The 228,315-nt window shown below is 73.5% G+C and carries 188 protein-coding genes, 1 tRNA gene and 4 pseudogenes (1 of these 193 running past the window's edge); 71 read left to right on the forward strand and 122 right to left on the reverse strand.

Features of this window, described 5'->3' with window-relative positions; genetic code table 11:
- Positions 1-25 precede the first annotated feature (25 nt).
- From ACZ6AQ_RS00285 to ACZ6AQ_RS00295, 3 genes are read left to right on the forward strand one after another with little or no spacing between them, the layout of a single operon-like run.
- Positions 26-2,143: a putative cobaltochelatase gene (locus ACZ6AQ_RS00285; protein WP_468756337.1), complete on the forward strand. Its 2,118-nt coding sequence runs from the start codon at positions 26-28 to the stop codon at positions 2,141-2,143.
- On the forward strand, positions 2,143-2,751 hold the full coding sequence (cobO, locus tag ACZ6AQ_RS00290) for a cob(I)yrinic acid a,c-diamide adenosyltransferase (protein ID WP_388691858.1): 609 nt from the start codon (positions 2,143-2,145) through the stop codon (positions 2,749-2,751). The genes ACZ6AQ_RS00285 and cobO overlap by 1 nt, the downstream gene beginning before the upstream one ends.
- Positions 2,745-4,145: a cobyrinate a,c-diamide synthase gene (locus ACZ6AQ_RS00295; protein WP_468756339.1), complete on the forward strand. Its 1,401-nt coding sequence runs from the start codon at positions 2,745-2,747 to the stop codon at positions 4,143-4,145. The genes cobO and ACZ6AQ_RS00295 overlap by 7 nt, the downstream gene beginning before the upstream one ends.
- 2 nt (positions 4,146-4,147) lie before the next feature.
- Here the strand turns inward: ACZ6AQ_RS00295 and ACZ6AQ_RS00300 are convergent, their stop codons facing one another.
- Entirely contained in the window at positions 4,148-4,915 is a 768-nt protein-coding gene (locus ACZ6AQ_RS00300) for a ZIP family metal transporter (protein ID WP_468756341.1), read from the reverse strand.
- Between the two features lie 75 nt (positions 4,916-4,990).
- Between ACZ6AQ_RS00300 and ACZ6AQ_RS00305 the strand changes: the two are divergent.
- A pseudogene (locus ACZ6AQ_RS00305) lies at positions 4,991-5,182 on the forward strand (cobalamin biosynthesis protein); the annotation flags it as partial.
- Between the two features lie 459 nt (positions 5,183-5,641).
- A pseudogene (gene cobC / locus ACZ6AQ_RS00310) lies at positions 5,642-6,712 on the forward strand (Rv2231c family pyridoxal phosphate-dependent protein CobC); the annotation flags it as partial.
- An 88-nt stretch (positions 6,713-6,800) separates the two neighbouring features.
- Here the strand turns inward: cobC and ACZ6AQ_RS00315 are convergent.
- The 3 genes from ACZ6AQ_RS00315 to ACZ6AQ_RS00325 form a co-directional block, all read right to left on the reverse strand.
- On the reverse strand, positions 6,801-7,811 hold the full coding sequence (locus tag ACZ6AQ_RS00315; RefSeq protein WP_468756343.1) for an SCO1860 family LAETG-anchored protein: 1,011 nt from the start codon (positions 7,809-7,811) through the stop codon (positions 6,801-6,803).
- A gap of 317 nt (positions 7,812-8,128) precedes the next feature.
- Positions 8,129-8,848, reverse strand: a complete 720-nt coding sequence (locus tag ACZ6AQ_RS00320; RefSeq protein WP_468756345.1) for a siderophore-interacting protein — start codon at positions 8,846-8,848, stop codon at positions 8,129-8,131.
- Between the two features lie 179 nt (positions 8,849-9,027).
- Positions 9,028-10,113 carry an amidohydrolase family protein gene (locus ACZ6AQ_RS00325; protein WP_388691841.1) on the reverse strand — a complete coding sequence of 362 codons (1,086 nt, stop codon included), beginning with the start codon at positions 10,111-10,113 and terminating at the stop codon, positions 9,028-9,030.
- A gap of 177 nt (positions 10,114-10,290) precedes the next feature.
- Here ACZ6AQ_RS00325 and ACZ6AQ_RS00330 point away from each other — a divergent pair, with 177 nt between their 5' ends.
- Positions 10,291-11,391: a pyridoxal-phosphate-dependent aminotransferase family protein gene (locus tag ACZ6AQ_RS00330; RefSeq protein WP_468757045.1), complete on the forward strand. Its 1,101-nt coding sequence runs from the start codon at positions 10,291-10,293 to the stop codon at positions 11,389-11,391.
- 115 nt (positions 11,392-11,506) lie between these two features.
- On the opposite strand, the gene ACZ6AQ_RS00335 is transcribed toward ACZ6AQ_RS00330, so the two are convergent.
- Positions 11,507-12,574 (reverse strand): alkene reductase, encoded by a 1,068-nt coding sequence (locus ACZ6AQ_RS00335; RefSeq protein WP_468756347.1) that lies wholly within the window; start codon positions 12,572-12,574, stop codon positions 11,507-11,509.
- 225 nt (positions 12,575-12,799) lie between these two features.
- Between ACZ6AQ_RS00335 and ACZ6AQ_RS00340 the strand changes: the two genes are divergently transcribed.
- A complete protein-coding gene (locus ACZ6AQ_RS00340; RefSeq protein ID WP_468756349.1) occupies positions 12,800-13,327 on the forward strand; it encodes a MarR family winged helix-turn-helix transcriptional regulator in 528 nt (175 codons plus the stop codon).
- A gap of 90 nt (positions 13,328-13,417) precedes the next feature.
- On the opposite strand, the gene ACZ6AQ_RS00345 is transcribed toward ACZ6AQ_RS00340, so the two are convergent.
- The 3 genes from ACZ6AQ_RS00345 to ACZ6AQ_RS00355 all read right to left on the reverse strand — a co-directional run bounded on the left by ACZ6AQ_RS00345 (position 13,418) and on the right by ACZ6AQ_RS00355 (position 15,918).
- Positions 13,418-14,500, reverse strand: a complete 1,083-nt coding sequence (locus tag ACZ6AQ_RS00345; protein ID WP_468756351.1) for an aminotransferase class V-fold PLP-dependent enzyme — start codon at positions 14,498-14,500, stop codon at positions 13,418-13,420.
- A 111-nt stretch (positions 14,501-14,611) separates the two neighbouring features.
- Positions 14,612-15,319, reverse strand: a complete 708-nt coding sequence (locus tag ACZ6AQ_RS00350; RefSeq protein WP_468756353.1) for a DsbA family oxidoreductase — start codon at positions 15,317-15,319, stop codon at positions 14,612-14,614.
- A 131-nt stretch (positions 15,320-15,450) separates the two neighbouring features.
- Positions 15,451-15,918 carry a GNAT family N-acetyltransferase gene (locus ACZ6AQ_RS00355; protein WP_468756355.1) on the reverse strand — a complete coding sequence of 156 codons (468 nt, stop codon included), beginning with the start codon at positions 15,916-15,918 and terminating at the stop codon, positions 15,451-15,453.
- 240 nt (positions 15,919-16,158) lie between these two features.
- Between ACZ6AQ_RS00355 and helR the strand changes: the two genes are divergently transcribed.
- Positions 16,159-18,348, forward strand: coding sequence for an RNA polymerase recycling motor ATPase HelR (helR, locus tag ACZ6AQ_RS00360; RefSeq protein ID WP_468756357.1), 2,190 nt, complete (start codon positions 16,159-16,161; stop codon positions 18,346-18,348).
- 84 nt (positions 18,349-18,432) lie between these two features.
- Here helR and ACZ6AQ_RS00365 read toward each other — a convergent pair whose 3' ends face one another.
- Positions 18,433-19,908 (reverse strand): aldehyde dehydrogenase (NADP(+)), encoded by a 1,476-nt coding sequence (locus ACZ6AQ_RS00365; RefSeq protein ID WP_468756359.1) that lies wholly within the window; start codon positions 19,906-19,908, stop codon positions 18,433-18,435.
- A gap of 186 nt (positions 19,909-20,094) precedes the next feature.
- On the opposite strand from ACZ6AQ_RS00365, the gene ACZ6AQ_RS00370 reads away from it, so the two are divergent.
- Positions 20,095-20,865, forward strand: coding sequence for an IclR family transcriptional regulator (locus ACZ6AQ_RS00370; RefSeq protein WP_468756360.1), 771 nt, complete (start codon positions 20,095-20,097; stop codon positions 20,863-20,865).
- 111 nt (positions 20,866-20,976) lie between these two features.
- Here ACZ6AQ_RS00370 and ACZ6AQ_RS00375 read toward each other — a convergent pair whose 3' ends face one another.
- Positions 20,977-21,471: a cupin domain-containing protein gene (locus tag ACZ6AQ_RS00375; RefSeq protein WP_468756362.1), complete on the reverse strand. Its 495-nt coding sequence runs from the start codon at positions 21,469-21,471 to the stop codon at positions 20,977-20,979.
- 406 nt (positions 21,472-21,877) lie between these two features.
- Between ACZ6AQ_RS00375 and ACZ6AQ_RS00380 the strand changes: the two genes are divergently transcribed.
- From ACZ6AQ_RS00380 to ACZ6AQ_RS00390, 3 genes are all read left to right on the forward strand, one after another.
- Positions 21,878-22,258: a hypothetical protein gene (locus ACZ6AQ_RS00380; protein ID WP_468757046.1), complete on the forward strand. Its 381-nt coding sequence runs from the start codon at positions 21,878-21,880 to the stop codon at positions 22,256-22,258.
- 137 nt (positions 22,259-22,395) lie between these two features.
- Positions 22,396-24,462: a SpoIIE family protein phosphatase gene (locus tag ACZ6AQ_RS00385; RefSeq protein WP_468756364.1), complete on the forward strand. Its 2,067-nt coding sequence runs from the start codon at positions 22,396-22,398 to the stop codon at positions 24,460-24,462.
- Complete coding sequence (locus ACZ6AQ_RS00390; protein ID WP_468756367.1) at positions 24,459-27,245, forward strand: SpoIIE family protein phosphatase; 2,787 nt, start codon at positions 24,459-24,461, stop codon at positions 27,243-27,245. Before ACZ6AQ_RS00385 ends, ACZ6AQ_RS00390 begins: the two co-directional genes overlap by 4 nt.
- Positions 27,246-27,367: 122 nt before the next feature.
- On the opposite strand, the gene ACZ6AQ_RS00395 is transcribed toward ACZ6AQ_RS00390, so the two are convergent.
- On the reverse strand, positions 27,368-28,525 hold the full coding sequence (locus ACZ6AQ_RS00395; RefSeq protein ID WP_468757048.1) for a hypothetical protein: 1,158 nt from the start codon (positions 28,523-28,525) through the stop codon (positions 27,368-27,370).
- Positions 28,526-28,533: 8 nt separating this feature from the next.
- The gene (locus ACZ6AQ_RS00400; RefSeq protein WP_468756369.1) at positions 28,534-29,466 is read right to left on the reverse strand and encodes a 5-dehydro-4-deoxyglucarate dehydratase; all 933 of its coding nucleotides are present in this window, start codon (positions 29,464-29,466) and stop codon (positions 28,534-28,536) included.
- Positions 29,467-29,817: 351 nt separating this feature from the next.
- On the opposite strand from ACZ6AQ_RS00400, the gene ACZ6AQ_RS00405 reads away from it, so the two are divergent.
- Positions 29,818-30,627 carry an NAD-dependent epimerase/dehydratase family protein gene (locus ACZ6AQ_RS00405; protein WP_468756370.1) on the forward strand — a complete coding sequence of 270 codons (810 nt, stop codon included), beginning with the start codon at positions 29,818-29,820 and terminating at the stop codon, positions 30,625-30,627.
- 239 nt (positions 30,628-30,866) lie between these two features.
- On the opposite strand, the gene ACZ6AQ_RS00410 is transcribed toward ACZ6AQ_RS00405, so the two are convergent.
- Entirely contained in the window at positions 30,867-31,916 is a 1,050-nt protein-coding gene (locus ACZ6AQ_RS00410; RefSeq protein WP_468756372.1) for an AraC family transcriptional regulator, read from the reverse strand.
- A gap of 310 nt (positions 31,917-32,226) precedes the next feature.
- Between ACZ6AQ_RS00410 and ACZ6AQ_RS00415 the strand changes: the two genes are divergently transcribed.
- Positions 32,227-33,474, forward strand: a complete 1,248-nt coding sequence (locus ACZ6AQ_RS00415) for a TerD family protein (protein WP_468757049.1) — start codon at positions 32,227-32,229, stop codon at positions 33,472-33,474.
- A gap of 67 nt (positions 33,475-33,541) precedes the next feature.
- Here the strand turns inward: ACZ6AQ_RS00415 and ACZ6AQ_RS00420 are convergent, their stop codons facing one another.
- Complete coding sequence (locus ACZ6AQ_RS00420) at positions 33,542-34,990, reverse strand: alkaline phosphatase PhoX (protein WP_388691799.1); 1,449 nt, start codon at positions 34,988-34,990, stop codon at positions 33,542-33,544.
- Between the two features lie 255 nt (positions 34,991-35,245).
- Complete coding sequence (locus tag ACZ6AQ_RS00425; protein ID WP_468756374.1) at positions 35,246-36,691, reverse strand: hypothetical protein; 1,446 nt, start codon at positions 36,689-36,691, stop codon at positions 35,246-35,248.
- Between the two features lie 226 nt (positions 36,692-36,917).
- On the opposite strand from ACZ6AQ_RS00425, the gene ACZ6AQ_RS00430 reads away from it, so the two are divergent.
- A complete protein-coding gene (locus ACZ6AQ_RS00430; protein WP_468756376.1) occupies positions 36,918-38,753 on the forward strand; it encodes an endonuclease/exonuclease/phosphatase family protein in 1,836 nt (611 codons plus the stop codon).
- 60 nt (positions 38,754-38,813) lie between these two features.
- Here the strand turns inward: ACZ6AQ_RS00430 and ACZ6AQ_RS00435 are convergent, their stop codons facing one another.
- Positions 38,814-39,599 (reverse strand): antibiotic biosynthesis monooxygenase, encoded by a 786-nt coding sequence (locus tag ACZ6AQ_RS00435; RefSeq protein WP_468756378.1) that lies wholly within the window; start codon positions 39,597-39,599, stop codon positions 38,814-38,816.
- Between the two features lie 189 nt (positions 39,600-39,788).
- Between ACZ6AQ_RS00435 and ACZ6AQ_RS00440 the strand changes: the two are divergent.
- Together ACZ6AQ_RS00440 and ACZ6AQ_RS00445 are read left to right on the forward strand one after the other, a co-directional pair.
- Positions 39,789-40,031, forward strand: a pseudogene (locus tag ACZ6AQ_RS00440) (4-hydroxy-tetrahydrodipicolinate synthase); the annotation flags it as partial.
- A 126-nt stretch (positions 40,032-40,157) separates the two neighbouring features.
- Positions 40,158-41,420: a PQQ-binding-like beta-propeller repeat protein gene (locus ACZ6AQ_RS00445; protein WP_468756380.1), complete on the forward strand. Its 1,263-nt coding sequence runs from the start codon at positions 40,158-40,160 to the stop codon at positions 41,418-41,420.
- A 38-nt stretch (positions 41,421-41,458) separates the two neighbouring features.
- Here the strand turns inward: ACZ6AQ_RS00445 and dapD are convergent, their stop codons facing one another.
- From dapD to ACZ6AQ_RS00460, 3 genes are all read right to left on the reverse strand, one after another.
- Positions 41,459-42,442 carry a 2,3,4,5-tetrahydropyridine-2,6-dicarboxylate N-succinyltransferase gene (gene dapD / locus ACZ6AQ_RS00450; RefSeq protein WP_468756381.1) on the reverse strand — a complete coding sequence of 328 codons (984 nt, stop codon included), beginning with the start codon at positions 42,440-42,442 and terminating at the stop codon, positions 41,459-41,461.
- A 204-nt stretch (positions 42,443-42,646) separates the two neighbouring features.
- Positions 42,647-43,237, reverse strand: a complete 591-nt coding sequence (locus ACZ6AQ_RS00455; protein WP_468756383.1) for a TetR/AcrR family transcriptional regulator — start codon at positions 43,235-43,237, stop codon at positions 42,647-42,649.
- The gene (locus tag ACZ6AQ_RS00460; RefSeq protein ID WP_388691781.1) at positions 43,237-43,557 is read right to left on the reverse strand and encodes a DMT family transporter; all 321 of its coding nucleotides are present in this window, start codon (positions 43,555-43,557) and stop codon (positions 43,237-43,239) included. The genes ACZ6AQ_RS00455 and ACZ6AQ_RS00460 overlap by 1 nt, the downstream gene beginning before the upstream one ends.
- Positions 43,558-43,598: 41 nt before the next feature.
- Between ACZ6AQ_RS00460 and ACZ6AQ_RS00465 the strand changes: the two genes are divergently transcribed.
- Positions 43,599-44,684 (forward strand): DUF7847 domain-containing protein, encoded by a 1,086-nt coding sequence (locus ACZ6AQ_RS00465; RefSeq protein WP_468756385.1) that lies wholly within the window; start codon positions 43,599-43,601, stop codon positions 44,682-44,684.
- Between the two features lie 125 nt (positions 44,685-44,809).
- Here ACZ6AQ_RS00465 and ACZ6AQ_RS00470 read toward each other — a convergent pair whose 3' ends face one another.
- The 8 genes from ACZ6AQ_RS00470 to ACZ6AQ_RS00505 are packed head-to-tail and all read right to left on the reverse strand — an operon-like array spanning position 44,810 to position 51,393.
- Positions 44,810-45,148 (reverse strand): metal-sulfur cluster assembly factor, encoded by a 339-nt coding sequence (locus tag ACZ6AQ_RS00470; protein WP_055644196.1) that lies wholly within the window; start codon positions 45,146-45,148, stop codon positions 44,810-44,812.
- Positions 45,145-45,615: a Fe-S cluster assembly sulfur transfer protein SufU gene (gene sufU / locus ACZ6AQ_RS00475; protein WP_468756387.1), complete on the reverse strand. Its 471-nt coding sequence runs from the start codon at positions 45,613-45,615 to the stop codon at positions 45,145-45,147. The genes ACZ6AQ_RS00470 and sufU overlap by 4 nt, the downstream gene beginning before the upstream one ends.
- A gap of 11 nt (positions 45,616-45,626) precedes the next feature.
- The gene (locus ACZ6AQ_RS00480; protein ID WP_468756389.1) at positions 45,627-46,895 is read right to left on the reverse strand and encodes a cysteine desulfurase; all 1,269 of its coding nucleotides are present in this window, start codon (positions 46,893-46,895) and stop codon (positions 45,627-45,629) included.
- Positions 46,892-47,656 carry a Fe-S cluster assembly ATPase SufC gene (gene sufC, locus ACZ6AQ_RS00485; protein WP_017238623.1) on the reverse strand — a complete coding sequence of 255 codons (765 nt, stop codon included), beginning with the start codon at positions 47,654-47,656 and terminating at the stop codon, positions 46,892-46,894. Before sufC ends, ACZ6AQ_RS00480 begins: the two co-directional genes overlap by 4 nt.
- Positions 47,657-47,663: 7 nt before the next feature.
- A complete protein-coding gene (locus ACZ6AQ_RS00490) occupies positions 47,664-47,981 on the reverse strand; it encodes a bifunctional 3-phenylpropionate/cinnamic acid dioxygenase ferredoxin subunit (protein ID WP_388691770.1) in 318 nt (105 codons plus the stop codon).
- Entirely contained in the window at positions 47,981-49,198 is a 1,218-nt protein-coding gene (gene sufD / locus ACZ6AQ_RS00495) for a Fe-S cluster assembly protein SufD (protein ID WP_468756390.1), read from the reverse strand. Before sufD ends, ACZ6AQ_RS00490 begins: the two co-directional genes overlap by 1 nt.
- A gap of 60 nt (positions 49,199-49,258) precedes the next feature.
- On the reverse strand, positions 49,259-50,674 hold the full coding sequence (gene sufB, locus ACZ6AQ_RS00500) for a Fe-S cluster assembly protein SufB (protein WP_388691766.1): 1,416 nt from the start codon (positions 50,672-50,674) through the stop codon (positions 49,259-49,261).
- Positions 50,671-51,393, reverse strand: a complete 723-nt coding sequence (locus tag ACZ6AQ_RS00505; protein WP_468756392.1) for a helix-turn-helix transcriptional regulator — start codon at positions 51,391-51,393, stop codon at positions 50,671-50,673. Before ACZ6AQ_RS00505 ends, sufB begins: the two co-directional genes overlap by 4 nt.
- A gap of 179 nt (positions 51,394-51,572) precedes the next feature.
- Between ACZ6AQ_RS00505 and ACZ6AQ_RS00510 the strand changes: the two genes are divergently transcribed.
- The 3 genes from ACZ6AQ_RS00510 to ACZ6AQ_RS00520 all read left to right on the forward strand — a co-directional run bounded on the left by ACZ6AQ_RS00510 (position 51,573) and on the right by ACZ6AQ_RS00520 (position 54,332).
- Complete coding sequence (locus tag ACZ6AQ_RS00510; RefSeq protein ID WP_468756394.1) at positions 51,573-52,514, forward strand: ABC transporter ATP-binding protein; 942 nt, start codon at positions 51,573-51,575, stop codon at positions 52,512-52,514.
- Positions 52,511-53,299, forward strand: coding sequence for an ABC transporter permease (locus ACZ6AQ_RS00515; protein WP_468756395.1), 789 nt, complete (start codon positions 52,511-52,513; stop codon positions 53,297-53,299). Before ACZ6AQ_RS00510 ends, ACZ6AQ_RS00515 begins: the two co-directional genes overlap by 4 nt.
- A gap of 64 nt (positions 53,300-53,363) precedes the next feature.
- Positions 53,364-54,332 carry a COX15/CtaA family protein gene (locus tag ACZ6AQ_RS00520; protein WP_468757050.1) on the forward strand — a complete coding sequence of 323 codons (969 nt, stop codon included), beginning with the start codon at positions 53,364-53,366 and terminating at the stop codon, positions 54,330-54,332.
- Between the two features lie 88 nt (positions 54,333-54,420).
- Here ACZ6AQ_RS00520 and ACZ6AQ_RS00525 read toward each other — a convergent pair whose 3' ends face one another.
- On the reverse strand, positions 54,421-54,753 hold the full coding sequence (locus tag ACZ6AQ_RS00525; RefSeq protein ID WP_388691759.1) for a hypothetical protein: 333 nt from the start codon (positions 54,751-54,753) through the stop codon (positions 54,421-54,423).
- Positions 54,754-54,873: 120 nt separating this feature from the next.
- A complete protein-coding gene (locus ACZ6AQ_RS00530; RefSeq protein ID WP_468756397.1) occupies positions 54,874-55,821 on the reverse strand; it encodes a heme o synthase in 948 nt (315 codons plus the stop codon).
- Between the two features lie 313 nt (positions 55,822-56,134).
- Between ACZ6AQ_RS00530 and tkt the strand changes: the two genes are divergently transcribed.
- Genes tkt through pgl form a run of 5 tightly spaced genes read left to right on the forward strand, consistent with a single transcriptional unit; the run spans position 56,135 to position 62,789 of the window.
- Positions 56,135-58,237 (forward strand): transketolase, encoded by a 2,103-nt coding sequence (gene tkt / locus ACZ6AQ_RS00535; protein WP_468756399.1) that lies wholly within the window; start codon positions 56,135-56,137, stop codon positions 58,235-58,237.
- 37 nt (positions 58,238-58,274) lie between these two features.
- Positions 58,275-59,393, forward strand: coding sequence for a transaldolase (gene tal / locus ACZ6AQ_RS00540; RefSeq protein ID WP_468756400.1), 1,119 nt, complete (start codon positions 58,275-58,277; stop codon positions 59,391-59,393).
- 5 nt (positions 59,394-59,398) lie between these two features.
- The gene (zwf, locus tag ACZ6AQ_RS00545; RefSeq protein ID WP_388691749.1) at positions 59,399-60,931 is read left to right on the forward strand and encodes a glucose-6-phosphate dehydrogenase; all 1,533 of its coding nucleotides are present in this window, start codon (positions 59,399-59,401) and stop codon (positions 60,929-60,931) included.
- Positions 60,928-62,019 (forward strand): glucose-6-phosphate dehydrogenase assembly protein OpcA, encoded by a 1,092-nt coding sequence (gene opcA / locus ACZ6AQ_RS00550; protein ID WP_468756402.1) that lies wholly within the window; start codon positions 60,928-60,930, stop codon positions 62,017-62,019. Before zwf ends, opcA begins: the two co-directional genes overlap by 4 nt.
- Entirely contained in the window at positions 62,016-62,789 is a 774-nt protein-coding gene (gene pgl, locus ACZ6AQ_RS00555; protein WP_468756404.1) for a 6-phosphogluconolactonase, read from the forward strand. Before opcA ends, pgl begins: the two co-directional genes overlap by 4 nt.
- 156 nt (positions 62,790-62,945) lie before the next feature.
- On the opposite strand, the gene pgi is transcribed toward pgl, so the two are convergent.
- The 14 genes from pgi to uvrA all read right to left on the reverse strand — a co-directional run bounded on the left by pgi (position 62,946) and on the right by uvrA (position 82,365).
- A complete protein-coding gene (gene pgi / locus ACZ6AQ_RS00560; protein ID WP_468756406.1) occupies positions 62,946-64,616 on the reverse strand; it encodes a glucose-6-phosphate isomerase in 1,671 nt (556 codons plus the stop codon).
- Positions 64,617-64,660: 44 nt separating this feature from the next.
- Complete coding sequence (locus tag ACZ6AQ_RS00565) at positions 64,661-65,875, reverse strand: MFS transporter (protein ID WP_468756408.1); 1,215 nt, start codon at positions 65,873-65,875, stop codon at positions 64,661-64,663.
- Positions 65,876-66,033: 158 nt separating this feature from the next.
- Complete coding sequence (locus tag ACZ6AQ_RS00570) at positions 66,034-66,369, reverse strand: RNA polymerase-binding protein RbpA (protein WP_003976875.1); 336 nt, start codon at positions 66,367-66,369, stop codon at positions 66,034-66,036.
- A gap of 77 nt (positions 66,370-66,446) precedes the next feature.
- On the reverse strand, positions 66,447-66,677 hold the full coding sequence (secG, locus tag ACZ6AQ_RS00575) for a preprotein translocase subunit SecG (RefSeq protein ID WP_030205174.1): 231 nt from the start codon (positions 66,675-66,677) through the stop codon (positions 66,447-66,449).
- Between the two features lie 97 nt (positions 66,678-66,774).
- Entirely contained in the window at positions 66,775-67,551 is a 777-nt protein-coding gene (gene tpiA / locus ACZ6AQ_RS00580; protein ID WP_388691737.1) for a triose-phosphate isomerase, read from the reverse strand.
- A 6-nt stretch (positions 67,552-67,557) separates the two neighbouring features.
- Entirely contained in the window at positions 67,558-68,769 is a 1,212-nt protein-coding gene (locus tag ACZ6AQ_RS00585; RefSeq protein WP_388691735.1) for a phosphoglycerate kinase, read from the reverse strand.
- 105 nt (positions 68,770-68,874) lie between these two features.
- A complete protein-coding gene (gap, locus tag ACZ6AQ_RS00590) occupies positions 68,875-69,885 on the reverse strand; it encodes a type I glyceraldehyde-3-phosphate dehydrogenase (RefSeq protein WP_468756410.1) in 1,011 nt (336 codons plus the stop codon).
- Positions 69,886-70,132: 247 nt separating this feature from the next.
- Positions 70,133-73,084 carry a M14 family metallopeptidase gene (locus tag ACZ6AQ_RS00595; RefSeq protein WP_468756412.1) on the reverse strand — a complete coding sequence of 984 codons (2,952 nt, stop codon included), beginning with the start codon at positions 73,082-73,084 and terminating at the stop codon, positions 70,133-70,135.
- A 168-nt stretch (positions 73,085-73,252) separates the two neighbouring features.
- Positions 73,253-74,242, reverse strand: a complete 990-nt coding sequence (whiA, locus tag ACZ6AQ_RS00600; protein WP_388691728.1) for a DNA-binding protein WhiA — start codon at positions 74,240-74,242, stop codon at positions 73,253-73,255.
- Positions 74,233-75,258: a gluconeogenesis factor YvcK family protein gene (locus tag ACZ6AQ_RS00605; protein ID WP_468756413.1), complete on the reverse strand. Its 1,026-nt coding sequence runs from the start codon at positions 75,256-75,258 to the stop codon at positions 74,233-74,235. Before ACZ6AQ_RS00605 ends, whiA begins: the two co-directional genes overlap by 10 nt.
- Complete coding sequence (rapZ, locus tag ACZ6AQ_RS00610) at positions 75,255-76,148, reverse strand: RNase adapter RapZ (protein ID WP_388691959.1); 894 nt, start codon at positions 76,146-76,148, stop codon at positions 75,255-75,257. The genes ACZ6AQ_RS00605 and rapZ overlap by 4 nt, the downstream gene beginning before the upstream one ends.
- An 11-nt stretch (positions 76,149-76,159) precedes the next feature.
- Entirely contained in the window at positions 76,160-78,310 is a 2,151-nt protein-coding gene (gene uvrC, locus ACZ6AQ_RS00615) for an excinuclease ABC subunit UvrC (protein WP_468756415.1), read from the reverse strand.
- A gap of 212 nt (positions 78,311-78,522) precedes the next feature.
- Positions 78,523-78,957 carry a Rieske (2Fe-2S) protein gene (locus ACZ6AQ_RS00620; protein ID WP_468756417.1) on the reverse strand — a complete coding sequence of 145 codons (435 nt, stop codon included), beginning with the start codon at positions 78,955-78,957 and terminating at the stop codon, positions 78,523-78,525.
- 363 nt (positions 78,958-79,320) lie between these two features.
- Positions 79,321-82,365, reverse strand: coding sequence for an excinuclease ABC subunit UvrA (gene uvrA, locus ACZ6AQ_RS00625; protein WP_468756419.1), 3,045 nt, complete (start codon positions 82,363-82,365; stop codon positions 79,321-79,323).
- Positions 82,366-82,534: 169 nt separating this feature from the next.
- Between uvrA and ACZ6AQ_RS00630 the strand changes: the two genes are divergently transcribed.
- The 3 genes from ACZ6AQ_RS00630 to ACZ6AQ_RS00640 all read left to right on the forward strand — a co-directional run bounded on the left by ACZ6AQ_RS00630 (position 82,535) and on the right by ACZ6AQ_RS00640 (position 85,347).
- Complete coding sequence (locus tag ACZ6AQ_RS00630; RefSeq protein WP_468756421.1) at positions 82,535-83,239, forward strand: maleylpyruvate isomerase family mycothiol-dependent enzyme; 705 nt, start codon at positions 82,535-82,537, stop codon at positions 83,237-83,239.
- Positions 83,240-83,248: 9 nt separating this feature from the next.
- Positions 83,249-83,905, forward strand: coding sequence for an MBL fold metallo-hydrolase (locus ACZ6AQ_RS00635; RefSeq protein WP_468756423.1), 657 nt, complete (start codon positions 83,249-83,251; stop codon positions 83,903-83,905).
- Between the two features lie 161 nt (positions 83,906-84,066).
- On the forward strand, positions 84,067-85,347 hold the full coding sequence (locus tag ACZ6AQ_RS00640) for an MFS transporter (protein WP_468756425.1): 1,281 nt from the start codon (positions 84,067-84,069) through the stop codon (positions 85,345-85,347).
- A 73-nt stretch (positions 85,348-85,420) separates the two neighbouring features.
- Here ACZ6AQ_RS00640 and ACZ6AQ_RS00645 read toward each other — a convergent pair whose 3' ends face one another.
- The 5 genes from ACZ6AQ_RS00645 to ACZ6AQ_RS00665 form a co-directional block, all read right to left on the reverse strand.
- Complete coding sequence (locus ACZ6AQ_RS00645) at positions 85,421-86,428, reverse strand: TerC/Alx family metal homeostasis membrane protein (protein ID WP_468756427.1); 1,008 nt, start codon at positions 86,426-86,428, stop codon at positions 85,421-85,423.
- A gap of 230 nt (positions 86,429-86,658) precedes the next feature.
- Positions 86,659-88,590: a TerD family protein gene (locus ACZ6AQ_RS00650; RefSeq protein WP_468756429.1), complete on the reverse strand. Its 1,932-nt coding sequence runs from the start codon at positions 88,588-88,590 to the stop codon at positions 86,659-86,661.
- A gap of 176 nt (positions 88,591-88,766) precedes the next feature.
- Positions 88,767-89,345, reverse strand: a complete 579-nt coding sequence (locus ACZ6AQ_RS00655) for a TerD family protein (protein ID WP_388691703.1) — start codon at positions 89,343-89,345, stop codon at positions 88,767-88,769.
- A 142-nt stretch (positions 89,346-89,487) separates the two neighbouring features.
- Positions 89,488-91,617, reverse strand: a complete 2,130-nt coding sequence (gene uvrB, locus ACZ6AQ_RS00660) for an excinuclease ABC subunit UvrB (protein ID WP_468756431.1) — start codon at positions 91,615-91,617, stop codon at positions 89,488-89,490.
- A 70-nt stretch (positions 91,618-91,687) separates the two neighbouring features.
- Positions 91,688-92,608, reverse strand: a complete 921-nt coding sequence (locus ACZ6AQ_RS00665) for an MHYT domain-containing protein (protein WP_468756433.1) — start codon at positions 92,606-92,608, stop codon at positions 91,688-91,690.
- Between the two features lie 314 nt (positions 92,609-92,922).
- Here ACZ6AQ_RS00665 and ACZ6AQ_RS00670 point away from each other — a divergent pair, with 314 nt between their 5' ends.
- Together ACZ6AQ_RS00670 and ACZ6AQ_RS00675 are read left to right on the forward strand one after the other, a co-directional pair.
- On the forward strand, positions 92,923-93,513 hold the full coding sequence (locus tag ACZ6AQ_RS00670) for a methylated-DNA--[protein]-cysteine S-methyltransferase (protein WP_468756435.1): 591 nt from the start codon (positions 92,923-92,925) through the stop codon (positions 93,511-93,513).
- Between the two features lie 224 nt (positions 93,514-93,737).
- Complete coding sequence (locus ACZ6AQ_RS00675; RefSeq protein ID WP_468756436.1) at positions 93,738-95,063, forward strand: MFS transporter; 1,326 nt, start codon at positions 93,738-93,740, stop codon at positions 95,061-95,063.
- Between the two features lie 150 nt (positions 95,064-95,213).
- Here the strand turns inward: ACZ6AQ_RS00675 and ACZ6AQ_RS00680 are convergent, their stop codons facing one another.
- The 4 genes from ACZ6AQ_RS00680 to ACZ6AQ_RS00695 all read right to left on the reverse strand — a co-directional run bounded on the left by ACZ6AQ_RS00680 (position 95,214) and on the right by ACZ6AQ_RS00695 (position 99,777).
- Positions 95,214-96,206: a TolB-like translocation protein gene (locus ACZ6AQ_RS00680; RefSeq protein ID WP_468756438.1), complete on the reverse strand. Its 993-nt coding sequence runs from the start codon at positions 96,204-96,206 to the stop codon at positions 95,214-95,216.
- Between the two features lie 3 nt (positions 96,207-96,209).
- A complete protein-coding gene (locus ACZ6AQ_RS00685) occupies positions 96,210-97,565 on the reverse strand; it encodes an MFS transporter (RefSeq protein WP_468756440.1) in 1,356 nt (451 codons plus the stop codon).
- Positions 97,565-98,905, reverse strand: coding sequence for a discoidin domain-containing protein (locus ACZ6AQ_RS00690; protein WP_468756442.1), 1,341 nt, complete (start codon positions 98,903-98,905; stop codon positions 97,565-97,567). Before ACZ6AQ_RS00690 ends, ACZ6AQ_RS00685 begins: the two co-directional genes overlap by 1 nt.
- 515 nt (positions 98,906-99,420) lie before the next feature.
- A complete protein-coding gene (locus tag ACZ6AQ_RS00695; protein WP_388691686.1) occupies positions 99,421-99,777 on the reverse strand; it encodes a cupin domain-containing protein in 357 nt (118 codons plus the stop codon).
- Between the two features lie 318 nt (positions 99,778-100,095).
- Here ACZ6AQ_RS00695 and ACZ6AQ_RS00700 point away from each other — a divergent pair.
- Both ACZ6AQ_RS00700 and ACZ6AQ_RS00705 read left to right on the forward strand, forming a co-directional pair.
- A pseudogene (locus ACZ6AQ_RS00700) lies at positions 100,096-100,992 on the forward strand (pseudouridine-5'-phosphate glycosidase); the annotation flags it as partial.
- Positions 100,993-101,174: 182 nt separating this feature from the next.
- Complete coding sequence (locus ACZ6AQ_RS00705; RefSeq protein WP_468756444.1) at positions 101,175-102,089, forward strand: carbohydrate kinase family protein; 915 nt, start codon at positions 101,175-101,177, stop codon at positions 102,087-102,089.
- 75 nt (positions 102,090-102,164) lie between these two features.
- On the opposite strand, the gene ACZ6AQ_RS00710 is transcribed toward ACZ6AQ_RS00705, so the two are convergent.
- Together ACZ6AQ_RS00710 and ACZ6AQ_RS00715 are read right to left on the reverse strand one after the other, a co-directional pair.
- Positions 102,165-102,812 (reverse strand): nucleoside/nucleotide kinase family protein, encoded by a 648-nt coding sequence (locus tag ACZ6AQ_RS00710; protein ID WP_468756445.1) that lies wholly within the window; start codon positions 102,810-102,812, stop codon positions 102,165-102,167.
- Between the two features lie 4 nt (positions 102,813-102,816).
- On the reverse strand, positions 102,817-103,536 hold the full coding sequence (locus ACZ6AQ_RS00715) for a winged helix-turn-helix transcriptional regulator (protein WP_468756446.1): 720 nt from the start codon (positions 103,534-103,536) through the stop codon (positions 102,817-102,819).
- Between the two features lie 89 nt (positions 103,537-103,625).
- On the opposite strand from ACZ6AQ_RS00715, the gene ACZ6AQ_RS00720 reads away from it, so the two are divergent.
- The 3 genes from ACZ6AQ_RS00720 (at position 103,626) to ACZ6AQ_RS00730 (ending at position 106,065) form a co-directional block, all read left to right on the forward strand.
- A complete protein-coding gene (locus ACZ6AQ_RS00720) occupies positions 103,626-104,852 on the forward strand; it encodes a pyridoxal phosphate-dependent aminotransferase (protein WP_468756447.1) in 1,227 nt (408 codons plus the stop codon).
- A 68-nt stretch (positions 104,853-104,920) separates the two neighbouring features.
- Complete coding sequence (locus ACZ6AQ_RS00725; RefSeq protein WP_388691678.1) at positions 104,921-105,379, forward strand: hypothetical protein; 459 nt, start codon at positions 104,921-104,923, stop codon at positions 105,377-105,379.
- Between the two features lie 11 nt (positions 105,380-105,390).
- Complete coding sequence (locus ACZ6AQ_RS00730; RefSeq protein WP_468756448.1) at positions 105,391-106,065, forward strand: DUF2293 domain-containing protein; 675 nt, start codon at positions 105,391-105,393, stop codon at positions 106,063-106,065.
- Positions 106,066-106,112: 47 nt separating this feature from the next.
- On the opposite strand, the gene ACZ6AQ_RS00735 is transcribed toward ACZ6AQ_RS00730, so the two are convergent.
- The 3 genes from ACZ6AQ_RS00735 to ACZ6AQ_RS00745 all read right to left on the reverse strand — a co-directional run bounded on the left by ACZ6AQ_RS00735 (position 106,113) and on the right by ACZ6AQ_RS00745 (position 111,258).
- Positions 106,113-106,901, reverse strand: coding sequence for a chaplin (locus tag ACZ6AQ_RS00735; RefSeq protein ID WP_468756449.1), 789 nt, complete (start codon positions 106,899-106,901; stop codon positions 106,113-106,115).
- A gap of 128 nt (positions 106,902-107,029) precedes the next feature.
- Positions 107,030-108,301, reverse strand: a complete 1,272-nt coding sequence (locus ACZ6AQ_RS00740; protein ID WP_468756451.1) for an SWIM zinc finger family protein — start codon at positions 108,299-108,301, stop codon at positions 107,030-107,032.
- Positions 108,298-111,258, reverse strand: a complete 2,961-nt coding sequence (locus ACZ6AQ_RS00745) for a DEAD/DEAH box helicase (RefSeq protein ID WP_468756453.1) — start codon at positions 111,256-111,258, stop codon at positions 108,298-108,300. The genes ACZ6AQ_RS00740 and ACZ6AQ_RS00745 overlap by 4 nt, the downstream gene beginning before the upstream one ends.
- A 223-nt stretch (positions 111,259-111,481) precedes the next feature.
- Between ACZ6AQ_RS00745 and ACZ6AQ_RS00750 the strand changes: the two genes are divergently transcribed.
- Both ACZ6AQ_RS00750 and ACZ6AQ_RS00755 read left to right on the forward strand, forming a co-directional pair.
- A complete protein-coding gene (locus ACZ6AQ_RS00750; protein WP_388691666.1) occupies positions 111,482-111,817 on the forward strand; it encodes a hypothetical protein in 336 nt (111 codons plus the stop codon).
- A 111-nt stretch (positions 111,818-111,928) separates the two neighbouring features.
- Positions 111,929-112,213: a DUF6343 family protein gene (locus ACZ6AQ_RS00755; RefSeq protein ID WP_468756455.1), complete on the forward strand. Its 285-nt coding sequence runs from the start codon at positions 111,929-111,931 to the stop codon at positions 112,211-112,213.
- A gap of 51 nt (positions 112,214-112,264) precedes the next feature.
- On the opposite strand, the gene ACZ6AQ_RS00760 is transcribed toward ACZ6AQ_RS00755, so the two are convergent.
- From ACZ6AQ_RS00760 to ACZ6AQ_RS00770, 3 genes are all read right to left on the reverse strand, one after another.
- Positions 112,265-112,633, reverse strand: a complete 369-nt coding sequence (locus ACZ6AQ_RS00760) for a tetratricopeptide repeat protein (protein WP_468756457.1) — start codon at positions 112,631-112,633, stop codon at positions 112,265-112,267.
- Positions 112,634-112,772: 139 nt separating this feature from the next.
- Positions 112,773-113,396: a dephospho-CoA kinase gene (gene coaE / locus ACZ6AQ_RS00765; RefSeq protein ID WP_468756459.1), complete on the reverse strand. Its 624-nt coding sequence runs from the start codon at positions 113,394-113,396 to the stop codon at positions 112,773-112,775.
- Positions 113,397-113,427: 31 nt separating this feature from the next.
- Positions 113,428-114,366: a PAC2 family protein gene (locus tag ACZ6AQ_RS00770; protein WP_468756461.1), complete on the reverse strand. Its 939-nt coding sequence runs from the start codon at positions 114,364-114,366 to the stop codon at positions 113,428-113,430.
- Between the two features lie 221 nt (positions 114,367-114,587).
- On the opposite strand from ACZ6AQ_RS00770, the gene ACZ6AQ_RS00775 reads away from it, so the two are divergent.
- The gene (locus ACZ6AQ_RS00775; RefSeq protein WP_468756463.1) at positions 114,588-115,535 is read left to right on the forward strand and encodes a right-handed parallel beta-helix repeat-containing protein; all 948 of its coding nucleotides are present in this window, start codon (positions 114,588-114,590) and stop codon (positions 115,533-115,535) included.
- Between the two features lie 143 nt (positions 115,536-115,678).
- Here ACZ6AQ_RS00775 and rpsA read toward each other — a convergent pair whose 3' ends face one another.
- Positions 115,679-117,184, reverse strand: a complete 1,506-nt coding sequence (gene rpsA, locus ACZ6AQ_RS00780; protein ID WP_467392197.1) for a 30S ribosomal protein S1 — start codon at positions 117,182-117,184, stop codon at positions 115,679-115,681.
- 346 nt (positions 117,185-117,530) lie between these two features.
- Between rpsA and ACZ6AQ_RS00785 the strand changes: the two genes are divergently transcribed.
- Both ACZ6AQ_RS00785 and hrpB read left to right on the forward strand, forming a co-directional pair.
- Complete coding sequence (locus tag ACZ6AQ_RS00785) at positions 117,531-118,397, forward strand: class I SAM-dependent methyltransferase (RefSeq protein ID WP_468756464.1); 867 nt, start codon at positions 117,531-117,533, stop codon at positions 118,395-118,397.
- Between the two features lie 120 nt (positions 118,398-118,517).
- A complete protein-coding gene (hrpB, locus tag ACZ6AQ_RS00790) occupies positions 118,518-121,082 on the forward strand; it encodes an ATP-dependent helicase HrpB (protein WP_468756466.1) in 2,565 nt (854 codons plus the stop codon).
- Between the two features lie 458 nt (positions 121,083-121,540).
- Here the strand turns inward: hrpB and ACZ6AQ_RS00795 are convergent, their stop codons facing one another.
- The gene (locus tag ACZ6AQ_RS00795) at positions 121,541-123,442 is read right to left on the reverse strand and encodes a lytic transglycosylase domain-containing protein (protein ID WP_468756467.1); all 1,902 of its coding nucleotides are present in this window, start codon (positions 123,440-123,442) and stop codon (positions 121,541-121,543) included.
- Between the two features lie 323 nt (positions 123,443-123,765).
- Here ACZ6AQ_RS00795 and ACZ6AQ_RS00800 point away from each other — a divergent pair, with 323 nt between their 5' ends.
- Positions 123,766-124,662 carry a DUF4184 family protein gene (locus tag ACZ6AQ_RS00800; RefSeq protein WP_468756469.1) on the forward strand — a complete coding sequence of 299 codons (897 nt, stop codon included), beginning with the start codon at positions 123,766-123,768 and terminating at the stop codon, positions 124,660-124,662.
- Between the two features lie 78 nt (positions 124,663-124,740).
- Here ACZ6AQ_RS00800 and polA read toward each other — a convergent pair whose 3' ends face one another.
- On the reverse strand, positions 124,741-127,452 hold the full coding sequence (gene polA / locus ACZ6AQ_RS00805; protein ID WP_468756470.1) for a DNA polymerase I: 2,712 nt from the start codon (positions 127,450-127,452) through the stop codon (positions 124,741-124,743).
- 122 nt (positions 127,453-127,574) lie between these two features.
- Between polA and ACZ6AQ_RS00810 the strand changes: the two genes are divergently transcribed.
- The 9 genes from ACZ6AQ_RS00810 to ACZ6AQ_RS00850 all read left to right on the forward strand — a co-directional run bounded on the left by ACZ6AQ_RS00810 (position 127,575) and on the right by ACZ6AQ_RS00850 (position 137,324).
- Positions 127,575-129,857 (forward strand): FdhF/YdeP family oxidoreductase, encoded by a 2,283-nt coding sequence (locus ACZ6AQ_RS00810; RefSeq protein ID WP_468756472.1) that lies wholly within the window; start codon positions 127,575-127,577, stop codon positions 129,855-129,857.
- A 61-nt stretch (positions 129,858-129,918) separates the two neighbouring features.
- Positions 129,919-130,422 (forward strand): PaaI family thioesterase, encoded by a 504-nt coding sequence (locus ACZ6AQ_RS00815; protein ID WP_468756473.1) that lies wholly within the window; start codon positions 129,919-129,921, stop codon positions 130,420-130,422.
- Positions 130,423-130,581: 159 nt separating this feature from the next.
- The gene (locus tag ACZ6AQ_RS00820) at positions 130,582-130,731 is read left to right on the forward strand and encodes a hypothetical protein (protein WP_468756475.1); all 150 of its coding nucleotides are present in this window, start codon (positions 130,582-130,584) and stop codon (positions 130,729-130,731) included.
- Positions 130,728-131,108 (forward strand): hypothetical protein, encoded by a 381-nt coding sequence (locus ACZ6AQ_RS00825; RefSeq protein WP_468756476.1) that lies wholly within the window; start codon positions 130,728-130,730, stop codon positions 131,106-131,108. Before ACZ6AQ_RS00820 ends, ACZ6AQ_RS00825 begins: the two co-directional genes overlap by 4 nt.
- A 494-nt stretch (positions 131,109-131,602) precedes the next feature.
- Positions 131,603-132,847 (forward strand): branched-chain amino acid ABC transporter substrate-binding protein, encoded by a 1,245-nt coding sequence (locus ACZ6AQ_RS00830; protein ID WP_468756478.1) that lies wholly within the window; start codon positions 131,603-131,605, stop codon positions 132,845-132,847.
- 113 nt (positions 132,848-132,960) lie between these two features.
- Entirely contained in the window at positions 132,961-133,893 is a 933-nt protein-coding gene (locus ACZ6AQ_RS00835) for a branched-chain amino acid ABC transporter permease (protein WP_388691628.1), read from the forward strand.
- A 5-nt stretch (positions 133,894-133,898) separates the two neighbouring features.
- Positions 133,899-135,632, forward strand: coding sequence for a branched-chain amino acid ABC transporter permease (locus tag ACZ6AQ_RS00840; RefSeq protein WP_468756479.1), 1,734 nt, complete (start codon positions 133,899-133,901; stop codon positions 135,630-135,632).
- A 4-nt stretch (positions 135,633-135,636) separates the two neighbouring features.
- Positions 135,637-136,611: an ABC transporter ATP-binding protein gene (locus ACZ6AQ_RS00845; RefSeq protein WP_468756480.1), complete on the forward strand. Its 975-nt coding sequence runs from the start codon at positions 135,637-135,639 to the stop codon at positions 136,609-136,611.
- Positions 136,608-137,324 (forward strand): ABC transporter ATP-binding protein, encoded by a 717-nt coding sequence (locus tag ACZ6AQ_RS00850; RefSeq protein ID WP_388691620.1) that lies wholly within the window; start codon positions 136,608-136,610, stop codon positions 137,322-137,324. Before ACZ6AQ_RS00845 ends, ACZ6AQ_RS00850 begins: the two co-directional genes overlap by 4 nt.
- A gap of 82 nt (positions 137,325-137,406) precedes the next feature.
- On the opposite strand, the gene ACZ6AQ_RS00855 is transcribed toward ACZ6AQ_RS00850, so the two are convergent.
- Positions 137,407-138,066 carry an ANTAR domain-containing response regulator gene (locus ACZ6AQ_RS00855; RefSeq protein WP_467392172.1) on the reverse strand — a complete coding sequence of 220 codons (660 nt, stop codon included), beginning with the start codon at positions 138,064-138,066 and terminating at the stop codon, positions 137,407-137,409.
- A gap of 109 nt (positions 138,067-138,175) precedes the next feature.
- Here ACZ6AQ_RS00855 and ACZ6AQ_RS00860 point away from each other — a divergent pair.
- Both ACZ6AQ_RS00860 and ACZ6AQ_RS00865 read left to right on the forward strand, forming a co-directional pair.
- Positions 138,176-138,250: transfer RNA gene (locus ACZ6AQ_RS00860), tRNA-Leu, on the forward strand.
- A 117-nt stretch (positions 138,251-138,367) separates the two neighbouring features.
- Positions 138,368-139,141: a helix-turn-helix domain-containing protein gene (locus tag ACZ6AQ_RS00865; RefSeq protein WP_468757051.1), complete on the forward strand. Its 774-nt coding sequence runs from the start codon at positions 138,368-138,370 to the stop codon at positions 139,139-139,141.
- 18 nt (positions 139,142-139,159) lie between these two features.
- On the opposite strand, the gene pyk is transcribed toward ACZ6AQ_RS00865, so the two are convergent.
- Positions 139,160-140,587, reverse strand: a complete 1,428-nt coding sequence (gene pyk, locus ACZ6AQ_RS00870) for a pyruvate kinase (RefSeq protein ID WP_468756481.1) — start codon at positions 140,585-140,587, stop codon at positions 139,160-139,162.
- A 306-nt stretch (positions 140,588-140,893) separates the two neighbouring features.
- Between pyk and ACZ6AQ_RS00875 the strand changes: the two genes are divergently transcribed.
- Positions 140,894-142,696, forward strand: a complete 1,803-nt coding sequence (locus ACZ6AQ_RS00875; protein WP_468756483.1) for a 5'-nucleotidase C-terminal domain-containing protein — start codon at positions 140,894-140,896, stop codon at positions 142,694-142,696.
- Between the two features lie 5 nt (positions 142,697-142,701).
- Here ACZ6AQ_RS00875 and ACZ6AQ_RS00880 read toward each other — a convergent pair whose 3' ends face one another.
- From ACZ6AQ_RS00880 to ACZ6AQ_RS00905, 6 genes are all read right to left on the reverse strand, one after another.
- Entirely contained in the window at positions 142,702-144,162 is a 1,461-nt protein-coding gene (locus ACZ6AQ_RS00880; RefSeq protein ID WP_468756484.1) for a lysine N(6)-hydroxylase/L-ornithine N(5)-oxygenase family protein, read from the reverse strand.
- Entirely contained in the window at positions 144,159-145,544 is a 1,386-nt protein-coding gene (locus ACZ6AQ_RS00885; RefSeq protein ID WP_468756486.1) for a pyridoxal phosphate-dependent decarboxylase family protein, read from the reverse strand. Before ACZ6AQ_RS00885 ends, ACZ6AQ_RS00880 begins: the two co-directional genes overlap by 4 nt.
- Before the next feature lie 122 nt (positions 145,545-145,666).
- Positions 145,667-148,153: an aminopeptidase N gene (pepN, locus tag ACZ6AQ_RS00890; protein WP_468756488.1), complete on the reverse strand. Its 2,487-nt coding sequence runs from the start codon at positions 148,151-148,153 to the stop codon at positions 145,667-145,669.
- A 64-nt stretch (positions 148,154-148,217) separates the two neighbouring features.
- The gene (locus tag ACZ6AQ_RS00895) at positions 148,218-149,204 is read right to left on the reverse strand and encodes an asparaginase (protein ID WP_468756490.1); all 987 of its coding nucleotides are present in this window, start codon (positions 149,202-149,204) and stop codon (positions 148,218-148,220) included.
- A gap of 190 nt (positions 149,205-149,394) precedes the next feature.
- Complete coding sequence (locus ACZ6AQ_RS00900; RefSeq protein ID WP_388691598.1) at positions 149,395-149,787, reverse strand: chorismate mutase; 393 nt, start codon at positions 149,785-149,787, stop codon at positions 149,395-149,397.
- Between the two features lie 11 nt (positions 149,788-149,798).
- On the reverse strand, positions 149,799-150,686 hold the full coding sequence (locus tag ACZ6AQ_RS00905) for a helix-turn-helix domain-containing protein (RefSeq protein WP_388691595.1): 888 nt from the start codon (positions 150,684-150,686) through the stop codon (positions 149,799-149,801).
- Between the two features lie 161 nt (positions 150,687-150,847).
- Between ACZ6AQ_RS00905 and ACZ6AQ_RS00910 the strand changes: the two genes are divergently transcribed.
- Entirely contained in the window at positions 150,848-152,605 is a 1,758-nt protein-coding gene (locus ACZ6AQ_RS00910; protein ID WP_468756491.1) for a glycoside hydrolase family 35 protein, read from the forward strand.
- A 239-nt stretch (positions 152,606-152,844) separates the two neighbouring features.
- Here ACZ6AQ_RS00910 and ACZ6AQ_RS00915 read toward each other — a convergent pair whose 3' ends face one another.
- Positions 152,845-153,615, reverse strand: a complete 771-nt coding sequence (locus ACZ6AQ_RS00915) for a S1 family peptidase (protein WP_468757053.1) — start codon at positions 153,613-153,615, stop codon at positions 152,845-152,847.
- A gap of 177 nt (positions 153,616-153,792) precedes the next feature.
- Between ACZ6AQ_RS00915 and ACZ6AQ_RS00920 the strand changes: the two genes are divergently transcribed.
- Both ACZ6AQ_RS00920 and ACZ6AQ_RS00925 read left to right on the forward strand, forming a co-directional pair.
- Positions 153,793-154,677 (forward strand): hypothetical protein, encoded by an 885-nt coding sequence (locus ACZ6AQ_RS00920; RefSeq protein ID WP_468756492.1) that lies wholly within the window; start codon positions 153,793-153,795, stop codon positions 154,675-154,677.
- Between the two features lie 67 nt (positions 154,678-154,744).
- Positions 154,745-156,214 (forward strand): ankyrin repeat domain-containing protein, encoded by a 1,470-nt coding sequence (locus tag ACZ6AQ_RS00925; RefSeq protein WP_468756494.1) that lies wholly within the window; start codon positions 154,745-154,747, stop codon positions 156,212-156,214.
- A gap of 268 nt (positions 156,215-156,482) precedes the next feature.
- Here ACZ6AQ_RS00925 and ACZ6AQ_RS00930 read toward each other — a convergent pair whose 3' ends face one another.
- The 6 genes from ACZ6AQ_RS00930 to ACZ6AQ_RS00955 form a co-directional block, all read right to left on the reverse strand.
- Complete coding sequence (locus tag ACZ6AQ_RS00930) at positions 156,483-158,117, reverse strand: DEAD/DEAH box helicase (protein WP_468756496.1); 1,635 nt, start codon at positions 158,115-158,117, stop codon at positions 156,483-156,485.
- 354 nt (positions 158,118-158,471) lie between these two features.
- The gene (locus ACZ6AQ_RS00935) at positions 158,472-158,981 is read right to left on the reverse strand and encodes a pyridoxamine 5'-phosphate oxidase family protein (RefSeq protein ID WP_468756498.1); all 510 of its coding nucleotides are present in this window, start codon (positions 158,979-158,981) and stop codon (positions 158,472-158,474) included.
- A gap of 67 nt (positions 158,982-159,048) precedes the next feature.
- Positions 159,049-159,429 carry a VOC family protein gene (locus ACZ6AQ_RS00940; RefSeq protein WP_468756499.1) on the reverse strand — a complete coding sequence of 127 codons (381 nt, stop codon included), beginning with the start codon at positions 159,427-159,429 and terminating at the stop codon, positions 159,049-159,051.
- Positions 159,430-159,627: 198 nt separating this feature from the next.
- Positions 159,628-161,088, reverse strand: a complete 1,461-nt coding sequence (locus ACZ6AQ_RS00945) for a glutamate synthase subunit beta (protein ID WP_468756500.1) — start codon at positions 161,086-161,088, stop codon at positions 159,628-159,630.
- Positions 161,081-165,649, reverse strand: coding sequence for a glutamate synthase large subunit (gltB, locus tag ACZ6AQ_RS00950; RefSeq protein ID WP_468756502.1), 4,569 nt, complete (start codon positions 165,647-165,649; stop codon positions 161,081-161,083). The genes ACZ6AQ_RS00945 and gltB overlap by 8 nt, the downstream gene beginning before the upstream one ends.
- 637 nt (positions 165,650-166,286) lie before the next feature.
- Positions 166,287-167,015, reverse strand: a complete 729-nt coding sequence (locus tag ACZ6AQ_RS00955) for a VIT1/CCC1 transporter family protein (RefSeq protein WP_468756504.1) — start codon at positions 167,013-167,015, stop codon at positions 166,287-166,289.
- Between the two features lie 322 nt (positions 167,016-167,337).
- On the opposite strand from ACZ6AQ_RS00955, the gene ACZ6AQ_RS00960 reads away from it, so the two are divergent.
- Positions 167,338-168,504: an ADP-ribosylglycohydrolase family protein gene (locus ACZ6AQ_RS00960; RefSeq protein WP_468756506.1), complete on the forward strand. Its 1,167-nt coding sequence runs from the start codon at positions 167,338-167,340 to the stop codon at positions 168,502-168,504.
- 121 nt (positions 168,505-168,625) lie between these two features.
- Positions 168,626-169,546, forward strand: coding sequence for a ribokinase (locus tag ACZ6AQ_RS00965; RefSeq protein ID WP_468756508.1), 921 nt, complete (start codon positions 168,626-168,628; stop codon positions 169,544-169,546).
- Positions 169,547-169,656: 110 nt separating this feature from the next.
- Here ACZ6AQ_RS00965 and lgt read toward each other — a convergent pair whose 3' ends face one another.
- From lgt to hisI, 11 genes are all read right to left on the reverse strand, one after another.
- On the reverse strand, positions 169,657-170,682 hold the full coding sequence (gene lgt / locus ACZ6AQ_RS00970) for a prolipoprotein diacylglyceryl transferase (RefSeq protein WP_468756510.1): 1,026 nt from the start codon (positions 170,680-170,682) through the stop codon (positions 169,657-169,659).
- Between the two features lie 138 nt (positions 170,683-170,820).
- Positions 170,821-171,645 (reverse strand): DsbA family protein, encoded by an 825-nt coding sequence (locus ACZ6AQ_RS00975; protein WP_468756512.1) that lies wholly within the window; start codon positions 171,643-171,645, stop codon positions 170,821-170,823.
- Positions 171,646-171,708: 63 nt separating this feature from the next.
- Positions 171,709-172,539, reverse strand: a complete 831-nt coding sequence (gene trpA, locus ACZ6AQ_RS00980; protein WP_468756514.1) for a tryptophan synthase subunit alpha — start codon at positions 172,537-172,539, stop codon at positions 171,709-171,711.
- Positions 172,536-173,825 (reverse strand): tryptophan synthase subunit beta, encoded by a 1,290-nt coding sequence (trpB, locus tag ACZ6AQ_RS00985; protein ID WP_468756516.1) that lies wholly within the window; start codon positions 173,823-173,825, stop codon positions 172,536-172,538. The genes trpA and trpB overlap by 4 nt, the downstream gene beginning before the upstream one ends.
- Positions 173,826-174,100: 275 nt before the next feature.
- Positions 174,101-174,328: a tryptophan biosynthesis modulator TrpM gene (trpM, locus tag ACZ6AQ_RS00990; protein ID WP_468756517.1), complete on the reverse strand. Its 228-nt coding sequence runs from the start codon at positions 174,326-174,328 to the stop codon at positions 174,101-174,103.
- 64 nt (positions 174,329-174,392) lie between these two features.
- A complete protein-coding gene (gene trpC, locus ACZ6AQ_RS00995; protein WP_468756519.1) occupies positions 174,393-175,202 on the reverse strand; it encodes an indole-3-glycerol phosphate synthase TrpC in 810 nt (269 codons plus the stop codon).
- 141 nt (positions 175,203-175,343) lie between these two features.
- On the reverse strand, positions 175,344-175,757 hold the full coding sequence (locus ACZ6AQ_RS01000) for a DUF2752 domain-containing protein (RefSeq protein ID WP_468756521.1): 414 nt from the start codon (positions 175,755-175,757) through the stop codon (positions 175,344-175,346).
- Positions 175,758-175,963: 206 nt separating this feature from the next.
- Positions 175,964-176,218, reverse strand: coding sequence for an HGxxPAAW family protein (locus tag ACZ6AQ_RS01005; RefSeq protein WP_468756522.1), 255 nt, complete (start codon positions 176,216-176,218; stop codon positions 175,964-175,966).
- A 136-nt stretch (positions 176,219-176,354) separates the two neighbouring features.
- The gene (locus tag ACZ6AQ_RS01010; RefSeq protein ID WP_468756524.1) at positions 176,355-177,002 is read right to left on the reverse strand and encodes a TIGR02234 family membrane protein; all 648 of its coding nucleotides are present in this window, start codon (positions 177,000-177,002) and stop codon (positions 176,355-176,357) included.
- Positions 177,003-177,024: 22 nt separating this feature from the next.
- Positions 177,025-178,527 (reverse strand): anthranilate synthase component I, encoded by a 1,503-nt coding sequence (locus ACZ6AQ_RS01015; RefSeq protein WP_468756525.1) that lies wholly within the window; start codon positions 178,525-178,527, stop codon positions 177,025-177,027.
- Between the two features lie 11 nt (positions 178,528-178,538).
- Entirely contained in the window at positions 178,539-178,889 is a 351-nt protein-coding gene (gene hisI, locus ACZ6AQ_RS01020; protein ID WP_356543510.1) for a phosphoribosyl-AMP cyclohydrolase, read from the reverse strand.
- An 83-nt stretch (positions 178,890-178,972) separates the two neighbouring features.
- On the opposite strand from hisI, the gene ACZ6AQ_RS01025 reads away from it, so the two are divergent.
- A complete protein-coding gene (locus ACZ6AQ_RS01025) occupies positions 178,973-179,608 on the forward strand; it encodes a TIGR03085 family metal-binding protein (protein ID WP_388691528.1) in 636 nt (211 codons plus the stop codon).
- A gap of 3 nt (positions 179,609-179,611) precedes the next feature.
- Here ACZ6AQ_RS01025 and ACZ6AQ_RS01030 read toward each other — a convergent pair whose 3' ends face one another.
- From ACZ6AQ_RS01030 to hisD, 10 genes are all read right to left on the reverse strand, one after another.
- Entirely contained in the window at positions 179,612-180,859 is a 1,248-nt protein-coding gene (locus tag ACZ6AQ_RS01030; RefSeq protein ID WP_468756527.1) for an MFS transporter, read from the reverse strand.
- Entirely contained in the window at positions 180,856-181,443 is a 588-nt protein-coding gene (locus ACZ6AQ_RS01035; protein ID WP_468756529.1) for an ArsR/SmtB family transcription factor, read from the reverse strand. Before ACZ6AQ_RS01035 ends, ACZ6AQ_RS01030 begins: the two co-directional genes overlap by 4 nt.
- A gap of 117 nt (positions 181,444-181,560) precedes the next feature.
- On the reverse strand, positions 181,561-182,316 hold the full coding sequence (gene hisF, locus ACZ6AQ_RS01040) for an imidazole glycerol phosphate synthase subunit HisF (protein ID WP_468756531.1): 756 nt from the start codon (positions 182,314-182,316) through the stop codon (positions 181,561-181,563).
- The gene (locus ACZ6AQ_RS01045; protein ID WP_468756533.1) at positions 182,313-182,726 is read right to left on the reverse strand and encodes a RidA family protein; all 414 of its coding nucleotides are present in this window, start codon (positions 182,724-182,726) and stop codon (positions 182,313-182,315) included. Before ACZ6AQ_RS01045 ends, hisF begins: the two co-directional genes overlap by 4 nt.
- A complete protein-coding gene (gene priA, locus ACZ6AQ_RS01050; RefSeq protein ID WP_388691515.1) occupies positions 182,723-183,451 on the reverse strand; it encodes a bifunctional 1-(5-phosphoribosyl)-5-((5-phosphoribosylamino)methylideneamino)imidazole-4-carboxamide isomerase/phosphoribosylanthranilate isomerase PriA in 729 nt (242 codons plus the stop codon). The genes ACZ6AQ_RS01045 and priA overlap by 4 nt, the downstream gene beginning before the upstream one ends.
- Positions 183,448-184,098 (reverse strand): imidazole glycerol phosphate synthase subunit HisH, encoded by a 651-nt coding sequence (gene hisH, locus ACZ6AQ_RS01055; protein WP_468756535.1) that lies wholly within the window; start codon positions 184,096-184,098, stop codon positions 183,448-183,450. Before hisH ends, priA begins: the two co-directional genes overlap by 4 nt.
- Positions 184,095-184,259: a hypothetical protein gene (locus ACZ6AQ_RS01060; RefSeq protein WP_388691510.1), complete on the reverse strand. Its 165-nt coding sequence runs from the start codon at positions 184,257-184,259 to the stop codon at positions 184,095-184,097. The genes hisH and ACZ6AQ_RS01060 overlap by 4 nt, the downstream gene beginning before the upstream one ends.
- A 2-nt stretch (positions 184,260-184,261) precedes the next feature.
- Positions 184,262-184,855: an imidazoleglycerol-phosphate dehydratase HisB gene (hisB, locus tag ACZ6AQ_RS01065; protein WP_468756537.1), complete on the reverse strand. Its 594-nt coding sequence runs from the start codon at positions 184,853-184,855 to the stop codon at positions 184,262-184,264.
- Positions 184,852-185,958, reverse strand: a complete 1,107-nt coding sequence (locus ACZ6AQ_RS01070; RefSeq protein WP_468756539.1) for a histidinol-phosphate transaminase — start codon at positions 185,956-185,958, stop codon at positions 184,852-184,854. The genes hisB and ACZ6AQ_RS01070 overlap by 4 nt, the downstream gene beginning before the upstream one ends.
- Positions 185,955-187,307: a histidinol dehydrogenase gene (hisD, locus tag ACZ6AQ_RS01075; RefSeq protein WP_468756540.1), complete on the reverse strand. Its 1,353-nt coding sequence runs from the start codon at positions 187,305-187,307 to the stop codon at positions 185,955-185,957. The genes ACZ6AQ_RS01070 and hisD overlap by 4 nt, the downstream gene beginning before the upstream one ends.
- Positions 187,308-187,501: 194 nt before the next feature.
- Between hisD and ACZ6AQ_RS01080 the strand changes: the two genes are divergently transcribed.
- The 4 genes from ACZ6AQ_RS01080 to ybaK all read left to right on the forward strand — a co-directional run bounded on the left by ACZ6AQ_RS01080 (position 187,502) and on the right by ybaK (position 191,822).
- Entirely contained in the window at positions 187,502-189,106 is a 1,605-nt protein-coding gene (locus ACZ6AQ_RS01080) for an oxidoreductase (RefSeq protein WP_468756542.1), read from the forward strand.
- Positions 189,107-189,393: 287 nt separating this feature from the next.
- On the forward strand, positions 189,394-190,473 hold the full coding sequence (locus ACZ6AQ_RS01085) for a hypothetical protein (protein WP_468756544.1): 1,080 nt from the start codon (positions 189,394-189,396) through the stop codon (positions 190,471-190,473).
- A 10-nt stretch (positions 190,474-190,483) separates the two neighbouring features.
- A complete protein-coding gene (locus tag ACZ6AQ_RS01090; RefSeq protein WP_468756546.1) occupies positions 190,484-191,221 on the forward strand; it encodes an LON peptidase substrate-binding domain-containing protein in 738 nt (245 codons plus the stop codon).
- 103 nt (positions 191,222-191,324) lie between these two features.
- Positions 191,325-191,822 carry a Cys-tRNA(Pro) deacylase gene (ybaK, locus tag ACZ6AQ_RS01095; protein WP_388691949.1) on the forward strand — a complete coding sequence of 166 codons (498 nt, stop codon included), beginning with the start codon at positions 191,325-191,327 and terminating at the stop codon, positions 191,820-191,822.
- Positions 191,823-191,843: 21 nt separating this feature from the next.
- Here the strand turns inward: ybaK and ACZ6AQ_RS01100 are convergent, their stop codons facing one another.
- The 4 genes from ACZ6AQ_RS01100 to ACZ6AQ_RS01115 all read right to left on the reverse strand — a co-directional run bounded on the left by ACZ6AQ_RS01100 (position 191,844) and on the right by ACZ6AQ_RS01115 (position 195,948).
- Positions 191,844-192,527 (reverse strand): DUF2567 domain-containing protein, encoded by a 684-nt coding sequence (locus ACZ6AQ_RS01100; RefSeq protein WP_468756548.1) that lies wholly within the window; start codon positions 192,525-192,527, stop codon positions 191,844-191,846.
- Between the two features lie 34 nt (positions 192,528-192,561).
- Positions 192,562-193,386, reverse strand: a complete 825-nt coding sequence (locus ACZ6AQ_RS01105; RefSeq protein WP_468756549.1) for an ABC transporter permease — start codon at positions 193,384-193,386, stop codon at positions 192,562-192,564.
- 241 nt (positions 193,387-193,627) lie between these two features.
- Complete coding sequence (locus tag ACZ6AQ_RS01110; RefSeq protein ID WP_388691946.1) at positions 193,628-194,608, reverse strand: ABC transporter ATP-binding protein; 981 nt, start codon at positions 194,606-194,608, stop codon at positions 193,628-193,630.
- Positions 194,609-194,628: 20 nt separating this feature from the next.
- Positions 194,629-195,948, reverse strand: coding sequence for an NYN domain-containing protein (locus ACZ6AQ_RS01115; protein WP_468756551.1), 1,320 nt, complete (start codon positions 195,946-195,948; stop codon positions 194,629-194,631).
- A gap of 226 nt (positions 195,949-196,174) precedes the next feature.
- Here ACZ6AQ_RS01115 and ACZ6AQ_RS01120 point away from each other — a divergent pair, with 226 nt between their 5' ends.
- Positions 196,175-196,345: a hypothetical protein gene (locus ACZ6AQ_RS01120; protein WP_388691483.1), complete on the forward strand. Its 171-nt coding sequence runs from the start codon at positions 196,175-196,177 to the stop codon at positions 196,343-196,345.
- 93 nt (positions 196,346-196,438) lie between these two features.
- Here the strand turns inward: ACZ6AQ_RS01120 and dnaE are convergent, their stop codons facing one another.
- Positions 196,439-199,978 carry a DNA polymerase III subunit alpha gene (gene dnaE / locus ACZ6AQ_RS01125; protein ID WP_468756552.1) on the reverse strand — a complete coding sequence of 1,180 codons (3,540 nt, stop codon included), beginning with the start codon at positions 199,976-199,978 and terminating at the stop codon, positions 196,439-196,441.
- A gap of 240 nt (positions 199,979-200,218) precedes the next feature.
- Between dnaE and ACZ6AQ_RS01130 the strand changes: the two genes are divergently transcribed.
- The 5 genes from ACZ6AQ_RS01130 to ACZ6AQ_RS01150 all read left to right on the forward strand — a co-directional run bounded on the left by ACZ6AQ_RS01130 (position 200,219) and on the right by ACZ6AQ_RS01150 (position 206,392).
- Complete coding sequence (locus ACZ6AQ_RS01130) at positions 200,219-201,589, forward strand: DUF2252 domain-containing protein (protein ID WP_468756553.1); 1,371 nt, start codon at positions 200,219-200,221, stop codon at positions 201,587-201,589.
- A 37-nt stretch (positions 201,590-201,626) separates the two neighbouring features.
- On the forward strand, positions 201,627-202,313 hold the full coding sequence (locus tag ACZ6AQ_RS01135) for a hypothetical protein (protein WP_468756555.1): 687 nt from the start codon (positions 201,627-201,629) through the stop codon (positions 202,311-202,313).
- Positions 202,314-202,367: 54 nt separating this feature from the next.
- Positions 202,368-203,183, forward strand: coding sequence for a DsbA family protein (locus ACZ6AQ_RS01140; RefSeq protein ID WP_468756556.1), 816 nt, complete (start codon positions 202,368-202,370; stop codon positions 203,181-203,183).
- Positions 203,184-203,432: 249 nt separating this feature from the next.
- Positions 203,433-205,082, forward strand: coding sequence for an alkaline phosphatase D family protein (locus ACZ6AQ_RS01145; RefSeq protein WP_468756558.1), 1,650 nt, complete (start codon positions 203,433-203,435; stop codon positions 205,080-205,082).
- Positions 205,083-205,408: 326 nt separating this feature from the next.
- Positions 205,409-206,392, forward strand: a complete 984-nt coding sequence (locus tag ACZ6AQ_RS01150) for a zinc metalloprotease (protein ID WP_468756560.1) — start codon at positions 205,409-205,411, stop codon at positions 206,390-206,392.
- 60 nt (positions 206,393-206,452) lie between these two features.
- On the opposite strand, the gene ACZ6AQ_RS01155 is transcribed toward ACZ6AQ_RS01150, so the two are convergent.
- From ACZ6AQ_RS01155 to ACZ6AQ_RS01180, 6 genes are all read right to left on the reverse strand, one after another.
- Positions 206,453-207,034: a dienelactone hydrolase family protein gene (locus tag ACZ6AQ_RS01155; RefSeq protein ID WP_468756562.1), complete on the reverse strand. Its 582-nt coding sequence runs from the start codon at positions 207,032-207,034 to the stop codon at positions 206,453-206,455.
- Between the two features lie 56 nt (positions 207,035-207,090).
- Positions 207,091-208,677, reverse strand: a complete 1,587-nt coding sequence (locus ACZ6AQ_RS01160; protein ID WP_468756564.1) for a Na+/H+ antiporter — start codon at positions 208,675-208,677, stop codon at positions 207,091-207,093.
- A gap of 102 nt (positions 208,678-208,779) precedes the next feature.
- A complete protein-coding gene (locus ACZ6AQ_RS01165) occupies positions 208,780-209,253 on the reverse strand; it encodes a GNAT family N-acetyltransferase (protein WP_468756566.1) in 474 nt (157 codons plus the stop codon).
- On the reverse strand, positions 209,250-210,191 hold the full coding sequence (locus ACZ6AQ_RS01170) for an RluA family pseudouridine synthase (protein ID WP_388691452.1): 942 nt from the start codon (positions 210,189-210,191) through the stop codon (positions 209,250-209,252). The genes ACZ6AQ_RS01165 and ACZ6AQ_RS01170 overlap by 4 nt, the downstream gene beginning before the upstream one ends.
- Positions 210,192-210,231: 40 nt before the next feature.
- Complete coding sequence (lspA, locus tag ACZ6AQ_RS01175) at positions 210,232-210,861, reverse strand: signal peptidase II (RefSeq protein ID WP_468756568.1); 630 nt, start codon at positions 210,859-210,861, stop codon at positions 210,232-210,234.
- A 113-nt stretch (positions 210,862-210,974) separates the two neighbouring features.
- Entirely contained in the window at positions 210,975-211,907 is a 933-nt protein-coding gene (locus tag ACZ6AQ_RS01180) for a TraR/DksA family transcriptional regulator (RefSeq protein WP_468756570.1), read from the reverse strand.
- Positions 211,908-212,443: 536 nt separating this feature from the next.
- Here ACZ6AQ_RS01180 and ileS point away from each other — a divergent pair.
- Positions 212,444-215,587: an isoleucine--tRNA ligase gene (gene ileS / locus ACZ6AQ_RS01185; RefSeq protein ID WP_468756572.1), complete on the forward strand. Its 3,144-nt coding sequence runs from the start codon at positions 212,444-212,446 to the stop codon at positions 215,585-215,587.
- A 216-nt stretch (positions 215,588-215,803) separates the two neighbouring features.
- Here ileS and ACZ6AQ_RS01190 read toward each other — a convergent pair whose 3' ends face one another.
- The 12 genes from ACZ6AQ_RS01190 to ACZ6AQ_RS01245 form a co-directional block, all read right to left on the reverse strand.
- Entirely contained in the window at positions 215,804-216,919 is a 1,116-nt protein-coding gene (locus tag ACZ6AQ_RS01190) for a DivIVA domain-containing protein (protein ID WP_468756574.1), read from the reverse strand.
- A gap of 55 nt (positions 216,920-216,974) precedes the next feature.
- The gene (locus ACZ6AQ_RS01195) at positions 216,975-217,265 is read right to left on the reverse strand and encodes a YggT family protein (protein WP_388691438.1); all 291 of its coding nucleotides are present in this window, start codon (positions 217,263-217,265) and stop codon (positions 216,975-216,977) included.
- 80 nt (positions 217,266-217,345) lie between these two features.
- Positions 217,346-217,966 (reverse strand): cell division protein SepF, encoded by a 621-nt coding sequence (locus tag ACZ6AQ_RS01200; RefSeq protein WP_388691435.1) that lies wholly within the window; start codon positions 217,964-217,966, stop codon positions 217,346-217,348.
- A gap of 122 nt (positions 217,967-218,088) precedes the next feature.
- Positions 218,089-218,808, reverse strand: coding sequence for a YggS family pyridoxal phosphate-dependent enzyme (locus tag ACZ6AQ_RS01205; protein WP_468756576.1), 720 nt, complete (start codon positions 218,806-218,808; stop codon positions 218,089-218,091).
- Positions 218,808-219,584, reverse strand: a complete 777-nt coding sequence (gene pgeF / locus ACZ6AQ_RS01210) for a peptidoglycan editing factor PgeF (RefSeq protein ID WP_468756578.1) — start codon at positions 219,582-219,584, stop codon at positions 218,808-218,810. The genes ACZ6AQ_RS01205 and pgeF overlap by 1 nt, the downstream gene beginning before the upstream one ends.
- On the reverse strand, positions 219,581-220,798 hold the full coding sequence (gene ftsZ / locus ACZ6AQ_RS01215) for a cell division protein FtsZ (protein ID WP_388691427.1): 1,218 nt from the start codon (positions 220,796-220,798) through the stop codon (positions 219,581-219,583). Before ftsZ ends, pgeF begins: the two co-directional genes overlap by 4 nt.
- A 278-nt stretch (positions 220,799-221,076) precedes the next feature.
- The gene (locus ACZ6AQ_RS01220; RefSeq protein WP_468756580.1) at positions 221,077-221,880 is read right to left on the reverse strand and encodes a cell division protein FtsQ/DivIB; all 804 of its coding nucleotides are present in this window, start codon (positions 221,878-221,880) and stop codon (positions 221,077-221,079) included.
- 41 nt (positions 221,881-221,921) lie between these two features.
- A complete protein-coding gene (gene murG, locus ACZ6AQ_RS01225; RefSeq protein WP_388691422.1) occupies positions 221,922-223,016 on the reverse strand; it encodes an undecaprenyldiphospho-muramoylpentapeptide beta-N-acetylglucosaminyltransferase in 1,095 nt (364 codons plus the stop codon).
- A gap of 6 nt (positions 223,017-223,022) precedes the next feature.
- Positions 223,023-224,363: a putative lipid II flippase FtsW gene (gene ftsW / locus ACZ6AQ_RS01230; protein ID WP_468756582.1), complete on the reverse strand. Its 1,341-nt coding sequence runs from the start codon at positions 224,361-224,363 to the stop codon at positions 223,023-223,025.
- 55 nt (positions 224,364-224,418) lie between these two features.
- Positions 224,419-225,858: a UDP-N-acetylmuramoyl-L-alanine--D-glutamate ligase gene (murD, locus tag ACZ6AQ_RS01235; RefSeq protein ID WP_468756583.1), complete on the reverse strand. Its 1,440-nt coding sequence runs from the start codon at positions 225,856-225,858 to the stop codon at positions 224,419-224,421.
- Positions 225,840-226,910, reverse strand: a complete 1,071-nt coding sequence (mraY, locus tag ACZ6AQ_RS01240; protein WP_388691415.1) for a phospho-N-acetylmuramoyl-pentapeptide-transferase — start codon at positions 226,908-226,910, stop codon at positions 225,840-225,842. Before mraY ends, murD begins: the two co-directional genes overlap by 19 nt.
- Positions 226,907-228,315: the 3' portion of a UDP-N-acetylmuramoyl-tripeptide--D-alanyl-D-alanine ligase gene (locus ACZ6AQ_RS01245; RefSeq protein ID WP_468756585.1), read on the reverse strand. 16 nt of this gene lie beyond the right edge of the window; the window shows 1,409 of its 1,425 coding nt (coding positions 17-1,425); its start codon lies off the right edge, out of view — the gene reads right to left on this strand; the stop codon is at positions 226,907-226,909. The genes mraY and ACZ6AQ_RS01245 overlap by 4 nt, the downstream gene beginning before the upstream one ends.

Consider the following 228,315-nt stretch of genomic DNA (forward strand, 5'->3'; position numbering starts at 1 on the left):
AGCGATCCGAAGGAGAGACCACCCGATGAGCACCCGGTATCCGTTCACCGCCGTCGTCGGCATGGACGACCTGCGGCTCGCGCTGCTGCTGACGGCCGTCAGCCCGGCCGTGGGCGGCGTACTGGTGCGGGGCGAGAAGGGGACGGCGAAGAGCACCGCCGTTCGCGCGCTCGCCGAGCTGCTGCCCGAGGTACCGGTCGTCGTCGGCTGCCGGTTCAGCTGCGATCCCGCCTCGCCCGATCCGGGCTGCCCGGACGGGCCGCACGGGGCGGGTCCGGGGGCCGAGCGGCCCGCCCGGATGGTCGAACTGCCCGTCGGTGCCTCCGAGGACCGGCTCGTCGGCTCGCTCGACATCGAGAAGGCCCTCGCGGAGGGCGTGAAGGCGTTCGAGCCGGGCCTGCTCGCCGACGCCCACCGGGGCATCCTGTACGTGGACGAGGTCAACCTCCTCCACGACCATCTGATCGACCTCCTGCTCGACGCCGCCGCCATGGGCTTCTCGAACGTCGAGCGCGAGGGCGTCTCCGTGCGGCACGCCGCGCGGTTCCTGCTCGTCGGGACCATGAACCCCGAGGAGGGCGAGCTGCGGCCGCAGCTGCTCGACCGGTTCGGGCTCACCGTGGAGGTCGCCGCCTCCCGCGAGCCCGAGCAGCGGGTGGAGGTCGTGCGGCGGCGGCTCGCCTTCGAGGACGACCCGGCCGCGTTCGCCGCGCGCTGGGCCGGTGAGGAGAGCGCGCTGCGCGAACGGATCGTCGCCGCGCGGGAGCTGCTGCCGCGGGTGGCGCTCGGGGACGCAGTGCTGCTCCAGATCGCCGCGACCTGCGCCGCGTTCGAGGTGGACGGCATGCGCGCCGACATCGTCATGGCCCGCACGGCCACCGCGCTCGCCGCCTGGGCCGGACGGACCGAGGTGACCTCCGAGGACGTGCGGCAGGCCGCGCTCCTGGCCCTCCCCCACCGCCGCCGGCGCTCGCCCTTCGACGCGCCCGGACTCGACGAGGACAAGCTCGACGAGACCCTGGAACGGTTCAAGGGCGAGGACCCCGACCCCGACCCCGAGCCGGACGGCCCGGGGGGCGGCGGTCCGGGAGACGGCGGTCCGGGCGACGGCGGTCCGGGTGACGGCGGTCCGGGTGACGGCGGGGGCGGTCCGGACGGCGGTGTCCCGCCGCAGGGCGACGGGCCCGCGTCCGAGGACGTGGCGGCGCCGGAGGAGACTCCCGTACCCGAGCAGGCCCCCACCCCCCGGCGGGCGGGGGCCGGTTCCGGCGAGCGGACCGCCGTCGGGGCCGCCGAGCCCTTCCGCACGAAGGTCCTGAGCGTGCCCGGTCTGGGCGAGGGCGCGGCCGGACGCCGCTCCCGGGCCCGTACCGAGTACGGCCGTACGACCGGCTCCACCCGGCCCCGGGGGGCGCTGACCAGGCTGCACCTGGCGGCGACCGTGCAGGCCGCCGCCCCGCACCAGAGGGCGCGCGGGCGGACCGGGCCGGGGCTCGTGGTCCGGCGCGACGACCTGCGGCAGGCGACCCGGGAGGGCCGCGAGGGCAACCTCGTGCTCTTCGCGGTCGACGCCTCCGGCTCGATGGCGGCCCGGCAGCGGATGAGCGCGGTCAAGGGAGCGGTGCTCTCGCTGCTCCTCGACGCCTACCAGCGGCGCGACAAGGTCGGCCTGATCACGTTCCGGGGGAAGGACGCCGAGCTGGCGCTGCCGCCGACCTCGTCCGTGGACGCGGCCGCCGCGCGGCTCGAACAGCTTCCGACGGGCGGGCGCACCCCCCTGTCGGCCGGACTGCTCAAGGCCCACGACGTGCTGCGGGTGGAACGGCTGCGGGACCCCTCGCGCCGTCCGCTGCTCGTCGTGGTGACCGACGGGCGGGCGACCGGGGGGCGCGCGGCCGGTGATCCGGTGGCGCTCGCCGCCCGCGCGGCGCGGCTGCACGCCGCCGAGGGCACGGCGTCGGTCGTCGTGGACTGCGAGACCGGGCCCGTACGGCTGGGGCTCGCGGGGCGGCTCGCGCGTGAACTCGGCGGTACCGCCGTGACCCTGGACGAGCTGCGCGCCGACTCGCTCGCCGGCCTCGTCAGGGACGTACAGGCAGAACGGTCCGGAGGGACCGGACAGGCATCCAGGAGGGCCGCTTAATGCCGCAGGGACAGCCGACCGTCGTTCCCGACGACGGTCTGACCACCCGCCAGCGCCGCAACCGCGCGCTGGTGATGGTGCACACGGGCGTCGGCAAGGGGAAGTCGACCGCCGCCTTCGGCATGGCGCTGCGCGCCTGGAACCAGGGCTGGCCGATCGGGGTGTTCCAGTTCGTGAAGTCCGCCAAGTGGCGGGTCGGCGAGGAGAACGCCCTCAAGGCGCTCGGCGAGACCGGCAAGGGCGGCACGGTCGCCTGGAACAAGATGGGCGAGGGCTGGTCCTGGATCCAGCGCGAGGTCGCCGAGGGCGAGCAGTCGCACGAGGACAAGGCGCGCGAGGGCTGGGAGCAGGTCAAGCGGGACCTCGCGGAGGAGACGTACAAGTTCTACGTCCTCGACGAGTTCGCCTACCTGCTCCACTGGGGCTGGATCGACGTGAACGAGGTCGTGGAGGTGCTGCGGAACCGTCCCGGGCAGCAGCACGTCGTCATCACCGGCCGCAACGCGCCGCGGGAGCTGGTGGACTTCGCGGACCTCGTCACCGACATGTCCAAGGTCAAGCACCCGATGGACGCCGGTCAGAAGGGCCAGCGGGGCATCGAGTGGTAGCACGTCTCGTCGTCGCCGCGCCCTCCTCGGGCGCGGGCAAGACCACGGTCGCGACCGGTCTGATGGCCGCGTTCGCGGGCCGCGGCCTGGCCGTCTCCCCGCACAAGGTCGGCCCGGACTACATCGATCCCGGCTACCACGCGCTGGCGACGGGCCGTCCGGGGCGGAACCTCGACGCGTACATGTGCGGCACGGGCCTGGTGGCGCCGCTCTTCCTGCACGGGTCGCGCGGCTGCGACCTGGCCGTGGTCGAGGGGGTCATGGGCCTGTACGACGGGGCCGCCGACCAGGGCGAGCTGGCGTCCACCGCGCAGGTGGCGAAGCTCCTCAAGGCGCCGGTGGTGTTGGTCGTGGACGCGTCGTCGCAGTCCCGGTCGGTGGCGGCGCTCGTGCACGGGTTCGCGTCCTGGGACCCGGAGGTGCGGATCGGGGGCGTGATCCTCAACAAGGTCGCGACCGACCGGCACGAGCACCTGCTGCGGGAGGCGCTCGGGGAGTCCGGGGTGCCGGTGCTCGGCGTGCTGCGGCGGGCGCCCGCCGTGGCGACGCCGTCGCGGCACCTGGGGCTCGTGCCGGTGGCCGAGCGGCAGGCCGCCGCCGTGGAGGCGGTGGCGGCGCAGGCCGGGCAGGTGCTCGCCGGGTGCGACATGGAGGCGCTGCTCGCGCTCGCGCGGTCGGCTCCGGAACTGTCCGCGGAGGCGTGGTCGCCGGAGGTCGTGGGGCGCACGGTCGCGGGCCGGCCCCGGATCGCCGTGGCCGGCGGGGCCGCGTTCACCTTCTCGTACGCCGAGCACGCCGAACTCCTGACCGCCGCCGGGGCCGAGGTCGTCCCCTTCGACCCGCTGCGGGACGAGGCCCTGCCCGAGGGGACCTCGGGGCTGGTGATCGGGGGCGGCTTCCCCGAGGTGTACGGGGGCGAGCTGTCCGCCAACGAGCCGCTGCGGAAGGCCGTGGCCGGCCTCGCCGCCTCGGGGGCGCCGGTCGCGGCCGAGTGCGCCGGGCTGCTCTATCTGGCACGGTCCCTCGACGGCAGGCCCATGTGCGGGGTGCTCGACGCCGACGCGCGCATGTCGGAGCGGCTCACGCTCGGGTACCGGGACGCCGTGGCCGTCAGCGACAGCGTCCTCGCGCCGGCCGGGGCGCGGATGCGGGGGCACGAGTTCCACCGCACCGTGATCGAGCCGGGCGCCGGGGCGCGGGCCGCGTGGGGGCTGCGGCAGCCGGAGCGTCGCGTGGAGGGCTTCGTGCGGGGAGGGGTGCACGCCAGTTACGTGCACACCCACTGGGCGGGCGCTCCCGGGGTGGCGGCACGGTTCGTGGAGCGGTGCGCGGAGGCGTCCGCCGGGGGCGCGTCCGTCGCGGGCGGTCCGGTCACCGGCGGTCCTGTCGCGTGAGGTCAGCCGCCGGAGGCCCCCACCACGAGCCAGATGAAGCCGACGCCCGCCACCGTGCACAGCAGGGTGGAACGGGCGGGGTGGTCGTGGTGGGCCTCCGGCAGGATCTCGGCGGCGGCGAGGTAGAGCAGGGCGCCGCCGAAGAAGCCGAGGTAGCCGCCGAGAAGTTCCTCCGGAAGGGTGAACAGCAGGGTGGAGGCGGCGCCGAGGAGCGGGGCGACGGCGTCCGCGACGAGCATCGCGACGGCCTTGCGGCGCGCGTTCCCGTAGAGGCTCGTGATCGTGTACGTGTTGAAGCCGTCCGCGAAGTCGTGGGTGATGACGGCGAGGGCGACGGTGGCGCCCATGCCGCCGCCGACCTGGAAGGCGGCGCCGAGCGCGATGCCGTCCATGAGGCTGTGGCCGACCATCGCGGCGGCGGCCGTCAGGCCGACCTGGGGCACGCGCCCGTCCGCCTCCCGGCCGCCGTGGGTCCCCGCCGTCCCCGCACCGGCCCCGGCGCCGTGCGCGGCGCGGCGCACGGCGAGGAGACGTTCCAGCACGTGGGCGAAGAGGAAGCCGCCGACGAAGAGCAGCAGGGCCTCGGGGACGCCGAAGACCTCGCCGCCCGCGGCCTCCAGGGCCTCGGGCAGGAGGTCGAGTCCGACGACGCCGAGCATGAGCCCGCCGGAGAGGCCGAGGACGAGGTGACGGCGGTCGGTGACGCGCCCGGCGACCCAGCCGCCGAAGAGCGTCATGAGGAACGCGCCGAGCGCGACGACTACAGCCATGGGGCCTTGCTATCGGATCGGGAGGCGTCCGCGCACCTCGGTGTGGGCGTCCGGCCGGGCACCCCGGCGGACGACGTGCTCGCGCTGGCCGGGGAGGTGCTGCGGGAGGCGGGGCTGACGCGGGCGGACCTCCGGTCGCTCGCCACGCTGGACACGCGGGCGGCGGAGCCCGGGATCGTCGGGGCCGCGGCGGCGCTCGGCGTACCGGTGCGGGGGTACACGGCCGAGGAGCTGGCGGCCGTCCCCGTACCGCATCCGTCGGCGTCGCCCCTGGCCGCGACGGGCACGGCGTCGGTGGCGGAGGCGGCGGCCCTGCTGGCGGCGGGGGCGGAGCCGCGTACGGAGACGCGTACGGAGACGCCGGGCGCGGATGCGGGTACGGGGTCGGGTTCGGACGCGGGTACGGGTTCGGGTACGGGTACGGGTTCGGGTACGGATGACAGGGCGAACGGGCGTACGGACATGGGCACTTCGTCCGGCAATCGGTCCGTCCCGCCCCCACCGTCCGTGCGACCCGTCCCGTCCGCACCGTCCGCACCGTCCGCGCGGTCCGTCCCGCCCGCCCTGCTCGTGCCGAAGCGGAAAACCCGGCGCGCCACGTGCGCCCTCGCCGCTCCCGCCCCGCCCCGGTACGGCGAAGAGGCCCCGGGCGGGCGGTTGTTGCCCCCGGCTCACGGGTACATCGCTGGCGAACCCGGCTCACCCCCCACCATCCCCACCCCCCACGTGACGGCGGCCATGGACATGCACACGCATACCGACGCCCACGACCTGCGCCACCACGGTGACGCCGAGGTCAGGGACGAGAAACTCATCGACCTGGCGGTCAACGTCCGGACGAACACGCCTCCGGAGTGGCTGCGCAGACGCATCGCCGACTCCCTGACCGGCCTCGCCGCCTACCCCGACGGCCGGGCCGCGCGGGCGGCGGTCGCCCAGCGGCACGGCCTGCCCCCGGACCGCGTGCTGCTGACGGCCGGCGCGGCGGAGGCGTTCGTGCTGCTCGCGCGGGCGCTGCCGGCGCGGCGGCCGGTGGTGGTGCACCCGCAGTTCACCGAACCGGAGGCGGCGCTGCGCGACGCCGGGCACGAGGTCGGCCGGGTGCTGCTGCGCGAGGAGGACGGTTTCCGGCTGGACCCCGGGGCGGTTCCGGAGGACGCGGACCTGGTGGTGATCGGCAACCCCACCAACCCGACCTCCGTGCTGCATCCCGCCGCCTCGATCGCCGGGCTCGCCCGCCCGGGCCGGACCCTGGTGGTGGACGAGGCGTTCATGGACGCGGTGCCGGGCGAGCGGGAGTCGCTGGCCGGGCGGACCGACGTGCCGGGCCTCGTGGTGCTGCGGAGCCTCACCAAGACCTGGGGCCTGGCCGGGCTGCGGATCGGGTACGTGCTCGCCGCCCCGGAGACGGTCGCGGCCCTGGAGCGGGCGCAGCCGCTCTGGCCGGTGTCGACGCCCGCCCTGGTGGCGGCGGAGGCGTGCATGTCGCGGGCGGCGCTCGCGGAGGCCGAGCACGCGGCGCACCGGGTCGGGGTGGAGCGGGCCCATCTGCTGGCCGGGCTCGCGGAGTTCGACGAGGTGCGGACGGTGGCGGGGTCGGAGGGGCCCTTCGTCCTGATCCGGATCGACGGGGCGGACGGCGTGCGGGACCGGTTGCGGTCGCTGGGGTTCGCGGCGCGCCGGGGCGACACGTTCCCGGGCCTCGACCGGAACTGGCTGCGGCTCGCGGTGCGGGACCGGGCGACGACCAACCGCTTCCTCCAGGCCCTCGACCAGGCGCTGTTGATGGGCGGCTGACCCCGTACGCGACCGCGCGGAGGGGTCCGGGGGGGTGACGCCGTCGCCCTCCCCGGGCCCCTTCCGCCTCTCCGCCTCCCCCGGGCCGTCAGCCGCGCGAGCGGGCGCGCGAACGGGCCAGTGCGAGAGCGCCGCCGCCGGCCACGACGAGGGCGAGCGCCCCGGCCGCGACGTAGGGGGTGGCGGAGCCGCCTCCGGTCTCGGCGAGGTGCCCGGCGGGGGCGGGGCCGCCGCTGTCGGTCCTGCCGCCGTCCCCGTCGCCCGGTCCGGCGGCGGGCGGCGCGGCGGGTTGCTCGGAGGGCCGTCCGGTGGGCCGCTGCGTGGGCTTCTCCGTGGGCCTCGCGGTGGGCCGCTGCGTGGGCTTCTCCGTGGGCCTCGCGCCGGCGGGCGTCTCGCAGGTCGCCCCGGCGAGCGTCACGGTGCCTTCGACCCGGGCGACGCCCAGTTCCAGCGGATCGACCCGCACCCCGAGTTCGAGGGCGGTCGCGGCGGCGGTGCGGGAGGTCGTGGAGGTGCGGGAGAGGTCGAGGGTGACCTCGCCGACGCCCGGCACCGCGACCCGGGTCCGGCCGGCCGTGGAGAGGGTGGTCTTCCGGCCGAGGACGGTCACGTGGCCGAGGACGTTCGATTCGGCGACCGGCTCCGCGCCCACCGCGCAGAGCGCCCTGGAGGTGACCTTCTCGACCTCGACGAGGGAGAGCAGCGGGAGGCCGGGGACGTGCACGCGCGCCTTGGCGAGGTTCACGTGCCCCTCGGCCCTCTCCTCGTCGGCGGTCGCCCCGGAGGTGGCGACGTCGGCGGTGAGGACATCGACCGGCCGGCCGCCCTCGGCGCCCCGCACCTTCAGCGAGAGCGCGGTCCCGCTCGCGGTCCTCGGCGCCTCGACCTCGTTGAGGGAGGCCCGCACCGGCACGTTCACCCCCTCGCCGAGGAGGGAGACGTCGAGGCCGGCCCGCAGGACGACGGCGGTGGCGCGTCCTTCGCCGCCCGTGGCGTGCGCCGGAGGGGCCGCGAGGAGTACGGGCCCGGCGGCCAGGGCGGCCACGGCCGCGGCGGCCGCGGAACGGCGTGCGGGCATGCGGAAGGTGGTGCTGTTCAAGATGGTGGAACCCCCACGAAAGACACGGCGCCGCCGGCCGCTCACCACGGGGACGGTGGTGCGGCGCGGTCCCGGCGGCTCGGGACACCGGAATCTTTACGCACGGAGAGTGAACTCGCGGTCACCTGACGCGAGTTCACCCCAAAGGGTGGTTTCCGCCTTCGTTTTCGATTCTTCTCCCTCCAACCGTCCGCCTCCGCCCCTCCCGTTTCGCACAGGAGGCCGAGTACGGGCGGGGGCGAGGGCGACCGGGAAAAGTGTCAACGATCCGTTCCGCTCCGGGTGACGGCCCGGCGGCACATCGTCAACCCGGCGCGTCAGCCGTCCCGCCAGTACCCGAGGGCGTGGACGCGCTCCTTCGGCAGGGCCAGCTCCTTGCGCGCGTACCCGCCGAGCGCGCGGGTGGTCGAGGTGTCGCAGGCGATCCAGACGTACGGGGCGGAGCCGGCGAGAGCGGGCAGTTCGGCCTTCACGCGGGCGACGAGCCCGGCGCCGCCCCGCTCGCGCGGCACCCGGCGCAGGTCGTGGCGCGCGGGATCGGTCCGGAACGGCAGCTCCTCGTCGGAGGCGTGCCGGGTCTCGAACCAGATGGTGGCCGGGAGGTCCGGGAAGGCGTCGAGCAGGGAGTTGATCGCGGGCAGGGAGGCCGCGTCGCCGACCACGAGCAGCCGCTCCGGGAGCGGGTCGGGGGCATCGAAGCCGGTGCCCTGGAGGGTGGCCTCCACGGTGTCGCCGACGGCGCAGGTGCGGGCCCAGTCGCTGGCGACCCCGTCGTGGAGGGCGAACTCCAGGCTGAAGGTGCCGGCCTCCGCGTCGGGGTCGACGAGGGTGTAGGCGCGCTGGTGCGGCTTGCCCCCGTCGTCGAACCAGAGGCGGACCCACATCGTCGGGTGGACCCCGGCGGCGGCGAGCAGCCCGCCGTCCGTGAGGTGCAGCCGCCGGTAGTCCCCGGTGACCTGCTCGGCCCCCGTCACGGTGAACGTGAAGTCCTTGCCGCGCATCAACTTGAGGACGGCGCCCTGCCAGCCGTGACCCACCGTGATCCCCTCCCCCTCGGTTACCGTGGATTAACTCAGGTAAGCCTAACCTGAGTTTCGCGCCCGGGGAACGGTGGGCCGGGACCGCGAGCGGCCCGGGAACGGCGGACCCGGGGACCGCGAGCGGACCCGGGTCTCCGGTGGCGCCCTCCGCTCCCGTCCACCGACCCCGCCCCCGCTCAGCCCACCACCCGGCCGTTGACCACGATCCGGCGCGGCGCCGCGAGGACCCGGACGTCCGCGCGCGGGTCCTCGCCGTAGACGACGAGGTCGGCGGGGGCACCCTCCTCCAGGGAGGGACGGCCCAGCCAGGACCTGGCTCCCCAGGCGGTGGCGGAGAGCGCGTCGAGCGGCGGGATGCCGGCCCGGGTCAGCTCCACGACCTCCTCCGCGACCAGGCCGTGGGCGAGGGAGCCGCCCGCGTCGGTGCCGACGAAGACCGGGACGCCCGCGTCGAAGGCGGAGCGGACCGTGTCGTAGCGGCGCTCGTACAGCCGGCGCATGTGGGCCGACCAGCGGGGGAACTTCTCCTGCCCCCCGTCCGCGAGGTGCGGGAAGGTCGCGATGTTGACCAGGGTGGGGACGATGGCGACGCCCCGCTCCGCGAAGAGCGGGACGGTGTCCTCGGTGAGCCCGGTGGCGTGCTCGACGCAGTCGATGCCCGCCTCCACCAGGTCCCGCAGCGAGTCCTCCGCGAAGCAGTGGGCGGTGACGCGGGCGCCGAGCCGGTGCGCCTCCGCGATGGCCGCCTCCACCTCGGCGCGCGGCCAGCAGGCCGTCAGGTCGCCGACCTCGCGGTCGATCCAGTCGCCGACGAGCTTGACCCACCCGTCGCCCCTGCGGGCCTCCCGGCCGACGTACGCGACGAGGTCGGCGGGCTCGATCTCGTGGGCGTAGTTGCGGATGTAGCGCCGGGTGCGGGCGATGTGCCGCCCCGCGCGGATGACCTTCGGCAGGTCCTCCCGCTCGTCGATCCAGCGGGTGTCGGAGGGTGAACCGGCGTCCCGGATCAGCAGGGCCCCGGCGTCCCGGTCGGCGAGAACCTGCTTCTCGCCGGTCTCCGCGTCGACGGGGCCGTGGCGGTCGAGGCCGACGTGGCAGTGGGCGTCGACCAGTCCGGGCAGGACCCAGCCCTCGACGGTCACCGCCTCGGCGGCGGGCCGGTCGAAGGTGATCCGACCGCCGACGCACCACAGTTCGTCCCGGACGTCCTCGGGGCCGACGAGCACCCGCCCCTTCACGTGCAGTACCGCGTGATCGCTCATGCCCGCACTGTACGAGGGCGGGGAAGGGGGCGGGCCCGGGGGCCGGACCGGTGCCGCTGGGTACCCTGATCGGGGGTTCTCCCGCGCCGGGACCGCGTCCGCCCCGGTACCGGGGCCCGTAGCGGCGCCCGCGCCGCACCGCACCCGAACCGAACCGAAGAAGGCACCGCCGTGACCGTGACACACCCGCTCCTGGACCTGGCCCCGCTGACCGCCGCGCACTTCGCGTCGATCGAGCGGCGGGTGGCCGCGCTGCTCTCCACGGAGCAGGACGTGGTGATCGCCCAGGGCGAGGCGCTGCTGCCGCTCGAAGGGTGCATCCGGAGCGGGGCGCGGGCCGGTTCGACCGCGCTGAACGTCGTCACCGGCCCCTACGGGCAGACCTTCGGCAACTGGCTGCGGGACTGCGGCGCGACCGTGGTGGACCTGGAGGTGCCGTTCCACACGGCGGTGACGGCGGAGCAGGTGGAGCGGGCGTTCGCCGCGCACCCGGAGATCGACTTCGTATCCCTGGTGCACGCGGAGGCGGCGACGGGCAACACCAACCCGGTCGCGGAGATCGGCGAGGTCGTACGGGCCCACGGCGCGCTGTTCTACCTGGACGCGGTGGCGTCGATCGGCGCGGAGCCGGTGCTGCCGGACGCCTGGGGCGTGGACATGTGCATCATCGGCGCCCAGAAGGCGATGGGCGGCCCGGCGGGCGTGTCCGCCGTGTCGGTGAGCGCGCGGGCCTGGGAGCGGTTCGCCGCCAACCCGGCCGCGCCGCGCCGCTCGTACCTCTCCCTCCTGGACTGGAAGGAGCGCTGGATCGACGGCGGCCGGAAGACGCTCCTGCACGCGCCGGCGCAGCTGGAGATGCTGGCCCTGGAGGCGTGCCTGGAGCGGATCGAGGCGGAGGGCCTGGACGCGCTGATGGCGCGGCACGCCTCGGCGGCGGCCGCGACCCGCGCGGGCGCGCTCGCGCTCGGCGGCGGCCTGGAGCCGTACGTGTACGAGGCGGGGGACGCGGCCCCGGTGGCGACGACGCTGCGCACCCCGGCGGGCGTGAACGCCGCCGAGCTGGTGGCGGAGGCGCTCGCGGCCGATCCGTCGCTGCCGCTGATCGCGGGCGGCGGCGCGCTGTCCGGGGAGATGATCCGGGTCAACCACTACGGGGTGGACGCGACGCCGGAGGCCGTGCGGTCCTCGCTCGCCGCCCTGGGCGCGGCGCTCGGCGGGACGGGCCGCGCGGTGGACCCGGAGGCCGCCCGCCGGGCGGTCGCGGACGCCTGGGCGTAGCCCGTGAGGGATCGCGTGCGGGTCTCCGGACCGGTCCGCGCACGATTCGCGCACGACAGGAGGGGGCGGGGTCCCGGTGCCGGGAGCCCGCCCCCTTCCGCGTGCCCGGACCGGGCTACAGCGTCGGGTAGTCCGTGTAGCCCCGGTGGTCGCCGCCGAAGAAGGTGGCGGGGTCCGGGGTGTTGTAGGGGCCGCCGGCCTTCAGCCGGGCGGGCAGGTCGGGGTTGGCGAGGAAGAGCGCCCCGAAGGCGACGAGGTCGGCGGTGCCGTCCTCGACGAGCGCGAGGGCCTCGGGACCGGTGGGTCCCTCGGTGGCCGGGTTGAGGACGAAGGTGCCGGAGAACGCCTTGCGCAGGGCGAGGGTCAGCTCGCGGAACCCGGGCACGGCCTCCGTGACGTGCAGGTACGCGATGCCGACCGGTTCGATCGCGGCGACGAGCGCCGGGTAGACGTCCTCGGTGTCGGTCTCGGCGATGTCGTTGTAGGTGTTGGCCGGGGAGACGCGCAGGCCGGTGCGCTCGGGGCCGATCTCGGCGGCGACGGCCTCGACGACCTCGACGGCGAAGCGGACGCGGTTCCCGACCGGGCCGCCCCACTCGTCGGTGCGGCGGTTGGAGCCCGTGGCGAGGAACTGCTGGATCAGGTAGCCGTTGGCGCCGTGGATCTCGACGCCGTCGAAGCCCGCCTCGACGGCGTTGCGGGCGGCGGCGGCGAAGCCGGCGACCGTCTCCCGTATCTCGTCGGCGGTGAGGGCGCGCGGGGTGACGAAGTCGATGAGTCCGGAGCCGGCGAAGAGCTTTCCGGCCGGGGCGACGGCGGAGGGGGCGACGGGGTGGAGGCCGCCGCCGAGGACCTCGGGGTGGCTGATGCGGCCGGCGTGCATCAGCTGGGCGAAGATCCTCCCGCCCTTCTCGTGGACGGCGTCGGTGACCCGGCGCCAGGCGGCGATCTGCTCGGCGCTGTGCAGGCCGGGGGTGTCGGGGTAGCCCTGGCCGACGGCGGTGGGCTGGATGCCTTCGGTGACGATGAGGCCGGCGGAGGCGCGCTGGGCGTAGTACTCCGCGACGAGCGCGGTGGGGGTGCGGCTCGCGCCCTCGGCGCGGCTGCGGGTCATGGGGGCCATGGCGATGCGGTTGGCGAGCCGGGTGCCGGCGAGGTCGATCGGGTCGAAGGCGGTGGTCATGACGGTCCCTTCGCGCGAGGTGAAGGCCGACCGGACGTCGTCCGGCACGGTCGGCCGGGCGTCGGCCCCGTGACGAGCGCGCGGCTCCCGCGCGGTCGTCACGGGGGCCCTCACGGGTCCCGTGAGCCCCTATGTGGTCGGCCAAGTATCTGGTCCGGACGTCACTGTAACCCATTGATTGGTCGGCCAAGGTAATGTGGGACGACCACGTACCGAGGAGCCACCGTGTCCGGAACCGACCCCGTCTGTACCGCGCCCCCGGCCGTCGCCCTGCGCTGCGGGCCGGTCGGCCACGCCCTGGCCCGGGTCTCGCGGATGCACCGGATCGCCATGGGCCGGCGCCTGCGCGAACTCGGCCTCTACCCGGGCCAGGAGCTGATGATGATGCGCCTGTGGGACTGCGGTCCGGTGCGCCAGTCGGAGCTGATCCGGTCCCTGGGCCTGGACCCGTCGACGGTGACGAAGACGCTCCAGCGCCTCGAACAGTCCGGTCACGTCCGCCGGGGCCCGGACCCGGCGGACCGGCGCGCGGTCCTGGTCGAGGCGACGGAGAAGGGGCAGGCGCTGCGCGCGGGGGTCGAGGGCGCCTGGCGGGACCTGGAGTCGCTCTCGCTGGGCGGGCTCGCCCCGGCCGACCGGGCGGAGCTGGCCCGCCTGCTCGCCCTCGTCGCGGAGAACCTGCGCGAGGAGGCGAACGAGACGGACGGGGAGGGCGGGGCGGACGCCTGCCCGGCCGCCCCGGCGGGCTGCTGAGACCCGGCCGGCACCGGGGCCCGGCCGCCCCGGCGGAGCCGGGCCGTCGCCGGGACCCGTTCGCGCCGACGGGCAGCCGGGCCCCGGGGCTCAGCCCGCCAGGACGTCCAGGGCGCGGTCCACGTCCGCCGCCGTGTTGTACAGGTGGAAGGAGGCCCGCAGGTTGCCCGCGCGGACCGAGAGGAGGACGCCGGCCTCCCGCAGGGCGTCCGCGCGGTCCCCGAGGCCCGGGACGGCGACGACCACCGAGTCGTCCGCGACCGGCGCGTGGCCGAGAGCGGTCAGACCGGAGCGGAAGCGGGCCGCGAGCCCCCTGGCGTGGGCCTCGATCCGTTCGACGCCGACCTCTTCGAGGAGGGCGAGCGAACGGGCGGCCCCGTGGTACGGGAGGAAGGCCATGGGCTCGTCGAAACGGCGCGCGGAGCGGGCGGGTTCGCGGAGCGGGCCGTAGCTGTTCACCCACAGCTCCTCGCCGCTGACCCAGTTGGCGTGGATCGGGAGGAGCGAGTCCTGCGCCTCCTCGGTGACGGTGAGGAAGGACGCCCCGCGCGGGCAGAGCAGGTACTTGTAGCCGCCGGCGACCGTGTAGTCCCACTCCCCCGCGCGCAGCGGCAGCCAGCCCGCCGCCTGGGTGGTGTCCAGGAGCGTCCGGGCGCCGTGGGCGGCGGCCGCCGCCCGTACCGCCGCGAGGTCGGCCGTCCGCCCGTCCGCCGACTGCACGGCGGAGAAGGCGACGAGCGCGGTCTCCGGGCGGACGGACTCGGCGAGCCGCTCCAGGGGCGCGAAGCGGACCTTGAGGTCGCCGCGGATCGTGAAGGGGGTGATGACGGACGAGAAGTCGCCCTCGGGGAAGAGGACCTCGGACCCGGCGGGCAGCGACTGGGCGACCATCCCGCAGTGCACCGCGACCGAGCTGCCGAGGGCGACGCGCTCGGGGGCGACCCCGACGAGCCGGGCGAAGGCCGCGCGGGCCTCGCCGACGATCTCGAAGCTCCCGGAGCCGTCGGGACGCCCGTCGGCGGTCTCCTCGGCGAGGAGGACGACCGCCTCGACGGTACGGCGGGGCAGCAGCCCGCAGGTGGAGGTGTTGAGGTAGGTCTTCTTGGGCGCGAACTCGGAGCCGCCGAGCGGCCGGTCGAGGGAGACGTCGAGGGGGGCGTCGGAGGAATCCATGCCCCCACCCTGAATTCTCCGTGACCACCCGTCAATCCTGCGGGACGGCGGCGGTCCCCCGGGGAACCCTCGTCCGCGCGGGTCGGGACGGTTCACGGAGCCGTCCCGGGGTCAGGCGCGCGGAACCTCGCAGCCGTCCGGGCCGCAGGCGTCGGCCTCCGCGCCGCCGAGCGGCTGGAGGGCGCGGCCCTGCCACGCCTGTTCGAGGGCCTGGGTGAAGACCTCGGCGGGCTGGCCGCCGGAGACGCCGTAGCGGCGGTCGAGGACGAAGAACGGCACGCCGCTCGCGCCGAGTTCGGCGGCCTCGCGCTCGTCCTGCCGCACGTCGTCGGCGTAGGCGGACTCGTCGGCGAGGACGGACCGGACCTCGGTCTCGTCCAGCCCGGCCTCCACGCCGAGCGCCACCAGGGTCTCCGCGTCGAAGACGGAGCGCTCCTCGGCGAAGTTGGCGCGGTAGGCCAGGTCCAGGAGTTCGCCCTGCCGGCCGCGCGCCTTGGCGAGGTGGAGCAGCCGGTGGACGTCGAAGGTGTTGCCGTGGTCCCGGCCCTCGGTGCGGTAGCCGAGCCCCTCGGAGCGCGCGCTGGACGCGACGTGCGCCTCCATGGCGCGGGCCTCGTCCAGGGTGCGGCCGTACTTCTTCGCCAGCATCTCCAGGACGGGGGCGGTGTCGTCCTTGGGGCGGTGGGGGTCGAGCTCGAAGGAGCGGTGCACCACCTCGACGTCGTCACGGTGCGCGAAGGCCGCGAGGCCCTTCTCGAAACGCGCTTTTCCCACGTAACACCAGGGACAGGTGATGTCGCTCCAGATCTCGACGCGCATGGGGGTTCTCTCTCCGAAGGGGGTGCGGACGGTTCGTTCCGTCCCGGGAACGCCTCCGTCGGCCGGTTCATTCCGGAGCGGGTCGCTCCGGAATGAACCGGCCGACCGCGAGGCCCCCGCGGCGGGGACGGCTAGGGCGCCAGCGCGAGGACGAGCACCAGGTGGTCGCCGTCGCGCGGGCCGTCGGGGTCCGGGAGCCAGCCCCGGGCCGCGTAGAAGGCCCGGGCGCGTTCGTTCCTGTCGAAGACCTCCAGGCGCGCCCGGGACGCCCCGGCGGCGCGCCAGGCGGCGACGCAGGCGTCGTGGAGCCCGGTGCCGACGCCCCGGCGCCAGCGGGCGGGAGACACGTGCAGCTGGGAGAGGACCGCGACGCCGTCGTCCACGCGGTGGGCCGCGACACCCGCGAGCTCGCCGTCCCGCTCGGCGCAGAGCACGGCACCGCGCCCGACGGCGGCCTCCCAGCCCGCCCGGGAGCGGGCCAGCTCGGCGGGGCCCGCGAACTCCTCGTCGGGCAGGTGGCCCCGGTAGTAGGTGGCGCGCGCCTCGGCGTGGAGGGCGACGACGGCGTCGAGGTCGGCTGCGGTCGCGGTTCTGATCACGAAGGTCCAGGACGCGGGAACGGGGAGGGCGGTTCCGGGAGCTCCGGCCCCGTCACTCAGTCACTCACTCACCGCGCGGGACCGGCGAAAGGGCGTACACCGGGGGAAGACCCACCCCTCGCCACTCTTAACTTATAGCGCACCGGGGGGCTTGCGGCAAGACCCCCTCCGTACCGCAGAATCACCGGTCTGCACCGGGAACGCCCAGGTCAGAAGTTGCGGAAACGGGAGATCCACCACGTGCCCACGTCTTCACCGGTCCACTCGCACCCCACCGCCGCGCCCAGCGCGTTCGACCTTCCCGACCGGCTCTCCGCCAAGGCCGACCCGGCGCTGATCGCCGCCGACGAGCGGCACTTCGCGGCCGTCGCGGAGAGCCTGGAGCAGTCCGTGCGCGAGCTGTCCGGGCGGCTCGACGCCCTGCGGAAGGCGCCTGGCGGCATCGGGCGCGAGGCGATGGAGCGGGACGCGGAGATCCACCGGCTGACCGCGCGCCTGCGCACCCTGCGCCGCTTCGGGCTGGATCTGTGCCTCGGCCGGATCGTCGGCGCGGACGGTTCGGAGCCCGTGTACGTCGGGCGGCTCGGGCTCACCGACGCCGCCGGGCACCGGCTGCTGATCGACTGGCGCTCCCCGGCGGCCGAGCCGTTCTTCGCGGCCACCCACGCCCGCCCGGCGGGTCTGGCCAGCCGTCGCCGGTACCGCTGGACCGGCGGCCGGATCACCGACTACTGGGACGAGGTGTTCACCGCCGAGGGGCTGGAGGGGCACGCCGCGCTCGACGACCAGTCGGCCTTCATCGCGAGCCTGGGTGCCCACCGGTCGCCCCGGATGCGGGACGTGCTCGGCACCATCCAGGCCGACCAGGACGCCGTCGTCCGGGCGGGGTCGCGCGGCACCCTGGTGGTCGACGGCGGCCCCGGCACCGGGAAGACCGTCGTCGCCCTGCACCGCGCCGCCTATCTGCTCCACTCCGACCCGCGGCTGGGCCGGCGCGGGGGCGGGGTGCTGTTCGTCGGCCCGCACCAGCCCTATCTGAACTACGTCTCCGACGTGCTCCCCGGTCTCGGCGAGGAGGGCGTACGGACCTGCACGCTGCGGGACCTCGTCGCGGAGGGGGCGGAAGCCGTGCCGGAGAGCGACCCGGAGGTGGCCGCCCTGAAGTCGTCGGCGGCCATGGTGGGGGCGGTCGAGACGGCCGTGAGGTTCTACGAGACGCCTCCTTCCGAGGGGATGACGGTCACGACCCCCTGGTCCGAGGTCCGGCTGAGCGCCCGTGACTGGGCGCGGGCGTTCGAGGCGCCGGAGCCGGGGACCCCGCACAACGAGGCCCGCGAGCAGATCTGGGAGGAGCTGGCCGGGATCCTGCGGGACAGGCACGGCGACGACGCGGACGACGTGCCGGAGGACGCGTTCCTGGCGGCCCTGCGCCGGGACCGGGAGCTGACGGCCGCCCTGCACGGCGCGTGGCCGCTGGTCGAGGCCGCCGATCTGGTCGGCGACCTGTGGACGGTCCCCGCCTACCTGCGGCTGTGCGCCCCCTGGCTCGGCCCGGACGAGGTGCGGCGGCTGGGGCGCGCGGACGCGCGGGCGTGGACGGTCTCCGACCTGCCGCTCCTGGACGCGGCCCGGCAGCGGCTCGGCGATCCGGAGGCGTCCCTGCGCGAGCGGAGGCGCGAGGCCGCCGTCGCCGCCGAACGCGCGCGCAGGGCCGAGGTCACCGCGAGCCTGCTGCAGAACGTCGTGATCGACGAGAGCGAGGGCGCGATGGGGATGCTGCGCGGGCGGGACCTCCAGGACAGCCTGATCGACGAGGGCGCGCTGCCCGCCGCCGAACCGGACCTGCTCGCCGGGCCGTTCGCGCACGTCGTCGTGGACGAGGCGCAGGAGCTGACCGACGCGGAGTGGCGGATGCTGCTGCGGCGGTGTCCGTCGCGGAGCTTCACGGTGGTCGGGGACCGGGCCCAGGCCCGGCACGGGTTCACCGAGTCGTGGCGGGAGCGCCTGGAGCGGGTGGGGCTCGACCGGATCGAGGTGGCCTCCCTGAGCGTCAACTACCGGACGCCGGAGGAGATCATGACGGAGGCGGAACCGGTCGTCCGGGCCGCGCTGCCGGACGCCAACGTGCCGGTGTCCGTCCGCCGCACCGGTGTTCCCGTCACGTACGGCACCGTCGCGGAGCGGGACGCGGTGCTCGACGCCTGGCTCTCCGGGAACGCGGAGGGGGTCGCCTGCGTCATCGGCGACCCGTCGTTCCGCGCGACGCCCCGCGTCCGGTCGCTGACCCCGTCCCTGGCGAAGGGGCTGGAGTTCGACCTGGTCGTCCTCGTCGACCCGGAGGCGTTCGGGGACGGGATCGCGGGGGCGGTGGACCGGTACGTGGCGATGACGCGGGCGACCCGGCGGCTCGTGGTGCTGAGGAGCGCCTGACGTCCCCGTCCGGTCCCGGTCCCGGAGCCGGACGGCGCGAGACCGGGACAGGGGCCGGGGCCCCGGTCCCGGCCGGAGCCGCCGTCAACGCCTCGGCAGCCCCAGCGGGTTGCCGTCGCGGAGTTCCGGCGGGAGGAGGTGGCCGGGGGTCGACTGGTAGGTGACCGGACGCAGCCAGCGTTCGATCGCGGTCGCGCCGACCGAGGTGGCGGTGGAGGTGGTGGCCGGGTAGGGGCCGCCGTGGTGCTGGGCGGCGGCGACGGCGACGCCGGTGGGCCAGCCGTTGACGAGGACGCGACCGGCCAGCGGGACGAGCGCGGCGAGCAGCGGGGCGGCGTCGGGGTCCCCGTCCGTCCCGGTGGTGTGCAGGGTGGCCGTGAGGTTGCCCGGCAGCAGGCCCAGGACGGCGGTGGCCTCCTCCCGGTCCGTGTAGCGGGCGACGACGGTGACCGGGCCGAAGCACTCCTCCAGGAGGAGGCGGTGGCCGTCCCCGGTGAGCCGCGCGGCGTCGACGGTGAGGACGCCGGCGCCGACGGCGTGCCCGTCGCGGGCGCCGGGGACGACGGGGGCGGCGACCCCGGTGAGCGCGGCGCGTTCCGCGACCCCGGCCACGTAGGCGTCCCGTATCCGGTGGTCGAGCATCACGGCCGGTCCGGTCGCGACGACGCCCTCGGCGAGGGCGTCGAGGAAGCGGTCGCCCGCCTCGCCCCGGGGGGCCAGGACGAGGCCGGGCTTGGTGCAGAACTGGCCCGCGCCCAGGGTGGTGGACCCGGCGAGTCCGGCGCCGATCTCCTTGGCCCGCTCCTCGGCGGCGGCGGGGGTGATCACGACCGGGTTGAGGGAGCCGAGTTCCCCGTGGAAGGGGATGGGCACGGGCCGGGCGGCGGCCGCGTCGAAGAGCGCCCGTCCGCCGCGCACCGATCCGGTGAAGCCCGCCGCCGCGACGAGCGGGTGGCGGATCAGCGCGACGCCCGCGTCGAAGCCGTGGACGAGGACCACGACGTCCTCGGGGAGGCCGGCCCCGGCGGCGGCCCGGCGCAGCAGGGAGGCGCAGAGCGCGGAGGTGGCGGGGTGGCCGGGGTGGGCCTTGACCACCACGGGGCAGCCGGCCGCGAGGGCGCTCGCGGTGTCGCCGCCGGGGACGGAGAAAGCGAGCGGGAAGTTGCCGGCGGCGTAGACGGCGACGACGCCGAGCGGGACCTTCCAGCGGCGCAGGTCGGGCCGGGGCGGGACCGCCCCGGGGTCGGGGAGGTCGATCCGGACGTCGAGGAAGGACCCTTCGTCCACGACGTCGGCGAACGACCGCAACTGGGCCGTGGTGCGCGCGAGTTCGCCGGTGAGGCGGGTGGCCCCGAGGGCCGTCTCGGCGTCGGCGGTCTCGATCACCCGGTCCCGCGCCTCCTCCAGGAGGCCGGCCGCGGCGCGGAGGAAGGCGGCCCGTACGGCGCGGTCGGCGAGGGCCTCGCGGCTGCCGTGCGCGGCCCGGACGGCCCGGTCGACCTCCTCCGCCGTGGCCTCCGCCGCCACCCGCTCGCGCGGCTTCCCCGTCCGGGGGTCCACACTCCACACTGGTTCCGCCACCGCCACACCCCTGTTCGCTATTCTGAACGCCGTTCCCGTGGATGAACGCGTCTCCGGGACTCTAGGGACGGTCCGCCCGTCTCCACAAGGGCGTCGTCCGGCCGGTGCGACCGCCGGACGGCGGACGGGGGCCGGGACCGGGCGAGAGAAGAAGGGCGGAAGGTCATGGCGACTGCCGACGCGGGCGGGGCGCAGGTGAAGTCCGCGGTGCGGACCGTGGAGCTGCTGGAGTACTTCGCCGGGCGTCCCGGCATGCACGCGCTGGCCACCGTCCAGGAGGCCGTCGGGTACCCCAAGTCCAGTCTGTACATGCTGCTGCGCACCCTGGTCGAGCTGGGCTGGGTGGAGACGGACGCGACCGGCACCCGGTACGGCATCGGGGTGCGGGCGCTGCTCGTCGGCACCTCGTACATCGACGGCGACGAGGTGGTGGCCGCCTCCCGGTCCGTCCTGGACCGGCTCGCGGACGAGACCACCGAGACCATCCACCTGGCCCGGCTCGACGGGACCAGCGTGGTCTACCTGGCGACCCGCCCGTCCCAGCACTACCTGCGGCCGTTCACCCGGGTCGGACGGCGGCTGCCCGCGCACTCGACGTCCCTCGGCAAGGCCCTGCTCGCCACCCACACGGACGAGGAGGTGCGCAAACTGCTCCCGGAGACCCTTCCGGCGCTGACCGAGCACACGGTCACCGACCGCGAGGAGCTGATCGAGGAGCTGGGCGCCGTCCGCGAGCGGGGCTTCGCGGTGGACCGCGAGGAGAACACGCTGGGGCTGCGCTGCTTCGGGGTCGCGATCCCCTACCGGACCCCGGCGCGGGACGCGATCAGCTGCTCGGTGCCGGTGGCGCGGCTCACCCCGGCCCACGAGCGGTCGATCGGGGACGCGCTCCTGGACGCGCGGGACCGGCTGGCCCTGGCGACCCGGCGCCTCTGACCGCCGGGCCGGCCGCCTCCCGCGGTTCGGCCCCCGGGCCCCGGGGCGGCCGGCCCGGAAGGCCACCGGAAGCCGGTTCCGGAACCGGGGCCGGGGCCGGGACCGGGGGTTTCAGCGCTCGGCCAGGGCCGCCCGCCAGACCGGGCTGTCGACGTAGTGGTTGTCGTACCGCTCCGAGGACGCCTTGATCTCCTCGGGGCTCGCCTCGCCCCGCATGACCCGGCCGAGAAGGCGCAGGTAGTCGAAGCGGGCCATGCCGGGCGTGAAGACGAAGAGCACGTCGGCCTCGGCGCCGGGCGCCGCGGCGAAGGCGTGCGGGGTGTGCGGCGGGACCAGGAGGAAGTCCCCCTCCTCCAGGACGGTCAGCTCCTCGCCGACGAGGACCTGGAGGGAGCCGCCGAGCACGAAGAACATCTCCGAGGCCCGGGTGTGGAAATGCGCCGGGGCACCGACCGCCCCCTTCGCGAACGAGGAGCGGTAGCTGGTGAGCCCGCCGCCGGTGGCGTCGGAATCGGCGAACAGCGTCATCACGCTGCTCGGGTCGGCGGTGGTCTCCGCGTCGGCGGCACGGGTCAGGATCGGGGCGAAGGGCGCGGTCTCGTTCATGATCGCCACCCTAGGGCGGCAACGGGCCCCGGGGCAGGGGAATTCAGGACCGGCGGCCACGGACCGGTCCCCCGGCCGCCCGGCTCCCGGGAAGGGGGCGGAGCGCGTACGGGAGGAGCGCGTACGGGCGGAGGGCCGTCTCCCCCGCGCGGCGAAAGCAAAGGCACGTGCAGGAGGGAAGGGAGGCACGCGCAGGAGGGAACGGAGGGGCGCGCGGAGCCCGGAGCGACGCGCCGGGAGACGAAGTGGCGCGTACGGGAGGCCCGTTGGGCCGGTGCCCGATTGGCCGCGGGCCCCCTTCGCACGGTATGCAGGGGCACGCTCGCATCCGAGCACGTTTTCGAACCGAGCCCCGATCCCGCGGAGGACCACCGTGCGCCTGCCCCGTTCCCTGTCCGGCTGGACCATGGCGGTCTTCGGCGTGCTGGCCGCCGCGCTCGGCGCGGTGGGCCTGGTCGCCCCGGACGTCCTGCTCACGGTCATGGGCTTCGAACCGGTGCCCGACGGCGGGCGCGCGGACGGCGACCACACCCTGGTCTTCCTGACGGCCTCCTCGATGGCGGCGCTCAACATGGGCGTCTACTACGTCCTGGCCGCGCTCGCGGACTGGAAGCCCTTCTTCCGCTGGACGGTCCCCTTCCGCCTCCTCACCTGCGCGGTCTTCACCCTCGCCGTCGTCACCGGCCGCGCCCCGTCGGGCTTCCTGGGCGTGGGGCTGTGGGAGGGGCTGGGCGCGGTCGTGACGGGGGCCGCGCTGCGGTACGAGGGGCGGAAGGGGGCTGCCTGACCGGCGGCGGAGCCCACGCCGCCGCACCCCGCACCCCGATCCCGGGCCGCACCCCGCCGCCCCACCGCTCGCGGTGCGGGGCGGCCCGGGGGCGGGGAGCATGGAGGAAAGCACGGGCGCGGCGGGAGGAGGGCAGGGTGACGGCCGGTTCCTTCCCTGGGACGGCGGGGCGGGTCGGAACGCCCCTGGACGGCGAGGGGCTGCTCGACGTGCTCGGAGTGGCCGCCGTCGTCGTGGACGCGCGCGGCCGGATCGTGCTGTGGAGCCCGCAGGCGGAGTCCCTGTTCGGTTTCGGCGCCGACGAGGCCCTGGGCCGGTACGTGGCCCGGCTGATCGTGGACGAGGAGCACCGGGAGGAGGCGGTGCGCCTCTTCGCCGAGGTGCTGGCCGGCGGCGCGTCCTGGTCCGGCACCTTTCCCGTGCGGCACAAGGACGGCACCGTCCGGCCGGTGGAGTTCCGCAACATGCGCCTCACCGACGACCTGGGCGGCCTGTACGCCCTGGGGATCGCCGCCGACCGCTCCGCCGTCGAGCGGGCCGAGGCCGAGCTGGCCCTCTCCGACCGGCTGGTCTCCCAGTCCCCGACGGGTCTCGCCGTCCTCGACACCGAGCTGCGCTTCGTCCTGGTGAACCCGGCCCTGGAGCGGATCAACGGCATCGCCGCCGCGCTGCACTCCGGACGGCGCTTCTCCGACATGCTGCCGGGGCTCGACGCGCCGGCCCTGGAGGAGGCGATGCGCACGGTCCTGGCGTCGGGCACTCCGCTGTTCGACCTCTCCCTCACGGGCCGGACCCCGGCCGACCCGGACCACGACCACGTCTGGTCGGTCTCCCTCTACCGCCTGGAAGGCGGCGAGCGCCGGATCCTGGGCGTGGCGGCGTCGGTGACCGACGTGACCGAACGGCACCGGGCGGACGCGGAGGCGGACCGGGCGCGCCGGCGGCTCGCGCTCGTCGCGGAGGCGGCGGCCCGGGTCGGCACCACCCTGGAGGTGGAGCGGACCGCCGACGAGCTGGCGTCGGTGGTCGTGCCGGAGCTGGCGGACGTCGCCGCCGTCGACGTCCTCGACTCCGTCCTGGCGCTGCGCAGGCCCGGCGCGCCGGAGCGGGGGCCCGAGCTGTTCCGCGCGCTCGCGGTGAAGGCGGCGGGCCCGACGGAGGCGCTGCCGGCCGCCGACCCGCCCGGGGAGGTCACGATGTACGGGGCGGACCGGCTGGTCACCCGGTGCGTGCACACCGGCCTGCCGGTCCTGGTGGAGCGGGCCGGACCGGACGACCTGGCCCGGATCGCACGGAGCCCGGAGGCGGCGGAGATGCTGGCCGCGGCCGGGGTCCACTCGTACCTGGCGGTGCCGCTGATCGCGCGCGGCGAGGTCCTCGGCGCGCTGGACCTCAAACGGGACCGCAACCCGCTGCCGTTCGACGGGGACGACGTGCTCCTGGCGACGGAGCTGGCGGCGCGGGCGGCGGTGAGCATCGACAACGCCCGGTGGTACCAGAGCGTGCGGAACTCGGCGGTGACGCTCCAGCGCAGCCTGCTGCCGGGCGTGCCGCCGGAACGGGCGGGCCTGGAGGTGGCGGCCCGTTACCAGCCGGCGCAGGCGTCGAGCGAGGTCGGCGGCGACTGGTACGACGTGATCCCGCTGCCCGACGACAAGACGGCGCTCGTCGTGGGGGACGTGATGGGCAGCGGGATCGACGCGGCGGCCACGATGGGCCGGCTGCGGACGGCCACCTGCGCGTTCGCGGACCTCGACCTGTCTCCCGCGCAGGTCCTGCGGCACCTGGACCGCATCACGGCGGGCCTGGAGCACTACATCGCGACCTGTCTCTTCGCCGTGCACGACCCGGTGCGGGGCCGGTGCCGGATCGCGAACGCGGGCCACCTGCCGCCCGTGCGGGTCCCGGCGGACGGTCCCGCCGAGCTGGTGCGGCTCTCGGCGGGGGTGCCGCTGGGGGTGGGCGGCGGCAGCTTCCGCACGGCCCGGGTGCCGTTCCGGCCCGGGGACCGGCTGGTGCTCTTCACGGACGGCCTGATCGAGACCCGGGACGAGGCGATCGACGACCGGCTCGCGCTGCTCGTGGGCCTGCTCGACGAGGCGCGCGGCCCCCTGGAGGAGACCTGCGACCAGTTGCTGCGGGCGCTGCGGCGGCCGGGCGCGCCGGACGACGTGGCGCTCCTGATCGCCCGGAGCACGGGATGACCGCGCGGGGGCGGGACGGTTCCGGCACCGGGCCCCGCCGGGAACGGGGGAAGACGCGCGGCACGGGGCTGCGGAGCGTCGCCGGGCAGGTGTTCGCCCTGGAGGCGCTGATCGCGCTCCTGGTGATCGTGATGGCGGCCGCCGTGATGTTCCAGCAGGAGCGGCGGGACGCCGAACAGGACGCCCTGGCGCGCTCGCTCGCGGTCGCGGAGGCGTTCGCGCACGCCCCGGGCACCGCCGCCGCCCTCACGTCGTCCGATCCGACGGCGGAGCTGCAGGGCCGGGCGGAGGCGACCCGGCGGGCGGCGGGCGTGGACTTCGTCTCGGTCCTGAGCACCGGCGGGGTGCGGTACACCGACGCGCGGCCGGAGCTGATCGGCCGCAAGGCGTCCGGCGACCTCTCGCGGGCGGTGCGCGGCGCGTCGTACACGGAGCTGTTCGAGGGCGCGCCGAACGACGCGGCGCGGGCCGTGGTCCCCGTGGTGGACGGCCGGGGCCGTGTCGTCGGCCTGGTGACCAGCGGCATCGAGGTGGGGAACATCGCGCACTCCGCGGGGGACCGGCTGCCGCTGCTCGCGGGCGCGGCGGGCGGCGCCCTCGTGGTGGCCGTGGGCGGGGCCGCGCTGGTGAGCCGGCGGCTGCGGCGGCAGACGCACGGGCTCGGGCCGGCCGAGATGACCCGGATGAAGGAGCACCACGAGGCGGTGCTGCACGCCGTGCGGGAAGGGGTCCTGATCGTGGACGCCGACCACCGGCTGCTGCTCGCCAACGACGAGGCGCGCCGGCTCCTCGGGCTCGGCCCGGAGGCCGAGCGGCGGCACGTGTCGGAGCTGGGTCTCGCGCCGCGCACGGTCGAACTCCTGGAGTCGGGGCGGACGGCGACCGACGAGGTGCACCGGGCGGGCGACCGGCTCCTCGCGGTGAGCGTGCGGCCCACCCTGCCCGGGGCGGGCGGGACCGGCTGTGTGATGACGATGCGGGACACCACCGAGCTGGCCGCGCTGTCCGGCCGGGCGGCGGTGGCCCGGGGCCGGCTCCAGCTGCTGTACGAGGCGGGGGTCCGGATCGGGACGACGCTGGAGGTCGTACGGACGGCGGAGGAGCTGGCGGAGGTGGCGGTGCCGCAGTTCGCGGACTTCGCCACGGTGGAGCTCCTGGAGCCGGTGCTGCGCGGGGAGGAGCCCCCCGAGGCGGCGGAGGCGGTGGCCGCGACCGCCGGGATGCGGCGGACGGCGCTGAGCGGGGTGCGGTCGGACCAGCCGCTCCAGCCGGTCGGGGACACCATCCTCTTCGACGCGCCCGGCACTCCGATGACGACGGCCCTGGACACCGGGCACGCGGTGGTGCAGCCGGAGCTGGCGGCGGCGGAGCGCTGGCGGGCGCAGGACCCGGAGGGGGCCGCGCGGGCCCTGGCGTACGGGATGCACTCGCTGCTCACGGTGCCGCTGCTGGCCCGGGGGGTGGTCCTGGGGATGGCGAACTTCTGGCGGGCGGACACGGCGGAGCCGTTCGGGGAGGAGGACCTGTCGTTCGCGGAGGAGCTGGCGGCGCGGGCGGCGGTCGCGATCGACAACGCGCGCCGGTTCACCCGGGAGCACGCGATGGCGGTGTCGCTCCAGCGGAGCCTGCTGCCCCGGGCGCTGCCGGAGCAGAGCGCGGTGGAGGTCGCGTACCGCTACCTCCCGGCGGAGGCCGGGGTGGGCGGCGACTGGTTCGACGTGATCCCGCTGCCGGGCGCGCGGGTGGCGCTGGTGGTGGGGGACGTGGTGGGGCACGGGCTGCACGCGGCGGCCACCATGGGGCGGCTGCGCACGGCGGTGCACAACTTCTCGACCCTGGACGTGCCGCCGGACGAGCTGCTGGCCCGTCTGGACGAGTTGACGGGGCAGATCGACGTCCGGGGGGCGGAGGGGCCGGACGGCGAGGGGCGGCGGCGCGAGGAGGGGATCACCGGCGCGACCTGTCTGTACGCGATCTACGACCCGGCGTCGGGGCTGTGCACGATGGCGAGCGCGGGCCACCCCGGGCCCGCCCTCGTCACCCCCGACGGGCGGGTGGAGTTCCCCGGGCTGTCGCCGGGGCTGCCGCTCGGGCTCGGTCTGGGCGAGACGCCGTTCGCCACGACGGAGCTGACGCTGCCGGAGGGGAGCAGGCTGGTGCTCTTCACCGACGGGCTCCTGGAGGACGGCGGGCGGGACTTCGACACGGGACACGGGCTGCTGCGGTCCGCGCTCGCCCACCGGGACCGGAGCCCGGAGCAGACCTGCGCGGACGTCCTGACGGCGCTCCTCTCGTCGTCGCCGCGCGACGACATCGCGCTCCTGGTGGCGCGGACCCGCCGGCTCGACCGGGAGCGGATCGCGGAGTGGGAGGTGGAGCGGGACCCGTCGGCGGTGTCCCCGGTGCGGAACGCGGCGGCGGCGAAGCTGGTGGAGTGGGGACTGGAGGAGGCGGCGTTCACGGCGGAGCTGGTCCTCAGCGAACTGCTCACGAACGCGGTGCGGTACGGCTCCGATCCGGTGCGCGTGCGGCTGCTCCACGACCGGGCGCTGATCTGCGAGGTCTCGGACGGCAGCAGCACCTCGCCGCACCTGCGGCACGCGACGGCGACGGACGAGGGCGGCCGTGGGCTGTACCTGGTCGCGCGGTACGCGGAGCGCTGGGGCACGCGGTACGGCCGGCGCGGCAAGACGATCTGGGCCGAACTGCGGGTGGGCACGGACGACGCCGGTCCGGCGGCGGTGGTGCCGGACCTGGACGCGCTGGAGGACCTGGCCTGGTGAGGGCCTTCCGGCGGCGCGTCCGGGCGGCGGCCGGGCGGACGCGCCGCCGCGCACGGCCCCGGGGCGTCCGGCGCGTCCCTCCGGACCTCCGGACCTCCCCGGGGCCCTGCCCGTCCGGCCGGTCACGGCACGGGCGGCGCACCGTCCGGACCGGTGCCCCGCAGCGCCCTGCGGACTGCCGCCAGGTCCTCGTCCGAGGCCAGTCCGGCGTGGTAGAGCCGCAGTTCGGTCGCGCCCGCCGCGCGCGCCCGGTCCGCGTCGCGGGCCAGGCGCCCGGGGTCGCCGCCCAGGCCGGCGACGACGGGGAGGTTGGCGGCGAGGACGGTGCCGGGGCGGGCGTGGGCCGCGAAGGCGGCCACCTTCGGCGGGCGGGCGACGACGCCGTCCGCGAGGCCCAGGACGTGGGCGGGGTCCGTGCCGGTGTCGGCGCCGCAGCGGTACGGGTCGGGGTCGGCGTGCAGCAGGACGCGGAAGCCGGGCGGGGCGGCGGCCCGCACGGCGGCCACGGCGGCCTCCTGGAAGGCGCGGGCGGTCCCGGCGCGCCAGGCCAGGGCGGGGGCCTCCAGGCGGCCGAGCCCGCCCGCCGGACCGGTCCCGGCCCAGACGGGCTCCAGGGCGGCGCGCACGGCGGCGGCCAGTTCGCCGGGGTCGGCGCCCCGGGCCCCGTACCCCTCCCGGCAGGCGGGGCAGAAGCAGAGGGACATCAGGAGTTCGGCGCGCTCCCCCGGGAGCGCGCCGCCGGTCTTGTCGTGGGCGTGCAGGTGGGCGAGGCCGTACCAGCCGCAGGACTCCAGTTCGGTACCGGCGGCGCCGGGGCGCACGGCGGCCTCGGCGGCCAGGCCGACGAGGAGGTCGCGGACGTCGGGACGGGCGACGCAGGGGGCCCAGGGGTAGCGGTCCCCGTAGGCGTTGACGACGGAGGTCTCCGGGTGTTCGGCGCCGAGGCGGGAGTTGTGCGCGAGGACGACCCAGCTGTGCACCTCCAGACCGGCGGCGGCCAGGGCCCCGGCGGCGCGTCCGTAGGCGTCGCCGGGGGCCCACTCCCCCGCCGGGTACGGGCGGAGCGCGCGGCCCGCCCAGCGGTCCGGGTCCGGCGGGTAGAGCACGGCGGCGTGCCCGGCGGTGACGATCCGGTGGGCCGGGTGACGGGGGGTCGGGGCCCGTACGGAGTGGTAGGCGGCGGCGAGCGTCACCCGGGCGAGCCCCAGGTCCGCGAGGAGGCCGGGCGCGGCGGGGTCGCCGTCGACGTCCCAGGGGTAGACGAAGGCGCCCGCCCGCAGGCCCGTGCTCACGCCCCGGCCTCCTTCAGGAGGGCGCGGGCCCGGTCGACCAGCCGGAGCAGTTCCCCGACGTGCGCGGGGTCGGGTTCGCTCAGCGGCGGTCGCACCTCGCCCACGTCCTGGCCGCCCGCGCGGACCGCCGCCTTGACGAGCGAGACGGCGTATCCCCGTCCCAGGGAGCGGAGTTCGACGAGCGGCCGGAAGAAGACGTCGACGAGCAGGTCCGTGGTGGCGTCGTCGCCGGCGGCGAGGGCGCGGTGGTGGGCGAGGGCGATGTCGGGGGCGAAGCAGAAGGCGGCGGAGGAGTAGAGGGTGACGCCGATGCCCCGGTAGGCGGCGGCGGTGAGTTCGGCGGTCGGCAGGCCGTTGAAGTAGAGCAGGTCGAGACCTTCGGCGCGGACGGCGCTGACGATCCGCTGCATCAGGCCGAGGTCGCCGAGCCCGTCCTTGAGGCCGATGATCCCGTCGGTGCGGGCGAGGGCGACGGCGGTGTCGGGGGTGAGGACCGCGTTGTCGCGCTGGTAGACGATGACGTCGAGCGCGGTGGCGGCGGCCAGTTCGGTGTAGTGGCGGAGCAGTCCGGCCTGGTCGGCGACGACGAGGTACGGGGGCAGGGCGAGGAGGCCGTCCGCGCCGGCCTCATCCGCGAGGCGGGCGTGGTGGATCGCGAGGGCGGTGCCGTAGCCGGTGCCGGCGACGACGGGGACGCGGCCGGCGGCCTCCTCGACGGCGGCGGCGACGCAGTCCCGGAACTCCTCGGGGGCGAGGGCGTGGAACTCGCCGGTGCCGCAGCAGGCGAACACGGCCCCGGCGCCCGCGTCGATCCCGGCGCGGACGTGGGCGCGGAAGGCGGCGAGGTCGGGGGAGCCGTCCGGCGCGAAGGCGGTGACGGGGAAGAACAGCAGGCCGTCGAGGCGGGCGGCGAGCGGGGCGGTGGTCACGGGCGCTCCCAGCGAAGTCCGTCGTGCACGGTCATCAACGATGTGCACGTTCATGAATCCCGTCCACATCCTTGAACGAGACTGCCCCGCACGCTAGGCCAGCGCCGAGGCGCCGGTCAAGGCGCCCGACACGGCGTCACACCCCTTCTTGACGCTCCTCCGACGGCTCCCTAGCGTGTCCACGGTCGCGAACGCGGGACAGCCGAACGAACCGACCGGATCCGGCCGCCCGGACGGACCCGCCCGCACCGCCGTCCCGCCGGACCCGCACGCCCCGCACGGGCGGGCCGGCCCGGACCGCCGTCCCGCTCGCCCAGCTCGCCCCGCTCGCCCCGACGGAGGAGCCGTTCCATGACCGCACCCCGCACCGTCCTGCTCACCGGCGCCGCCGGGGGCATCGGCACCCTGATGCGGGAGCTGCTGCCCCCGTACGGTCACGAACTCCGCCTCCTGGACGCCGTCCCCGTCCCCGGGGCGCCGGACGCGATCGTCGCGGACCTCGCGGACCGGGCGGCGCTGCGCGAGGCGGTGCGGGGCGTCGACGCGGTCGTGCACCTGGCGGGCATCTCCCTGGAGTCCGACTTCGACAGGATCGTGGCCGCCAACGTCACCGGGCTCCACCACCTCTACGAGGCCGTCCGCGAGGAGGGCGTCCGGCGCGTGGTCTTCGCCTCCAGCAACCACGCGGTCGGCTTCACCCCGCTTCCGCGCGAGGGAGAACCGCTCCTCCCCGCCGACACCCCGCACCGGCCCGACACCTTCTACGGACTCTCCAAGTGCTTCGGCGAGGACCTGGCCCAGCTCTACTGGGACCGGCACGGCGTCGAGACCGTCTCCCTGCGCATCGGCTCCTGCTACCCCGCGCCCACCACGGTGCGGATGCTCTCGCTGTGGCTCAGCCCCGGCGACTGCGCCCGGCTCCTGCACGCCTCGCTCACCGCCGGGTCCGTCGGCCACACCGTGGCGTACGGCTCCTCCGCCAACACCCGTCTGCGGTGGGACCTCTCCACGGCCCGGGCGCTCGGCTACGCGCCGCAGGACGACGCGGAGGTCTTCGCGGCGGAACTCCTCGCGGAACAGGGCCCCTTGCCCGGGGACAGTCCCGACGCCCTCTACCTGGGCGGCAGCTTCTGCGAGGACCCGCCGCCGTCGTCCCACTGACGGCGGGGATACGCAGGACCCGGCCGGACTGATACGGGGGAGCCGGCCGGGGCCCGGGTCACGGTGCGCGCCTGCGGACCGGACCCGCCCACCGTAGGCCCGGCCGGTGACCGCCGCGAGCCGCGGAACGCGGCGCCTGTCCGGAACGCGCGGCGGACCGGGGCGGTCCCGGCCGCAGGGTCCCGGTCGGCGACCCCGCCCTCAGGGCCCCGGCCGGCGGGCCGTCCGGGGAGCCCCGGTCAGCGGCCCGCCCTCAGGGTCCGGGACGGCGGCTCGCCGAACCTCTCCCGGTAGCGCGCCGCGAACCTGCCCTGGTGGCCGAAGCCCCAGCGCCAGGCCACCTCGCTCACGCTCACCTCCTCCGGGACGGCGGCCCGCAGCTCCTCGCGGACCCGGTCGAGCCGGACCTCCCGCACGTACGCCATCGGGGACGTCCCCACGTACTCCCGGAAGGACTCCTGGAGGCGGCGCACGCTCACCCGGGCCAGGGCGGCGAGCTCGGTGGTCGTGAAGGGGTGCTCCGGGCGCTCCCGCACCGCGTCCATCACCCGCTTGACCGGCGCCGGGCGCCGGGCCTCCCCGGGGTGGGCCAGCGCGTCGCGCCAGGGGTGCTCGGCGGCCAGGAGCAGCCCGTTGAGCAGCGCCTCCTGGAGGGGCGCGGCCACCAGTTCGTGGTGGGCGAGCCCCTCCCCGGCGAGCGCCTCGCACGCGACCCGCCGGGCGAAGCGCACCCAGCTCAGGCCGGGCCCCCGCGTGATGTCCAGCCGGGGCCCGAGGGCGAACGGACCGCGCGGCGGCCGGCCCAGCAGCTGTTCGAGGCGGTCGCGGAGCGCGGCCGCCCCGATCTTCACCGCCAGGGTCCGGCAGTCGCCGCTCCAGCGGTCCAGGACGGTGTCCCCGGCCGGGTCGAGCAGCAGCGCCTCGGCGGCCGTGGCGACGAGCGGCGGCCCGCCGCCCTGGCGGACCTCCATCGTGCCGCTCAGGGGGGCGTTCAGGTGATAGGCGCCCAGCTCCCCGAAGCTCATCCGGACGTCGGCCCCGCAGCTGAGGTCACCGATGACCAGCGGCCCGAGGGCGACGGTGTCGAACCGCGCCGCGAAGGGGCGCGACCGCCGTTCGACGAGGTCCATGCGGTTCTCGTAGTACCGCACGCCGAGTTCCTCGCGCGCCGCGTCCACGTCCTCCGTCCGGAACGAGCTCCCGCCCGCCGGTCCCACCCGTCCCACCCGTCCCGCCGGCCCCGTCGTCGCCACCGCGTCCACCGCTCCCCCGGCCCCCACCGCACCCATGATCGAAAGGATAGGCACATGCCGGGGCGGGGCCGGGCGGCGCCCGGCCGGTCACGGCCCGCCGGACCGGCCCGTACCGCTTCGGTGGCGGACGGGAGCCGGGAGTCGGAAGCCGGGCCGAGGGGACGGGGGCCGGGGCCGGGGGGCCGGGGGCCCGGGGACGGGAGCCGGGCCGGGGGCCGGAAGCCGGGGCCGGAGGTCGGAAGCCGGGGCCGGGGGCCGGGAGCGTCCCCGTCACCGGTGTGGCCGAACCCGGCGAAGGTAAGGGAACGGCAAAGGGGCCCTGATCGTTACCCCTGGCATGACCGCTATGACCCCCGGCTCGAACATCCCTCTCACCGCCGCGCGCGTGGCGGTGGACGTCGCCGCCCCGGTGCGGCTCGACGTCTCGGGCCTGCTGCTCGGCGCCAACGGCAAGGTCCGCTCGGACGACGACTTCATCTTCTACAACCAGCCCGCCGGCCCCGGTGTCACCTACCGCTCCGGCGGCGGGACCGCGCCCGACGCGATCCTGGTCGACACCGGCGCGCTGCCGGCCGGTGTCGAGAGGATCGTCGTCACGGCGAGCCCGGACGCCGCGGGCCAGACCTTCCAGGGCATCGAACCCACGGCGACGATCCGCGACGCGGACGGCGGCGTGCTCGCCACCTTCACCCCGCCCCGGCTGTCCACGGAGACGGCCCTCGTGGTCGTCGAGATCTACCTGCGCAACGGCGCGTGGAAGGCCCGCGCCGTGGGCCAGGGCTACGCGAACGGGCTCGCCGGCATCGCGACCGACTTCGGCGTCTCGGTGGACGAGGAGCCGGCGGCCGCCGCGCCCGCCCCGGCTCCCGTCGCGCCGCCCGTCCCGGCCGCGCCGCCGGCCGCCCCGGTGGACCCCCGGCTCGCGCCCCCGGCCCCGCCCGCGCCGCCCGTCGTCCCCGCCCCCGCCCCCGCGCCCGCGCCCGCGCCCGCGCCCGCGCCCGCGCCCGCGCCCGCAGGCAAGATCAACCTCGACAAGGGCCGGGTCAGTCTCCAGAAGAACCAGACGGTGTCCCTGGTCAAGGGCGGCCGTCCGCTGCTCTCCCAGGTCAAAATGGGCCTCGGCTGGGAGCCCGCCTACCGGGGCAAGGACATCGACCTGGACGCCTCCGTCATCGCGTACGGCCCGCAGCGCAACCACCTGGACAGCTGCTACTTCGGCAAGCTGGCCATCCTGAACGGCTCGGTCAAGCACTCCGGCGACAACCTCACCGGCGAGGGCGCGGGCGACGACGAGGTGATCACCGTCGACCTGGGCCGGCTGCCGGCCGAGGTCACCGGTCTCGTCTTCACGGTGAACTCCTTCTCCGGCCAGAAGTTCACCGAGGTCGCCAAGGCGTACTGCCGGCTGCTCGACGCGGCGACCGGCGAGGAGCTGGTCCGCTTCGACCTGACCACCGCCGAACCGCAGACCGGCGTGATGATGGCGAAGCTGATCAGGCAGTTCTCCGGCGAGTGGGAGATGACGGCGATGGGCGAGTTCGTGAAGTCGCGGACCGTCCGGGGCATGGTGAAGCCGGCCGCCCAGGCGCTCTGACGGCCGGCCCGCGGACCGCGGCGCGTCCACGGCCCGGCACGTCGGGTGCCGGGCCGTGGCGCCGGGTTCAGCGGCGGGGCTGGCGGCGCCAGGGGCCGGTGATCGCGACCATGATGCCGGGGGTCTGGATGTTGGCGAACAGCGTGTCGCCGTCCGGCGAGAAGACGACGCCGGTGAACTCGCTGTCGTTGAGGTCGTTGCGGGCGATCGGGTACGTACGGCCGGAGTCGGTGGCGCCGAAGAGGTGCTGGACCCCCTCGCCGTCCTCCGCGATGACGAGCCCGCCGTACGGGGAGACGGTGATGTTGTCGGGGCCGTCGAAGGCGCCGTCCTCGTCGGGGTTCGCGTTCACGCCGAACAGCACCTTGAGGGTGAGGGTGCGGCGCTTCGGGTCGTAGAACCAGACCTGGCCGTCGTGCGCGGCGCCGGGGCTCTCGGCGCGCGCGAAGGAGGAGACGACGTAGGCGCCGCCGTCGGCCCACCACATGCCCTCCAGCTTGCGGCCCCGGGTGACCTGCCCGGCGGCGAACTGCTTGCGGACGGGGGTGGTGCGGGCGTCGCGGTCGGGGACGTCGACCCAGTCCACGCCGTAGACGGTGCCGATCCGGGTGGCGCGGGAGAGGTCGTCGACGAAGCGGCCGGAGGAGTCGACGCACTTGGCGGCCTGGAGCACACCGGCGTCGTCGGCGAGGGTGCGGAGCTTCCCGCGCCCGTGCTCGAAGCCCTTCGGCGGCACCCAGCGGAAGAGGAGCCCGTTGGGGTTGGAGGCGTCCTCGGTGAGGTAGGCGTGGCCGTGCCGGGGGTCGATGACGACGGCCTCGTGGTCGTACCGGCCGAACGCCTTGACCGGCTTCGGGGCGCGGTTGGCCCGGCGGTCGCGCGGATCGACCTCGAAGACGTACCCGTGGTCCCTGGTCATGCCGTTGACGCCGGCGAGGTCGGAGTTCTCCTCGCCGGTCAGCCAGGTGCCCCACTCGGTGCGGCCGCCCGCGCAGTTGGTGGAGGTGCCGGCGAGGCCGACCCACTCGGCCACGGTGCCGTCGCGGTGCACCTCCACGACCGTGCAGCCGCCGGCCGCGGCCGGGTCGTAGACGAGGCCCTCGGTGAGCGGGACCGGGTGCTCCCACTTGGCGCGGGGGCCCTTCAGCTCGTGGTTGTTGACCAGGTACGTGGTGCCGCGCGGACCGGCGAAGGCGGCGGTGCCGTCGTGGTTGGAGGGCGTGAACTCGCCCGACTCCAGGCGGGTCACCCCGCTGTGGGTGACGACGCGGTACGAGAAGCCGGCCGGCAGCGCGAGCACCCCCTTCGGGTCCGCGACCAGCGGCCCGTACCCGAGGGCGTGCCCGTGACCGCGATCGTGGTCGCGACCGTGTCCATGGCCGGTTCCGTACGCCTCCGGCTCGTCGGACGCGAGCGCCTCGGGGGCGGTGGCGAGAGCCCCGACGACACCGGTGAGGGCGAGCCCCGCACCGGTGGCGGCGGACTGCTTGGCGAACTCTCTGCGGTTGAGCGGCATGGTGATGGGTTCTCCCTGTGGTGGCCGGATCTCGCTGGTCACCCTCGCGGGTCCGCGCGAACGGCGTCTGAACACCACGGGAACACCGGCGGGCATCCGTCCCCCGGCCGCCCGGCGTCCGTCCCCCGGCCGCCCGGCACCCGTCCCGCCAGGACCGGCCGACAGCGGCCCGGAGCGGCGGGAAACGCCCGGAAACGGGCGAGGGGCGCGGAAAACCGCCGGAAGCCCCGGGGCCGCCCGGAAGTCCCGGGCCCGTCAGGAACCGGCCCGCGAGCGGGCCTTGAAGGCGGCCTTGCGGGCCTCCTTCGCCGTGGCCTTGTCCCGGTGCAGACGGCCCATCGCCTCCAGGACCTCCGCCGTCGCCGGGTGCTCCACCCGCCAGGCCGCCTCGAAGAAGCCGCCGTGCCGCCCGGTGAGGCCCTCGATCAGCTCCTGGAGCTCCTCCAGGTCGCCCTCCGCCTCCAGCTGGGCCGCGATGGTGTCGATCGCCAGCCAGAAGATCATCGACTCCGGCGGCGCGGGCACGTCGGCCGCGCCCCGCTCCGCGAGCCAGACCCGCGCCAGACCGCCGAGTTCCGCGTCGTCCAGGACCTCCCGCACCGCGGGCTCCGCCTCCGGGCCCACCAGGGAGAGCGTCTGCTGGCAGTGGAGGCGGCGGAGCGGGGAGCCCGCGTCGGAGCCCCGGGCCGCGTGCAGCAGCTCCCGGGCCGCGCCGACCGCGTCCCGGCCGGCCAGCCAGGCGGCGGTCTCCTCCCGCGCCGCGGCCTCGGGGTAGCCGGCGATCCCGTCGAGGAGCGCGTCGGCGCCCTTGTCCGCCAGGTCGCCGACGGCGGGCGCGTCGACGCCGGCCTCCAGCATCCGGGCCCGGATGCCGTACAGGCCGAGCGGGGTGAGCCGGACCATGCCGTACCGGGTGACGTCCTCGTCGTCCACGGGCGGCGCGGGCTCCTCGCCCTCCTCGGCCATCAGGGCCTCGTCCAGGGGCTGGTACTCCACGAGCCCGATCGGCTCCAGGAGCCGGAACTGCTCGTCCAGCCGCATCATCGCGTCCGAGACCTGCTCCAGCACGTCGTCGGTGGGCTCGCCCATGTCGTCGGGGACGACCATCGAGGCGGCGAGGGCGGGCAGCGGCACCGGCCCCTCGCCGGCCCCGCCCTCGCTGACCGTCAGCAGGTAGAGGTTGCCGAGCACGCCCTCCAGGAACTCGGCCTCGGCCTCGGGGTCCCAGTCGAGGGCGTCGACGTCGATCTCGCCGTCCTCACCGACGAGGTCGTCGAAGTCGTCCAGGACGGGGGCGACGGCCTCCACGAACACCGCCTCGAAGCCGTCCAGCCAGAGCGCGAGGACGTCCCGGGGCGAACCACCGGTGAGGAGCGCCAGGTTCTCGCCGGGCGCGGCCGTTCCGGGGGCGTCCTCGCCCTCGCCGTCCTCGATCTCCACGAGGCCGGTGTCGACCGCGAGCCGCCAGGCGTCGCCCGCGCGGAACGCGCCCTCCTCGTCCGCGTCGAGGCCCAGGGCCCCGACCGCCGCCGGGAGCTGCTCGTCGAGCAGGTCGCCGCCCGCGTCCACCCGGGTGCCGGGCCCCGCCCAGCGGGCGAGCCTCGCCGCGTCGGCGAGGAGGGGGGCGGCCAGGGCGTCCCGCGCCAGCTCCGCGTCCGCACGCAGCCGAACGGGGGGAAGGGTGGGGTGCTCCGCTGACATCTGGTGGGTCTCCTCGGCGCGTACGGGGCGAGCGGGTCAAAGGGCTCGGGGAGGTGAAGACCTCGCGGAGCCGTCCCAGCGTAGACGCATCCGGGAGGCCGTCCGCCGGTTCACGGACCCGTCGGTCCCCGTACACCCGTCGGCCCTTGACAAGGGGGGTGCTCTGCCAAGAGATTGACGCGCGTAGATGCACCTGCCGTTCCTCCCAGCACCCCCGGAGTCCCCGATGTCTTCCTCCATACCGAGATCCGCGGCCGTCGCCGCCGTCGTGTCCGCCGCCCTGGCCGCCGGGCTGCTCGCCGGTTCGGCGAGCGCGTCCGCCGAGGACGGCGCCGGCGTCCGCATCCACGACATCCAGGGCACGACCCGCGTCTCGCCCCTCGCCGGACAGCAGGTCACCGGGGTCACGGGCATCGTCACGGGCGTCCGCACCTACGGCTCGCGCGGCTTCTGGATCCAGGACCCCGCCCCCGACGCGGACCCGGCCACCAGTGAGGGCCTCTTCGTCTTCACCAGTTCCGTCCCGACCGTCGCCGTCGGCGACGCGGTCAGCGTGAAGGGCACGGTCACCGAATACGTCCCCGGCGGCCTGTCCTCCGGCAACCAGTCGCTGACGCAGCTCTCCAAGCCCGTCGTCACCGTCGTCTCGCGGGGCAACCCGGTGCCGGCCCCGGTGACGATCTCGTCCTCGTCCGTCCCCGACGCGTACGCGCCGGAGGGCGACCCGGCCGCGGACGGCTCGATCAACGGCCTGACGCTGGAGCCCCGGACGTACGCCCTGGACTACTACGAGTCCCTGGAGGGCACCAACGTCCGGATCGACTCCTCGCGGGTGGTCGGCGCCACCGACCCGCACGCCGAGCTGTGGGTCACCGTGAAGCCGTGGGAGAACGCGAACCGGCGCGGCGGCACGGTCTACGGCTCCTACGAGGACCAGAACACCGGCCGGATCCAGGTCCAGTCGCTGGTCCCGCTCGCCCAGCAGCCGTTCCCCCGGGCGAACGTCGGCGACGTGCTGTCCGGCACGACCGAGGGCCCGCTCGACTTCAACCAGTACGGCGGCTACACCCTGACGGCCCGCACCCTCGGCACGGTCGTGGACCGGGGCCTGGAGCGCGAGACCACGGACAGGCAGCACAAGAACGAGCTGGCCGTGGCGACGTACAACGTCGAGAACCTGGACCCGACCGACCCGCAGGAGAAGTTCGACGCGCTCGCGAAGGCGGTCGTGACGAACCTCGCCTCGCCCGACATCCTCGCCCTGGAGGAGATCCAGGACAACAACGGCGCCAAGAAGGACGGCACGGTCGCCGCCGACGTGACGGTGAAGAAGTTCACCGACGCGATCGTGGCGGCCGGCGGTCCGGCGTACGACTGGCGTTCGGTCGACCCGGAGAACGACAAGGACGGCGGCGAGCCCGGCGGCAACATCCGTCAGGTCTTCCTCTTCAACCCGGAGCGGGTCTCCTTCACGGACCGTCCGGGCGGCGACGCCACCACCGCGACCGGCGTCACCGGCCGCAAGGGCCGCGCCGAGCTGACCCTCTCCCCCGGCCGGATCGACCCGGCGAACGCCGCCTGGCAGGACAGCCGCAAGCCGCTCGCGGGCGAGTTCGTCTTCCGGGGCCGTACGGTCTTCGTGATCGCGAACCACTTCGGCTCGAAGGGCGGAGACGAGTCGATCGTCTCGCACCACCAGCCGCCGAACCGTTCCTCCGAGGCCAAGCGCCTGCTCCAGGCCCAGGCCGTCAACGGTTTCGTGAAGCAGCTCCTCGCGGTCGAGAAGCAGGCCGACGTGCTGGTGGTCGGTGACATCAACGACTTCGAGTTCTCCGGCACGACGAAGGCGCTGACGGACGGCGGCGCGCTGTACCCGGCCGTGAAGTCGCTGCCGCGCGAGGAGCGCTACTCGTACGTGTACCAGGGCAACAGCCAGGTCCTCGACCAGATCCTGACCAGTCCGGGCGTGCACCACTTCGCGTACGACAGCGTCCACATCAACGCGGAGTTCGCGGACCAGAACAGCGACCACGACCCGCAGGTGCTGCGCTTCCGCCCGTAACGCCCTCGAAGGAGACCGTCACCTCCCGGGGGGCCGCGTCCCCCGGGAGGCGCCGGCGGATCACGTGCCCGCGCCGAGGCTCAGCGCGGGCGTGTACCACCGCACCCGGACGCCGGTGAGCCCGGGGAGTTCGCGCGCCGGCCTCCGGGCCCCGCCGGGCGGGGCGTACTCCGCCCGCCAGTCGGCGAGGGCCCGCTCGCCCTCCCATTCGGTGAGGACGAGGACGCGGGTGCCGTCCGTGGACCGGTGGACGTGCGTGCCGATCCTGCCGGGCGCGAGCCGGGTCGCCGGGTCGCCGGCCAGGACGGCGTCCACGGCCTCCTCCGGAACCTTCCGGCGCCCGGCGCCCGGTCCCCCGAAGTCGGCCTCGACGACCGAGAGCGCCCCGGGCGGCCCGTCCGCGGTTCCGGGGGCGGCGACCGGGCGGGGCGGCGCGTAGCGGTGCAGGACCACCCGTTCGACGCCGGGCACGGCCGCGTCGATCTCGGCGTTCCGGTCGTCGCGGTGGGTGCGGACGAAGTCCTCGTAGACCTCCTCGCCGGTCCACTGCGAGTAGTGGAGCAGCATGTCCCCGTCGGCGCCGGTGTGGATGGTGTACGAGAGCAGTCCCGGATCGGGCCACTCCCGGCGCTCCCAGGCCGCGCGGACGGCTTCGACGGCGGCCCGCTGCCGTGCGGGGGTGCCGACCCGCCAGGTGCTGACGAGGACGGCGCCGACGCCGGGACGGTGGAGGTCGGGACGGGCGTGCGGGTGCGCGACGGCCTTCATGGGGGCGGTCTCCTGTTCCTGGGACTCCGGGTCGTTCGGACGGCTCCACCGTTCCGCCTCGACCGCGGTTGAGGTCAAGGGACCGCGGCGAGAAGGGCCCCGCCCACGACCCTTCGGCGCTCCTTGCCCTTCGGGCCGAGGAGATCTGAGTGGACCTTCACCGTCCACCGCGCCCAGACTTCCGGCATGACGACCACGCCCTCCCCCGCCCCGCCCTTCGGCCGCGCGCTCTGCGCGATGGTCACCCCGTTCGCCCCCACCGGCGCGCTCGACCCCGGCGCCGCGGGCGACACCGCCAGGGCGGCCCGGCTCAACGCCCGGCTGCTGCCGCTCGCCGAGCGGATGACGGCGTCCGGCCTGCCGGGCACGGTGACCGTCAAGGCGCTCCTCGGCGGCCCGGTGCGGGAACCGCTGCTGCCCGCCGGCCGGGAGGACGCCGACGGGCTGCGCGCGCTGTACGAGGAGCTGCTCCGGCCGGACCCGGGCGTCACCGTCCCCGTCACCGTGTGACAGGAGCTTCACGGCACTGTCCCCGTTGCGTCCCGGCCCCCGGAAGGGCGCGGAACCGTGGTTAGCCTGGGCCCGCTCCGGGCGCCGCCCGGCAGCGGAACGGAACGAACGACGGGGAGCCGACGGATGCCGATACGCGGAGGAAGCACGACGGGGCCGGTGGACGCCGAGAGGAACGGACCGTCCCGCAGACGCGTGCTCCGTCTGGCCGGGAGCGGCCTCGGTCCGGCGGCGCTCGGCGCGGGCGCGTGGGGCTGCGGCCCGGCGGAGGAGCCCGTCCCCGGCGCCACCGCTCCCGGGAAGGGCGCGTCCGCCACCCCCGGCAACGCCTTCACCACCCCGCCGCCGGGCACCGCCCCGCGCCCGCTGTGGCAGGCCCCCGCGGCGTCCGGGGCGTTCGGCGCGAAGGGCGCCCTCGCCGTCGCCGGCGACGTGGTCCTGGTCTCCGGCGACCCGCTGGTGGGCCGTTCGCTCACCACCGGCGAGGAGGTCTGGTCGCGGAAGGAGGTGGCCGTACCGGGCGCGCCCCTGCTCGTCAGTGGCGGCACCCTCTACCTGGCCAGCGCCCGGTACGACGGGGACGTGGTCGGTCTCGACCCGGCGACCGGCAAGGAGACCTGGCGCAGCAGGCTCGGCGGCGAGAAGTACGCCCACCCCCGGACCCTCGCCACCGACGAGCACCGGGTGTACGTCCTCGCCGGCGTCCTGGAGAAGGACTTCAGCGTCAGGAACAACGTGATCGCGGCCCTCGACATCGCCTCCGGCAAGGTGGTGTGGCAGGAGCGGCGCGATACGGGCACCCAGGAGCACGGCATCACCGCCACGCTCGCGGGCCGGTACCTCGCCTACACCGACTACCGGGAGAACCTGACGGTCCGTGACGCGGCCACGGGCCGTCAGGTGTGGACGAAGAAGATCGGCCGTTCCAACAGCGAGCGGCTCGCCGTCCACGAGGACCTGGTGATCGTCGCCGACGGGCAGCGCCTCCGCGCCTTCGCGCTGGCGGACGGACGGGAACGCTGGTCGCTCGCCTCCGAGGAGTTCACCCGTTTCCACGGCCCCGCCGTCCTGGACGGCGTGCTCCACGTCTCCGACTCCGCGCACGTCCTGCGCGCGGTGGACCCCTCGACGGGCAGGGAACGCTGGCGCAACGAGAAGCTGCTCGACGTCGCGATCCCCTGGCAGTTCGCCATGGTGGGAGACACCCTCTACGGGGCGACGGAACTCGACGACAAGGGCGGGGTCGTCGCCTTCGACGCCCGCGACGGGAAGCACCGCTGGACGTACAACGACGGTACGGGCTCGGTCGAGCAGTGGTACGTGGTGGCCTCGGGCAAGCGCCTCGCGGCCCTCCACGGAAAGCGGCTGACCGCCCTGCCGGCCGTCTGAGGACGGGGCGGGGCGGCCGGTGCCGTCCTGTCGGCGACTCAGTTGTGGCTGTGCAGGACCTCGTTGAGGCCGCCCCAGACCGCGTTGTTCGGGCGGGCCTCGACGGCGCCGGTCACCGAGTTGCGGCGGAAGAGGATGTTCGAGGCGCCGGAGAGCTCGCGGGCCTTCACGATCTGGCCGTCGGGCAGGGTGATCCGGGTGCCGGCGGTGACGTACAGGCCGGCCTCGACCACGCACTCGTCGCCCAGCGCGATGCCGACGCCCGCCTCGGCGCCGATCAGGCAGCGCTCGCCGATCGCGATGACGACGTTGCCGCCGCCGGAGAGGGTGCCCATGGTGGAGGCGCCGCCGCCGATGTCGGAACCGTCGCCGACGACGACGCCGGCGGAGATCCGGCCCTCGACCATCGAGGTGCCGAGGGTGCCGGCGTTGAAGTTGACGAAGCCCTCGTGCATGACGGTGGTGCCGGCGGCGAGGTGGGCGCCGAGGCGGACGCGGTCGGCGTCGGCGATGCGGACCCCGGCGGGCGCGACGTAGTCGGTCATGCGGGGGAACTTGTCGATCGAGGTCACCTGGAGGTGCAGGCCCTCGGCGCGCGCGTGGAGGCGGACCTTCTCGACGTCGTCCACGGCGACCGGGCCGAGCGAGGTCCAGGCGACGTTGGCGAGGAGGCCGAAGAGGCCGTCCAGGTTCTGGCCGTGCGGCTTGACGAGCCGGTGGCTGAGGAGGTGCAGGCGCAGGTACGCGTCATGGGCGTCGAGCGGCTTCTCGTCGAGCGAGGCGATGACGGTGCGGACGGCGACCACCTCGACGCCGCGGCGGGCGTCCACGCCGAGGGCCTTGGCGGCGCCCGCCCCGAGGGCGTTCACGGCCTCGTCGGGGGAGAGCCGTTCGGTGCCGGCGGGGCCGGGCGCCCCGGTCAGCTCGGGGGCGGGGAACCAGGTGTCGAGGACGGTGCCGTCGCCGGCGACGGTGGCGAGGCCGGCGGCGACGGCGCCGGTGGTGCGAGGAGCAGTGGTCATGACGGAAAACCTAACCGGCGGGCCCCCGCCCGGGCCAACCGGTCTCAGGTGCCGGGCGGGCGCGTCGGCGGCCCGGACCGGCTCCGGAGGGGAGGAGCGGTGGTCCGGACCGGCCCCGGAGGGCACTCCACCGGTCCGGTCCGGCCCCGCGAGAACGCTTCGCGTTCCGGGCGGGTCAGGGCCGGAGGGTCACGACCGAACGGGTCACGGCGCTCCGCCCGGGGTCCCATCCGGGGTCCCGTCCGGGGTTCCGGGGCGCAGCACCCGCCCCAGCATCGCGCGTGCCTCCCCCTCCTCGTACGCGTCGCCGGTGAGGAGGACGCTCAGGCAGATGCCGTCCATGAGGGCGACCAGGGCGCGGGCGGTCGCGGGGTCGGTGCGGCGGGCCAGGGCGGCGGCGACGGCACCGGTCCACTCGGCGACGACCGGGCGCAGGGCGGGGCGGCGGAGGGCGGCGAGGTAGAGCTCGTACTCCAGCTCCGCGCCGGCGGGGTCGGCGTCCAGCCACTCCCCCAGGAGCCGGGCGAGCGCGGTGGCGAGGTCGGCGTCCGGGTCCGCGAGGGCGGGGCTCTCGCGGACCGCCCGGCCGAAGCCCTCGCCGGCCCGGCGCAGGGCCGCGACGAGGAGTTCGTCGAGGGAGGCGAAGTGGTAGGTGGTGGAGCCGAGCGGCACGTCCGCCTCGGCGGCCACCGCGCGGTGGCTCAGCCCGGCGATGCCGGCCCGTCCGACGACCCGGAGGGCCGCGTCCACGATGCGTTCGCGGCGCCCGGGGTCGTGGCGGCGGGCACGGGCCATCAGTGGGCGCCGCCGAGGTGGAGGACGGCGACCCCGGCGACGATGAGGACGACTCCGGCGATCTTGGCGGGGCCGAGCGTCTCGCCGAGGAAGAGGACGCCGATGGTGGCGACGGCGGCGGTGCCGACCCCGGACCAGATGGCGTACGCGGTGCCGACCTGGAGCGTCCTGAGGGCCTGCGCCAGGAGCGCGAAGGCGACCAGATAGCCCACTCCGGTGACGAGCGAGGGCCAGAGCCGGGTGAACCCGTCGCTGTACTTCATCGAGGTGGTGGCGAGGATCTCCGCCGCGATGGCGCCCGCCAGCAGTCCGTAACCCATGTGTACGACCGTACACAACGCCACCGGATACCGTGTGCCGCATGACGACTCCTCCGCATCCCCACGGTTACGGTTACGGCGGCCACGCCTACCCGCCACCGCCTCCGCCACCGCCGAAGCCCGGCGTGATACCCCTGGCGCCGCTGGACTTCGGCGCGGTCCTGAGCGGCGCCTTCGCCACCTTCGGACGCCACTGGCGGCAGCTGCTCGGCGTGACGGGCGCCGCCTACGGCATCGCGCTGCTGCTCTTCGGGGCGGCGCTCGGCGTCGCGTACGCGGCCGTCGGCGACCACCTTCCGCGGGTGTTCGACCTGCCCGCCGGACGGGAACCGGACTGGGAGGACATCCGTCCGCTCCTGATCGCCTTCGCCTGCGTCTGGCTCTTCGCCCTGATTGTCATGTTCTGTACGAACGGTTTGGTCGCGGCGGCCTGTCCCGCCGTGGTCCAGGAGGCGGTCCTGGGCCGGTCCACCACCTTCGGTGCGGTCTGGCGCCGTTCCTGGACCCGGCTGCCGGCCGTCCTCGGCTCGGTGTTCCTGTCGGGCCTGGCGGCCCTGCTCCCGGCCCTCTGCCTCTTCGGGGGCTTCGCCGGCATGACGGCGGGGCTGATCACGGCCGCGCGCGACGGGGCGTCCCCCACCGACGTGCTGATCCTGCCGGTCCTGGGGCTGCTGGGGGCGCTGGTCACCGCGCCGCTCACGGTCTGGCTCTGGGTGAAGTTCTGCCTGGCCCAGGCGGCGGTGGTGATGGAGGGCCAGGGCGCGGTCGCCTCGCTGCGCCGCTCCTCGCTCCTGGTCCGCGACTCCTGGTGGCGCGTGTTCGGCTGCACGCTCCTCGCCGCCGTCATGGCCGCCGTGGTGAACGGGGCGATCCAGCAGGGGCTCTCGTTCCTCATGATGGTGCCCATGATGGGTTTCGACCCCTCCACCGACACCCCGGCGTCGGTGATCACCACCTTCGTCGTCCTCTTCGTCCTCCTGCTCCTGGGGCAGCTGGTCGGCCAGGCACTCGTCTCCGTCTTCCCGCCGCTTGTCACCTCGCTGCTCTACGTGGACCAGCGCATCCGCAAGGAGAACCTGGCCCCGGAGCTGGCCCGGGCCGCGGGGGTGCCGCACTTCGGTCCGTGAGCGACCGCTCCGGCCGCGGCACGCGGAACCCGTCGGGATCGTGCGCGCCGGCGGCGAGGCGGTGCGCGCGAACGGCCGTGCTCCCCGGTCTGTCGGGGAGCACGGCCGTTCGTACGGGGGACCGCTCAGACGTTGAAGCCGAGCGCGCGGAGCTGCTCGCGCCCGTCGTCCGTGATCTTGTCCGGACCCCACGGCGGCATCCAGACCCAGTTGATCTTCAGTTCGCTGACGATGCCGTCCGTGGCGGACTTCGCCTGGTCCTCGATCACGTCGGTCAGCGGGCAGGCCGCCGACGTCAGGGTCATGTCCAGCGTCGCGACGTTGGAGTCGTCGATGTGGATGCCGTAGATCAGGCCCAGGTTGACGACGTCGATGCCCAGTTCGGGGTCGACGACGTCGTACAGCGCCTCGCGGACTTCTTCCTCGGAGGCCGGCTTCATGGTGGCCCCGGCGTTCTCGGTCATGCCGACTTCCTCACTGCCTCGTCGTCGTCACCCAGAGCCTGGGCGGTCGCGTCCTTCCACGCCATCCAGCTGAGCAGCGCGCACTTCACACGGGCCGGGTACTTGGAGACCCCGGCGAACGCGACCGCGTCCTCCAGGACCTCCTCCATCGCGTCGTCCGGCTCGATCTGGCCCTTGGACTGCATCAGCTCCAGGAAGGTGCCCTGGATCTTCCGCGCCTCGTCCAGCTCCTTGCCGACGAGCAGCTCGTTGAGGACGGAGGCCGACGCCTGGCTGATGGAGCAGCCCTGGCCCTCGTACGACACGTCCTCGACGCGCGAGCCGTCGTACTTCACGCGGAGCGTGATCTCGTCGCCGCACGTGGGGTTCACGTGGTGCACCTCGGCGTCGCCGTCCCGCAGACCGCGCCCGTGCGGGTGCTTGTAGTGGTCCAGGATGACGTCCTGGTACATCGAATCCAGCTTCACGAGCCCGTCCCCTAGCCGAAGAAGTTCCGTACGTGCTCCAGCCCGTCGACCAGGGCGTCGACCTCGGCCGGAGTGGAGTACAGATAGAACGACGCCCGCGTGGTCGCGGGAATTCCGTAGCGGAGGCAGACCGGCCGCGCGCAGTGGTGGCCGACCCGGACCGCGATGCCCTCCTCGTCGAGGACCTGGCCCACGTCGTGCGGGTGGATGTCGCCGAGCGTGAAGGAGATCGCCGCGCCGCGGTCCTCGGCCGTGGTGGGGCCGATGATCCGCAGGTCCGGGACCTCCTGGAGGCGCCGGACGGCGTACTCGGTGATCGCGTGCTCGTGGCGCGCGATGTTCTCCATGCCGATCGCGGACAGGTAGTCCACGGCCGCGCCGAGGCCGACGGCCTGCGCGATCGGGGGCGTGCCCGCCTCGAACTTGTGCGGGGCGGGCGCGTACGTCGAGGAGTGCATCGAGACGGTCTCGATCATCTCGCCGCCGCCGAGGAAGGGCGGCAGGTCCTCCAGGAGTTCCTGCCGTCCCCACAGCACGCCGATGCCGGTCGGGCCGCACATCTTGTGGCCGGTGAAGGCCACGAAGTCGGCCTGGAGCGCCTGCACGTCCAGGACCATGTGCGGGGCCGCCTGGGAGGCGTCGATGCAGACCAGCGCGCCGACCTGCTGGGCGCGGCGGATGATCGTCTCGACCGGGTTGACCGTGCCGAGCAGGTTCGACACCAGGGTGAACGAGACGATCTTGGTCTTCTCGGTGATGACCTCCTCGATGTTCGAGAGGTCCAGACGCCCGTCGTCGGTGAGGCCGAACCACTTCAGCTTCGCGCCCGTGCGCTGCGAGAGCAGCTGCCACGGCACGATGTTGGAGTGGTGCTCCATCTCCGTGATGGCGATCTCGGTCTCGTGGTCCACGCGGTAGGGCTCGTCGGCCCAGCCCAGCATGTTGGCCACGAGGTTGAGCGACTCGGAGGCGTTCTTGGTGAAGATCACCTCGTCACGGCTCGGCGCGTTGATGAAGGCCGCCACCTTGTCGCGGGCGCCTTCGTAGAGCGCCGTCGCCTCCTCGGCCACCGTGTAGACGCCGCGGTGGACGTTGGCGTTGTGGCGCTCGTAGTACTGGTTGAGCGCGTCGAGGACCTGGCGCGGCTTCTGCGAGGTCGCCGCGGAGTCGAGGTACACGATCTTCTTGCCGTCGTGGACCACGCGGTCCAGGAGCGGGAAGTCCTTGCGGATCGCCTCGGTGTCGAGGAGGCCGGAGAGCCCCTGATGGGCAGAAGTCACGCGGACGCGCCACCCTTCACGTACTTGTCGTAGCCCTCGTTCTCCAGCTGGTCGGCGAGCTCGGCGCCGCCGGACTCGGCGATGCGGCCGTTCGCGAACACGTGCACGAAGTCGGGCTTGATGTAGCGCAGGATGCGCGTGTAGTGGGTGATCAGCAGGGTGCCCACCTCACCGGTCTCACGGACCCGGTTGACGCCCTCGGAGACGATGCGCAGGGCGTCGACATCGAGGCCGGAGTCGGTCTCGTCGAGGATCGCGATCTTCGGCTTGAGGAGCTCCAGCTGGAGGATCTCGTGGCGCTTCTTCTCACCGCCGGAGAAGCCCTCGTTGACGTTGCGCTCGGCGAAGGCCGGGTCCATCTGGAGCTGCTCCATCGCGGACTTGACCTCCTTCACCCAGGTGCGCAGCTTGGGGGCCTCGCCGCGGACGGCGGTGGCGGAGGTGCGCAGGAAGTTGGAGACCGAGACGCCGGGGACCTCGACCGGGTACTGCATGGCCAGGAAGACGCCGGCGCGGGCGCGCTCGTCGACCGACATCTCCAGGACGTCCTCGCCGTCGAGGGTGACGGTGCCGCCGGTGACGGTGTACTTCGGGTGGCCGGCCAGCGAGTACGCCAGGGTGGACTTGCCGGAGCCGTTGGGGCCCATGACGGCGTGGGTCTCGCCCTGCTTGATGGTCAGGTCGACGCCCTTGAGGATCTCGCGGGGGCCGTTCTCCGCCTCGACGGAGACGTGCAGGTCGTGGATTTCAAGCGTAGCCATGGGTGACTCAGGACTCCTGGGTGACGGAGACGAGCACATCGTCCCCTTCGATCTTTACGGGGTAAACGGGGACGGGACGCGTCGCGGGAAGGCCGGAGGGCTTGCCGGTGCGCAGGTCGAAGCTGGAGCCGTGCAGCCAGCACTCGATGGCGCAGTCCTCGACCTCGCCCTCCGAGAGGGAGACGTTCGCGTGCGAGCAGATGTCGTTGATCGCGAACACCTCGCCCTCGGTGCGCACGACCGACACCGGGGTGCCGTCGACCTCGACCCGCTTCGGGGTGTCGGCCTCCAGCTCGCCCAGTGCGCAGACTCGGACGAAGGCCATCAGACGGACGCCTCCAGCTCGGCCTCGATCTTGGCGAGCAGGCGCTCCTGGACGTCGGGCAGGCCGATCTGCTGGACCAGTTCGGCGAAGAAGCCGCGGACGACGAGGCGGCGGGCCTCGATCTCCGGGATGCCGCGGGCCATCAGGTAGAAGAGCTGCTCGTCGTCGAAGCGGCCGGTGGCCGAGGCGTGGCCGGCGCCGGCGATCTCGCCGGTCTCGATCTCCAGGTTCGGCACGGAGTCGACCCGGGCGCCGTCCGTGAGGACCAGGTTCCGGTTCAGCTCGTACGTGTCGGTGCCCTCGGCGGCGGCCCGGATGAGCACGTCGCCGATCCAGACGGCGTGCGCGTCCTGGCCCTGGAGCGCGCCCTTGTAGGCCACGTTGGACTTGCAGTGCGGGGTGTTGTGGTCCACCAGGAGGCGGTGCTCCTGGTGCTGGCCCGCGTCGGTGAAGTACAGGCCGAACAGCTCGGCCTCGCCGCCGGGGGCCGCGTAGGCCACGCGCGGGTGGAGGCGGACGACGTCGCCGCCGAAGGTGACGACGACCGACTTGAAGGAGGCGTCACGGCCGACCAGGGCGTTGTGCTGGGCGACGTGGACGGCGTTCTCGTCCCAGTCCTGGACGGAGACGACCGTGAGCTTGGCGCCGTCGCCGAGGACGTAGTCGACGTTGGCGGCGAGGACGGCGTCGCCGGTGTGGTCGATGACCACGACGGCCTCGGCGAAGGCACCGAGTTCGATCACCTGGTGGCCGAAGGCGACCCCGCCGTTGCCGTGGACGGCGACGCGGATCGGCTCGGTCAGGACGGTGTCCTTGGCGACGGTGACGACCGACGCCTTCTCGAACGAGGAGTACGCCTGGGCGGCGACCCGGTCGACGGGCCTGCCGGCCCGGCCGAGGCGCTCGTCGTCACGGCCGACGGTCTCCACGGTGACGCCCTCGGGGGCCTCGATGTCGACCTTGACGCCCTCACCGGTCGCGACGGCGGTGCCGTCGTGCAGACCGCGCAGGCGCTCCAGCGGGGTGAACCGCCACTCCTCCTCGCGGCCGTGCGGGACGGGGAAGTCCGCGACGTCGAAGGAGGGGGGCGCGCTCATGCGCGTGGCGACGGTGGACTCGGCGGCCACCGCGATCGAGCCGGCAGTGGTCGAACCTGCCGGCGGGGGTCCCCCCGCTCGAGCGGAGCCGAGAGTGGGGGAGTTCTGAGCCTCAGCCATGGCTGTCGTGTTGCTCTCTTCCTGCGTAAGAACGGGGCGGTACGGGGCGGCGGGGCGGCGTCAGCCGACCGCGCCCTCCATCTGCAGCTCGATCAGCCGGTTGAGCTCCAGGGCGTACTCCATGGGGAGCTCCTTGGCGATGGGCTCGACGAAGCCGCGGACGATCATCGCCATGGCCTCGAACTCCGTGAGGCCGCGGCTCATCAGGTAGAAGAGCTGGTCCTCGGAGACCTTGGAGACGGTGGCCTCGTGGCCCATGGAGACGTCGTCCTCGCGCACGTCCACGTAGGGGTACGTGTCCGAGCGGGAGATGGTGTCCACGAGCAGCGCGTCGCAGAGCACGTTGGACTTGGAGCCCGGAGCGCCCTCGCCGATCTCGATGAGACCGCGGTAGGAGGTGCGGCCGCCGCCCCGCGCCACCGACTTGGAGACGATGTTGGAGGAGGTGTTCGGGGCCATGTGGACCATCTTGGCGCCCGCGTCCTGGTGCTGGCCCTCGCCCGCGAAGGCGATGGACAGGGTCTCGCCCCTGGCGTGCTCGCCCATGAGGTAGACGGCCGGGTACTTCATGGTGACCTTGGAGCCGATGTTGCCGTCGACCCACTCCATGGTGGCGCCCTCGTAGGCGACGGCGCGCTTGGTCACCAGGTTGTAGACGTTGTTCGACCAGTTCTGGATGGTCGTGTAGCGGCAGCGGCCGCCCTTCTTGACGATGATCTCCACGACGGCGCTGTGCAGCGAGTCCGAGGAGTAGATCGGGGCGGTGCAGCCCTCGACGTAGTGGACGTAGGCGTCCTCGTCCACGACGATCAGCGTCCGCTCGAACTGGCCCATGTTCTCCGTGTTGATGCGGAAGTACGCCTGGAGCGGGATCTCGACGTGCACGCCCTTCGGCACGTAGATGAAGGAGCCGCCGGACCACACGGCCGTGTTCAGGGAGGCGAACTTGTTGTCGCCGACCGGGATGACGGTGCCGAAGTACTCCTTGAAGAGTTCCTCGTGCTCCTTCAGCGCGGTGTCGGTGTCGACGAAGATCACGCCCTGCTCCTCCAGGTCCTCGCGGATCTGGTGGTAGACGACCTCGGACTCGTACTGGGCGGCGACGCCGGCGACGAGGCGCTGCTTCTCGGCCTCGGGGATGCCGAGCTTGTCGTACGTGTTCTTGATGTCCTCCGGCAGGTCCTCCCAGGACTCGGCCTGCTTCTCGGTGGACCGGACGAAGTACTTGATGTTGTCGAAGTCGATGCCGGAGAGGTCGGAGCCCCAGGTCGGCATGGGCTTCTTGCCGAAGAGGCGCAGACCCTTGAGACGCAGCTTCAGCATCCACTCGGGCTCGTTCTTCTTCGCGGAGATGTCGCGGACGACGTCTTCGTTCAGACCGCGCTTGGCGGTGGCACCGGCGGCGTCGGAGTCGGCCCAGCCGTACTCGTACCGACCCAGGCCCTCAAGCTCGGGGTGGCTGATCTCGGTGGTCATGCGGGGTTCCTCCCGGCCGTGCTGTCGGATGATGCGGTGGTCTGTGGGGCGCCGTGCGGGATGAACGTGGTGCAGACGCCGTCACCATGGGCGATGGTGGCCAGACGCTGGACGTGCGTTCCCAGGAGACGGGAGAAGAACTCCGTCTCCGCCTCGCACAGCTGGGGGTACTGCTCGGCGACGTGGGCGACCGGGCAGTGGTGCTGGCAGAGCTGCTCGCCGACCGGCGCGTTCCGCGCGGTGGCAGCGTACCCGTCCGCGGTGAGGGCCCTGGCGAGCGCCTCGGTGCGCCGCGCGGGCTCGGCCGCCTCGACGGCCTCGCGGTACGCGCTCCCCTGGCTCTCGATCCGGTCCCGGGCGAAGGCGGCGACGGCCGCCTCTCCTCCGGCGTTGCGTTCGATCCACCGGAGCGCCTCGACGGCGAGCGAGTCGTACGACTGGTCGAAGGCGTCCCGGCCGCAGTCGGTGAGCGCGAAGACCTTCGCGGGGCGGCCGCGGGCGCGGGCGCCGTAGACGCGCTTCTCGCGGGCCTCGACGACGTTCTCCGCGACCAGCGAGTCGAGGTGGCGGCGGACGGCGGCCTGGGTGAGGCCGAGCCGGTCGGCCAGGTCGGCGACGGTCGAAGGTCCGTGGTCCAGGATCGACCGCGCCACCCGGTTGCGCGTCGAACGCTCCCGGGTCGCGAGTTCCTCCACGGGAGCCGCGCCAACGTTTTTCACAACACCATTGTTGCGTAATTAATCGGGCGGTGACAAGCCGGGCCGACGGCGACGGCGGTGCCGTGCGTCACTCAGGTAAGGCTTACCTGACCTGCGAAAACGATCATTCGTGGGATGAATCCGGCCGCTCCCGGGCCCCGGGACCGGAGGCCCCCCGGACGCTCTCTAGACTTCCCGGCATGCGCGGTGAGTCCAGAACGAGCGAGTCCGTCGTCCAGGTCCGTGGCCTGGTCAAACGGTACGGGTCCAAGACCGCCGTCGACGGCCTCGACCTGGACGTGCAGGCGGGCACCGTCACCGCCGTCCTCGGTCCCAACGGGGCCGGCAAGACCACCACGGTCGAGATCTGCGAGGGCTACCGCGGGGCCGACGCCGGCACCGTCCGGGTCCTCGGCCTCGACCCGGTCGCCGACGCGTCCGCCCTGCGCCCCCGGATCGGCGTCATGCTCCAGTCGGGCGGTGTCTACTCCGGCGCCCGCGCCGACGAGATGCTCCGCCACATGGCGAAGCTGCACGCCCACCCGCTGGACGTGGACGCCCTGATCGAGCGCCTCGGCCTCGGCTCCTGCGGCCGCACGTCCTACCGGCGCCTCTCCGGGGGCCAGCAGCAGCGCCTCGCGCTCGCCATGGCCGTCGTCGGCCGCCCGGAGCTGGTCTTCCTCGACGAGCCCACCGCGGGGCTCGACCCGCAGGCCCGCCGGGCCACCTGGGAGCTGGTCCGCGAGCTGCGCGCCGACGGGGTGACCACCGTCCTCACCACGCACTTCATGCAGGAGGCCGAGGAGCTGGCCGACGACGTCGCCATCGTGGACGCGGGCCGGATCGCCGCCCAGGGCAGCCCCGAGGAGCTGTGCCGGGGCGGGGCCGAGAACACCCTGCGCTTCACCGGCCGCCCCCACCTCGACCTGGGCTCCCTGCTCAAGGCGCTGCCGGACGGCACGGCCGCCGCGGAGACCCTTCCGGGCACGTACCGCGTCACCGGCGACATCGACCCGCAGCTGCTCGCCACGGTGACCAGCTGGTGCGCCCAGCACGGCGTCATGCCCGGCGGGATCTCCGTCGAACGCCACACCCTGGAAGACGTCTTCCTGGAGCTCACCGGCAAGGAGCTGAGGTCATGAGCACGGACACCCGCGCCCCCGGTACGGGCACCTACGCCCCGAGGCCCGGGGCGGCGCCCGTCGGGCGGATGATCGCCGCGCAGACCGCCCTGGAGACCAGGATGCTGCTGCGCAACGGCGAGCAGCTGCTCCTGACGGTCGTCATCCCCTCGCTGCTCCTGGTGCTGTTCTCCACGGTCGACATCATCGACACCGGCTCCGGGAGGGCCGTCGACTTCCTCACCCCCGGCGTCCTCGCCCTCGCCGTGATGTCCACCGCCTTCACCGGCCAGGCCATCGCGACCGGCTTCGAGCGCCGGTACGGGGTGCTCAAGCGCCTGGGGGCCTCCCCGCTCCCCCGCTGGGCCCTGATGACCGCCAAGACGCTCTCCGTCCTCGTCACCGAGGTCCTCCAGGTCGCGCTCCTGACGGCGATCGCGCTGGCGCTGGGCTGGTCCCCGCACGGGAACCCGTTCCCGGTCCTGCTGCTCCTGGTCCTCGGCACGGCCGCCTTCTCCGGCCTCGGCCTGCTGATGGCCGGCACCCTGAAGGCCGAGGCCACCCTGGCCGCCGCCAATCTGGTCTTCCTGCTGCTCCTGGTCGGCGGCGGGGTGATCGTGCCGCTGGAGAAGTTCCCGGACGCGGCCCGGACGGTGCTGGAGCTGCTCCCGATCTCCGCCCTCTCCGACGGCCTGCGGAGCGTCCTGCAGGACGGCGCGGCCCTCCCCTGGGGCGACGCGCTGACCCTCGCGGTCTGGGCCGTCCTCGGCCTCGGCGCGGCGGCGCGGTTCTTCCGATGGGAGTAACCGAGAGGTTCCGTTCGGCCGCATACGCCCCCCTCGTGAAAGCGCGCACAAGCGCCGTCCTACGATAGGGCGCGTGCTGACCCCCCTCGCCTCCATCGCCCGGCGCTGGACCCCGTCCCCCCGGACGCTCCGGCGCGCCGCGCTCTCCGCCGTCGTGATGAGCGTGCTCATCATCGTCACCGGTGGCGCGGTCAGGCTGACCGGTTCCGGTCTCGGCTGCGACACCTGGCCCAAGTGCACGGACGACAGCCTCTTCGCCACGCCCGAGCAGGGCCTCCACGGCGCCATCGAGTTCGGCAACCGGATGCTGACGTACGTCCTGTCGGCGGCCGTCGGCTGGGCCATCGTCGCCGTGCGCTCGGCCAAGCCCCGGCGGCGCGGCCTCACCCGGCTCGCCTGGGCCCAGTTCTGGATCGTGATGAGCAACGCCGTCCTCGGCGGCATCACGGTGTGGATGGGCCTCAACCCGTGGACGGTCGCCGGCCACTTCCTCGCCGCGAACGCCCTGCTCACGGTCGCCGTGATCACCTGGCACCGGACCGGCGAGGGCGACGGCGCCCCCCGCCCGCGCGTGCCGCGCCCGGTCCGCGGGCTGTCCCGGGCGCTCACGGTCGTCTCGGGCCTGCTGATCGCGCTCGGCACGACGGTGACCGGCTCCGGCAAGCACGCCGGCGACAGCAGCGACGTGCCGCGCATGCCCTGGGACTGGACGGACGCCGCGCACGTCCACGCCGTCTCCGCCTGGATCGTCTGCGCCCTCGCCCTCGCCATGTGGCTGGTGCTGCGCGTGGTGGACGCCCCCGACGACACCCGGGCCCGCGCCCGCGACCTGCTGGTCGTGCTGCTCGCGCAGGGCGCGATCGGTTACGTCCAGTACTTCACGGGGGTCCCGGAGCTCCTGGTCGGCGCCCACATGCTCGGCTCCTCGCTGATGTGGATCGCGGTCCTGCGGCTCGCCCTGAGCATGCGCGAGCGCCCGTCGGACGCCCCGGAGGCCCCGGCCCGGACGGACCCGGAGCTCGCGAGGGCCTGATCCGCCCGGCCCCGCCCGTACCGCACGAAGGGCCCACCGGTTCCCCGCGAGCCGGTGGGCCCTTCGCGCGCACGCGCCCGCCGCCGGCTCAGCGGTCGGAGGGGCCGCCGATCTGGATGCCGGCCATCCGGGACCACTCGTACGGGCCCGTGACGACCTTGGCGGCGAACTCGCCGTCGAACTCCTCGTGGAGGGTGAGGCCGGCCTTCTCGGCGGCCTGGCGCGCGACCGGGTGGGTCGGGGCCACCAGATCGCCCCAGAGGCCGTCCGCGCCGACGAGGACGATCCGGGTGCCCGCCTGGCCGATGTGCTCCAGGTGCCCCTCGGAGCCGCCGTGCTCCTTGGAGAACGCCTGGATCTGCCGGGCGAGCCGGGCCGCCCTGCGCTCGTCCTTCTTCGTGTCTGCCTTCGTGTCTGCCATGACAGGGATGCTACCGACGGGTAGATCGACTGGCGACGGCCGGGCCGCGTGGTTTTTCCCACGCGGCCCGGCCGTTTTCAGTCGATCATATGAGCGCGTTTCGGACGCCCGCCGGAGGCGCTAGCGGAGGAAGGGGTCCACCGCGACGGCCACGAAGAGCAGCGACACGTAGGTGATGGACCAGTGGAAGAGGCGCATCTCCTTGAGCTTGCCGCCCGTGGCGCCGTCCTTGGCCCGGTTCAGCAGCCCGTGCGCCTCCCAGAGCCACCAGCCGCCGGTGAGCAGCGCCACGGCGGTGTAGAACCAGCCCGTGTAGCCCATCGGGGTGAGCAGCAGCGAGACGCCGACCATGACCCAGCTGTAGAGCACGATCTGCTTGGCGACGACCTTGTGGGAGGCGATCACCGGGAGCATGGGCACGCCCACGCGCGCGTAGTCGTCCTTGACCTTCATCGACAGCGGCCAGTAGTGCGGCGGCGTCCAGAAGAAGATGACCAGGAAGAGGACGACCGCGGCCCAGGACATCGAGTTCGTGACCGACGACCAGCCGATGAGCACCGGCATGCAGCCGGCGATGCCGCCCCAGACGATGTTCTGCGCGGTCCGCCGCTTGAGGATCATCGTGTAGACGACGACGTAGAAGAGCAGCGCGCCGAGCGACAGCCAGGCGGAGAGCCAGTTGACGAGCAGCCCGAACCAGAGGGTGGAGACCACCGCGAGGGTGAGGCCGAAGACCAGGCCCTCGCGCGGCGAGACCATTCCGGTGACCAGGGGACGCTGGGACGTGCGGTCCATCAGGGCGTCGATGTCGCGGTCGATGTACATGTTCAGCGCGTTCGCGCCGCCCGCCGAGAGGTAGCCGCCGAAGCAGGTGGCGAGCACCAGCCAGAGGTTCGGCACGCCCTGCTCGGCGAGGAACATCACCGGAACGGTGGTGATGAGCAGCAGCTCGATGATTCGCGGCTTGGTCAGCGCCACGAACGCCTTGACGCGGGCCCCGAACGGCCGATGGCCCCCCGGGCTGGGAGTCAAGACGACCCCTGCGGGTCGGGACTCGACGGCCGTCACGCACACCCCTGACAGAGAATTTCCCAGCAAGCCCCTCCGCATGGGGACGGGGCGGGGCTTGCGCGTACCACGCCACTGTAGACGTTGCCCAGACGCCGATCTTCGCGGGGGTGGGGTCGTGTTGAAGGGGTATGTCCGAGGGGCGGACGCCCCTCGGGAGGCGAAGACGCACGGTCACCGGCAGTCTTGTCGTATCCGCTCATTTGAGGGGCACGAGCAAGGGGGGAGGGCCGTCCGGCGGGGGTAGGCTCGACACCGCCGGTACACCCTCCGTCACCGGCTTCAGACATGTGGAGAGGAGCCCTGACCCAGGGTGAGCACTAAGCCGACCACCACAGACCTCGAGTGGACCGATTTGGACCAGCGGGCCGTTGACACCGCCCGCGTCCTGGCAGCGGACGCCGTACAGAAGGTCGGCAACGGCCATCCCGGTACGGCGATGAGCCTGGCGCCCGTCGCGTACACCCTCTTCCAGAAGGTGATGCGCCACGACCCGGCCGACCCCTCGTGGGTCGGGCGCGACCGCTTCGTGCTCTCCGCCGGCCACTCGTCCCTGACCCTCTACACCCAGCTGTACCTGGGTGGCTTCGGTCTCGAACTGGACGACCTCAAGGCGTTCCGGACCTGGGGCTCGAAGACCCCCGGCCACCCGGAGTACGGCCACACCGCCGGCGTGGAGACGACCACCGGCCCGCTGGGCCAGGGCGTCGCCAACGCGGTGGGCATGGCGATGGCCGCCCGCTTCGAGCGCGGTCTCTTCGACCCGGAGGCGCCGGCCGGCACCTCCCCGTTCGACCACCACATCTACGCGATCGCCGGCGACGGCTGCCTCCAGGAGGGCATCTCCGCGGAGGCGTCCTCGCTCGCCGGCCACCAGAAGCTCGGCAACCTGATCCTGCTGTGGGACGACAACCACATCTCGATCGAGGGCGACACCGAGACGGCCGTCTCCGAGGAGACGACGAAGCGGTACGAGGCGTACGGCTGGCACGTGCAGCGCGTCGAGCCGCAGGAGAACGGCGACCTGGACCCGGTCGCGCTGTACGCGGCGATCCGCGCGGCCGAGGCCGAGACCGAGCGCCCGTCGTTCATCGCGATGCGTTCGATCATCGCCTGGCCCGCCCCGAACGCGCAGAACACCGAGGCCGCGCACGGCTCGGCGCTCGGCGACGACGAGGTCGCGGCCACCAAGCGCGTCCTGGGCTTCGACCCGGAGAAGACCTTCGAGGTCTCCGACGAGGTCATCGCGCACACCCGCGCGCTCGGCGACCGGGGCCGCGAGGCCCGCGCCGCGTGGGAGAAGTCCTTCGCCGCGTGGCGCACGGCCAACCCGGAGCGGGCGGCGGAGTTCGACCGCATCGAGTCGAACGAGCTGCCCAAGGGCTGGGCGGAGAAGCTGCCGGTCTTCGAGCCGGGCAAGGGCGTCGCCACCCGTGCCGCCTCGGGCCAGGTGCTCAAGGCGCTCGGCGCGGTCATCCCCGAGCTGTGGGGCGGCTCGGCCGACCTGGCCGGCTCGAACAACACGACGATCGACAAGGACTCGTCGTTCCTGCCCGCGGGCAACCCGCTGCCGGAGGCCGACCCGTACGGCCGCACGATCCACTTCGGCATCCGCGAGCACTCGATGGCCGCCGAGATGAACGGCATCGCGCTGCACGGCAACACGCGGATCTACGGCGGCACCTTCCTGGTGTTCTCCGACTACATGCGCAACGCGGTGCGCCTGTCGGCCCTGATGCACCTGCCCGTGACGTACGTCTGGACCCACGACTCGATCGGTCTGGGCGAGGACGGCCCGACGCACCAGCCGGTGGAGCACCTGGCCTCGCTGCGCGCGATCCCGGGTCTGAACCTGGTCCGTCCGGCCGACGCCAACGAGACCGCCCTGGCGTGGCGCGAGATCATGCAGCGCCACACCAAGGTCTTCGGCAAGGGCGCCCCGCACGGTCTGGCGCTCACCCGCCAGGGCGTGCCGACGTACGCGCCGAACGAGGACACGGTCAAGGGCGGCTACGTGCTGTTCGACGCCGAGGGACCCGCCGGGCGGAGCACGGAGCCCGAGGTGGTCCTGATCGCGACCGGTTCCGAGGTGCACCTGGCCGTCGAGGCCCGCGAGCAGCTCCAGGCCGCCGGTACGCCCACCCGGGTGGTGTCGATGCCGTCCGTGGAGTGGTTCGAGGAGCAGGACCAGGCGTACAAGGACTCCGTCCTGCCGCCGTCGGTCCGCGCCCGGGTCGCGGTCGAGGCCGGCATCGGCCTGACCTGGCACAAGTACGTCGGTGACGCCGGCCGGATCGTCTCCCTGGAGCACTTCGGCGCCTCGGCGGACGCGAAGGTCCTCTTCCGCGAGTTCGGGTTCACGCCCGAGGCGATCGTCGCCGCCGCCCGGGAATCGATCGACGCCGCCGCGCGCTGACACCGAATACGTACGACTTAGTGGAGATGCAATTCCCATGACAGACGCTCTCAAGCGCCTCTCCGACGAAGGCGTCGCGATCTGGCTGGACGACCTCTCGCGCCAGCGGATCACCTCCGGCAACCTGGCCGAGCTGATCGACCAGAGCCACGTGGTCGGGGTCACGACCAACCCGTCCATCTTCCAGAAGGCCATCTCCGAGGGCCACGGCTACGACCAGCAGCTCTCCGACCTCGCCGCCCGCCGGGTGACCGTCGAGGAGGCCATCCGCATGATCACGACGGCGGACGTCCGGGACGCCGCCGACATCCTGCGCCCGGTCTTCGACGCGACGGACGGCCAGGACGGCCGGGTCTCCATCGAGGTGGACCCCCGGCTGGCCCACGACACCAAGGCCACCGTCGCCGAGGCCAAGCAGCTCGCCTGGCTGGTCGACCGGCCCAACGCCCTGATCAAGATCCCGGCCACCGAGGCGGGCCTGCCGGCGATCACCGAGGTCATCGGCCTCGGCATCAGCGTCAACGTCACGCTGATCTTCTCCCTGGAGCGCTACCGCCTGGTCATGGACGCCTACCTGGCGGGTCTGGAGAAGGCCCGCGAGCGCGGCCTGGACCTCTCCGAGATCCACTCGGTGGCCTCCTTCTTCGTCTCCCGCGTGGACACGGAGGTCGACAAGCGCCTGGACGGCATCGGCACCGACGAGGCCGAGGCGCTCAAGGGCAAGGCCGCCCTGGCCAACGCCCGTCTGGCCTACGAAGCGTACGAGGAGGTCTTCTCCGGCGAGCGCTGGGAGGCCCTCGACAAGGCGCACGCCAACAAGCAGCGCCCGCTGTGGGCCTCGACCGGCGTCAAGGACCCGGCGTACAAGGACACCCTGTACGTGGTGGACCTGGTCGCCCCCGGCACGGTCAACACCATGCCGGAGGCCACCCTGGAGGCCACCGCCGACCACGGCGAGGTCACCGGCGACACGATCCGCGGCACGTACGACGCGTCCCGCGAGGTCCTGGAGGCCGTGGCGAAGCTGGGCATCGGCTACGACGAGGTCGTACAGCTCCTGGAGGACGAGGGCGTCCAGAAGTTCGAGGCGGCCTGGAACGACCTGCTCAAGTCCACCGAGGCGGAGCTGAAGCGCCTCGCACCTTCGGAGGCGTAAGCACTTTGAGCGCAGTCCACGGAGCCAACCCGCTCCGTGACGCCGCAGACCGACGGCTCCCGCGCATCGCGGGGCCGTCGGGTCTGGTGATCTTCGGCGTCACGGGCGATTTGTCCCGTAAGAAGCTGATGCCTGCCGTCTACGACCTGGCCAACCGCGGCCTGCTGCCGCCGGGCTTCTCGCTCGTCGGCTTCGCCCGGCGCGAGTGGCAGGACGAGGACTTCGCCCAGGAGGTCTACGAGGCCGTCAAGCAGCACTCGCGCACCCCGTTCCGCGAGGAGGTGTGGCAGCAGCTGATCCAGGGGATGCGGTTCGTCCAGGGCGACTTCGACGACGACGAGGCGTTCGAACAGCTGAAGACCACCGTCGAGGAGCTGGACAAGGCCCAGGGAACCGGCGGCAACTTCGCCTTCTACCTGTCGGTCCCGCCGAAGTTCTTCCCCAAGGTCGTCCAGCAGCTCAAGAAGCACGGGCTCGCCGACCAGAAGAACGGTTCCTGGCGCCGCGCGGTCATCGAGAAGCCCTTCGGGCACGACCTGGCCTCCGCCAAGGAGCTCAACGAGGTCGTCCACGAGGTCTTCCCGCCGCACGAGGTCTTCCGGATCGACCACTACCTCGGCAAGGAGACCGTCCAGAACATCCTGGCGCTCCGCTTCGCCAACACCCTCTTCGAGCCGATCTGGAACCGGTCGTACGTCGACCACGTGCAGATCACCATGGCCGAGGACATCGGCATCGGCGGCCGCGCCGGCTACTACGACGGCATCGGCGCCGCCCGTGACGTCATCCAGAACCACCTGCTCCAACTGCTCGCGCTGACCGCGATGGAGGAGCCCGCCTCCTTCGACGCCGACGCGCTGGCCGCCGAGAAGACCAAGGTCCTCGGCGCGGTGAAGCTGCCCGGAGACCTGGCGGCGACCACGGTCCGCGGCCAGTACGCGGCCGGGTGGCAGGGCGGCGAGAAGGCCGTCGGCTACCTCCAGGAAGACGGCATCGACCCGAAGTCGAAGACCGACACCTACGCGGCCGTGAAGCTGGAGATCGACAACCGCCGCTGGGCGGGCGTCCCCTTCTATCTGCGCACCGGCAAGCGCCTGGGCCGCCGCGTCACCGAGATCGCGGTCGTCTTCCAGCGCGCCCCGCACTCCCCCTTCGACCACACGGCGACCGAGGAGCTCGGGCGCAACGCCATCGTCATCCGGGTCCAGCCGGACGAGGGCGTGACGGTGCGGTTCGGCTCCAAGGTGCCCGGCACCCAGATGGAGATCCGGGACGTGTCGATGGACTTCGCGTACGGCGAGTCCTTCACGGAGTCCAGCCCGGAGGCGTACGAGCGGCTCATCCTCGATGTCCTGCTCGGCGACTCGAACCTCTTCCCGAGGGTCGAGGAGGTCGAGCTGTCCTGGAAGATCCTCGACCCGATCGAGAGGTTCTGGGACGAGCACGGCACGCCCGCGCAGTACCAGGCCGGGACCTGGGGCCCGGTCGAGGCGGACGAGATGCTCGCACGAGACGGCAGGAGCTGGCGCCGGCCATGAAGACCGACCTGACGGACACCACGTCCTCCAAGATCAACAAGGCGCTGGTGCTCGGGCGGCGGGCGATCGGGGCGCCGGCCGTCGGCATGGTGCTCACCCTCGTCATCGTCACCGACGAGGAGAACGCCTACGACGCGCTCAAGGCGGCCAACGAGGCGTCCCGCGAGCACCCCTCGCGGACCCTCGTCGTCATCAAGAGGGTCTCGCGCTCGCCGCGGGACCGCGCCACGGCGCGGCTCGACGCCGAGGTCCGCCTCGGCGCCGACGCCACCACCGGCGAGACGGTGGTGCTCCGGCTGTACGGCGAGGTCGTCGACCACGCCCAGTCGGTGGTGCTGCCGCTGCTCCTCCCCGACGCGCCCGTGGTCGTCTGGTGGCCGGTGGACGCGCCGAGCAACCCGGCGAAGGACCCGCTGGGCGCGCTCGCCCAGCGCCGGGTGACCGACACCTACGCCGCCGTGCAGCCCGTCGAGGCGCTGACGGCGCTGGCGGAGTCGTACACCCCGGGCGACACGGACCTGTCGTGGACCCGGATCACCCCGTGGCGTTCGATGCTCGCCGCCGCGCTCGACCAGGTGGCGTGCGAGGTCACCTCCGCCGAGGTGGAGGGCGAGGAGTTCAACCCGAGCGTCGAACTGCTGGCGATGTGGGTGGCGGACCGGCTGAAGGTGCCGGTGCGCCGCACGAAGTCGGCGGGCCCGGGGCTCACCTCCGTACGCCTGGAGACCACCTCCGGGCCGATCGTGCTCGACCGGCCGGACGGCTCGCTCGCGACGCTCTGCATCCAGGGGCAGCCCGACCGCGGGGTGGCGCTCAAGCGCCGCGACACGGCCGAGCTGATCGCGGAGGAGCTGCGCCGGCTCGACCCGGACGACACCTACGCCGCGGCGCTCCGGTTCGGTGTGGGGCGGCTCGACGAGCGGGCGGCCGTCACCGCGCCCGCACCGGACGGGAAGACCGCGGACGCCGGGACCGGTGCCGAGGAGGCCGGGACCGGTGCCGAGGAGGCCGGGGCCGCTCCCCCGGCTCCCGCCGCTCCCGCTCCCGCCGCGAAGAAGGCCCCGGCCAAGAAGGCGGCGAACAAGTGAGCACCCCCGAGCTGGTCGTCCACCGCGACAAGGAGCTGATGGCTCAGGCCGCCGCGGCCCGGCTGATCACCCGGATCGTGGACGCCCAGGCCACCCGCGGCTCCGCCTCGGTGGTGCTGACCGGCGGACGCAACGGCAACGGCCTGCTGTCGGCGCTGGGCGCGGCGCCCGCCCGGGACGCGATCGACTGGTCGCGCCTCGACCTGTGGTGGGGCGACGAGCGCTTCCTGCCCGGGGGCGACCCCGAGCGGAACGTCACCCAGGCCCGTGAGGCCCTGCTCGACCGGGTGCCGCTGGACCCCGCGCGGGTGCACGCCATGCCGGCCTCGGACGGACCGTACGACGACGTCGACGCCGCCGCGGCCGCCTACGCGGAGGAGCTGGCCGCGGCGGCGGGTCCCGGCGGGCAGGTGCCGGCCTTCGACGTGCTGATGCTGGGCGTCGGCCCGGACACGCACGTGGCCTCGCTCTTCCCGGAGCTGCCCGGGGTGCGCGAGACGGAGCGGACGGTGGTCGGGGTGCACGGCGCGCCGAAGCCGCCGCCGCTGCGGATCTCGCTGACGCTTCCGGCGATCCGGTCGGCGGCCGAGGTCTGGCTGCTCGCGGCCGGCGAGGACAAGGCGAAGGCCGCGGCGATCGCGCTGTCCGGCGCGGGCGAGGTGCAGGCCCCGGCGGCCGGTGCCCGCGGCCGGTCGCGCACGCTGTGGCTGCTCGACGCGGCGGCGGCCTCGGAACTGCCGCGGAGCCTGTACCCGTCGGCCACGGCCTGACCGTACGTCCCGGAGGCCCGGCGGACCCCCCGGTGGGCCGGGCCTCCGGCACGTCCGCCGGTGCCGGGAAGGACGCGGGGAGGCCCGGTACGGCCCGGGCGGTGAAAGGCCGGCCCCGGCCCCGTACCGTGCTCTCCCCCGCTCCCCCTCACGTCGTTACCGGCCGCGCACCGAGCGGTAGGCGGCGACCAGTCCGGCGGTCGAGCTGTCGAGCCCTCCGGCCGCTCCGGTCTCTCCGTCTCCCGTCAGAACCGGTTCGATCCGCTTGGCGAGGACCTTGCCCAGCTCGACGCCCCACTGGTCGAAGGAGTCGATGTTCCAGATCGCGCCCTGGACGAAGACCTTGTGCTCGTAGAGCGCGATCAGCTGTCCGAGGACGGACGGGGTGAGCGCGTCGGCGAGGATCGTGGTGGTGGGGTGGTCGCCCCGGAAGGTCTTGTGCGGGACCAGCTCCTCGGGGACGCCCTCGGCCCGGACCTCCTCGGGCGTCTTGCCGAAGGCGAGCGCCTGGGTCTGGGCGAAGAAGTTCGCCATGAGCAGGTCGTGCTGGGCGGCGAGGCCGGGCGCCAGGTCGTCCACGGGGCGGGCGAAGCCGATGAAGTCGGCCGGGATCAGCTTGGTCCCCTGGTGGATCAACTGGTAGTACGCGTGCTGGCCGTTGGTCCCGGGGGTGCCCCAGACCACGGGTCCGGTCTGCCAGTCGACCCGGTCGCCCTCGCGGTCCACCGACTTGCCGTTGGACTCCATGTCGAGCTGCTGGAGGTAGGCGGTGAACTTCGACAGGTAGTGCGAGTACGGCAGGACGGCGTGCGACTGGGCGTCGAAGAAGTCGCCGTACCAGACGCCGAGGAGGCCGAGGAGGAGCGGGGCGTTCTCCTCGGGCGGGGCGGTGCGGAAGTGCTCGTCGACGAGGTGGAAGCCGTCGAGCATCTGGCGGAAGCGCTCCGGGCCGATGGCGATCATCACGGAGAGGCCGATGGCGGAGTCGAAGGAGTAGCGGCCGCCGACCCAGTCCCAGAACTCGAACATGTTCGCGGTGTCGATGCCGAACTCCTCGACCTTGCCGGCGTTGGTCGAGAGGGCCACGAAGTGCTTGGCCACGGCGCTCTGGCCGGCCCGGAGGCCGGTGAGGAGCCAGTCGCGGGCGGAGGTGGCGTTGGTGATCGTCTCGATGGTGGTGAAGGTCTTCGAGGCGACGATGAACAGCGTCTCGGCGGGGTCGAGGTCGTGGAGGGCCTCGTGCAGGTCGGCGCCGTCGACGTTGGAGACGAAACGGAACGTCAGGTCCCGCTGCGTGTAGGCGCGCAGGGCCTCGTAGGCCATGGCGGGACCGAGGTCGGAGCCGCCGATGCCGATGTTCACGATGTTCTTGATCGGCTTGCCGGTGTGACCGGTCCACTCCCCCGAGTGGATCTTGTCGGAGAAGGCGCCCATCCGGTCGAGGACGGCGTGGACGGCGGGGACGACGTTCTCCCCGTCGACCTCGATCACGGCGTCGCGGGGGGCGCGCAGCGCGGTGTGGAGGACCGCGCGGTCCTCGGTGGTGTTGATCTTCTCGCCGCGGAACATGGCGTCGCGCAGCTCGGCCACGCCGGTGGCGGCCGCCAGCTCCCGCAGCAGGGTCAGCGTCTCGCCGGTGACGAGGTGCTTGGAGTAGTCCAGGTAGAGGTCGCCGACCCGCAGGGTGAGGTCGGTGCCGCGCGTCGGGTCGGCGGCGAACAGGTCGCGCAGATGGGGTTCGCCCAGCTGCTCACGGTGCTTGCCGAGGGCCGCCCACTCGGGCAGCCGGTTGAGCCTGGTACGGCCTTCGTTCTTCATCTCGGACATCGCCCACTTCTTCTCGTACGTGTCTGCCCCGCTGCCCTTCCAACCTAATTGATCAGAGGCGTCAACGACGCGACGGCGAGCGCGAACAGCGCCGCCGCGACGAGGACGGGCGCGTGCGGTCCCCAGCCGGCGGCCGCGGCGCCGCCGAGGAGGGCGCCGAGCGGCGCGCCCGCGACGGCGAGGGTGCGGAAGGCCGCGGCGACCCGGCCGAGCAGCCCCTCCGGAGTCCTCTCCTGCATGAGGGTGGTCTGCTGGACGTTCCACACGGTCCCCATGAAGCCGAACACCGCCATGGCCCCGGCGGACACCGCCAGGAGGGGCACCGTCCCCATCAGGACCAGGCAGCCGGTCTGGACCGTCCCGGCGAGGAGCACCGCGCGCGTCCGCCCGGTCCGGGCGCCGATCCGCCGGGCGAGGAAGCCGCCCGCGACGCCGCCGGCCGCGTAGGCGGTGACCGTTGCCGCGTAGCCCGTCTGTCCGGCGCGCAGGCCGTCGGTGACGTGGACGACGAGGGTGGCGATGAGGGCGCCCATCCCGGTGTTGCAGAGGGTGGTGGCGGCGCAGAGCCACCGCAGGGTCCGGTCCGCGCGCAGGACGGCGATCCCCTCGGCCGTCTCGGTCCGCAGGGTGGACCCGGCCGGGCGGGGCGGCCGGGCGGGCGGGGCGGTCCGCAGCGAGGCGATGAGGAGCGCGGCCAGGACGTAGGTGGCGGCGTCGGCCGCGTACGGCACGGCGGGGCCGGCGAGGAGCAGGAGGGGCACCAGGGGCGCGGCGAGGAGGCCGCCCGCGAGCTGCTGACCGGTCGTCAGGCGCGCGTTGGCCCCGGCCAGGGCGCCGGCGGGGACGAGGGCGGGGAGCAGGGCGGTGGCCGCGTTGTCGAAGAGGGTCTGCAGGGTGGTGAGGGCGAAGGCGAGGACGAGCAGCAGGGCGATGCCGGCGTGGCCCAGCGCGACGGCTGCGGCGAAGGCGGCCATGAGTCCGGCCCGGACGAGGTCGACGGTCCACATGGCCCGCCGCTGGTCGACCCGGTCGGCGACGGCTCCGCCGACGAGCCCGAAGAGCAGCCAGGGCAGGAAGCCGCAGGCGGTGACGGAGGCGATGAGGAGGGGGTCGTCGGTGAGGGAGACGGAGAGCAGGGGGAGCGCGGCGGTGCGCAGGGAGTCGCCGAAGCGGGAGACGACGGCGGCCGTCCACAGGCGCCCGAAGCCGCCCCGCCAGGTGGGCGCGGCCCTGTCGTCCACCGCCGTCGTCGCCGCCATGTCTCCCCCTCGGCCCGGTGCTTCCCCGTCCGTCCGACCGTAGGGGACGCCACTGACAACGGCGGTCCGGAAGGGGGCGGGAACGGCGGACGGGCCTTGCCCGCGAACCGAGTTCGCGGGCAAGGCCCGTCCGTCACACCGTCACACCGTCACGCCGTTCAGATCTCGCCGCGCAGTTTGGCGAGGGCCTCGGCGAGGATCGCCTCGCCGTCCGCGTCGCTGCGCCGTTCGCGCACGTACGCGAGATGGGTCTTGTACGGCTCCGTGCGCGGCGGGTCCGGCGGGTTGTCCCGGTCCTGGCCGGCCGGGAAGCCGCAGCGCGGGCAGTCCCAGGTCTCCGGGACCTGTGCGTCGCTGGCGAAGCTCGGCTGTGTCTCGTGCCCGTTCGAGCACCAGAAGGAGATGCGGAGGCGCGGCGCCGACTCGCCCCGCTCGGCCTCGCCCATCGGCCCCGCTCCGACCCGGCTTCCCCGGATCGCGTTGCCACTTGCCACGGTCGTAACTCCCTGCGTGATGGTGCTCGAAGATGCCCCAGTCTACGTAAGGCCCAACGCGCGTCCAGTGGTTGGAGTCACCCGTCCAGCTTCATCAGCAGACCGAGCACCACAATGCAGGCGAACCAGAGCAGACCGACCACGACGGTGATCCGGTCCAGGTTGCGCTCGGCGACCGAGGAGCCGCCGACGGAGGACTGCATGCCGCCACCGAACATGTCGGAGAGGCCGCCACCCTTCCCCTTGTGCATCAGCACGAGCAGCATCAGCAGCGCGCTGAAGACGATCAGGGCGATCGAGAACCCCATAACCACGGCTGGACCAACTTCCTCGGACTTATACGGACGGGGGCCGGGCGCCTGCCCGACCCCCGCAAGGGTACGACGTAACTCCGCTACCGCATACTCACTGGTCGCGGAAGCGAACGATCCTGACGAACTCCGCGTCGTCCAGCGCCGCGCCGCCCACCAGGGCGCCGTCGACGTCCGGCTGCGCCATGATGGCGGCGACGTTGCCCGACTTGACCGAGCCGCCGTACTGGATGCGGACCTTGTCGGCCAGCTCCTGGGAGTACAGCTCGGCGAGCCGGCCGCGGATCGCGCCGCAGACCTCCTGCGCGTCCTCGGGGGTGGCGACCTCGCCGGTGCCGATGGCCCACACCGGCTCGTACGCGATCACGATCGTCTCGGCCTGCTCGGCGGGGACGTCCTTCAGGCCGCCGTCGAGCTGGGCGAGGGTGTGCTCGACCTGCTGTCCGGCCCTGCGGACCTCCAGGCCCTCGCCGACGCAGAGGATCGGGGTCACGCCGTGCCGGAAGGCGGCCTTCACCTTGGCGTTGCAGACCTCGTCGTCCTCGGCGTGGTACTGGCGGCGCTCGGAGTGGCCGACCGCCACGTAGGAGCACTTCAGCTTGGACAGCATCAGGCCCGAGACCTCACCGGTGTAGGCGCCGGAGTCGTGGGCCGAGATGTCCTGGGCGCCGTACTTGATCTTCAGCTTGTCGCCGTCGACCAGGGTCTGGACGGACCGCAGGTCGGTGAAGGGGACCAGGACGGCGACCTCGACGGCGTCGTAGTCCTTGTCGGTCAGGGCGAAGGCGAGCTTCTGGACGTGGGCGATGGCCTCGAGGTGGTTGAGGTTCATCTTCCAGTTGCCCGCCATCAGCGGGGTGCGGGTGCTCACGGGTGTTCAGTCCTCCAGTGCGGCGAGGCCGGGAAGCGTCTTGCCCTCGAGGTATTCGAGGGAGGCGCCGCCGCCGGTCGAGATGTGGCCGAACTTCGTCTCGTCGAAGCCCAGGTTGCGGACGGCCGCGGCGGAGTCGCCGCCGCCGACCACGGTGAAGCCCTTGCTGTCGATGAGCGCCTGCGCGACCGCGCCGGTGCCCTTCGCGTAGTCGGGGTGCTCGGCGACGCCGACGGGGCCGTTCCAGAAGACGGTCTCCGCGTCGGTGATCTTCGAGGCGAACAGCTCGCGGGTCCGGGGGCCGATGTCGAGGCCCTCCTTGTCCGCGGGGATCTTGTCGGCGTCGACCGTCTCGTACTCGGCCGGCGCCTTGGTCTTGAGGTCGGGGAACTCCGTGGAGACCAGCACGTCGACCGGGAGGACCAGCTCGACGCCGTTCTTCTCGGCGCGCTCCATGTACTCGGTGACGACCGGGATCTGGTCCTCCTGGAGGAGGGAGATGCCGACCTCGTACCCCTTGGCCCTGAGGAAGGTGTACGCCATGCCGCCGCCGATCAGGAGGCGGTCGGCCTTGCCGAGCAGCTCGTCGATGACGGCGAGCTTGTCGGAGACCTTGGCGCCGCCGAGGACGACGGTGTAGGGGCGCCTGACGTCGTCGGTCAGCTTCTTCAGGACGCCGACCTCGGTGGCGATGAGGTAGCCGGCGGCGTGCGGGAGGCGGGCCGGGAGGTCGTAGACCGAGGCGTGCTTGCGGTGCACGGCGCCGAAGCCGTCGCCGACGTACAGGTCGGCGAGGGCGGCGAGCCGGTCGGCGAAGGCGCCGCGCTCGGCGTCGTCCTTGGAGGTCTCTCCGGGGTTGAAGCGGAGGTTCTCCAGGACGGCGACCCGGCCGTTCTCCAGGCCCGCGACGGTCGCGGCGGCGGAGTCGCCGACCGTGTCGGTCGCGAACGCCACGTCGGTGCCGAGCAGTTCGCCGAGGCGCGCGGCGGCCGGCGCGAGGGAGAACGCCGGGTCGGGCTCGCCCTTGGGGCGGCCCAGGTGCGAGGCGACCACGACCCGGGCACCGGCGTCCGCGAGCGCCCTGACGGTGGGGACGACGGCGCGGATGCGTCCGTCGTCGGTGATGGCGGTGCCGTCGAGCGGCACGTTGAGGTCGGCGCGGACGAACACCCGCTTGCCTTCGACGCCCTCGTGGAGGAGCTCGTCGATCGTCTTCATCTGTTACCTGACTCCTTGGTACGCGGTGGAGCACACGAACAGGGCTCGCGCAGCGCGTCGTTGCGCTGCCCGAGCCCTGCTCACATCGGAGGCCCGCCCTGAAGCTTAGAGCCGGCCGCCGACGAAGACGGTGAGGTCGACGAGACGGTTGGAGTAGCCCCACTCGTTGTCGTACCAGCCGAGGATCTTGACCGACTTGCCGTCCTGGACCATGGTCAGGGAGGCGTCGAAGGTGCAGGACGCCGGGTCGCCCACGATGTCGGAGGAGACGATCGGGTCCTCGGTGTAGAACAGGAAGCCCTTGAGGTCGCCGTCCTCGGCGGCCTTCTTGAACGCGGCGTTGACCTCGTCCCGGGTGACCTCGCGGTCCAGGGTGACGACGAGGTCGGTGGCGGAGCCGGTGGGGACCGGGACGCGCATCGCGATGCCGTCGAGCTTGCCCTTGAGCTGCGGGAGGACCAGGGCGGTGGCCTTCGCGGCACCGGTCGTGGTCGGGATGATGTTCTCCGCGGCGGCACGGGCGCGGCGCAGGTCCTTGTGCGGGAAGTCCAGGATGCGCTGGTCGTTGGTGTACGCGTGGACCGTGGTCATCAGGCCCCTGACGATGCCGAAGTTCTCGTCGAGAACCTTGGCCATCGGCGCCACGCAGTTGGTGGTGCAGGAGGCGTTGGAGATGACGTGGTGGTTCGCCGGGTCGTACTTGTCCTGGTTGACGCCCATGACGATGGTGATGTCCTCGTCCTTGGCCGGAGCCGAGATGAGGACCTTCTTGGCGCCGCCGGCGAGGTGCTTCTCGGCGTCCGCCTTCTTGGTGAAGATGCCGGTCGACTCGATGACGACGTCGACGCCCAGTTCGCCCCAGGGGAGGTCGGCCGGGTCCCGCTCGGACAGCACCTTGATGGTGCGGCCGTCGACGGTGATGGTGTTCTCGGTGTGGGTCACCTCGGCCTTGAGGCGTCCCAGGATGGTGTCGTACTTCAGCAGGTGGGCCGTGGTCGCGGTGTCACCCAGGTCATTGACAGCCACGATCTCGATGTCGGCACCCTGCTCAAGGAGCGCGCGGAAGTAGTTCCGGCCGATGCGGCCAAAGCCGTTGATGCCTACGCGGATCGTCACGAACCGATCTCCTCGTTAGGTACGCCGGTGTGTTCGACGCCGGCGAGATTCTTGTTTTTGGGATGTCCCCGACCACCTACGACCCTACCCCCCCGGGCCCCCGGGAGTGACATCGAGCGCATCCGGGTGAGCCCGGATAGTGAGGAAGAAGGGCCGGCGGCCCGTACCTACCGATAGGTAAGGGCCGCCGTGGGTCTTTTGTCCCGACTACTCTCCGTCAACAGTGGCGAGTCTCCGCCGCGGCGTGTCAGCGGTGGAGGAACCGGAGGGCGCGGCCGACGAGCCGTGCCCGTTCCGCCGCCCCGGACACGTGCTCCAGGCCGTAGCCGAGGAGGACGGTGTCCCGGGTGGTGACGGCCGCCCACGAGTGGAAGAGCGCTGCGGAGCGCGTCCAGTCGGCGCCGTTGCCGGGGCTGCCGGCCGGGGCGCCCGGCGTGGACCAGGCGCCGAGGGAGGTCTCGAACCCCTCGGCCTCGGTGGTGGCGCCGGTGACGAGCCGGGTGTCGTCGACGAAGGCGCCCGTCCCGCCCGTACCGGGGTCGGAGACGTACGAGATCGAGAGCTCGACCTTCCTGCCCGCCCAGGCGCTCAGGTCGACGGACGCCTGCCGCCAGCCGTTGGAGGGGCCGGTGAAGGCGTTCCACGAGCCGGTGGTGCCGGTGGCGGCGCAGCCGTCCTCGCCGACGGTGAGGTAATGGGCGAGGAAGGGGTGGCCCCGGACGTAGTAGCCCTCGCCGCAGTCGGCCGGCGGTTCGGCGGAGGTGCCGCCGTTGGCGTCGGGGAGGGTCGTCCAGTCGTCCTGGCCGACGGTGTGGGCCTCGACGACGAGGTTGTCGTAGCCGGGTTCGGTGTCGTGGCTGACCTGAAAGTCCAGGCGGGGCTTCGCGTCCGCCCCGACACCGGTGAGGTCGACGGTCCTGCTGAGCCGGGCCCAGGTGTCGTCGGCGTGCCGGAGCGCGGCGAAGGAGGCGCCCTCGGCGGGCTCGAAGGGGGTGCGGACGCCCGGGTAGTCGCCGGCGGAGGCGCTGCTCGCGAACTGCGGGAAGTCCTCCGGCTTCAGGGTGTCCGAGGTGACGGTGTACGCGCCGGCGTCGTCCAGCGGGTTGTCAGCGGTGCCGGTGAGGCCGGCGCGGACGCCCGCGAAGGCCCCGGTGCCGGCGAAGGCGGGCGGGGTCTTCAGGCCGGCGCGGTGGTGGGCGCCGAGGTAGTACTGCGCGAAGTCGTTGGTCTCGGCGGGTCCGACCCGGGTGAGCCCGCCGGCCTTCTCGCCGGCGTTGATCAGCCTGCCGCCCTCGTTGAGGTAGGAGCGGACGGCGAGCTCGGCGGCGCCGGAGGGGCTGCCCGCGCCGGTGTACCAGACGACGGCGCCGAAGTGGGAGAGGACGCCGAGGGCGTCCGGGGCTCCCTGGACGGCGACGTCCCAGACGGCGGCCCGGCGGCCGTTGTCGGCGAGCGCCTTCACGTACGCGGCGGCGTGGCGCCCGGCGGTGGTGCCGCCCTCGTCGGCGAGGACGAGGACGTCGCCGCGGGGCCGCTCGGCCACCCGGTACGTGAAGGGGGTGGAGGCGGTGGCCCGGCCCTCGCGGGTGCGGGCGGTGAACCAGACCTGGACCGAGTCGCCGGGCCGGGCGCCCTCGACCACGCCCCGGTACTCGTCGAAGTAGAGGTTGTCCTCCCCGCCGTAGGTCTCGCCGCCCTTCCAGGCGCTGAGCTGCCCGGTGCGGACGCGGCCGCCGTTGACGCGGTACGCGAGGGCCTTGCCGCGCAGCGACTTGCGGGCGGTGACGGCGACCTCCTGCTCCCCGCCGCGGGCGTAGGAGGTGGTGAAGGTCTTCGGCGTGAAGTCGGGGGCCTCGATGCCGACCGGAGAGACGGGCCGGTCCGGGTGGGCGGCGGTCTCGGCGACGGCGAGCGCGAAGGGCACGTTCTTGGCGAACTCCGCCCGGATCAGCTTCTCGTCGTCCGGGAAGGTGAAGACGGAGGCGCAGTCGGCCGGGTTCCAGGCGTCGTTCGGGTCGAGCCGGGAGGCGGTGGCGCAGGTCGACATCTCCGGGGTGAACATCTGCATCCCGTTGACGTTGGCGGCGTGTCCGTCCGCCTCGCCGTTGGTGATGTACAGCTCGGAGGAGACCTGCGGCCGGTAGCCGGGCACGGCGGAGTTCTCGGGGGTGCCGGCGAGGGCCTTGAGGGCGACGTCGTCGGGGGTGCCGGTGGCGACCTGCCAGCCGACGCCGTACAGCAGGAGCTGGGCGGCCGAGTGGTAGTTGATGCCGTACGCGAAGCCGACGCGCTTCTGGAAGGCGTCGAGGGCCCTGGTCTCGGGCTCCGACATGGGGCCCTTGCCGCGGAAGGTCTCGTCGGCCGGGTCGGGGGACGAGCCCTCGTTGTCGTAACCCCACTTGTAGGCGAAGTTGCGGTTGAGGTCGACGCCGTCGCCGGGGCCGATCACGCCGTCGCCGTCGTTGTCGCGGAGGTTCTTGCGCCACTGCCGGTTGGCAGGGTCGGCGTGCGTGTAGTCGTAGCCGTCGGGGTTGGCGGAGAGCACGAACCACAGCTCGGTGGAGTCGACGATCCGGGTGATCCGCTCGTCCTTGCCGTAGCCGTCGAGGTAGAGGTGCATCAGCCGCCGGGTCATCTCGGGGGTGATCCACTCGCGCGCGTGCTGGTTGGACATGTACAGCGTGGCCGGTTTCGAACCGTCCCCGGTGTGCCGGGCGCCCTTGCTCACCTTGAGGACGAGGATGTCCTGGCCCCCGAGGGTCTTGCCGATGGAGACGACCTTGGTGAGTCCGGGGTGGGTCCGGGCGGTGTCCAGGATCTCCTGCTTGAGGCCGCCGGGGCCGCCGTACGGGCGGAAGACGCCGTCGCCCGCGGTGGCGACCCGCTTCTCGGCCCCGGCCGGCAACCGGTGCTCGGCGAGTTCGACGCCCTTGCCGCGCAGCTCCCCGGCCTGCGCGCCGGTGAGGAAGAGCTCGACCGCGGCGGTGCCCTTCGCGGGCACCCGTTCGGTCAGTTCGTGCGCGTCGGCGCCGGCTTCGAGGAGGAGCGGGACCTGTTCCCGGGTGACCTCGGCACGCCACACGGAGAGGGCGTCACCGCCGTGCCGGTCGTTCGGCTGCGCCCCGGCGGCGGGTGCCACCGCCACTCCGGCGATCAGCAGTGAAGCCGCGGCGAGGATCGATCTCGCTCTGCGTCTCATGAGCTCCCCTTGTGTCGTCTGCCTCGAAGGTGGAACGGTCTCGCGGGTGAACAGACGCCAGGCTCATGGGCGACCATGAGCCTGTCAAGGCCGCCGCGCGGAGCCACGAAAAAGCTGCCGGTGCCTCAGAAAGGCACCGGCAGCGCGGAGTTGGGGATTCCGTACGGGTCAGCCGACCAGGCTGTCGTCCAGCTCCTCGGCCAGGTTGGACTCGGTCCCGGGGATGCCCAGGTCCTGGGCCCGCTTGTCGGCCATGGCGAGCAGCCGGCGGATCCGGCCGGCCACCGCGTCCTTGGTCAGCGGCGGGTCGGCGAGCGCGCCCAGCTCCTCCAGGGACGCCTGCTTGTGCTCCATGCGGAGCCGGCCGGCGGCGGCGAGGTGCTCGGGCACTTCCTCGCCCAGGATCTCCAGGGCGCGCTGCACCCGGGCCCCGGCGGCGACCGCGGCACGGGCCGAGCGGCGCAGGTTGGCGTCGTCGAAGTTGGCCAGGCGGTTGGCGGTGGCGCGGACCTCGCGCCGCATCCGCCGCTCCTCCCAGGCGAGCACCGACTCGTGCGCGCCGAGCCGGGTGAGCAGGGCCCCGATCGCGTCGCCGTCGCGGACGACGACCCGGTCCACCCCCCGCACCTCGCGGGCCTTCGCCGCGATGGAGAGCCGGCGGGCGGCGCCGACGAGGGCGAGGGCGGCCTCGGGCCCCGGGCAGGTGACCTCCAGGGAGGAGGAGCGGCCGGGCTCGGTCAGCGAGCCGTGGGCGAGGAAGGCGCCGCGCCAGGCGGCCTCCGCGTCACAGGTGGCCCCGGAGACCACCTGCGGGGGGAGGCCCCGGATGGGGCGGCCCCGGCCGTCCACGAGGCCCGTCTGGCGGGCCAGCTGGTCGCCGCCGGCGACCACCCGCACCACGAAGCGCGAGCCGCGCCGCAGCCCGCCGGGGGCCATCACGATCAGTTCGGAACTGTGTCCGAAGATCTCCAGGATGTCCCGCTTCAGGCGGCGGGCCGCCATCGCCGTGTCCAGCTCCGCCTCGATCACGATGCGGCCGCTCACCAGGTGCAGCCCGCCCGCGAACCGCAGGATCGACGAGACCTCTGCCTTCCTGCAGCAGGTCCGGGTGACGGGAAGCCGGGAGATCTCGTCCTTCACCGCTGCCGTCATCGCCATGGGCCGATCCTTCCATGCATCCGAAAAATACGGTCGTACGCGGCGGCCAGCAGCTCCGGGTCGTGCTTCGCGGAGCCGTCGGACCCGGCCACCGGCGCCAGCTCGACCGCGGCGCCGAGCCGCTTGGCGGCGTCGGCGAGGGAGTCGCGGTCGGGCACGGCGGCCTCGTCGGCCAGCACCACGTCCAGGGCGAGTTTAGGGGCGTGTCGCCCCAAAACCTCCAAATGACGCTGCGGGGAGAAGCCGTCGGTTTCTCCGGGCTGCGGCGCGAGGTTCAGGGAGAGCACCTTGCGGGCCTTGGTCCCGGCCAGCGCGTCGAGGAGCTCGGGGACCAGGAGGTGCGGGATCACCGAGGAGAACCAGGAGCCGGGGCCCAGGACGACCCAGTCGGCGTCCAGGACGGCGGCGACCGCCTCGGGGACGGCCGGCGGGTCGTTCGGCACGAGGTGCACGGACTGCACCTCGCCGGGGGTGAGCGCCACGGTCGCCTGGCCGCACACGGTGTCCACGTCGTCCGGGCGCTCCGGGTCGTGGCCCCTGACCAGGGCCTGGAGCTCCAGGGGCACGGCGGACATGGGGAGCACCCGGCCCTGGGCGCCGAGCAGCAGTCCGACCAGGTCCAGGGCCTGGACGGGGTCGCCGAGCTGTTCCCAGAGGGCGACGATCAGCAGGTTGCCGACGGCGTGGCCGTTGATCTCGCCCTTGGACTGGAAGCGGTGCTGGATCACCCGGGCCCAGGTCTGGCCCCAGTCGTCGTCGCCGCAGAGCGCGGCGAGCGCCTTGCGCAGGTCGCCGGGGGGCAGGACGCCCAGCTCCTCCCGGAGCCGGCCGCTGGAGCCCCCGTCGTCGGCGACGGTGACGACGGCGGTGAGGTCGCCGGTGATCCGGCGGAGGGCGGCGAGGGAGGCCGAGAGGCCCATGCCCCCGCCCAGCGCGACGACCTTCGGCTGGGCGCCGCGTCTGCGGAGCGTACGCCGCACCGTGAGGGTGGAGGCACGCCGGCGGTACGGCTTCACTCGCGCCCCATGTCCCGGTGCACGACGACGGTCTCGACCCCTTCGGAGGCGAGGCGGGCGGCGAGGCGCTCGGCGGTGGCCACGGAGCGGTGCTTGCCGCCCGTGCAGCCGACCGCGATCGTCACGTACCGCTTGCCCTCGCGGCGGTAGCCCGCGGCGATCAGCTGGAGCAGCTCGGTGTAGCGGTCCAGGAACTCCTTGGCGCCGGGCTGGTTGTAGACGTAGTTCGACACCTCCTCGTTGAGGCCGGTGAAGGGGCGCAGCTCCGGGACCCAGTGCGGGTTCGGCAGGAAGCGCATGTCCACGACGAGGTCGGCGTCGACCGGCAGGCCGTACTTGAAGCCGAAGGACATCACGGTGGCCCGCAGCTCGGGCTCCTCGTCGCCGGCGAACTGGGCGTCCATCTTGGCGCGCAGCTCGTGGACGTTGAGGCTGGAGGTGTCGATCACCAGGTCGGCGTCGCCGCGCAGCTCGCGCAGCAGGTCGCGCTCGGCGGCGATGCCGTCGGTGATGCGGCCGTCGCCCTGGAGCGGGTGCGGCCTGCGGACCGACTCGAAGCGCCGGACCAGGGCCTCGTCGGAGGACTCCAGGAAGACGATCCGGCGGGTGACCCGCTTGGCGTCCAGGTCGGCGAGGGACTCCCGCAGGTTGTCGAAGAACTGCCGGCCGCGGACGTCCACGACGACCGCGATCCGGGCGACGTTGCCCTGGGAGCGGGCGCCGAGCTCCACCATGGTGGGGATCAGCGCGGGCGGCAGGTTGTCCACCACGAACCAGCCCAGGTCCTCCAGACACTTCGCGGCGGTGGACCGGCCGGCCCCGGACATGCCGGAGATGATCACCAGCTCGGGGATGGCCGCCTCGGCGCCGCTGCCGCCGGGGGTCTCCATGGTGCCCGTACTCACGTGTCCTGCTCCGTCTTCTCGGTGGTGCTCGTGGTGCCGTTCGCGCGCGGTCGTGCCGCGCCGTCCCCGTCGTCCTCCATGATCCCCCCTGCCGCCGTGTGCGCGGCGGGCGCGGGCGGGGCGGGGGGTCCGTCGTCCTCCCCGGTCGCCCCCGCCGCGTCCGCGGGGAGCGCGGCGGGGGGCATGTCGTCCTCCAGGATCTCGCCCGTCGCCATGTTGACGGCGGGGGCGGCCGGGACCGTCCGGGCGAGGGTCGCGACGACCGCCTCCGCGGTCTTCCGTCCCATGCCGGGAACCTCGCAGATCTGCTCGATCGTCGCCTGCCGGAGCCGTTTGACCGAGCCGAAGTGCTTGATCAGCGCCTGCTTGCGGGTCTCGCCGAGCCCGGGGACGGCGTCCAGGGGACCCGTACGGATGCGTTTGCTCCGCTTGGAACGCTGGTAGCGGATGGCGAAGTCGTGGGCGGTGTCGCGCACCCGCTGGAGGAGGTAGAGCCCCTCGCTGGAGCGGGGCAGCACCACCGGGTCGTCGTCGCCGGGCAGCCAGACCTCCTCCAGCCGCTTGGCGAGGCCGCAGACCGCGACGTCGTCGATGCCCAGCTCGTCCAGGGCACGCTGCGCGGCGGCCACCTGGGGCTGCCCGCCGTCGACCACGACGAGCTGCGGCGGGTACGCGAACCGCTTGGGCCGCCCGTCGTCCTCGGGGTCCCCGTCCGGGACCTCGCCGTCGACCCACTCCCCCGTGCGCTCCTTCTCGGCGAGGTAGCGCCTGAAGCGGCGGCCGATCACCTCGTGCATGGACCGGACGTCGTCCTGTCCCTCGAAGCCCTTGATCTGGAAGCGGCGGTACTCGCTCTTGCGGGGCAGGCCGTCCTCGAAGACGACCATGGACGCCACCACGTCCTCGCCCTGGAGGTGGGAGATGTCGAAGCACTCGATCCGCAGCGGCGCCGAGTCCAGGCCCAGGGCCCCGGCGATCTCCTCCAGGGCCCGGGAGCGGGTGGTGAGGTCGCTGGCCCGCCTGGTCTTGTGCAGGACGAGGGCCTGCTGGGCGTTGCGGGCGACGGTCTCCATCAGGGACCTCTTGTCGCCGCGCTGCGGCACGCGCAGCGAGACGAGGGAGCCCCGGCGGCCGGAGAGCCACGCGGAGACGGCGTCGGCGTCCTCGGGGAGCGCCGGGACCAGGACCTCCTTGGGGACCGCCTCGCCGGTCTCCTCGCCGTACAGCTGCTGGAGGGCGTGCTCGACGAGTCCGGCCGTGTCGACGGCCTCGACCTTGTCGGTGACCCAGCCGCGCTGGCCCCGGACGCGTCCGCCGCGCACGTGGAAGATCTGGACGGCGGCCTCCAGCTCGTCCTCGGCGAGGGCGACGAGGTCGGCGTCGGTGGCGTCGGCGAGGACGACCGCGTTCTTCTCCATGGCCCGGCGCAGGGCTCCCACGTCGTCGCGGAGCCGGGCGGCCTTCTCGTACTCCATGTCCTCGGCCGCGATCATCATCTGCTTCTCGAGGCGGCGGATGTACGTACCGGTGCGGCCGGCCATGAAGTCGCTGAACTCCTCGGCCAGTTCGCGGTGCTCCTCGGGCGTGACCCGGCCGACGCAGGGCGCGGAGCACTTGTCGATGTAGCCGAGGAGGCAGGGCCGGCCGGCCGAGGCGGCGTTCCGGAAGACGCCGGCCGAGCAGGTGCGGACGGGGAAGACCCGCAGCATGAGGTCGACGGTCTCGCGGATCGCCCACGCGTGCGCGTACGGCCCGAAGTAGCGCACGCCCTTCTTCTTGTGGCCGCGCATGACCTGGACGCGGGGGAACTCCTCGTTCATGGTCACCGCGAGGTACGGGTAGCTCTTGTCGTCCCGGTACTTCACGTTGAACCGGGGGTCGAACTCCTTGATCCAGGAGTACTCCAGCTGGAGCGCCTCGACCTCGGTGGAGACGACGGTCCACTCCACGGAGGCGGCCGTGGTCACCATGGTGGCGGTGCGCGGGTGCAGGCTCGTGAGCGGCTGGAAGTAGTTGGCCAGCCGCTGGCGCAGGGACTTCGCCTTCCCGACGTAGATCACCCGGCGGTGCTCGTCGCGGAACTTGTAGACCCCCGGGGAGTCGGGGATCTGACCCGGTTCGGGACGGTAGCTGGAGGGGTCTGCCATGCTCCCCACCCTACTGGCGGGGACCGACACCCCGGCGGCGCGCCCGTCGGCCCGGTGGGCGGGTTCCCGGGGCGGGAGCGGGGCCGGTGGGGGCGCGGCCGGGCCCGGGGACACGGGTCGTGTCCGGGGACGGACGGGTACCGGGAGGCGGCTCGTCCGGGGTACGGCCCGCCCGGGGGGCGCGGCGTCCGGGAGGGGCGGCGGTGGCTCCGTCAGGCCCCGGGGGCTTCGGGGCCGGCGATCAGGGTGCCGTTCTCGACCCGGACGGGGACCTCGGGGAGCGGGACGGTGGCCGGGCCCCGGACCGCCTTGCCGGTCGTCACGTCGAAGCGGCTCCCGTGGCAGGGGCAGTTGCCCTCGTTTGCCTCGACCTTGTCGAGGACGCAGCCGGCGTGGGTGCACTGGGCGCTGAATGCCTTGTACCGGCCCTTGGCGGGGCAGCTCACCACGAGGCGCTGCTCGCGGTAGAGCTTGGCGCCGCCGACCGGCACCTCGTCCGGGGCACCGAGGGAGACCGGAGCGGTCGGGGTCGGCACCTCGGCGTGGCCGAGCTTGGACTCGGTGGAGCAGGCGGCGACTCCCAGCCCGGCGGCACCGGCGAGGGCGGCGCCTTTCAGTACGGTGCGACGGCTGGACTGGCCGGACATGGGCGCTCCACGGTGAGGTCGGGGACAAGACACCCCAGGGGTGACCGAACCGACGATACCGGCGGACGCGGCCCCGCCGTCGCGGGGGTGCGGAAGGGCGGGGCACACCGGAGCGGGGCCCGGGGAACGGCGGGGCGCCGTGCGCAAGTCCCGAGGAACGCGGGGCGCCGTGCGCGGGCCCGTGGCGCGGCCGGGAAGGGCCGCGCCACGGGCGGGCCGTCCCGTACGCGGGCGCCCGGGTCCCGGGCGCCCGCGACACCGATGGCGGCACGGGGCGGAGGGCCGGGCACGACGGAGCCCCCCGCCTCCAGGCGGGGGGCTCCGTCGTGCGCTCCGGCGCGGCGGGACCCGCCCGCCCCGCCGTCAGGCCTTGGAGCCGCGGGTCGCCTTCTTGGCCGGGGCCGCCTTGGTGGCGGCCGTCTTCTTCGCGGCCGTCCTCTTCGCGGGGGCCGCGGCCTCGGTGGCGGTGGCCTCGGCGGCCGCCTTCTTCGGCGCCGTCCTCTTCGCCGCCGCCTTCTTCGTCCCGCGTGCCGCCGGCACCGCCGCGCCCGCGTCGCTGACCCGGTCGGCGTCGAGGATCTCGCGGAGGAACTTGCCGGTGTGGCTCGCCGGGACCGAGGCGACCTGCTCCGGAGTGCCCTCGGCGACCACCAGACCGCCGCCGCTGCCACCTTCGGGGCCCATGTCGACGACCCAGTCCGCCGTCTTGATCACGTCGAGGTTGTGCTCGATGACGATCACCGAGTTGCCCTTGTCGACCAGGCCGGAGAGGACCTTGATCAGCTTCGAGATGTCCTCGAAGTGCAGACCGGTGGTCGGCTCGTCCAGGACGTAGACCGTGCGGCCGGTCGAACGCTTCTGGAGCTCGGAGGCGAGCTTCACGCGCTGCGCCTCACCGCCGGAGAGCGTCGGCGCCGACTGGCCGAGGCGGACGTAGCCCAGTCCGACCTCGTTGAGGGTGCGCAGGTGACGGGCGATCGTCGGGACGGCCTCGAAGAAGTCGAGGGCCTCCTCGATCGGCATGTTCAGGACCTCGGCGATGGACTTGCCCTTGTAGTGGACCTCCAGGGTCTCCCGGTTGTACCGGTCGCCGTGGCAGACCTCGCACGGGACGTAGACGTCCGGGAGGAAGTTCATCTCGATCTTGATCGTGCCGTCGCCGGAGCAGTTCTCGCAGCGGCCGCCCTTGACGTTGAAGGAGAAGCGGCCGGGCAGGTAGCCCCGGACCTTGGCCTCCATCGTCTCGGCGAAGAGCCTGCGGACGTGGTCGAAGACGCCGGTGTAGGTCGCCGGGTTCGACCGGGGGGTGCGGCCGATCGGGGACTGGTCGACGTGCACGACTTTGTCCACGAGGTCGTCGCCCTCCACGCGCGTGTGCCGTCCGGGCACCGACTTGGCGCCGTTCAGCTCGCGCGCCAGGTGGGTGTAGAGGATGTCGTTGACCAGGGTCGACTTGCCGGAGCCGGAGACGCCGGTGACGGCGGTGAGGACGCCCAGCGGGAAGGAGACGTCGATGTCCCGCAGGTTGTTCTCCTTGGCCCCGCGCACGGTGAGGCTGCGCGAGGGGTCCACCGGCCTGCGGGCGTCCGGGGTGGCGATCGCCCGGCGGCCGGACAGGTACTGCCCGGTCATCGAGTCCTCGTTGTCGAGGAGCTCCTTCAGGGAACCGGAGTGGACGACCTTGCCGCCGTGCTCGCCCGCGCCGGGGCCGATGTCCACGACCCAGTCCGCCACCTTGATGGTGTCCTCGTCGTGCTCGACCACGATGAGCGTGTTGCCCATGTCCCGGAGCCGCACCAGGGTCTCGATCAGCCGGTGGTTGTCGCGCTGGTGCAGGCCGATGGAGGGCTCGTCCAGCACGTACAGCACGCCGACCAGGCCGGAGCCGATCTGGGTGGCGAGCCGGATGCGCTGCGCCTCGCCGCCGGAGAGCGTGCCGGCGGCCCGGTTGAGCGAGAGGTAGTCGAGGCCGACGTCCACGAGGAACCGCAGCCGCTCGTTGACCTCCTTGAGGACCCGCTCGGCGATCTTCTTGTCGCGGTCGTTGAGGGTGAGGCGGGCCAGGAACTCGGCGCAGTCGCTGATGGACATCGCCGAGACCTCGGCGATGGACTTGTCCATGACCGTGACCGCGAGGACGATCGGCTTCAGCCGGGTGCCCCGGCACGTGGGGCAGGGCACCTCGCGCATGTAGCCCTCGAAGCGCTCGCGGCTGGAGTCGCTCTCGGCCTCGGTGTGGCGCCGCTTGACGAAGGGGACGGCGCCCTCGAAGGCCGGCGTGGTGTACGCCCGCTCCCGCCCGTACCGGTTCCGGTAGCGGACCTCGACCTGGGTCTTGTGGCCGTGCATCAGGGCCTTCTTGGCCCGCTGCGGCAGCCCCGCGTAGGGGATGTCCGTCCGGAACCCGAGGGCCTGGGAGAGGCCGCCGATGAGCCGGCCGAAGTACTCCTTGGTGTGGCCGTGCGACCAGGGGTGGATGGCGCCCTCGTCGAGGGACTTGTCCTCGTCGGGGACGACCAGCTCGGGGTCGACCTCCATGCGGGTGCCGATGCCGGTGCAGTCGGGGCAGGCGCCGAAGGGCGAGTTGAAGGAGAAGGAGCGCGGCTCCAGCTCCTCGAAGGAGAGGTCGTCGTAGGGGCAGTAGAGGTGCTCCGAGTACATCCGCTCGCGCTCGGGGTCGTCCTCGGGAAGGTCGACGAAGTCGAGCACGACCATGCCGCCGGAGAGGCCGAGCGCGGTCTCGACGGAGTCGGTGAGCCGGCGCTTGGCACCGTCCTTCACCGTGAGGCGGTCGACGACCACCTCGATGGTGTGCTTCTCCTGCTTCTTCAGCGTCGGCGGCTCGCTGAGCTGCACGGTCGCGCCGTCGACCCGGGCGCGGCTGTAGCCCTTGGTCTGGAGGTCGGCGAAGAGGTCCACGAACTCGCCCTTGCGCTCGCGCACGAGCGGGGAGAGCACCTGGAAGCGGCTGCCCTCGGGGAGCTCCAGGACCCTGTCGACGATGGCCTGCGGCGACTGGCGCGAGATGGGGCGCCGGCACTCGGGGCAGTGCGGCTTGCCGATGCGCGCGAAGAGCAGGCGGAGGTAGTCGTAGACCTCCGTGATGGTGCCGACCGTCGAGCGCGGGTTGCGCGAGGTCGACTTCTGGTCGATGGAGACGGCGGGCGACAGACCTTCGATGAAGTCGACGTCCGGCTTGTCCATCTGGCCGAGGAACTGCCGGGCGTACGAGGAGAGCGACTCGACGTACCGGCGCTGCCCCTCGGCGAAGATCGTGTCGAACGCGAGGGAGGACTTGCCCGACCCCGACAGCCCGGTGAAGACGATGAGGGAGTCACGCGGGAGGTCGAGGGAGACGTTCTTGAGATTGTGCTCGCGAGCGCCACGGACGATGAGACGGTCGGCCACGCCGGTCCGCACCTTTCTTGAGAGAGCGGATGTGCCTCCATGCCAACAACCGAGGAGGACGGATGCTTCCATCGAGCCTATAGCACGTACATTCGATTTCCGGCGCTCCGCCGACCTCTTCACCCGAACGAGTGGTCCGGCCCGGCGGGCGCTCGCTAAGGTCGGCGCCATGATCGACCACGAGCGTGATCTCGTTTCCCTGTACGAGGCGACCGACCGCCTCCTGGCCACGGCCGCCTCCTGGGACAACGCCGCGACGGCCGAGCCGTCACGGCTCCCCGGCTGGACCCGCGGCCACGTCCTCGCGCACGTCGCCCGCAACGCCGACGCCCTGGTGAACGTCCTCCGGGGGCGTCCCATGTACCCGGACGCCGCGACCCGCGACGCCGACATCGAGCGCGACGCCGGCCGGCCGCTCGACGTCCAGCTCGCCGACGTGCGCGAGAGCGCCGACCGGCTGCGGGCCGTCTGCGAGGAGCCCGCCGACTGGGGCCGGACGGTCGAGCTGCGCAACGGCGTCACCGACAGCGCCGCCCGGGTCCCCTTCCGCCGCTGGGCCGAGGTGGACCTGCACCACGTCGACCTGGGCGCCGGCTACGAGCTGGAGGACCTGCCGGAGGAGTTCGTCCTGCGGGAGACCGCGTTCCTGGCCGACCGCTGGGCGGGCCGCCGGGAGGTCCCCCCGGTGACGCTCCGCCTCGGCCACGACGCGTCCGGCGCCACCACCTGGCGGACCGGCGGCGGCGAAGGCACCCCCGTGGTCCTGGCGGGCACCGGCCCCGAGCTGCTCGGCTGGCTGTCCGGCCGCGGCGACAAGGGCGCCCGCCTCACCGTGCTCTCCGGCGACGGACTCCCCTCCCTCCCCCCGCTATAGGCTGAGCGCATGACGTACAGCGGAGCGGTGAGGGTCGGCGGCCCGGCGGACGTGCACGAACTGACGGACCTGATGATCTCGAAGGTCGCGGTCGGCCCGATGGACAACAACGCGTACCTCCTGCGCTGCCGCGCGACCGGCGAGCAGCTGCTGATCGACGCGGCCGCCGACGCCGGGACCCTGCTCACGCTGATCGGGGACGACGGCGTCACCGGCGTCGTCACCACCCACCGGCACGGCGACCACTGGCAGGCCCTGGCCGAGGTGGTCGCCGCGACCGGCGCGCGCACCTACGCGGGCGCGTACGACGCCGAGGGCATCCCGGTCCCGACCGACGTGCCCGTCGAGGACGGCGACACGCTGCGGGTGGGCCGGGTCGAACTGACCGCGCGCCGGCTTGTCGGGCACACCCCGGGCTCGATCGTCCTCGTCTACGACGACCCGCACGGCCATCCCCACGTCTTCACCGGCGACTGCCTCTTCCCCGGCGGCGTGGGCAACACCCACAAGGACCCGAAGGCGTTCGCGAGCCTGCTCCACGACGTCGAGACCAAGCTCTTCGCGGTCCTCCCGGACGAGTCCTGGATCTATCCGGGCCACGGCGGGGACACCACGCTCGGTGACGAGCGTCCCCGTCTCCCGGAGTGGCGCGAGCGCGGCTGGTGATCCACCGGCGGACGCGGGGCGCGCGACCGAACAGCGGCGCGCTCCCGCACGCCCCCGTAGCCGGGGTGACCGCCGGGTAGGGCTGCGGCATGCACCGCCGTCACTCTCCGTCGCACCCCTCTTCGCCTCCGTCTCCCCCGCCGCCACCGCCCCCTCCCTCGATGGTCCGGCTCGCCGGCGCCTCCCTCGTCGGCACCGCCGTCGAGTTCTTCGACTTCTACGTCTACGGGACCGCCGCCGCCCTCGTCCTGGGGCCGCTCTTCTTCCCCGCCTTCTCCCCGCTCGCCGGGACCCTGGCGGCCTTCGGCACCTTCGCCGTCGGATTCGTGGCCCGGCCGCTCGGCTCGGTCCTCTTCGGCCACGTCGGCGACCGGTACGGCAGACGCCCGGTCCTCTTCGCCTCGCTGCTCCTGACCGGCTGCGCCACGGTCGCGGTCGGCTGCGTCCCCTCGTACGCCACGCTCGGCGTCGCCGCCCCCGTGCTGCTGCTCGTCCTCCGCTTCCTGCAGGGGCTCGGCCTGGGCGGCGAGTGGGGCGGGGCGGTGCTGCTCACCGCCGAACACGCCCCCGCCCACCGGCGCGCGCTGTGGGCGAGCTTCCCGCAGATCGGCCCGGCGGTCGGCTTCCTCCTGGCGAACGGGGTGATGCTGGCGCTCACGACCGGGCTGAGCGACGCGGAGTTCCGTTCCTGGGGGTGGCGGGTGCCGTTCTGGGCGGCGGGACTGCTCGCGGCGGGCGGGCTGCTGCTGCGCTCCTCGCTGGCCGAGACCCCGCAGTTCGAGGAGCTGTCCGCGTCCGGGCGGCGGGCGGGCGCCCCGCTGGTCGAGGTCGTCCGGGAGCACGGGCGGCTCGTGCTGCTGACGGCGGGGGCCCTCGCGGCCGGGTACGCCGTCTTCTACGCGGTCTCCACCTGGTCCCTGGCCTACGGCACCGAACGGCTCGGGGTGAGCAGCGCGGCGATGCTCGGCTGCGTCATGGCGGCGGTGGCGCTCATGGGCGCGGCCACCCCGTTCGTGGCGCTCCTCGCCGACCGCTGGGGCCGCCGGACGCTCTGCCTGGCCGGGTGCGCGGCCTGTGCCCTCTGGATGTTCCCGCTGGTGGTCCTGGTGCACTCCGCCCGGCCCGCGCTGATGTTCCTGGGCTTCCTGGGGGCACTGCTGGCCTTCATCACGGTGTTCGCGGTGGTCGCCGCGTACCTCCCGGAACTGTACGAACCCCGGGTGCGCTGTACGGGCGCGGCCGTCGGCTACAACCTCGGAGGTGTCCTGGGCGGCGCCCTGACCCCGGTCGTCGCCACCGCGCTCTCCGGCGGTTCCGGTCCGCCGTGGGGCGTGGCGGCCTATCTGACCCTGGTGGCCCTCGTCAGTCTGGGCTGCTTCGCGCTGCTGCCGGAGACCCTGCCGTCGAGGGCCGGGGCGGAGGAGGCCGCCGTGCCCGCCTGACGGGGTCCACGGGAAACGCGCGGCGGCCGGCCGGGGAGGGGGTCCCGGGCCGGCCGCCGCCGTGGATGCCGCGTCAGGCGTCGATGCTGTCCTTCTCGGCACCGTCGGCGTCGGCCACGCTCTCGGCCGCGTCCCGCTCCGCCTGCCGCTTGGAGGCGATCAGGCTGGTGATCGTGGTGATGACCAGAACACCGCAGATGACCGCGAGCGAGACCGGGATGGAGATCTCCGGGACGTGGACCCCGGACTCGTGCAGGGCGTGCAGCACCAGCTTGACGCCGATGAAGCCGAGGATCACCGACAGGCCGTAGCTGAGGTGGACCAGCTTCTTGAGCAGGCCGCCGATCAGGAAGTACAGCTGCCGCAGACCCATGAGGGCGAAGGCGTTGGCGGTGAAGACGATGTACGGGTCCTGGGTGAGACCGAAGATCGCCGGGATGGAGTCGAGGGCGAAGAGGACGTCGGTGGTGCCGATGGCCAGCATGACCACCATCAGCGGGGTCAGCACCCGCTTGCCATTGGCACGGATGAAGAGCTTGGTGCCGTGGTACCGGTCGGCGACGCCGAACTTCTTCTCCACGCTCTTGAGCAGACGGTTCTCCTCGAACTCGTCCTCCTCCTCGTCGGAACGCGCCTCCTGGATGAGCTTCCAGGCGGTGTAGATCAGGAACGCGCCGAAGAGGTAGAAGACCCAGGAGAAGCTCGCGATGATCGCGGCGCCGGCCGCGATGAAGATCGCCCGGAGCACCAGGGCGATCAGCACGCCCACGAGCAGTACGCGCTGCTGGAGGTGCGAGGGGACCGAGAACTTCGCCATGATCAGGACGAAGACGAAGAGGTTGTCGACGCTGAGCGACTTCTCGGTGACGTAGCCGGCGAAGAACTCCCCGGCCGCCTGGCCGCTGCCGAAGAGCAGCAGCCCGAGGCCGAAGAGCGCGGCGAGCACGATCCAGACGACGGTCCAGACACCGGCTTCCTTGACCGACACGTCATGGGGCTTGCGCCCGATGAGGAAGTCGGCTCCGATCAGGGCACCCAGACCGAGAATGGTCAGGACCCACAGGGTCGTCGAAACGTCCATTGCGCCTCCGGCGTCGTACGGCTACTGATCAGCGTCGTCGCTGCCGGAGGTCTCTTCCACCCGGACGGCGGACGGGCCACCGGGCCGACGCCCCGGGATCGGATCGATGATGATCCGTCCGTATTGACGGGTACGCCGCGCTTGGGGAGTACTCCCCTCCGCACGAAGAACGGTACCCGAAAACCCAAGGAAAGGTAAAGAGAAAGGTAAAGGAACGCCAAGACCGCAGGTCAGGGCCGCTTTCCATGACGGTCGGCCGCCACCTGGGCGAGGACCTGCCGGAGGATCCCGCTGCCCGGCGGGACGACCGGAGGCTCGTACGACCAGGCGTGCCCCACCCACGGGTCGGCGAGGTGGTCGTCGGGGACGGGCGTCAGCCTCAGCAGCGAGCGCCACAGCGGGTCGAGCAGCGGCCCGTACGCGGCCGCGTCCTCCCGGTCCGCCACCACCAGCAGATGGACGCCGACCGAGGGGCCCTCGTCGGCGAGGTACCGGAGCCGGGTGACCGCCCGGTCGTCGAAGCCGTGCGGGAAGTCGTGCACGACCAGCAGGTGCCGGGCCGTGTCCAGACCGGGCGGCAGCGCGTCGGGCATCCCGCCCCGCAGCGCCATCTGAAGCAGGTCGACCCGCTCGGTGAGCTGTTCCAGGACCGCCGAGACCCCGGCCGCGCCCCGGGCGGGCGGCGCGGCGAGGACGCCCGACTCCACGAGCGGCGCGAGCGACGCGGCACCCGCCCCGGCGGCGTCCAGGACGTGGACGGCGAAGCCGCCCGCCGGGTGCGCCGCGAGCAGCCGGGCCGCGTGAGCGACCGCGCTGTCGAGGGCGAGCCGGCGCAGTTCGGCCTCGTCGAGGAGACCGGCCGCCTCGGAGTGGCCGCGGCCGCTGTCCACCCACAGCCCGCGTTCCAGCGGGAGCCGGACGAGCATGGGAATCCGCAGGTCGGTCCGCTCGGGCAGATGGAGGTCGCCGAGACGGACGGCCATCGGCTCCCCGTCCGGAACGCGATAGGCGTGCCAGGCGGGGCTGTCCCAGCGGGCGTAGGCGACCGGGAGGGCCGGTTCGACGACCTCGGCCTCGGCCGCGAGCTGGGCGAGGTCCCGGTCCAGGACCGCACGGGCCCGCTCCACGAGTTCGTCGTGCCGGGCGCGGGCGGCGGCCCGGGCGGCGTCGTTCGCGCTCCCGGTCCGGGAGCGGTAGTCGGAGAGCGTCTGGTCGAGCTCGCGGTCGAGCCGGTTCTCCGCGAAGTCGCAGGCGCCGCGGTAGGCGGCGGCGGTACGGGCCAGGTCCTCGAACATCCCCCACACCTGGTTGTACAGGCGCTCGTCCATGGACCAGCCGGAGGCGTCCCCGGCGACCGGGACGGGCGGGGCCTGCGGCGGCGGCTCCGGCGCGGCGGCGGGCCGGCGGCGGGGGTGGGAGTAGTCGATGGGACCGCCGGCGGCCCGCGCGTCCGGGGCGGGGCCGGACGGGGCCGGAACGGGCGGGGCGGCCGGGGGCGCGGGGTCCGGGGCGGAGGAGGGCGCGGGCGGCGGGACGGCCGGGTCGGCCGGGAGCGTCGCGCGGGGCACCCGCTCCGGCTCCGGGGCGCGTGGACGCGGGGCGCTCGCCGAGGGGGCCGGAGCCGTGGCGGCCGCCGCCAGGATCGTCGCGGCCGCGTCGGCGGGGCGTTCCAGGCCCTGGTCGCCGAGGAGGGCGGCGAGACCGCCCTCGTACCCCTGGCCCATGGCGCGGACCTTCCAGGCGTCCCGGCGGCGATACAGCTCCAGGGCGACGACGGCGGTCTCGCTGGTGAGCCCGGTGACGGTGTAACCGGCGATCCCGGTGCCGTCGGGACCGTTCACGGCGACGGAGGGGGCGGCGACGGCTCCGAAGCGGTCCGCGCCGTGCCCGGTCAGCGCCAGGACGACCGAGACGCGGTGGACGGCCCCGGGGACCGCGTCCAGGGCGACAGCGATCCGGTGGGCGGCGGCGGCCGCCCCGGGGACGTCGATCCCGGGGAGCGAGGGCGCGCCCGGGTGGGCGATCCACTCCGCTCCGGGGATCCTGCCCTCCTCGTCGCCGAGGGTGGCCACGGCGAGGACCGGGTGACCGGCCGACACCAGGATCTCCAGTCGGGTGTCGGGCAGGGGGTGGTTCTGTCCCCGGACCAGCTCGGCCGTCATCGACTCTGTCCCCTCAGCGTTCTCCGGTGCGGAGTTTCCCGGCGTGGTTCAACGGATCGTTCGCGCCCGCCCCGGCCGCGGGCCGGGCGGGTCGTGCGGTTCCCGCGCGGTTCACGCGGGACAGCTCCCGGCGACCGCTGCCGCCGGGAGCTGTGGGTGCGGGGTGCGCGGGCCGTCTACAGGTGCGGCAGGATCGCCGGCATCAGGTCCTGGAAGGTGCGGCCGTTGGCCGGGTTGCCCAGGGCGGTCATCTGCCAGCCGGAGCCGGAGCGGTGCACCTTCGCCATGATCTGCGCGGTGTAGTTGCCGCCGCCGTCGAGGGTGTAGCGCGCGAGCTCCTGCCCGTTCGTCTCGTCGACGATCCGGCAGAAGGCGTTCTGCACCTCCTGGAACGTCTGGCCGGTGAAGGAGTTCACCGTGAAGACGATCTGGTCGATGTGGACCGGCACCCGCTCCAGGTCCACGAGGATCGCCTCGTCGTCGCCGCCCTGTCCGGCACCGCCCACCAGGTTGTCGCCGGTGTGCTTGACCGAGCCGTCGTCGCTGACCAGGTGCCGGAAGAAGACCACGTCGACCGGCTGCTTGTCGGCGAAGAGGACGGCCGAGGCGTCCAGGTCGATCTCACGGGTGCGCGAGCCGAACAGACCGCGACGCGGCGCCGCCTGCCAGCCGAGGCCCATCCGTACCTGGGTGAGGCTGCCCCCGCCCTTCTTCTCCAGGCTGATGGCCTGACCCTTGGTCATGTTCACGGTCACGCGCTTGCCCCTCTCGTTGCGTTCCCCCGCGTCCGCTGTCCGACGCGCGCGGTTGGTCAGCACCCTACGCAGGGTCACCGGCACCGCGGAGGGGCGGTCCGGTTTCGTGTCGGTCTTGCAACACACCGGACCGCCCCTCCGGTCAGGCGAGCCCCGCCTCCTTCATCTGGCGCAGCTCCTTCTTCAGCTCCCCCACCTCGTCGCGGAGCCGGGCCGCCACCTCGAACTGCAGCTCGGCGGCGGCGGCGCGCATCCGGTCGGTCATCTCCTCGATGATCGCGGCCAGCTCGGTGGCGGGCCGGTCCCCCAGTTCGACCGTCGAGCCGGCCTTGCCCCTGCCCTTGGGGCCGTGCGCGGCGAGCGCCGGGACGGGGGCCTTGGCGCCCTTGCCCTCCTTGGCCTGGCGGTAGCCGGTGCCGAGCAGCTCCTCGGTGTCGATCTCCTCGCGCGCGATGGTCGCGACGATGTCGTTGATCTTCTTGCGGAGCGGCTGCGGGTCGATGCCGTGCTCCGTGTTGTACGCGATCTGCTTCTCGCGGCGCCGGTTGGTCTCGTCGATGGCCTGCTCCATCGCCGGGGTGATCCGGTCCGCGTACATGTGGACCTGGCCCGAGACGTTGCGGGCGGCACGGCCGATGGTCTGGATCAGGGAGGTCCCGGAGCGCAGGAAGCCCTGCTTGTCGGCGTCGAGGATGGCGACGAGGGACACCTCCGGGAGGTCCAGGCCCTCCCGGAGGAGGTTGATGCCGACCAGGACGTCGTACTCGCCGGCGCGCAGCTCGCGCAGCAGCTCGATGCGGCGCAGGGTGTCGACGTCGCTGTGCAGGTAGCGCACCTGGATGCCGAGCTCCAGGAAGTAGTCCGTGAGGTCCTCGGCCATCTTCTTGGTGAGGGTGGTGACGAGGACCCGCTCGTCGCGCTCGGTGCGCAGCCGGATCTCGTGGACCAGGTCGTCGATCTGGCCCTCGGTGGGCTTGACGACGACCTCCGGGTCGACCAGGCCGGTGGGGCGGATGATCTGCTCGACGAAGCCGTCGCCGCGCGAGAGTTCGTACGCCCCGGGGGTCGCGGAGAGGTAGACGGTCTGGCCGATCCGCTCCTGGAACTCCTCCCACTTCAGCGGACGGTTGTCGAGGGCGGACGGGAGCCGGAAGCCGTGGTCCACCAGGGTCCGCTTGCGGGAGGCGTCGCCCTCGTACATGGCGCCGATCTGCGGCACGGTGACGTGCGACTCGTCGATGACGAGCAGGAAGTCCTCGGGGAAGTAGTCGAGGAGGGTGTTGGGCGCGGAGCCCGGCTCGCGGCCGTCGAAGTGCATCGAGTAGTTCTCGATGCCGGAGCAGGAACCGATCTGGCGCATCATCTCGATGTCGTACGTGGTGCGCATGCGCAGGCGCTGGGACTCCAGGTGCTTGCCCTGCCTGTCCAGCTCGGCGAGGCGGCCCTCCAGCTCCCGTTCGATGTCGTTGACCGCCCGCTCCATGCGCTCGGGGCCGGCGACGTAGTGGCTGGCGGGGAAGACGTACAGGTGGTCGTCCTCGCTGATGACCTCGCCGGTGAGCGGGTGGAGGGTGGAGAGCGCCTCGATCTCGTCGCCGAACATCTCGATGCGGACGGCGAGCTCCTCGTACACCGGGAAGATCTCGATGGTGTCGCCCCGGACCCGGAAGGTGCCCCGGGTGAACGCCAGGTCGTTCCGGGTGTACTGGATGTCCACGAAACGGCGGAGGAGCCGGTCCCGGTCGATCTCCTCGCCGACCTTGAGCGGGACCATCCGGTCCACGTACTCCTGGGGCGTGCCGAGGCCGTAGATGCAGGAGACGGAGGCGACGACGATGACGTCCCTGCGGGTGAGCAGGGAGTTCGTCGCGGAGTGGCGGAGCCGCTCCACCTCCTCGTTGATGGAGGAGTCCTTCTCGATGTAGGTGTCCGACTGCGGGACGTACGCCTCGGGCTGGTAGTAGTCGTAGTACGAGACGAAGTACTCGACGGCGTTGTTCGGAAGGAGTTCGCGGAACTCGTTGGCCAGCTGGGCGGCCAGCGTCTTGTTCGGCGCCATCACCAGGGTGGGGCGCTGGAGCTTCTCGATCATCCAGGCGGTGGTCGCCGACTTGCCGGTGCCGGTGGCGCCGAGGAGCACGACGTCCTTCTCGCCCGCGCGGATGCGCCGCTCGAGGTCGGCGATGGCCGCCGGCTGGTCGCCGCTGGGCTGGTAGGAGCTGACGACCTCGAAGGGCGCCACCGTACGTTCGATCTTGGAAACGGGCCGCATGCAACCACCGTACGACCCGGCACCGACACTCGGGCGGTGGTCGGCCTCCCGTCCGGCCTCCGGGCGCGCGTCACCAGTCCTGGGAGCGGTGTCCGGTCCGGGCCGCGGCCCTGCGCGCGGTGCGGACGGAAGCGCGGCGTCCGGGGCGTCGTCCCGGCGGTCCGGCCGTCCAGACGGCGGGGTCGCCGTAGTGGGTCGGCACGCGGCGCGGGGCGGGCACGCCGGGGCGGTGCACGGCCCGGTCCGGGAGCCGCCGCCCCTCGGGGCCGCCCGCCACGAGCAGCGGGTCGAACATGAGGACGACGGCGGCGAGGACCAGGAAGACCGCCGGGCCGATCAGCATCGGCAGGAGGGACGAGGGGGCGGCGGTCGCGGTGGCCCCGGTGCCGTGCAGGTGGACGGTGACGGCGGCCATGGCGGTGTAGTGCATGCCGGTGACGGCTCCGCCCATCACCAGGCTCGCGCCGAGCCCCGCCAGGAAGCCGTGCACGGAGACGGCCGCCCAGAGGGCCCCGGTGGCGGCCACCACGGCGACGACCACGGAGAGCGCGACGGTCGCCGTGTCGTACTCGACCCGGCCGGGGAGTCGCATTCCGGCCATGCCGAGGTAGTGCATGGTGGCGATGCCGAGACCCGTGACGGTGCCGCCGGTGACCAGGGAGAGGACGGTCGCGCCCCGGCATCCGACGATGTGGAGGCCGATGCCGACCATGAGGACGGCGACGCCCAGGCTGGCGAAGCTGAGGGGGCGGTCGTAGCCGACCGGCGCCTGCCGGACCGAGAAGCCCGTCATGGCGATGAAGTGCATGGTCCAGATGCCGGTCCCCGTCGAGACGGCGCCGAGGACGAGCCAGCCCCTCCTGAAGGCGTCGTGGCGGCGGAGGGATCTGACCGTGCACCTCAGGCCGAGGGCGCCGCCCAGGCACGCCATGAGAAAGGCGGCCACCGGCGTGACGAGCCCGTAGCTGAATCCGTCGACCGTGCCCTGCATGAGCGTGTGCCCTCCACCCCTGGTGCGACGTCGTCCGAAAACAGTCGGTGTCGTCGGCTAGTACTACCGGGGCGTGATTATGGCGCGCCGGGGACGCGGCGGCCATGTGACCGGGGAATTTCCTTCGGCGGGACCGGAGCGGGACGGGTCCGCGGGCCTCCGTGACGGCCGGGAGCCCCCGGGGCGGCCCGGGGGCTCCCGTGGCGCGTCCTCGCCCCCCGGGAGCCGCTCCGGACCGGGCCGGCCGGACCGACCGGGCCGACCGGGCAGACCGGACCGACCGGACTGTCGGAGGCGGGTCGTACCGTGGGCGCATGGACATCGAAGCGGTGCCGGGGGCGGCCCCGGCGGCGGGACCGGCGGGCGGGGAGCGGGCCGTCCCGGTGGAGTGGACGGTCGTCGGAAGCCCCGTCGGGCCGCTCCTGCTCGCCGCGACCGGCCGGGGGCTCGTGCGGGTCGGGTTCCACGCCGACGCGGCACGGCGGGAACGGATGCTCGACCGGCTGGCGGAACGGTTCGGGGCGCGGCCGGTGGAGCGCGTCCAGGGGGCGCTCGCGGAGGCGGTGCGCCGGTTCGACCGGTACTTCGCGGGTGATCCGGCCGCGCTGGACCTGCCCCTGGACTGGAGCCTGACGTCCGGGTTCAACCGGCGGGTGCTGCGCGAGTTGGCGGCCGGCGTCCCGTACGGCACGGTCGTCGGGTACGGGGAGCTGGCGAGGCGCGTGGGACAGCCGGGCGCGGCACAGGCGGTGGGGGCGGCGATGGGTTCCAACCCGCTGCCGGTGGTGGTGCCGTGCCACCGGGTGGTGGAGAGCGGCGGCGGGCTCGGCGGCTTCGGGGGCGGCCCGGAGGCCAAACGGCGGCTGCTGGAGCTGGAGGGGGTGCTGCCGGCGCCGTTGTTCTGAGGGAGGGGCACGGGGGCCGGAGAGCAATGCCCGGGGCGAAGGCGCGAGGTTCCCGGGCGCGAGGGGGGCCGGGGGCGAAGGCACGGGGCTCCCGGGCGAGGAGGGCCGGGGGCGCGGAGTTCACGGGCGAGAGGGATCGGGGAGCCGGGAGGGGGAGCCCCGCCGGTCGGTCGGGGGCCGCGCGGGCGTTCCCTTCGGATGGGACCGCTGGCACACTCTCGTCAGTGATCCAGACCCCCGACGCCCCTGACGCCTCCGCCGCCGTCCCGCCCGGCCGTACGTCCCTTCCCGTCCCCGCTCCCGTCACCGCCGCCGGACTGCCCGCGCTGCGCCGGCGCGTCCAAGCCGTGCTGATCGCCACCCAGATCCTCGGGGGCCTCGGCATCGCCATCGGAGTCGCGCTCGCCGCCGTCCTGGCCGCGGAGGTCGGCGGCACCGAAGCGCTGGCCGGTCTGGCGTCGACGGCGACGGTGACCGGCCCCGCGCTGCTCGCCATGCCGCTGGCGACCCTGATGGCCGCACGGGGACGCCGGGCGGGACTCGTCCTCGCGTACCTGCTGGGGGCGCTGGGCGCCGGGGTCGTGGTGCTCGGTGCGGTCACCGACAGCTTCGCCCTGCTGCTCACCGGGCTCGTGGGCTTCGGCGCGGGGTCCTCGGCCAACCTGGCGGCCCGGTTCGCCGCCGCCGACCTGGCCGAGCCGGACCACCGGGCCCGGGCCATCTCCACGGTGGTGTGGGCGACCACCGTCGGGGCGGTGCTCGGCCCGAACATCGCCGCGCCCGCCGGGAGGAGCGTCGCGGGCCTGGGCGTGCCGGCCGCGGCGGGCCCCTTCGTCTGGGCCGCCGGCGTCTTCGTGGTCGCGGCGGCCGTGGTGGCCCTGGCGCTGCGGCCGGACCCTCTCCTCACCGCCCGCGCGCTGGCCGGCGCGGAGCCGGGAACGGAACCGGGCGGGGCGGCGGAGGGCCGTTCCCTGCGGGCCGGGATGCGGGCGGTGCGGGAGTCCCCGCGGGCCCGCCTCGCCCTGGTCACCGTCGCGGGCTCGCACACCGCCATGGTGTCGATCATGTCGATGACGCCGGTGGCGCTCACCCACCACGGCGCGGACATCCGGCTGATCGGACTCGTCATCAGCGGGCACATCGCGGGCATGTACGCCTTCTCGCCGCTGATGGGATGGCTCTCCGACCGGCTGGGCCGGCTGTCGGTGATCGGGCTCGCGGTCGGGCTCATCGGGACGGCGGCGCTGGTCGCGGGCACGGCGGGGCCGAGCCACGGCCGGATCGCCCTGGGCCTCTTCGTCCTGGGTCTGGGCTGGTCGGCGGGGCTGGTGTCCGGCTCGGCGCTCCTCACGGACTCGGTCCCGCAGGCCGCGCGGGCCGCGGTCCAGGGGCTCTCCGACTTCGTCATGAACACGGCCGCCGCGGTGGGCGGCCTGGCGGCCGGCCTGATCGTCTCGCGGGCGGGCTACGGCCCGCTGAACGCGATCGCCGCGTGCCTGCTGCTGCCGATGGCCGCGCTGGCCCTGCGGGGGACCTTCCGGAAGGCATGAGGCCACCGGCGGGCCGGGGCGGCGCGAAGGTCCGGGACCACCCGCAGGCCCGGGGCGACCGGCGGGCCCGGCAGACCGACGGGCCCGGCAGACCGACGGGCCCGGCCCACCGGGGGCGGACCCGGCACCGGAAGCGGTCCGCCTCCCCCGTCAGCGCGGTGCCGCCGGGGACGAGGCTCCGCCGATCAGCTGCCGGGGAGCGCCCGTACCGTCGGCCGGCACGGACCAGACCGCTCCCCCGTATCCGTACGCGAGGGTCCGCGGGTCCGTCCAGAGCGCCTGGTCGTCGATGCCCCGCCGCTCCGCGACGGCGTGCTCGCGGCCGGTGCGCAGGTCGTACACGTACAGCCGCCACGGGTCGTCCGGTCCGTCGGAGACCCGCTTCTTGAAGGCGATCCGGGTGCCGTCCGGGGAGAGCGAGGGGCACTCGACGTTCTCCCGCAGGGCCTTGGCCGACCAGTTCTTCATGTCCCCCTCGACGAGATGGGTGCGGCCGTTCGTCGAGACGGTGGCGTAGAAACGGTTGTCGTCGGCGGCGAAGCTGACGCCCCAGTAGTTGACGTCGGGGGCGTGGTGGCGGCGCCCTCCGAGGGTGAGCGGGATCAGCTCCATGTTCTTCACCAGGTAGCCGGTGCGCAGGTCGAGGATCGAGGTGCGGGTGGAGAAGGACGAGCGGGCGTACGAGTCGCCGGTCGCGAACATCGTCCAGGAGAGCATGTTCCCCGAGGCGGAGACGCGGGCGCGGCTGGGGATGCCGGGCAGCGCGATGCGGCGGATCTCGCGCAGCTGCCGGTCGAGCACGATGACGTACGAGCGGGCCGGTACGCCCGGCCGCCGCTGGAGGCAGAGCGCGGTGGGTCCGGCCGCGTGGAAGCGGTCGCAGGACGGGCCGCCGACCACCCGGCCGCCGGGCGCGGAGGGTGCCACGCGCGCGACGCGCCCGCTCGCGGTGTCCCGGGCGTAGAGCGCTCCGGCGCCGCCGGTGAGGACGAAGCCGGGGTCGGCGGCCCCGGTGGCCCCGGTCCGGCCGGAGGCCGCCCGCAGCGTGTAGGCGGTGGCTCCGCCGCCGAGCAGGACGAGGGCGAGCACGATGATCCACACACGCGCGCGCGTGGACGGGCGGCCGTCGGTCGGGGCGCTCATGGGTCAGTCCTTCCGGGGGGACGTGGGGACGGTGGCCGGGGAGCCGGGCAGCAGGCGGGCGGCGCAGCACAGGGCGGCCGCGAGGGCGACGAGCGCCGCCACGAGCGCCGTCTCCTGCCCGCTCGCCGTCCAGACCGCGCCGAACGCGACGGCGGCGCCGACGCGGGCGAGGGCCTGCACGGTCTGGACGAGGGCGAGGCCGCCGGCCCGCCGGCCTTCGACGAGGAACGGCCCGGTGAGGGCCATCAGGACGCCGTCGGTGGCGGCGTAGAAGATCCCGAGCAGTCCGAGGACCCCGGCCAGGGCCACCGTGTCGGACACGGGGGCCAGGAGCAGTCCGTAGGCCAGGAGCAGGGCCCCGTGGCCGTACAGGAGCGGTCCGCGGCGCCCGAAGCGGTCGGCGAGGCGTCCGGCCGGGACGGCGAGCAGCAGGTAGACGGCGGCGGCGCCGAGCGGCAGGAAGGGGAACCAGGTCGCGTCGAGGTCGAGGCGCTGCTGGAGCAGCAGGTAGAGGAAGGCGTCGCCGATGGTGGCGGCGCCGAGGAGGCCGGCGCAGAGCACGATCCGGCGGTACGCGGGCGAGCCGAGGGCGGCGAAGAACCCGTTCCGTGCGCGGGGCGCCGCCGGGGCCGTGTCCCGCACGTCCTGCTCATCCCGCGCTTCCCGCACGTCCCGCGCGCGCCGGGGTCCCGGCACCCCCGGGGTCGCCGGGACGGCTCCGGGTCCGGGGGCGCTCCGCCGGCCGGGGACGAGGAGCACCCACAGCAGGACGCCGAACGCCCCGACGCAGAAGCTGACGGCGAAGACCGCCTCGTACGCCTCGGCCGTCGCCCACAGCAGGGCGACGGCGACCAGGGGCCCCAGGAGGGCGCCGGCGGTGTCCATGGCGCGGTGCGTGCCGAAGGCGCGGCCCAGGTCCTCGGGTGCGCTGTTCAGGGTGATGAGCGCGTCCCGGGGGGCGGTGCGCACGCCCTTGCCGAGCCGGTCGGCGGTGATCGAGGTGGCGATCCACCCGGCCGCGCCGCCCGCGAGGAGGAGGCCGAGCCGGGAGCAGGCGGAGAGGGCGTAGCCGAGTCCGGCGATCTGCTTGTGGCGGCCGCCGCGGTCGGCGGTGGCGCCGCCGAGGAGCCGCACGAGCGCGGTGGCCCCGGTGGACAGCCCGTCGAGCAGGCCGAACTGGAGGGGTGAGAGGCCGAGTCCGAGGATCAGGTAGAGCGGCAGGACGGCCGTCACCATCTCCGAGGAGACGTCGGTGACCAGGCTGACCGCACCCAGGGCGATGACGGTGCCGGAGACGCGCCGCCGGGCCCCGGAGGGCCGGGACGGCGCGTCGCGGCGACCTGTGGTCGCGAGGTACATCAGTGGCAGGTGTAGGTCGGGCCGGAGTCCTTCACCTGGTTGTCGGTGCCGACGTACTGCCAGGTGTAGGTGGTGTCGGTGAGGTCCAGCTTCAGGACGCCGTACTGGCCGCTGATCCGCTTCTGGCTGTTCGGCTGGACGGTCTCGATGTCGTAGGGTTCGGCGCCGCCCATGCCGCCGACGATCTCGACGATGCCGTCCGCGGTGGCCTTCCCGTCGGGGTCCTGCGGGGCGAAGCGCTCGTAATGGTGGTCGTGCCCGTTGAGCACCAGGTCGGCCTTGGCCCCGTAGAGGATCTGCCACACGGGCCTGGAGACGGGGTCGTTGCCGTGCCCGCCGGAGGAGTACAGCGGGTGGTGGAAGTAGGCGGCGACGCAGCCCTTGGTGTTCCGCGCGAGGTCGTCCTTGAGCCACTGGATCTGCGCGGCGTCGTCGAAGGAGTTGGAGTCGAGGGCGACGAAGTGCCAGTTGCCCTGGTCGTAGCTGTAGTAGGGCTTGCCCTGCGGGTAGGCGATGGCGCCGAAGTACGACTTGTAGCCGGCGAAGGCGCCGGCCGGGTCGTACGACTCGTGGTTGCCGGGCACGGGCCGGGTCTGGGCCTTGAAGGCGCCCCACGTCTTGTCGTAGTAGTTGCGGAAGTCCGAGAGCCGGGCGTCGTCGTACTGGCTGTCGCCCATGGTCAGGTAGAACGACGGCGCGATCCGCTGGGCGAGCGCGGCGGTCTTGGGGTGGGCGCAGGAGCTGCTGGAGGCCGTGCACTGGGCGGCGATGTCACCGGCCGCGACGACCGTGAAGGCCCCGGTGGGCGGGGTGGTGGTGCCGGTGGTGCCGTAGACCTCCACCGTGTAGAGGGAGTAGCCGTACGAGGTGCCGCGGGCGGTCCCGTAGACCCGGAGGTAGCGGCCGGTGCCGGTGAGACCGGTCCAGTCGTCCGTACCGCCGTTGCCCGCGGTCTCGTTGGCGAGGCGGGTCCAGGTGGTGCCGTCGGCGGAGATCTCGACGCGGTACGCCTTGGCGTAGGCGGCCTCCCAGACGAGTTTGACGCGGGAGACGGTGGCCGAGGGGCCGAGGTCGACCCGGATCCACTGGGGGTCGGAGCCCTCGGCGCTGGCCCAGCGGGTGGTGGAGACGCCGTCGAACGCCTTCTCCGGGCCGAAGGTGCTGTCCTCGACGGAGGACGCGGTGGCCGGCCGGCCCTGGGAGATCACCGCGTCGGCGGCGGCTCCGGCCCGGTCGGGGAGGACGAGGAGGAGTCCGCCGACGAGCATCAGGACGGCGGTGAGGACGAAGGCGGACCGTTGTGTGGTGCGGCGGGGTGGTGCGGAGGCGTACAGGCGCATACCTGGGCTCCCTGACCTGAGGGGGTGGCGAGAGCTGGACACGGGTGCGGGGAGCACCACGGACGTGCCGCGTGCCGCCGTCCGGTCGCCCGTGCCGTGTGCCACCGGCACGGACGACCGGCCGGGTGGCGGTGCGGAGTGCCACACGGTGGTGGTGCCCGGCGGCCGGGTCAGAGCTCTCGCTGAGCGCGTCACGCCCCGGGGGCGGGGCGCCGCGCCAGGCCGCCGACCGGGATGCTAGCGGACAGGAAGGTTTCCTACCAGACTCCTGGCGAGGTCCCGCCACGGCCCGCGGGCGGGCGGGGGCGGGTTTTCGGCCATGGTCCGCGAGCGGGCGTGGCGGCCCTTCGACGGGGGTCCATGCACGGCCGTACGGCCCCCCGGCGGGGGTCCACGGACGGGCGGGGCGGCCCCCGGCGGGGTCCACGGACGGGCGGGGCGGCCCCCGGCGGGGTCCACGGACGGGCGGGGCGGCGGCCCCCGGCGGCGGCTCCGCGCGGCGGTCCCGCCCGGCCTCAGAGGCTGATGTGGTACGCCTTGCGCAGGGTCTCGTGGACGGTCCAGGTGGTCCGGTCGCCCTCGCGCAGCACACAGGCGTCACCGGGGCCGACCTCCAGGGTCCCGCCGCCCTCGACGGCGACGGTCGCGCGCCCGGAGACCACCACGAACAGTTCGTCGGCCTCGGTGTCGGTGACGACGCCGGGCGTGATCTGCCAGATGCCGCGGATCTGCTTCCCGTCCGCCGACTCCCACAGCACCTTGCCCGTCACCTCGGGCGTGCCGGAGACGATCCGGGCGGGGTCGAGCGGCTCCGCTTCGAGCTCCGCGTCGGGGATGTGCACGGCGAAGGAGGGCGGTTCGTGTGTCGTCATGGGCGGTGACTGTAGCGGGGGCCCGTGCGCCCTCCGGGGCCGGGACCGCATGGAAGCCATGGTTCCGGTTCGGCTTCCACCAGGCACGATGCCGGACCCGGTGGGGACGACTGGATCCGCACCGCCGCACCGGCCGGACGCCCGGCGGGCGTCGCCGCAGCTCGCGGCGGCTCTCCGGCCGGCACCGGGCGGGCGCCGCGGCCGTTCCCGGCGGCCCTCCGGAGCGCTCCGTCACGGATTTCGCGGTCCGCGCCGGGAGCGTGGCAAGAGATCGCCACCGAGGTTTGCGGGGCCGCCAGCCGCGCCAAGGAAGGGAACATGTCCACACACGTGTCCGAAGAGGTACGGGAGGCGCTCCACGCGGGCCGTCCCGTCGTCGCGCTGGAATCGACGCTCGTCTCCCACGGCCTGCCGCGCCCGCGCAACCTCGCGGTGGCCCGTGAACTGGAGGAGCTGGTGCGGGGCGCGGGCGCCGTCCCCGCCACGATCGCGGTGGTGGACGGCGCGGCCCGGGTGGGCCTGGACGACGCCTCGCTGATGCGGATCGCCGAGGACCCTGCGGTGCGGAAGCTGGGCCACCGCGACCTGGCCCCGGCCCTGGCGACGGGCGCGACCGGCGCCACGACGGTCTCGGCGACGGCCTGGCTCGCGGACGCAGCGGGCATCCGGGTGTTCGCGACCGGCGGCCTCGGCGGCGTGCACCGCGCGTGGGAGGAGACGCAGGACGAGTCCGCCGACCTGCGGCTGCTCGCCCGGGTCGGCACCACCGTCGTCTGCGCGGGCGTCAAGTCGATCCTCGACGTGCCCGCGACGCTCCAGCGCCTGGAGACGCTGGGGGTGACGGTCGTCGGGTACGGCACGGAGCACTTCCCCGGCTTCTACCTCTCCTCCTCGGGCGAGCCCGTCGACTGGACCCTGCGGACCCCGGAGGAGGTGGCGGGGGTGATGCGCGCCCAGGACCGCCTGGAGGGCCTCCGGACCGCGCTCGTCGTGGCCAACCCGGTTCCGGAGAGCGAGCAGTTGGACCCCGCGCTGCACGACCGGGTGCTCGCGGAGGGGCTGGCGGCGGCGAAGGAGAAGAGGATCACGGGCCAGGCGGTGACACCCTTCCTCCTCGCCCACCTGACGGAGCACACGGAGGGGGCGTCCCTGGAGGCCAACCTGGCGGCGATACGGGGAAACGTACGGCTCGCGGCGAGGATCGCGGCGGCGTACGGGGCGGAGTCGTGCGGAGCGGAATCGTGCGGGGCAGGGCCGTACGGGACGGGGCCGTACGGGACGGGGCCGGGACGTCCGGAGTCGTGCGGAGCGGGCTCAGGAGGCCGTGAGGAGTACGGGGCGGAGACACCCGGCGCCGGAGGCCCGGGCGGCGCGGGAGCGCGTGGCGCGGACGGCCGGTGACCCGCCCCGGGGGCGCGCTGCTGGTCGTCGGGGACGTGGTCACGGACGTCGTGGCCCGGCACCGGACCCCGCTCGCGCCCGCCACGGACACCGCGGCGGAGATCCGGACCCTTCCCGGCGGCGCCGGGGCCAACGCGGCGTGCTGGGCGGCGCGTTCCGGCCACGGCGAGGTGCGGCTGCTCGGCCGGGTGGGTGCGGACGCGGCCGACTGGCACGCACGGGCGCTGCGGGCGGCGGGCGTACGGCCCCTGCTCGTCCCGGACGCGCAGGCGGCGACGGCCACCGTCGTCGCGCTCGTGGACGCCTCGGCCGAGCGCACCTTCCTCACCGACAGCGGTGCCGCGCTGCGCCTCTCCCCCGGCGACTGGTCCCCGGGACTGCTCGACGGGGTGGCCCGACTGCACCTCTCGGGTTACCTGTTCTTCGCCGTGCCGAGCCGGGCGGCGGTGCTCCGGGCGCTGCGGGACGCGCGGGAGGCGGGGGTCCCGGTGAGCGTGGACCCGGCTTCGGCGGGGTTCCTCACGACGCTGGGGGCGGACCGGTTCCTGACGGCCGCGGAAGGCGCCGAGGTGCTGCTGCCCAACGCCGACGAGGCCCGGGTCCTCACCGGACGCGCCGATCCGGAGCGCGCGGCGGCGGAGTTGAGCCGGCGCTTCCCGCTGGTCGTGGTCACCCTGGGAGCGGCGGGCGCGCTGGTCGCCGAGGGCGGGGCGGTCACCGCGCGGGTGGCGGCGGCGCCGGTGCGGCCGGTGGACTCGACGGGCGCGGGCGACGCGTTCACCGGCGCGTTCCTGGCGGCCCGGCTCGCGGGCGCGGGTCCGGCGGAGGCGGCGGAAGCCGGGTGCGGGGCGGGCGCGGAGGCGGTCACCGTCGTGGGCGGCAGGCCCCCGGTCCGGACGGCGGACGGCTGAACGCGCTCCCGGAGACCCCGGACGGGAACCGGACTCCGGGGGTCTCCCCCCGGAAGCCCGCGGGCCCGTCGCCCGTCACCCCTCGTCCTCCCGGCCGAGTCCCGTCCAGGCCGGACGGCGCGGGTCGTCGGCGCGTACGACGACGTCCGCCGTCTCCTCCGGCCCGACCTCCGTCTCGTACCGGGCGAAGGCGGGCAGGGTCCAGGGCTCACCGGCGCGCCGGGCGAGGGCGGCGGGCGAGAGCCGCAGGTGGACGGTGAGGTCGAAGGGGAACCAGTGACCGAGCAGGAAGGGGCCGTGCAGGACGAGGACCCCGCCGGGCGGCAGCGTGACGTACGGACTGCGGGTCGCCCGGTCCGTGACCGGGTCCCACAGGTCGGGCAGCACCCGGCCGGTGCCGCCGGGCTCCAGCGGGCCGAAGACCTCCCGCCACAGGGCCCCGGTGTCGGTCCACCCGCCGTAGTACGCGTCGGGGTCCCGTTTGCCGTACTCGTACCGGAGGGAGGCGGGCCGCAGGAAGCCGCCCGTGCCCACCAGGTGGACGGGGCGTCCGCGCGCCCGCAGCGCTTCGGCCAGCGCGGCGGCGAGTCCGGCGCCGGGAGCGGCGGGCGGTCCGTCGATGCCGACCTTGAGCCACTCGCCGCCGTCGCCGGGGACGGCCGCGTCGACGTGCCCGGCGAGCGCCTCCGCCAGCCGGTCCCAGGTGATCGCCTCGTACCGCATCCCCTCACTCTGCCCGTACGTGCGGCGGACCGTCGTTACCGGGCCCGCGCGGCAGCACGGCGAGCCGGTCCGCGAGGGCCCGCGCGGCGGCGAGGGGCTCCGTCCCGTCGGTCCCCCGCCCGTCCGCGAGCGCCGCGCGCCCCGAAGCGACCGCCCCGGCGAGCGTCAGCTCCCCCGCCGCGAGCGCCCGGCACGTCGCCGCGTCGGTCCGCAGCCGGGCGTCCGGTGCCTCCGCCGTGCCGTCCCCGTACGCGACGGAACCGCCGGCCCCGACCCGTACGTGGAACTCCCCCTCGTCCAGGGTGACCTGCACCGTTCCCGGGCCCAGCTCCGCGAGGACACCGAGGAGCGGGACGGCGTACCAGTGGGCGCGTACGGCGTCGGTGGGTCCCGGCTCCCCCAGTGCGGGCGCTCCCCAGGCGGCGAGGGAGCGGAGCACGGGCAGCAGGTCCCGGCCGCGCGGGGTGAGCTCGTACACGGAGGCCGGGGCGGGCGGGGGCAGTCGGCGCCGGGTGACGAGCCCGGTGCCCTCCATGTCCTTGAGGCGGCCGGCCAGCACGTCCGTGCTGACGCCGGGCAGGTCGGCGTGGAGGTCGGTGTAGCGGCGCGGTCCGGCGAGGAGTTCGCGGACGACGAGCAGGGTCCAGCGGTCGCCGACGAGGTCGAGGGCGCGCGCGGCGGCGCAGTGCTGGTCGTAGCTGCGGCGGCGTGGCTGACGGGGCATGCGACGCAGTCTAGACAAGTTGTTGGACTTTCCAAGCTCGGACTTGGTAAAACCAAGCAACACTCATTCCGGGATCTGGGAGGTCGGACGTGGAGTTCCGGCAGTCGAGCAAGCTGAACGGGGTCTGCTACGAGATCCGCGGCCCGGTCGTCGAACACGCCAACGCCCTGGAGGAGGCGGGCCACAGCGTCCTGCGCCTCAACACGGGCAACCCGGCGCTCTTCGGCTTCGAGGCGCCCGAGGAGATCGTCCAGGACATGATCCGGATGCTCCCCGGCGCCCACGGCTACACCGACTCCCGGGGCATCCTCTCCGCCCGCCGCGCGGTGGCCCAGCGCTACCAGGCCATGGGCCTGCCGGAGGTGGACGTGGACGACGTCTTCCTCGGCAACGGCGTCTCGGAGCTGGTCTCCATGGCCGTGCAGGCCCTCCTGGAGGACGGCGACGAGGTCCTGATCCCCGCCCCCGACTTCCCGCTCTGGACGGCCGCCACCACCCTCGCGGGCGGCAGGGCCGTGCACTACCTCTGCGACGAGTCGGCCGACTGGTACCCGGACCTGGACGACATGGCCTCGAAGATCACCGACCGCACCCGGGCCGTCGTCCTCATCAACCCCAACAACCCCACCGGCGCGGTCTACCCGAAGGAGATCGTCGAAGGCGTCCTCGACCTGGCCCGCCGCCACGGCCTGATGGTCCTCGCCGACGAGATCTACGACCGGATCGTCTACGACGACGCCGTCCACCACCCGGCCGCCTCCCTCGCCGACGACCTGGTCGTCCTCACCTTCGGGGGGCTCTCCAAGACCTACCGGGTGGCCGGTTTCCGCTCCGGCTGGCTGGTCGTCACGGGCCCGAAGCAGCACGCCAGGAACTACCTGGAGGGCCTCACCATGCTGGCCTCCATGCGGCTCTGCCCCAACGCCCCCGCCCAGTACGCCATCCAGGCCGCGCTCGGCGGCCGCCAGTCGATCGACGAACTGACCGCCCCGGGCGGCAGGCTGCGCGAACAGCGCGACCGCGCCTGGGAGAAGCTCAACGAGATCCCGGGCGTCTCCTGCGTGAAGCCGAAGGGGGCCCTCTACGCCTTCCCGCGCCTCGACCCGGCCGTGCACAGGATCCACGACGACGAGAAGTTCGTCCTCGACCTGCTGCTCCGGGAGAAGATCCAGGTGGTGCAGGGCACCGGCTTCAACTGGCCGCGCCCGGACCACTTCCGCATCCTGACCCTGCCGCACGCCGACGACCTGGACGCCGCGATCAGCCGCATCGGCCGCTTCCTGGGCGGGTACCGGCAGGAGCCCGCCGGACGGTGACGCCCGCCCGCCCCTGCTGTCATGATCGGGGGGTTCGGAGGCCGAGGGGAACGGGAGGGCGGCCGGTCATGGATGCGGCGCTGATAGCCGTGGCGGGAACCCTGCTGGGTGCCGTCTTCACGCACTGGTTCCAGGGACGGGCCGCCGAGCGCGCGGCCGTGCTCGCCCGGACCGAACAGCTCCGGCAGGAGAGGATCGTGACCTACAGCGCCTTCGCCGGCGCGGTGGTCGACTACCGGCACAGCCAGAACGACCGCTGGTTCAGCGCGTTCCGGGAACCCGGCTCGGAACGGGCGGAGGAGTCCCGCCACGCCTCCTACCGGCAGCGCACCGCCGCCCGGCAGGCCCTGTTCCGCGTCCAGCTGGTGTGCGACGACCCCGAGACGCGTCGGCTGGCCGAGGCGGCCTTCCAGGAGACCCACTGCATGCACGAGGCGGTGGACGAGGAGGAGCGCGTCCGGTACTCCGACCGGGCCAAGGAAGCACTCGCCCTGTTCGTCGCCGCCGCCGCTCCCGGCGTCCGCTGACGGGGGCCGACGTGGACCTCGTCGCGCCGGTCGTCGTGGAACCGCTCCGGCGGCGGCGCTGCTCGGAGTGTCACCGGGGGCCGCTGGAGCGGATGATCGTGGAGTTCGGCGCGCCGGTCTGCCTGGACTGCGCCGACCTCGGGCACCTGGTCTTCCTGCCCCGGGGCGACACGGCCCTGACCCGGCGGGCCCGCGAGGGCAGCACGCTCTGGGCCGTGGTGGTACGGCACAACCGGCGCCGTACGCGGTACGAGCGCCGGGGCCTCCTGGTCGAGGAGGCGGCGCTGGCCCTGGCCGAACGGGCCTGCCTGGCGGACGCGGAGGCACGGGCCGGGCGGCGGGCCCGGGACGCGGCGCGGCGCGCGGTCCTCGACGCCCGGGTCACCGAGGCCCTGCGGGCGGAGATCCTGCGGCTCTTCCCGTCGTGCCCGGCGGACCAGGCCGACGAGATCGCCGCCCACGCCTCGGCGAAGGGCAGCGGGCGGGTGGGGCGCACCGCCGCCGGCCGCTCGCTCGACCGCGGCGCGGTGACCGCCGCCGTACGGGCCGCCGTACGGCACGTCGACACGCCGTACGACACCCTGCTGATGCAGGGGGTGCCCCGGCACCGGGCCCGGGCGAGGGTCGCTCCCGCCATCGAGGCGGTGCTCCGGTCCTGGCGCGGCGGCGAGGACGCGCGCGACTGACGGCCCGCCGCCGGCGCGCGTCGGTCCGGCCGCCGGGCCGCGGTCCCTCAGACCTGGTCCGCGGCGCGGCGCGCGCGACGGTACAGCAGGGCGCCGCCGAGGAGCAGGGCGACGCTCGCCGGGGCGGCGTAGCCGATGGCGTCCGAACCGGTGGTGGCCAGCGCTTCCTTCTCCGTCCCGCCCTGCGGCGCGGGGGCCGGGGCGGGCGTCACGGTCTGCGTCTGCGGGGCCGGGACGTTGCGCACGGGGGTCTGCGGGCGCGGCGTCGGCTTCTCGATCGGCTGCGCCGGCTTCGAGGGGCCGTTGACCGCGGTGTTGCCGAAGACCGGGTTGCCGACGCCGACCACGTTGACCGAGTTCCCGCTGACGTTCAGGGGGAGGTCGACGGGCAGCTGGAGGCCGTTCCCCGAGAGCACGCCCGGCGATCCCTGGGCGTGGCTCTCGGCGGTGGAGCCGCCGCCGTTGGAGGAGCCGCCTCCGTGGGCGCCGCCGGCCTGCTCCCCGCCGCGCGGGGTGGCGGGCTCGTCCTTGTGGGAGTGGGGGTGGCCGTGGGAGCGGCCGTCCCCGTCCGAGCCGTGACCGGCGGGCCCGGAGGAGAGGTTGGCGCAGCCGTTGCCGAAGGCCGGGTTGAGCAGCCCGACGACGTCGACCGTGTTGCCGCAGACGTTGACCGGCACGTGCACCGGCAGCTGAAGCGTGTTGCCGGAGCCGACGCCCGGCGAACCGATCGCGGCGCCCTGGGCGCCGGCGTCGGCGTGCGCGGCGCCCGCCGAGAGGGCGAGCGCTCCACCCGTGACCAACAGTGTGGCCAGACCACTTCGGCGAATCTGCCTCATGGCTTCCTGCCTTCCGGAGGTGTGCACGGGCAAGTGCCCGTACCCGAATCAACGCGGCACACGTACCTGCCGGATTCGACCGCCGGAGGGTTTCACTCCAACGAGTGCGGAGCGTTCGAGTGTGGACTTCAGTGCCCCAGGAGAGCGGAAAGGGCTCCGACCGGGTCGGGATCGGGGTCGCCGCGCGGCCACCAGTCCTCGCGGCCGGGGTCCGACTCGTATCCGTACCAGAGGCCGTCCCGGCCGAGCCGGAGCTGGAGCGACCGGTCGGAGAGGCGGTTCCGCCAGGGCCGGAGGGCGGGGAACCCGGAGGCGAGCAGCGCGGGCCGCGCCCGGTCGAACGGTCCCGCCGGCGGGTCCCACGGCTCCTCCAGGACCGCGAGGCCCTCGGCTCCGCCCTGCCGCCAGGCCGCGACGGCGCGGGCGAGGTCCGTGGGGGTGCGGTCGAGCGCGTGGGCCAGGTCGCGGTAGAGCGCGCGGGTGGCGGCGGTGAGGCCGGAACCGGGGTGCGCGGCGGCCAGGCGGACCGCGTCCTGCCAGGGGGTGAGCGCGGCGACCGGATCGACCCCGGTGGTGAGGAACCCGTGGGCGCGGGCGGCCGCCTCGGTGGCGAGGAGGTCGAGCGCGAGCGGGTCGGGGGCGGCGGGGTCGGGCGGGAAGACGGCCGGACGGCCGGGCCGGGCCGGGGGCGGCAGGGGGGCGGGCAGGGGCGGGAGCGCCGCCCCCGCGGCCGCGTCGAGCGCGGCACGGGCGGGGACGGTGGGCATCGGCGGGGCGGCGGCACTCGTCTCGGCGGCGGAACGGACCGCGTTGCGCCGGGTGAGCCCGGCGAGGAGTTCCTGCTCGCCCCGGCCGCGCATCAGGAAAAGGACGAACGGGTCCTCGTCGAGGAGCCGCGCGGCCTGGTAGCAGAGGGCCGCGGCGTGCTTGCAGGGATAGCCGTCGTCCGGGCAGGAGCAGTCGGGAACCAGGTCGCCGGGCTCGGGCAGCAGTCCGGTGACGGCCTCCAGGGCGTGCGGCACGTCCTTGTCGAGGAGGGCGGCGATGTGGTCGGGGCGCGCGGCGGCCTCGTCGAGGAACCGCTCCCAGCCCTCGTCACCGAGGGTCCGCATCCTGATCTCGGTGCGGTACGGGCGGGGCCGGGTGCCGTGCACGGAGGCGACGACCCGGCCGGGGGTGACCGTGATCGCGTCGACGTGGCCGCGCCTCGCGTACGCCTTGCCGCGCGCCAGACGGGCCGGATCGAGGGCGGTGTCCTCCAGGGCGTCGACCCAGGCGTTCCCCCACCAGGTGGAGGCGAACCGGCCGTCGGGGGCCTCCCGGGGCGCGACCTGCGGGAAGGAACGGCGGCGGTCGTCGTGGCGGGGGACGGCCCCGCGCGCGGTCCGGGCGCGGTTCACGAGGGCCTCCTCAGGGACACCAGATCGGCGAGCTCACGGTCGGTGAGTTCGGTGAGGGCGGCCTCGCCGGAGCCGAGGACGGCGTCGGCCAGGGCCCGCTTCGCGCGGAGCATCTCGGCGATGCGGTCCTCGACCGTGCCCTCGGCGACGAGCCGGTGGACCTGCACCGGCCGGGTCTGTCCGATGCGGTAGGCCCGGTCGGTGGCCTGCTCCTCGACGGCCGGGTTCCACCAGCGGTCGTAGTGGACGACGTGGCCGGCCCGGGTGAGGTTGAGACCGGTGCCCGCCGCCTTGAGGGAGAGCAGGAAGACCGGGACCTCACCGGCCTGGAAGCGGTCGACCATCCGTTCCCGCTCGGCCACGGGGGTGCCGCCGTGGAGGAGCTGGGCCGGTGTGCCGCGCACCGCCAGGTGCTCGGCGAGGAGCCGCGCCATCGACACGTACTGGGTGAAGACGAGCACGGACCCGTCCTCGGCGAGGATCGTGTCGAGGAGTTCGTCGAGCAGGGTGAGCTTCCCGGAACGGCCCGTCAGCCGGGTGGCGCCGCGCGGGGCCTGTTCCCCGAGGTACTGGGCGGGGTGGTTGCAGATCTGCTTGAGGGAGGTCAGCAGCTTCATGACGAGGCCCCGGCGGGCCATCCCCTCGGCCTCCTCGATCCGCGCCATGGTCTCGCGGACGACCGCCTCGTAGAGGGACGCCTGCTCCCGGGTGAGGGGGACGGGGTGGTCGGACTCCGTCTTGGGCGGCAGTTCGGGGACGATGCCGGGATCGGACTTGCGGCGGCGCAGCAGGAAGGGGCGCACGAGCCGGGCGAGCCGTTCCACGGCCTCGTCGTGCTCGATCTCGTCGTGGTTCTCCACGGCCCGGGCGTGCCGGGAGCGGAATGCCTTGAGCGGGCCGAGGAGCCCGGGGGTGGTCCAGTCGAGGATCGCCCAGAGTTCGGAGAGGTTGTTCTCCACGGGGGTGCCGGTCAGCGCGACCCTGGCGGGCGCGGAGATCTCGCGCAGGGCCCTGGCGGTCGCGGAGAACGGGTTCTTGACGTGCTGCGCCTCGTCGGCGACGACCATCCCCCACTCGTGTCCGGCCAACCGGGCGGCGCTGGTGCGCAGGGTGCCGTAGGTGGTGAGGACGAAGCCGCCCCCGGCGCCGTCCAGCTCCCGGTCGGCCCCGTGGAAGCGCCGTACGGGCACGCCGGGGGCGAACTTCTCCACCTCCCGCTGCCAGTTGCCGAGCAGGGACGCCGGACAGACCACGAGGGTGGGGGCGCGGCGCGCGCGGCGCAGGTGGAGGGCGATGAGGGTGACGGTCTTGCCCAGGCCCATGTCGTCGGCGAGGCAGCCGCCGAGGCCGAGCGAGGTCATCAGGTCCAGCCAGGCGAGGCCCCGGAGCTGGTAGTCGCGCAGGGTGGCGGTGAGGCCGGGCGGGGCCTGCACCTCCTCCGGACCGGCCAGGAGCCGGTCGCGGAGCGCGGCGAGCGCTCCGACGGGGACGGCCGGGACGGTCTCGCCGTCCACCTCGACGGTGCCGGTGAGGGCGGCGCCGAGGGCGTCGACCGGTTCGAGCAGGCCCAGCTCCCGTTTGCGGGCCTTGCGGACCAGGTCGGGATCGACGACGACCCACTGGTCGCGGAGGCGCACGACCGGCCGGTGGGCCTCGGCCAGGAGGTCCATCTCCCCCTCGGTGAGCGGGTCGCCGTCGAGGGCCAGCTGCCAGTTGAACCGCAGCAGTTCCTCGCTGTCGAAGAAGGAGGTGCCGTCGGTCGCGGAACCCGGCGCGGGGCGGACGACGGCCGAGGCGCTGAGCGAGCGGGCCAGCTCGCGCGGCCAGTGGACGACGACCCCGGCGTCGGCGAGCCGGGCGGCGGCGGGTCCGAGGAGCTCGTACAGCTCGTCCTCGGTGACGGCGAGGACGTCGGGCACGTCCCGCTCCAGGAGCCGGGCCAGCGGAGGCCAGACGCGCGCGGCCCGGCGCAGGGCGAGGACGGCGTCGACCCGGGCCCGGGGCCCGAGGTGCTCGCCCTCCCCCGCCCAGAGGGCCGCGGCGTCGACGACGAGGGTGGGGTCGGCGAGGCTGTGGACCTGGAGGAGCGCGGCGGCGGCGTGGCGCTCGCCGGCGTTCTCCCCGGCCGCCTCCGTGAAAGTGCCGGCGGCCTCCGTGGCGTCCGCAGCGCCCCCCGCGTCCGCATTGACCGTGTTGTCTGCGTTGTCTGCGTTGCCTGCGTTGCCTGCGTTGCCCGCTTTGCTTGTGCTGCCTGTGCCGTCTGTACTGTCGAAGAGTTCGTATGCCGACAGGTCGAGGCGGAGCGAGACGCGGACCCCGGCGTCCATTCCGGCCGCGGCCTCGGCGGCCCAGGCACGCGCGCGGGGCAGGTGCTGCGGGGCACGGGCCGCGAACGGCGCCCCGACCGCGTGGGCGGCGGCCGGGGTGCGGGGCAGGACGTCGGCGACGGCGTCGAGGAAGGCGCGGACGAGGGCTTCGGGATCGGGCAGCCTCAGCGGCCCCCGGCCGGGCACCGGCACGGCGTAGGCCTCGGCCGGCAGGGCGGCGGCGACGGCCCGCAGGTGGGCGATGTCGTCGGCGTCCAGGGGCCCGGCCCGCCAGGCGTCCAGGTCGTCGGCGGTCAGCCCCGGCAGCAGCCGGCCCCGGGCGGCCAGGTGCAGGGCGTGCAGGGCGGCGGCGCCCCAGCCGGCGGTGGCCGGATGGGCGGCCGGGTGGTGGCGGGCCGCGACGAGGTGGGGCAGGGCGGCCTCGACGGAGAGGGTGACGGCGGGGACCTCACGGCCCCGGGCACCGCCGCCGTGCCGCCGGGCGACGGTCAGCCGGACGCGCTCCGCGCCGGTCGTCGTCGCCGGGTCGGGCAGCGCTCCGCCGTCGGGTGCCCAGAAGGCGATCCGGCCCTCGCGGGGAAGGGCGGCCGGCCGGAAGACGGCGGCGCCGGTGATCCAGGTGTGCGTCACGGCCGTCCCCCTTCCCGCTTCCGTCGCGGGACGGATCTCCCACTGGATCTCCGACTGTACGGGGGAGGTCTGACAACGGGCCGCCGAGCGGTTCCCCCGGGCGGCCCAGCAACGGATGACACGGGGTCCACCGGGCGGGAGGGTGGGCCTGGACCGGGGTCGGACCCGCGGAACCGCCGTCCGCCGCCGTCCGCCGTCTTCGCCCGACAGAAGAGGATTCGACATGTCCGTTCGCCGGCGTCTCACGACCGCCACCGGGGCCGTGCTGCTCGCCCTCGCCGTCGCCGGCTGCTCGGGCCTCGGCCGCAGCGCCGTGGGCACGATCTCGTACGAGACGGAACGCGATGCGGGGGTAATGGTGACGAGCCCCTCGGTGAAGGGCTGTCACCGCCTGGCGCCGTCCGGCGCGACCGGGGTCGAGAACGGCACCCTGGTCGACATCGTGCTGTACAAGACCCGGGACTGCCGGGGCGAGGACTCGACCTACCTGCCGACCAGCAGCGGTGACCGGATCGTGCCGGGCACCCCTCCCTGGCGCAGCTACACCGTCGTCCACTGAGGCGTCCGCCGGGCGCGTCCGCCCCTTTCCCCTTCCGCCCCCGGCGGGTCCATCCTGGAAGTGACCGGAAGGACCGAGGCACCGGAAGGACCGGGCGGGGAGGTGACCGTCATGCGGACCGGGAACGAGCCGGTGACCGCGCGCAGCCCGCTGCGGATGCGGTTCTGGCTGGGCGTGTGGGGGCTGTTGTGGGCGGCCTTCGGCACGGTCGCGTTCGTCCTGGTGGGGCGCCCCGGCTGGGCCGCCGCCTGCGGGGTGCTGTTCCTGGTGGTCCTGGCCGACCTGGGCCTCGTGGTGCGCCACATGCGCCAGGGTCCGCACTGGCAGCCGGGGCGGGACGTCCCTCCGTACGATCCCGATCACGGTGGCACCGGCACGGGACGCGAGGGGCGCTGAGCGCCGCGCGCACGTCCTCGGCTCTCGTTCCGCCCGGGGCCCGGCGGGTCCTCAGCCCTCCGGGCCGAATCCCGCCGCCCGCACGTACTCCGGCTTCGGGTCGAGCGCGGCGGCGAGACGGAAGTGCCGGAGGGCCTGGGCGGTCCGCCCGGAGCGTTCGAAGGTACGGCCGAGGGCGAAGTGCGCGAACGCGTTGTCCGGCTCGCGCTCCAGGACCAGTTCGAACTCCAGCTGCGCGGGGCGCAACTGGGCGGCCGCGAAGAACGCCCGGGCGCGCAGCAGGCGCGCGGCGGTGTTCTCGGGGTGGGCGGCGATCACCGAGTCCAGCAGTTTCACGGCTCCCCGGGGGTCCCGCGCGGCCAGCAACTGCTCGGCGGCGCGGAAGTCGATGACGTGCGTTTCCGGGGTGCTGTCGGCCACGGTGGCATCCTTCCCTCGTACACGGGGTTGAACACCGGTCCCGGTGGCGGCATTCCGCGGCCGCCCCGCCCGCGCGGAGCCCGCCGGGCCGGACGGGACGAAGGCCGCCGGGCCGGACGGGCACCGCGAGGGGCGGCGGTCAGGCAGGAGGATCGGTCCGGGCGGCGGACGCGGCCCGGCGTTCCAGTTCCTCCCAGACCTTCTCGACCTGCGGCTCCAGCGCGTCGAGCGGCCCGTCGTTGTCGATCACGAGGTCCGCGACGGCCAGCCGCTCCGCGCGCGTGGCCTGGGCCGCCATCCGGGCCCGCGCCTCGGACTCGCTCATGCCACGGATCCGTACGAGCCGGTCGAGCCGGGTCTCCGGGGCCGCGTCCACGACCACGACCAGGTCGTAGAGCGGCGCGAGCCCGTTCTCCGCGAGCAGGGGTACGTCGTGGACGACGACGTCGCCCGCGCCCGCCCGGCTCTCCAGCTCCGCCGACCGGGCCCCGACCAGGGGGTGGACGATGCCGTTGAGGACGGCCAGGCGGTCGGGGTCGGCGAACACGACGGAGCCGAGCTTCGGCCGGTCGAGCGTCCCCGCCTCCGTGAGGACGCCGTCGCCGAACGCCTTCACGACGGCCGCGAGCCCCGGGGTCCCGGGCTCGACGACCTCGCGGGCGATCCGGTCCGCGTCGATCAGCACGGCTCCGTACGACACGAGCAGCCGTGACACTTCGCTCTTGCCGGCGCCGATCCCGCCGGTCAGGCCCACCTTCAGCATGAGCGGCAGCTTAGGGCCTGCCCCCGCGGGGCTACGCCTCGCCCTCCCGCTCCGCGAGGAAGCGCTCGAACTCGCGGCCGAGCTCGTCCGCCGACGGAAGGTCGACGGGCTCGGCGACGAGGCTGCCGCGGGTCTCGGCGCCGGACACCGCGTCGTACTGGTGCTCAAGGCCCCGTACGAGCGTCACCAGCTCCTCGTCGCCCTCCCCGATCTGGCGGTCGATCTCGGTCTGGGTGCGGCGGGCCTCCGTCCGCAGGGAGTGGGCGACGCCCGGGAGGACGAGGCCGGTGGCGGCCGTGACGGCTTCGAGGACCGTCAGGGAGGCGTCCGGGTACGGCGAACGGGCCACGTAGTGCGGGACGTGGGCCGCGACTCCGAGGGTGTCGTGCCCGGCCTCCGTGAGCCGGTACTCGACGAGGGACTCGGCGCTGCCGGGGACCTGGGCCTCGTCGAAGGGGCTGGAATGACCGGGCATGAGGTCGGTGCGGCTGCCGTGCGGGGTGAGCCCGACCGGGCGGGTGTGCGGCACGCCCATGGGGATGCCGTGGAAGTTGACGGCGAGGCGCACACCGAGGCGCTCGACGATCTGCTGGACGGCGAGGGCGAACCGTTCCCATTCCACGTCCGGTTCCGGACCGGAGAGGAGGAGGAAGGGGGCGCCGGTGGCGTCCTGCACGAGGCGGACCTCGATGGACGGCGTCTCGTACGCGGTCCATCGGTCGCGCCGGAAGGTCAGCAGCGGACGGCGGGCGCGGTAGTCCACGAGCCGGTCGTGGTCGAAACGGGCCACCGGCTGGTGGGGAAGGGTGTCGAGCAGGCGCTCGACGATCTGCCCACCGGCCTCGCCCGCGTCGATGTAGCCGTCGAAGTGGTACAGCATGACCAGTCCGGCCGACTCCTGTGCCAGGGCCAGGTCCACGACGGCCAGGCCCTTCGGGTCCCATTCGTACAAATCCTGGGGATCAAGCACGGTTACCGCTCCTCCTCGTGTTCTCTCTGGCAACGTGCCGCGCGGCGCCGCCATTCCCGGTGCGCGCGATCTCCCGCGGGACGGCACGAACTCCGGCCACTGGTCCAGACCTTGACACGGGCAGGGTGGCTCCCTACCGTCTCGGAACAGCTCCGCGTTCAGCATCCCGATCCTTGTGCACATACGGGAACGTCCCCCATTCCTGCACCGGAAGGTCCCCCATGCGCGCCCGAACGCTGCTCCTCCCCCTCCTCCCGGCCCTGCTCGCCGTCCCGCTCGTGCCCGCCCCGGCCGTCGCGGCCACCGTCGAGGTGACGACGGCGGCCCAGCTCAAGACGGCGCTCGCCGGCGCACGCCCCGGCGACACGATCCACCTCGCGGACGGCACGTACACGGGCAACTTCAAGGCCACCGTCCCCGGCACCTCCTCCGCACGGATCACCCTGACCGGCTCCTCGCGCGCCGTGCTGACCGCCGGGGGCGGCTACGGGCTGCACCTCGACGGCGCCTCCTACTGGACGGTGGAGGGGATCACGGTGACCGGCGGCCAGAAGGGGATCATGGCCGACGCCGCGAACCACGTGGTGATCGACGGGGTGACCGTGCACGGCCTGGACATGGAGGGGGTGCACTTCCGCAACTCCAGCAAGAACGGCGTCCTCAGGAACTCGCGGATCTACGACACCGGGAACGACGGGCGGGGCATGGGCGAAGGGGTGTACGTCGGCACCGCCAACGCGCTCACCGACAGGAGCGACAACGCACAGATCCTGAACAACGTCATCGGGCCGGACGTGGGCGGTGAGAACGTGGACATCAAGGAGGGCACGACGGGCGCGAAGATCGTCGGGAACACCTTCGACGGGCGCGGGCTGACCGGCGTCCACTACGACGACTCCTGGGTCGACGTGAAGGGCAACGGCGTCCTCGTGGCGGACAACACCGGGGTGAACACGACGAACAACGGCTTCGAGACCCACAGCCAGCAGAGCGGCTGGGGCTGCGGAACGGTCTTCCGGGGCAACCGCTCGGACCTCAGGGGCGCGACCGGGGCGCAGCGGCTCGCGATCAACGTCACCCACCGGAGCGGTTCGTGCGTGACCACGGTCCACTCCTCGAACACGGTGATCGGCGGGAACGGTCTGACCAACATCCCCGTCACCCCCTGAGGCGCCCGCACACGCCCGGCCGGTCCGGGCGCTCGGGCCGGACCGGATGCCCGGACCGGCCGGGCGGAAAACGACGAGGCCCGCTCCCCCGGAGGGGAACGGGCCTCGTTTCGCTAGCGGCTAGCGCTCAGCGGAGAGCCTGTTCAGCTCTGGCCGCCGGCCAGCTTCTCGCGCAGGGCGGCGAGCGCCTCGTCCGACGCCAGGGCGCCGGAGTTGTCGTCCGACTCCGAGGAGTACGAACCACCCGAGATGCCCGCACCGGCGTTGCCGGCGGCCGGGGCGGCAGCGCCCTCGGCAGCGGCGGCCTCGTCGGCCTCGCGGGACTTGATGACCTGGGCCTGGTGCTGCTCGAAGCGGGACTGCGCCTCGGCGTACTGGGTCTCCCACGCCTCGCGCTGGGTCTCGAAGCCCTCGAGCCAGTCGTTGGTCTCGGGGTCGAAGCCCTCGGGGTAGATGTAGTTGCCCTGGTCGTCGTAGGACGCGGCCATGCCGTACAGGGTCGGGTCGAACTCGACCGAGGCCGGGTCGGCACCGAAGGACTCGTTGGCCTGCTTCAGCGAGAGGCTGATGCGACGGCGCTCGAGGTCGATGTCGATGACCTTGACGAAGATCTCGTCGTTGACCTGGACGACCTGCTCCGGGATCTCCACGTGGCGCTCGGCCAGCTCGGAGATGTGGACCAGACCCTCGATGCCCTCGTCCACACGGACGAACGCACCGAACGGAACCAGCTTGGTGACCTTGCCCGGGACGACCTGGCCGATCTGGTGGGTCCGGGCGAACTGCTGCCACGGGTCCTCCTGCGTCGCCTTCAGCGACAGGGAGACACGCTCGCGGTCCATGTCCACGTCGAGAACCTCGACGGTGACCTCCTGGCCGACCTCGACGACCTCGGACGGGTGGTCGATGTGCTTCCAGGACAGCTCGGAGACGTGCACGAGGCCGTCGACGCCGCCCAGGTCCACGAAGGCACCGAAGTTGACGATCGAGGACACGACGCCGGAGCGGACCTGACCCTTCTGGAGGGTCGTGAGGAAGGTCTGGCGGACCTCGGACTGGGTCTGCTCCAGCCAGGCACGGCGGGACAGGACCACGTTGTTGCGGTTCTTGTCCAGCTCGATGATCTTCGCCTCGAGCTCCTTGCCCACGTAGGGCTGGAGGTCGCGGACGCGGCGCATCTCGACCAGGGAGGCCGGGAGGAAGCCGCGGAGGCCGATGTCGAGGATGAGACCACCCTTGACGACCTCGATGACGGTACCGGTGACGATGCCGTCCTCTTCCTTGATCTTCTCGATGGTGCCCCAGGCGCGCTCGTACTGGGCACGCTTCTTCGAGAGGATCAGGCGGCCTTCCTTGTCCTCCTTCTGAAGGACCAGGGCCTCGATCTCGTCGCCGACCTTGACGACCTCGTTCGGGTCGACGTCGTGCTTGATCGAGAGCTCGCGGCTCGGGATGACACCTTCGGTCTTGTAACCGATGTCGAGCAGGACCTCGTCCCGGTCGACCTTCACGATGACGCCGTCGACGATGTCGCCGTCGTTGAAGTACTTGATCGTCTCGTCGATCGCGGCGAGGAAGGCTTCCTCGTTACCGATGTCGTTGACCGCAACCTGCGGGGTGGTGGCGGTGGTCTCGGTGCTGCTCGTCATGTGGGAAAGGGCTCCGGTTACGGACAGAAAGTCGTAGGTACTGCTACGCCGAGAGCCCGTATCGCACCAAGAAGCCGGACAGCCAATGAGACGCCCTTCCCGCGGACGGGAGGATGCCTCGAAAACCGAGGGGACATATACCAGGTACGAGCGCGGCCTGCTCCGTCTGAGGCACGCAGACCCGCAGCGCAACCTTTAGCATACGGAAGCGGCCGGACAGGGTCAATGCGCGAAGCGCGCACCCGGGGCAGAACCGCTCAACTCCGGCACCATTCACGGTTTTCCGCGCCGTGTCGGCGGGTCCGCCGCACGGCGCCACTGAGCGCAAACTACATCGGCGGGCGAGATGAACCAAGAGCACGGACACGACGACGGGACCGGGGACGCGGCCGACGGGGCGGAGGCGACCCGGCGTGACGCGGGAGACGCGGAGAGCAGCCGGGCGAGCCGCGGATGGTGGGACCGCAACGCCGACGAGTACCAGAACGAGCACGGCTCCTTCCTGGGCGACGACCGCTTCGTGTGGGGTCCCGAGGGGCTGGACGAGGCCGAGGCCGGACTCCTCGGCCCGGCCGGCGCGCTGAAGGGCCTGGACGTCCTGGAGATCGGCGCGGGCGCGGCGCAGTGCTCGCGGTGGCTGGCGGCCCGGGGGGCGCGGCCGGTGGCGCTCGACCTCTCGCACCGGCAGCTCCAGCACGCGCTGCGCATCGGCGGGGGCGTGCCTCTGGTGGAGGCCGACGCGGGGGCGCTGCCGTTCCGGGACGGCTCCTTCGACCTGGCCTGCTCCGCGTACGGGGCGGTGCCGTTCGTCGCCGATCCGGTGCGGGTGTTCCGCGAGGTGCGCCGGGTGCTGAGGCCGGGCGGCCGCTGGGTGTTCTCGGTGACGCACCCGATCCGCTGGGCGTTCCCCGACGAGCCCGGACCCGAGGGCCTCTCCGTCGCGGCGTCCTACTTCGACCGCACGCCGTACGTCGAGCAGGACGAGGAAGGGCGGGCGGTGTACGTGGAGCACCACCGGACGATCGGGGACCGGGTGCGGGACGTGGTGGCCGGCGGGTTCCGGCTGGTGGACCTGGTCGAGCCGGAGTGGCCGGCCTGGAACAGCCAGGAGTGGGGCGGCTGGTCCCCTCTGCGGGGGAACCTGATCCCGGGCACGGCGATCTTCGTGTGCGAACGGGCGGAGCGGGCGGGACGGACGGAGCCGGCGGAGTAGCCGTGAGGCCGGGGGCGGGCCCCGTTGTCCACAGGGTGGCCGACCATACAAGTCGTACTTACAGGTGGGCCCTGTGGACAGCGGGGCCCGCCCTTTCCCTTCGCGTACGAGACTGAGTGCGTGATCCGAAACGACGTACTCGACCGTCTCCCCGTCCGCCATGCCGTCCCCGAGCTGCTCGCGGCGCTCGCGGAGCGCGGTGCGGCGGTGCTGTCCGCCCCTCCCGGCACCGGCAAGACGACGCTGGTGCCGCTGGTGCTGGCGGGGCTCGCGGGGGACGGTCCGGCGCGGAGAGTGCTGGTGGCGGAGCCCCGCCGGATGGCGGTGCGGGCCGCGGCGCGGCGGATGGCGTGGCTGCTCGGCGAGGAGGTCGGCGGCGCGGTCGGCCTCTCCGTGCGCGGCGAGCGGCGGGCCGGCCCCGCCACCCGGGTCGAGGTGGTGACCACGGGCGTTCTGCTCCAGCGGTTGCAGCGCGACCCGGAGCTGGCGGGCGTCGACGCGGTCCTGCTCGACGAGTGCCACGAGCGCCACCTGGACGCCGACACCGCCATGGCCTTCCTGGTGGACGTGCGGGCCACCCTGCGGCCGGAGCTGGCACTGATCGCGGCCTCGGCGACGAGTGACGCCGGGGCGTGGTCCCAATTGCTCACGGTCCTCGACGGCAGCGGACCCGCGCCGATCGTGCGGAGCGAGGGCGAGGGGCACGGGTACGCGGTCCGGTACGCCGCGCCGCCCGCCGGGATCAGACCCGCGCACGGCACGTGGGTGGACCCGGCGCTGCTGCGTCACGTGGCGGCGACGGTCCGGCTCGCCCTGGAGCGGCACGAGGGCGACGTCCTCTGCTTTCTGCCGGGCACCGGGGAGATCGCGCGGACGGCGGGCCTGCTCGCCGGCCTGGACGCGGAGGTGCTCCAGCTGCACGGGCGGGCTCCGGCGGCGGTGCAGGACGCGGTGCTGCGGGGCACCGGTCCGGGCGGGCGGCGCCGGGTGGTGCTCTCGACGTCGGTGGCGGAGTCGAGCCTGACGGTTCCGGGGGTGCGGGTCGTGGTGGACTCGGGACTCGCGCGGGAGCCCCGGACGGACCACGCCCGGGGGCTCGGGTCGCTGGCGACGGTCCCGGTGTCGACGGCGGCGGCGACCCAGCGGGCCGGCCGCTCGGGACGTGAGGCGCCCGGCGTGGTCTACCGCTGCTGGGCGGAGGCGGAGGACGGCAGCCGGGCGCGCTTTCCCTCCCCCGGGATCAGGGTCGCTGACCTGGCGGACTTCGCCCTGCGGGTCGCCTGCTGGGGCGACCCGACGGCCGGGGGGCTCGCGCTCCTCGACGCGCCGCCGGCCGGGGCGATGGAGGCGGCCCGCGCGGTCCTCGGGTCGATCGGGGCCGTGGACCCGGCGGGCCGGGCCACCGACCGGGGGGTGCGGTTGTCCCGGCTCGGGCTCCACCCCCGGTTGGGGCGCGCCCTCCTGGACGGTGCGGCGGAGGTCGGGACACGGCGGGCCGCCGAGGTGGTCGCGCTGCTCGGCGAGGAGCCGCCGCGCGACTACGGGGACGATCTGGTGGCGGCCTGGCGGGCGGCCCGCCGGGACTCGGACGCGTACGGCGCGCGCTGGAGGGCGGAGGTCCGCCGTCTGGAGCGGGCGGTCGGCGCGGCCGGGGACGGGGACGCGGCGACCGGGCGGGACTCCGCACCGGGGGCCGGAAGGAGCGACGACGCCGTGGCCGGTCTGGTGACGGCGCTGGCCTTCCCGGAGCGGGTGGCCAGGGCCCGGGAGCAGGGCGGCCATCTGATGGTGTCGGGGAGCGGGGCGCGGCTCGCCGAGGGCTCCGGTCTGGGGTCCGCGCCGTGGCTGGCCGTGGCGGTGGCGGACCGTACGGCGCGGGACGCCACGGCGCGGGTGCGGCTGGCGGCGGTGGTGGACGAGGCCGTGGCACGGCGGGCGGCCGGGCATCTGCGGTCCACCGGGGAGGAGGTCCGCTGGGAGGACGGGGACGTGGTCGCGCGGTCGGTGGACCGGCTGGGCGCGATCGAGCTGACGGTCCGCCCCCTGGGCACCAGGGCCGACCCCGCGCTCGTCCGGGAGGCGCTCCTCGACGGTCTGCGGCGCGAGGGGCTCGGACTGCTGCGGTGGAGCCGGGAGGCCGTGGAGCTGCGCGAGCGGCTGGCCTTCCTCCGCCGGGAGGTGGGAGAGCCATGGCCGGACGTGTCGGACGGGGCGCTGACCGACCGGGCCGGGGAGTGGCTGGAGCCCGAGCTGTCACGGGCGGGGCGGCGCGCCGATCTGGGGCGGATCGACGCGGGCGAGGCCCTGCGACGGCTGCTGCCGTGGGCGTCGGGCGAGGCGGGCCGGCTGGACGAGCTGGCTCCGGAACGGATCGAGGTGCCGAGCGGGTCCCGGATACGGATCGCGTACGGGGGCGACCGGCCGGTGCTGGCGGTGAAGCTCCAGGAGATGTTCGGACTGGCGCAGACGCTCCGGGTGGCGGGGGTGCCGGTGCTGGTCCACCTCCTCTCCCCCGCCGGGCGGCCCGCGGCGGTCACGGCCGACCTGGCCTCGTTCTGGCGGGACGGCTACCGGGCGGTGCGGGCGGAGTTGAGGGGCCGCTACCCGAAGCACCCGTGGCCGGAGGACCCGTCCGCGGCGGCGGCGACCCGGCACACGAGCGCGCGGCTGAGAGGAGCGCGATGACGGGAGGAGCGGTGTCCGGAGGGACACGGTGACCGGCGGCTCGGTCCTGGACCCGGTCATACCTGGACCCGGCCGGACCTGGACCCGGCCGGACCTGAACCCGGCCGGACCTGAACCCGGCCGGACCTGAACCCGGGCGAATTCGGGGCCGGCCGAATTCGGGGCCGGCCGGGGCGGGCGTTGCCGAATCTGCCCCCGGCCGGGGGCGGGGCCCTGCCGGGGTGGAGCAGGCCCTGCCGGCCGGGGCAGGGCGAGCCCGGTCGGGGCGGGGCGAGCCTGGTCGGGGCGGGCCGGGACGGGGCCCGGCGCCGAGGAGGGGCCGGGGGAACGTCGGGCCGCCGGGACGCTCCCGTGACATGGGCGCGGGAAGAAGGCGTGCCGGGGGCGGGAACGCGAGCGCCGCCCCGTCCGGGGTGGACGGGGCGGCGCGGAAGGACACGGCGCGGAAGCGCGGGTTGTCAGCCCGGGGAGGAGGGGGTGGAGCTGGGTGAGGCGGTCACCTTCGACGAGGCGGTGGCTCCGGGCGAGGGGGCGGCCACGGGCGAGGAAGTAGCCTCGGGCGACGCGGGAGCCGAAGGCGTCGGTTCCGGGGTCGGCGTGGGCGTAGGTGTGGGGGTGGGGGTGGGCGTGGGGGTGGGGGTGGGCGCGGTGACCGTCAGTTCGACGAAGGCGGTGCCGCCACCGCGCGCGGTCAGCCTGAGGTAGAACGTGCCCGCCTTGTCGCCCGCGAGGAGCGACCCCTTCGCGAAGGTGAGGAGCCCGTCCGTGCCGGTCGGGAGGGTGACGGTACGGAGGGACGTGTTCTTGAAGGCCGGGCCGTCGGTGCTCGGCTTCGGGTCCGTCTTCGAGGTGACGATCTCCGCGGTGACGAGCACGCCCGGAGCGAGAGCGCCCTTGTTGGTGGCCCTGACCTGCACCTGCTGGTCGAAGACGCCGCCGGTGGTGGCCGGCAGGGAACCGTCGCCGACGAGGGTGAGGGCGTCCGCCTGCCGCTCCGTGACGGTCGCGGCGAAGTCGGCGACCAGGTTCCGGCCCACGACGGTGGCCCGGACCGTGAACGATCCCGTCTTCCCGCCGGCCCGCAGCGCGGGAGAGGTGGCGTTGCCCGCCGGGGTGGTGGCGACGGTGGCGGTGACCGCGCCGCCGGAGAAGCGGGCGTCGGTGGTTCCCACGATCTCGAAGCGGACCTTCACCCCGGCGACCGGCTTGCCCCGGGCGTCGAGCGCCGCGACCCGGGGGGCTCCCGTGAAGTCGCTGTCCGTGGTCGTGGTCAGCCGACCGTTGGCCACGATCGCGAGCCGCGTCACCTTGGCGGCCGACAGACCGGCCGGCAGGGCGACCGGCGGCTTGGCCGGGCTCGTGGGCGACGGGGTGGCCGGTCCGGGGCCGCCCGGCACGGACGGCTTCGGCGTCTGGGTGCCCGGCCGGGGCGCGGGAGTCGTCGGGGCGGGCGAGAACGGCGTGGTGAAGGGCGGACGGCTGCTGCCGCTGTCGCTGCGGTCGACCGGCAGCACTCCCGTGCCGTCCGGGACCTGGTGGGTGCCGCGCTTGTAGTACTCGACCCAGGACAGGACCGTGTTCAGGTACTCCGTCGAACGGTTGTAGCTGAGGATCGCCCGGTCGAGGTCGGCCTTGAGCGCGAGGTTGCGGTCGTTGGCGCACAGGTAGAGACCGGCGGCCTGCGCCGCGTCGTAGATGTTGTTCGGGTCCTTCTTCCCGTCGCCATTGGCGTCCTGGCCCCACGTGGCCCAGGTGGACGGGATGAACTGCATCGGGCCGACGGCACGGTCGTGGAGGGTGTCGTTGTCGTACGCGCCCCGGTCGGTGTCGGAGATGTTGGCGAAACCGACACCGTTGAGGACGGGACCGAGGATCGGCGAGAGGGTCGTGCCGTTGGCGTCGACCCGGCCGCCGCCCGCCTGCCCGGACTCGACCTTGCCGATGCCGGCGAGCAGTTGCCACGGCAGGTTGCAGCCCGGATCGGTCGAGCGGATCGACTGCTCGGCCCGCTTGTAGGCGGAGAGGACGGTCGCGGGTATGCCGGCCTCGGCCGGTCCGTTGATCACCGGCAGGACGGTGCCCGCCCCGGGGGTCGCACCGGGCTTGTTCGGGGTGTTCAGCGGCGGCAGGTCCGTGTAGTACGGCGAACCGCCGGTCGCGGAGCCGCCGCCGGCCGCGGAGCCGTCACCGGACGGCTGGACGGAGTCGCCGGCACCGATGGCCCGGTCACCACTCGCGTTGTCCGTGGCCGGCGGAGCGGCCTCCGGCGCCTGTGAGGCGGCGAGTGCGGCGACCGCCGCGGCCACCACCGCTCCACTGGTGGCCCCCCTGCGCAGCCGGCGTCCGATGCGCTCCGTCATGTTCTTCGTCCCCTCCCCGTCGACTACGGTTCCGCGCTCCCCGCGCGTGGCCTCCGGCGACCCTATGCCAAGTCCGGACCGACGCCTACCGGTGCGTAACCGGGTTTCACGCTTTCGTCACCTCTCCCGCCCCGCCCCGCCGGACGGGGCGGGAACCGGGAGGAGGGTCCGGCTCCTCTTCTACTGCAACCGATCATGTACCGACAACCGCCAACCAGAAACCGACAGTCGGCGAGCGGAAACCGTCGCCTGTCGTTCGCCGCGACCGCGATCACGACCGTCGTTCGCCGTGTCCGCCACCACCGGAACTCCGGGAGCCCGCCTTGCCGTTCACACTGAGCCATGCCGCCGCCGTCCTGCCCGGACTGCGCCGGAACGGGACGGCGCGCGGACCACTGGTCGCGTCCGCCCTCGTCGCGGGTTCCTTCGCGCCCGACACGACCTACTTCGCCGCCACGGTGTTCCCCGGCGCGATGGCCTTCGGGGACGTCACGCACTCCCCCGCCGGGATCGTCACGGCCGACGTGCTGATCACCGCCGTACTCCTCGCCCTGTGGCTGACCGTGCGCGAACCGCTCACGGCGCTGCTGCCCGCCCGGTGGCGGGGCACCGTGTACGGACTCGTCGCGGGCCGTCCCCGGCGGGGCCCGCGTCCGGCCGCGCTCGCCGGGTGGTTCTTCCTGTCGGCCGTCCTCGGCGCCACGACCCATGTGCTGTGGGACTCGTTCACCCATCTCGACCGCTGGGGCACCCGGGCCGTCCCCCTGCTCGCCGAGATCGTGGCCGGCTTCCCGTTCTACCTCTACGTCCAGTACGGGAGTTCGGCGCTGGCCCTGGGGCTGCTCGGCTGGTTCACGGTCCGGGCGCTGCGCTCCACCGAGCCGGTGGAACTGCCGTCCGGGGTGCCCGTCCCGGGCCGCCGCGGGCGGCTCGTCGCGGCCGGGCTCATCGGCGCCTGCGTCCTCGCCGGAATCGCCCACCGGGTGCTGCGCTGGGCCGCGTACTGGGGCTGGGACCGGATCGAGACGCCCCTGGACATCATTCCGACGGCGTGCTTCGGAGCCGGTGCCGGACTCGCCGCCGGTCTCGTGCTGTACGGGGCGGGCGCGCGGCTGCTGGGACCGTCGCCCGCCCCGGCCGGGGATCACGCCGACCGTCCCGGACCGGAGGGCGAGGACCGGGCGCCCCGGCCGGAGCGTTCCCGTCAGGAATCGCGCTGACCGCTCCGGACCGGCTCCGCCCCGTCCCCCGACCGGCGCCAGGGACGGAGCGGAACGGGGCGGGGCCGTGCGGCGGTGTCAGTGCGCGGCGGAGTCCCAGTCCCGGCCGACGCCGACGGAGACGTCGAGCGGGGCGCGCAGCTCGGCCGCGCCGGACATCTGCTCGCGGACCAGCGCCTCGACCTGCTCGCGCTCGCCGGGAGCGAGTTCGAGCACGATCTCGTCGTGGACCTGGAGGAGCATCCGGGAGGCGAGGCCCGCCTCCGTCAGCGCCCGGTCCACGTTCAGCATGGCGACCTTCACGATGTCGGCGGCCGTGCCCTGGATGGGGGCGTTGAGCGCCATCCGCTCGGCGGCCTCGCGGCGCTGCCGGTTGTCGCTGTTGAGGTCGGGCAGGTAGCGGCGGCGGCCCAGCATCGTCTCGGTGTACCCGGTGGCGCGGGCCTCGTCGACGACCCGGCGCAGGTAGTCCCGCACCCCGCCGAAGCGCTCGAAGTAGGTCTCCATCAGGACGCGGGCCTCGGCCGGGTCGATGGTCAGCTGCTGGGCGAGGCCGAAGGCGGAGAGGCCGTAGGCCAGGCCGTACGACATGGCCTTGATCTTGCGGCGCATCTCGGCGTCCACGGCGGACCGCTCCACGCCGAAGACCTGGGAGGCGACGGTGGTGTGCAGGTCCTCGCCGGAGGTGAAGGCGTCGAGCAGGCCCTCGTCCTCGGAGAGGTGGGCCATGACGCGCAGTTCGATCTGGCTGTAGTCGGCGGTCATCAGCGCCTCGAAGCCCTCGCCGACGACGAAGCCGTGGCGGATGGCCCGGCCCTCGTCGGTGCGCACCGGCACGTTCTGCAGATTCGGGTCGGTGGAGGAGAGACGGCCGGTGGCGGCGACGGTCTGGCTGAAGGTGGTGTGGATGCGGCCGTCGGCGGCGACGGTCTTGATCAGGCCCTCGACGGTGGAGCGGAGCCGGGCCTGCTCGCGGTGGCGGAGCATGATCACGGGCAGCTCGTGCTCGGTCTGGCCGGCCAGCCAGGCGAGCGCGTCGGCGTCGGTCGTGTACCCGGTCTTGGTCTTCTTGGTCTTCGGGAGGTTCAGCTCGCCGAAGAAGACCTCCTGGAGCTGCTTGGGCGAGCCGAGGTTGAACTCGTGGCCGACGGAGGCGTGGGCCTCCTTCACGGCCTGCTGGACGGCGCCGGCGAACTGCTGCTCCATCGCCTCCAGGTGCTCGCGGTCGGCGGCGATGCCGTGCCGCTCCAGACGGGCGAGGAGGGCCGAGGTGGGCAGCTCGACCTCGTGGAGCAGTTCCCTGGCCCCGACCTCGCCGAGCCGCTCGTCGAAGGCTCCGCCGAGGTCGAGGACGGCACGGGCCTGGGACATGAGGGCCTCGGCCTCCGCGGTGTCCTCGGCGCCGAAGGCGAGCTGTCCGTCCGCGGCGGCGGCCGGGGCCAGCTCGCGGCCGAGGTACTCGACGGAGAGCGCGTCGAGGGCGAAGGAACGCCGGCCGGGCTTGACGAGGTAGGCGGCGAGGGCGGTGTCCATGGTGACGCCCGCGACGCTCCAGCCGTGCTCCGGGAAGACCCGCATGGCGCCCTTGGCGTTGTGCATGACCTTGGGCCGGTCGGGGTCGGAGATCCACGCGGCCCAGGCCCGCTCGTCGGCCTCGTCGATCTCGCTGGGATCGAACCAGGCGGCGGCTCCCCCGGCGGCGGCCAGGGCGACCTCGCTGACGCTGCCGGTGCCCAGGGCCCAGCTGTCGACGGTGGCGACGCCGAGGGGCTCGGTGCCGTGCTCGGCGAGCCAGGGGGCCAGCTCGCCGGCGGAGAGGACGGAGGCGTCGAGCTCGACGCCCGCCGCCGGGGCCGGCGCGGCCTCCTCGCCCGCGCCCGGGTCGACCGCGAGGAGCCGCTCGCGCAGCGAGGGGTTGCGGATCTCCAGGGTGTCCAGGACGAGGGCGACCGCCGCGCGGTCGTACGGCTCGCGGGCGAGGTCGGCCACGGCCTTCGGCAGCTCGACGTCGCGGACCATCTCGGTCAGGCGGCGGTTGAGCTTGACCGACTCCAGGTGGTCGCGGAAGTTCTGCCCGGCCTTGCCCTTGACCTCGTCGGCACGCTCCACCAGCTCGGCGAAGGAGCCGAACTGGGTGATCCACTTGGCGGCGGTCTTCTCGCCGACGCCGGGGATGCCGGGCAGGTTGTCGGACGGGTCGCCGCGCAGGGCCGCGAAGTCGGGGTACTGCGAAGGCGACAGACCGTACTTCTCCTGGACCTTCTCCGGGGTGAAGCGGGTCAGCTCGGAGACGCCCTTGGTCGGGTAGAGCACGGTGACGTGGTCGGTGACCAGCTGGAAGGAGTCCCGGTCGCCGGTGACGACGAGGACGTCGAAGCCCTCGGCCTCGGCCTGCGTGGCGAGGGTGGCGATGACGTCGTCGGCCTCGAAGCCGTCGACGGCGAAGCGCGGCGCGTTCATCGCGTCGAGCAGTTCGCCGATCAGCTCGACCTGCCCCTTGAACTCGTCGGGCGTCTTCGAACGGTTCGCCTTGTACTCGGGGAACTCCTCGGACCGCCAGGTCTGCCGGGACACGTCGAACGCGACCGCGAAGTGGGTGGGCGCCTCGTCGCGCAGCGTGTTCGCCAGCATCGAGGCGAACCCGTAGATCGCGTTCGTCGGCTGTCCGGTCGCGGTGGTGAAGTTCTCCACGGGCAGCGCGAAGAACGCCCGGTACGCGAGCGAGTGCCCGTCCATGAGGAGCAGGCGGGGGCGGGGGTCTGCGGTCTTCTTCGATGCTGTCTGGGCCACGGGACGATCCTGCCACGGCCCACCGACAATCCCGTCCCCACCGGCCGGGGTGCCGGGCCGCCGGTGCCCCGTGACAGGATCGGGACGTACCCCGCAGGATGGATCGCCCGAGGGAGAGCGCGATGGTCAGCAAGCCGCCGGCCGGTGACCCGGTCCAGGACGCACCGCAGGTCACGCCGCCGCAGCACGCCGCCGCCGGGTTGCCCGCCGTCGGACACACCCTGCGGATCGCCCGGGAACAGATGGGGGTCCTGCGCACCGCGCGGACCCTCCTCGGGGTCAACCAGAAGAACGGCTTCGACTGTCCGGGCTGCGCCTGGCCCGAGGGGGACGAACGGCACGTCGCGGAGTTCTGCGAGAACGGCGCGAAGGCGGTCGCCGAGGAGGCGACGCTGCGCCGGGTCACCCCGGAGTTCTTCGCCGCGCACCCGGTGGCGGACCTGGCGGAGCGCAGCGGGTACTGGCTGGGGCAGCAGGGCCGCATCACGCAGCCGATGCTCCTGCCGGAGGGCGGCGACCGGTACGAACCGGTGACCTGGGAGCGGGCCTTCGGGATCCTCGCGGAGGAGCTGCGGGCCCTGGACTCCCCGGACGAGGCCCTCTTCTACACCTCGGGCCGCACCAGCAACGAGGCCGCCTTCCTGCTCCAGCTCTTCGCCCGCGAGTTCGGCACCAACAACCTGCCCGACTGCTCCAACATGTGCCACGAGTCCTCGGGTTCGGCCCTGACGGAGACCCTCGGCGTCGGCAAGGGCAGCGTCACCCTGGAGGACCTGCACCGGGCGGACCTGATCGTCGTGGCCGGACAGAACCCGGGGACCAACCACCCCCGGATGCTGTCCGCCCTGGAGAAGGCGAAGGCCGCGGGCGCCCGGATCATCTCGGTGAACCCCCTGCCCGAAGCCGGCCTGGAGCGGTTCAAGAACCCGCAGACCCCCCGGGGCATGCTCCGGGGCACCGCCCTCACCGACCTCTTCCTCCAGATCCGGATCGGCGGCGACCAGGCCCTCTTCCGCCTCCTCAACAAGCTGCTCCTGGCCACCCCGGGAGCGGTCGACGAGGACTTCGTCCGCGAGCACACCCACGGGTACGAGGAGTTCGCCGCGGCCGCGGCGGAGGCCGACTGGGACGAGACCCTGGCGGCGACCGGCCTGGAGCGCTCCGAGATCGAACGGGCCCTGGAGATGGTCCTCGCCTCGGAGCGGACGATCGTCTGCTGGGCCATGGGCCTCACCCAGCACAAGCACTCCGTCCCGACCATCCGCGAGGTGGTCAACCTCCTGCTGCTGCGCGGCGCCATCGGGCGGCCGGGCGCGGGCGTGTGCCCGGTGCGCGGCCATTCGAACGTGCAGGGCGACCGCACGATGGGCATCTTCGAACGCCCCGCGCCCGCCTTCCTCGACGCCCTCGACAAGGAGTTCGGGATCGTCTCGCCGCGCCACCACGGCTTCGACGTGGTGCGCTCCATCCAGGCGCTGCGCGACGGCGAGGCGAAGGTGTTCTTCGCGATGGGCGGCAACTTCGTGGCGGCGACGCCCGACACGGAGGTGACCGAGGCGGCGATGCGCCGGGCCCGGCTGACCGTCCACGTCTCCACGAAGCTGAACCGCTCGCACGCGGTCACGGGCACGCGCGCGCTGATCCTGCCCACCCTCGGCCGCACCGACAAGGACGTCCAGAAGGGCGGACGGCAGTTCGTCACGGTCGAGGACTCGATGGGCCTGGTGCACACCTCCCGGGGAAACCTGCCCCCGGCGAGCCCGCACCTGCTGTCGGAGCCCGCGATCGTGGCACGGATGGCGCGGGCCGTCCTCGGCGACGCCTCGGCCACGCCCTGGGAGGAGTTCGAGGCCGACTACGCCCGCGTCCGGGACCGCATCGCGCGCGTCGTGCCCGGCTTCGAGGACTTCAACGCGCGGCTCGCGGCGAACCCGGGCGGCTTCGCGCTGCCGCACGCCCCGCGCGACGAGCGCCGCTTCCCGACGAGGACCGGGAAGGCGAACTTCACGGCCGCGCCCGTCGAGTACCCGAGGGTGCCGGAGGGCCGGCTGCTACTCCAGACGCTGCGCTCGCACGACCAGTACAACACCACGATCTACGGCCTGGACGACCGCTACCGGGGCATCAAGGGGGGCCGCCGGGTCGTCCTCGTGCACCCCGAGGACGCGGCGGCGGCCGGCCTGTCCGACGGGGCGTACGCGGACCTGGTGAGCGAGTGGACGGACGGCAGCGAGCGGCGGGCGCCCGGGTTCCGGGTGGTGCACTACCCGACGCCCCGGGGGTGCGCGGCCGCCTACTACCCGGAGACGAACGTCCTCGTGCCGCTGGAGTCGACGGCGGACGTCAGCAACACCCCCGCGAGCAAGTCCGTGATCGTCCGTCTGGAACAATCCCCTTCCACCTGAGCAAGCGCTTAGGCGGATATCGCGCGGGCGAAAGCCGCACCAGGACGAACGGAGCCGGGCCATGGGTGAACAGCAGCACGTGAAGTTCCCGCAGGAGGTCATCGACGAGTACGCGGCGCTGGGCGTCGACCTCCCCGCCCTCTTCTCCGCCGGACACCTCGGCGACCGGATGGGCGTGCGGATCCTGGAGGCATCGGCCGAACGGGTCGTGGGCACCATGCCGGTGGAGGGCAACACCCAGCCGTACGGACTGCTGCACGGCGGCGCGTCGGCGGTGCTCGCCGAGACGCTGGGCTCCGTCGGAGCGATGCTGCACGGCGGCACCTCCCGGATCGCGGTCGGCGTCGACCTCAACTGCACCCACCACCGCGGGGCCCGCAGCGGTCTGGTGACCGGCGTGGCCACCCCCCTGCACCGCGGACGGTCCACCGCCACGTACGAGATCGTGATCACCGACGAGCAGGACCGGCGGGTCTGCTCGGCCCGGCTGACCTGCATGCTCCGCGAGATCACCCCCAAGGACGCCGACACCCACCCCGGGACGGACCGGCCGAACGGCTCCTGAACGCGAACCACGGAGCACGGAACGGAACCGGCGGGGGCGGCGCGCGAAAGCGCCGCCCCCGCCGGCGCGTCCACCCCCTTGCCCCCGGCCGCCGCGAGCGCTTCACTGGCGGACCTCCCGCCGGGGAACACCGGCACCGCTCCCACCGAGGAGTCCGACATGGCCACCGCACACCCCGCCCACGCACCGGCCACCGCACCGGCCACCGCCGTCACGGACGACACGCCCTGTCACACCGACGACGACGCATACCGGCCGCAACCGACCGGCGCCCCCGCCCTTCCGGCCCCGCACGTCCTCCTCCCGTGAACGGCGGGCGGCCCCGCGCCGCCACGACCGCGCTCGCCGCGCTCCTGACCGCCTGCGTCCTCCTCCCGGCCGGCGGCTGCGGCGCGCCCGAACCGACCGCGCCCCCCGCCAGGACCCCCGAGGACATCTGCACGGATCTCGTCTCGTACTGGGTGAAGAAGGCCCTGGAAGGCAGCCCGTGGGCGGGGCTCGACTGGGAACAGAAGGGCCTTTCCAACCAGCAGTACGAGATCCACGACGACGTGCTCGCGGCCGCCCGCGCCGAGGAACGACGGGCGGGACGCCGGGCGGCCTCGGCCCTCGCCGACCGGGAATCACGACGGCGCTGCGAGGAGACGAAGGGCGCGACGAGGAGCTCGGAGAACTGGCGGCCGTGACCGGAGCTCCCGGACCGGCGGACCGGACGAACGATCTCGGCCACCACCGCCCTCACTCTGCGTAACGTCCGCGCGATGTCCGGAGCGCACGCTCCGACCGCCCCCTCCGTCCGCTCACGGAAAGGCCCGTGTCCGATATCCGGAGAGTCCCCGCACCGCGCCGACAGGAGCATGATCCTCTCAAGCCCCTTAGCGGAACTGGGAATTCTCACCATGTGAACACCGCGCTACCGACCACTGTGCCCGGGTTTGACCACCCGCCACACACGGCATCCGCCCCTCGGCATAACAAGACAGTCACATCCTGACCCCTGCGCTCCCCGACCCTCCCCACCTGCGCCTAGAGTCACGGCCAGTCACCGCGCCGCCGGGCGCCCCCACTGCACGGCCCCACTCGATCCAGTACGGCCCGGCACGGAAAACGGCACCTCCAGCTCCACAGCTTCACGGCACCGCCTCAGCTCGAGGGGGCCGCGCCAGGGAAAGGATTCTTCGTGCGACACCGTTCACTGCTCATCCTCACCAGTGTGCTCACCACCGGAGCGCTCACCCTCACCGCATGTGGTTCGCGCGACGACAAGGGCGGCGCCGGCGACGGAAACGGCGGCGGCGGCAGCACCACGACCGTCGTCATCGGCGTCGACGCCCCCCTGACCGGCTCCCTCTCCGCCCTCGGCCAGGGCATCAAGAACTCCGTGGACCTCGCGGTCAAGACCGCCAACAAGAACAACGAAGTCCCCGGCGTCACCTTCAAGATCGAAGCCCTCGACGACCAGGCCGTCCCCGCCTCCGGCCAGGCCAACGCCACCAAACTGGTCGGCAACAAGGACGTCCTCGGCGTCGTCGGCCCCCTGAACTCCGGCGTCTCCCAGCAGATGCAGGGCGTCTTCGCCGCCGCCAACCTCGCCCAGGTCTCCCCCGCCAACACCAACCCCGCCCTCAGCCAGGGCGACAACTGGGGCAAGGGCGAGAAGAAGCGCCCCTTCAAGACCTACTTCCGCACCGCCGCCACCGACGTCGTCCAGGGCAAGTTCGCCGCCCAGTACCTCTTCAAGGACGCCGGCAAGAAGAAGGTCTACGTCGTCGACGACAAGCAGACCTACGGCGCCGGCCTCGCCGCCATCTTCAGCGACGAGTTCAAGCGCCTCGGCGGCCAGGTCGTCGGCACCGACCACGTCACCGTCAAGGAGACCGACTTCTCCGCGACCGCCGACAAGGTCAAGACCTCCGGCGCCGACTCCGTCTACTTCGGCGGCCAGTACCCCGAGGGCGGCCTCCTCTCCGACCAGATCAAGAAGACCGGCGCCAAGATCCCCGTCATGGGCGGCGACGGCCTCTACGACCCGGCCTTCATCAGCGCCTCCGCCGAAACCAACGACGGCGACCTCGCCACCTCCATCGGCTACCCCGTCGAGAAGCTCGACACCGCCAAGAAGTTCATAGCCGACTACAACGCCGGCGGCTACAAGGACCCCTACGCGGCCTACGGCGGCTACTCCTACGACGCCGGCTGGGCCATCGTCCAGGCCGTCAAGGCCGTCGTCGCCGCCAACGGCGGCAAGGTCCCCACCGACGCCCGCGCCAAGGTCACCGAAGCCCTCGGCAAGGTCGCCTTCGACGGCGTGACCGGCAAGGTCGCCTTCGACGAGTACGGCGACACCACCAACAAGCAGCTCACGGTCTACAAGGTCGAGGGCGGCAAGTGGACCGACGTCAAGAGCGACACCTTCAACCAGTAAACCCCCACCCGGCACCCCGCCGGGAACCCCGCACCACCTGAACCGAACCGCGCGAGGGCGCAAACAGCGCCCTCGCGCGGAGTCATATCCGACAAGCTCATCGGAGGCCTGCGGTGAACGAACTGCCGCAACAGCTGGCCAACGGCCTGGCCCTCGGTGCCCTCTATGGCCTCATCGCCATCGGGTACACCATGGTCTACGGCATCGTCCAGCTCATCAACTTCGCCCACGGCGAGATCTTCATGATCGGGGGCTTCGGCGCCCTCACCACCTACACCGCTCTGCCGAGCGGAACGTCCCTTCTGGTGGCGATACCGCTCATGATCGTCGGTGGCGCGATAGCCTCCGTGGCCGTCGCCACCGCCGCCGAACGCTTCGCCTACCGCCCGCTGCGCGGCGCCCCCCGACTGGCCCCGCTCATCACCGCGATCGGCCTGTCCATCGCCCTCCAGCAGCTGGTCTGGCAGTTCTACCCCGACGCCAAGAAGGCCGTCAGCTTCCCCGAGTTCAAGGGCGACTCCTTCCAGATCGCCGGCAACCTCTCCATCCAGCGCGCCGACGCCTTCGTCCTCGTCCTCGCCCCCCTCTGCATGCTCGCCCTCGGCGTCTTCGTCTCCAAGAGCCGCAGCGGCCGCGCCATGCAGGCCACCGCACAGGACCCCGACACCGCCAAGCTCATGGGCATCAACACCGACCGCATCATCGTCATGGCCTTCGCCATCGGCGCCGCGTTCGCCGCCGTCGCCGCCGTCGCCTACGGCGTCGACAAGGGCCAGATCAACTTCGAGATGGGCTTCATCCTCGGACTCAAGGCCTTCACCGCCGCCGTCCTCGGCGGCATCGGCAACATCTACGGCGCCATGGTCGGCGGCGTCGTCCTCGGCATCGCCGAATCCCTCTCGATCGCCTACATCGAGGACGTCCCCGGCATGCAGCAGCTCGGCGGCGGCGCCTGGGCCAACGTCTGGGCCTTCGTCCTCCTCATCCTCGTACTCCTCGTGCGGCCCCAGGGCCTGCTCGGCGAACGCGTCGCGGACAGGGCGTGAGCACCATGACCGAAAACCAGCCCAAGAACCCCGCCGCACCCAAGTCCACCGCCCTGCTGTGGACCGTCGTCGGCGGCAGCCTCGCCACCCTCGCCAGCACCTTCCTCGCCTGGACGTGGACCACCGCCTTCCCCGGCAACCTCACCGTCTACGGCTACCCGGCCGAACTCCAGCTCCTCACCCTCGTCGGAGCCGTCCTCACCGCCGCCCACGCGCTCTCCGCGCTCGGCATCAAGGGCCTCGGCTGGCTCACCCCCAACGGCGCCCGCAAGGCCACGTGGATCCTGGCCCTCGGCACCTTCGCCACCACCCTCTTCACCGCGCTCGCGATCATCGTGGAACTCGGCGCCCTTGTCGACCTGGAGCCCGGAGCCGGCATCGCCGTCCTCGCCTCCGCCGTCCCCGCGATCGCCGCCCACAAGCTGCCCGACGACACCCGCAAGGCCGCACCCGCCAAGGAACTCCCCTCCTGGGCCGAGATCCTCGTCATCGCCGCCGTCTTCGCACTCGGCCTCTTCGTCGTCACCTTCGGCATCGACACCGACGACTCCGAACCGCAGCTCTTCGTCGCCTTCCTGATCCTCGTCGGCTTCGCCGCCACCGCCCTGATCAAGTCCGGACTCGTCGCCCGCATCTCCGCGATCACCGCCCGGAACCGCCAGGTCACCGTCACCGCCAGCCTCGTCGCGGCGATCGCCTTCCCCTTCATCCAGCAGAGCGGCGACACCTACACCCTCATCGCGGTCAACATCCTCATCTTCGCGACCGTCGCCCTCGGCCTGAACATCGTCGTCGGCCTCGCCGGACTCCTCGACCTCGGCTACGTCGCCTTCCTCGGCGTCGGCGCCTACACCGCCGCCCTCGTCTCCGGCGCCACCTCCTCCGCCTTCGGCGTCCAGTTCCCCTTCTGGGCCGCCGCACTCACCGGCATGGCCGCCTCCCTGGTCTTCGGCGTCGTCATCGGCGCCCCGACCCTGCGCCTGCGCGGCGACTACCTCGCCATCGTCACCCTCGGCTTCGGAGAGATCTTCCGCATCGCCATGGGCAACCTCGACGGCACCTCGGGACCCCAGATCACCAACGGCCCCAACGGCATCCCGAACATCCCCCAGCTGGAGTTCTTCGGCTACAACTTCGGCGAGTCCCACACCGTCCTCGGCATCGAACTCGGCGCCTACGCCAACTACTACCTCCTGATGATCCTGGTCATGGCCCTGGTCGTCATCGTCTTCTCCCGCGCCGCCAACAGCCGCATCGGCCGCGCCTGGGTCGCCATCCGCGAGGACGAGACCGCCGCCACCGCCATGGGCATCAACGGCTTCCGCGTCAAACTCGTCGCCTTCGCCCTCGGCGCCGCCCTCGCCGGCCTCGCCGGCACCGTCCAGGCCCACGTCAACACCACGGTCGTCCCCGAGAACTACGTCTTCGCCGGCCCCGTACCGCCGAACTCCGCGTTCCTCCTCGCCGCCGTCATCCTCGGCGGCATGGGCACCATCAGCGGCCCCATCCTCGGCTCCGCGCTCCTCTTCCTGATCCCGGCCAAGCTGCAGTTCCTCCAGGACTACCAGCTCCTCGGCTTCGGCATCGCACTCATCCTCCTCATGCGCTTCCGCCCCGAGGGCCTCATCGCCAACAAGCGCGCGAAGCTCGAATTCCACGAGAACGACGAACAGCCCGCCGTACCCGAACCACGACCCTCCGAGGAGTCGGGCATCGGCACGGCGAAGGCGGGGGCGTGACGCCATGACCACCACCCAGAACACCGCCACGACCGCCACCGTCCTCGACGCCAGCGGGGTCACCATGCGCTTCGGCGGCCTCACCGCCGTCCGCGACGTGAACCTCACCGTCCGCGAAGGCGAGATCGTCGGCCTCATCGGCCCCAACGGCGCCGGCAAGACCACCTTCTTCAACTGCCTCACCGGCCTGTACGTCCCCACCGAGGGCCAGGTCAGCTACAAGGGCACGGTCCTCCCGCCGAAACCCCACCTGGTCACCCAGGCCGGCATCGCCCGCACCTTCCAGAACATCCGCCTCTTCTCCAACATGACCGTCCTGGAGAACGTCCTCGTCGGACGCCACACCCGCACCAAGGAGGGCCTCTGGTCCGCCCTCCTGCGCGGCCCCGGCTTCAAGAAGGCCGAAGCCGCCTCCCGCACACGCGCCATGGAACTCCTGGACTTCGTCGGCCTCGCCCACAAGTCCGAACACCTCGCCCGCAACCTCCCCTACGGCGAACAGCGCAAACTGGAGATCGCCCGCGCCCTCGCCAGCGACCCCGGCCTCCTCCTGCTCGACGAGCCGACCGCCGGCATGAACCAGAGCGAGACCCGCACCACCGAAGAACTCGTCTTCGCCATCCGGGACCTCGGCATCGCCGTCCTCGTCATCGAGCACGACATGAAGTTCATCTTCAACCTGTGCGACCGCGTCGCCGTCCTCGTCCAGGGCGAAAAACTCGTCGAAGGCACCTCCGAGGTCGTCCAGGGCGACGAGCGCGTCGTCGCCGCCTACCTCGGCACCCCCTACGAAGGAGCCCCCGGCGCCGAAGAGGCCGCCGAGGTCCAGGCCGCCGAGGACCACTCCCACCGGACGACCACCCCGGACACCACGGCCACCCCGGACGCGAAGCCCGGGGCCACCGCGGAGACCCCGGCCGCGGAAACCGCGCCCGACTCCGGCGACGCGCACAGCACCACCGAAGGAGACTCCAAGTGACCGCGCTTCTGGAGGTCGAGGACCTCAGGGTCGCCTACGGCAAGATCGAGGCCGTCAAGGGCATCTCCTTCTCCGTCGAGGCCGGCCAGGTCGTCGCCCTGATCGGCACCAACGGCGCCGGCAAGACCACCACGCTCCGCACCCTCTCCGGCCTCATCAAGCCCACCACGGGCAGGATCGCCTTCGACGGCCGGGAACTCAGCGGCATCCCCGCCCACAAGGTCGTCTCCCTCGGCCTCGCCCACTCCCCCGAGGGACGCCACATCTTCCCCCGGCTCTCCATCGAGGAGAACCTGCGCCTCGGCGCCTTCCTCCGCAAGGACAAGGACGGCATCGAACAGGACATCCGGAAGTCCTACGACCTCTTCCCCATCCTGGGCGAACGCCGCAAGCAGGCCGCCGGCACCCTCTCCGGCGGAGAACAGCAGATGCTCGCCATGGGCAGGGCCCTCATGTCCCGGCCCAAGCTCCTCATGCTGGACGAGCCCTCCATGGGCCTCTCCCCCATCATGATGCAGAAGATCATGGAGACGATCGCCACCCTCAAGGCCGAGGGCATGACGATCCTGCTCATCGAACAGAACGCCCAGGCCGCCCTCTCCCTCGCGGACCACGCCTACGTCCTGGAGGTCGGCACGATCAAACTGTCCGGCACCGGACAGGACCTCCTCGTCAACGACGACGTCCGCAAGACGTACCTCGGCGAGGACTGACCCACCCGGCGCGAGCCGCTCACACGGAAGGCCCGTCCCGCAACACCGCGGGACGGGCCTTCCGCCGTACGGACGGACGGGGCTACTGCTGCTGCCCCCTGGCCGCCTTCTTCTCCTCCGCGTCCTCGATGACCGCCTCCGCCACCTGCTGCATCGACATGCGGCGGTCCATCGACGTCTTCTGGATCCAGCGGAACGCGGCCGGCTCCGTCAGCCCGTACTGCGTCTGCAGGACCGACTTGGCACGGTCCACCAGCTTCCGGGTCTCCAGCCGCTGCGAGAGGTCCGCGACCTCCTTCTCCAGCGCCCGCAGCTCCGCGAACCGGGAGACCGCCATCTCGATGGCCGGCACCACGTCGCTCTTGCTGAAGGGCTTCACCAGATACGCCATGGCACCGGCGTCCCGCGCCCGCTCGACCAGCTCGCGCTGCGAGAAGGCGGTGAGCATCAGGACCGGGGCGATGGACTCACCGGCGATCTTCTCGGCGGCCGAGATGCCGTCGAGGACGGGCATCTTCACGTCGAGGATCACGAGGTCCGGCCGGTGCTCGCGGGCCAGCTCGACGGCCCGCGCGCCGTCTCCGGCCTCGCCGACGACCGTGTAGCCCTCTTCCTCCAGCATCTCTTTGAGATCGAGGCGGATCAGTGCCTCGTCCTCTGCGATGACGACGCGGGTCGTCAGCGGCGGGACGTGCGACGCGTCGGCGTCGTCGACGGGCTGGGGCGACTCGGGGGCGGTCACGGGGGCTCCTCGTTCAGGCCTCTTCCAGGCAGATACAGCTCACCAAGAGCCTACCTAGCTGCGGTATGGTGGACGCGCAGAGGGTCAGGGAAAACCTTTGATTCTGCGGGCCCCGGTAGCCCAATTGGCAGCAGGCAGTGGATTCAAAACCCACACAGTGTCGGTTCGAGTCCGACCCGGGGCACTTTTCCTTCGATTCGAAGGTCGCAAGTGACGAGTGATCGTCACCCACACGCGTGAACTCCGTCGATCGACGCAAAGCCATCACGGTGAACCAGTCACGATCGACTGCGTGTACGACATGGGAACCCGTCAACAGGCACTCGTCCTTCTGCGAAGCGGTGAGAGGAACTCTGCCGTCGCCAAGATGCTGGGCGTGCCACTCGGCACGATCGGCTACTGGAAGCATGTGGATCGCGCGAAGCGCGGCGAGTGCCCAGGCAGGCGAAGCCCCTTGTGTCCACGGTGCGACGGGCGCGAACTCGACGAAGCCGCCTATGCGTACCTGTTCGGGCTCTACCTCGGTGACGGCCACATCGCCCAGAGCCGTGCCATGCGGGTTCCCAGCCTCTCCGTCTCGTGCGCCGATGCCTGGCCTGGGCTCATCGACGCGTGCGCGCGAGCCATGCAATCCGTTCTGCCCGGCAACCACGCGTCGAAGGTGCAGAGGCGGGGGTACGTGGAGGTCAAGATCTACTCCCAGCACCTCGGGTGCCTCTTTCCGCAGCACGGGCACGGCAAGAAGCACGAGCGCCGCATCGCTCTCGAAGCCTGGCAACGGAAAATCGTCGACGAGCACCCGTGGGCCTTCATCCGGGGGCTCGTCCACTCCGACGGGAGCCGGATCACGAACTGGGCGACCCGACTCGTCGGTGGCGAGCGAAAGCGGTACGAGTATCCCCGCTACTTCTTCACCAACTCGTCCACCGACATCATCGGGCTCTTCACCGACGCCCTCGACCGTGTGGGCGTTGCGTGGAAGGCCGCGAACCAGTCGCGCACCGCGCAGAACGTCTCCGTCGCCCGCAAGGCGTCCGTCGCGCTCATGGACCTGCACGTGGGGCCCAAGCACTGACACCGGGCATCGCACCGGCTAGGACAGCGCTTCGCCGATGTGGTGGACCCGGACCAGGTTGGTCGAGCCCGCGACGCCCGGCGGGGAGCCGGCCGTGATGACCACGATGTCGCCCTTCGCGCAGCGGCCGATCCGGAGCAGTTCCTCGTCGACCTGGGCGACCATCGCGTCCGTGGAGTCGACGTGCGGGCCGAGGAAGGTCTCGACGCCCCAGGTGAGGTTGAGCTGGGAGCGGGTGGCGGGGTCGGGGGTGAAGGCGAGGAGGGGGATCGGGGAGCGGTAGCGGGAGAGGCGTTTGACGGTGTCGCCGGACTGGGTGAAGGCGACGAGGTACTTGGCGCCGAGGAAGTCGCCCATCTCGGCGGCGGCGCGGGCGACGGCGCCGCCCTGGGTGCGGGGTTTGCTGCGTTCGGTGAGCGGGGGGAGGCCCTTGGCGAGGACGTCCTCCTCGGCGGCCCGGACGATGCGGCTCATGGTGCGGACGGTTTCGACGGGGTGGCGGCCGACGCTGGTCTCTCCGGAGAGCATGACGGCGTCGGTGCCGTCGATGACGGCGTTGGCGACGTCGGACGCCTCGGCGCGGGTGGGGCGGGAGTTCTCGATCATGGAGTCGAGCATCTGGGTGGCGACGATGACCGGTTTGGCGTTGCGCTTGGCGAGTTTGATGGCGCGTTTCTGGACGATCGGGACCTGTTCGAGGGGCATTTCGACGCCGAGGTCGCCGCGGGCGACCATGATGCCGTCGAAGGCGGCGACGATCTCCTCGATGTTCTCGACGGCCTGGGGTTTCTCGATCTTGGCGATGACGGGGAGGCGGCGGCCTTCCTCGTCCATGACGCGGTGGACGTCCTCGATGTCGCGGGCGCTGCGGACGAAGGAGAGGGCGATGACGTCGACGCCGGTGCGCAGGGCCCAGCGGAGGTCGTCGACGTCCTTGTCGGAGAGGGCGGGGACGGAGACGGCGACGCCGGGGAGGTTGAGGCCCTTGTGGTCGGAGACCATGCCTCCTTCGACGACGCGGGTGTGGACGCGGGGGCCGTCGACGGAGGTGACTTCGAGGGTGACGCGGCCGTCGTCGACGAGGATGCGTTCGCCGGTGGTGACGTCGTCGGCGAGTCCGGTGTAGGTGGTTCCGCAGGTGTGGCGGTCGCCTTCGACGGGTTCGACGGTGAGGGTGAAGGGGTCGCCGCGTTCAAGGAGTACGGGGCCTTCGCGGAAGCGGCCGAGGCGGATCTTCGGGCCTTGAAGGTCGGCGAGGACGCCGACGCTGTGGCCGGTTTCGTCGGAGGCTTTGCGGACGCGTCGGTAGCGTTCTTCGTGTTCGGTGTGGCCGCCGTGGCTGAGGTTGAGGCGGGCCACGTCCATTCCGGCGTCGATCAGCGCTTTGATCTGGTCGTACGTTTCGGTGGCGGGCCCAAGGGTGCAGACGATTTTGGCTCGGCGCATGGGTCGAGCCTAGGGCTTACCGGTGGGTAGTGGCTTCGTGCGGCGTGGCATCCCAACCACCTTTTGGTGAAGGGTGGTTGACAAGTATTGAATCTGTGCGGCGGGTTGCTCCGATGAGCGGTTCGGGTGTCTTCGGGTGGTCGGTCGCGGTGCTGTGCGGCTGTCGGTCGCGGGGGCGGGGGGTCGCCGTACATCGGACGCTTTTCCACTCCGTGACCCGGAAGACCTGTTGCCGGGGTGGCTCCTGGGTCAGAATCTACGCGCGTTGTGCGCCTGAGACGACGCCATTGAACCGAGGAGAAGCACATGCCGTTGAACCGCCGGACGTTCCTGGAGGGCTCCGTGGCCGTCGGGGCCGGGACCGCTCTCGCCGCCGGGGTCGCCGTTCCCGCAGAGGCTCATGGGGGCGGGCCTCGCCCCCGGCCGGCCAGGCGGTACTCCTTCACCGTGATGGGGACGACCGATCTGCACGGGAACGTCTTCAACTGGGACTACTTCACGGACCGGGAGTTCGACGACAAGGCGCACAACGACGTCGGTCTGGCCAAGATCTCGACGCTGGTGGACCGGGTGCGGGAGGAGAAGGGGCGGGGCAACACCCTTCTCATCGACGCCGGTGACACGATTCAGGGCACCCAGTTGTCGTACTACTACGCCAAGGTCGATCCGATCACCGCGCGCCGGGGTCCGGTGCATCCGATGGCTCAGGCGATGAACGCCATCGGGTACGACGCGGCCGCTCTCGGCAATCACGAGTTCAATTACGGCATTCCGGTGCTGCGGAAGTTCGAGGAGCAGTGCGACTTCCCGCTGCTCGGTGCCAACGCGCTGGACGCGAAGACGTTGCGGCCGGCGTTCGCTCCGTACAGCATGCACCGGTTGCGCACTCCGCACGGGCGGGACGTGCGGGTGGCCGTGCTGGGGCTGACCAATCCGGGCATCGCGATCTGGGACAAGGCGAACGTGGGCGGGAAGATGGTGTTCCCGGGTCTGGAGGAGCAGGCGGCGAAGTGGGTGCCGAAGCTGCGTTCGATGGGTGCGGACGTGGTGATGGTGTCGGCGCATTCCGGTTCGAGTGGTACGTCGTCGTACGGTGACCAGTTGCCGTACGTCGAGAACGCGGCCGGGCTGGTCGCGGAGCAGGTGCCGGGCATCGACGCGATCCTCGTCGGTCACGCGCACAGCGAGATTCCCGAGTACCGGGTGAGGAATCGGGAGACCGGCCGGGACGTGGTGCTGTCGGAGCCGTTGAAGTGGGGGCAGCGGCTGACCCTGTTCGACTTCGACCTGGTGTGGGAGAGGGGTCGCTGGTCGGTGGAGAAGGTGGGTGCGCGGGTCCTGAACTCCAATGTGGTGGAGGAGGACCCGAAGATCACGGGGCTGCTGGCGGACGAGCACCGGAAGGTGGTCGCGTACGTCAACCAGGTGATCGGGACGTCCACGACGGCCATGTCCACGGCCGACGCGCCGTGGAAGGACGAGCCGATCATCGATCTGATCAACGTGGTGCAGACGGAGACGGTGCGGGCGGCTCTGGCGGGTGGCGCGTACGCGGGGCTGCCGGTGCTGTCGCAGGCTTCCTGTTTCTCGCGTACGGCGCGGATTCCGGCGGGTGAGATCACGATCAAGGACGCGGCGGGGCTGTATCCCTTCGAGAACACGCTGGAGGCGCGGGTGCTGACGGGTGCCCAGCTGAAGGATTATCTGGAGTTCTCGGCGAAGTACTACGCGCTGACTCCGGCGGGTGCTCCGGTGGACACGGCGAAGCTGACGAACGCGGAGGGCACGCCGGATTACAACTACGACGCGGTGTCGGGTCTGACGTACGAGATCGACATCGCGAAGCCGGTGGGTTCGCGGATCGTGGGTCTGGCGTTCGAGGGGAGGCCGCTCGACCCGGCGGCGAGGTTCGTCCTGGCGGTGAACAACTACCGGGCGAGCGGTGGCGGTGCGTTTCCGCACGTGGCGGGTGCGCCGCAGGTGTGGGCGGATTCGGACGAGATCCGCAACACGATCATCCAGTGGGTGCGGGCGCGGGGGACGGTGGATCCGGCTGTGTTCGCGTCGGTGGGCTGGAGGCTGACGCGGGACGGTGTCCCGGTGTTCTGAGGGGTTCAGGTGTGATGTCCGAGGGGCGTCGGCTTCCGGCTCTGGGCCGGGATGTCCGGCGTCCTTCGTTCGTGGAGGCCGAAGGTGGTGAAGGCGGTGCGGTGGGGCAGGGGGTAGGGGTTCTTGCCGGTGAGGGCGTTGAGGATGGTGGCGCTGCGCCAGGCGGCCAGGCCGAGGTCGGGGGCGCCGACGCCGTGGGTGTGGCGTTCGGCGTTCTGGACGTGGACGGAGCCGGTGACGGAGGGGTCGAGGGCGAGTCGGTAGTGCTGGTCGATGCGGGGGCGGCCTGCGGAGTCGCGTCGCAGGAGGGGGGCGAGGCCGGTGAGCAGGTGGTCGGCGGGGCGTTCGCGGTAGCCGGTGGCGAGGACGACGGCGTCGGTGGTGAGCCGGGTGCGGGTGGCTTGCCGGAGGTGTTCGAGGTGGAGTTCGACGCGGGTGGCGGCGACGCGGCCGGCGGTGCGGACGCGGACGCCGGGGGTGAGGACGGCGTCGGGCCAGCCGCCGTGGAGGGTGCGGCGGTAGAGCTCGTCGTGGATGGCGGTGATGGTGTCGGTGTCGATGCCTTTGTGGAGTTGCCACTGGCGGGGCAGGAGGTCGTCGCGTGCGGCTTCGGGGAGGTGGTGGAAGTAGTGGGTGTAGTCGGGGGTGAAGTGTTCGAGGCCGAGTTTGGAGTACTCCATGGGGGCGAACGCCTCGGTGCGGGTGAGCCAGTGGATTCCTTCGGCGCCGGCGGGGCGGGCGCGGAGGAGGTCGAGGAAGACTTCGGCGCCGGACTGTCCTGAGCCGATGACGGTGATGTGGCCGGCGGCGAGGAGGGTCTCGCGGTGGGTGAGGTAGTCGGCGGAGTGGATGACGGGGACGCCGGGGGCCTGGGCGAGGGGGCGGAGGGGTTCGGGGACGTACGGTTCGGTGCCGATGCCGAGGACGACGTTGCGGGTGCGGGTGCGGCCGAGGGCTTCGGCTTCGCCGTCGGGGCCGAGTTGGGTGTAGTCGACTTCGAAGAGGTGGCGTTCGGGGTTCCAGCGGATCGTGTCGACCTGGTGGCCGAAGTGGAGGCCGGGGATGTGTTCGCTGGCCCAGCGGCAGTAGGCGTCGTATTCGGCGCGTTGGATGTGGAACTTCTCGGCGAAGTAGAAGGGGAAGAGGCGTTCGCGGGTTTTGAGGTAGTTGAGGAAGGTCCAGGGGCTGGTGGGGTCGGCGAGGGTGACGAGGTCGGCGAGGAAGGGGACTTGGAGGGTGGCTCCGTCGAGGAGGAGTCCGGGGTGCCAATGGAAGGCGGGGCGTTGTTCGTAGAAGGCGGTGGCGAGGCCGCCGGGGACGCCGTGGGCGAGGGCGGCGAGGGAGAGGTTGAAGGGGCCGATGCCGATGCCGACGAGGTCGTGGGGGTGTTCGGGGTCGTGGGGCCGGGGGGTGGGCTGCCGGTCGTGGGGCCGGTCGGTGGGGTGGTGGGGGGTGGTGCCGGTCATCGGGGGGTGTCGCCTTCCACGAGGGTGATGAGCTGGTCCAGGTCGTCGGGGGTGGTGTGGGGGTTGAGGAGGGTGGCTTTGAGCCAGAGGCGGCCGTCGGCCCCGGCCCGGCCGAGGACCGCGCGGCCTTCGGTGAGGAGAGTGCGGCGGATCGTGGCGACGGTGGTGTCGTCGGCTCCGTGGGGGCGGAGGAGGACGGTGGTGAGGGTGGGGCGGGCGTGCAGGTCGAGGCCGGGGGCCTTTTCCACCCGGTCGGCGAGGTCCTGGGCGAGGTCCATGCAGGTGTCGACGAGGGCGGCGAGTCCGGTGCGGCCGAGGGCGCGGAGGGTGACGGCGGTCTTGAGGACGTCGGGGCGGCGGGTGGTGCGGGGGGAGCGGCCGAGGAGGTCGGGGAGGCCGGCGTCGGTGTCGTCGTCGGCGTTGAGGTAGTCGGCGGTGTGGGCGAGGGGGGTGAGGTCGGTGGTGTCGCGGACGGCGAGGAGTCCGGCGGCGGCGGGTTGCCAGCCGAGTTTGTGCAGGTCGAGGGTGACGGTGCGGGCCCGGTCGAGGCCGTCGAGGAGTCGGCGGTGGGTGGGGCTGAAGAGGACGGGGCCGCCGTAGGCGGCGTCGACGTGGAGGTCGGCTCCGTGGGCCGCGCAGATGTCGGCGAGTCGGGGCAGGGGGTCGATGAGGCCCTGGTCGGTGGTGCCGGCGGTGGCGGCGACGAGGTGGGGGCCGGGGGTGGTGGTCAGGGCCGTGTGCAGGGCGGCGGGGTCGAGGGTGCCGCGGGGGGTGGGGACGGTGACGGGGGCGGGGAGGCCGAGGAGCCAGGCGGCGCGGTGGAAGGAGTGGTGGGCGTTGGCGCCGACGACGGTGCGGAGGGGGCCTCCGGCGGTGTGTCGTTCCCTGGCGAGGAGGAGGGCGAGTTGGTTGGACTCGGTGCCGCCGGTGGTGACGAGGGCGTCGGGGTGGTCGGCGGTGGGGTGGATCTCGGCGGCGAGGGCGGCGGTGACGAGGGCTTCGAGGGCGGAGGCGGCGGGTGCCTGGTCCCAGGAGTCCATGGAGGGGTTGAGCGCGGAGGCGGCCAGGTCGGCGGCGGCGGCGAGGGCGAGCGGCGGGGTGTGGAGGTGGGCGGCGCAGAGGGGGTGTGCGGGGTCGGCGGCGCCTGCGGCGAGGGTGTGGACGAGGGTGCGCAGGGCTTCGTGGGGGCCGGTGCCGGTCTCCGGGAGGACGGTTCCGAGTTGCGCGGTGCGGCGGGTGACGGTCTCGGGTCCTCCGGCGGGCAGGGGCCCGTTCCGTTCTTCCGCTCCGGTGCGCAGGGCGTCGAGGACGGCGGCCAGGAGGGGCCGCAGGGCGTCGGCGCCGGGGGCGCCTCCGGCGAGGGGTGGGGGTGCGGCACGCATGGACGACAGCGTGGCGGGGGGTGGGGCGGTGTGTCCGGTGAGCGGGGGTGGTGTGACCCGAACGGGGGACGTGGGGTGGTGGCCGAGGGGGAGGTGTGTCCCCCTCGGCCGCCGTTCCGGGTTCAGGCGTTGCGGACGCGCAGGGCGCGGCGGAGGTCGTCGAGCTGGTCGACGAGCTTGCGGTGGAGGGCCGGGATCATGGGGGTGCCGGCCAGGTGGCGTTCGCCGAGGGCCAGGGAGTCGGCGTCGATCGCGTACGCGGGGAAGGCGTGGCGGCCGGCGGCTTCGGCCATGGCGGGGCCCCGGCGGTCGCCTAGGGCGACGGCGGCTTCGTAGAAGCGGGGGACGTACGCGCTGACGAGGTCGGCGTGTTCGGGCTGCCAGAAGCCCTGGGCGGTGGCGGTGAAGAGGTAGTTGGAGAGGTCGTCGGAGTCGAAGAGGGCGGCCCAGGCGGTCGCCTTCGTCCCGGGGTCGGGCAGGGCGGCGCGGCAGCGGGCGGCGCCTTCCTGGCCGGTGGCGCTGGGGTCGTGTTCCAGTTCGGCGGCGATCGTGGCCTCGTCGGTGGCGCCGAGGACGGCGAGCCGGGCGAGGATGCGCCAGCGCAGTTCGGGGTCGAGTTCGGGGCCGCCGTGGACGGTGCCCTCGTCGAGCCAGGCGGCGATCTTGTCGGGGGTGGTGGCGCTGTCGATGAAGGCGCGGACGGCGGTGAGGCGCAGTCCGGGGGCTTCGCCGTCCTCGGTGCGGCGGAGGAGGGCGCGGGCGATCTCGCAGAGGGTGGCGAGGGCGGCGGGGCGTGCGTCGGCGGGGACGTAGCGGTCGGCGATCTGGGTGCGGGCGAAGGCGAGGACGCCTTGGACGACGGCGAGTTCGGTCTCTTCGGTGAGGTGGGCGAGGGCGACTTCGAGGTAGTCGGCGGGGGCGAGGTCGCCGTCGCGGACCATGTCGCGCAGGGCGTTCCAGACGACGGCGCGGGTGAGGGGGTCGGGGATGCGGGAGAGGCCGCGCAGGGCGGATTCGGCGGAGGTGTCGTCGAAGCGGAGTTTGGTGTAGGTGAGGTCGCCGTCGTTGAGGACGACGAGGGCGGGGCGGGGGCCGGTGAGTGCGGTAGGGGTGTCCTGGGGGACGTCGAGTGCGCGGTGTTCGCGCGGGACGAGGTCGCCGGAGGGGTCGCGGTCGTAGAGGCCGGCGGAGATGCGGTGGGGGCGGCTGCCGTCGCGGTCGACGGTGAGGTTCCAGTGGAGTCCTTCGCCGTCGAGGCGGGGGGTGAGGGTGTCGACGCCGGTGGTGCGGAGCCATTGTGCGGCCCAGGCGTGGACGTCGCGGTCGGTGGCGGCGGCGAGGTTGTCGAGGAAGTCGGCGAGGGTGGCGTTGCCGAACTTGTGGCGCTTGAAGTGGATGTTGATGCCGGCGAGGAAGTCGTCCTCGCCGAGCCAGGTGACGAGCTGGCGGAGGGCGGAGGCGCCCTTGGCGTAGGAGATGCCGTCGAAGTTGAGGAGGGCGGAGGCGGTGTCGGGGACGGCTTCGGGGTCGGGGGCGACGGGGTGGGTGGAGGGCCGCTGGTCGGCTTCGTATCCCCATGCCTTGCGGGTGACGCCGAAGTCGATCCAGGTGTCGGGGAAGAGGTCGGAGCAGGCTTCGTTGACGGTCTGGTAGCCCATGTACTCGGCGAAGGACTCGTTCAGCCAGATGTCGTCCCACCAGCGCAGGGTGACGAGGTCGCCGAACCACATGTGGGCCATCTCGTGGGCGATGACCATGGCGCGGGTCTGGCGTTCGGTGACGGTGACGGCGGAGCGGAAGACGAATTCGTCGCGGAAGGTGACGAGGCCGGGGTTCTCCATGGCGCCGGCGTTGAACTCGGGGACGAATGCCTGGTCGTAGGAGTCGAAGGGGTAGGGCTCGTCGAACTTCTCGTGGTAGCGGTCGTAGCAGGCCCGGGTGACGGCGAGGATCTCGTCGGCGTCGGCGTCGAGGTGGGGGGCGAGGGAGCGGCGGCAGTGGAGGGCGAAGGGGAGTCCGGCGTGTTCGGTGCGGACGGAGTGCCAGGGGCCGGCGGCGACGCAGACGAAGTAGGTGGAGAGCAGGGGGGTGGGGGCGGCTTTCCAGGTGCCGTCGGGCTGTTGTGCGGTGATGCCGTTGGAGAGGACGGTCCAGTGGTCGGGGGCGGTGACGGTGATCTCGAAGACGGCTTTGAGGTCGGGCTGGTCGAAGGCGGCGAAGACGCGCTGGACGTCTTCCATGAAGAGCTGGGTGTAGACGTAGGACTCGCCGTCGGTGGGGTCGGTGAAGCGGTGCATGCCCTCGCCCGTGCGGGAGTAGCGCATGGTGGCGGTGAGGCGCAGTTCGTGTTCGCCCTCGGTGAGGTCCAGGGGGAGCCGGTTGTCGTCGAGGGCGGTGGGGTCGAGGGGTTCTCCGTCGAGGGTGGCGGAGTGCAGGGTGACGGGCTTGAGCTCGACGAAGGTGTTCCCGGCGGCGCGGGCGGTGAACCGGACGGTGCTGGTGGACTCGAAGGTCTCGGCGCCGGTGGTGAGGTCGAGGTCCACGCGGTAGTGGTGGACGTCGAGGAGCTGGGCACGGGTCTGCGCTTCGTCGCGCGTCAGTACGGACATGGGCCCTATGCTGCCCGATGCCCGGAGCGCCGGGCAGGGGTGAGGGGGAGAACCTTGCCGGGGCTCAGAGGGGTCCGGAGCCGTTCAGGCGGGTGAAGGCGGCGGTGATGCGGGGGCGGTCGTAGCCGGCCGGGCCCGTGGCTCCGGCGGAGATCAGGGCGTGGAGCAGGATGCGTGCCTTGGCGGGGTCGAGGGGGCCGGCCGGGATCAGTCCGCGGCGCAGCAGGTCGTGTTCGGAGCCGGGGCCGCGGTAGGTGTGGGTGAGGGTCGTTCCGCTTCCGGTGCGGGAGGCGAGGACGACCGGGACGCGGGCGGCGATCCGGGCGAGGGGTTCGGCGAGGGGGGCGGGGACGTGTCCGGCGCCGAGGGCGGCAACGACGAGGCCCTGGAAGCGGTGGTCGACGGCTTCGAGGAGTTCGCCGCGGTCGCCCAGGGAGAGGGTCACCAGGGCCACCCGTACGTCGGGGTCGAGCGCCAGGGGGTGGGGGGTGCTGGGGGCGGCGGGGCGGAGCAGGATGCGGGGTTCGCCCTCGACGACGGTGCCGAGCGGGCCGGCGCCGGGTGAGGCGAAGGTGGTGAGCGAGGTGGTGTGGGTCTTGCGGGCGTGGCGGGCGGCGTGGATCTCGTCGGCGAGGACGACGAGGACGCCGAGGTCCCGGCAGGCGGGGTCGGTGGCGACGGCGAGCGCGGCGGCGAGGTTGGCGGGGCCGTCGGCTCCGGGCAGGTCGGGTCGGCGCATGGCGCCGGTGACGACGACGGGTCGTTCGGTGGTGCAGAGCAGGTCGAGGAGGAAGGCGGTCTCCTCCAGGGTGTCGGTGCCCTGGACGACGACGGCGCCGGAGCCGGCGGCGACGGTGGCGCGGACCTCGGCGGCGAGGTCCGCGAGGTCGGCGTGGGTGAGGGAGGAGCTGGGGACGCGGCGGAAGTCGCGGAGGACGGTGTCCTGGGGGGCGCCGAGGGCGTCCAGGACTTCCCGGCCGGTCATGCGGGCGGCGTCCGCGCCGCGTGCGGAGATGGTGCCGCCGAGGGTGAAGACGGTGACGGGGGGCATCAGGGGGCTTCGTCCGGGGTCGGGGCGGGGTGGGGGGTGCGGGCGGGGCCGGGCGCGGTTCCGCCGGGCCGGGTTCCGCTGTGTGCGGTTCCGCCGTGCGCGGGGCGAGGGGTGTCGGCGTGGCCGTGCGTGGTCCTGCCGTGCGCTGGAGCGGGGTCCGGGGTGCGGGGCGTCACCGGGGTGCGGGGCGTCACCGGGTTCCGTCCGCGATCGTCTCGTGGTGGCGGATGACCTCGGCGATGATGAAGTTCAGGAGCTTCTCCGCGAAGGCGGGGTCCAGTTTCGCGTTCTCGGCGAGTTGGCGCAGCCGGGCGATCTGGCGGGCCTCGCGGGCGGGGTCGGCGGGCGGCAGGTGGTGTTCGGCCTTGAGGACGCCGACCTGCTGGGTGCACTTGAAGCGTTCGGCGAGCATGTGGACGACCGCCGCGTCGATGTTGTCGATGCTCTCGCGCAGCCGGGTCAGTTCGGCCCGTACGGCCTCGTCGGGCCGGGCGGCGGGCGCGGGCGTGGTCCCGGCGGGGCGCGCGGTCTCGTCGGCGGGCGCGGTCTCGTCGGTGGCCGGGGCCGGGGTGGAGTCGCTCATGACCTGCGAGCTTAGACGGATCGCGGGAGGATCGTCGGCGGGTGTTCGGCATCCGGAACACTGGTGCTCCAGCCGCCGGGCACGGAGCGTCCCTGCTGTTCGCGGAAGCGGATCGGGGCGGTGCCGACCCGGCGGGTGAAGAGCCGGGAGAAGTAGGCGGCGTCGTCGTAGCCGACGCGCCGGGCGACGGCGGCGACGGGCAGTTCGGTGGCGGCGAGGAGTTCCTTGGCGCGGCCGAGACGGACGGTGAGCAGGTAGTCCTTGGGGCTGCAGCCGGCGGCGCGGCGGACGGCGGTGCGCAGTTCGGCGGGGGTCATGCCGTGCCGGGCGGCGTGTTCGGCGACGGAGAGGGGCTGGAAGGCGTCGCGGGCGAGGGCGGTGAGGACGGGGTCGCCGTCGGCGTTGGTGTCGGCGCGGGCACGGCGCAGGGCGACGAGGAGTTCGTGGACGGCGGCGCCGGCCTCCACTTCCAGGAGGGGGTTGCCGGGGCGGGCGGCGCGGGCGATGCGGCCGATGGCGGCGCGGGCGGGGGCGGCGTCGGAGAGGGGGACGACGGGCCGGTCGGGTTCGATGTAGCCGAGTTCGGTGTACGTGGTGGTGGCGGGGCCGGAGAAGTCGACGAACGCCTCGTCCCAGCCGGTGCCGGGGTCGGCACCGTAGTGGTGGGGGGTGTGGGGGGTGAGCCAGATCAGGGCGGGGGCGGTGACGGTGGTGCGCCGCCCGTCGGGGCCCCGGTACCAGCCGCCGCCCGCGGAGACGACGACGGCGACGTGGTGGTCGAGGGTGCGGGGTCCGACGGTGGGCAGGGTGCCGTGCTGGAGGCCGACGCCGAGGCAGACGAGGCCGAGGCGGTGGTGGACGGGGCTGGGCGTGAAGTAGCGCATCCAGGTGTGGTACATGCCGGGTGGTTCCTTCCGTGGCCCGTCGGTCCGGTTGCGTCGCGCCGGTGGGCCGTCTTCCTCGGCCCGTGCGGTTGCGGTCCGCCGTCCGGGCCTAACGTCCAAACCGCGACGATCTTTGTCCATGGACCGACGCGCCGCCAGGGAGTGAGGGTAAGGCCATGAGCACGTTCGCTGTGGGTGACGAGGACTTTCTGCTCGACGGGCGGCCGGTGCGGCTGCTCTCGGGGGCGCTGCACTACTTCCGGGTGCACGAGGCCCAGTGGGAGCACCGGCTCGGGATGCTGCGCGCGATGGGGCTCAACTGCGTGGAGACGTACGTCCCGTGGAACCTGTACGCGCCGGAGCCCGGCCGGTACGGGGACGTGGAGGAGCTGGGCCGGTTCCTGGACGCGGTGGGGCGGGCCGGGATGTGGGCGATCGTGCGCCCCGGTCCGTACATCTGCGCCGAGTGGGAGAACGGCGGTCTGCCGCACTGGCTGACGGGTCCGCTCGGGCGGCGGGTGCGGACCCGGGACCCGGAGTTCCTGGCGCCGGTGGAGTCCTGGTTCCGGCGGCTGCTGCCGCAGGTGGTGGAGCGGCAGGTCGACCGGGGCGGGCCGGTGGTCCTGGTGCAGGTGGAGAACGAGTACGGGAGCTACGGCAGCGACCGGGACTACCTGGAGTGGCTGGCGGAGCTGCTGCGGGAGTGCGGGGTGAGCGTGCCGCTGTTCACCTCGGACGGCCCGGAGGACCACATGCTGACGGGCGGTTCGGTGCCGGGGGTGCTCGCGACGGTGAACTTCGGTTCGGGCGCGCGCGAGGGTTTCGGGGTGCTGCGGCGGCACCGGCCGCGCGGGCCGCTGATGTGCATGGAGTTCTGGTGCGGCTGGTTCGACCACTGGGGTACGAAGCACGCGGTGCGGGACGCGGGGGACGCGGCGGCGGCGCTGCGGGAGATCCTGGAGTGCGGCGGTTCGGTCAACGTGTACATGGCGCACGGGGGGACGAACTTCGCGGGCTGGGCGGGGGCGAACCGGGACGGTTTCCTGCACGACGGGCCGTTGCGGCCGACCGTGACGTCGTACGACTACGACGCGCCGGTGGACGAGGCGGGGCGGCCCACGGAGAAGTACTGGCGTTTCCGGGAGGTGTTCGCGGAGTACGCGGAGGGGCCGCTGCCGGAGGTGCCGGAGCCGCCGGCCCGGCTGGCGGGGCCGGTGCGGGGCCGTTTCGACGGGTGGGCCCCGCTGGACGGGGTCCTGGAGGCGCTGGGGGACGCGGAGACGGTGGCGCCCGTGCCGCCGACCTTCGAGGAGCTGGGTGTGGACCGGGGGCTGGTGCGCTACCGGGTGGCGGTGCCGGGGCCCCGGGAGCCGTATCCGCTGGGGGTGACGGGGCTGCGGGACCGGGCGGTGGTGTACGTCGACGGGGTCCCGGCGGGGGTCCTGGACACGGGTGACGGGGAGGACGTGGCGCTGGCGGAGCCGGTGGCGGGTCCGGCGGTGGTGGATCTGTGGGTGGAGTCGCTGGGCCGGGTGAACTACGGGCCCCGGCTCGGGGAGCCGAAGGGGATCACCGGCGGGGTGCGGCACGAGCGGCAGTACCTGCACGGGGTACGGGCGCGGGGGCTGCGTCTGGACGCCTTCGGGGCGGGGGTGGACGGGGTGCCGTTCGAGCCGGGCGCGGACCACGGCGGCCCGGGGCTGCACCGGGGGACGCTGGAGGTGGCGGGCGCGGGGGACGCGGTGCTGCGGCTGCCGGGGTCGGGCCGGGGCTTCGCGTGGGTGAACGGTTTCTGCCTGGGCCGTTACTGGTCGGCCGGTCCGCAGGAGGCGCTCTTCGTGCCGGGTCCGGTGCTGCGGGAGGGCGCGAACGAGGTGTGGGTCCTGGCCCTCGAGGGCGGGGTGGGGGCGGGGGTGTGGCTGGAGCCGGCGTGACCGGGACGGTCGCGGTGTACGGCGGTGGCGGCGTGCGGCGTGCGGCGTGCGGCGGTCGCGGGTGGCGGGCCGGTCGCGGGTGGCGGGCCGGTCGCGGTGTCCCCGCTCGTACGCCCCCGCCCGCTCCCGCCGGGCCGGGGCCCGGAGCGGTGTGCGCCGGGCCGGCCCACACCGGTCCGGCGCACGGGAGGGGTGTTCCGGAGCCGGGGTGTTCCGGAGTACCCGTTCGCGGGGGGCCGCTACAGCGTGGCGGCGGCGGACTTGATCGCGGCGGCGAAGGTCGAGACCTCGGTGTAGACGCCGGGGTAGCCGGCCCGGGCACAGCCCTCGCCCCAGCTCACGATGCCGACCTGGATCCAGGCTCCGGCGTTGTCCCGGCGGAACATGGGGCCGCCGGAGTCGCCCTGGCAGGTGTCGGTGCCGCCCTGGGTGTAACCGGCGCAGATCTCCTCGGCGGGGACGAGGTCGCTGCCGTAGGAGGCCTGGCAGGAGGCGTCGGAGACGAACGGGACGGTCGCCTTGAGGAGGTAGCGCTGCTGCGCTCCGCCCTCGCGGGCGGCGCCCCAGCCGGCGATGGTGAAGGTGCCGTTGTTGTAGGCGGTGGTCTCGGCGAGCTGCAGGTTGGGCAGCGAGGTGATGGGGCTGGCGAGCTTGATCAGGGCCCAGTCCTTGCCCTTGCCGTTGTAGCCGGGGGCCTGGAGGACCTTGGTGGACCTGACCTTGATGGCGCTGCCGCTCTGGAGGTCCACGACTCCGGCGGTGGCGGTGATGCCGGTGTTGTTGCCGGAGCCGCTCACGCAGTGGGCGGCGGTGAGGACGATCTGGGGGCTGATCAGCGAGCCGCCGCAGCCCATGGAGAGCCTGACCATCCAGGGGAACTCGCCCTGGGCGGCGCGGGTGCCGCCGACGACGGGGGTGGGGGCGGCGGAGGCGGTGGTGGTGGGCTGGAGGCTGACGGCGGCGAGGACGACGGCGCCGGCCGCGGCCAGCTTCTGGAGCGTGCGGACCATTCTGTTCTGCTTCACGTGTCTGCCTTCTCTCGTGGGGGGTCGACCCTGACGGCTCATGACATGCGCCCGTCAAGGCGTGGTCCGCATTATGAACAGCGGTCAACTGACGTCACAAGGAAGCCTTTTCGGCCAGTTCCGATGAAGGGACCGTACAGTGGACAGGAGGGGGGAACCGGCATGCCGCACCGTCACGAGGCCGACCGTGTCGTCCACGGCTTCCCGCACCGGGCCGTGATCGGGGCCTCGCTCACCGCGCTCTACCGCCGCCTCTCCCCCGCCGGCGTGCACCGCTACCCGGTGAGCGTCCCGGCCTCCGACGTGACCCTGGGCGCCGACGAGGACCTGCACCCGGGCACCCGGCGGGTGGCCCGCGCCCTCGTCCGGCACCTGCGGCTGCCCGAGGCCCGCATCGTGACGTCCTTCCGGCCGATGGAGTACGCCGGCACCGTCGAGCTGACCTCCGGGCCCGAGTACTCCGTGGAGATACACGACCGCTTCCGGACCCGGCGCGGGGACGTCGGCGCGGTCCTCGCCCACGAGATCACCCACGTGCTGCTGCACCGGCTCGGCCTCCTCTTCCCCTCCACCGCCGAGAACGAGATCCTCACCGACGTGGCCGCCGCCTACCTGGGCGCGGGGTGGCTGCTGCTCGACGCGTACCGCGAGGACGGCGTCGAGTTCCAGAAGCTCGGCTACCTGACCCCGGAGGAGTTCGGCTACGTCCTGGCCAAACGGGCCGAGGTGTTCGGCGAGGACCCCTCGCCGTGGTTCACCGGCGCGGTGGCGTACGAGGCGTGGCTGCGGGGACGGGCCGAGGCCGCCCGGGAGCGGACGGCGCCGCCGCTCGCCGGGGCGGGCTGGGCCGAGCGCCGCCGGTACGGCCGGGAGCGGCGCCGGGGCAGGGCCGGCGAGGGCGCCCCGTACGCCTTCGGGGGCGGGGCCCCGGCGACCGGCGTCTCCTTCCGCTGCCCCGTCTGCCGGCAGCGCCTGCGGGTCCCGGCCGGGCGCGCGGTGCGGGCCCGGTGCGGGGTGTGCGGCACGGTCCTGGAGTGCGCGGCCTGACCCCTCCGCCGCCCGCGCGCCGCCGAGCGATTTGCGCCATGTGCCGACGGGGAGTCAGGGTCGGCGCATGAGTACGTTGTTCGACGCGATCCGGGCCGGGGACGAGGACGGGGCCGTACGGGCCCTGCGGGACGGGGCCGACCCCGAGGAACGGGAGGACGGGGAGACCGCCCTGTACCGGGCGGCCGTCGGCGGCGAGGCCGGGATCGTGCGGGTGCTGCTCGCCGCCGGGGCGGACCCCGGCCGGGGCAGCGGCGAGGAGGACGGCGACCTGCCGCTGTGCGGGGCGGCCTGCGGCGGACACGCCGACACGGCGCGGGCACTGCTCGCGGCGGGCGCGGAGGCGGACCAGGAGGAGGCGTACGGCTTCACGGCCCTGGCCTGGGCCCTGCGGCTCGGATACGCCGACGTCGCACGGCTCCTCCTGGAGCACGGCGCCGACCCCGGCCGGCGCGGCCCCGACGGGCTCGACCCGCTCCTCGCCGCCGCCCGGCGCGGCTCCACCGGCTGCGTGCGGGCGCTCCTCGACCACGGCGCCGGGGGCAGGGAGGCCGCGCTGCGGGAGGCGCGGCGGTGGATCGGCGCCGACATCGCGGCCGAGCTGCGGCGCGGGCTCGTCGCGGGGAACGAGGGCGGGCAGACGTACGAGGCGGTCGTCCGCCGGGTCCGGGAGGACGGCGGGATCACGGTCGTGGTGGAGCTGCTGCGGGAGGACGGCGCGCCGGGGCGCGGCGACGACCGCCAGACGGGGCACGCGGCGATCGCCACGCTCCTGGAGTCCTCGCTCGGCCTGCGCGTCTCCGCCGAGGAGCTGGCGGGCCGGGCGCTGCGGCGGGGCGACACCGACATCGACGACTGGACGACGGCGGTGGCCGAGCTGGTGCGCCGGGCCGACGAGGAGACCTTCGTGGCGGCGGCCGGCTGGTGCGCCTACCGCGACCCGCTGCGGCGGGCGCTCGGCGCGCGGGTGCTGGGCGCCCTGCCGGGGTTCGCGCAGAGCGCCCTGCCGGTCCTGCGGCGCCTGGCGGCGGAGTCCGCCGGCCCGGCGCGGGAGCCCGCCCTCTCGGTCGTGACGGCGCTCGGGGAGTGCGCGGACCCGGCGGGCGTGCCCGAGCTGCTCGCGGCCGCCGGGCATCCCGACCCGGTGGTGCGGCGGGCCGTCGCGAGCGCCCTCGCCGGGATCGTGCCGGCCGGGCACGTCGAGGCCCTGGGGGTGCTGCTCGCGCTGAGCCGGGACGGTGACGCCCGGGTGCGGGACTGGGCGACGCTCGCGCTCGCCGAACTGCCCGACGACACCCCGCTCGTACGGGAGGGGCTCGCGGAGCGGCTCGCCGATCCCGACCCGGAGACGGCGGCGGAGGCGGCGCGCGGGCTCGCGATCCGGCAGGACCCGCGCGCCGTCGACGCGCTCGCGTCGATCCTCGCCGACGGCGAGGCGGACGGCGCGGCGCGCGAGACGGCGCTCGCCGCCCTCGAACACGTCCGGGACCCCCGGGTCAGGACCCGTCTGGAGTGGACGACCCCGCGCCGCGGCTGACGGACGGGGTCACGCGGCGGAGGCGAGGGGCGCGCACGGAGGACGGGCGGCCCGCGCGAGAGGCCCGCGCGTCCGAGGACGGGCGGGCCGCGCGAGGGACCCGTACGCGAGGAGCGGGCCGTGCCGAGGGGCCCCGTACGACGGAGCGCGGGCGGCGCCGTGTCACGGCGCCGCCCGCGTGCGGGACCGGGTCCGGGCCCCTGCCCCCGTACTCCCGCGTTCCCGGGTTCCCGGGTTCCCGGGTTCCCGGGTTCCCGGGTTCCCGGGGTTACGTGTCGGTCGGCCTCGGCCGGGAGCCGCGCGGACGGCCCGTCCCGGCCGTCGGACGCCCGCCGCGACCGGCGCCGGAGGCCGACGCGCGGCCGGAACCGGTGCCCCGGCCCGCGCCGGTGCCGCGCCCCGCGCCGCCCGCCGAGGCGGAACCGCGCGCCGAGCCCGTGGAGGTGCCGCCGGTGCCGGTGCCGCCGGAGGCCGGGCGACGGCGGCGACCGCCGCCGGTGCCGCCGGTGCCGCCGCCGCTCCGGGACCCGGCCGGCTTGCGCGCCGGGGTCGGCTGCGGGACCTCGATGACGATCGGGACGCCCGAGGGCTCCCGGGCGCCGGTCAGCTCGGCCAGCTCCTCGTCGCTGGACTTGATCTGCGCCGTGCGGGGGCTGATGCCCGCGTTGGACATCAGCCGGCCCATGTCGCGCTTCTGCTCGGGCAGGACCAGGGTGAAGACGCTTCCGGACTCGCCGGCGCGGGCGGTGCGGCCGCCGCGGTGCAGGTAGTCCTTGTGGTCCATCGGGGGGTCGACGTTCACGACCATGTCGAGGTCGTCCACGTGGATGCCGCGCGCGGCCACGTTCGTCGCGACGAGCGTGGTGACCTGGCCGCTCTTGAACTGGTCCAGGGTCCGGTTGCGCTGCGGCTGCGAACGCCCGCCGTGCAGCCCGGAGGCCCGCACGCCGTTGGCGAGGAGCCGCTTGACCAGCCGGTCCACGGACCGCTTGGTGTCCAGGAAGAGGATCGTCCGGCCGTCGCGGGCCGCGATCCGCAGCGTGACGGCCTTCTTGTCGGTCTCGTCCATCACGTACAGGACGTGGTGCTCCATGGTGGTCACCGCGCCGGCCGAGGGGTCGACGGAGTGCACGACCGGGTCGTCCAGGAACATCTTGACCAGCTTGTCGATGTTCCGGTCGAGGGTGGCGGAGAACAGCAGGCGCTGCCCGCCGGGCTCGACCTGCTTCAGGAGCTTGGTGACCTGCGGCAGGAAGCCCATGTCGGCCATCTGGTCGGCCTCGTCCAGGACGGTGACGGCGACCTGGTCGAGGCGGCAGTCGCCCCGGTCGATGAGGTCGGCGAGCCGGCCCGGGGTGGCGATCAGCACCTCGGCGCCGCGCCGCAGCGCGGAGGACTGCCGGGAGATCGACATGCCGCCGACGACCGTGGTGATCCGCAGCCGCAGGGCCCCGGCGTACGGGGTGAGGGCGTCGGTCACCTGCTGGGCGAGTTCGCGCGTGGGCACGAGGACCAGGGCGAGGGGCGCGGTCGGCTCGGCGCGGCGGCCCGCGGTGCGGGCGAGCAGGGCGAGGCCGAAGGCGAGGGTCTTGCCGGAGCCGGTACGTCCCCGGCCGAGCACGTCGCGGCCGGCCAGCGAGTTCGGCAGGGTCGCGGCCTGGATCGGGAACGGCTCCGTGACGCCCTGTTCGCCGAGGACCCGCAGCAGGGCCTCGGGCATGTCGAGGTCGGCGAAGGAGGCCACGGCGGGCAGCGCGGGCGTCACGGTCGCCGGCGGCGTGAACTCGCTGGGCGGCGGGGGCGTGGCGGGGCGGCGGCCGCCGCGGGCGGCCTTCGGCTGTGCCGCGGACTTCGCCCGGTCGGGACGGGGGCCGCGCTTGTGGGGGCGCTCGGAGCGGGTCATTCGTGCCTTTCTGGCCGGTGCGCCGCCGTGCCCTTCTGGCCGGTGCGCGGCGCAGCGGGGGCCCGCACCTGCGCGATGCGGGCCCCCGCTGCTCTTGTCCGGAGCACGCGGTGCGGGCTCCGGCTGTCCATCACCGGGGCACGCGGTGCGGCCCCGGTCCTGCGGCGGAGCACGCGGTGCGGGCTCCGGTCGTCTCTACCGGAACAATAGTGCGCCCCGGAACCTTCCCGCCCCGCCGCCCGGCGTCCGTACGGCGCCCGGACGGACAGCGCCGGGCGGGGACGCCGGACGGGGCCGGGCGGACCGGCCCGGACGTGGGCGACCTCACAGCCGCCGGGGCCCGGGTCCGGCCGCTCATCCCTCCTCGCGGGGCGGGGCGTCGTCGTTGCCGCGCCGGACCGTCCACGCGGAGCGCCCCGGCGTCCAGCAGCGGAGGACGATCTCCTCGCCCTCCACCCGGGTCCGCACGACCTCGGCCGGCTCCACCCGGAAGAGGTGGAGCGGCAGGGGTGCCCCCGCCGCCGCCGCGTACCGCTCCAGCGCTCCGGGGTCGGTGATCTCGACCGCCCGTCCGGAGATCCGAACGTCCCCGCCGGCCATGTCGGTGCCGGGTCCGGGGTTGGCGAGGAGGGCGAACCGGGGGTCGCGGCGCAGGTCGAGCGCCTTGCGGGAGTCCGGCATCATGCCGAGCCACAGGTCGCCGTCGCGGAAGTCCGCCTCGATGCCGCTGAGGCGGGGCGAGCCGTCCTTCCGCACGGTGGCGAGGACGTGGTGGGTGTACAGGCCGAAGCGTTCGCGCACGGTCGCGGCGAGTGCGGGTGCGGCGGCCTCGAAGGCCGGCCAGGTGGTCGTGGTGTCTCCCATGGTTCCAGGGAACACCGGATACCCGACACCTTCTGTCCGGTTTGCCGGGCCGCCGCGCCGCGACGGGTCAGGAGGCGGCGGTGCGCTCCGCCCGGCTGCGCTCGACGCAGAACTCGTTGCCCTCGGGGTCCCCCAGGGTGGCCCAGCCGGTGCCGTCGGGGTTCCGGCGGTCGTCGAGGAGGGTGGCGCCGAGGCCGAGGAGCCGTTCGACCTCCTCGTCGCGGGTGCGGTCCTGCGGCTGGACGTCGAGGTGGACGCGGTTCTTCACCTCCTTCGGCTCGGGGACCCGGATGAAGAGGAGTCCGGCGCCGGGCGATTCGACGAGGACCTCGTCGTCACCGGGCGCGTCCTCGTCGGAGACCTTGGTGCCGAGGACCTCCGCCCAGAAGGAGGCGAGGGCGTAGGGATCGGCGCAGTCGACGGTCACGTGGCGTACGAGAGATGTCATGGCGTCATGATTCACGCCGGGGGCCGGAAGGACCACCGGTTTCCGGGGCCCCGGCGCCCCGCTCCCGGCCAGGGTCGACCGTCCCCGCGTGGACGCGCAGCGGCGCCCGCCCGGTTCGTCCGGTCGGGGACGGGTCGGGGGGCGCCGTGCTCGGTTCCGTACGTCGTTGTACGGGACGTTCGGGGTGGTCCGGCCGGGTCAGACCGTCAGGGCGCGGTCCGTCGGGCGGATCGGGGCCGGCAGGGAGCTGGCGCCGGTCAGGTGGCGGTCCACGCCGCGGGCGGCGGAGCGGCCCTCGGCGATGGCCCAGACGATGAGCGACTGGCCGCGGCCGGCGTCACCGGCGACGAAGACGCCGTCGACGTTGGTGGCGAAGTCCGCGTCGCGGGCGATGTTGCCCCGCTCGTCCAGCTCCAGGCCGAACTGCGCGACCAGGCCGTTCTCCACGTCCGTGCCGGTGAAGCCCATGGCGAGGGTGACCAGCTGGGCGGGGATCTTCCGCTCCGTGCCCGGCTTCTGGGTCAGTCTGCCCTCGACGAACTCGACCTCGACGAGGTGGAGGAACTGGACGTTGCCGTCCTCGTCGCCCTCGAAGTGGGTGGTGGAGACGGAGTAGACCCGCTCGCCGCCCTCCTCGTGCGCCGAGGTGACCTTGTAGAGCATGGGGAAGGTCGGCCAGGGCTGGCCGGCGTTCCGCTCCTCGCCCGGCTTCGGCATGATCTCCAGCTGCGTGACCGAGGCCGCGCCCTGGCGGTGGGCCGTGCCGACGCAGTCGGCGCCGGTGTCGCCGCCGCCGATGACGACGACGTGCTTGCCCTCGGCGGTGATCGGCGGGGCGACGAAGTCGCCCTCGACCACCTTGTTGGCGAGCGGCAGGTACTCCATCGCCTGGTGGATGCCGTTCAGCTCGCGGCCGGGGACGGGCAGGTCGCGGGCGGTGGTGGCGCCGGCGGCGATGACGACCGCGTCGAACCGCTTGCGCAGGTCCGTCGCCGTCAGGTCGCGGCCGATCTCGATGCCGGTGCGGAACTTGGTACCCTCCGCGCGCATCTGCTCGATGCGGCGGTTGATGTGCCGCTTCTCCATCTTGAACTCGGGGATGCCGTAGCGCAGCAGGCCGCCGATGCGGTCGGCGCGCTCGTACACGACCACGGTGTGGCCGGCCCGGGTGAGCTGCTGGGCGGCGGCGAGGCCCGCCGGGCCCGAGCCGATGACGGCGGCGGTCTTGCCGGAGAGGCGCTCGGGCACCTGCGGCCTGACGTCGCCCCCGTCCCACGCCTTGTCGATGATGGAGACTTCGACGTTCTTGATGGTGACGGGCGGCTGGTTGATGCCGAGCACGCACGCGGCCTCGCAGGGGGCGGGGCAGAGGCGGCCGGTGAACTCCGGGAAGTTGTTGGTGGCGTGCAGGCGTTCCTGTGCCGCCGACCAGTCCTCGCGGTAGGCGTAGTCGTTCCACTCGGGGATGAGGTTGCCGAGGGGGCAGCCGTTGTGGCAGAACGGGATGCCGCAGTCCATGCAGCGGCCGGCCTGCTTGCTGATGATCGGCAGCAGGGAGCCGGGGACGTGGACCTCGTTCCAGTCGCGGACGCGTTCGGCCACGGGACGGGTCTCGGCGACCTCGCGGCCGGTGGTGAGGAAGCCCTTCGGATCAGCCATGGGTCGCCGCCTCCATCATCTTCTCGGTGGTCTCGGCCTCGGAGAGGCCGGCGAGCTCGGCGGCGTCCTTGGCGGCGAGCACGGCCTTGTACGTGGTGGGGATGATCTTGCTGAAGCGGGCCGCGGCGGCGTCCCAGTCGGCGAGGAGCTTCCGGGCGACGGTGGAACCGGTCTCCTCGTGGTGGCGGCGCACGACCTCGTGCAGCCACTCCGCGTCGGCGTCCGACGGGGTTTCGATCGCGCCCAGGTTCCCGGCGTTGACGTTGTCCCGGTCGAGGTCGATCACGTAGGCGACGCCGCCCGACATGCCGGCCGCGAAGTTGCGTCCGGTCTCGCCGAGGACGACGGCCGTGCCGCCGGTCATGTACTCGCAGCCGTGGTCGCCGACCCCCTCGGAGACGACGAGCGCGCCGGAGTTGCGGACGCAGAACCGCTCGCCGGTGCGGCCGCGGAGGAACAGCTCGCCGCCGGTCGCGCCGTACGCGATGGTGTTGCCCGCGATGGTGGAGTACTCGGCCAGGTGGTCGGCGCCCCGGTCGGGGCGGACGATCACGCGGCCGCCGGAGAGGCCCTTGCCGACGTAGTCGTTGGCGTCGCCCTCCAGGCGGAGGGTGACGCCGCTCGGCAGGAAGGCGCCGAAGGACTGGCCGGCGGAGCCGGTGAAGGTGATGTCGATGGTGTCGGCCGGGAGCCCCGCGCCGCCGAACCTCTTCGTCACGTGGTGGCCGAGCATGGTGCCGACCGTGCGGTTGATGTTGCGGATGGCGACCTGGGCGCGGACCGGCCGGGCCTCCTCGGCGGAGGGGGCGTCGAGGGCCTCGGCGGCGAGCTGGACCAGCTCGTTGTCGAGGGCCTTCTCCAGGCCGTGGTCCTGCTCGATCAGGGCGTGGCGGACCGCGCCCTCGGGCAGCTCGGGCACGTGGAAGAGCGGGGTCAGGTCGAGGCCCTGCGCCTTCCAGTGGGTGACGGCGCGGTCGGTGTCGAGCAGTTCGGCGTGGCCGACGGCCTCTTCGAGGGTGCGGAAGCCCAGTTCGGCGAGGATCTCGCGGACCTCCTCGGCGATGAACTCGAAGAAGTTGACGACGAACTCGGGCTTGCCGGAGAAGCGGTCGCGCAGGACCGGGTTCTGGGTGGCGATGCCGACCGGGCAGGTGTCGAGGTGGCAGACGCGCATCATGACGCAGCCGGAGACGACGAGGGGGGCGGTGGCGAAGCCGAACTCCTCGGCGCCGAGCAGCGCGGCGATGACGACGTCGCGGCCGGTCTTGAGCTGGCCGTCGGTCTGGACGACGATCCGGTCGCGCAGGCCGTTGAGCAGCAGGGTCTGCTGGGTCTCGGCGAGGCCGAGCTCCCAGGGGCCGCCCGCGTGCTTGAGGGAGGTGAGCGGGGAGGCGCCCGTTCCGCCGTCGTGGCCGGAGATGAGGACGACGTCCGCGTGGGCCTTGGAGACGCCGGCCGCGACCGTGCCGACGCCGACCTCGGAGACCAGCTTCACGTGGATGCGGGCGGCCGGGTTGGCGTTCTTGAGGTCGTGGATGAGCTGGGCGAGGTCCTCGATGGAGTAGATGTCGTGGTGCGGCGGCGGGGAGATCAGGCCGACGCCGGGCGTCGAGTGACGCGTCCTGGCGACCCACGGGTAGACCTTGTGGCCGGGCAGCTGGCCGCCCTCGCCGGGCTTGGCGCCCTGGGCCATCTTGATCTGGATGTCGTCGGCGTTGACGAGGTACTCGCTGGTGACGCCGAAGCGGCCGGAGGCGACCTGCTTGATGGAGGAGCGGCGGGCCGGGTCGTGGAGGCGGTCCGGGTCCTCGCCGCCCTCGCCGGTGTTGGACTTGCCGCCCAGCCGGTTCATGGCGACGGCGAGGGTCTCGTGCGCCTCCTGGGAGATGGAGCCGTACGACATGGCGCCGGTGGAGAAGCGCTTGACGATCTCGGAGGCCGGCTCGACCTCGTCGAGGGGGATCGGGTCGCGGTCGCCGGTGGCGAAGCCGAAGAGGCCGCGGAGCGTCATCAGCCGCTCGGACTGCTCGTTGACCCGCTCGGTGTACTTCTTGAAGATGTCGTACCGCTTGCTGCGCGTGGCGTGCTGGAGGCGGAAGACGGTCTCGGGGTCGAACAGGTGCGGCTCGCCCTCGCGGCGCCACTGGTACTCGCCGCCGATGTCCAGGGCGCGGTGCGCCGAGGCGACGCCGGAGACGGGGTACGCCTTGGCGTGGCGGGCGGCGACCTCCTGGGCGACGACGTCGATGCCGGCGCCGCCGATCTTGGTGGCCGTGCCGTTGAAGTACGTGGCGACGAAGTCGTCGTCCAGGCCGACGGCCTCGAAGACCTGGGCGCCCCGGTAGGAGGCGACGGTGGAGATGCCCATCTTGGACATGACCTTGAGGACGCCCTTGCCGAGGGCGTGGATCAGGTTCCGGATGGCCTGCTCGGGCTCCAGGCCCTCGATGAAGGTGCCGGCGCGGACCAGGTCCTCGACGGACTCCATGGCGAGGTACGGGTTGACCGCCGCGGCGCCGTAGCCGATGAGCAGGGCGACGTGGTGGACCTCGCGGACGTCGCCGGCCTCCACGAGCAGGCCCACCTTGGTGCGCTGCTTGGTGCGGATGAGGTGGTGGTGGACGGCCGCGGTGAGGAGCAGCGAGGGGATCGGGGCGTGCTCGGCGTCGGAGTGCCGGTCGGAGAGGACGACGAGGCGGGCGCCGCCCTCGATGGCGGTGTCGGCCTCGGCGCAGATCTCCTCGATGCGGGCGGCGAGGGCGTCGCCGCCGCCGGAGACCCGGTAGAGGCCGGAGAGGGTGACGGCCTTCATGCCGGGCATGTCGCCGTCGGCGTTGATGTGGATGAGCTTGGCCAGCTCGTCGTTGTCGATCACCGGGAAGGGCAGGGTGACGCTGCGGCACGACACGGGGGTCGGTTCGAGCAGGTTGCCCTGGGGGCCGAGCGAGGAGCGCAGGGAGGTGACCAGCTCTTCGCGGATGGCGTCGAGCGGCGGGTTGGTGACCTGCGCGAAGAGCTGGGTGAAGTAGTCGAAGAGCAGCCGGGGGCGGGCGGAGAGGGCCGCGATCGGCGAGTCGGTGCCCATGGAGCCGAGCGGTTCGCCGCCGGTGCGGGCCATCGGGGCGAGGAGAACGCGCAGCTCCTCCTCGGTGTAGCCGAAGGTCTGCTGGCGGCGGGTGACCGAGGCGTGGGTGTGCACGACGTGCTCGCGCTCGGGCAGGTCGGAGAGCTCGATCTCGCCGGTCTCCAGCCACTCCCCGTAGGGGTGCTCGGCGGCGAGGGCGGCCTTGATCTCGTCGTCCTCGACGATGCGGTGCTCGGCGGTGTCGACGAGGAACATCCTGCCGGGCTGGAGGCGGCCCTTGCGGACGACCCGGGCGGGGTCGATGTCGAGGACGCCGACCTCGGAGGAGAGGACGACGAGGCCGTCGTCGGTGACCCAGTAGCGGCCGGGGCGCAGCCCGTTGCGGTCGAGGACCGCGCCGACCTGGACGCCGTCGGTGAAGGTGACGCAGGCCGGGCCGTCCCAGGGCTCCATCAGCGTGGCGTGGTACTGGTAGAAGGCGCGGCGGGCCGGGTCCATGGTCTCGTGGTTCTCCCACGCCTCCGGGACCATCATCAGGACCGCGTGCGGCAGCGAGCGGCCGCCGAGGTGGAGGAGTTCCAGGACCTCGTCGAAGGAGGCCGAGTCGGAGGCGTCCGGGGTGCAGACCGGGAAGATCCGCTCCAGCGGGCCGTCCCCGAGGACGTCGGAGGCGAGCTGGGCCTCGCGGGCGGACATCCAGTTCCGGTTGCCCTTGACCGTGTTGATCTCGCCGTTGTGGGCGACGAAGCGGTACGGGTGGGCCAGCGGCCAGCTGGGGAAGGTGTTCGTGGAGAACCGGGAGTGGACCAGGGCCACGGCGGTGGCGCAGCGGCGGTCCGACAGGTCCGGGAAGAAGGGCTCCAGCTGTCCGGTGGTCAGCATGCCCTTGTAGACGAGGGTGCGGGCGGAGAGCGACGGGAAGTAGGTCGCGGCCTCGCGCTCGGCGCGCTTGCGCAGGACGAACGCCTTGCGGTCCAGGGCGACGCCGGTGGCCGTGCCGGCGGCGTCCGCGACGAAGAGCTGGCGGAAGACCGGCATGGTGGCGCGGGCGGAGGCGCCGAGCAGCTCGGGGGTGACGGGGACCTCGCGCCAGCCGAGGACGGTCAGGCCCTCCTCGGCGGCGATCTCCCCGATCCTCGCGGCGGTGGCGTCGGTGCCGTCCACGGGGAGGAAGGCGGTGCCCACGGCGTAGGCGCCGGCTTCGGGGAGCCCGAATCCGGCGACCTCGCGGAGGAAGGCGTCGGGGACCTGGAGGAGGATGCCGGCGCCGTCGCCGGAGTCGGCCTCGGCGCCGGTGGCGCCACGGTGTTCGAGGTTGCGCAGTACGGTCAGCGCCTGCTCCACCAGCTCGTGGCTCGGTACACCGGTGAGGGTGGCCACGAACCCGACACCGCAGGCGTCGTGTTCGTTGCGGGGGTCGTACATCCCCTGCGGAGCGGGGCGACCGTCCATGGGCGACCAGGCGTCGGAACGCATCGGCTCTCCCGTCGTCATCGTGGCTTGGGGCACCTCCCAGACCGAAGTCTGGGGGAGTGACTACCGAGGGACGACGCTGGCCCTCCGCAAAATTTCGTGCAGGTTACATGATGGATGGCTTCTCGCGAAGCGGATAGTTCATTCCAGCATGCGGACACCGTCGGTGCGCGGCGGCGGGGTGTTCCCCGTGGGGGGACGCGGCGGCGGAGCCTGTCCCGCAGGGGCGGATCGGGGGTGCGAGGGGTTTTCCGGTCTTCCGGCGAGCCGTCACGGATACGGGCTTCGTTGCCCAGTGACGCTCCTGCCTCTTTCCCTCTGCCCAGGGATGCGAAACCGCCGGGTAACCGGCTCGATATGTGGCGTCCCGCATAGTGTCCCACCACGACGGCGGATCGGCACAGGGAGATACGTCACAGCGATCCCGCGGCTTATGTCCGTCCGGGCCCCGCCTCCGGGGACGAGGGGGGCCGGGGCGGGACCGCATGGGTATACGGAGCGACCCATGGGGCCGTACGGGTGGCGCGGACGACGCGGGGCCGCCGGGTCCGGCGGGCGGGGTACGGGCGGGCGCGGGGTCGCCGGGCACGGCGGGGCGGGCCCGCACCGGGTGCGGCGGGCCCCGGGCGCCGTACGCGGGTTACAGGGCCGCGCCGAGGAGCATGCCGAGCCCGTACGTGACGGCCGCGGCGGCACCGCCCAGGACGAGCTGGCGCATGCCGCTGAAGAGCCAGCCCCGGGCGGTCACCCGGGCCACCAGGGCGCCGCAGGCGAAGAGGCCGAGGAGGGCCAGGAGGACGGCGGGCCAGAGGGAGGTCGCGCCGAGCAGGTACGGCAGGACCGGCAGCAGCGCGCCGAGCGCGAACGAGCCGAACGACGAGACGGCGGCGACCGTCGGCGACGGCAGGTCGTCGGGGTCGATGCCGAGCTCTTCGCGGGCGTGGATCTCCAGGGCCCGCTCGGGGTCCTTCGACAGCTGCATCGCGACCTCGCGGGCGAGGGCGGGCTCGACGCCCCGGGAGACGTAGAGCGCGGCCAGCTCCTCCATCTCGTCCACCGGATGCTTGCTCAACTGGGCTCGTTCGACGTCCAGTTCGGCCTGGACCAGCTCGCGCTGCGAGGCGACGGAGGTGTACTCGCCCGCGGCCATCGAGAAGGCGCCGGCGGCGAGGCCCGCGAGGCCGGTGACGACGACGACCCCCGGGGAGACCGAGCCGCCGGCGACACCGGTCATGAGGGCGAGGTTGGACACGAGGCCGTCCATCGCGCCGAAGACGGCGGGACGCAGCCACCCGCCGTTCACGTCGCGGTGGGTGTGGTTGTCGCGGTGGGCCTCGTGCAGTGGCGCCTGGGCCTCGATGACCGACATGGTTCTCCCCTCGTTCCGGCGGGCCCGAACGCGCCCGCTTCCCCCTTGCGTACCCTCGAAACTACGCTCGATGTAAGGGTCGCGCCAGCAAGGCAGGGCGTACTTACTAAGGTCCGCCTCAGTCGCGGGACCCTCTCCCGACGCGGTGCCGGGCGGGTGACAGCGGCGTTCGCGCGGCGGGTTGGCGACCCGGGGCGGCACGGGTCCGGGCGGCGGGGCGCCGTCGGTGCGCGCCGCCCCGGCTCGCGGGGACGGACCCGGTGGAACTCGCCGGACCGCCCGGAGCCGCGGAACCGGCCGCCCCAGGGGGACAATTCCGGGCATGACCCCCACCGCGAACGTACCCGGTCTGGACGACCGGATCACCGGCAGCCTCCTCGGGGCCGCCGTCGGCGACGCGCTCGGCGGCCCCGTCGAGGGCTGCACCCCCGAGCAGATCCTGGAGCGCCACGGCGGCCGCGTCACCGGGATCGTCGGCCCCTGGAACGGTGACGACCGGCGCACCGCCCGCCCCGTCGCCCCGTACCGCGAGGGCGACGGGCACGTCACCGACGACACCCTGATGACCCACGCCCTGATCCGGGTGTACGAGAAGGTCCGCGACCACCTCGACGCGTACGCGGTCGCCGACCACCTCGTCCCCGAACTCATGAACTCCCCCGTCTGGATTCCGGATCCGGAGCCCGAGGCGCTGCCCCTCCAGCGGCTCCTCCTCGCCGAGAAGTGGGTCGTGACCCGGCTCCACTACGGCCATGTGGACCCGCGCGAGGCCGGCAACGGCAACATCGTCAACTGCGGCGCCGCGATGTACATGGCCCCGGTCGGGCTCGTGAACGCGGGCCATCCGCGGGCCGCCTACGCCGAGGCCCTGGACATCACGGGCGCGCACCAGTCCTCGTACGGCCGGGAGGCGGCGGGCGTGTTCGCGGCGGCGGTGGCCGCGGCCTGCGCGCCGGGCGCCACACCGGTCTCGGTGGTGGACACGGTCCTGTCGCTGGCGAAGGACGGGACGGAGGCGGCGATCGAGGCGGTCGCCGAAGTCGCCTGCCGGTACACGGACTTCGAGTCCGCCCTGGCCCCCCTCCGCAAGGCGGTGGCCCCCTTCGACACGGTCGGCCCCGACTACCGCGCGCCGTCGCTCGGTGCCCGGCGTCCCTCCCGGCTCCATTCGATCGAGGAGCTGCCGATCGCCCTCGGGATGCTGCTCGTCGGCGGGGGCGACTTCCGGCACACGGTCCTGGGCGCGGTCAACTACGGCCGGGACTGCGACGCGATCGCCGCGATGGCGGGCGCGATCGTGGGCGCGCTGCACGGCGAACCGGCCGTGCCCGCCGACTGGGCGAAGCGGGTGACGGAGGCGAGCCGTCTCGATCCGCACGCCCCGGCGCGGGCCCTGGCCGGAGTCGCCCGCGAGGTGTTCGCGCGGGACGCGGAGACGCGCCGGGCGCACGAGACGGCGTTCGCGGCGCTGACGGGCGCGGACCGGTGACCCTCCGGGCGATCCGGGGGCGGCCGGAGGACCCGGTGCGCCCCGCGACCCCGGTCCCGTCCTCCGACGGGACCGTTTCCGACACCCCGGCCGAACGGACCCCCCTGGAGGCGGTACGCCCATGACCAGCATCGTCGTGCTCGGCAGCACGAACATGGACCTCGTCACCCGCGTGCCCAGGGCCCCGGCCCTCGGCGAGACGGTCACCGGCCACTCCTTCCGCACGGTCCCCGGCGGCAAGGGCGCCAACCAGGCCGTCGCCGCCGCCCGCGCGGGCGGCGAGGTGGCGATGATCGGCGCGGTCGGCACGGACGACTTCGGGGGACGGCTCCGGGCCACCCTGGAGCACTGCGCGGTGGACACCGACCTCCTGCGCACCGTCGAGGGCCCCTCCGGCACGGCCCACGTCGTCGTGGACGACGAGGGGGGCAACGCGATCGTCGTCGTCCCCGGGGCCAACGGGACCGTCACCGGCCTCTCCCACGGCGACGAGGCCCTCATCGGCACCGCCGACTTCCTGCTCCTCCAGCTCGAACTCCCCCTCTCCGCCGTCGTGGCGGGCGCCGCCGCCGCCCGCCGGCTCGGCGTCCGCACCGTCCTCACCCCCGCTCCCGCGCGGCCCCTCCCGCCCGGCCTCCTCGCCGCCACCGACCTGCTGGTGCCGAACGAGCACGAGGCGGCCGCCCTCACCGGCCTCGCCGACCCGCGCGCCGCCGCCGAGGCCCTGCTGCGGGACGTGCCCGCGGTGGTCGTCACCCTGGGCGCGGCCGGCAGCCTGTACGCGGCGCGCGGCGCCGAACCGGTCGTGGTGCCCGCCCCGCGCGTCCGGGCCGTGGACACCACCGGGGCGGGCGACACCCTCGCCGGCACCCTCGCGGTCGCCCTCGGCGAGGGCCGTCCCGTCCCGGAGGCCCTCGCCTGGGCGCAGACCGCCGCCGCCCTCTCCGTCCGGCGCGAGGGCGCGTCGGCCTCGATGCCGTACCGCGTCGACATCGAGGCCGCCTTCCGCTCCCCCGAGACCCTGGAGGCCGATCCCGTGTGACCGTCCGCGCGCCGGACGGCACGGACGGCACCCCTGCCTCCGGACCTCCCCGTACGCGGAAAGGGCCGCCGGGACCCCTCGGTCCCGACGGCCCTTCCGGTCGCGGCCGGTCAGCTCCTGGCCGCGCCGTGCTCCACGTGCTTGTCGAGGGCGACCCGGCCGGAAGTCCCGTCGGAGGCTCCGGGAGAGGTGTCCTCCGGCCCGGCGTCCGCCGCGTCCCGCGCGTCGTCCTCCGCCCCGGCGTCGGCGGTCTTCCCGGTCCCGGACGGCTCCGTCTCCGTCGCCTTCTCCTCCGCGGCCTTCTCGTCCTCCGCCTTCTTGACGGCCCCCGGCTCCACGACCTCCTCGCGCCCCGGCCGCATCCGCGACGAGAGCACGATGTAGAGCACCGCGAGCACGAAGACGACGATCGCCGTCCACACGTTCAGGCGCAGACCGAGGACGTGGTGCGCCTCGTCCACGCGCATGTATTCGATCCAGCCGCGCCCGGCGCAGTAGGCGGCGACGTACAGCGCGAAGGCGCGTCCGTGGCCGAGGGCGAAGCGGCGGTCGGCCCAGACGACCAGGAGGGCGACGCCGACGCACCACAGCGACTCGTACAGGAAGGTCGGGTGGTAGAGCCCGGCCTCGCGGTTCGCGCTCTCGGTGATCTTCAGGGCCCAGGGCAGGTCGGTCGGCCGGCCGTACAGCTCCTGGTTGAACCAGTTGCCCCAACGGCCGATGGCCTGGGCGAGGGCGATGCCGGGCGCGATGGCGTCGGCGTACGCGGGGAGCGGGATGCCCCGGCGGCGGCAGCCGATCCAGGCGCCCACCGCGCCGAGCGCGATGGCGCCCCAGATCCCGAGGCCGCCCTGCCAGATCTTGAAGGCGTCGACCCAGTTCTCGCCCTCGCCGAAGTACAGCTGGTAGTCGGTGATCACGTGGTAGAGGCGTCCGCCGACGAGGCCGAAGGGCACCGCCCAGACGGCGATGTCGGCCACGGTGCCGGCGGTGCCGCCCCGGGCGATCCAGCGCTTGTTGCCGTACCAGACGGCGACGAAGACACCGATGATGATGCAGAAGGCATAGGCGCGCAGCGGGATCGGTCCGAGGTGGATCACGCCGGTCGACGGGCTGGGAATGTAGGCAAGGTCCATGGCAGGTCCGACGCTACCCTGCCGACCGGGCGGGACGGCACTCCGTCCGGCAACTTCTGGGTAACTAACCGTGCCGGGCCGCCCCCGGCGGAGGTGGACCGGGGGCGGCGGACCGGGGGCGGGCCCGGCCGGGGCGGCTCAGCCGGCCGGCGGGGAGGCCGTGCCGGGCTTCTTGCCCTTGTTGGCCTCGGCGACCCACTTCTTCAGGTTCTCCGGGGAGATCTGCTCGTTCCCCTTCGTGGGGAAGACCGGCTCCCCGTTGAGGAGCACGGTCGGGGTGCCCCGGAAGCCGCCCTTCTGGAACGCCTCGTTGGACTTCTTCACCCAGCCGTCGTGCGTGCCGTTCTCCACGCAGCCGCGGAACGCCGGGGTGTCGAGTCCCGGCACCTTCGCCGCCAGCTCGATCAGCCTCTCGTTCTTCCCGAAGGCGTCGTCGGTCTCCTGCGGCTGGTTCATGTAGAGGACGTCGTGGTACGCGGTGAACTTCCCCGCGTCCTGGGCGCACGCGGCGGCGTTCGCCGCGCGCAGGGAGCCGCTGCCGCCCATGTTCCCGTCGATGAGGGTGGCGAGGTGGTACTCCGCCTTGAGGGCGCCGGACGCCTCCAGCTCGTGGATGGAGTCCCGCATGACGTTCTCGAACTGGGCGCACGCCGGGCAGCGGAAGTCCTCCCAGACGGCGAGGGTGGACGGGGCGTCCGCCTTGCCGGTGGGGATGGCGGGCTTGTCGTCCTCGACGGAGCCGGTCGGCGCGACCACCGGGCCGGCCGCGCCGGACTCTCCCCCGTCCTTGCCGGCGTTGGCGGCGATCACGCCGACGACCGCCGCCAGGGCGAGGACGCCGACCACCGCCGACGACACGATCAGGACGCGTCGCTGCTTCTCGCGGGCCTTGTCGCGCTCGCGCTGCTGCTGAAGGCGCTCCCGCGCGTTCCGGTTACCGTCACCACGGTTGTTCTCGCTCACGTCCTGGGAAACGAACCGGGGAGGCGCGTACGCGCCTCCCCGGTCCGGATCCATCCGAACGGGTTACGGAGCGCGCCGGACGCCCTCGGCGAGTTCGGTCGCCAGTTCCCTTACGGCGGCGAGTCCGGCGGCCTCGTCGCCCTCGGCGTCCAGGATCCGCTTCACGAAGGCGGAGCCGACGATGACGCCGTCGGCGAAGGCGGCGACCTCCCTGGCCTGGGCGGCGTCGGACACCCCGAGGCCGACGCAGACGGGGAGGTCCCGGCCGGGGGCGACGGCGGCCCGGGTGCGGCGGACGAGGTCGGACGCCTGCTCGCCGACCGACGCGCGGGTGCCGGTGACGCCCATGAGCGAGGCGGCGTAGACGAAGCCGGAGCCGGCCGCCGTGATGGTGGCGAGGCGCTCGTCCCTGCTGCTGGGCGCGACGACGAAGACGGTCGCGAGGCCGTGCTTCTCCGCGTGCTCGCGCCAGAGCGCGGACTCCTGGACCGGAAGGTCGGGCAGGATGCAGCCCGCGCCGCCGGCGGCGGCCAGCTCCTCGGTGAAGCGCTCCACGCCGTACCGGTCGACCGGGTTCCAGTAGGTCATGACGAGGACCGGCTTCCCGGTGGCCCCGTGGGCCTCGCGGACCGTGCGCATGACGTCGGCGATCCTGACGCCGCCGCGCAGCGCGATGTCGTCGGCGGTCTGGATGACCGGGCCGTCGAGGACGGGGTCGCTGTGCGGGAGGCCGACCTCGACGACGTCGGCGCCGCCGTCGAAGACGGCCTTGACGGCCGCGATGCCGCCGTCGACGGTCGGGAAGCCGGCCGGCAGGTAGGCGATGAGGGCGGCCCGGTTCTCCGCCTTCGCCTGGGCGAGCGTGTCGCTCAACAGCTGGATGTTGCCGCTCACTTGGCGTCCCCCTCGATCTCGGCGGTGTCGTCGGCGCCGGCGTCGGCGGCGACCTCGGCGTCGGTGTCGTACAGGTCGAAGTAGCGGGCGGCCGTGTCCATGTCCTTGTCGCCGCGTCCGGAGAGGTTGACGACGATCAGGCCCTCGGGGCCCAGCTCCCCGCCGACCTCGATCGCCCCGGCGAGGGCGTGCGCCGACTCGATGGCCGGGATGATGCCCTCGGTGCGGGAGAGCAGCCGCAGCGCCCGCATGGCGGCGGCGTCGGTGACGGCCCGGTACTCGCCGCGTCCGCTGTCCTTGAGGTACGCGTGCTCGGGGCCGATGCCGGGGTAGTCCAGGCCGGCCGAGATCGAGTACGGCTCGGTGATCTGGCCCTCCTCGTCCTGGAGGACGTAACTGCGCGAGCCGTGCAGGATGCCGGGCTCGCCGGCGGTGAGGGTGGCCGCGTGCTCGCCGGTCCCGATGCCGTGGCCGGCCGGCTCGCAGCCGATCAGGCGCACGCCGGCGTCCGGGACGAAGGCGTGGAAGAGGCCGATGGCGTTGGACCCGCCGCCGACGCAGGCGATCGCCGCGTCGGGGAGGCGTCCGGCGCGCTCCAGGACCTGGCGGCGGGCCTCGACGCCGATGACGCGGTGGAAGTCGCGGACCATGGCGGGGAAGGGGTGGGGGCCGGCGACGGTGCCGAAGAGGTAGTGCGTCCGGTCGACGTTGGCCACCCAGTCGCGGAACGCCTCGTTGATGGCGTCCTTGAGGGTGCGGCTGCCGGACTTCACGGCGACGACCTCGGCGCCGAGCATCCGCATCCGGGCCACGTTGAGCGCCTGGCGCCGCGTGTCGACCTCGCCCATGTAGATGGTGCAGTCGAGGCCGAAGAGGGCGCAGGCGGTGGCGGTGGCGACGCCGTGCTGTCCGGCGCCGGTCTCCGCGATGACCCGGGTCTTGCCCATGCGCTTGGTCAGGAGGGCCTGACCGAGCACGTTGTTGATCTTGTGCGAGCCGGTGTGGTTGAGGTCCTCGCGCTTGAGGAAGATCCGGGCGCCGCCGGCGTGCTCGGCGAAGCGGGGGACCTCGGTGAGGGCGCTCGGGCGGCCCGTGTAGTGGACCATCAGGTCGTTGAGCTCGCGGGCGAACTCGGGGTCGGACTTGGCCTTGTCGTACGCGACGGCGACCTCGTCCACGGCGGCGACCAGGGCCTCCGGGATGAACGTGCCGCCGTAGGCGCCGAAGTAGCCCTCGGCGGTGGGGACCTGGCCCTCCAGGTCGGGGATGAAGAACTCGCTGGACATGCGGTTGCTCCTCGCGGGGCGGGTGCCCCGGGATCACGTGCGGGTGGTGGTCACGGTGGGCGCGCGAGCCGCTCGCGCGTACGGCGGGGCCGGTGCGCGGTCCGTGGCCGGCCCGCTCGCCGGGGGACGGCCGTCCCCCGGGACGGGGGAACGGGCCCGCGGGAGGGCGGGGCGGACGGAGGTGCGGGAGACCGGGCCGGAACGCCGTGGCCGGGACGTGTGCGGCGGTGGCCCCGTCCGCCGGGGAGGGCGGGCGGGGACTCCGGGAACACGTCCTAGACGGTGTCGCCGTGCGTGAGGGCGCGCGAGGGGCGCGGGCGCCATCGCATGCCGTTGACCTGGCCGGGCTCGTCGCCGATCACGTACCGCACCCGGCGGCCGAGGACCCGGCGGGCGGGTGCGCGGCAGCCGCGCGGGCGGCAGCCCCGGGCCAGGGGGGCGTGCGCGGGGAGGGGGGCGGCGGCGGTGCGGAGCCGGGCGCGGCGCCCGGGTGCCGGCGGCACGGCGGCGTTCCCCCGGGCGGCGCCCGGGGGTGTCGGCGTGTCGCGGCGGGGGGTCACGGTCCGGTCAGCTCCGGCCGTGCCGGAGGGCCGGGTGGGCGCCGGCGGCGACGAGGTCCGCGACGGCGGTCTTCGGGTCGCGGCCGGTCACCAGGGACTCGCCCACGAGGACGGCGTCGGCGCCCGCGTTGGCGTAGGCGATGAGGTCGTGCGGGCCGCGGACGCCGGACTCGGCGACCTTGACGATGTGCGCGGGGATCTCGGGGGCGACGCGCTCGAAGGTGGAGCGGTCGACCTTGAGGGTCTTGAGGTCGCGGGCGTTGACGCCGATGATGCGGGCGCCCGCCTCGACGGCGCGCTCGGCCTCCTCCTCGTCGTGCGCCTCGACCAGCGGGGTGAGCCCGATGGACTCGGCCCGCTCGATGAGGGAGACGAGGGCCTCCTGCTCCAGGGCGGCGACGATGAGGAGCGCGAGGTCCGCCCCGTACGCGCGGGCCTCCCAGAGCTGGTACGCGGTGACGATGAAGTCCTTGCGCAGGACCGGGACGTCCACCTTGGCGCGGACGGCCTCCAGGTCCGCGAGCGAGCCGCCGAAGCGGCGCTCCTCGGTGAGGACGGAGATGACGGCCGCGCCGCCCGCCTCGTAGTCCGCGGCCAGGGCGGCCGGGTCGGCGATCGCGGCGAGCGCGCCCTTGGACGGGCTGGAGCGCTTGACCTCGCAGATCACCTTGACGCCGTCCCCGCGCAGTGCGGCGACGCCGTCCTTGGCCCGCGGCGCCCTGGCGGCGCGCTCCTTGAGCTCGTCGAGGGTGACCCGCGCCTGCCGCTCTGCGAGGTCGGCGCGGACGCCTTCGATGATCTCGTCGAGCACACTCACGCGAGGGGCCCCCTTCCGGGACGGTGGTGGTGATGAAGCGGGTTCAGCCACATCGATCCTATCCGCAGGACGGCCCCGGGCCCGCATCGGCCGGAGTCGCGTCCCACGTGCTGGGACGTTCCGCCGGGGCCCGGCGGGGCCTCAGGGGGCCAGCGCGGAGCCGAAGGGGAGGTTGCGGACCAGGGTGAACACGACGAGGACGGTTCCGGCCGCCCACCACAGGGCCGGGGGGACCGTGGGACGCGTGGGCAGTCCCCGGAAGGCGCGAACCAGCCACACGGCGGCGAAGACCGCGAAGAGGACGTAGCCGGCGACGGCGAGGGCGTTGGAGCCGAGGGCGGCCGGGAGGTCGCCGTGGGCGAAGGCGTGGGCGCTGCGGAGCCCGCCGCAGCCGGGGCAGTGGACGCCGGTGAGACGGAGCAGCGGGCAGACGGGGTAGTGCCCGGGTTCGTTGGGGTCGACGGCTCCGACGTACGCGAACGCCGCGACGACTCCGGCGACGGTCCCCGCCGGCGCGAGGAGCCGGCGCGCCCGCGACGGGGGCGGCGGGGGCACGGAACCGGTGCCCGGCCGGGGTCCGGCGGCGGCCGTCCCGGGGTTTCCGGTATTCGTGCCGGTGGGTTCGGCCGACCGGGTGCGCGGGGCGGGGCCGGTCGCTGGCTCGGGTGTCGGGTGCGGGTCCACGCGGTGATTCTCGCCCCTGACGCGCGGGGGCGCAGCCCGGCCGTGCCGGGTTGCGCCCTCGGGTGCGCGGAGCGGTGTCAGTGACGGGCCCGCGCGGAGGTGGTCGCGGCCTCGCGGGCGGCGGCCACGTCGGCCGACTCCTTCGGCATGCCGAGGCCCGCGATCTTCATCGCCCCGCCGACGACGCCGCCGAGCAGGACGACGCCGAGGCCCGCCCAGAAGCCGGGCACGTTGGCGGCCACCATGAAGACCCCGGCGATGCAGAAGCCGATGAAGGAGATGATGACACCGGTCCAGGCGGCCGGGGTGTGTCCGTGGGCGCTGCCCGCCATGAGTTGCTCCTCGTTGCTGTTGCTCGGTGGTGAGGTCTCGCGTGCGCGGACACTCGGCGCTCATTGTCCCGCACGCGGGGTCGCGAGGGTGAATCGGGGGTGCCGGGACGATCACGCGTCGCGGCCGGCCTCCGGGTCACGCGCCGCGGGTGGGGTCCTCGCCGCGGTCCAGGGCCTTCCACAGGTCCTCGGGCCGGTCCGGGTCGGTGACGGGGGTCGCGCGCCCGGCGCGGGGGGCGCCGGTCCGCTCGTAGCGGCCGCCCATGGCGGGCCAGCTCCCGCCGAAGCGGAGCGCGAGGAGGCCGGCGAGCAGGAGGAGGGCGGCGCCCGCGGCGGTCACGTACGGCCAGGCGGTGTGCGTCAGGCCGGCCACGGCGGCGGAGGTGTCGCCGCTGATCCGGGCGGCCTCGGCGTCCAGGGCGGCCCGGTCGGAGGCGCCGAGGAGGGCGGCGAGGACGGCGCCCGCGCCGCTCAGCGCGAGGAGTGCGGAGACGAGGGCGCGGCCGGTGCGGCGGACCGCGAAGACGGCGAAGAGCGCGGCGAGACCGACGATCGCGAGGGCGGTCGGCACGCCGGTGACGGTGCCGCCGTCGGCCTCGACGGGGACGCTGCCGCCGCCGACGGACGCGGTGCCCTCCGCCCAGGTCTGTCCGGCGGAGAGCAGGACGACGGTGGCGCCGAGGGCGCCGAGGAGGAGGGCCGCGGCCAGGCTGCGACGGCTGCCGGAGGGGGCGGCCGCGCGGGCGGCCCGGGGCTGGGGTGCGGGTACGGGTACGGCGCTCACGTACCCACTATCCCCCACGGGCTCAGGAGCCGTTCATCCGGTTGGCGGTGTGGACGGCCCGGAGGACGGCGGCGGCCTTGTTGCGGCACTCCTCGTCCTCGGCCGCCGGGTCGGAGTCGGCGACGACGCCCGCTCCGGCCTGCACGTACGCGGTGCCGTCGCGGAGCAGGGCGGTGCGGATGGCGATGGCGGTGTCCGCGTCGCCGGCGAAATCGAGATAACCGACACATCCGCCGTACAGGCCGCGCCGGGAGGGTTCCAGCTCCTCGATGATCTGCAGGGCGCGGGGCTTGGGGGCGCCGGAGAGCGTCCCGGCGGGGAAGCAGGCGGTGAGGACGTCGAAGGCCGTGCGGTCCGGCGCGACCCGGCCGGTCACGGTGGAGACGATGTGCATGACGTGGGAGTAGCGCTCGACCGACATGAAGTCCACGACCTCCACGGAGCCGGGCGCGCAGACCCGGCCGAGGTCGTTGCGGCCGAGGTCCACGAGCATGAGGTGCTCGGCGCGCTCCTTGGGGTCGGCGAGCAGTTCCTCGGCGAGGTCGTGGTCCTCCTGCGGGGTGGTGCCCCGGCGCCGGGTGCCGGCGATGGGGTGGAGCAGCGCCCGTCCGTCCTCGACCTTGACCAGGGCCTCGGGGCTGGACCCGACCACGTCGAAGCCGTTCTCGAAGCGGAAGAGGTACATGTACGGGGAGGGGTTGGTGGCCCGCAGGACCCGGTAGACGTCGAGCGCGGAGGCAGTGCAGGGGGTCTCGAACCGCTGCGAGGGCACCACCTGGAACGCCTCGCCCGCCCGGATGCGCTCCTTGATGTCCTCGACGGCGTCCTGGTAGGCCCGGCCGCCCCAGAGGGCCGAGTACGCGGGCAGTTCGGAGGCGGGCAGGGCGGTGGGGGCGGCCGCGACCGGGCGGGCCAGGTCGGCCTCCATCGCGTCGAGGCGGGCGACGGCGTGCGCGTACGCCTCGTCGACGCCGGTCTCCAGGTCGTTGTGGTTGATCGCGTTGGCGATCAGGAGGACCGTGCCGTCCCGGTGGTCCAGGACCGCGAGGTCGCTGGTGAGGAGCATGGTCAGCTCGGGGAGTTCCAGGTCGTCGCGGGCGTGCTCGCCGATCCGCTCCAGGCGGCGGACGATGTCGTAGCCGAGGTAGCCGACCATGCCGCCGGTGAAGGGCGGCGGTCCGCCGTCGAGCAGGGCGGCGAGGTCGCGGGGGGTGTGGAGGGCCTCGACGGTGGCGCGCAGGGCCCGGAGGGGGTCGCCGTCCGTGGGGACGCCGACGGGCGGGGTGCCGAGCCAGTGGGCCTCGCCGTCCTTCACCGTCAGGGTGGCGTCGCTGCGGACCCCGACGAAGGAGTAGCGGGACCAGGAGCGCCCGTTCTCGGCGGATTCGAGGAGGAAGGTGCCGGGGCGTTCGGCGGCGAGCTTGCGGTAGAGCCCGACCGGGGTGTCGCCGTCCGCGAGGAGTCTGCGGCCGACGGGGATGACGCGGCGGTCGGCCGCCAGCTTGCGGAAGGTCTCGAGGTCCATGGCACGGGACCTTACTGGGACACGGGGAGCACGTCGGCGTCGAAGCAGGTGCGGGCGCCGGTGTGGCAGGCGGCTCCGACCTGGTCGACCTTGACGAGGAGGGTGTCGGCGTCGCAGTCGAGGGCGACGGACTTGACGTGCTGGACGTGGCCGGAGGTGTCGCCCTTGACCCAGTACTCGCCCCGGCTGCGGGACCAGTAGGTGCAGCGGCCGGTGGTGAGGGTGCGGTGCAGGGCCTCGTCGTCCATCCAGCCGAGCATCAGCACCTCGCCGGTGTCGTACTGCTGGGCGATGGCGGGGACGAGCCCGTCCGGGCTGCGCTTGAGCCGGGCGGAGAGGGCCGGGTCGAGGTTGCTGCTCATGGCGCCATTGTGCCGCGCCCGGGGCGGTGGCCGGCGGGGCGTCCACTGGGCGGACCGCCGGCGTCCGCCGTAGGCTGGCGGACATGTCGACCCATGCCAAACGTGAACGGCTTCTGCTGGCTGATCTGTTGGAAGCGGCCGGTCCGGACGCGCCGACGCTCTGCGAGGGCTGGCGGACCCGGGACCTCGCGGCCCATGTGGTGGTGCGGGAGCGCCGCCCGGACGCGGCGGCCGGTTCGCTCGTACCGGCGCTGAAGGACCGCCGGGACCGGGTGCAGGCGGAGTTCGCGGACAAGCCGTACGAGGAGCTGATCCGGCTGATCCGGACGGGTCCGCCGAAGTTCTCGCCCTTCGCCGTCAAGCAGGTGGACGAGGGGGCGAACGTGGTCGAGTTCTACGTGCACGCGGAGGACGTGCGGCGGGCGCAGCCCCACTGGTCGCCCCGTGAGCTCGACCCGGTCTTCGCGGACGTCCTCTGGTCCCGTCTGGAGCGTTCGGCCCGTCTTCTGGGCCGCAAGGCCCCGGCGGGGCTGGTGCTGCGCCGCCCGGACGGCCAGACGGTGGTCGCCCGCAAGGGCACCCCGGTGGTGACGGCCTCCGGGGAGCCGGGCGAGTTGACGATGTACCTGTACGGGCGCCAGTCGGCGGCGAAGGTGGCCCTGGAGGGCGAGCCCGAGGCGATCGAGCGGCTGCGGGAGACGAAGCGGCTCGGCATCTGAGGATCAGCCCCGGGGCAGTTCGGCGTGGCGCAGGGCCGGGACCGCGAGGGCGTACACGCCCGACAGGGCGCAGACGGCGGCGCTGACGACGAAGACCGGGCCGGGGCCCCAGAGGCCGACGGCGGCCCCGGTGAGCGGGAAGCTCAGCGGGGCGAGCCCCAGGCTGCACAGGCTCGCGACGGCGGAGACGCGGCCGAGGTACGCGGGGTCGCACTCGGTCTGGAGGAGGGCGCCGGCCAGTGCTCCGGAGAGCCCGGCGAGCAGGCCGACGGAGAGCGCGAGGAGCACGGCGGCCGGCAGCAGCGGGGCGTGGGCGAGCGCGCCGATCGAGACGGCGCCGAGGACCGCGGTCGGGCCGAGGACGGCTCCGGCGCGCGGGACCCGGCCCTTGACGCCGAGCAGCAGCGAGGAGGCCGCCGCGCCCGTCCCGAAGCCGGCGAGGACCCAGCCCATGCCGGAGGCGCCCCAGCCGCGCTGGTCGGCGAGGAGCGCGAGGCCGACGTTGAGCGGGCCGACGAAGCCGAGGTCGCCGAGCGCGATGACGATCATGAGGGGCCCGAGGGTCCGGTGGCCGCGCAGGTAGCGCAGGCCGTCGGTGAGGTCGCCGAGGGCGGTGTTCTTCCCGGTCCGCGCCTCGGCGTCGGCCGGCAGCGGGTTCAGGCGCAGGCCGAGCAGCAGGGGCAGGGAGAGCGCGAAGAGCGCCCCGGCGGCCGCGAACGCGCCGCCCGGTCCGCCGAGGGCGACCGCGAGGCCGCCGAGCGGGGCGCCGAGGACGGCCCCGGCGCGCTGGCCGAGGCCGCGCATGCCCTGGACGCGGGCGAGCTGGTCGCGCGCGGCCAGCCGGGGCGGCAGGGCGCCGACGGCGGGCAGGAAGAGGGCGTCGAGGACGCCGAAGACGAGGGCGACGGCGGCGAGCACCCAGAGGGCGGGCGCGGCGACCAGGACGAGCGCGGCCAGGGCGAGGACGACGAGGCAGCGGGCGCCGTCGGAGGCGATGACGACCCGGCGGGGGCCGAAGCGGTCCGCGGCCACTCCCCCGCCGAGCATCAGCAGGGCCCGGGGCACGGCGGAGACGGCCATCACGAGTCCCGCCTCCGCCGGGGTGCCGCCGCGGACGGCGGCCCAGGAGAGGGCCAGGTGGTAGACGCTGTCGCCGAGGGTGGAAGCGGTGTAGGCGCCGAGCCAGCGCAGGACCCGGGGGTCGCGGTGGGCGGGCCGCGACGGGGCGGCGGCGAGGACGGCGGCGGTCACGGGCGGTAGGGGAAGCCGTGGATGTGGACGGCGACGTTCTCGCGGCCCCCGGTGTCGCCGGCCTCTTCGGCGGCGCGGGCCCGCTGGTCGTACTTCCTGACGACGGCGTCCAGTTCGGCGGCGAGTGCGGCGAGTTCGGGGGCGGTGAGGCGGGGCAGCCACTCGGAGCCGGTGGAGGCGGCGCGCCACGCGTCGGACCAGGTGTGCCGCTCGTCGAGGAAGCGGGCGTACATCGCGTTGCGCTGCTCCTCGACCGTATGGCTGAAGGCGGTGCTCGCGGCGACGAGTTCGGGGGCGTCGCGCATGTCCTCGTCGTGGATGCCGAAGCCGTAGGAACTGGGCTGCCACCAGCGCTCGCGGCCGTCCGAGGACCGGGCCTCGGCCTCCTCGATGAGGCCGTGGTCCGCGAGCTTGCGCAGGTGGTAGCTGACGAGGGAGACGGCCTCGTCGACCTGGTCCGCGAGCTGGGACGCGGTGGCGGTGCGGGCCGTGAAGAGGGCGCGGTAGAGGCGCATGCGCAGCGGGTGCGAGATGGCCTTGAGGGTGCCGAGGTCGGTGATCCGGCGGTGCTCCGGTGAGGTCATGCCCCGACCCTAGGTATGAAAGAAAAGTTGCGCAACTAAAATTGCGAAATGAATGTTGCACGTTCTGGCGCGAAGAAGGGCCCCCGCAGGGGCCCTTCCGAGAAGCGGAACCAGATCTCAGCGGACCGGGTGGCCCGCCTCCCGCAGCGTCTCCTTGACCTGACCGATCCGCAGGTCGCCGAAGTGGAAGACGGAGGCCGCGAGCACCGCGTCCGCGCCCGCCGCGACGGCCGGCGGGAAGTCGGAGAGCCTGCCCGCGCCGCCGGAGGCGATCACCGGCACGGTCACGTGCTCGCGCACGGCCGCGATCATCCCGGTGTCGTAGCCGTCCTTCGTGCCGTCCGCGTCCATCGAGTTGAGCAGGATCTCGCCCGCGCCCAGTTCGGCGGCGCGGTGCGCCCACTCGACGGCGTCGATGCCGGTGCCCCTGCGGCCGCCGTGCGTGGTGACCTCGAAGGAGCCGGTCGCGGTGCGGCGCGCGTCCACGGACAGGACGAGCACCTGGCGGCCGAAGCGCTCCGCGATCTCCCGGATCAGCTCGGGGCGCTCGATGGCGGCGGTGTTCACGCCGACCTTGTCGGCGCCCGCCCGCAGCAGCTTGTCCACGTCCTGCGCCGACCGCACGCCGCCGCCGACCGTGAGCGGGATGAAGACCTGCTCGGCGGTGCGGCGCACCACGTCGTAGGTGGTCTCCCGGTTGCCCGAGGAAGCGGTGATGTCGAGGAAGGTCAGCTCGTCGGCGCCCTCGGCGTCGTACAGCCGGGCCATCTCGACGGGGTCGCCCGCGTCCCGCAGGTTCTGGAAGTTGACGCCCTTGACGACCCGGCCGTCGTCCACGTCCAGGCAGGGGATGACCCGTACGGCGAGGCTCACGCGCCCTCTCCCCCCTGCCCCTGGGGGCGGTACGCCTCGACCTCGACCTCCACGACCAGGCTGGGGTCGACGAAGCCGGAGACGATGATCATGGAGGCTGCCGGGCGCACGTCCTCGAACAGCTCCTTGTGGGCGCGGCCGACCTCCTCTATGTCCCGGGCGTGGGTGAGGTACATCCGGGTGCGGACGACGTGCTCGGCGCCCAGGCCGAGCCGTCCCAGCGCGTCGAGCGCCACCCGGAAGGAGTTGACCGACTGCTCGTAGGGGCCGCCCTCGGCGATCTGGCCGCCGACCACGGAGGTGCACCCGGAGACCAGGACCAGGCCGTTGGGCAGCTCCACCGCGCGCGAGTAGCCGAACTGGTCCTCCCAGGGGGCGCCGGTGGCGATCCTGCGGAGCTCCCCCGTCATGACCGGGCCACCGTTTCGAGCGCCTCTTCGAGGGTGAAGGCCCCCGCGTACAGCGCCTTGCCGACGATCGCGCCCTCCACGCCCAGCGGGACCAGGCCGGACAGGGCCCGCAGGTCGTCCAGGGAGGAGACCCCGCCGGAGGCGACGACGGGCTTGTCGGTGGCCGCGCAGACGTTCTTCAGGAGTTCCAGGTTGGGACCCTGGAGGGTGCCGTCCTTGGCGATGTCGGTGACGACGTAGCGGGCGCAGCCCTCGGAGTCGAGCCGGGCGAGCGTCTCGTACAGGTCGCCGCCGTCGCGGGTCCAGCCCCGGCCGCGCAGGGTCGTGCCGCGCACGTCGAGGCCGACGGCGATCCTGTCGCCGTACTCGGCGATGACCTTGGCGACCCACTCGGGGGTCTCCAGGGCGGCGGTGCCCAGGTTGACGCGGGTGCAGCCGGTGGCGAGGGCGGCGGCGAGCGAGGCGTCGTCGCGGATGCCGCCGGAGAGCTCGACCTTGATGTCCATGGCCCCCGCGACCCCGGCGACCAGCTCGCGGTTGTCGCCGGTGCCGAAGGCCGCGTCCAGGTCGACCAGGTGCAGCCACTCGGCGCCGGAGCGCTGCCAGGCGAGGGCCGCTTCGAGCGGGGAGCCGTAGGAGGTCTCGGTGCCGGACTCGCCGTGCACGAGGCGGACGGCCCGGCCGTCGCGGACGTCCACGGCGGGGAGGAGTTCGAGGGTGCTCACAGGGTTCCGATCCAGTTGGTGAGGAGCTGGGCTCCGGCGTCGCCGGACTTCTCGGGGTGGAACTGGGTGGCCCACAGGGCGCCGTTCTCGACGGCCGCGACGAACGGCTCGCCGTGGGTGGCCCAGGTGACCCTGGGCGCGCGGATGTTGGGGTTGCCGACCTCCAGGGACCACGCGCGCACCGCGTAGGAGTGCACGAAGTAGTACCGGGCGTCGGCGTCGAGCCCGGCGAACAGCTCGCTGTCCGCGGGGGCCTCGACGGTGTTCCAGCCCATGTGGGGGACGACGGGGGCGTCCAGCGGCTCGACGGTTCCGGGCCACTCGTCGAGCCCCTCGGTCTCCACGCCGTGCTCGATGCCCCGGGCGAAGAGGATCTGCATGCCGACGCAGACGCCCATGACGGGGCGGCCGCCGGCGAGGCGGCGGCCGACGATCCAGTCGCCGCGGGCCTCCCTGAGCCCCTTCATGCAGGCGGAGAAGGCGCCGACGCCGGGGACGAGGAGCCCGTCGGCGTTCATCGCCGTCTCGTAGTCGCGGGTGATCTCGACGTCGGCGCCGACGTGGGCGAGCGCGCGCTCCGCGGAGCGCACGTTGCCGAAGCCGTAGTCGAAGACGACGACCTTCCTGGGGCTTCCGGCCGCGCTCATGCCCACACGTCCAGACGGACCACACCGGCGGCGAGGCACATCGCGGCGCCGAGGGAGAGGAGCACGATCAGGCCCTTGGGCATCTTCTGTTTGGCGAAGGAGTAGATGCCGCCGAGCAGGAAGAGTCCGACGACGATCAGGACGGTGGAGAGGCCGTTCACGACTAGAGGGCGCCCTTCGTGGAGGGGAGGATGCCGGCGGCGCGCGGGTCGCGCTCGGAGGCGTAGCGGAGGGCACGGGCGAGGGCCTTGAACTGGCACTCCACGATGTGGTGGGCGTTGCGCCCGTACGGGACGTGGACGTGCAGCGCGACCTGGGCCTGGGCGACGAAGGACTCGAAGATGTGGCGGGTCATCGTCGTGTCGTACGAGCCGATCATCGGTGCCATGTTCTCGGGCTCGGTGTGCACGAGGTACGGGCGGCCGGAGAGGTCGACGGTGACCTGGGCGAGCGACTCGTCCAGGGGGACGGTGCAGTTGCCGAAGCGGTAGATGCCGACCTTGTCCCCGAGGGCCTGCCGGAAGGCGGCGCCGAGGGCGAGGGCGGTGTCCTCGATGGTGTGGTGCGTGTCGATGTGCAGGTCGCCGTCGGTCTTCACGGTGAGGTCGAACAGACCGTGGCGGCCGAGCTGGTCGAGCATGTGGTCGTAGAAGCCGACCCCGGTCGACACATCGACCTTTCCGGTGCCGTCGAGGTCGATCTCGACGACGACGGAGGTCTCCTTGGTGGCGCGCTCAACGCGGCCTACGCGGCTCATCGTTCCTGCTCCTTCATCACTTCACGGACCGCGTCGAGGAACGCGTCGTTCTCTGCGGGGGTGCCCGCGGTGACCCGCAGCCGCCCCGGTACGCCGTTGTCCCGGACCAGGACGCCCCGGTCGAGGATCCTCCGCCAGGCGGCGTGGGCGTCGGGGAACCTCCCGAACTGCACGAAGTTGGCGTCGGACTCCGTGACCTCGCAGCCGATCGCCCGCAACTCGGTGACCAGCCGGTCGCGTTCGGCCTTGAGCTGCTCGACGTACCCGAGGAGGGTGTCGGTGTGCTCCAGGGCGGCGAGCGCGGTGGCCTGGGTGACGGCGGAGAGGTGGTACGGGAGGCGGACCAGCTGGACGGCGTCGACCACGGCCGGATGGGCGGCGAGGTAGCCGAGGCGGAGTCCGGCGGCGCCGAACGCCTTGGACATGGTCCGGGAGACCACCAGGTGCGGGCGGCCCTCCAGGAGGGGCAGCAGCGAGGCGTGGTGGCTGAACTCGACGTACGCCTCGTCCACGACGACCATCGAGGGGCCGGCCGCCTGGGCCGCCTCGTACAGGGCGAGGACGATGTCGGCCCCGACGGCGGTGCCGGTGGGGTTGTTGGGCGAGGTGACGAAGACGACGTCCGGGCGGTGCTCGGCGATCGCCTTCCGCGCGGCCGCCACGTCGAGGGTGAAGTCGTCGTTCCGGGGTCCGGAGATCCAGCCGGTGCCGGTGCCCCGGGCGATCAGGGCGTGCATCGAGTACGAGGGCTCGAAGCCGATCGCGGTGCGGCCGGGACCGCCGAAGGTCTGGAGCAGCTGCTGGAGGACCTCGTTGGAACCGTTGGCCGCCCAGACGTTCTCGGCGGCGACCGGGTGCCCGCCGGTGCGGGTGAGGTAGCGGGCCAGCTCGGTGCGCAGTTCGACGGCGTCGCGGTCGGGGTAGCGGTTGAGGCCGCGGGCGGCCTCGGCGACGCGTTCCGCGATCCGGGCCACCAGCGGCTCGGGCAGCGGGTACGGGTTCTCGTTGGTGTTCAGCTGGACGGGGACGTCGAGCTGGGGGGCGCCGTAGGGGGTCTTGCCGCGCAGTTCGTCGCGGACGGGCAGGTCGTCGATCCCGGTCACTTGCCCTCCGGCACCTTCCACCCGAAACGGGCCTTGATCGCCGCGCCGTGGGCCGGCAGGTCCTCGGCCTCCGCCAGGGTCACCACGTGGTGGGCGACGTCCGCGAGGGCGTCGCGCGTGTAGTCCACGATGTGCACCCCGCGCAGGAAGGACTGCACGGAGAGGCCCGAGGAGTGGCAGGCGCAGCCGCCGGTGGGCAGGACGTGGTTGGAGCCGGCGCAGTAGTCGCCGAGGGAGACGGGGGCCCAGGGGCCGACGAAGATCGCGCCGGCGTTGCGGACGCGGTCCGCGACGGCGGCGGCGTCGGCGGTCTGGACCTCCAGGTGCTCGGCGCCGTACGCGTCCACGACCCGGAGGCCGTCCGCGAGGTCGCGGACGAGGACGATCGCGGACTGGCGGCCGGCCAGGGCGGGGACGATCCGGTCGTCCACGTGCCTGGAGGCGGCGACCTGGGTCTTCAGCTCGGCCTCGGTGGCCTCGGCCAGCTCCTCGGAGTCGGTGACGAGGACGGAGGCGGCCATCGGGTCGTGCTCGGCCTGGCTGATGAGGTCGGCGGCGACGTGCACGGGGTCGGCGGTGGAGTCCGCGAGGATCGCGATCTCGGTGGGCCCGGCCTCGGCGTCGATGCCGACGCGGCCCTTGAGGAGGCGCTTGGCGGCGGCCACGTAGATGTTGCCGGGGCCGGTGACCAGGTTGACGGGGGCGCAGCCGGGCTCGTCGGCCGTGCCGGCGCCGTCGAGGGTTCCGTACGCGAACATGGCGACGGCCTGGGCACCTCCGGCGGCGTAGACCTCGTCCACCCCGAGCAGGGCGCAGGCGGCCAGGATCGTCGGGTGCGGCAGGCCCCCGAACTCCTTCTGCGGGGGCGAGGCGACGGCGATGCCCTCGACGCCGGCCTCCTGGGCCGGGACGACGTTCATCACGACGGAGGACGGATAGACGGAACGGCCGCCCGGCACGTACAGCCCGACGCGCTCGACGGGGATCCACTTCTCGGTGACGGTGCCGCCGGGGACGACCTGGGTGACGTGGGTGGGGCGGCGCTGCTCGCGGTGGACGAGGCGGGCGCGGCGGACGGACTCCTCCAGGGCGGCGCGGACGGCCGGGTCCAGCTCGTCGAGGGCGCGGACGAGCTCCTCGGCGGGGACGCGCAGGGACCCGACCCGCACGCCGTCGAATCTCTCGCCGTACTCGATCACCGCCGCCGCGCCGCGATGCCGTACGTCCTCGCAGATCGGCCGCACCTTCTCCAGGGCGGCTTCCACGTCGAACTCGGCACGGGGCAGCAGGTCGCGCAGGGCGGAACCCTCGGGAAGGGCCTCGCCGCGCAGATCGATTCGAGAGATCACGGGTCAATTCTCTCAGACGGCCCACGGCACCGGACGCCCGTATCACTGGCTGATACACGTCCCACTGGCGTCTTGTCGCCACTCCTGACCGTTAGCGTTCAGCCCGTCACACAGCGGGAAGAACGGCTGTACGAATCCACGGGACCCGGGGAACGGAACCGTGGGTACGGATCGTGGAAAGCGAGGGGGCGGCAGTGACCGAGCCGCACGAGAACGGGATGCCGGACGACCTCACGGGCCCGGAGCGGGCCCTGTGGCGGGCGTTCCGCGTGGGCGGGACGTGCGACCTGACGGAGGGGGTCGCGGAGCGGGACGACCCGTTCGGGGGATGGGAGTGGGGAGAGGAGCGGAGCGTGCGCGCCGAGGTGCTGGCGCTGCTGCTGCTCGCCGGACCGCCGGCCCTGTCCGGCCGGGTGGCGGCGCTGAAGCTGTACGGGGCCCGGGTCACCGGCGTCCTGGACCTGGCGGGCGGGGCCATAGGGCCGTACGTGGAGCTGCGCGGCTGCCGGTTCGACGGCGAGGTGATGGTGCCCGAGGCCCGGTTCGGCACCCTGCGGATGGTCGAGTGCGCGCTGCCGCGCCTGGAGGCGGCCCGGCTGCACACGGAGGGGGACCTGCACCTGCCGCGCTGCCGAGTGCGGTGGGGCATCCGGCTCACCGACGCCCAGATCGGCACGGATCTGCTGATCAGCGAGATCCAGGTGTGGCCGGACCAGCGGGGGCGGGCCATCACCGCGGACGGGATGGTGGTCGCCCAGGACCTCCAGGCCGAGCGGATCGAGACGTACGGGGAGGTGAGCCTGCGCGGGGCGCAGGTCGGGGTCTCGCTCAACCTGCGGGGCAGCGTGCTGCGCGCGGCGCGGGACCGCCGCGCGCTCAACGCCCCGCAGCTGACGGTGGAGCGCACGCTCTACCTGAACGCGGCGTGGGTGCGCGAGGTCGCCGAGGGCACGGTCGACTCGGCCGTCACCCCGCCGTACGGGATCGGGCCCGTCCCGGGGACCCGGAACAAGCCGACCGAGTTCCACGGCGGGGTGCGGCTCGACGACGGGCGGTTCGGCGACGCGGTGGACCTGAAGCACGCCCGGTTCCTGCTGGACGGCTCCCGCCGCGAGGAGGTGTCGCTGCGCCGGATCACCACACCGGAACTGCGGTTCAACGGGGAGCGGCCCGAGGAGGGGCGGGTGGTGCTCAACGGGGCCAAGGTCGTCACCCTCCTCGACATGTGGAGCAGCTGGCCGGGCCCCGGCGGCCTGGCGATGGGCGGCTTCGTCTACGAGAACCTGGTGCCCTACGAGCGCTTCCCGCTGTCGCTCCGGCTGGAGTGGGTGGCGGCGGCGACCCCGGAGTACGCCCCCGAGCCGTACGAACGGCTCGCGACGGTGCTGCGCAACAGCGGCGAGGACGCCGACGCCCGTGAGGTGCTGCTCGCCAAGCAGCGGCGCAGACGGGAGACGCTGCCCCTGGCCGGGAAGCTCTGGGGATACCTTCAGGACTGGGCCGTGGCGTACGGCTACCGGCCGGGGCGGGCGGCGCTGTGGATGGCGGTGCTGTGGGCGGCGGGCACGGTGGCCTTCTCCCGCTACCACCCGGTGCCGCTGAAGGCGGACGAGGCGCCCGAGTGGAACGGCTCGCTGTACGCGCTCGACCTGCTGCTGCCGGTGATCAACCTGGGCCAGGAGGGTTACTGGCGCCTGGAGGGCGTCTGGCAGTGGGTGGTGGCGGGGCTGATCCTGCTGGGCTGGATCCTGGCGACGACGGTGGCGGCGGGCGCGACCCGGCTGCTGAGCAGGGGCTGAGAGCCCCCTCCCGGAGGGAAGGGGCCGCGCGGGAGGGTGTCGCGCGGAGGAGGGCGGAGCCCTGTGGGGGGGCGTCGCGGAGGGGGAGGCGGGGTCCGCGCGGGAAGGCGTCGCGGAGAGGGGGTCGGAGTCCGCGCGGGAGGGCGTCGCGGAGAGGGGGTCGGAGTCCGCGCGGGAAGGCGTCGCGAAGAGGGTGTGGAGGCTGTCACGACGGGGTGAGGGAGCTGTCGTGACCGGGTGGACTCGGCTGCCGCGGCGGGCGGGTCCGGGGGACAATACGTCACACCATGTCCTTGTTCCGCACCCTGGTCGGCGCCGTCCGTTCGGTCCGGCACGCTCCCCGGCTCGCGGCCGGGCTCGTGCCGGACGACGAGGTGCTGCTCGACGCCCCGGACGCGCGGCTCGCCCCCGCCCTGGTCGCCGCCGCCCTGGCCGATCCCGACCCCGCGGCGAAGCTGCTCGCCACCACCCGGGACGCCGCGGAGTGGGAGGACCGCGACCGGTACGTCGTCCGGCTGGCCGCCTTCGCGTACCGGAGGGACGAGTGGCTGGCCCGGTGGGTCTCGGCCGCGCCCCACGACCCCGACGCCCTCCTGGTCACGGCGCAGCTCGCCGTCCGCAGGGCGTGGGATTCCCCGGCGCGGGCCGAGCGGCTGCGCGAGCTGGACCCGCTGGTCCGGGCGGTCGCCGAGGAGGCGGGGCACGACCCGGTGCCGTGGCGGCTCGCCCTGGACCACGCGCGCGGCGCGCAGGCCGGGCCCGCCGTCTTCGAGACGCTCTGGGGGCAGGCCGTGCGCCGCTCCCCGCACCACTACGGCTCCCACGTCGCGGCGCTGAAGTACCTGTCCGCCCAGGGGTACGGCTCGCACCGCGCCGCCTTCGACTTCGCCGAGCGGGCCGCCGACGACGCCGCCCCGCGCTCCCTCGTCCGGGCGTTGCCGGTCCGCGCCGCCCACGACGTGCTGCGGGCGGAACCGGAGCGGGACGGGTCCGGGCCCCCGGACCGGGTGGACCGGGCGGCGGACCGGGCCCTGGCCCTGTCGGCGGCGTTCCCGGCGGGCGACCCCTGGCCGGCCGAGGTCCGCAACCTGCTCGCGCACGTCCTCGTGGAGCGGGGCCGGTGGGCGGAGGCGCGGGAGGAGTTCGGCCGGATCGGCCCGTACGCGACCTCGTTCCCGTGGGGGTGCGCGGGGGACGCCGTACCGGAGGACCCGCCCCCGGGCCCCCGGCCCCGCCCGTCCAGGAGGGACCCCCTCCTGCGTTTCCTGGCCGCGCGGGACCGGACGCGGGTCGAGCTGGCCCGCCGGACGCCCCTCCGGGAGCCCCGTCGCGGACGGGCCGGACGGGGCGGGCCCGTCGGCCATTAGGCTGGCCGCTGTGACCACCGCCCGCATGCCCCTCTTCCCGCTCAACGCGGTGCTGTTCCCCGGCCTCGTCCTGCCGCTGAACGTCTTCGAGGAGCGTTATCGCGCCATGATGCGCGAGCTGCTCACGATCGACGAGCCGGAACCGCGCCGTTTCGCCGTCGTGGCGATCCGCGACGGCCACGAGGTCGCGCCGACCGCGCCCGGACTGCCGGACCCGACGGCGCTGCCCGCCAGGGGCCCGGCCGCCGGGTTCGGCCCCGACCCGATCCGGTCCTTCCACCGGGTGGGCTGCGTCGCCGACGTGGCGAGCATCCGGGAGCGTGCCGACGGCAGCTTCGAGGTGATGGTGACCGGCACGTCCCGGGTGAGGCTGCTGTCGGTCGACGCGAGCGGTCCGTTCCTGGTGGCCGGGGTCGAGGAGATCCCGGAGGAGCCGGGCGAGGAGCCGGGCGCGCTCGCCGAGGTGGTGCTGCGGGCCTTCCGGAACTACCAGAAGCGGCTGGCGGGGGCCCGGGAGCGGTCCCTGACCACGAGCGAGCTGCCGGACGACCCGTCGGTGGTGTCGTACCTGGTCGCGGCGGCGGCGATGCTCGACACGCCGTCGAAGCAGCGGCTGCTCCAGGCCCCGGACACGGCGACGCGGCTGCGCGAGGAGCTGTCCCTGCTGCGCGCGGAGACGGCGGTGCTGCGGCACCTGCCGTCGCTGCCGATGGTGGACCTGACGCAGGCTCCGACGTACCCGAACTGAGCCGGTCCCGGCGGCCGGGAGGACCGGGCCGGGGACCGGGAGGGAACCGGGCCGGGAGGGCCGGGCCGGGGAAGAGGCCGAGGAAGGACGCGTGGCGGAGAACGTGGTGAAGAAGCAGAAGAAGAACGGCGGGGGCACCCCGGCGACGGTGGCCCTGACGGCGGCCGGCACCCCGTTCACCGTGCACGCCTACGCGCACGACCCGGCCTCCCCCTCGTACGGCGAGGAGGCGGCGGAGGCGCTGGGCGTCTCCCCCGAGCGGGTGTTCAAGACGCTGGTGGCGGACGTCGACGGGGAGCTGACGGTCGCGGTGGTCCCGGTGGCGGGCAGGCTGGACCTGAAGGCGCTGGCCTCGGCGGTCGGCGGCAAGCGCGCGGCGATGGCCGATCCGGCGGTGGTGGAGCGCACCACGGGCTACGTGCGGGGCGGCATCTCCCCCCTGGGGCAGCGCAAGCGGCTCCGCACGGTCCTCGACGCCTCGGCCTCCGGTCACGCGACGATCTGCGTCTCGGCGGGCCGGCGCGGCCTGGAGGTGGAGCTCTCCCCGGGGGACCTCGCCGCCCTCACCTCGGCGGTCGTGGCCCCGATCGGCCGCGTCTGACCCTCCCCGGGGCGGTGGTCCTCAGGCCGTTGTTCCCGGACCGGGCCCGGGGGCGGTGGTCCCCGGGCCGTTCCCGGGGCCGGTCCCGGGAGCGCCGTCCTCCGGCCGGTCCCAGGGATCGGGGTCGCGGGGGCCGAGGACGGCCGTCAGGACCAGGTGGACGATCACCGCCGCGAGCGGCCAGGCCAGCAGGGCGGCGGCCCCCAGGTTCAGCTTCAGCGGCGCGTCGAAGACGACACCGGGACCGGCCGCCTTGGCGCGGGCGATCACGTCCGGGCCCGCGTCGAAGTACGTCCCCGCCTTCCACGCGAGCAGCGAGCCCAGGACGCCGCCCGCCGCCAGGCCGAGCACCGGCGGGATCCCGCCCCGGCGGCGCAGCAGGAAGACGACGAGCCCGGCGACCGCGCCGAAGGCCAGGGCGAGCAGGACGAACGTGCCGTCCCCGCCGATCGCCGCCTCCCCCTCGGAGTTCCGCAGGTAGATCCCCTTGCCGTCCGAGACGAGCGGGACGCGCGGGGCCAGGTTCAGCCACAGCACTCCGAGCAGCGCGCCCGCGACCGCCGAGACGACGGTCACCGCGGCACCCAGGACGACCTCGGCCGCCGTGATCGGGTCCCCCTCCGGGCCGAGCGGCGGCGGGGGCGGCGGGGGCCAGTCGGGGTCGTGCGGCCGTGGCTGGTGGGGCGGAGTCAGAGGTGCGGTCACCCCGACATCGTGCCAGGTGCTCCGGTGTCCCGCCTCAGCGGACGACGGCCCGCCGGTACGCCCGGGTGGCGACCGCCAGCGAGGCCGCGCCGACCGCGCCGCAGACGGCGAGGTCGAGGCCGACGGCCGCCCAGTCGGGGTGGGGGACGAAGGTGCGGGCCAGGGCCTCCACGCCGTACGTGGACGGCAGCAGGTCCCGCGCCCAGCCGAGGGGGCCCGGCAGCCGTTCCGCCGGGAGGACGCCCAGGAGCAGCGCCGCCGACATGCCGAGCTGGCCGAGCAGGGTGGCCAGCTCCTGCCGGGGCGCGAGGAGGCCGAGGGCCGCGCCGAGCCCCGCGAGGGCGGCGCCGGAGAGCGGGACGACGGCGGCGAGGACCCACAGGTGGCCGAGCGGGAGGCCGAAGAGGACGGAGCCGGCGACGGCGGTGACGGCGGTCCCGGGCACGGTGAAGGAGGCGTACGCCCCGGCCGCGCCGAGCACGACGGCGGCGGGCGGCACGGGCAGGGTGGCGTAGTGGTCGAGGCCGCCGGTGGCCCGCAGCTGCCCGAAGTACTGGGCGAGCAGGTTGAGCGCGACGAAGGCGACGACGAGGACGGTGGAGCCGGCCACGACGGCCCGCGCCTCGGAGCCGCCGTCGACGACCCCGCGCATCAGGACCATGATCCCGATCGACTGGAAGGTGGCCACGAAGAGCAGCGGGATGCGGGCGACGCGGGCCCGGGAGAGCTGGGCGCGGTAGACGGCGGCCATGGACGGCAGCAGCCGGGCGCGGGGGGCGAGGGGCGCGGCGGTCCCCTCGCCGTACGGCCGGCGGGCCGGCGCGGGTGCCGGCAGGACCTCGGCGGGCACGGTGCTCACTGCGGACAGCTCCTGACGGTCACGTACGGAACGCGGGGGGCCGCGTGCGGGACGCGGCCGGCGCCGGGGGCGCGGGAGGGGCCCCGGGAACCGGGGCGGCGGACCGCCCCGGAGGGACCGGAGGGACCCGTACGACCGGAGGACCCCGTACCGGCGGAGGGACCCGTACCGCCGGAGGGACCGGCGGAAGCGGCGGGGGCGTTCGGGCCGGCGGGAGCGGCCGGGGCGGGAAGCGCGGTTGTCATGCCTTCACCAGCCCCTCGGCCCCCTCGGTCGCCCCGCCCAGCGCCAGGTAGACGTCCTCCAGGCTGGGCGTGGCCAGGGTGAAGTCGTCGAGGGCGGCGAAGGCGGCGCCCCCGGTGACGGTGGCGACGGCCGCGCGGGCCGCGTCGGGGGCGAGCCGCAGGACCCAGCGCCGCCCGGTCTCCTGGGAGCGTTCCCGCAGCGCGGCGACCTCGGGCAGGTGGAGGGGGGCCGACTCGCGCCACACCAGTTCGACGCGGACCTCGTCCGCCACGCGCTCCTTGAGCCCGGCCGGCGTGTCGCAGGCGATGACCCGGCCGTGGTCGAGGACCGCGACCCGGTCCAGGACCGTCTCGGCCTCGATGACGTTGTGGGTGACGAGCAGCACGGTGGTGCCCTGTTCGGCGCGCCGCCGGTCGACGGCGGCCCAGACGGCGCGCCGGGCGACGGGGTCCATGCCGGTGGTGGGCTCGTCCAGGACAAGGACGGGCCGCCGTCCGACGAGGGCGGCGGCGACGCAGGCGAGCCGCCGCTGTCCGCCGGAGAGCTTCTTGAGGGGCCGGGAGGCGAGCGCGGTGAGGCCCAGCTCCTCCAGGACGGCGTCGCGCTCGGCGCGCGCGTCGTGGGCGGTGAGACCGCGCAGCCGTCCGGTGGTCTCGGCGGCCAGGGCGACGGTCAGCTCGTCCAGGGCGGTGGACTCCTGGCCGAGGTGGGCGAGGAGGCGGGACGCCCGCTCGGGGTGGCGCACCAGGTCGTGGCCGAGCAGTTCGACGGAGCCGGAATCGGGCCGCATGAGCCCGGTGACCTGGCGGACGAGGGTGGACTTGCCGGCGCCGTTGGGGCCGAGCAGGCCGAAGATCTCGCCGCCGCGCACATCGAGGCTGATCCCGTCGGTGGCCCGCACGGCGGAGGTCGCGGGCGCGCCGCGTCTGCCGCGCGTGGCGGGGTACGTCTTGACCAGATCCCGCACCGCGCACACCGTACTCACGGAGGAAGAGCCTACGGGGTCGCCGGGCCCGCTCCGGGCGCGGGGGCGTGTTCGGCGGCGGCGCGCACGTCGATCTCGCGCCAGAATCCGGCCCTGATCGCGTACCGGTCGTGCTCGTCGATCTGGTCGTCCTTGTGGGCGAGGAGGCCGAAACGGGCGGCGTAGCGGAGGAGTTCGCCGTCGATGCGGTGCGGGATGCGGGGGTAGAGGACGGAGAGCTTCTGGACGTGGCTCTGTTCCGGGAGGCGTTCCATCCACCGGCGGGCGAATACCTGTCCGACCTCGAACGGGTCACCGCCGACGGTGGTGATGTCCTCCTCGCGGTCGGCCCAGCGCTGCTCGGCGCTGGTGAGGGCGGCGAGCGTGGGCAGGGAGGCGGTCTCGGCCGGTTCGCCGAGCGGGGCCGGGCGCTCGACCCAGCCCCGGTCGGAGGACCAGCGGAGCGCGCTCGTGCTCTGCGGCACGGTGGTGGCGGTGCCGTGGGCGTGGGGGGCGCGCAGCCCCGCGAGGTCCTTGGGGGTGGGGACGACGCCCCTCCCCGGGGCCGGGGCCTGGTCGGCGTCGCGGGCGCGCCCGTTCCCCCGGGCGTGCCGGTGGCCGCCGTCGCCGGAGGCGCCGGAGGGGGCCGGTTCCCCGTCGCGCGCGCCCCCGGACGCGGTCGCCTCCGCCGCCCGCTCGGCGGAGGCGGCGAGGGCGGCCTCGGGCAGCGGCGCGGAGAGGATGGCGGCGATCTCGGGGCGCGGGGCGGGCGGGGGCGCGCAGACCCCGGTGAGGTCCTTGGCGCGGACGGCGCGGGTGATCCAGGCCCGGTCGAGGACCCGTCGTTCGTCGGCCTCGGCGACCAGGTCCTCGGACTGGTTGTAGTCGCCGTCGGCGGCCTGGACGGCCCAGAGGTGGACGGCGACGCCGTGTTCCTTGGCGGACATGAGGCCGGGCAGCAGGTCGCCGTCGCCGGTGACGAGCACGATGTCGGAGCAGGCCCTGTTCCTGGCCAGCTCGGTCAGCTCGGTGTGCATGGCCGCGTCGACGCCCTTCTGCGCCCAGCGTCCCTCGCTCCTGGTCAGGGCGCCGAGCCGGACGGTGACCCGGGGCATCACGCGCAGCCTGCGGTGTTCGGGCTGGGGCACCCGGTCGGGCGCGCCGTCGAACCAGTAGATGCGCAGCAGGGGCAGCGCGGTCTCGGCCTCGGCCCGCTGGCGCAGCTGCTGGATGAGCGCGGCGTGGTCGACGGTGATCCGGGAACGGGCCGGTTCCCCGGCGAGGAGGCTGGCGGCGGCGCCCAGCAGGTAGCCGGCGTCCACCAGGACGACGCAGCGGTCCACGTGTTCCACCCTCTTTCGGCCCTGGGGGTCGGACTCGGGATCGGAAGTTGCTCCGGGTTTCCTTCGAGTCTGCCCGACCGCCGGGGGCTTGACGGCCGGAACTGGATCATCGGCGTGGCGGATGCCCCTTCCGCAGGGCTTTTACGTTCCGTAATGATCCAACATGCGGCGTTTCATGCCGTATGTGAGTCTGACAACGGCCCTGGCCCCTAGATCCCCTTGAGGAGGCATCACCATGGCCAAGAACCGCAACCAGAACCGTGGTCAGAAGCAGTCCCCGGCCGAGCGCGGCGCCCAGCAGGCCCAGCAGACGGCGATGGAGTCCGAGGCCGCGCAGCGCGCGTCCCAGGTCCTGCCGAGCGACGTCGCCCGCAAGGGCCGCCAGAAGCGCTTCGGCCACAACTGACGCCGCACCCGTCCTTCGCGTACTCCGCGTACGGCAAAGGGGCGCGCCCGTGACGACGGGCGCGCCCCTTGCGCGTGCGCGGGCCGGAGGGGGTCAGCCCGCCAGGCAGGACGGGCCGAGCAGCACCTTCAGGTCGCCGAAGAGCGCCGGGTCGGCCGTCACCCGGTGCCGGTCGAGCCGGAGCACGGTGGTCTTGCGCGGGCCCTGGAGCTTGATCCGCACCTCGGTGTTGCCCTTGTGGTGCCGGAGGATCTCGCCGAGCCTGCTGACCATCGGCGGGGTCACCTTCACCGTCGGGATGGTGAGGACCACCGGCGCGTTGGTCCCGGCGTTCGACAGGTCCGGGACCATCAGCTCCATGGCGACGAGCCGGGGCACGTCCTCGCGCTTGTCGAGCCGTCCCTTGACGAAGACGACCGTGTCCTCGACGAGCTGGGTGGAGACCAGCTGGTACGTGGCCGGGAAGAACATGCACTCGATGGAGCCGGCCAGGTCCTCGACGGTGGCGATCGCCCAGGCGTTGCCCTGCTTGGTCATCTTGCGCTGGAGGCCGGAGATGATGCCGCCGATGGTGACGACCGCGCCGTCGCCGTGCTCGCCGCCGGTGAGCTGGGAGATCGCCGCGTCCGTCTTGTCGGACAGGACGTGCTCGATGCCGAAGAGCGGGTGGTCGGAGACGTAGAGGCCGAGCATCTCGCGCTCCTGGGCGAGCAGGTACGACTTCTCCCACTCGACGTCGGAGAACTCGACGTCCAGGCCGAAGCCGGGTTCGTCGCTGGTCTCCTCGCCCATGCCGCCGAAGAGGTCGAACTGTCCCTCGGCCTCCTTGCGCTTGACCGCCACCACGTTGTCGATCATGGGTTCGTGGTGGGCGACCAGGCCCTTGCGGGTGTGGCCCATCTCGTCGAAGGCGCCGGCCTTGATCAGCGACTCGACGGTCCGCTTGTTACAGACGACGGCCTCGACCTTGTCGAGGAAGTCGGGGAAGGAGGAGTACTTCCCCTTGGACTTGCGGGTCCTGATGATCGACTCGACGACGTTGGTGCCGACGTTGCGGATGGCGGAGAGGCCGAAGAGGATCACGTCGTCGCCCTGGGCGGCGAAGTTCGACTGGGACTCGTTGACGTTGGGCGGCAGGACCTTGATGCCCATGCGGCGGCACTCGTTGAGGTAGACCGCGGACTTGTCCTTGTCGTCCTTGACCGAGGTCAGCAGTCCCGCCATGTACTCGGCCGGGTGGTTGGCCTTGAGGTAGGCGGTCCAGTAGGAGACCAGGCCGTACGCGGCGGAGTGCGCCTTGTTGAAGGCGTAGCCGGCGAAGGGGACCAGGACGTCCCAGAGGGCCTGGATGGCCTCGTCGCTGTAGCCGTTCTTCCGGGCGCCGGCCTGGAAGATGGTGAAGTTCTTCGCCAGCTCCTCGGGCTTCTTCTTGCCCATCACGCGGCGGAGGATGTCGGCCTCGCCGAGCGAGTACCCGGCGATGATCTGGGCGGCCTTCTGCACCTGCTCCTGGTACACGATGAGGCCGTAGGTGACCGCGAGCACCTCTTCGAGCGGCTTCTCCAGCTCGGGGTGGATCGGGGTGATCTCCTGCTGCTTGTTCTTGCGCAGGGCGTAGTTCGTGTGCGAGTTCATGCCCATCGGGCCCGGCCGGTACAGGGCGGACACGGCGGAGATGTCTTCGAAGTTGTCGGGCTTCATCAGCCGGAGCAGCGACCGCATGGGGCCGCCGTCGAACTGGAAGACGCCGAGGGTGTCGCCGCGCTGGAGCAGTTCGAAGGTCTTCGGGTCGTCGAGCGGCAGGGCGAGCAGGTCGAGGTCGACGCCCTTGTTCGCCTTCACCATCTTGACGGCGTCGTCCATGATGGTGAGGTTGCGCAGGCCCAGGAAGTCCATCTTCAGGAGGCCGAGCGACTCGCACTGCGGGTAGTCCCACTGCGTGATGGTGACGCCGTCGGTGTGCCGCACCCAGATCGGGGCGTGGTCGACGATCGGCTCGCTGGACATGATCACGCCGGCGGCGTGCACGCCCATCTGCCGGACCAGGCCCTCGACGCCCTTGGCGGTGTCGATGACCTTCTTCACGTCGGGCTCGTTCTCGTACATCGCCCGGATCTCGCCCGCCTCGCCGTAGCGCGGGTGGGAGGGGTTGGTGATGCCGTCGAGGTCGATGCCCTTGCCGAGGACGTCGGCGGGCATGGCCTTGGTGAGCCGGTCGCCCATGGCGTACGGGTAGCCGAGGACGCGCGCGGAGTCCTTGATGGCGTTCTTGGCCTTGATCTTGCCGTACGTGCCGATCATGGCGACCTTGTCGGAGCCGTACTTCTCCGTCACGTACCGGATCACCTCGACGCGCCTGCGCTCGTCGAAGTCGATGTCGACGTCGGGCATCGAGATGCGCTCGGGGTTGAGGAAGCGCTCGAAGATCAGGCCGTGCGGGATCGGGTCGAGGTCGGTGATGCCCATGGCGTACGCGACGATCGAGCCGGCCGCGGAGCCCCGGCCGGGGCCCACGGCGATGCCCTGCTTCTTCGCCCACATGATGAAGTCGGCGACGACGAGGAAGTAGCCGGGGAAGCCCATCGAGATGATCGTGTCCATCTCGTACTCGACCTGCTTCATGCGGTCCTCGGGAATCCCGTTCGGGAACCGTCGGTGCATGCCGCGCATGGTCTCCTCGCGGAACCAGGTGACCTCGGTGTAGCCCTCGGGGATGTCGAACTTCGGCATGAGGTTCTTGGCCTCGAACATGCCGGTGGTGTCGATCTGGTCCGCGACCAGCCGCGTGTTGGCGCAGCCCTCCTGCCAGGCGTCCGAGGAGTCGACGGCGTACATCTCCTCCGTGGACTTCAGGTAGTAGCCGGTGCCGTCGAACTTGAAGCGGTCCGGGTCGGAGAGGTTCTTGCCGGTCTGGATGCACAGCAGGGCGTCGTGGGCGGTGGCCTCGTGCGCGTACGTGTAGTGCGAGTCGTTGGTGACCAGCGGCGGGATGCCGAGCTTCTTGCCGATCCGCAGGAGGTCCTCGCGGACCCGGTGCTCGATCTCGATGCCGTGGTCCATCAGCTCCAGGAAGTAGCGGTCCTTGCCGAAGATGTCCTGGTACTCGGAGGCGGCCTTCAGGGCCTCGTCGAACTGGCCGAGGCGCAGCCGGGTCTGCAGCTCGCCGGAGGGGCAGCCGGTGGAGGCGATCAGGCCCTCGGACCACTGGGAGATGGTCTCCTTGTCCATCCGGGGCCACTTCTGGAGCCAGCCCTCGGCGTAGGCGTCGGAGGAGAGCTTGAAGAGGTTGTGGAGTCCGGTGGCGTTCGCCGCCCAGATCGTCTTGTGGGTGTAGCCGCCGGAACCGGAGACGTCGTCCCGCTTCTGGTGCGGCTGGCCCCACTGGATCTTCCGCTTGTTCCGCCGGGACTCGGGGGCGACGTACGCCTCGATGCCGATGATCGGCGTGACGCCGGCCTTCTTGGCCGAGTGGAAGAAGTCGTACGCCCCGTGCAGGTTGCCGTGGTCGGACATGGCGATGTGCGTCATGCCCATCTCGTTGCACGCGTCGAACATGTCCTTCAGCCGCGCGGCACCGTCCAGCAGCGAGTACTGGGTGTGGACGTGGAGGTGCGTGAAGGGCGGCTTGGTCACGGCGGGGGGCCTCCGGGGAGAATGCGTGGCCCGGAACGCCTCGTACGGGGTGGCGGTCGGGCGACGGGCGGGCGGGGTGCGGGCTGCGGGCAGCCCGGGGGGACGGTGTCGGAGTCTAGTCGGGCGGGTGGGCCGGGCGGGGCGCCCGGGGGCTAGGGTCGCGCGGTGGGAGACGGAGAACACCTGTCCCTTTTGCCGTGAACACCCTGCGCGCACGTCCCCGTACCAGGAGGCACCCCGATGCCGGTCCCCCAGCCCACCGACGCCGAACGCGGCGAGCACGTCCTCGCCGTCTTCGACACCGCCTTCGGCGAGCTCCTCGCCGCCGACCCGGCGGCCTTCCGCGTCAAGTTCCGGAAGATGGCCGGCTCCGCCTTCGCCTTCTACCGGGGCACCGCGTGCCTGTTCTACGCCGACCTGGAGGAGGAGGCGCGCGGCGGGCCGTATCTGGACGAGCGGACCGGCCGGGTCTGGATCCACGGCGACCTGCACGCGGAGAACTTCGGCACGTACATGAACTCCCACGGCCGGCTGATCTTCAACGTCAACGACTTCGACGAGGCGTACGTGGGGCCCTTCCTCTGGGACCTGAAGCGGCTGGCGGCCTCGCTCGCCCTGATCGGGTACGCCAAGGCGCTCAGCGACGGACAGATCACCGACCTCGTACGGATCTGCGCCGCCGCCTACCGGGAGCGGATCCGCGCCCTGGCGGCCGGCGCCGGGGCGGACGAGGTGCCCGGCTTCACCCTGGAGACCGCCGGCGGGCCGCTGCTCGACGCCCTGCGCCGGGCCCGGTCGCTGACCCGCTTCGGCCTCCTCGACTCGATGACGGAGATCCGGGACTTCGAGCGGCGCTTCTCGGGCGGCGGCGGCACGATCGAGCTGGACACGGCCACCCGCCACGAGGTCCTGGCCGCCTTCGAGGGCTACCTGGAGACCCTGCCGGAGTCCAGCCGGGCCCGCCCCGACTCGTACCGGGTGAAGGACGTGGTGGGACGGCGCGGGATCGGCATCGGCTCGGCCGGACTTCCCTCGTACAACATCCTGCTGGAGGGGAACAGCGACGCCCTGGAGAACGACGTCGTGATCTACCTCAAGCAGGCGCAGACCCCGGCGGTCTCCCGCCACGTGACCGACGGGGCGGTGCGGGAGTACTTCCGGCACGAGGGCCACCGCACGGTGATCTCGCAGCGGGCGCTCCAGGCGCACGCCGACCCCTGGCTGGGGTGGACGGAGATCGAGCAGGGGGGCCGCCGGGTCGGCCAGCTGGTGGCGGAGGTCTCGCCGTACGCGGTGGACCTGGACTGGTCGGACATCGACGACCCGGCCGAGATCGCCGCGACCGTGGCGGACCTGGGCCGGGCCACGGCGACCATGCACGCGGCGGCGGACGACTCCAGCGGCCACTCGCTGGTGCCGTTCTCGACGGAGCGGGCCATCGACGCGGCGATCGCCGCCGACGAGGAGGGCTTCGCCGAGCTCCTGGTGGACTTCGCGCACGCCTACGGGGCCCGGGCGCGGGCCGATCACCAGATCTTCGTGGACCTCTTCCGCAACGGCCGGATCCCGGGACTCCAGGGGCAGGCGGGACCGTCCACAGCCTTCCTTTAGAGACCCCTTACGGGCCCTCGTGGCACACTCCTGGACGATGGACATGGCAGGGACGCAGCTGAGGGCGCTGCGGGCGGCGTTCTTCACGGCACTGGTCGTGACGCTGTCCGTGGCGTCCCACGTGCTGCTCTCGGGCGCGCCGCTGCCGGTGGGGACGGTCGTGCCGGTGGCGGCCGGCGTCTTCGCCGTGGCGTACGCGCTGGCCGGCCGCGAGCGGGGCCTCGGCCCGATCGCCGGGCTCCTCGTCCCCCTGGAGCTGGCGGCCGACACCCTCTTCACCAGCGGCCAGACGGTCTGTTACGGCCTCGCCGGCGGACCGGTCACCGGCTCGCTGCGGTCGGTGGGCGTGGAGGTCTTCTGCGGCGGTGCCGTGGGCTCGCCGCTGCCCGGGGTGGTGACCCCGGAGGACGGGGGCGCGTCCGCCCTGCTCGACTCCCCCGACCCGGCGCTGCCGTGGCTGCTGCTCCTGGCCCACGTGGGCGTCGGGTTCTCGGCGGCCTGCTGGCTGCGCGGCGGGGAGCGGGCGCTCGCCCGGCTGGTCCGCGCGGTGGAGACCCTCGCCTTCCGGCCGCTGCTGCTCGTGGTGGCCCTCGTCCGCGCCGCCGTCCCCGCGCCCCGGCGCGCCGGACGCCCCGGGGGACGGCCCCGGCCCTCCCGCGTCCGGCTCCTCGTGCACTCCGTGGGGCGGCGGGGGCCGCCGCGTCCGGGTCCCGCTCCCGCCTGAGCGGACCCCGCGGTCCCCCCTGCCCTCCCCTTTCCCTCCACGGAGAACACGATCATGAGTGCACGCAACAGCCAGGCCAAGAAGGCGGCCGCCCGCGAGCGGCTGCGCGAGGAGCGCGAGCGCCGGGCGAAGAAGGACCGGATGCGCCGGCAGCTCGTCGTCGCCTGCTCGGCCGTGGCCGTCCTGGCCGTCGCCGGCGGCATCGGCTACGCGGTGGTGCAGGCCAACAAGCCCTCCCACTGGGAGGAGGCGGCGGAGGCGAAGAACGTCACCGCCCCGAAGAACACCTCGGGCGCGAACGGCACGACCGTCGTCATCGGCAGTCCGTCCGCCGCGAAGACCCTGGAGCTGTACGAGGACTCGCGCTGCCCGGTCTGCGCGACCTTCGAGCAGTCCGTGGGCTCCACGATCGAGAAGGACGTCCAGGCGGGCAAGTACAAGATCCGGTACGTGGGCGCCACCTTCATCGACAACGCGGCCCCGGGCGAGGGCTCGAAGAACGCCCTCTCGGCGCTCGGCGCGGCCCTGGACGTGAGCCCGGAGGCGTTCCTGAAGTACAAGGCGGCGCTCTACTCCGCGAAGTTCCACCCGGAGGAGAACGACGACAAGTTCGCCGAGGACTCCTACCTCCTGGAGGTCGCGGACTCGGTGCCGGCGCTCAAGAACAACGCCGCGTTCAAGAAGCACGTCGAGGACGGCACCTTCGACGCCTGGGCCATGAAGATGTCCAAGACCTTCGACGACAGCGGGGTCACGGGCACGCCGTCCCTGAGGATGGACGGCAAGCCCGTGACGGTCCAGGGCACCGACAACCCGCCGATGACGACGGAGGAGTTCGGCAAGGCGATCACGGCGGCCCTCGCGTCCTGACGCCCGGCCCCGCTCCCGGGCGCCCGGCCCCCGGCGGTGCCCGGTCCGGAGCGCGCGGCCCCCCGGCCCCGGACCCACCGGTCCGGGGCCGGGGCGTGCCGGGGCGGGTGCGTGCGGAAGCCGGGTGTCCCGGAACGGGACGCTCCGGAGCCGGGGCGCCCCGGAACAAGGCGTCCCCGGAGCGACGAGTGGGCGAATTTCCCGTTCTCGCCCGCCTCTTGGGCGTACCCCTCAGTAATCTGACTGGCCGTGACCAGTCGACGCATACCCCTCGCCCCCACCCGCCGCACGGTCGTGAAGGCCGCCGCCGTCACCGCCGCCACCGCCCCCGCCCTCCTGGGCGCGGTCTCCCCCGCCCTCGCGGAGACCGGGCAGGCCGCCTTCCCGCACGGGGTCGCCTCGGGCGACCCGCTGCCCGACGGCGTCCTGCTCTGGACCCGCGTCACCCCGGTCCCCGGCGCCGTGCCCGGTTCCGGCCTCGGCCCGGACGTCCGGGTCGGCTGGGAGCTCGCGGAGGACCGCGGCTTCGCCCGGGTCGTCGCCTCCGGCACGGTCACGGCGGGCGCCGCCACCGACCACACGGTGAAGGCGGACGTCCGGGGCCTGCGCCCGGCCACCTCGTACTGGTTCCGCTTCACCGCGGACGGCGTCGTCTCGCCGGCCGGCCGCACCCGCACCGCGCCGGCCGCCGACACGGCCCCGGACGGCGTCCGCTTCGGCGTCGTCTCCTGCGCGAACTGGGAGGCGGGCCACTTCTCGGCCTACCGCCACCTCGCCGCCCGCGCCGACCTGGACGCGGTCCTGCACCTGGGCGACTACCTCTACGAGTACGCGAGCGGCGTCTACCCGGAGGCGAAGTACACCGTGCGGCCCCACGAGCCGCGCCACGAGATCGTCACCCTCGCCGACTACCGCGCCCGGCACGGGAAGTACAAGACGGACCCCGGCCTCCGGGCGCTGCACGCGGCGCACCCGGTGATCGCCATCTGGGACGACCACGAGTTCGCCAACGACGCCTGGTCGGGCGGGGCCGAGAACCACACCCCGGGCGCCGAGGGCGCGTGGGAGGCCCGGGTGGCGGCCGCCAAGCAGGCGTACTTCGAGTGGATGCCGGTCCGGACCTCCACCGAGGGCACGGTCTTCCGGCGCCTGCGCTTCGGGAGACTGGCCGATCTGCACCTGCTCGACCTGCGGTCGTTCCGGTCGGCCCAGGCGCGGACGGGCAGCGGCGCGGTCGACGACCCGGAGCGGAGCATCACCGGCCGCGCCCAGCTGGACTGGCTGAAGGCCGGGCTCGCGGGTTCGGACGCGGCCTGGCAGCTGGTCGGGACCTCGGTGATGATCTCGCCGGTCGCCTTCGGCGCCCTGCCCGCCCACCTCCTGGAGCCGCTGGCGGAGCTGATGGGCCTGCCGAAGGAGGGGCTCGCGGTCAACGTCGACCAGTGGGACGGCTACACCGACGACCGCAGGGAGCTGCTCGACCACCTGATCGCGCGGGGCGTCCGGAACACGGTCTTCCTGACCGGCGACATCCACATGGCCTGGGCCAACGACGTGCCGGTGAAGGCCGCGACGTACCCCCTCTCGGCGTCGGCGGCGACCGAGTTCGTCGTGACCTCGGTGACCTCGGACAACCTGGACGACCTGCTGCACGTGGCGCCGGGGACGCTCTCCGCGGTGGCGGCGACCGCCGTGAAGGCGGCCAACCGCCACGTGAAGTGGGTGGACATGGACCACCACGGCTACGGCGTGCTCGACGTGACCGCCGCCCGCTCGCAGATGGACTACTACACGGTCTCCGACAAGGCGGACCCGGACGCGACGACGGCCTGGGCGCGCTCGTACCGGACGCCGAGCGGAACGCAGCGTGTCGAGCGGGTGTACCAGCCGGTCCTCTGAGGCCCCCAAGGGGTCTATTTTCAGCCATGATCCCCTCTGTTTCGGGGAGATCACACGGCGGGGGCGGGTGGCTGTTTTTCGGCGATCGAATCCGGACACACCACCCGCCTCCGCCCCCGGGGTGTGACGTACTCCTCCCAAACTCCGGAAGCGGCACAAGTTTTTCTTCCCGATGCACCGAATTGCCCCACGGATGATTGGGCTTGATCACTCCTCAACGACGCCTGACATGGACGCGTAATCTCCCCGGCGTGGCGGAGGAAGTTCTTCCGCCCGCCCCCCCACGAGGAGACACCATGCGTGCTCTTGCCCGTATATCCCCGCGTATGTCACGTCGTATCGTCGGCACCGCCGTCATGGCCGGAACTCTGGCCCTTGCCCCCCTCTCCGCCCCCGTCGCCACCGGCGCCTCCACCCCCGCCCTGGCCGGCGCCTCCGCCGAGGAGTGCGCGGACGGCACCGCCGCCCTCTCCGGCGCCCGCAAGGCGCGCGGCGCCGACCACCACGCCGCCGAGCCGAACGAGGTCACGGCCGCCCAGGCCAAGGCGATGGACGAGGACCTCAGGAAGAAGCTGGCCTCGGCCCGTTCGGCCGGGCGCCTCGGCGCCTCCGCCGGGGAGGCCGCCGCCACCGCGGTCACCATCCCCGTCTACTTCCACGTCATCCACTCCGGCACGACGGGCAAGCTCTCCGCCACCGCCATCAACGACCAGATGAACGTCCTGAACGCGGCCTACGCCGGCCAGGGCACCGGCAACGTGAACACCAACTTCCAGTTCACCCTGGCCGGTACCGACTACACGGACAACGCCACCTGGTACAACCTGACCTCCGGCTCCACCGCCGAGAAGCAGATGAAGCAGACCCTCCGCAAGGGCGGGGCGAACGCGCTGAACTTCTACACCGCCAACCTGGGCGGCGGCCTCCTCGGCTGGGCGACCTTCCCCTCCTCGTACAAGTCCAACCCGTCCATGGACGGCGTCGTCGTCCTCGACGCCTCGCTCCCGGGCGGTTCGGCGGCCAACTACAACCAGGGCGACACCGGCACGCACGAGGTCGGCCACTGGATGGGCCTCTACCACACCTTCCAGGGCGGCTGCACCGGCAACGGCGACTACGTCACCGACACCCCGGCCGAGAAGAGCCCGGCCTACGAGTGCCCGGCCGGCCGCGACTCCTGCACCAGCAAGGCCGGCGCGGACCCGATCCACAACTTCATGGACTACACGTACGACTCCTGCATGTACCAGTTCACCGCTGGCCAGGCGACCCGCATGAACGAGAGCTGGACCGCGTACCGCGCGGGCTGACCCGTTCCGGAACGCACCGGGGGCGCGGCGGGAGACTCCTCCCCCCGCGCCCCCGGGCGCCTACGCCGCCGCCTCCAGCTCCTCCAGGAACGACAGCGCCACCGACCAGGTCCGCCCGGCTGCCTCCGCGTCCCAGTCCGGCAGCTCCGGGTCCGTGTAGAGGTGCCCGGCGCCCCGGTAGCGGTGGATCTCCACGTCCGCCCCGGCCCGGCCCATCTGGAGGTACCAGGCGGACAGCCAGTCGTCCGTCTCGAAGGGGTCGGGCTCGGCCACGTGCAGCTGTACGGGCAGCCCGTCCACCGACGCGTTCGGCGCGAGGTCCGAGGTGCCGTGCAGCAGCAGGAGGCCACGCGCCTTCTCGTCACCGAGGGCCAGGGTCTGCGCGACCGACGCGCCGAGCGAGAAGCCGGCGTAGACCAGACCGCGCTCCGAGTACGGGGCGGCGGCCAGGATCGCCCGCCTCAGCAGCTCGTCCTTGCCGATCTCGTCCCGCTTCGCCCCGCCCTCCTCCACCGAGTCGGTGGTCCAGCCGTCGAAGAGGTCCGGCGTCCACACCCGGTGCCCGGCGGCCCGCAGCCGGCCGGCCGCGGCCCCCACGGCCGGGCGCGGGCCGTACACCGAGTGGAAAAGCATGATGTCCATGCGCGCCATCCTGCCACTCGCCGCGGGCCCGCCCCGGAAGCCGGTCCCCGGGCCCGTCAGCGCATGCTGCGCACGTCCAGCTGGCGCAGCACCCGGTCCACCACCTCGGGGTCGGCGCCCGGCTCGCTGCGCGCCGCGAGGATCTCGTGCCGGGCGGCCGACAGCAGCTCCCGCTGGATGCGCTGCACCGCCCTGAAACGGTTGGCCCGCTCGGCGGTGGCCGCCCGCCGCTCGTCCTCCACCATGTCGGGACTGATCCGCGCCCCGATGTCGAAGGCGCCGCGGTGGAGCCGTTCCTGCACCTCCTCGGGCAGGTCCTCGACCTCCTCGATCTCCTTGAGCCTCCGCTTGGCCGCGTTCGCGGCCCGGACCGCGAGGTCGCGTTCCAGGGCCCGCTCGGCCTCGGTGTCCGCCTTCACCCCGAGCTTCCGGACCAGGGCGGGCAGGGTGAGCCCCTGGAGGACGAGGGTGGTGAGGATCACGCAGAAGGCGATGAAGACGATCTCCGCGCGGCCGGGGAAGGGCGAACCGTCGGCGGTGGTGAGCGGGACGGCGAGCGCGAGCGCCACCGAGGCCACTCCGCGCATCCCCGCCCACCACATGACGACGGTCTCCCGCCAGCTCACCGGGATCTCCTCGTCCACGTCCCGGAGCGTGTGCAGCCTCTTCGCCAGCCAGGTCGCGGGCAGCAGCCACAGGAGCCGGACGACGACGACCGTCCCGGCCACGGCGGCGCCCCAGCCGAGCATCTCCAGGACGTGCCCGTCCGCGTACCCGAAGACGTGGACGACCTCCAGGCCGATGAGGCCGAAGGCGATGCCGGTCACCAGGGTGTCCACGATCTCCCAGAAGGTCTGCCCGGCGAGCCGGCCCATGACGTCGTCGGCGTCGGCCGCGTGCTCGGCCAGGAAGAGCGCGGTGACCAGGACGGCGAGGACCCCGGAGCCGTGCAGCTCCTCGGCGAGGACGTAGCTCACGAAGGGAACGAGGAGGGTGAGGCCGGTCTGGAGGGTGGGGTCGCCCAGGACCCCGATGAGCTTGTTGGAGAGCCAGCCGAGTCCCAGGCCGACGGCGACGGCGACGACGGCCGAGAGGACCAGCTGTCCGGCCGCCTCGTACCAGGAGAAGGAGCCGCTGACGACGGCGGCGATCGCCACGTGGTAGAGCACGATCGCGGTGACGTCGTTGAAGAGCCCCTCGCCCTCCAGGATCGACACCAGCCGGCGGGGAAGTCCGAGCGAGCCCGCGACGGCGGTCGCGGCGACCGGGTCCGGCGGCGCGACGAGGGCGCCGAGGGCGATGGCGGCGGCCAGCGGGATGCCGGGCACCAGCGCGTTCGCGACGGCGCCGACGGCGGCCGTGGTGACGAAGACCAGGGCGACCGCGAGCAGGAAGATCGGCCGTCTGTTGGCCGCGAACTGACGCCAGGAGGTCCGCTGCACGGCGGCGTACAGCAGGGGCGGCAGCACCAGCGGGAGGATGTACTCCGGCGGGATCTCGACGTTCGGCACGAACGGCAGGAAGGCCAGCACGATCCCGATGAGGGTCATCAGGACGGGTGCGGGCAGCCCGAGCCGCTCGCCGAGGGGCACGGTGAGCACGGCACCGAGGAGCAGCAGGAACAGCAGGGCCAATTGATCCACGGCTCTGAGCCTGCCACGTACGTCCGTTTTCACACCCGTTACCCCTGATCGGGACCGGGGACGGCGTGGCGGCGGCCCCCGGACGCCCGGCGGGGCCCGCGCCTACAGGGCCTTGCGCATGGACCGGTGCGGAATGCCCGCGTCCGGGAACTCGGGGCCGTACGCCTCGTACCCCAGCCGCTCGTAGAAGCCGAGCGCGTGGGTCTGCGCGTGCAGGTCGACGGCGGTCAGGCCGCGCTCCCGCGCCACGTCCTCGATGCTCCGGACGAGGGCCGCGCCGACCCCGAGGCCGCGCGCCGCCCCGACGACCGCGAGCCGGCCGAGCGAGCCCACCGAGGCGTCGCCGCCGGTCTTCCCGAGCGCGTCGGCGCCGTGCAGCAGGCGCCCGGTGCCCAGCGGCAGCCCGTCCCCGCGCACCGCGAGGACGTGCACGGCGGTCGCGTCGTACGCGTCGTACTCCAGCTCCCGGGGAACGCCCTGCTCCTCGACGAAGACCTCGCGGCGGACCGCGAAGCACGCCTCGCGGTCCTCGTCGTCCCGTGCCTCGCGGACGGTGACGGTGTACGCGGTGCTCACCGGCTCTCCGACGCGATCCGGTCCAGGGCCGTGCGGAGGTCGTCGGGGTACGTGCTGGCGAACTCGACCCACGACCCGTCGCCCGGGTGCTCGAAGCCGAGGCGGACGGCGTGCAGCCACTGCCGGGTCAGGCCGAGGCGCTTGGCGAGGGTCGGGTCGGCGCCGTAGGTGAGGTCGCCGACGCAGGGGTGGCGGTGGGCGGACATGTGCACCCGGATCTGATGGGTGCGGCCCGTCTCCAGCTTGATGTCGAGCAGCGAGGCCGAGCGGTACGCCTCGATGAGGTCGTAGTGCGTGACGGAGGGCTTGCCGTCGGCGGTGACCGCCCACTTGTAGTCGTGGTTCGGGTGGCGGCCGATCGGGGCGTCGATGGTGCCGCTCATCGGGTCGGGGTGGCCCTGGACGAGCGCGTGGTAGCGCTTGTCGACCGTGCGCTCCTTGAACTGGCGCTTGAGCGAGGTGTACGCGTACTCCGACTTGGCGACCACCATCAGGCCGGAGGTGCCGACGTCGAGGCGGTGCACGATGCCCTGGCGCTCGGCGGCGCCGGAGGTGGAGATGCGGTACCCGGCGGCGGCGAGGCCGCCGATGACGGTGGTGCCGGTCCAGCCGGGGCTGGGGTGGGCGGCGACGCCCACCGGCTTCATGATCACCACGATGTCGTCGTCGTCGTGGACGATCTCCATGCCCTCGACGGGCTCCGCGACGACCTGCACGGGCGCGGCCGCGCCCGGCATCTCGACCTCCAGCCACGCGCCGCCGCTGACCCGCTCGGACTTGCCGACGACGGAACCGTCGACCTGGACCTTCCCGGCGGCGGCCAGCTCGGCCGCCTTCGTACGGGAGAAGCCGAACATACGGGCGATGGCGGCGTCGACGCGCTCGCCCTCCAGGCCATCGGGAACGGGCAGGGTGCGGATCTCGGGACTCGTGCTCACCCGTCGAGTATGCCTTGTGCGGGACGTGCTCCGTCCGGGGTCAGTCCTTGTGGACGGTGCCGTCCGGGTCCAGGCCCCGGAACGACAGGATCACGATGAGGACGCCGCCGCAGACGATCGCCGAGTCCGCGAGGTTGAAGACGGCGAAGTGCGCGGGGGCGATGAAGTCGACGACCGCGCCCTCGAAGACGCCCGGCGAGCGGAAGATCCGGTCCGTGAGGTTGCCGAGCGCGCCGCCGAGCAGCAGACCGAGCGCGATCGCCCACGGCAGGCTGTAGAGCTTCCGCGCGAGCCGGACGATCACGACGATCACGGCGACGGCGATGCAGGTGAAGATGATCGTGAACGCCTCGCCCATGCCGAAGGCGGCGCCCGGGTTGCGGATGGCGTCGAGGCGGAGCAGGTCGCCGATCACCGGGATCGGGGCGCGGCCCTCCAGCTTCTCGACCACGAGCAGCTTGCTGCCGAGGTCGAGCAGGTAGGCGAGGACGGCCACCACGAACAGGGCGACGATCCTGCGCCTGCCCCGGGGCCGCTCCTCCGGAACGGCGACCGCGCCGTCGTCCGGCTCCGGCGCGCCGTCGGAGGCGGCCCGCGTCCCGTCGGAGGCGGCCGGCTCGTCGGCCCCTGCTGAATCCGGCGTACCGATGATGCGCTCCGCCTCTGCCACGTGAGTGAGTCCCTCGACCTCGATGCCTGACCGTGCACCGAGGGTACGGCACGGGGGTGCGGGACCGGCAGCCGAGACGGCGGGCCCGGCGGCCGGTCGTACCGCTCGCGCCGTCAGCCGCGCCGCTCCTGCCGCTGCTTGTCCTCGACGCAGAGGGTGGCCCGGGGGAACGCCTGCATCCGGGCCTTGCCGATCGGCCTGCCGCACGCCTCGCACAGGCCGTACGTGCCGGCGTCCAGGCGCTCCAGGGCGTGCTCGGTCTGCTCCAGCATCTCCCGGGCGTTGGCGGCGAGGGCCAGCTCGTGTTCGCGGGTGATGTTCTTGGTGCCGGTGTCGGCCTGGTCGTCCCCGGCGCCGTCGCCGGAGTCCCGCATGAGGCCGGTCAGCTCCTGCTGGGAGTGGGCCAGCTCGCCGCGCAGCCGCAGCGCCTCCGCCAGGAGCCCGTCGCGCGCCTCGGCCACCTCGTCCGGCGTCCAGGGCTCCTCCCCGGGCCGGACCGCCAGCTCACCGCCGCGGGCCGGGGGCACCGCGGACTCCCCGTCGGCGGTCGTGACGCCACCCGCGGTCTTCTTCACTGCCACCGTCCTGGCTCCTGTCTGCTTCTTCTCCGCGGACGCCTTCCCGGCGACCGCCTTCTTCACCGCGGTCTTCTTCGCCGCGGCCTTCCTCGTCGTGCCCTTCTGCGCCGCGGTCCTTCCGGCGGGCGCGTCCGGGGCGGCGGCCTCCCCGGCGGGGGCCGCCGTCCCGGCCTTCTCCACGACGGCCTTCTCCACGACGGCCTTCTTCGCGGCCGCCGTCTTCTCGGCGACCGTCTTCCGCACGGCCGCCGCCTTCTTCGCGACGGCCTTCTTGGCGGCCGTCTTCCGCGTGACCACGGACCGCTCCCCGGCCGCCGGCTCCTCCGCGACCGGCGGCCGGCCGGCGACCGCGCTCCCGGTCCCGCCGGGCGCGCCCGTCCCGTCCTTGCCGTCCGTCGCGTCCGTGCCGTCCGTCGCGTCCGTGCCGGCGGCCGGGGACTTCTTCGCGGTGGTCTTCTTCGCCACCATGTCGCGGCCCCTTCACATTTTGTGATCTTGCTCGCGCATCGTGCTGGGACGATAAATCGACCCGGGGCCCGCGGCAACGGGCCACGCCGCCGCGTCCGCCCCCGCCGGAGCGGTCCGCGCTCCGGCGTGCCCGGCTCCGGCCCGGCCGTCCGCCCGTCCCTCCCCCACACGGGCGCACTCCGGACCCGGCTCCCCTCGTATGGCCATTCGGGTCACGGGAAAACCGGTCCTCCGTCTTCTCCCGGGCCCCGTACACTGGGCCCAGCGAAAGGCTTGGATGGGGACGAGTAGCGTCGTACGCAGTCATGAGCGACCCGGGGACGGTGAGAGCCCGGGGGCGAGCCCGATGTGAAGCATCACCCCGGAGCCGCCGGAAGAAAGCCGCGCCGAGGCACGGTGACTAGACCCGGCGTCGCGACCCCAATGAGGGGGTTCCGGACGGTCACGCCCGGAACCAAGGAGGGTGGTACCGCGGGAGCAGCGCTCTCGTCCCTCCGACGGAAGCAGAACCGTCCGTCCGGAGGAGAGTCCGCCGCATGACACCGCCGCAGTACCGCCAGGTGCCCGCCCAGGTCGACCTGCCCGCCCTCGAACACGCCGTGCTCGACTTCTGGCAGGAGAACAAGGTCTTCGCGAAGACCCTGGAGCAGTCCGAGGGCCGCCCCGAGTGGGTCTTCTACGAGGGCCCGCCCACCGCCAACGGCATGCCGGGCGCCCACCACATCGAGGCCCGCGTCTTCAAGGACGTCTTCCCCCGCTTCCGGACCATGCGCGGCTACCACGTGGCCCGCAAGGCCGGCTGGGACTGCCACGGCCTCCCGGTCGAGCTGGCCGTCGAGAAGGAGCTGGGCTTCTCCGGCAAGAAGGACATCGAGGCGTACGGCATCGCCGAGTTCAACGACAAGTGCCGCGAGTCGGTGACCCGGCACACCGACGCCTTCGCCGAGCTGACGACCCGGATGGGCTACTGGGTCGACCTCGACGACGCCTACCGGACCATGGACCCCTCGTACATCGAGTCGGTCTGGTGGTCCCTGAAGCAGATCTTCGAGAAGGACCTCCTCGTCCAGGACCACCGGGTGGCCCCCTGGTGCCCCCGCTGCGGCACCGGCCTCTCCGACCACGAGCTGGCGCAGGGGTACGAGACGGTCGTGGACCCCTCGGTCTACGTCCGCTTCCCGCTGACCTCCGGCCCGCTGGCCGGCCGGGCGGCGCTCCTGGTCTGGACGACGACCCCGTGGACCCTGGTGTCCAACACGGCCGTCGCCGCCCACCCCGAGGTCACCTACGTGGTCGCCAGCGACGGCGACGAGCAGGTCGTCGTCGCCGAACCGCTGGTCGAGAAGGCCCTCGGCGAGGGCTGGGTCACCACCGGCGAGACCTTCACCGGCAAGGACATGGAGCGCTGGACGTACCGGCGCCCGTTCGAGCTGGTCGAGTTCCCCGAGCCGGCGCACTACGTCGTGAACGCCGAGTACGTGACGACCGAGGACGGCACCGGTCTGGTCCACCAGTCCCCCGCCTTCGGCGAGGACGACCTCAGGGTCTGCAAGGCGTACGGCCTGCCGGTCGTGAACCCGGTCCGCCCCGACGGCACCTTCGAGGAGGACGTGCCGCTGGTCGGCGGCGTCTTCTTCAAGAAGGCCGACGAGGCGCTGACCGCCGACCTGGACGCGCGCGGCCTGCTCTTCCGGCACATCCCGTACGAGCACAGCTACCCGCACTGCTGGCGCTGCCACACGGCGCTGCTCTACTACGCGCAGCCGTCCTGGTACATCCGTACGACCGCGGTCAAGGACCGCATGCTCGCGGAGAACGAGAGGACCAACTGGTTCCCGGAGTCGGTCAAGCACGGGCGCTTCGGCGACTGGCTGACCAACAACGTGGACTGGGCCCTCTCCCGCAACCGCTACTGGGGCACCCCGCTGCCGATCTGGCGCTGCGAGGAGGGCCACCTCACCTGCGTGGGCTCGCGCGCGGAGCTGACCGAACTGACCGGCACCGACCAGTCGGGCCTGGACCCGCACCGCCCGTACATCGACGCGGTGACGTTCGGCTGCCCGGCGGAGGGCTGCTCCCTGGAGGCCACCCGCGTCCCGGAGGTCATCGACGCCTGGTACGACTCGGGCTCCATGCCGTTCGCCCAGTACGGCTACCCGTACGAGAACAAGGAGCTGTTCGAGAGCCGCTACCCGGCGCAGTTCATCTCCGAGGCGATCGACCAGACCCGCGGCTGGTTCTACACCCTGATGGCCGTCGGCACGCTGGTGTTCGACAAGTCGTCGTACGAGAACGTGGTCTGCCTGGGCCACATCCTCGCCGAGGACGGCCGCAAGATGTCCAAGCACCTGGGGAACATCCTCCAGCCGGTCCCGCTGATGGACGAGCACGGCGCCGACGCGGTCCGCTGGTTCATGGCGGCCGGCGGCTCGCCGTGGGCGGCCCGCCGGGTGGGCCACGGCACGATCCAGGAGGTCGTCCGCAAGACCCTCCTGACGTACTGGAACACGGTCGCCTTCCAGGCCCTGTACGCCCGCACGTCCGGCTGGGCGCCGAGCGCGGCGGACCCGGCCCCGGCCGACCGCACGGTCCTCGACCGGTGGCTGCTCTCCGAGCTGAACACGCTGGTGGCCGAGACCACCGAGGCGATGGAGTCGTACGACACCCAGCGCACCGGCAAGCTCCTGTCGGCGTTCGTCGACGACCTCTCCAACTGGTACGTGCGCCGTTCCCGCCGCCGCTTCTGGCAGGGCGACAGGGCGGCCCTGCGGACCCTGCACGAGGTGGTCGAGACGGTCACGCGCCTGATGGCCCCGCTGACCCCGTTCATCACCGAGCGGGTCTGGCAGGACCTGGTGGTCCCGGTGACCCCGGACGCCCCGGAGTCGGTCCACCTGGCCACCTGGCCGGAGGCGGACGCCGCCCTGATCGACGGCGCCCTCTCCGAGCAGATGCTGCTCGTCCGGCGCCTGGTGGAGCTGGGGCGTGCGACGCGCGCGGAGTCGGGCGTGAAGACCCGTCAGCCACTCTCCCGCGCCCTGGTGGCGGCCACGGGCTTCACGGCCCTCTCCCCGGAGCTGCGGGCCCAGATCACGGAGGAGCTGAACGTCTCCTCCCTGGCGTCCCTCTCGGAGGTCGGCGGCAGCCTGGTCGACACCACGGCCAAGGCCAACTTCCGTGCCCTGGGCAAGCGGTTCGGCAAGGGCGTCCAGGACGTGGCGAAGGCGGTGGCGGCGGCGGACGCGGCGGCCCTCTCCCTGGCGCTGCGCTCCGGCGAGGCGGTCCTGACGGTGAACGGCGAGGACATCGTCGTGACCCCCGAGGAGATCATCGTCACGGAGACCCCGCGCGAGGGCTGGTCGGTCGCCTCGGACGCGGGCGCGACGGTCGCCCTCGACCTGGAGATCACCCCGGAGCTGCGGCGGGCGGGCCTGGCCCGTGACGCGATCCGGCTGATCCAGGAGGCCCGCAAGAACAGCGGCCTGGACGTCGCCGACCGCATCGCCCTGCGCTGGACCTCCACCTCCCCGGAGACCACGGAGGCCCTGACGGCCCACGCGGCCCTCATCGCGGACGAGGTGCTGGCGACGGACCACGCGAACGGCGAGGCCGACGACACGTACGGCGCCCCGTTCACGGACGAGTCCCTGGCCCTGACCTTCCGCCTCCGCAAGGCGTAGGGTCCGGCGGACGGCCCGGCTCCCCCTCGACGGGGAGCCGGGCCGTTCCGTTTCCGCTCCCTTTCCGCCGCGCCGCCGGGACGGTCCGCCCGCGCCCGGCACCCGGTCCGCGCCGTCCCCGTGTCCGGACACGGCAGAGGGCCGGACCCCGGTCTCCCGGGATCCGGCCCTCTCAGCCTGCCGACGGCTACGCGCTCGACGCGCGAACGCGCGCCGTCAGTTGTCGTCCTCGTCGATCAGGAAGCCGCGCATCGGCGCCGGAGCCTGCTGCATCGGCTGCGGAGCCTGCGGCCGGACCGGAGCCATCGGCTGGGTCATCGCCGGGGACATCTGCTGCTGACCGCCGCCGTAGGACGGGCCACCGCCCATGGACGGACCGCCGCCCATCCCGCCGCTGCCGTAGGACGGCGCGCCCGCGCCGGCCGAGGCCATCGACGGGGCCGGCGGCAGGGAGGCCGCGGCCGGGGCGCGCGGCGGAGCCAGCGAGTCGTCCGACTGGGTCTCCAGCTGACGCAGCTGCGACTCCAGGTACGACTTCAGACGCGTGCGGTACTCGCGCTCGAAGCCGCGCAGGTCCTCGACCTTGCGCTCGAGCGTGGCACGCGCGGACTCCAGGGAGCCCATCGCGACGCGGTGCTTCTCCTGGGCGTCCCGCTCCAGGGCGTCGGCCTTGGCGCGGGCGTCCCGCTCCAGGCCCTCGGCGCGCGAACGCGCCTCGCCGACGATCTTGTTGGCCTCGGAACGGGCCTCCGCGATCGCCTGGTCGGCGGTCTGCTGGGCCAGCGAGAGGACACGCGCGGCACTGTCGCCGCCGGGACCCTGCGCGGGCTGCTGCTGCATCTGCTGCTGCTGCGGGTGACCCATCGGGCCGCCCTGCATCGAGCCGGGACCCATCGGACCGCCCTGCATGGGGCCGCCCTGCATCGGGCCGGGGCCCATGGGCCCGCCCTGCATCGGACCGCCCTGCATGGGGCCGCCCTGCATCGGACCGGCGGGAAGCTGAGGAGCACCGGAGGGCAGCTGCGGCGGACCCATCTGGGGCTGCTGCTGCTGGACCGGCGGTCCCGATATGGCGGCGGGTACCGGAGCCCCGGGACCGACGGGACGATCCTGCTGCTCCGGGGGCTTGCGCATGCCCTGCTGCTGGTTCTGCGCGGCGGCACGCGTCGCGGCGGCCAGCTTGGCGCGCAGGTCCTCGTTCTCGCGGAGCAGGCGGGTCAGCTCGGCCTCGACCTCGTCGAGGAAGGCATCGACCTCGTCCTCGTCATAGCCTTCTCGCAGGCGGACGGTCGTGAACTGCTTGTTCCGCACGTCCTCGGGAGTCAGCGGCATCTCTTCTTCACCTCTACGTAGTCGTCGGCAGTCGGCAAGACCGTATCGTCCACACTCACCTCGCGAAGCTGCTCACCACGGAGATCAGGATGTAGACGATGATCATCAGAACGAAGAAGGACAGGTCGAGTGCCACGCCCCCGAGACGCAACGGCGGGATCATCCGCCGCAGGAGCTTGAGCGGTGGATCGGTGACAGTGTAGGTGGCCTCCAGAACGACCACCATCGCCTTGCCGGGTTGCCATGAACGGGCGAACTGGAAGACGTAGTCCATGACAAGCCGGACGATCAGGAGGACGAGGAAGCACATCAGCACGATGTAGACCACCTGTAGTGCGACGCCCATCCCGCGTTTCCCTCTCCCCTGGCTTCTGTGCTCTCGCTCGTCCGGCCGCTTCGCGGCCGGCCCGTCCGGTTCTCGTGTTCTCAGCTCTGGTTGAAGAATCCGCCCTCTGCGATCCGGGCCTTGTCCTCCGCCGTGACATCGACGTTAGCAGGCGACAACAGGAACACCTTCTGCGTCACGCGCTCAATGCTGCCATGGAGCCCGAAGACGAGTCCGGCGGCGAAGTCGACAAGTCGCTTCGCGTCCGTGTCGTCCATCTCCGTGAGATTCATGATCACCGGGGTGCCCTCACGGAAGTGTTCCCCGATGGTACGGGCCTCGTTGTAGGTCCGGGGGTGCAATGTGGTGATGCGGTAGGGCTCCCGCTCGGACACGACCTTGGGCATGATCACCGGTGCGTTCTTCTCCAGGTTCGGACGTTCGGGTGTGATGGATGCCACGGGGGCAATTCGGGCCGGACGTCCGCTTTCGGCGAGTACCGGGACGGAATGGGCGACGGGTTCCCGGGGGGCGGGGGGCTTCACCGCGCGCACCGGTTCCTCGTGCTCCACCTGGCGCGGGGGCGCGTGGCGCCGGTCGCGCTCCGGCTCCGGCTCCAGCTCGGGCTCGAAGTCGTCGTCGGGGTCGAAGCCCCGGCCGTCGTACCCATCGTCCTCCACGAGGCCGAGGTAGACCGCCATCTTGCGCATCGCGCCGGCCATTCTCCGATTCCTCCGCTCTGTGGTGGATCGGCCTCGTCACCAAGTGCCGGCGATCCACGGGTCGTCCCGCCGTTCTACGGAATGACCATATTTTCTGCTGTGGTCCGACTTGCTTCGCGACGTTACCCGAGCTTCGGGCGGACACCGAGTACCGCAGTACCGACGCGTACGTGTGTCGCCCCGGCCGCGACGGCCTCTTCCAGGTCTCCGCTCATGCCCGCCGACACCATGTTCGCAGCCGGACGGGTCGCGCGCAGGGCAGTCGACACATCCATCAGCCGTTCGAAGGCGGCGCGTTGCCGGCCCGCGTACGGCCCGGCGAGCGGGGCGACGGTCATCAGGCCGTCGAGCCGCAGGCCGGGGGCGGCGTCCACGGCCGCCGCCAACTCCTCGACGCCGTCCGGCGCGACGCCGCCCCGGTCGCCCCGCTCGCCGGACCCGGCGTCGAGCGCGACCTGGATCAGGCAGCCGAGCGCGCGCCCCCGCCTCTCCGCCGCGGCGGAGAGGGCGGAAACGAGCTTCGGACGATCGACGGACTGCACCATGTCGGCATAACCGAGCACGGACTTGACCTTGTTCGTCTGCAACTGGCCCACGAAGTGCCAGTTCAGGTCGAGATCGGCGCAGGCGGCCGCCTTGGGGGCGGCGTCCTGGTCCCGGTTCTCGGCCACGTGCCGGACGCCCAGGCCGTGGAGGATTCTCACGTCGCTCGCGGGGTAGGTCTTGGTCACCACGATCAGGGTGACCTCCTCGCGCGCGCGTCCCGCGGCGGCGCAGGCCGCGGCGATGCGCGCCTCCACCCGGGCCAGGTTCTCGGCGAGTTCCGCCGTGCGGTCGGTCATCAGCTCTTTCCTGCCGGGAATCCGGGGGCCGTGCCCGGGGAGGACCCGGCGTCCCACCAGACATATCCCGCGAGTCGCCCCGTGGTGCGGTCGCGGCGGTACGAGTAGTGGTCGCGGGACTCCAGGGTGCAGACCCCGGCGTCCTCGACGTCGTGGACCCCGAGCCGGGCGAGCTGCGCGCGCACCCCCGCGGCGACGTCGACGGCGGGGGTCCCCCAGGAGGTCTCCGCCGCGGCGGCCGGCTCGACGCCCGCGACCTCGTCGCGCATCGCCTCCGGCACCTCGTAGCACCGTCCGCAGACGGACGGGCCGGTGCGGGCGACGACGCGGGCGGGATCGGCGCCGAGACCGGTCATGGCCCGCACGGCGGCGGGGACGACCCCCGCGACCATCCCGGGCCTTCCGGCGTGGACCGCGGACACCACCCCGGCGACCGGGTCGGCGAGCAGGACCGGAACGCAGTCCGCGGTGAGGACGGCGAGGGCGAGTCCGGGCCGGGCGGTGACCAGCGCGTCCACGGAAGGGATCTCGCCGTCCCCCCAGGGGCCGGTGACCTCCACGACGTCCGCGCCGTGCACCTGGTTCATCCAGACCACCCGGGCCGGGTCGAGCCCGAGGGCCCCGGCGGCGAGCGTCCGGTTGGCGCGCACGGCCCCGGGGTCGTCGCCCACCGCGCCGCCGAGGTTGAACTCCTCGTACGGAACGGCGCTCACCCCGCCCCACCGGTCGGTGAAGGCGAAGTGCGCGCCGTTCGCGTCGAAGCGACGTCCTATCACTTCAGGAAGTCCGGGACGTCCAGTTCCTCGGCCTGGCTGTCCGCGTACGGACGGGCCGGCGGCACCACCGGCGGGACGGACGACAGCGGGGTCTCGTTGACCGGCGGGGGGGTCGGCTCCGCCGGGGCGGGGGCCGGGTCCTCGCGCGGGGCCACCGTGCCGAGGCCGCCCAGGGGGCGGGAGGTCTCGGTGGCGCGGGGCGCCGGGGCGGGCTCCTCGCGCTTGGCGGAGACCGAGCCGATGATGTTGTCCCGGCGGGCCGGCGGCTGGCCGCCGTCGAAGCCGGCCGCGATGACGGTGACCCGGACCTCGTCGCCGAGGGCGTCGTCGATGACGGCGCCGAAGATGATGTTGGCCTCCGGGTGGGCCGCCTCGCTGACCAGCTGCGCGGCCTCGTTGATCTCGAAGAGGCCGAGGTCGCTGCCGCCGGAGATGGAGAGCAGTACGCCGCGGGCGCCGTCGATGGACGCCTCCAGGAGCGGCGAGGAGATCGCCATCTCCGCGGCGGCCACCGCGCGGTCGTCGCCGCGGGCGGAGCCGATGCCCATCAGCGCGGAACCGGCCTCGGACATGACCGACTTGACGTCGGCGAAGTCGAGGTTAATCAGGCCGGGGGTGGTGATGAGGTCGGTGATGCCCTGGACACCGCTCAGGAGGACCTGGTCGGCCGACTTGAAGGCGTCGAGCACGGAGACCTGGCGGTCCGAGATCGAGAGCAGCCGGTCGTTGGGGATGACGATGAGGGTGTCGACCTCTTCGCGGAGTTCGGCGATGCCGTCCTCCGCCTGGTTGGCGCGACGGCGTCCCTCGAAGGTGAACGGCCGGGTGACCACGCCGATCGTGAGGGCGCCGAGCGAGCGCGCGATGTTGGCGACGACGGGGGCGCCACCGGTACCGGTGCCACCGCCTTCGCCGGCGGTGACGAAGACCATGTCGGCCCCCTTGAGGACCTCCTCGATCTCCTCACGGTGGTCCTCTGCCGCCTTGCGACCGACGGCCGGGTTCGCCCCGGCCCCGAGGCCACGGGTGAGTTCACGGCCGACGTCGAGCTTGACGTCGGCGTCGCTCATCAACAGCGCTTGCGCGTCGGTGTTGATCGCGATGAACTCGACGCCCTTGAGACCGACCTCGATCATTCGGTTGATGGCATTGACACCACCGCCGCCGACACCGATGACCTTGATGACTGCGAGGTAGTTCTGCGGTGCTGCCACGTCGAAGGCCTCTCGCCTCGAGTTACGTGTCGCCACCGCGCGGTTGGCCGCGCTGCGACGACGGATGCCGATTGGGACGGTCCGAAACGCCGACCCAAACCCTAACGTTGAAGTTTAGGGTTACCAGTGTCTCTGTTCGCTGGACTCTTCCGGACAGGACACTAAGTCGACAAGTGGCGCACGTTCAACGAACACGCCGAACCTCCCGTTTTTCTTTTCACCCTATGTGATCACCCGTAGCGCTGGCCAACCAGGGTGCTGGCCAGTGGTGACGCACGTCAACTCCCCGACACGGCGGGCGCCGTGGGAGCACTTACGTCGAAGTGCCCCGCTTCGGGAGCCGCTTTCAGGAGAGCGGTGAGCACCCGGGCCTTGACCGGGCCGTGCTCGCCGCTTCCCCAGAAGACGGTACGGCCCCCGGAGAGTTCCAGAGTGACGGAATCGTACGAGGTGACGCGCACGACACGGGTGTCCCCGGCGATTTCCTCCGGGAGTTCACCCCGGACGCGGACCGCCTCCCGGAGCAGCCGGTCCGCGCCGAAGCGGCGGAGGCTCGGGGAGGCGGAGGCGTCGAGGACGAGCCGGGGGACGCCCCGGGGGGCGGTCGCGACGGTGGCGAACCGCACGCCGGACGAGTCCACTTCGGTGAACTTTCCCCCCTTTTCGACGAGGAGGACCGGCTGCCGTTCCGTCACTTTCAGCACGATTCCGTGCGGCCAGTCCCGTTCGACCTCGACCTCCCCGATCCGCGGCAGTCCCCGCCGGATCCGGGCCTCGATCGCGTCGGTGTCGACGGAGACGAGCGGGGCGCCCGCCGGGACGGCGGCGACCGCCTCGACCCGGGCCGGGGTCAGGACCCGCGTACCCGAGGTCTCCACACGCTCCACACGGAACCAGGACGACCCGTAGAGCGCCCAGAGCGTGCCGGTGGCGACCGCCACGAGACCGGCGGCGGCGAGGACCACCCGGGGCCGGAGCACCCGGAACCGCCGGTTCCGGGCTTCCGGCCGCGCGGGCCCGTCCGGCGCCCCCTTCGACCTGTTCGCGCCGCGCTTCCCGGCGGTCGTCGGTGCGGTTGCCACCTGGCGCCTCCTGCCTTCCGTCCCTGGGGGAACGCGCCGCGCTACGCCTGGCGGCGGGCGGCGATCGCCTCGTACACCATGCCGACGAGCAGGTCGTCGGCGTCCCGGCGCCCGAACTCGGCGGCGGCGCGGGACATCTCGTACAACCGGTGCGGATCGGCCAGTACGGGCAGGACGTTGCCCTGCACCCACTGCGGCGTCAGCTCCGCGTCGTCGACGAGGAGCCCGCCGCCGGCCTTGACCACCGGCTGGGCGTTGAGCCGCTGTTCGCCGTTGCCGATGGGCAGCGGGACGTACGCGGCGGGCAGCCCGACGGCGGAGAGCTCGGCGACGGTCATCGCGCCCGCGCGGCAGAGCATCATGTCGGCCGCGGCGTACGCGAGATCCATCCGGTCCACGTACGGTACCGGCACGTACGGCGGCATACCGGGCATGTTGTCGACGCGCGGCATTTCGTTCTTCGGGCCGACCGCGTGCAGGATCTGGATGCCGGAGCGCTGGAGCACCGGGGCGACCTGCTGGATCACCTCGTTGAGCCGCCGGGCGCCCTGCGAACCGCCGGAGACCAGCAGCGTCGGCAGGTTCGGGTCGAGGCCGAAGGCGGCGCGCGCCTCGGGCCGCACCCGCGCCCGGTCGAGGGTCGCGATGGTGTGCCGCAGCGGGATGCCGATGTAACGGGCGTTGCGGAGCTTGCTGTCCGGGGTGGCGACGGCGACCCCGGCCGCGTACCGCGAACCGATCTTGTTGGCCAGGCCCGGCCGGGCGTTGGCCTCGTGGACCACGATCGGCACGCCGAGCCGCTTGGCCGCCAGGTAGCCGGGCAGCGCCACGTAGCCGCCGAAGCCGACCACGCAGTCCGCCCGGGTGCGCTCCAGGATCTGCTCGGCCGCCTTGATCGTGCCGCGCAGCCGTCCGGGGACGGTGATCAGCTCGGGGGTGGGCTTGCGGGGCAGCGGCACGGCGGGGATGAGCGCCAGCTCGTAGCCCCGCTCGGGCACGAGCCGGGTCTCCAGACCCTTCTCCGTGCCGAGCGCCGTGATGCCCACGCTGGGGTCCTGCCTCCGCAGGGCGTCCGCGAGGGCGAGCGCGGGCTCGATGTGGCCGGCGGTCCCCCCACCGGCGAGTACGACATGCACCGAAATTCACCGCTCTCCGGACGGGCGCTTCTTCACGCGCCGTCGCATCGACTTCCATCTCTTCCCGACCCGCTTGCCCCAGCCGGGGCGGCGCATGGCCAGGGCCGCTTTCGCGGCGGGTTCCTGTCGCGCGAAGGCGATGAGGAGCCCGACGGCGAACATGGTCGGCAGCAGGGCCGACCCTCCGTAGGAGAACAGCGGGAGGGGGACACCGGCGATCGGCAGCAGGCCGAGCACCGCACCGATGTTGATCACGGCCTGCGCCGTGATCCAGGTGGTCACACCTCCCGCGGCGAACCTCACGAAGGGGTCCTCCGTGCCTCCGGCCACGCGGATACCCGCATAGCCTAGAGCCGCGAACAGGGCGAGTACCGACAGCGTCCCCGCGAGGCCCAGTTCCTCACCGGTGACCGCGAAGATGAAGTCGGTGTGCGCTTCCGGCAGTTGACCCCATTTCTCCACGCTCGCACCGAGCCCGGAACCGAACCAGCCGCCCGACGCCAGAGCATAGATTCCGTGCGCGGCCTGGAGGCAGGGGGCTCCCTCGCCGCCCGGATCGGTCGCCCCGATGCAGTCGAAGCGCTTCATCCGGTTGTCGCTCGTCTTGATGAGCAGCACGCCGATCGCGCCGGCGGTCCCGAGCACGCCGACGAAGAGCCGGGTGGGCGCTCCGGCCGTCCAGAGCAGGCCGAAGAGGATCGCGGCGAGGATGATCGAGGTGCCCATGTCGCCGCCGAGCATGATCAGGCCGAGCAGCATGAAGGCGCCCGGGACCAGCGGCACCAGCATGTGCTTCCACTGGGTCAGGAGCCGCATGTCCTGTTTGCGGGCGAGCAGGTCGGCCCCCCACAGGATCAGCGCCAGCTTGCCGAACTCGCTGGGCTGGAGCTGGAAGGGGCCGCCGAGGGAGATCCAGTTCTGGTTGCCGTTGACCGCGTGCCCTATCCCGGGGATCTGGACCAGGACCATCAGGAAGACCGCGCCGACCAGGAGCGGATAGGCCAGCGCCCGGTGCAGCTTCACCGGCATCCGGGAGGCGACGAACAGCAGTCCGGTGCCGAGGAGGGCGGCGAAGAACTGCTTCCGGAAGAAGTACGAGGGCACCAGCTCGTAGGTGAGCGCCGTGATCATCGAGGCGGAGTAGACCATCACGAGCCCGAGGGCGGTGATGAGCATCCCCGCGCCGATGATCACGTAGTACGCCGTGAGAGGGCGGTCCCAGGCCTTCCTGGCCCGCTCGTACAGACCCCGCGCCCCTCCGCCCCGCGTCCGCCGCGGGGTCGCGGGAGTCCGCCCTCCGCCGCGTGCGGCGGAGGGCCGGCGCGTCCCGGCGATCTTGCTCGGCATGGTCGCTGTCCCCTCCGGTCGTGTCCGGTGCTGCCGGACCCTCCCACTGGTCGGGTCAGGCGTCCCCGGTGGCGGCGAGGGCGCGGACCGCGTCCGCGAACGCCTCGCCGCGCTCGTTGTAGTTGGTGAACATGTCCATCGAGGCGCAGGCCGGGGCGAGCAGGACCGTGTCTCCCGGGCGGGCGAGCCGGGCCGCCTCGCGGACCGCCTCGGACATCGCCCCAGTGTCGGTCCGGTCGAGGTCCACCACCGGGACCTCCGGGGCGTGTCGCGCCAGGGCTTCGCGGATCAGGGCCCGGTCGGCGCCGATCAGGACGGCTCCGCGCAGGCGCTTCGCCGCCTTCCGCACCAGCTCGTCGAAGGTGGCGCCCTTGGCGAGGCCGCCGGCGATCCAGACGACCGGGTCGTAGGCCGCCAACGAGGCTTCCGCGGCGTGGGTGTTGGTGGCCTTGGAGTCGTCCACGTACACGACCCCCCCGACCTCCTCGACCGGCTCGATGCGGTGGGGGTCGGGCCGGAAGGCCCTGAGGCCGTCCCGTACGGCCCTGGCGTCGACGCCGAAGGCGCGGGCCAGGGCGGCCGCGGCGAGGGCGTTGGCGACGTTGTGCGGGGCCGCCGGCCGCACGTCCGCGACCTCGGCCAGCTCCTGGGCGTTCTTCTGCCGGTTCTCCACGAAGGCCCGGTCGACGAGGATGCCCTCGACCACGCCGAGTTCGGAGGGGCCGGGGGTGCCGAGGGTGAAGCCGATCGCCCGGCAGCCCTCCTCGACGTCGGCCTCGCGGACCAGGTCCTCGGTCGCCGCGTCGGCCGTGTTGTAGACGCAGGCGACCCGGTTGCCCTCGTAGATCCGGCCCTTGTCGGCGGCGTACGCCTCCATGGAGCCGTGCCAGTCGAGGTGGTCGGGCGCCAGGTTGAGCACGGCGGCCGAGTGGGCGCGGACCGAGGGCGCCCAGTGGAGCTGGTAGCTGGAGAGTTCGACGGCGAGCACGTCGTACTCCTCCGCGCCGAGGACGGCGTCGAGGAGCGAGACGCCGATGTTGCCGACGGCGGCGGTCCGCAGGCCGGCCGCCTCCAGGATGGAGGCGAGCATCCGCACGGTCGTGGTCTTGCCGTTGGTGCCGGTGACCGCGAGCCAGGGGGCGGCTCCGGGGCCCCGGAGCCGCCAGGCCAGTTCGACGTCGCCCCAGATCTCGACGCCCGCCTCGGCGGCGGCCCTGAAGAGCGGCTTGTCGGGGCGCCAGCCGGGAGCGGTGACGATCAGCTCGGTGCCGGACGGCAGGGAGTCGCCGTCGCCGAGCCGGACGGCGATCCCCTCCGCCTCCAGGGCGGCGGCCTGGGCCCGGGAGCGCTCGTCGTCGCCGTCGTTGACCACGGTCACCCGCGCGCCGAGTCCGCGCAGGGCGCGGGCGGCCGGGACGCCGGAGACGCCGAGTCCCGCGACGGTGACGTTCTTGCCGTTCCAGTCGAGCCGCTGTGTCACTTCGCCGACGCCCATCCCGCGTAGAAGAGGCCCAGGCCCACGATCACGCACATGCCCTGGATGATCCAGAACCGGACGACGACCAGGACCTCGGACCACCCCTTGAGTTCGAAGTGGTGCTGGAGGGGAGCCATCCGGAAGACGCGCTTGCCGGTCATCTTGAACGAGCCGACCTGGATGACCACGGACATCGTGATCAGTACGAACAGGCCGCCGAGCAGGGCCAGCAGGAGCTCCGTACGGGAGCAGATGGCGAGACCGGCGAGGGCGCCGCCGAGGGCGAGCGAGCCGGTGTCGCCCATGAAGATCTTGGCGGGCGAGGTGTTCCACCAGAGGAAGCCGAAACAGGCTCCCATGAGGGCGGAGGCCACGACCGCGAGGTCGAGCGGGTCACGGACCTCGAAGCAGGCGTTCGGGTTGGTGAGGGTCAGCGCGTTGGCGCAGGACTCCTGGAACTGCCAGAGGCCGATGAAGGTGTACGCGCCGAAGACCATCACCGAGGCGCCGGTGGCCAGGCCGTCCAGACCGTCCGTCAGGTTCACGCCGTTGGACATGGCCAGGATCATGAAGAGCGCCCAGACCACGAAGAGCACCGGGCCGATGGTCCAGCCGAAGTCCGTGATGAAGGAGAGCTTCTCGGAGGCCGGAGTGAGGCCGCGCGAGTCGGAGAACTGGAGCGCGAGCACCGCGAAGGCGATGCCCACGATCAGCTGGCCGGCCATCTTCGCCTTGGCCCGCAGGCCGAGCGACCGCTGCTTGACGATCTTGATGTAGTCGTCGAGGAAGCCGACCAGACCCATGCCGGTCATCAGGAAGAGGACCAGCACGCCGGAGTAGGAGAGCGGTTCGCCGGTGATGACCTTGGCCAGGGCGTACGCGATGAGCGTGGCCAGGATGAAGGAGATGCCGCCCATGGTGGGCGTGCCCTTCTTCCCGGCGTGGCCTCGGGGGCCGTCGTCGCGGATGAACTGCCCGTACCCCTTGCGCGCGAGGAGCTTGATGAGCAGCGGGGTGCCGATCAGGGTCAGGAAGAGCCCGATGGCCCCCGCGAAGAGGATCTGCCTCATCGGCCGGTGACCTCGCCCTCGGTGTCGAGGAGGGCCGTGGCGACCTGTTCGAGACCGACCGACCTGGACGCCTTCACAAGGACGACGTCTCCCGGGCGCAGCTCACTGCGCAACAGGTCGACCGCCGCCTGCGCGTCGGACACGTGCACCGACTCCTCACCCCACGAACCCTCGTTATATGCGCCCAGTCGCAGCCAGGACGCTTCCCTGTCCCCGACCGCCACGAGCTTGCTGACGTTGAGCCGGACGGCGAGCCGTCCGACCGCGTCGTGCTCGGCGAGCGATGCGTCACCGAGTTCGGCCATCTTGCCGAGCACCGCCCACGTGCGGCCCCCGCGGGCCTGTGCGGCCCTGCCCATGGCCGCGAGCGCGCGCAGGGCGGCTCGCATGGACTCGGGATTCGCGTTGTAGGCGTCGTTGACGATCGTCACGCCGTCCGGACGCTCGGTGACCTCCATGCGCCAGCGCGACAGGGAGCCGGCCTCGGAGAGCGCGGTGGCGATCTCCTCGACAGGCATGCCCAGCTCGTGCGCGACGGCGGCCGCGGCGAGCGCGTTCGACACGTGGTGCTCACCGTACAGGCGCAAGGTCACGTCGCCGCACCCGGTGGGTGTGTGAAGCCGGAAAGAGGGCGTCCCGGCCTCCGTGAGGTGGACGTTCTCGGCACGTACGGCCGCTTCGTCCGCTTCGCCGAAGAGGACCACCCGGGCCTTGGTGCGGTCCGCCATGGCGCGGACGAGGGGATCGTCGGCGTTGAGGACCGCCACTCCCCCCTCGGCCTCGGTGGGCAGCGCCTCGACCAGTTCGCCCTTGGCCACGGCGATCTGCTCCCGGCCGCCGAACTCGCCGATGTGGGCGGAGCCCACGTTGAGGACGAGGCCGATGCGGGGCGGGGTGAGGCCGGTGAGGTAGCGGATGTGGCCGATGCCGCGGGCGCCCATCTCCAGGACCAGGTGCCGGGTCTCGTCGGTCGCGCGGAGCGCCGTGAGCGGCAGGCCGATCTCGTTGTTGAGCGAGCCGGGCGTCCACACGGTGGGGGCGTGCCGGCCGAGGACCTGGGCGATCAGGTCCTTGGTGGAGGTCTTGCCCGCCGAGCCGGTGAGGGCGACGACATCGGTGCCGAGCCGTTCGACGACGGCGCGGGCGAGGGCCCCGAGGGCGGTCTGGACGTCGTCCACGACGATCGCGGGCACGCCGACGGGGCGGGTGGCGAGCACGGCCGTCGCACCCGCCTCGACGGCGCGTTCCGCGTAGTCGTGGCCGTCGACGCGCTCACCGGCGAAGGCCGCGAAGAGGCTGCCGGCCCGCACCTCGCGGGAGTCGATGACGACGGGCCCGGTGATCCGGGCGTCGGCGTCCGGTATGTCGTGCGTCTGCCCGCCGACGATTCCGGCGATCTCGGCGA

Source organism: Streptomyces sp. NPDC041191, assembly GCF_055591945.1.

What these genes read in the sequence shown, in the direction of transcription:
- ACZ6AQ_RS00285 (WP_468756337.1), top strand. Translation starts at nt 26, where the DNA reads ATGAGCACCCGGTATCCGTTCACCGCCGTCGTCGGCATGGACGACCTG.
- trpB (WP_468756516.1), bottom strand. Translation starts at nt 173,825, where the DNA reads ATGTCCAGCGAGTTCTTCATCCCCGACCTGGAGGGCCAGGTCCCCACC.
- ACZ6AQ_RS00905 (WP_388691595.1), bottom strand. Translation starts at nt 150,686, where the DNA reads ATGTACCACACCTGGATGCGCTACTTCACGCCCAGCCCCGTCCACCAC.
- ACZ6AQ_RS01045 (WP_468756533.1), bottom strand. Translation starts at nt 182,726, where the DNA reads ATGACGGGGGAGCTCCGCAGGATCGCCACCGGCGCCCCCTGGGAGGAC.
- ACZ6AQ_RS00370 (WP_468756360.1), top strand. Translation starts at nt 20,095, where the DNA reads ATGGCGACTGCCGACGCGGGCGGGGCGCAGGTGAAGTCCGCGGTGCGG.
- ACZ6AQ_RS01015 (WP_468756525.1), bottom strand. Translation starts at nt 178,527, where the DNA reads ATGGACCTCGAGACCTTCCGCAAGCTGGCGGCCGACCGCCGCGTCATC.
- ACZ6AQ_RS00715 (WP_468756446.1), bottom strand. Translation starts at nt 103,536, where the DNA reads ATGCCCCGTCAGCCACGCCGCCGCAGCTACGACCAGCACTGCGCCGCC.
- ACZ6AQ_RS00375 (WP_468756362.1), bottom strand. Translation starts at nt 21,471, where the DNA reads ATGAACGAGACCGCGCCCTTCGCCCCGATCCTGACCCGTGCCGCCGAC.
- ACZ6AQ_RS00880 (WP_468756484.1), bottom strand. Translation starts at nt 144,162, where the DNA reads ATGACCGGCACCACCCCCCACCACCCCACCGACCGGCCCCACGACCGG.
- pepN (WP_468756488.1), bottom strand. Translation starts at nt 148,153, where the DNA reads ATGTCCGTACTGACGCGCGACGAAGCGCAGACCCGTGCCCAGCTCCTC.
- sufD (WP_468756390.1), bottom strand. Translation starts at nt 49,198, where the DNA reads ATGGCTGAGGCTCAGAACTCCCCCACTCTCGGCTCCGCTCGAGCGGGG.
- ACZ6AQ_RS00775 (WP_468756463.1), top strand. Translation starts at nt 114,588, where the DNA reads ATGCGCGCCCGAACGCTGCTCCTCCCCCTCCTCCCGGCCCTGCTCGCC.
- ACZ6AQ_RS01150 (WP_468756560.1), top strand. Translation starts at nt 205,409, where the DNA reads ATGTCACGTCGTATCGTCGGCACCGCCGTCATGGCCGGAACTCTGGCC.
- ACZ6AQ_RS00640 (WP_468756425.1), top strand. Translation starts at nt 84,067, where the DNA reads ATGGTCCGGCTCGCCGGCGCCTCCCTCGTCGGCACCGCCGTCGAGTTC.
- whiA (WP_388691728.1), bottom strand. Translation starts at nt 74,242, where the DNA reads ATGGCGATGACGGCAGCGGTGAAGGACGAGATCTCCCGGCTTCCCGTC.
- hisI (WP_356543510.1), bottom strand. Translation starts at nt 178,889, where the DNA reads ATGAGCAGCAACCTCGACCCGGCCCTCTCCGCCCGGCTCAAGCGCAGC.
- ACZ6AQ_RS00930 (WP_468756496.1), bottom strand. Translation starts at nt 158,117, where the DNA reads ATGACCCGCTCCGAGCGCCCCCACAAGCGCGGCCCCCGTCCCGACCGG.
- ACZ6AQ_RS00845 (WP_468756480.1), top strand. Translation starts at nt 135,637, where the DNA reads ATGACCACCACCCAGAACACCGCCACGACCGCCACCGTCCTCGACGCC.
- ACZ6AQ_RS00680 (WP_468756438.1), bottom strand. Translation starts at nt 96,206, where the DNA reads ATGAGCGCCCCGACCGACGGCCGCCCGTCCACGCGCGCGCGTGTGTGG.
- ACZ6AQ_RS00925 (WP_468756494.1), top strand. Translation starts at nt 154,745, where the DNA reads ATGAGTACGTTGTTCGACGCGATCCGGGCCGGGGACGAGGACGGGGCC.
- ACZ6AQ_RS00750 (WP_388691666.1), top strand. Translation starts at nt 111,482, where the DNA reads ATGTCCGTTCGCCGGCGTCTCACGACCGCCACCGGGGCCGTGCTGCTC.
- ACZ6AQ_RS00515 (WP_468756395.1), top strand. Translation starts at nt 52,511, where the DNA reads ATGAGCACGGACACCCGCGCCCCCGGTACGGGCACCTACGCCCCGAGG.
- ACZ6AQ_RS00465 (WP_468756385.1), top strand. Translation starts at nt 43,599, where the DNA reads ATGACGACTCCTCCGCATCCCCACGGTTACGGTTACGGCGGCCACGCC.
- ACZ6AQ_RS01180 (WP_468756570.1), bottom strand. Translation starts at nt 211,907, where the DNA reads ATGGTGGCGAAGAAGACCACCGCGAAGAAGTCCCCGGCCGCCGGCACG.
- ACZ6AQ_RS00725 (WP_388691678.1), top strand. Translation starts at nt 104,921, where the DNA reads ATGGATGCGGCGCTGATAGCCGTGGCGGGAACCCTGCTGGGTGCCGTC.
- cobO (WP_388691858.1), top strand. Translation starts at nt 2,143, where the DNA reads ATGCCGCAGGGACAGCCGACCGTCGTTCCCGACGACGGTCTGACCACC.
- hisH (WP_468756535.1), bottom strand. Translation starts at nt 184,098, where the DNA reads ATGAGCGCGGCCGGAAGCCCCAGGAAGGTCGTCGTCTTCGACTACGGC.
- ACZ6AQ_RS00940 (WP_468756499.1), bottom strand. Translation starts at nt 159,429, where the DNA reads ATGACATCTCTCGTACGCCACGTGACCGTCGACTGCGCCGATCCCTAC.
- ACZ6AQ_RS00595 (WP_468756412.1), bottom strand. Translation starts at nt 73,084, where the DNA reads ATGAGACGCAGAGCGAGATCGATCCTCGCCGCGGCTTCACTGCTGATC.
- ACZ6AQ_RS00430 (WP_468756376.1), top strand. Translation starts at nt 36,918, where the DNA reads ATGTCTTCCTCCATACCGAGATCCGCGGCCGTCGCCGCCGTCGTGTCC.
- ACZ6AQ_RS00670 (WP_468756435.1), top strand. Translation starts at nt 92,923, where the DNA reads ATGGACATCGAAGCGGTGCCGGGGGCGGCCCCGGCGGCGGGACCGGCG.
- rapZ (WP_388691959.1), bottom strand. Translation starts at nt 76,148, where the DNA reads ATGGAGACCCCCGGCGGCAGCGGCGCCGAGGCGGCCATCCCCGAGCTG.
- ACZ6AQ_RS00390 (WP_468756367.1), top strand. Translation starts at nt 24,459, where the DNA reads ATGACCGCGCGGGGGCGGGACGGTTCCGGCACCGGGCCCCGCCGGGAA.
- ACZ6AQ_RS01005 (WP_468756522.1), bottom strand. Translation starts at nt 176,218, where the DNA reads ATGGCGGGCAGCGCCCACGGACACACCCCGGCCGCCTGGACCGGTGTC.
- ACZ6AQ_RS00815 (WP_468756473.1), top strand. Translation starts at nt 129,919, where the DNA reads ATGGGTGAACAGCAGCACGTGAAGTTCCCGCAGGAGGTCATCGACGAG.
- sufC (WP_017238623.1), bottom strand. Translation starts at nt 47,656, where the DNA reads ATGGCTACGCTTGAAATCCACGACCTGCACGTCTCCGTCGAGGCGGAG.
- ACZ6AQ_RS01205 (WP_468756576.1), bottom strand. Translation starts at nt 218,808, where the DNA reads ATGACCGACCGCACGGCGGAACTCGCCGAGAACCTGGCCCGGGTGGAG.
- ACZ6AQ_RS00955 (WP_468756504.1), bottom strand. Translation starts at nt 167,015, where the DNA reads ATGTCGGTCATCGAGGCCCAGGCGCCACTGCACGAGGCCCACCGCGAC.
- ACZ6AQ_RS00445 (WP_468756380.1), top strand. Translation starts at nt 40,158, where the DNA reads ATGCCGATACGCGGAGGAAGCACGACGGGGCCGGTGGACGCCGAGAGG.
- ACZ6AQ_RS01135 (WP_468756555.1), top strand. Translation starts at nt 201,627, where the DNA reads ATGGACATGGCAGGGACGCAGCTGAGGGCGCTGCGGGCGGCGTTCTTC.
- ACZ6AQ_RS00645 (WP_468756427.1), bottom strand. Translation starts at nt 86,428, where the DNA reads ATGGACGTTTCGACGACCCTGTGGGTCCTGACCATTCTCGGTCTGGGT.
- ACZ6AQ_RS00380 (WP_468757046.1), top strand. Translation starts at nt 21,878, where the DNA reads ATGGCGGTCTTCGGCGTGCTGGCCGCCGCGCTCGGCGCGGTGGGCCTG.
- ACZ6AQ_RS01190 (WP_468756574.1), bottom strand. Translation starts at nt 216,919, where the DNA reads ATGCCGCTGACTCCCGAGGACGTGCGGAACAAGCAGTTCACGACCGTC.
- ACZ6AQ_RS01085 (WP_468756544.1), top strand. Translation starts at nt 189,394, where the DNA reads ATGTCCTTGTTCCGCACCCTGGTCGGCGCCGTCCGTTCGGTCCGGCAC.
- ACZ6AQ_RS00350 (WP_468756353.1), bottom strand. Translation starts at nt 15,319, where the DNA reads ATGCGCGTCGAGATCTGGAGCGACATCACCTGTCCCTGGTGTTACGTG.
- ACZ6AQ_RS00810 (WP_468756472.1), top strand. Translation starts at nt 127,575, where the DNA reads ATGGTCAGCAAGCCGCCGGCCGGTGACCCGGTCCAGGACGCACCGCAG.
- ACZ6AQ_RS00510 (WP_468756394.1), top strand. Translation starts at nt 51,573, where the DNA reads ATGCGCGGTGAGTCCAGAACGAGCGAGTCCGTCGTCCAGGTCCGTGGC.
- ACZ6AQ_RS00470 (WP_055644196.1), bottom strand. Translation starts at nt 45,148, where the DNA reads ATGACCGAGAACGCCGGGGCCACCATGAAGCCGGCCTCCGAGGAAGAA.
- ACZ6AQ_RS00345 (WP_468756351.1), bottom strand. Translation starts at nt 14,500, where the DNA reads ATGGATTCCTCCGACGCCCCCCTCGACGTCTCCCTCGACCGGCCGCTC.
- ACZ6AQ_RS00300 (WP_468756341.1), bottom strand. Translation starts at nt 4,915, where the DNA reads ATGGCTGTAGTCGTCGCGCTCGGCGCGTTCCTCATGACGCTCTTCGGC.
- ACZ6AQ_RS01195 (WP_388691438.1), bottom strand. Translation starts at nt 217,265, where the DNA reads ATGGGCGTCGCACTACAGGTGGTCTACATCGTGCTGATGTGCTTCCTC.
- tal (WP_468756400.1), top strand. Translation starts at nt 58,275, where the DNA reads ATGACAGACGCTCTCAAGCGCCTCTCCGACGAAGGCGTCGCGATCTGG.
- ACZ6AQ_RS00885 (WP_468756486.1), bottom strand. Translation starts at nt 145,544, where the DNA reads ATGCGTGCCGCACCCCCACCCCTCGCCGGAGGCGCCCCCGGCGCCGAC.
- ACZ6AQ_RS00635 (WP_468756423.1), top strand. Translation starts at nt 83,249, where the DNA reads ATGACGTACAGCGGAGCGGTGAGGGTCGGCGGCCCGGCGGACGTGCAC.
- ACZ6AQ_RS00460 (WP_388691781.1), bottom strand. Translation starts at nt 43,557, where the DNA reads ATGGGTTACGGACTGCTGGCGGGCGCCATCGCGGCGGAGATCCTCGCC.
- ACZ6AQ_RS01200 (WP_388691435.1), bottom strand. Translation starts at nt 217,966, where the DNA reads ATGGCCGGCGCGATGCGCAAGATGGCGGTCTACCTCGGCCTCGTGGAG.
- ACZ6AQ_RS00335 (WP_468756347.1), bottom strand. Translation starts at nt 12,574, where the DNA reads ATGACCACCGCCTTCGACCCGATCGACCTCGCCGGCACCCGGCTCGCC.
- ACZ6AQ_RS00405 (WP_468756370.1), top strand. Translation starts at nt 29,818, where the DNA reads ATGACCGCACCCCGCACCGTCCTGCTCACCGGCGCCGCCGGGGGCATC.
- ftsW (WP_468756582.1), bottom strand. Translation starts at nt 224,363, where the DNA reads ATGCCGAGCAAGATCGCCGGGACGCGCCGGCCCTCCGCCGCACGCGGC.
- ACZ6AQ_RS00630 (WP_468756421.1), top strand. Translation starts at nt 82,535, where the DNA reads ATGATCGACCACGAGCGTGATCTCGTTTCCCTGTACGAGGCGACCGAC.
- ACZ6AQ_RS00965 (WP_468756508.1), top strand. Translation starts at nt 168,626, where the DNA reads ATGACCAGCATCGTCGTGCTCGGCAGCACGAACATGGACCTCGTCACC.
- ACZ6AQ_RS01120 (WP_388691483.1), top strand. Translation starts at nt 196,175, where the DNA reads ATGGCCAAGAACCGCAACCAGAACCGTGGTCAGAAGCAGTCCCCGGCC.
- ACZ6AQ_RS00690 (WP_468756442.1), bottom strand. Translation starts at nt 98,905, where the DNA reads ATGCGCCTGTACGCCTCCGCACCACCCCGCCGCACCACACAACGGTCC.
- ACZ6AQ_RS01025 (WP_388691528.1), top strand. Translation starts at nt 178,973, where the DNA reads ATGTCGACCCATGCCAAACGTGAACGGCTTCTGCTGGCTGATCTGTTG.
- ACZ6AQ_RS00920 (WP_468756492.1), top strand. Translation starts at nt 153,793, where the DNA reads ATGCCGCACCGTCACGAGGCCGACCGTGTCGTCCACGGCTTCCCGCAC.
- ACZ6AQ_RS00525 (WP_388691759.1), bottom strand. Translation starts at nt 54,753, where the DNA reads ATGGCAGACACGAAGGCAGACACGAAGAAGGACGAGCGCAGGGCGGCC.
- ACZ6AQ_RS00875 (WP_468756483.1), top strand. Translation starts at nt 140,894, where the DNA reads ATGCCGTTGAACCGCCGGACGTTCCTGGAGGGCTCCGTGGCCGTCGGG.
- ACZ6AQ_RS00685 (WP_468756440.1), bottom strand. Translation starts at nt 97,565, where the DNA reads ATGTACCTCGCGACCACAGGTCGCCGCGACGCGCCGTCCCGGCCCTCC.
- ACZ6AQ_RS00945 (WP_468756500.1), bottom strand. Translation starts at nt 161,088, where the DNA reads ATGGCTGATCCGAAGGGCTTCCTCACCACCGGCCGCGAGGTCGCCGAG.
- ACZ6AQ_RS01035 (WP_468756529.1), bottom strand. Translation starts at nt 181,443, where the DNA reads ATGACCTCACCGGAGCACCGCCGGATCACCGACCTCGGCACCCTCAAG.
- uvrB (WP_468756431.1), bottom strand. Translation starts at nt 91,617, where the DNA reads ATGCGGCCCGTTTCCAAGATCGAACGTACGGTGGCGCCCTTCGAGGTC.
- ACZ6AQ_RS00710 (WP_468756445.1), bottom strand. Translation starts at nt 102,812, where the DNA reads ATGCGGTACGAGGCGATCACCTGGGACCGGCTGGCGGAGGCGCTCGCC.
- lgt (WP_468756510.1), bottom strand. Translation starts at nt 170,682, where the DNA reads ATGGACCTTGCCTACATTCCCAGCCCGTCGACCGGCGTGATCCACCTC.
- ACZ6AQ_RS00410 (WP_468756372.1), bottom strand. Translation starts at nt 31,916, where the DNA reads ATGGGTGCGGTGGGGGCCGGGGGAGCGGTGGACGCGGTGGCGACGACG.
- ACZ6AQ_RS00325 (WP_388691841.1), bottom strand. Translation starts at nt 10,113, where the DNA reads ATGAGCGATCACGCGGTACTGCACGTGAAGGGGCGGGTGCTCGTCGGC.
- ACZ6AQ_RS00425 (WP_468756374.1), bottom strand. Translation starts at nt 36,691, where the DNA reads ATGTCAGCGGAGCACCCCACCCTTCCCCCCGTTCGGCTGCGTGCGGAC.
- pyk (WP_468756481.1), bottom strand. Translation starts at nt 140,587, where the DNA reads ATGCGCCGAGCCAAAATCGTCTGCACCCTTGGGCCCGCCACCGAAACG.
- gltB (WP_468756502.1), bottom strand. Translation starts at nt 165,649, where the DNA reads ATGCGTTCCGACGCCTGGTCGCCCATGGACGGTCGCCCCGCTCCGCAG.
- ileS (WP_468756572.1), top strand. Translation starts at nt 212,444, where the DNA reads ATGACACCGCCGCAGTACCGCCAGGTGCCCGCCCAGGTCGACCTGCCC.
- ACZ6AQ_RS00585 (WP_388691735.1), bottom strand. Translation starts at nt 68,769, where the DNA reads ATGAAGACGATCGACGAGCTCCTCCACGAGGGCGTCGAAGGCAAGCGG.
- ACZ6AQ_RS00755 (WP_468756455.1), top strand. Translation starts at nt 111,929, where the DNA reads ATGCGGACCGGGAACGAGCCGGTGACCGCGCGCAGCCCGCTGCGGATG.
- ACZ6AQ_RS00665 (WP_468756433.1), bottom strand. Translation starts at nt 92,608, where the DNA reads ATGCAGGGCACGGTCGACGGATTCAGCTACGGGCTCGTCACGCCGGTG.
- dapD (WP_468756381.1), bottom strand. Translation starts at nt 42,442, where the DNA reads ATGACCACTGCTCCTCGCACCACCGGCGCCGTCGCCGCCGGCCTCGCC.
- hisB (WP_468756537.1), bottom strand. Translation starts at nt 184,855, where the DNA reads ATGAGCCGCGTAGGCCGCGTTGAGCGCGCCACCAAGGAGACCTCCGTC.
- opcA (WP_468756402.1), top strand. Translation starts at nt 60,928, where the DNA reads ATGAAGACCGACCTGACGGACACCACGTCCTCCAAGATCAACAAGGCG.
- ACZ6AQ_RS00620 (WP_468756417.1), bottom strand. Translation starts at nt 78,957, where the DNA reads ATGTCCGGCCAGTCCAGCCGTCGCACCGTACTGAAAGGCGCCGCCCTC.
- ACZ6AQ_RS00820 (WP_468756475.1), top strand. Translation starts at nt 130,582, where the DNA reads ATGGCCACCGCACACCCCGCCCACGCACCGGCCACCGCACCGGCCACC.
- sufB (WP_388691766.1), bottom strand. Translation starts at nt 50,674, where the DNA reads ATGACCACCGAGATCAGCCACCCCGAGCTTGAGGGCCTGGGTCGGTAC.
- ACZ6AQ_RS00565 (WP_468756408.1), bottom strand. Translation starts at nt 65,875, where the DNA reads ATGGCGGCGACGACGGCGGTGGACGACAGGGCCGCGCCCACCTGGCGG.
- ACZ6AQ_RS00895 (WP_468756490.1), bottom strand. Translation starts at nt 149,204, where the DNA reads ATGCCCCCCGTCACCGTCTTCACCCTCGGCGGCACCATCTCCGCACGC.
- uvrC (WP_468756415.1), bottom strand. Translation starts at nt 78,310, where the DNA reads ATGGCAGACCCCTCCAGCTACCGTCCCGAACCGGGTCAGATCCCCGAC.
- ACZ6AQ_RS01140 (WP_468756556.1), top strand. Translation starts at nt 202,368, where the DNA reads ATGAGTGCACGCAACAGCCAGGCCAAGAAGGCGGCCGCCCGCGAGCGG.
- ACZ6AQ_RS00490 (WP_388691770.1), bottom strand. Translation starts at nt 47,981, where the DNA reads ATGGCCTTCGTCCGAGTCTGCGCACTGGGCGAGCTGGAGGCCGACACC.
- ACZ6AQ_RS00735 (WP_468756449.1), bottom strand. Translation starts at nt 106,901, where the DNA reads ATGAGGCAGATTCGCCGAAGTGGTCTGGCCACACTGTTGGTCACGGGT.
- ACZ6AQ_RS00455 (WP_468756383.1), bottom strand. Translation starts at nt 43,237, where the DNA reads ATGGCCCGTGCCCGCCGCCACGACCCCGGGCGCCGCGAACGCATCGTG.
- ACZ6AQ_RS00695 (WP_388691686.1), bottom strand. Translation starts at nt 99,777, where the DNA reads ATGACGACACACGAACCGCCCTCCTTCGCCGTGCACATCCCCGACGCG.
- ACZ6AQ_RS00910 (WP_468756491.1), top strand. Translation starts at nt 150,848, where the DNA reads ATGAGCACGTTCGCTGTGGGTGACGAGGACTTTCTGCTCGACGGGCGG.
- ACZ6AQ_RS01155 (WP_468756562.1), bottom strand. Translation starts at nt 207,034, where the DNA reads ATGGACATCATGCTTTTCCACTCGGTGTACGGCCCGCGCCCGGCCGTG.
- ACZ6AQ_RS00900 (WP_388691598.1), bottom strand. Translation starts at nt 149,787, where the DNA reads ATGAGCGACTCCACCCCGGCCCCGGCCACCGACGAGACCGCGCCCGCC.
- ACZ6AQ_RS00650 (WP_468756429.1), bottom strand. Translation starts at nt 88,590, where the DNA reads ATGACGGCCGAGCTGGTCCGGGGACAGAACCACCCCCTGCCCGACACC.
- ACZ6AQ_RS00785 (WP_468756464.1), top strand. Translation starts at nt 117,531, where the DNA reads ATGAACCAAGAGCACGGACACGACGACGGGACCGGGGACGCGGCCGAC.
- ACZ6AQ_RS00415 (WP_468757049.1), top strand. Translation starts at nt 32,227, where the DNA reads ATGACCCCCGGCTCGAACATCCCTCTCACCGCCGCGCGCGTGGCGGTG.
- ACZ6AQ_RS00420 (WP_388691799.1), bottom strand. Translation starts at nt 34,990, where the DNA reads ATGCCGCTCAACCGCAGAGAGTTCGCCAAGCAGTCCGCCGCCACCGGT.
- ACZ6AQ_RS01130 (WP_468756553.1), top strand. Translation starts at nt 200,219, where the DNA reads ATGCCGGTCCCCCAGCCCACCGACGCCGAACGCGGCGAGCACGTCCTC.
- pgi (WP_468756406.1), bottom strand. Translation starts at nt 64,616, where the DNA reads ATGTCCGAGATGAAGAACGAAGGCCGTACCAGGCTCAACCGGCTGCCC.
- ACZ6AQ_RS00865 (WP_468757051.1), top strand. Translation starts at nt 138,368, where the DNA reads ATGGGAACCCGTCAACAGGCACTCGTCCTTCTGCGAAGCGGTGAGAGG.
- ACZ6AQ_RS00960 (WP_468756506.1), top strand. Translation starts at nt 167,338, where the DNA reads ATGACCCCCACCGCGAACGTACCCGGTCTGGACGACCGGATCACCGGC.
- coaE (WP_468756459.1), bottom strand. Translation starts at nt 113,396, where the DNA reads ATGCTGAAGGTGGGCCTGACCGGCGGGATCGGCGCCGGCAAGAGCGAA.
- ACZ6AQ_RS00795 (WP_468756467.1), bottom strand. Translation starts at nt 123,442, where the DNA reads ATGACGGAGCGCATCGGACGCCGGCTGCGCAGGGGGGCCACCAGTGGA.
- ACZ6AQ_RS00840 (WP_468756479.1), top strand. Translation starts at nt 133,899, where the DNA reads ATGACCGAAAACCAGCCCAAGAACCCCGCCGCACCCAAGTCCACCGCC.
- murD (WP_468756583.1), bottom strand. Translation starts at nt 225,858, where the DNA reads ATGGGCGTCGGCGAAGTGACACAGCGGCTCGACTGGAACGGCAAGAAC.
- rpsA (WP_467392197.1), bottom strand. Translation starts at nt 117,184, where the DNA reads ATGACGAGCAGCACCGAGACCACCGCCACCACCCCGCAGGTTGCGGTC.
- ACZ6AQ_RS00935 (WP_468756498.1), bottom strand. Translation starts at nt 158,981, where the DNA reads ATGGGAGACACCACGACCACCTGGCCGGCCTTCGAGGCCGCCGCACCC.
- secG (WP_030205174.1), bottom strand. Translation starts at nt 66,677, where the DNA reads ATGGGGTTCTCGATCGCCCTGATCGTCTTCAGCGCGCTGCTGATGCTG.
- ACZ6AQ_RS00915 (WP_468757053.1), bottom strand. Translation starts at nt 153,615, where the DNA reads ATGGTCCGCACGCTCCAGAAGCTGGCCGCGGCCGGCGCCGTCGTCCTC.
- mraY (WP_388691415.1), bottom strand. Translation starts at nt 226,910, where the DNA reads ATGAGGCAGATCCTCTTCGCGGGGGCCATCGGGCTCTTCCTGACCCTG.